This is a genomic window from Candidatus Rubrimentiphilum sp. (assembly GCA_035710515.1).
Classification (GTDB): Bacteria; Vulcanimicrobiota; Vulcanimicrobiia; order Vulcanimicrobiales; family Vulcanimicrobiaceae; genus Rubrimentiphilum.
In genome coordinates this window covers 1-228,298 of record DASTDE010000001.1, presented here as the reverse complement: position 1 = coordinate 228,298, position 228,298 = coordinate 1, and the positions used below count along the sequence as shown (strand labels likewise).

The following is a 228,298-nucleotide window of genomic DNA, read 5'->3' as shown; positions in this document are numbered from 1 at the left end:
CGCGCACTGCGCCCTCGTCGTCTTCAAATGCAACGGCAGCCACTTCCACCGGCGAAGTCGTCACTTCGTCGCTTACGTCTTTGCCGGCATAGAAACAGACGAACGGCTCTTCGGCGGAAAGTTCGCGCATATCTCCGTAGATGTGGTTGTTGACAAAATCGATGACGTACGTGCAACTTCTTCCGCCCCAGCGCACGCGTGCGGCGGCGGACCACTGCCAGTCTTTGACGCGCAGCGGCACCAAATGCGGCCGGCCGCTGGTGCGGTAACCGTTCAGGCCGCCGATCGTTTCGGCCACGGCCCAGAGGTATTTCGCGCTCGTCCACGGCGACAGATACATGCCTCTATTCGTCAGCGAGCCGCCGTCGAACCATTCGCAGAACTCGCCCGGCACGGTGTTGCGCACCGCTCCGGCTTCCATCGTCGCGTAAATCGCGTCGAGCCAGCGCACCGCCTCGTCGGGCGAATCGTTATGCGCAAGCGCAACCGTGAACCAGAGCGTGAGATCCGGCCACACGCCGCCGAGCAGACCAAAACCATGCGACGGAAAATACCAGGCGTCCGCCGTCGAGATGGTGCGGATGCCAACCGGCGTTTCAAAGTCGGCTTCACTCAAACGCGTCAGAATGTCGCGGCGGCGTCCGGCTTCGGCGACGTTGAAAAGCACCGGAAAGATTTCATCGGCGGTAAAGTTGTCTTGATAGTTCTGCTGCTGATCGTAATTCAAGACGAACGCGCCGGTGTCGTCGTTGAAAAGAAACTGCATCATCGCCTCGCGCAGCGCTTGCGACTCGCGCGAATACTTGTTCCAGCGCTCGTTGTCGCCGACCACCGCCGAGAGCATCGCGGCGGCCTCCAAGGCGAAGACCGCCTCGGCGTTGATCTCCGTGACGGCGCCGTCGAGCGTGTAGTAAGGGATGATGTTGCGCCACGAACTGATGCCGAACATATCCACGCCGCCCGCGCGGCAAAAAACCAGTCCGTTCTTGTCGCGCTGCGTCAGCATGTAGTCCGCAATCTTGCAGATCAAGCCGAACCATTGCCGCACCCACTGGTCGTCGAGCGTGGCGTTATAATGATGCAGCATCGCGATGAGATGCAGCGGCGTATCGTCGTTAATGTTCAGGTCGTACGAGGTCTTAAACCCGCTCACGCCGCGCACGTACTCGATCATCTCGCCGCTCTCGTCGGCAAACTTGTTGAAGACTTCGATTGCGTCGCGGCTGAAGTCGGGCAAGAAGTAGTCGAATCCATGGACGAACCACGACGTATCGCGCGACACCAGAATATCGGACGGCGGCGAGTTCGTGGAGCCCCAGCCGTTCGGGTACTTCTTGATTACGCGCAGCATATTCGCGCGCGCCCAGACGACGGCGCGGGAGATTGTGGGCGACGGGCAGATGAAGCGCGCGTCCCGCAATCGGCTGGCGAAGTATCGTTGCGTATCGTGCAGCGCCTTCGGATCGTGCAACAGCTGCTCGAGCGCCGGACGCGAGTGTTCGCGGCCATCCTTATGAAAGACGACCGCCAGCCGCAACGATTCACGCGCGCCGGGCTGCACGGTGAGGCGGTACTCAAGCGCGCCGAAGATCCGCCGGCTGACGCACTCGGCAAGCTGCGGCGTGACTTCCTCTAAATGCTCTTCCGGCCGCAGCGAACCCATGCGCATGCTGTGCAGCATGACTTGTTCGCGCACGCCGACGACGGCCGCGTGCGGAGTTCGCGATGCGCCCCACCAGCGCTCGGCCCCGGTCTGCTGATTCTTCGAGCAGATGTAGTCGCCGTCAACAAAAGCGCGAACTTCGTGTTCGGGCTCGCCGTAAAAGCGCTGACCGACCAGCAACGCCCACGGAAACGCGGTCACTTCGATCGGTGCGCCGCCCGGGTTGTACAATGTCACGTCCACGACGAAACTTACCGTATTTTCGTGCTGCGGACCGTGCGGAACGTAAAATGCTTCGGTGATGTGCAGGCGATCGGCCAGAGTAAACTCGGAGATCTGCGCATACGGCAGAAATGTGAATTCGCGCGTTATCTGATGGGGAAAGATCGTTTGCTTGAGTTCGCGCAGACGATAGGCGACCTGATGCGTGCCGAAAATAATCTGGTCGGTGTCGGCATCCCAAAGTCCGCGGACGCCGCCTTTGGCCGTCGATTGCGCGAACGTTTTGAAGTTGCCGAGCAATAGGCCGTAGGGCGTCTGGGCTTCCGGCAAGACGTAGGCGCAATACTCGTTGTGTTGTGCGTCGTAGCTCGCCCGCATTGGCGTTTCTCTACGACTTCGCTACACGATGTCCCGCCGAAGCTAGCGGCTAACTGCGCGCGCCGCACCCATGGAGATCGCCGTGCGAGCCAAATTTGAGATCGAATCGAGCGAGCAGCTTTCCCGTAAGGCTGACGATCTGAAGACGCATGCGCCTGTTCGCCGCACTTCCCAAATAGCGCACCTCGCGCTCGGTCGATCCGGAAATCAGCGTTCCCGGCCGGTCGAAGGTGTGCCCGTCGAGCGAATTCAGGGACGGGCCTTCGGAGACCATCGCGCCTCGCATACAATTAGCGGAGAATGTCGCCGCGCGGGCTTGAATCGCCAGAGCCGCACCGGCGCCGCCCCAGGTCCCGGAAAAATCGACGCGCGGAGGCTGCGGTATACAAAAACTCTTGAACGCATTCTCGACCGCAGGCGACGCAGGCAAGAGCGAATCGCGTGTATAGATGAGGGCGGACGTGTGATCAAGGACGGTCGCGAATTCGCGCTCGAGAGTGATGCCGTCTTTCGCATCGCCGTAAGTGAGAATATCTTTTTGCAGGCTCGTGCCGCAGTGTGCGATTGTGGCCGATAATTTCTTCTTGAACCCGTGGTACACCATGTACGACGCACGCATGGACGGATCGTAATCCAAATTCGTCCCCGATAAATAGACAAGATTGTGTTCAAGGCCGCCCAGCGTGCGCTGCTCCCACACGCCTTCAACCTTGTACCGTCGGGAAGGTCCTCCGATATCGAAACCGGTGAGGCCCAGCACTTCCATCTGGCTCTCATCGCCGGGACAGAATTTCTGAAGCTTTTTCACGACGGCGTCGTTACGCGGAACGGTTGTCGGCCGCATGTAGTCGATTACGTACGCTGCTCCATTCGAGATGAACGTCCACTCATCGACTGCCCAGCGCAAATGGCGGTCCTCCTGGACGTAGGTGCCGTGGACGCCGATCGCCCCGCATATCGTGACCTGTTGATCGAATGATCCCCCGTGCGGCAGACGCGGTAACTGTTGCTTCAGCGCGTTAAGCGTTCGAACCAACTGGGCCTGAGTTGTAACGGTCGGAAATGCTTCGGCGACGATGTACTCATGCGTCGCGGTGTTCAGGACATACGGGCTAACGGTGTATTCGAAGCCTCCGTCTACGGTTCGTGTGAAATCTGCAGGAGGCGTGAACGGTAAGCCCGCCGCAAGCGAGACTGCGGGCCACGCGACCAGGAAAAAGGCAAAACCCAAGCGCCGCACGTGGAAATCTTAGAACAGGGGAAGCGCCGGCGCAAGCTCAACAGCTCGCGAGAATGGAATCAAGCGTTACGTTGCGGGCGCCGGCGAAGCTGAATCTGTCGCTGGAAGTGCTCAACCGCGGCGCCGGCGGTTTGCATGCTTTGCGCAGCGTGATGGTGCCTGTCGATCTCTGCGACGAGATCCTAATCGCTCCGGGCAAAGACGGCTTGCATTTCACATGCAACGACCGGGCATTGCAAAACGATAATCTGGTCGAGCGCGCCTATAACGCGCTCGGATTGGCCGGCGGCGCGACCATCGAGCTGCGCAAGAACATACCGACGGCGGCGGGACTTGGCGGCGGATCGAGCGACGCCGCGGCGATATTGCTCGCGGCGCAGCGCGGCGCGTTCGGAGCGACTCCTCAGATCGACTACCTGACGACGGCGCTGTCGCTTGGCTCGGACGTGCCGTTCTTCTTGGCGGAAACCGCCGCATTGGTTGAAGGCACCGGCGAACGAGTTACGGCCTTGGGACGCGTTCCCGACTGGCATGCGGTGATCGTGAAGCCGCCCATCGCCGTTTCAACCGCACACGCGTATCAGGAACTCGACCGGCACGAGCGAGCGGTGCGGCCGCGCAACAGTTCGGCAAGTCTCGCGCTCGGCGAAGCGTTGCAGCGCGCGCAGTTCGATCGCGTTGTCGAACTCCTTCAGAACGATTTCCTGGATGTTTATGCCTCGACGCCGGAGATCGCGCAAGCGCTCGACATGCTTCGAAAAGCCGGCGCCGCCAAACCGATGCTCAGCGGATCGGGGTCAGCGGTCTTCGCGCTGGCGCAAGACCTAGACGCACGCGACGCGATCGCCGAACGGATCGATCCGGTTCCGGAGTTTCAGGTTTTCCCGTGCGCGTTCTGGAGCGGCGACGCTTGGACGCGCTAGTTCTCGCCGGTGGACCATTCGATGACTTGGCCGCACACACACCGCATGCGCCGAATAAAGCCTTTGTAGAGATTGCCGGCGTTACGCTCGTCGAGCGCACGTTACGGGCGCTGCGCAGCGCCAAAAGCATCGGGCGCATTATCGTAGTCGCTCCGCCGTCGGCGCACGCGCATCCGGCGCTTGCGCTGGCCGACGAACTGCGTCCGGACGGCGTGCATATTCGCGAAAGCCTGCGGAGCGGGCTGGCGGGCCTCGATCCGAACGAGGCGATCCTAGTAAGCGCGTCCGATTTGCCCAGTCTCACGCCCGAAGCGATTGACGACTATATCGCGCGCGCGCAGGCAACGGGCGCCGACCTTACCTACGGCTGCATCGAAAAGCGAACGCACATGGCAAAATTTCCTGAAGCGCCGCACACTTGGGCTCGCCTGCGCGACGGGACCTATTGCGGAACGGGATTCATTACACTGCGCCCGCGCGTGTGGCCGGCGCTCGAGCAGGTTATCGAGCGGGTCGGCGAGGCGCGCAAAAATCCGCTTAAACTGGCATCACTGTTTGGTTGGCGTATCCTGTGGCGTTTTGCCGTTCGGCAACTTACAATAGCGCAGGCCGAGGCGCGCGCGTCGTACGTCATCGGCGCGCAAGTGCGCGCGGTGGTTTCGCCCTACGCCGAGATCGGCATCAACGTCGACAGGGTCAGCGACATCGCGCTGGCCGAAAAACTAGTCCGGTGACTCCCACCGCGTAAAGAGGTTGTGCTCGATGCCGAATTGATCGAGCGCTTTGCCCACCGTGTGCGCGACGATGTCGTCAATGGTCTTCGGCTTGGCATAAAAGGCCGGCATCGGCGGCATGATGACGGCGCCGATCTCCGCGAGGCGCTCAAGGGTCCGCAGGTGGCCGGCGTGCAACGGCGTCTCGCGCACGACCAATACGAGTTTTCGCCTTTCCTTTAAACAGACGTCGGCCGCCCGCACGAGTAAGTTCGCATTGAGCGAATACGCGATCGCGCTCGCGCTGCCGATCGAGCACGGAATGACGAGCATCCCCTCGGTGATAAACGACCCGCTGGAGATCGAGGCGGCCAAGTCGTCGTGGTTGTGGACGACGTCGGCCAGCGCTTCAAAATCCCGCACGCTCTTACCGGTCTCCAACTCGATCGTGCGCGCGGCTTGGCGGCTGACCACGACGTGCGTCTCCACGCCTTCGCAGGCGCGTAAAACTTCGAGCGTGCGATAGGCATACGCACTTCCGCTGGCTCCGGTTACCCCGATGACGATTCGCCGCATGCTCCGCCGTTATACGCTTCGAGCAGGGTCGCCTTCGTACGTTTTCCAAAGATGCGACGTGCAGTCGGCAGAGCAACGCGCTTTTCTCGCGGCCGCGGTGGCGTGGAGCCGGAAGCCGGACGAACGGCACGCTGCGCGCATGCTGCATTCGCCTTTTTCGGGAGCGCCGCAAGAATTGGGAGCGGCGTACGCGGCGCTTGCGGCCCGCGAAGGCCGCTTGCTGGATCTGCTGGCACAAGAGCGGCTTCTCGCTCCTTTCGGCTCGGCTTTGCGCGAGTTGTCGAAATTCAACGATGAAGACACGGCGCGCGCCGACATCGTCCGCCGTTTTCAGCTCGACATGCCTGTTCGTGACACCGGCGCACCGCCCGCCGGCGAACGCTTCGAGTTGTGCGCGCCCACCTCGCCGGAACGGCGCGAAGGGATGCGCGCGCCACGCAATCGCTTCTCGGCTTCACAACTCAACGCGTACGTGGAATGCAACCGCAAGTGGTTCTACCGCTACTTGTGCGGCGCCGTCGAAGACAAAGGATCGTCGGCCTCGTTTTACGGCACGGCCTTTCACGCGGCGCTGGAAAATCTCCACAGCGAATTTCCGCGTCCCGGCGATGCGACCGCGGCTCAACTCTCGCTTAAGCTCGAGGGCCTGGTAAACTCGGCTTTTGACCGGCACCGCAACGACTTCGGGACGCCCGTCGAATTCGAACTGCAGCGGCGCCGTGCCCAGCGTACGGCGCGAAAGTACGTCGAGTGGCTGCTGGCCGAAGCCAAGCGGGCCTCGTTCACCGTCGTCGGCTGCGAGCTGTCGGCCGAGCTCGAGATGGAAGGCTACGAATTCATCGGCTATATCGACCGTCTCGACCAAGACGACAAGACCGGCGCGGTGGCCGTGATCGACTACAAGACGGGCACCATTGCGACCACGGCGGCGGAGTACCGCGAAAAGATACGCCAGTTCAAAGATTTCCAATTGCCGTTTTATTACTGGGCGCGGACCGCGCTCGGCGACCGCGTTTGGAAGCTGGCGTTGCTTCCGCTGAAAGATGCGCTGCTCGACGTTCAGCCGATCGTACTCGAAGTGGTTCCCGTTCCTGCGGAGGTTGGAAAATCGCATAGCGCCACCGGCGTCATTCCGCTGGCCGAACTCGAACGCGCGCGGCAACGAATGATCGAGCTTTGCGCCGAGCTGACGTCGGGCGAGGCAACGACTTTCGGAGTGACCGCGGATCCGTCGGCCTGCACGTACTGCGCGTATGCGATCGCCTGCGCGCACAAACCGTACCCGGCCGACCTGCGGTTCGGACGATGAGCAACTTCATTACCGGCGCTTCCGGAACCGGAAAAACGACGGAGTTGTTACGACGCGCGAGCGAGGCGGCGGAAAGCGGCACTGTGCTCCTCACGGCGGGCGCGCCCGCATCGTTGGACGTCTTGCGCGTGAGGTGCGGCAACGAGGGCGTTTCCGCGCGTTCGCTCGACGATCTCGCGCTCGAAGTGCTGTTTCGAAGCGCGCCGCGGGCCGAGCGCCCGTCGCTGATCGACGACGTGCAAGCGGCTTTGCTGTTCGAAGACGCAGCACAGCCGTTGCTCTCGATGGAGTGGACGGAGTTCTTGGAGGCGCAAGTCGATCCCGAAGTGCCCGGCCTGCGCGCGCCGCAACGGTTCTTGGACGCGGCGTTTCAGCTTTTTCGCAAGTTTCGCGACGCGCTGGTTTCGCCCGAGCAGTTTTTGGAAAGCGCCTTACGCGGCGCGACGTCCTTCTACGCAAATCCGCCGAACTTCGCGCACCCGGATCTGCTGTACTACACCAAAGAGACGCATCAAAATTCGCTGAACGTGGACGGCGCGGAACTTCAACGGCAATACCGTCATGAAGTTGACCTTGCGAAGATCCTGGCGAAGCTGTACCGCTCCTATCTCGACCATCCGGTGAAGCAAGGTTGCCTGACAGCGCGCGATGCGGTGGCCGAGGCAGTAAGAATTCTGCGCGAATCTCCGGCGCTGGCCGGTGAATTCCGCGCGCTCCATGGCGCCGCATTTGTGGACGACGCGCAAGAACTGACGCTCGCGCAGCTGCACTTCTTGCAAGCGATTTACGGCGAGAATCTTGAAGCCGTAACACTGGCAGGCGATGAGAACTCCGCCGCGTCAACGTTCCGCGGTGCGCGGCCCGATCGCGTCTTTGCGGTGCCCGGCGAACGGGTTGAACTCGCGGAGCAGCGCCGCAGTCCGTTCGCGGTTGACGTTGCCTGCCGTCACCTCCTGGGAACTGCCGGGTCCCCGCCGCTCAGCACGGATCCGCAAGTGGGCCTTACGCTCTTCCGCGCATCGACGCGCAAAGCGGAGGCACAGTTCATCGCCGAGCACGTGGCGGGCCTACTCGCCGGCGGCGCGCAGCCGCGCGAGATCGCGCTGCTATTTCGATCCGTCGCGAACGTTCGCGCGTACTGCGACGCTCTGCTCGACCGGAACATTCCGGCGCAGATCGCCGGCGACTTGAATCTTTTCAGTGAACCCGAAGCGCTCGACGCACTCGCCGTGCTTTGGCTTCTGCACAATCCGTTCCGGCACGAATACTTGTTGCGCGTGCTCTCAGGCGAAGCCGTAGCGTTTGCAGATTCGACACTCGCTGCGCTCTGCGCCGAACCTGCGGATTCGCAAACGCTGCTCTTTACCGAAGAGCCGCTGCCGGAAACCGGTCCGCACGCACCGCGCTGGGATCCGATGCGTGACGTCCGCCTGGGCTGGAACGTCTTACGCGGCGATCGCGATCGTGATTTGCCGGAACTCGCGCGCGATCGGCTCATGCGGCTGCGCGAGTTGCGCAACGGATGGCTAACGGCGATGCGCGGACTCTCGTTACCGGATCTCGTGCGGCTGGTTTGGAGCCAAGGACTAGCGCGGTCCGGAGAACCCGAATCGGCGCGCGGAACGTATCAACAGCTTACCTTGCGCCGTCTGTACGATCGCGTCGAATCATTTGCGGCCGATCATCCCGATGCGTCTCTCGCGGAGTTTCTCGAGTACGCCGAAGCGCGCATGAACAGCGAATTCGAATCGTGCGAGACCATCGAAAACGGCAAGTCGGTAAACATCTTGAGTATCGACGCGGCCAGAGGCCGGGAATTCGATCACATCGCCGTCCCAAATATCCGCGCCGGTGCATTTCCGCGATACTATGTGCCCGACGCGTTTCTCTACAGCCCGAGCCTAGGCATGATTGCCAAAGAAAACGTCGGCGAAGCTCGCGCGGCCCGGACGGCCAAATTCACGTATTATATGTTCCGAAGCAAGACTCGCGAGCGCTACAATCGCGAAGAGCGCCGCGCCTTTGTCTACGCCTTGCGGCGCGCGAAACGCTCCGCGCTTGTAACGGCGCACGAAAAGGCGACGCGAGGGATCGCCGCGCCGGAATTCTTGGCCGAGTTGCAGGCCGCGCGCCTTCCGGGCACAGTCGATCTTTCGGATAAGTGGCACCCCTCGAACCTGCGACGCGCGAAATGAGCGAGACTCTAGCGGAGATCTCGCCCGAGGCATACGCTAAACAGATTCTTCCGTTGACCGAACCGCTCTGGGCGAACGGACGAACATTTGACGCGTACGTGAAACAAACGCTGGCGCTGGCGCGGACGCCATACGGTAAGCGCAACTATTCGACGTTCGGGTTTCGCGTCAATCGAGCGATCGTGTCGTCTTTCAAACGATACCAGCGCATGGCGCGGCTGGGTGACCAGCGCCTGCTTTCAATCGGTATCGGCGCGGTGTTCACGCCCACCGATCAGCGCGGACGCGGCTATGCGAGCGCGATGCTCGCAATGGCCCTCGACAACGCGCGCTCTCAGCGCTTCGATTTTGCATACTTGTTCTCGGATATCCATCCGCAGTTTTATAAGGCGCTGGGTTTTGTCGAGCTCGCTTCGCGGTTGATAACCTTTCGCGCGGATTCGCTTTCAGGCAAACGCTTAGACGTCGCGACGCTCTCGCAAAAGGATTGGCCGGGGATCCGCCGCTGCTTCCAATCGACCGAGGCGCGGCGCGATTGGGGATTCGAACGTGGGCCCGCATTTTGGGGTTGGCTGCAAACGCGCATCCAGCACGGATCCGAGCACGCTCGCGGACAAGCCATTCATTTGGTAGCGCGCCGCGGGCGCGCGATTGCCGCGTACGTTCTCGGTCAACGCGAACCAAAGCACGATGCGTACGTGCTGGACGAGTTCGGATTCGCGAGCGAAAAAGATCGCGCGCTGGTCGGACCGTTGCTGCGAGCCGCTGCCGGAGATTTCCGGCGCATTACGGGTTGGCTGCCACCCGACAGCGTGCGTGAACTTTTACCGCGGGGCTCGGTTCGCAAGCGCAAGGACGCGATTCTGATGATCGCGCCCTTAAGTGCGCGCGGTAAAAAGTTTTTGGAACGCGCAAAAGATACCGGAACCGCCGATGGAGTGTGGTCCACCGACCATATTTAAATGTCATCCTGAGGTATCGAAGGACCCTGAGGTAACGAAGGGTGCGCGCTACTGACCGCTTGGCGGAACATCCTTGTACTCGCGCTCGCCGGTTTTCGGATTGTAAACGACGTCGACAAGTTTGCCCGTGCCGGGATCGATGAAGCGTTCACCGGTCGGTTCCCAACCATCGGCGCCCGAACGAACGCGCGGGCGGTAGCGCCCTTCGAATAGCGTTCCAAGCAACAGCAGCACGCCGCCCGCCAGCGGCGGGAACGCAGCCACGGCCGAAAACCGCAATACGAAAAGCCCGCATCCCAGCAGCACGAGCCCAATCAAGATGAGTATCGCGCGCAGCATTACTGAACCGGCGTCAGCGTAACGGCTGTACCGTACGCCACGACTTCGGTCATCGTCGAACCCATCTCCGAAGAATCGAAGCGCATCATGGCGACGCCGTCGGCGCCCATCGCTTGCGCGCTCGCCACCATGCGGTCGATCGCGTGACGGCGCGTTTCTTCAAGCAGCTGCGTGTACTCGAAAATCTCGCCGCCCATAATCGAGCGCAGCATAGCGACAATGTTTCCGCCCAGTCCGCGGCTGCGAACGACTACCCCAAAGACTTGGCCCTTTGTCTCCTTGACGCAGTAGCCGGCAATGTTTTCGGTCGTAGCGACAATCATGGTTATCCTCCCGGAGTCGTACTACTTATGAAGAGATTCTGTTGTTTCGGCTCGCCGTGGACAAGTGAAGCGACGCGCGTTCCCAGCAGGCGCACCGGCGTGCGTTCTATGTCAGCACGGCGTAGGCAGTGCACGGCCGAAACATAGATTTGCCGGGCGTCCATCGTGGGTTCCGCTAGATTCGTTTGCCGGACGATGATGCGAAAGTCGGCGCGTTTTATCTTAATGCCGATCGTGCACGCCGACAAACCTTCGCGCTCGAGCGACTGAGCAAGCTCGAGCGCTTGTTCGCGCAAGACTTCCCGCAATTGGTTTTCATCCCGAACGTCGTATTCGAACGTCTCCTCGGTTGAGATCGATTTCGTTTCGCGTTCGGGATCGACGGGGCGGCGATCGATGCCGCGCGCAAGATCGCGCAGCTCCATTCCCCAGGAGCCGAAGATCGCGCGCACGCGCTCGTCGGAGAGCGCGGCGACGTCGCCGATAGTCGCGATGCCGCGTTCCATCAGTCGAGCTTGCGTCTTTGGCCCCACTCCCCACAGCCGCCCAACCGGCAGTGGCGCCAAGAATTCCGCTTCACGTCCCGGCGCGAGCGTTTGCAAACCGTTGGGTTTGCACGAGTCCGATAAAATCTTCGCGACCATCTTGCCGCTCGCCACACCGGCACTCACCGTCAATCCAACTTCATCCAGAATCTCGCGCCGGATCCCTTGCGCTATTTCGCCGGCGGCTTCGGTCGTACAATCGCCGAGATCAACAAACGCTTCATCCATCGACAAACCTTGCACTGGGCCGCCGCGCCGCTCCAGAATCGAAAAAATCTGGCGGGAGATTTCACGGTACTTCTGCATGTTCGGCGGCACGACGATCAAATCGGGACATGCCTCCAGCGCACGGTACAACGGCACCGCGGATTTCACTCCGTAGGGCCGCGCTTCGTATGAAGCAGTAAGCACGACTGCGCGACGGCTCGATCCTGCCACAGCCACCGGCTTGCCGCGCAAATCGGGATTGTCGCGAATCTCGACGCTCGCGTAGAACGCGTCGATGTCAAAATGCGCAATCACAAGCTTGTCATCCTGAGCGTAGCATTTCGCTCTTGGCGAAATGCGAAGTCGAAGGGCGGCCGAGCTTGACGAGGCCTGCAAACCACCCCTCCCGCGGGCCTCGTCTCGCTACGCTCGCTCGGCCGTGGTTCGACAGGCTCACCATGACACACTATTGACGCTCGCGTAGAACGCGTCGATATCGAAGTGCGCTATCATATTTCGTGGCCGGCGCCCTTGAATATCGCGCGGATCGTCTCGACGTTGCGGATATCGTCGGCTTCTTCTCCCGGCGTTTCGAGAATGGCGGTCTTGTCGCGCAGTTCCGGCCGCGCTGCCAACGCGCGAAATCCGTCGAATCCGATGAGACCTTCGCCGATGTGATGATGGCGGTCGCGGTTTCCGCCCAGCGGCACTTCCGTGTCGTTGAAATGAAACAACGGAATGCGATCAAGGCCGATTTGTTCCGCCGCGTCATAGATGAAGTCGTCGACGCCGCGCTGCGAGTTGATTTCATAGCCCGCCGCCCACGCATGCGCCGTGTCCAGACACACGCCGAGTTGCGGATGGCCGATCGTTTTGATGAAACGCCCGAGTTCTTCCAGCGTACCGCCGGCGAGCGATCCGGCGCCGGCTGAGTTTTCCATAACGAGCATTACGCCCGGCGCAATTCCCCCGAGCGCTTGTTCTAACAAACGGCAGGCTTGAACGAATCCTTCATTTCGATCGCGCTTGCCGTACGAACCCAAATGCGTGTTGACGTACGCGATGCCGCCCGCTTCGGCGGCCTCCAGATCGAAACGCAGCAGCGCCAGCGATCCGGCCGCAATTTTTTCGTTAACGCTGGCGAGATTGATAAGGTACGGCGTGTGAATCACGCACGGCTCGATGCCGGCGTCGATCCGCATCTTGCGGAAGGCTTCGAGTGCCGGCCGGTTGACCGGGCTCGTGCGATAGCTGCGCGGATTGCTCGAGAAGATTTGAATCGCGCTGCACTTGACGCGTTTTGCGTACTCGATCGCCGCCGCGTAGCCGGCGCCAACGCGCACGTGCACGCCGATTCGCACGTCTTATTCCGCCGGCGCGGCTGCCGTCAGGTTGGCGGTGAGCAGGCCGAGCTCGAGCGGCTGGCCTTGCTCCAATTCCATCGGCGGAAGATCGTCGAGCGAACGCAAGCCGAACGACTCTAAAAACTCCGGTGTCGTCTTGTACAGCAGTGGCCTGCCGACGACGTCTTTGCGTCCGGCTTCGGCGATAAACACGCGATCGAGCAGTGTCGAAACGACGCTGTCGGAGTCTACGCCGCGAATCGCTTCGATCTCGCTCTTGGTAACCGGCTGAAGATACGCGACGATCGCGAGCGTCTCGAGGGCTGGCGTCGAGAGATTGCTGCGCGGCGGAAGCAGGTACGCCTCGACGACGTCGCGCGCAGATGGCGCAGTTGCAAAACGATACCCGCCGGCAACCTGGCGCAAGACGATTCCCCGATCGGCATACTCCGCCTCGATGCGTTGCAACACCGTCGCGACGTCCGTCTCTTCAGCGCGCGTGAGTTTGGCAATCTCCTTAATCGGAAGCGCCTCGCTCGCGACGAAGAGCAACGCTTCGATGGGACGCTGCAAGCGATCGATCTCCCCGTTCACGGTTTGGCCACCATGAAGAGCCGGATGTCATCGAAGGGCGCCTGCTGATCGAAGGCCAGCCGCTTGCGCCGCACCAGCTCCAGGATCGCCAGAAACGCAACCACGATCGATTCCCGCGTCATGCCAAGTTCTTTGCAGATCGTCGAGAAGAGCACCTCGCGCGATTCGCGCACGCGACGCACGATGTAATCCATCGAAGCCACCAGGGTCAGACGCTCGCGCGCGATCGTGCGCTTCTCCGGACGCGCGCTTTGCAGCATTGTCAGAAACGCGTGCGTCAAACGATTGGGGTCGACGCGATAACGCTGGCGGAGTTCGCTGTGCGGGTCGCCGAGATCGCGAAAAAAGTATGACGACGCTTCGAACTGCCGCTGGCGCAGATCCTCGCCCACCTCGCGATACTTCGAGTAGGCGATGAGCCGCTGGCGTAGCCGCTCCTCGACTTCTTCCGGCGACTCGCCCTCTTCCAAGAATTCGGCCGGGATCGGCGGCAGCAGCGCGCGCGATTTCAGGAAGACCAGCGTGGCGGCAATCACCAAGTACTCCGCGGCGACCTCGACGTCCAGATTCTCCATCATCGAGATGTAGGCCAAGTATTGTTCGGCCACCAGCGCCAGCGGCACCGTGGCGATGTCGAGCTGGCGTTCTTTTACCAGATGCAGCAGCAGGTCGAGGGGGCCGTCGAAATTTTCGACGCTGACGCGCAGCGCATTGTCGTCAAGGCCCTCGGGCGGTAGAACCGCCGGGGCCGCCGAGTCGTTCACGAGCTTACTTTACGATGAACGCTGCTCGGCAACCCTCGCGACGACGGGCACGTCGCCAAATGCGGTGGGATTGGCCAAGAGATATTCCTGCGCCATGTCGATCAGGCGCTTCTCGTTGACGTACTTGAGCGACCGCTTCGCGGCGGCGACGTCGAACCAGCGGGCTTCGTCCACTTCGTGATCGTGGTTCGCCGTATCGCCCGAGAGGTAGCGCATCAAATAGAACGTGACGGATTTTTTGTGCTTGAGGTGATTGAAGTAAAACCAGTAGGCGATGTCGTTGAGTTTGGTGACAATCTCACCCCAGCAGCCGGTCTCCTCACGGACCTCGCGCAGAGCGGCTTGCTCGTGCGATTCCTTGGCTTCGACGTGCCCCTTGGGCAGCGTCCAGATGCGCGGCGTGCCTCGCCCAATGAGCAAAGCATCGTAAGCCGACTCGCGCCGCCGAAGCACGAGTCCGCCTGCCGAAACCTCGTATTTGATTCGCATCGTAAGCCCCTAAAGAACCCCTAGAGGACCGGAAAGGCGTCCCCCTGGGGGTCGCCTCCTATTACTTCGATTATAGCGGACGGGCCCAAGAAGAGCCTGCTAAGGCGGCACGGTTCCAGGCGGTTCGGGGGGTCCGGCGACCACGAGCGGACACGGCAAGAAGCGGCTCGCGGAGGCCGGGCCGGCGGAGAAAGTGAGCGTGTAGCCGCCTGCGGCCGGGCAGGGTTGCGAGGCGGTCGCGTGCCCCGACGGGTCGATCGCCAGCGAGAAGGGCGGCGCGCCCAGCGAGGTCTCGGAGACGTCCACCCGTAGTGTTTCCGGCGGCACGCCGTCGGTGTCGGGGGCCAGCGAAATGAGGGTGCCCCGGCCTGGCGAGGCCGGGGTGAAGACGAGCGTCGCGGCGCTTCCACCCGTCGCTGCAATCGCGCGCGCGTGCGCCAGCTGGACGTCAAAGATTGTGGCTGCCGATTGCGCGGCAAACATGCGATCGCCGGTGCTAAAACCCCACGCGATCGCCGAGACGGTTAGAATGATGGCGACGACGACCAAGACTTCGATCAGCGCGTTGCCGCGTTGCGCATTCACATGGCGACGAGTGCCCTAATTTCGGAGATATGCACGACGTAGTATGAACCGTTCGCGGCACTGAACGCGCCGTGCGCGTCATGTCCTGGTTTCCAGATCGTTTCAACCTTTGCGTACACTGCAAGCGGATACGCAATCGTGTGCTGCCAACCTAATGTCAGGTCGCCGACCGAATCGTCGTCTTTTTCAAAATCATCGAGTATCTTCGGGATATTAGCTGAGACTACGCGCTTTAGAACGGGCGCTAGATAGTATGCGGACTCGCGGTGCGGTTTCGAGCGGCACACAAGTTCCCAATGAGAATCTACGTTGTCGGACATATCCACGATGTTGCAAGTGAAGAACCCGTGTCCGAGCGGCATCGCGACGGCATACGCTCCATCGGCCAGACGGCGTCCGCGAATTCGCAAGAAATGGTTCGGCGCTTCCACTATGCCGCGCCGAACGATTTGGGCGAGCGCCGCGGATTCGGCCGCATTTTGCGCAGGCGCTGGTTGTGCGACGGCCATCGCCGCTGCCAGGACGAACGCCGTCAAGAAGCTGAGTTAGCGCGCCACCTGAGGTCGGGTTGGCGGGCAGCGCGCGTTTCGTCCAGGCGGCCGACAACTGTTGTTTCTGGCGCGGCTAGGATTTTCTCCGGTTCGCGCTTCGCCGTTTCGACGATGTCGCGCAGCGCGTCGACGAATCCGTCGAGCGTTTCTTTCGACTCAGTTTCGGTCGGCTCGATCATCAAGCACTCCGGCACGATCAGCGGAAAATAGATCGTCGGCGCCATGTAGCCGCGGTCGAGCAACGCTTTGGCGATGTCCAGGGCCCGCACGCCGGTCGTCTTCTTCAGTTCTTGCGCTGAAGCGACGAACTCGTGGCGGCAGATCTCGTCGTATGGCGTCTCCAAGAACTCCCGGATCTTCACGCGCAGGTAATTCGCGTTGAGCACCGCCAGTTGCGAAACTTTTGTAAGGCCGTCCGCGCCGTTGGCGTAAATATACGCTAGCGCGCGCACGACGTGCGCGAAATTCGACCAGAACGAACGCATCGGGCCGATGCTCTTGGGCACATCGAAGTCGAGCGAGAACGAGTCGTCCTTCTTCCGCACGTACGGCGTGGGCAAGAAATCCATCAGATGCTTCGCTACACCGAGCGGCCCCGCGCCGGCACCGCCGCCGCCGTGCGGAATCGTGAACGTCTTGTGCAGATTGAGGTGCATCAGATCGAAGCCCATGTCGCCCGGCCGCGCGTTGCCCATAAGCGCGTTGGCATTGGCGCCGTCGTAGTAGCACAGGCCGCCCGCTTCGTGCACGGCTTTGGTGATCTCGTGGACGTGATCTTCGAACAGGCCGAGCGTGTTCGGGTTGGTCATCATGCAGACCGCGGTGTCAGGTCCGAGATGCTTCTTGATTTCGTCGACGCTCACGCGCCCGCGCTTGTCGCTCTTGAGCGAGATGACTTTGAAGCCGACCATCGCCGCGGACGCCGGGTTCGTGCCGTGCGCGGTGTCGGGGACGATCACTTTATCGCGATGCGTCTCGCCGCGATCTTTAAAGTAGGCCTTCGCAATCAGCAGTGCGGCCAGTTCGGCGTGCGCGCCGGCCGCCGGATTCAGCGAAAATGCCGCCATGCCGAAGAGCGAGCAGAGGCTGCGCTCGAGCTCGTACATGATGCGCAGCGCGCCTTGCGCCAAAGCATCCGGCGTATACGGATGGAGATCGCGAAGCGCCGGCAGACTCGCCATCGCGTCGTTAACGCGCGGATTGTACTTCATCGTGCACGAGCCGAGCGGATAGAACCCGACGTCGATGCCGAACGTTCGCTGCGAGAGCCGCGTGTAATGGCGCACGACGTCCATCTCGCTGTTGTCGGGAATCGGCAGATCGTCGCGCAACGCCGTCGCGGGCAAGTACTTCTTCAGTGGTTCTTCCGCTCCGAAGTAGCGATTCGCGCGGCCGTCCTGGCCCGATTCGAAGATTAGCGGCGAGGCCGTATGATCAGACGCGAGCTGGGGCATGTACGCTCTCTCGTAGGGCTTTGGCGAGCTTATCGATGTCGGCCGTCGTCGTCATTTCGGTCGCCGCCATCAGGATGCAATCCGCATATTCGGGATAGTAGCGTCCGAGGTCGACTCCACCCAGAATTCCGCGCTGCTCGAGTTTCTCAAGTACGTGCTTCGCAGGCTGGTGAACGTCCACGACGATCTCATTGAAATACGGCGCGGTGAATTGCAGCGAGCACCCATCGATCGCACTTACGGCTGCAGCCAGTTCGCGTGCACGCCGCAAATTCGCAGCCGCGATGTCGCGCAGCCCGGTTTTTCCAACTAGCGCCAAGTAAATGGTGGCGATCAGCGCGCAGTGCGCTTGATTCGTGCAGATGTTCGAGGTCGCGCGTTCGCGCCGGATGTGCTGTTCGCGCGCCTGCAAGGTAAGGACATACCCCTCCCTGCCGTTCGCATCAACCGTTTTCCCGGCGAGCCGGCCCGGGATACGGCGCAGATGTTCGGTAGTCGAAGCGATAAAGCCGACGTACGGGCCGCCGTATGCCACCGGAACGCCGAAGCTTTGCGCTTCGCCCACGACGATCTCCGCACCCCATTGCGCCGGCGTCTGCAATGCGCCCAGCGAGAGCGCTTCGGCGACGACGCCGACAAGAACCGTCCCGGATTCCTTGAGTGCGGCCTTCGCGGCCGAGTCGGGCGTATCGATTACGCCGAAGAAGTTCGGCGATTGGATTGCCACGCACGCGTACTCTTTGCTTGCGACGCGACGGCTTAGCTCGCTCAAGTCGGTCGTGCCATCCGGCGCGACCGGCAGCTCGTCGATCTGCACGTCCAGCCCGTTGCAATAGGTTTTTAGAACCGCACGGTAATTCGGATGAATCGCGCGCGAGACCAGAAGTTTCTGGCGCCCGTTCGCATTGATCGCCATGATCGCGGCTTCGGCCAATGCGGTCGCGCCGTCGTAAACCGAGGCGTTGGCGATGTCCATGCCGGTTAGCAAACAGATGTAAGTCTGCCACTCGTAAATCGCTTGCAAGTAGCCTTGCGAAACTTCGGCTTGATACGGCGTGTATGCCGTCAGAAACTCGCCGCGCATGGCAAGCGCCGTTATGGCCGGCGGCGCGTAGTGCCGGTAGCTTCCGGCGCCTAGAAATGAAACGAAGGACGCGCCCGCATTTTCGCGCGCCAGCTCTTCGAAGCGCCGCACAATCTCCGACTCCGGCAGCGCCGGCACCACCTCGAGCTTTTCGCGGAGCTTGACCGCGTCAGGAACGGGCAGGAGCGCGTCGAGCGAATCAACGCCGATCGCCTGCAGCATCTGCGCGATATCGGTTTTGGTGTGGGGCGTGTACAAGGGCTAGCCTTCTTTAGTGAACTTCTCGTAGTCGGCGGCGGAGAGTAGGCCGGCCGTCGGCGAATCGCCGGCCAGCTTCACTTTGAACATCCAGCCGCCCTCGAATGGTTCGCGGTTGACGAGCGCGGGGTCGTTGTCGAGCGCGGAGTTCACCTCCAGAATCTCTCCGCCGACCGGCGTAAAGAGATCGGAGACGGCTTTCACCGATTCGACCACGCCGACTGCTGCAGACTGGGCCACTTGCTTTCCGACTTTGGGCAGCTCAACGTAGACGATGTCGCCCAGCGAGTCTTGCGCGTAGTCGGTGATGCCGACGGTCGCCTTGTCTCCGTCGATCTTCACCCACTCGTGTTCTTTGCTGTAGAGCAGGCCTTCAGGCTGCGCCAATTTTGTAGCTCCTCTTGTAAAATGGCAGTTGCATGACTTTCGCGCCGTACGCGGTTCCTCGAATGTGAACCACTACGTCCGTGCCGGGAGTTGCGGCTTCCTTTTCCACCAACGCCGTGCCGATGCTCTTGTTTCCGACCGACGGCCCGATCGATCCGCTGCGAATCTCGCCCACGCGCTTCTCGCCCAAGAAGACGTGGTATCCCTCGCGTGCCGGGGCGCGGCCGTCCATCACGATTCCCACGATGCGCGGAAAGTCGTCGGCCGCTTTTTGCGTCGCCAGCGCCGTCTCGCCGACGAACTGGGGCTTGTCGAGTTTTACGACCCAATCCAAACCGGCTTGCAGCGGCGTGATCTCTTCGGTGAGCTCGTGTCCGTACAGCGGCATGCCGGCTTCCAAGCGCAGCACGTCGCGCGCGCCCAACCCCGCCGGAATCAACCCGGCACCCGCATTGTCCGCCAGCAGCCTCGTCCAAATTTCGGACGCGTCTCGCCCGTCAACGAAAATCTCGAAGCCATCTTCTCCGGTGTAACCGGTGCGCGCGACAATCGCGTCTTTGCCGTAAACGTTTCCTTGCGTGCAAAAATAGTATTTCAAAGCGTTGAGGTCGAAATCGACGTGCGTTCCCAGCATCGCCACCGAACGCGGTCCCTGAATCGCGATCAACGCGTTCTTGCCGTGCCGCGAATGAAGCTTTACTCCGGAGTCGCCGATGTTGTCGTTGAGATACTTCCACATCTTGTCGGCGTTGCCGGCGTTGACGACCACCATCCAACGTTGGTCGTCGAGGCGGTAAAAGATCACGTCGTCGTGCGCGCCGCCCTGCTCGTTGGTGAAGATGTTGTAACGCGCTTGCCCGAGTTTCATGGTCGGTACCGCGTTCACGGTTAGCCGATCGGCCCACTCAGCCGCGGCTTCGCCCTCAACAACAAACTGTGCCATGTGCGAAAGATCGAAAAGCCCGGCGCGTTTGCGAACTGCTTCGTGCTCCTTCAAGATGCTCTCGTACTGCACGGGCATGTCGAAGCCGCCGAATGGAATCAGCCGAGCGCGCAACTTGACGTGCTCGTCGTACAGGGCCGTTTGCTTCATTTTTTCTTTGGTTTTTCGTCCGGGTAGGTGTTGAGGTAGTTCAGCGTCGAGTGGGCGACCACTTTCTCGCCGCTGCGCACGGTCACTTCGCCGTAGCAGATCCGGCGCCCGGCCCGCAGCACCGTTGCCTCCGCGACCAGATCGTGCGGACCCACCGCGGGCGCCAGGAAGTTGCATTGGAGCGAGACCGTAGTCGTGTCCTGATCGCGGCCGTAGATCGAGGCGAGCGCGACGTAAAAAACCGTGTCGCACAGGCTGACGATCGCTCCGCCGTGTACGGCGCCGGTCCCGTTCGAAATCTGCGGCCGGTAGGGCATGCGCATGACGGCGCGCCCCTTGTCGACGCTCTCGAGCTTCAGATCCAACAGTTCGACAAAATGCGAACGCTCTTTGTCCCAGCGGCGGCGCACCGACTCCGGGTCGATCGAACTCAAAACGTGTCGCCGCCGGCGGCAAGCGCGCGGCGCATGTAGAGCGGCAGGGCAAAGATGCGCCGGTGCGTCTGCGCGTCATAGAAAAAGTTCTCGCCTTGCAGCTTGGCGCAGTACGGTTCGATCTCGCCTTCGTCCAGCCGCGCCAGGTCGAGCCGGTCGCTGCAAGCGATGAAGGCCCAATCGTTATCGAAGGCCGGGACGTGCGTGTAATACGAAACGACGAACTTGTAGTACTTACGCAGCGTGCGCGCCATCTTCGAGTGCAGCGAGAGGTTATGAAAGCCGGCGGTGCTGGCTTGCAGCACGTAGATGCCGTCCGGCGCCAGCCGGTTCTTGATATTGCGAAAAACCTCGTCGCAAAATAACGGATTGCTCGGAGAATCTTCCAGCGGCTCCGTCAGATCCGAGATGATCACGCCATAGCGATCTTTGTCTTCAGCCAGAAACTTGAGCGCGTCGCCGATGATCACGCGAGCGCGCGGCTCGGTGAAGGCGCCGTCGGACCATTCGGCCAGATACATTTTCGAGAGTTCCACCACTTCGCCATCGATGTCGACCATCGTGGCGCGCCGCACATCCGGGTGCCGTAACACCTCGCGCAGTGTCGCGCCCTCGCCACCGCCCAAAATCAAAACGTCGGAACGGTCGGTCGCGCCGGCCATCGCGGGATGGACGAGCGCTTCGTGATAGATTCGTTCGTCGGCTTGGGAGCTCTGCGTGTCGCCGTCGAGTATCAGCATTTTGCCGAAGACAGCCGTCCCTATAATGCCGATGTCCTGAAATTGCGAACGGCCCGCGTAATAGACACGGGCCACGGCGTGATGGTGGGCTTCAGTCGGAGCGAATTCCTCGACATACCATTGCCAATTTTCAGTTTTCGGCATGGCTTACAAATAGAAACCGCGGGTTACGCGGTGCGTTGGCGATCTTTTGCTTCGGTGGCGGTTACGACGTGGGTGAAGGTTCCGTTCTTTGCCTCGATGCCTCGTTTGAATTCAGTCGTCAACATTCGCGTCGCCGAAAGAACCTTGGCAGCATGCAAACAAGCAAGCCAGGGATCCGTGTGGTCGCCGCACGTGTAGAAATCCATGGCGGCGTATTCTTTCTCAGGCCAGGTATGAATCGAAAGATGCGACTCCGCCAGGATGACTGTGCCTGAGACGCCTTGAGGTTCGAACCGGTGAAAAGAGCTTTCCAAAATGGTCGCATGCGCGATTCTCGCGGCTGCGATCATCATGTTCTGGACGCCGTCCAGGTCGGAAAGGGCCACCGGGTCACACCCCGAGAGTTCGCACACAATGTGCGTACCGAGTGCTTTCAATTTATTGCGATCTCCTCGCCTTGGGGGAATCCCACCTCCGGACTTGTCGGCTGGCGCCTGCAGTGCAGTCACGTCCCCGACCCATCGGCGAGCTCTTGGCCGGCGCTTTTTCGGCTGCGCGGGCGACTCGCCGCTATGGCGCGTAAGGGCGCGCCTCCCATAACCGCGAGCTCTTTCCTTTAGAAAAAGAGCTCGCAAAAAGAATAGCCCCTATCGTCCCCTGTGTAAAGCTACCGGGCAAAAGACGGCGCGCTTTAGGCTGTCCGGTGCAAACGCCGAAACGCAAGCTGTCGCGTAACGGCAAAATAGACTTCGAGCTCCAGGCCCAGCAGCAAGCGCCCGCTAAGCAGCTGCCTGGGCGCAACCGGCGGGTTCAGCAGCCTGTCTTAATAAGTGAAGATACCCCTTCATTATCTTGACTATCGCTAACCGCTGACATACCTTTATAAGACATGGCCACCCAACTAAAGCCCGCCCAGCCCCTCATCGAGGAATACCGCCACGGTTTCCACGATTCCGAGGACAAGTACGTCTTTAAGTCCGAGAAGGGCCTGACGCGCGAGATCGTCGAGCGCATCAGCGAGATGAAGGGCGAGCCGGATTGGATGCGCGAGTTCCGGCTGAAAGCGCTGGACGTCTTCTTAAGCAAACCGATGCCGACGTGGGGCGACACCGAGCGCCTCAACGAGATCGATTTCGGCGACATCCATTACTTCGTGAAGTCGACCGACCAGGCCGAACGCTCGTGGGACGACGTGCCCGACGACATCAAGAAGACGTTCGACCGTTTGGGCATTCCGGAAGCCGAGCGCAAGTTTTTGGCCGGCGTCTCCGCGCAGTACGAATCCGAGGTCGTCTATCACAACGTGAACGAGGAGCTCGAGAAGCTCGGCGTTCTCTTCTGCGACATGGACACCGCGGTCAAGAAGTACCCGGAGATCGTGCAAAAGTATTTGGCCACGATCATTCCAGTCGCCGACAACAAGTTCGCCGCGCTCAACTCGGCCGTGTGGTCGGGCGGGTCGTTCATCTATGTTCCGCCGGGCGTCGAAGTGAAGCAACCGCTCCAAGCCTATTTCCGCATCAACGCGGAAAACATGGGCCAGTTCGAGCGCACGCTGATCATTGCGGACAAAGGCTCGAAAGTTCATTACATCGAGGGATGCACCGCGCCGAAGTTTTCGACCACGTCGCTGCATAGCGCAGTCGTCGAGTTGGTCGCGCACGAAGATGCATCTATCCGCTACACGACGATCCAAAACTGGTATCGCAATATTTTCAACCTCGTCACCAAGCGCGCCATGGCGCACAAGAACGCGACGGTCGAGTGGGTCGATGGCAACATCGGCTCGCGCCTGACCATGAAGTACCCGTCGATCTATCTGATGGGCGAGGGCGCGCGCGGTGAAGTGCTTTCGATGGCGTTCGCCGGCGAAGGCCAGCACCAGGACGCGGGCGCCAAAGTGATTCATGCGGCGCCGAACACGACCTCGATGGTCACGAATAAGTCCGTCAGCACGCATGGCGGCAAGACCACTTATCGCGGCTTGGTCGAGATCTTTCCGGGCGCGGTCGGTTCGAAGACGCGCGTCAAGTGCGACGCGCTCATCATGGACGAGCAGTCCTCGAGCGACACCAAGCCCACCATGAAGATTCACGAGCAGCGCTCGACGGTCGAACACGAGGCCAGCGTCAGCAAGATCGGCGAGGAGCAGCTCTTCTACGCGATGAGCCGTGGTTTGAACGAGGCCGATGCCACCGCGATGATCGTCAACGGGTTCTTTGACTTCTTCGTCAAGGAACTGCCGATGGAATATGCCGTCGAGTTGAATCGTCTGGTCAAAATGGAGATGGAAGGCTCCGTCGGCTAAGGCCGTTCCGGCGCTCCGCATCCTTTGGCCGCCCGCAAGGGCGGCCTTTTCATTGGAACGAACGGCAGAGTCCGCGCTTAAAGAGGAGCATTCAAGTATGGCAATCCTGGGAGTAGATACAACGGCGTACCTCGTGAAGGACGTCGAACGCGCCAAGAAGTTCTATCGCGACGTGATGGGTTTACCACTAACCAGCGAGTTTGGCACTCAAGGCGCCGAGTTCGTGATGCCCGACAACACGGCGTTCAGTCTATGGAAGATGGACGACGGATCGTGGACGCAGGGAAACGGCGTGATGTTTTCTGTTGATAACTTTGAGGCAGCGGTCGATCAGTACCGGAAAGCCGGCGCGAAGATCGCTCCGGAGACCGAAGACACGCCCGTTTGTAAGATGGCATTCGGCGAAGATTCAGAGGGCAACACGTTCATCATTCACTTCCGCAAAAACGGCCGCGACTAGCGGCGCAAGCGATGCCCGAAAGACTCATCGCTAAAAAGAGCGAGATCGGCGACGGCGAAGCGCATCGCTTCGTCGTCGACGGGACCGAGGTGCTGTTGTGCAACGCCGGCGGCGAGATCTATGCAGTGGAAGACATCTGCACGCACGACGGCGGCGCGCTCGACCAGGGCCAGCTCGAAGGCGTGCGGATCGTCTGTCCGCGGCACGGCGCAACCTTTGACGTAAGGACCGGCGAGGCGCTAACGCTGCCCGCCGTGATGCCGCTGCCGACGTACACGGTGCGCATCGACGGCGAGGACATCTACGTTACAGTCTAGGCGCCGCCGCATAACGCTGGTTATGCGCGTCGTGATGCTGGTATTCTTCATTCTGGTTGCCGCGGTCGTGATGTACGCAATAAATGCGTTCGCCGGCATGCGCGTCGCGGCCCAAACTTCCGGCACGATTCGCGTCGCGGGCTTGAGCGCACCCGTCGAGATCGTACGCGACGATCGCGACATTCCGCACATCCGTGCGCGCAACGATTCCGATCTTTTCTTCGCGCAAGGGTTTGCCGAAGGTTCAGATCGGCTCTTTCAGATGGATTTCATCCGGAGGTTCGTTTACGGGCGGCTCTCGGAAGTTGTCGGAACGCCGACGCTGAGCACCGACCAAAAGGCGCGCATTGTTGATATCCGTGGAATAGTGGCGCGCCAGTGGCTGGCGCTTGGCCCGAGAGAGCGCACTATGCTGCAGTCCTTTTCGAACGGCGTCAACGCCGCTATGCGCCAACAGCCGTTGCCCGTCGAATTTCGCCTTCTTTTGTATCGACCCGAACCGTGGAAACCGCAAGACACGCTGGCCGCCGGCATGGCGACCGTTCTTGATCTGATTGATTCGTGGGACGACGTGATCCGGCGCGACGACGTCGCAACGCATTTGGCGGCGCCAATCCCGATGACGGACCTTTACTCGATCACGGATCCCGCTTACGATGTGCCGATTGCGCCGCCGCAACCGCTGCCGATGCCTTCGCTAAAGCCGCTTCTCATCGACAGAGTGCTGTCGCAAACAGCTTCGATCGAACGCGCGCCGGTCGGCAGCAATGAATGGACGGTCGGCGCAAATCGTTCGACGACGGGGCGCGCGCTGCTCGCGAACGATCCTCATCTGGGCCTCGGCATTCCCGGAGTTTGGTATCTGGTCGAACTGCGCTCGCCCACGTTGCACGTTGCGGGCGCGACGTTGCCCGGCGTACCCGGCGTGATCCTCGGCCACAACAACGACATCGCGTGGGGCGCCACCGACGGTACGGTTGTGACGGAAGTCGTCTACCGCACGAGCACAGAAGCCGCACGCACGCGCTGGGAGACGTTTCACGTGCGTTTCGGCCGCGACGTCAGAGTGCAATACAAACAAACGGCGCACGGTTTTGTCGCGCAAACGAACGGATCCGATGCGTACGCCGTGGATTGGAACGCCGCGACGATGCCCGTCACTCCTGTCATCGCTTTTTCGGGACTGAATCACGCGCGCTCCATCCGCGAAGGGCTAGCCGCGCTCGCGCCTTACCCGGGGCCGCCGCAAAACTTCGTGATTGCGGATCGCAGCGGGGCGGTTGCGTACCACCTGGCGGGCCTCATTCCGCACGATCCATCCTGGGGCTTACGCGTGCACGCGGCGAGCGATCCGCATTACGGCTACATTCCATTCCAACAACTGCCGCAAGTCGCCGCTTCCCGCGACGCATTGCTCTTCACGGCCAACAATCGTACCTACGGCAGCGGTTACCCGTATCGTTTGAGCCCGAGTTTCGGACCGCCGTATCGCGCGGCGCGCATAAAAACGCTACTCGCTTCAAAGAAGCGTTTTAGCATCGCGGACATGAGTGCATTCCAAGCGGATACACTCTCGCTGCCTGAACGCGACCTGGCGCGCGCGACGGTCGCCGCAATTCGCCGCAAAGGTCTAACCAACGATCGCGTCCTGTCGCTGTATGTTGCTGTGCTGGCACGCTGGAACGGCCGGTTCGATCCGGACTCGCGCGGCGCGGCGATCGCGTGGGAAGTGCGGCGGGGTGCGGTCGCGCAACTCGCGCGATCGCTCGTGCCCAAACGCTACCAAGATTACCAAACCAGCGCAAACGGTGCGGACTACATGTTGTTGATGCGGCTGCTGCGAGCGCACCCTCAGGACGATTTACTCGTGCAGTCGCTGCGCGCCGCCGTCCAAGCCAACGGCGTAAAGTTGCTGGAACCTTGGAGCGAATACGGAGGGACGACGATACGCCACTCGTTGGCGTCGCTCGGTTTCACGTTCTTGAACGGCGCCAAGCTGCCGGGAGACGGCGACAGTTACGGGATCCATGTACAAAGGGCAGCGTCGTCGCAGAGTTTTCGCGCGGTGTGGGACATTGGGAATTGGGACGCGGGCGGAATCGCGATTCCAAGCGGCGAGTCGGGGCAACCCGGATCCGGACATTACACGGATCAAAGCCCGGCCTGGATCGCGCAACGGCTGATGCCGCTGCCTTTTAGCGATGCAGCCGTACGCAAAGCGGCTCAAACGACGCTAACGCTGCAGCCCTAAGTCTTAGCTTGCCAGCGCAAGATCGCCATCGCGTCCGGTTTCATGCCCTCGCACCACGTCGTATAATACGGCCGCGGAGGAACGCTGCGATCGCTGCCCGCCAGCGGATATCGCAGCACCGGACCCGGGACCACGCGCGCGCAGGCCAGCGCAAGTTGTTTTTGAAAATCGGTTCGCTGCGCCAACGGAATTTTGTCGACGAAGAGCATGCGCTGAGGCCGGTCGCGATCGCCGAACCAGCGTAACGCCTCTTGTCCCTGCGCGTCATAGCCGATTAGGACGGGCCGCAGCTCGCCGTAAAAATCCAGCAGCGACGAAAAACCGTATCCGTCGGTCATGGCATAAGCGCCGCGTGCTTGCGTGATTGCCCGTACATCTTTGGCCAGCGGGCGATACGTGAACATTTCAAACGGCCCGCCGTCGCTGAGTTTCACTCCCGCATGACGCACGCCCGCGTAGACAACTCCTGGCCAGATCCCCGCGAAAAAGACCAGTGCGCTCAACAGAACCGCCGGCGCAAATATCCACGCTCCGCGACGTCTTTGCGCCTGCGGCGACCACTGCACAAACGCGACCCCAAGCCCGACGGCCAGCGAGATAAATGGGCCGATGAACCAGTAGATCTCGACGCGTTCGCGCAACGCAAGCAGCAGCAGCGCGACGCAGAGCGGCACCGCCGTCCAGGTAACCAGCGGTTCCTTCGAGCGCGCGGCTACGATTGTCGCGGCAATCCAAAGGCCCGGCGAGAATGCGAATGCGGCCTCGAGATAAACGATTAGCGGGCGTACCAACTGAAATTGCGGTTCGTGGCGCTGCACGATTGCGAACGTGAACGAAATCCAATCATGCGAGGCGTTCCAAATTAGGAACGGCGACCAGACCAGGCACGCGACTGCCAACGACACTGCCAAACGCGGCCACAATGCGCGATACGGTTTCGCGCAGACCGCCGCAACCAAACCGGCGGCCAAAGCCACCGCGAAGAATCGCGACAGCAACGCGAAACCCAGCGCAACTCCAAGCAGGACGAACCATTGCCACGAACGGCCGCGAAATGCGCGCGCCGCACAGTACAGTGTGAGCGCCCATGCCAATGCGAACGGCCCGTCGGGACTTACCATCCCGAACGCCACGATCAGCCATGGTGCCAGCGAGACCGCCAGCGCCGCGATCCATCCGGCGCGCCGATCGCCGCTGAGAACGTTCGCGGCGCCCGCGGCCGCGATCGCCGTGCCGAGGCCGCAGAGAACAAACGGCAACCGAACCGCGAACGGCGTGCGGCCGAGCCACGCAAACGCCGCGATCGCGAATGCCACAGCCGGTGGATGATCGACATAGCCGCCGGCAAGCCTCCGGCTCCACTCCCAATAATATGCTTCGTCGCCGGTCAGCGGCAGCGTCGCGTCAAAGATCGCGCGAAGCACCGTCACAAGTACGACGGCGCCCCATACAACAAAGCCGATTCGAGACGCGCGCATTGCGCGCTATTTGCCTTAGGGCGAAGTGCCCGCCTGCACCGGAGGGCGTTGCGCGCGAGCGATCATGCGTTGCGCGATGATCCCGCCCACGTACAAGACGAAGAAATCGAGACCGCCGCGCCTTTGGTCGACGACGGCGAGAATGATGCCGAGCAGTATCGCGCCGGTGAAGACTTCCGAAAGTAGGCCCTGCACGAGCGAGGGTTTCACATCGCCTTGAGCCGCGACGGGAGTCAAACGCGGCACGAGCGAGGGCACCTGCGCGGCATAGGCGCGGAAGCGCTCGCCGTACGTACGTTCCAGGATCACTTCTTCATGCCGGCCCAGCGCAATGACGAACACGACGTTCGCTATGATAATGAACACGCAGCCGGCAACCGGCGCCATGAGCCCGGCCGCGACTGCCAGAAATGTATTTCCAAGGTACAACGGATTCCGCACGTAGCGGAACGGACCGGCGATCAGCAGCGTGTCGCTGCGCGCATCCGCGTTCCATACGATGCCGGCGCGCAAGTAGCTCGAACCCCACACGCGCAGCACGTAACAGATCGCGGCGCAGAGCGCTGCCAAAGCGAACAATGCGATGCGTCCATTTGGACCGAGCCGGTTGCCGAGCTCCACAACCGCCGGTATATACCGTCCGTGAAGCGCGACGGATACCAGCGCGCCGAAAAAGAAACCGCCAAAATAGATCGCGGCAAAGACATAGGTTCGCCCGCGGTACCACCAGGGTGAGGTCACGAAGCCGCCTCTTTCGCAAGCAACCGTTGCATTTCGCGAGCGTGCTCCACGAAGGCGGCACGCCCGGCTTTCGTCAAGCGGTACCGCGTTTGCGGACGCCGCTTCACGAAGACTTTTTCTTCGGCTACATAACCCGCTTCGACGAGCTTTGCGAGATGCGCACCAAGGTTGCCGTGCGTCGTCTGCGTCGCTTGCTGCAGTTCGCTGAATGTGACCCATTCCGCGTTCAACAGCTCGGCAATCGCGCCGAGGCGAATTTTGGAGAGCAACAGTTCGTCCAAGCTAGTCGCGCGCCGTTAGACTAACCAGACCGAAACCCGCGTATCCGAACAGCATCCCTGCTGAAAGCGCGTATCCTGTGTATGCCGGCATAAAATTCGCCGCCGCCAGCGAGAGGAGCAAAATGATTCCGCCCGCGAGCGCCCGGCGGTTTCCGTGCGTGGCAATGAAAAGCAGCACGATCGCAGCTGCCACAGTCCAGATCGCGGAACTCGCCCACGTCGTGAAGATTCTGTAGCCGGCAATGTCCGTGAACATCGCGGCTCCCAATGAAATCCAAAGTACGGCAAAATACTCGCGCTGAATGAGCGAGAGCCCGTCCTTTCGCCGGCCCAGCTGCCCGCCGCGGATTACACTGATCGCGATCGCGACTGCCAGCAACACCGGCAGCACCCACAGCGAGCTCTGCGGCAGCCGCCTGTCCGCGACGAGCTGAGCCATCAGGGTAACACCGGCCGAAAACAGGCCCCAGACGACAAAGAACTCTCCCCCCACCTGCAGCGAGCGCTCCGTGCGCGCCAAAATATGGTCGACCATTTCAATGTGCTCGCGAGCCTGCGAGGCGGTAAGGCTTTCCATTCCAAACTCCAGTCTAGATTACTCTGTTTTACAGACTTCTCTGTCAAATATAGTCCATCGGCAGCCTGAGGTCAAGCTGGAGCTGCGTTGACAGGGCCTGAGGCGGATGATAATGTTCCAAAGTTATGTACGCGATTATCGAAACCGGCGGCAAGCAGTATAAGGTCGCCGAGGGTGACGTCATCCGCTGCGACCTGCTCGACGGCGAGGTAGGGAAGAACGTGACCTTCGACCGCGTCGTGCTGGCCAGCAAGGGCGGCGAGAAGGTGACGCTCGGGTCCCCGCTCGTCAAGGGCGCCTCGGTCACAGGCAAGGTGCTGCGTCAGGATAAGGACCGCAAGATTCTGGTCTTCAAGTACAAGCCCAAGAAGCGCGTCCGCAAGTTGACCGGCCACCGCCAACGCTTCGCCGAAGTGCAGATTACGAAGATCGAACTTCCCTAGCTCGGCCCTCGACAGGCTCAGGATGACACTCTCAGGATGATGGAAGTAATATTTCGCAGGGACAGCCGGCAACGGCTGTCCTCTGTTTTTGCCGAGGGTCACGTCGAGCTGCCGCAGACCAGTTCCGACGAGTTCTCGCTCGTGTGCGCGGCGGTCTCGGGCATTCTACAGGCGGCCCGCTTGGGTCTTGAGGCGCACGTCAAGGTGCCGCTGGACGCGACGCAGAGCTCCGGCAGGCTCTCCCTGCGCTGGCCGAACCGGCTGCGCGACGACGACCGGGTCCAGGCCATCGTGGATACGGCGCGGTTGGCGGTCGAGCAGATCGCCTCGCAGTACCCGCAGCACGTCCGCTGCATCGAAGAAACGGAACCTTAGGCCGATAGGTATAAGCGGGTAAGAAGCACCCACAAAAGGAGCTGGCATGTCAGAAACTTTCCGTACCATCCCGCCGGAGAAGCAGTGGTCCCCCGGCGACGCCCACAACGGGGCGCATTCGCAGAACCCTGACAGCCTCGGCGCAAACGAGGCCGGCAAAGCGCTGCTCGTCGGCGTGCTCGGCGGCGTACTCGCGGCCGCCGGCTACTTGGTCTTCCAACGCCTGCCCGAGGATCAAAAGAGCCGGCTGCAATCGCAAGCCAAGCAGATGCTGCACGAACGGATCACGGAGATCCGCCGCAACTTTAACGTCTAGGGCTTTTCACCGAACAGCGGGCGCACGTTGCGCTCGCCGCGATGCAGGTAGTCGACGCCTTTGGTCATCCACTGGGGCGCCGGCTTTCCTTTTAAGAAGTGATCGAAGAACTCGTCGAAGTGAACGGTCCAATACTTCTGCTGTTCGCGTCCGCGTAAATTATGAAACTCGCCGTTGAAGCTGAACATATACGCTTCGCGGTTCAGCCGCCGCAGCGCAGTGAAGAATTCGATGCCCTGATACCACGGCACGGCGTCGTCGTTGTCGTTAGCGATCGTAAGATACGGCGTACGCACGTTGCGAATATGGAATAGCGCGGAGTTCTCCAGATACAAATCCGGCCTGTCCCACGGCGTCGCACCGATGCGGCTTTGGCTCTGCTCGTATTGAAACTCCCGGACTAATCCGGATCCCCAGCGGATTCCGCCGTAGGCGCTCACCATATCGGCAACGGCTGCGCCCGCTTCGGCAGCCGCAAACCGGTGAGTGCGAGTAAGAATGTACGCGATTTGATAGGCGCCCCAACTGTGGCCGCTCACGCCGATGCGTTTGGTATCGATGAAGCCGCGCCGCACGACTGAATCGATGGCGGGCATGACTGCATCGTATGCATTGCGGCCGGGGTGCCCGGTCGTGTATGCAATGTCAGGAAGTAATACGACGTACCCGTTACTGACGTAGCGCGCAAAAACCGGGCCTGTCGAAGGCGCCGGCGAGTAAAAGCGATGCAGCGTGTCGGCCAGGCGCTCGTAGAAATACACCAGCATCGGATACCTGCGCTTCGGATTGAAGTTCTCGGGAAGAATCAGAATGCCGTCGAGGTGCTTGCCCTCGAGACTCGTGTAATGCACGAGCTGCTCGGTGCCCCAGAGATAATTCGCCGCCTGCGGGTTGATGTTCGTTACGCGCGCGGGATGCGCGAGCGATGCGCCGGCCGACCAGAAGTCCGGAAATTGCGCGAACCGCTGGCGCGTAAAGAAGTAGCGGCCGGCATTCTTCGCTTTTAGCAGAGTTCCAAAAACCTCGGGTGCGGCGAAGAGCACCTGCGGCGCCGCCGCTTTATTTGCATCTGCCAGGCGGTAAAACGCGTTGCTCTTGGCGCGATCGTTGAATGCTGAAAGGTACATCACGGCGTTGGGATCGACCGAAGTTTTTTCGGGATCGAGCTGCACCGGAACGAACCGCAGCGCATTCGCGCGGCCGAAGCCGTTCGTCAGGCGGTACGCATTCGCGCCGTTCGGATCGACGGACCAAATGTCATACCGGTCCAAGAGCAGCACGCGCCGGTCGCCGTCGAGCCAGCCCGCGGAGCCGTAGGGCGGCGGCGGAGCCGGGTGATCGTCGAGTTCGTCGTAAAACGCCACCTTTAAATTGCGCGTAAGATAGGTTTTGTGCCAGTCGCTCGTGCGCACCGTGTACCAGGCACGCGCGATACGGTCGTAACACAGCACGTACTTGCCGGCCGGCGAAAGTTCGCAGCCCTCACGCTGACGGCGCGACACAAGATGTTTCGATCCGGTCTGCAACGACACCGCATATTCGTCATCGAAGAAATCATCCCACGAACGCTGCGCCAAATAGGGAAGCGCATTGTGACCAAGCGCGAAGGCCGCGTTATCGTTTGTCTCTATCGTTGCTAGGTTCGGCGAACCGAGCTGTATGTAACGCTGTGCGCCCACATCATATACGCCCAAGTACGTGCGCGTGCGATCGTCGCCCGCTTCAACCTTCTGCTCGCTCTGCAAGCGCCCGTCGTGCCAATTCCAGAGATCGACCTGCATCGGATCCGGCGTGTTCTTAGGCAGCGGCGTCGGCGCTACGTTCGCGCCGACGAACAGCCGCTGACCGTCTTTAGAAAACGTTACCGCGCCATCGGCGCTCGGCGACCAGCCTGACGGCAATCCGCGAGAGGTCGAGGTCACAATAGCGTGCGCTGCTGCCGCTCCCGGACTCCACAGATACACTTCGAAGTGCGGCGCCGCTTCTGAATACGATGCGCGATCGGTGACAAACGCTAAATTGTCCGTCGAAGGCGCGAACGCCGGCTTGATGTACCGGCCGCTGCCCGTTGCGACGTCTGCAACTGTGCCGTTGCGCAGATCGCGTACGTGCACGCCGTCGCCGGCGCCGTCCGTAGTCTCCGTCGCGTATGCAAGATAATGCTCGTCATCGGAGATCGCGAACTCGCTGACCGACGGAATCGTCACGCTCGTGCCGGCGGCGATATCGCGCAGCATCAACGTGCTCGTCTCAGCCTTTTTCTTATTGTCGGGAACGGGCGACGCGCTCGCGCTCGGCGCGGGTGAGGGTGAGGCTGAAGCACGCGCCGCCGGCTCTTGCAGATAGGCAACGAATTGCGATCCGTGCTTGGCGAACGCGTATCTCTTCACGCGATCGGCGGTGAACGCTGTTCCCGACGGAAGCACGAGCACGCCGAAGCCTTCCCTCGGAAGTTGATCGGGCCGCTTGTGCGCGCGGCGTGCCGCATCGAGCTCGGCGGCGGTTAAGGAGATCGTATAAAACACGATTTGCGAATTGTCGGAAAAGAGCGGCGCCTTGCCGCGCGGTTCGCGGATCTCGCGCCCGGTGCCGAGGTCGCGCACGACGAGCGTGCCGTCACCGTCCTCGGGCGCAACGCCGTACGCCATCCACGCGCCGTCGTGTGAAATCGCGACTCCGGCGAAGCGGTTCCAACCGTCGTAGACTTTATAGTCGAGCGGCGCCTTTTGCGCTGCGGCCGCTGATGCGGTGAGCGAAATCGCGCAGATCGCGCCGGCGAGTACGGTCCGGTGGAAGCTATTCATGCGGGCCTTTCAGGTGGCGCGACAGACGGCGGGTCGGCGGGCGGCACATCCGTAGGCTGCACATCGGCAAGCGGCACATCGGCCGGCGGCACCTCGACGGTCGAGTGGATGGGTTCGCTCACATCGGCGGCGCGATCCATCTCGCGCAAGAACGATTGCGACGTGTTCTGCACGTCGCGCATGATGCGCCCGGCCTGGCGCATGACGCCCGGAAGCTTCTTCTCGCCGAAAACGAGCAGCGCCAGGACGCCCAGAATCGCCATGTCCGGTATGGAGAGCACGACCCAAGTTTTGCATCAGTAGCGCGCTTGGCCTCCAGGCGCCGCAGTCCTGAGCGAAGTCTAAGGGAGGGTAGACTTGCTCACCCGTGCAAGGTTGCGCGTCCCGTGAAAATCATCTATACGCGGGGCAACCGGACGGAGACGCTCGCCTCCCTTTCGACGTTGCGTAAAATTCTCAATCGGTTTGTCGCGCACCGGGTCTTCTATGAAGTCTCCAGCCGCAACAAGCGCGGGCATGAGTTTTTCTCGGCGAAAAACATTTTCGTGGTCCTCTCGATCGAGATCGTCAATCGCGACTACCTCACCATCACGATCTTCGACGCCCACAACGCCACGCACTCAATCGAGATCCTCAATCCCGCTACGATGCGCATCTACGACGAGACCCCCGGCAAGGGCTTTGCGGTGTCGTTCATCAGCGAAAGTGACACGGGCGTGGAATCGCGATGCTACCTGCGCGACGAAGGCGAGGACGGCGAAGGCGACATCGGACGCACGGCTCTCGAAAAGATCACGCTGCCCCAACTCTTCGAATACTTAGAAGAAATAACGAACACCGATCTTGTGAAGTAGCAGGTGGGCCGAAGGCCGGGGGCCCCGACCCCCTTCGACAGGCTCAGGACGGCGGGGGGCGCGCAGCCGCGCAGCGCGGATGCGCCTGTTCAATGAAGTAACTTATGCGCTCGGCGCAGCGCGCGCACGGAGTCCGCGGTCCGGCCAAGCCGCTTGTAGGCGACCGCCAAATTATGGTGCGCGGGCGCGTACCGATCGTCGGCCGCGATCGCCGCTTCGTACTGTGCGACCGCCGCCTCCAATTCGCCCGACTCCAAAAGAAGATTCCCGATGTTGACGAGCGCGGGCGCGAAGCGCGGTTTTATCTCGAGCGCGGCTTCGAAGGCGCGGCGCGCATCCTCCGGGCGCTGCAGGCTCACCAGCGCAACGCCGCGTTTGTTCGTCATGGCCGCGCGCTGCTCACGCGCCAGACTGCCGTCCGACAGTAGCTCATCCAAACGTTCGAGTGCTTCGGCAAATCGTCCGCGCGCGAGCGCGTCGAGTGCGATCTCGTACGGCGTGAGTGACTTGCGCCGGAAAGGAGCGAGGAAGCGCCCGAGGTTGAACACTCGCCCTATGTTCACGATCGACGTGCTAACGCTCTTTCCTGAAGTGTTTGCGCCCTTCGTCGGGCTCTCGATCGTTGGGCGGGCAGTCGCGGCCGGGATCGTCGACATTCGTTACCATCACGTCCTTGACGCGCTGCAACGAAACGAACGCGCCGACGACGAGCCGTACGGCGGCGGGCCCGGCATGGTGATGCGGCTCGAACCGCTCACGCGTATCCTTGATTCGATCCAAGGAATGGCGCCGGAAAAGGAACGCCGGCTACTGATCGTCCCCGCGCCCGGCGGCAAGCCGTTCACCCAGCGCGAGGCGCAACGGTTCGCGGAATTCGACCGGCTCGTCTTCGTCTGCGGGCACTACGAGGGAATCGACGACCGTCTCGGCAGCCTCTATCCGATTGAAGAGTACTCGCTCGGCGACTTCGTGATCACCGGGGGCGAGCTGCCGGCGCTGGCCATGATCGACGCGACGGTCCGCCTGCTCAAAGGGACCCTTACGGCCGAATCGCTCGAGAGCGAGTCGTTCACGGACGGCGGCCTGGACTACCCCAGCTACACCCGGCCGCCGGTCTTCCGGGGCGTTCACGTGCCCGAGGTGCTGCTGTCGGGCAACCATGCGGCCATCGCCGACTGGCGCCGTGAGGCTTCCCGGGAACGGACCCGCGCCAAACGGCCCGACCTCGAGGGCCAATCATTGCGGAACGACGAGGCGCGTGATAAAATCCCCAAGCCATGAACGTCATTGATGTCCTCAACCAAGAGCAGCGCAAGGAAAACGTCCCGGATTTCGCCCCGGGCGACACCGTCAAAGTCTATTCGAAGGTCATCGAGGGCGGCAAAGAGCGCACGCAGATGTTCGAAGGCGTCGTCACGGTGCGCAAGGGCGGCGGAGCGCAGGAGTCGATGACGATTCGCCGCGTCGCGCACGGCGTCGGCGTTGAGAAAACGTTTTTGGTGCACAGCCCGCGCGTCGAGCGCATCGAAGTGAGCAAGCGCGGAGCCGTGCGGCGCAGCCGGCTGTACTATCTCACCGAGAAGATCGGCAAAGGCGCGCGCATTAAAGAGAAGAAATCTGCCCGCTAACCTAGCGCTCTCGCCCCTGCAGCTGCTCGGGCTGATCTGCGTTTTTGCCGTCGCCCGAGTCGCGCTGAGTTTTAAAGCCGACAGCGCAAAAGTCGCCGTTCGCGAGTATCTCGATGCGTTTATCGTCGCAGGCTTGGCGGCGCTCTTCATGATCACGTTCGTGATCCGCACGTTTTACATTCCGTCCGACTCGATGCTTCCCACGCTGCAGCAGCACGATGTGCTGCTCGTAAACGAATTCGAATACCGCTTGCATGCGCCCGCGCGCGGCGACATCGTGGTCTTCACCCCGCCGATTCCATCCGACAGCAATTTCATCAAACGCGTGGTTGCCGTTCCGGGCGACACGCTACGCATCAGCGGCGGAACCGTATACGTCAACGGAAACCCCGTGAGCGAACCGTACGTCGCGCAGCCGCCGGCGTACGATCTCCAGGTTCGCAATTACGGCATCTATGTGGACAACGAGCGGCTCTCGCCGGCGCAGGCCGACGTTCCGCCGCGAGCGCTCTGGCAGTCCGCGGATCGCATTCCGGCCGGATTTTATTTCGTGATGGGCGACAACCGCAACGACTCCGATGATTCGCACATTTGGGGATTTGCGCAATTCCACGGTCCGTTCGCAGCGGGCCAGCTGGCAAACACTCGAGCTCAGGCCGCATTCACGGGCCGGGCGTTCCTACTGATGTGGCCGCTGACCCGGCTGCGCGTCCTTCATTAGAAGAGCCAGAAGAGCCGATCGATGACTCCGACCATGCTGCTTGCCCTCGTCGGCGCTTTTTTCGTGGCCAGGATCGTGCTGAGCTTGCAGCCCGTGCGCGTGCGAACGAACGGCCGGTCCGTAGTCATTGCGCGCGAGTATGTGGATCCGTTCGTCGTCGCGGGCATCGCGGCGTTCCTACTGATTACATTCGTGGCGCGGACGTACTACATTCCCTCGGCCTCGATGGTGCCGACGCTGCAAGTCGGCGACGTCCTGCTGGTCAACAAATTCCAATACCGCTTCACCAAGCCGCACGAAGGCGACATCGTCGTCTTTCCTCCGCCGATTCCGACGTCGGACGACTTCATCAAACGCGTGATCGGCCGTCCGGGCGACCGGCTGGCGATCAAGAACGGCGTCGTTTACCTGAACGGCAAGGCGCTCTCCGAGCCCTACATCGCGCAGCCTCCGGGCTACAATTTGCAGATCCGCAACTACGGCATCTACGTGACCGAGCTCGGCGATCCGAACAGCTACGACCCGCTGGATCCGCACAAAGCCAACGTACCGCCGCGCCGGTATTGGACCGCGCCGGATCGCATTCCCAAAGACTGCTATTTCATGATGGGCGACAACCGCAACGACTCGGAAGACTCGCACGTCTGGGGTTTCGCGCAATTTACCGGGCGATTCGAAAGCGGGCCCGAGGCCGGCAAGCCGGCGTCATTCACGGGACGCGCTTTCTTGATCTTCTGGCCGTTCACGCACGCGCATATACTCTAGTTAGGATTCGCCACGTCAGTGGCGAAGTAGTCGATCCGTGCAAGGGCAACTGCACTGGCGCTCCGTCGCACGAACGACGCTGCAACTCGCTGCATTGGCTGCGCTCGCTACGGCGTTTTTTATGCGCACCCCGGAAGTCTCCGGACTTTCCATGGCGCCGCGTATCGCGAGTGGAGAGTTCGTTTTGATCAACACGATCTCGTACCGCTTGCACCCGCCGCAGCGCGGTGACATCATCGCCTTCCGCCACGACTCCCCCACGCAAGAAATCTTCATCAAGCGCATCATCGGCTTGCCTGGCGATCGCATCGCTATCGATCGCGGACACGTGATCGTCAACGGCAGCCTGCTGCCCGAAACCTACGTCCGTTTTGCCGACGAGCGAAGCTTTCCGGAAGCCGTGGTGCCGCCGGACTCCCTCTACGTTTTGGGCGACAACCGGATCGACAGCAACGACTCGCGCTTCTGGGGGTTCGTCCGCGAAAGCGACGTGCTCGGCAAGGCGATTGCGGGAATCTGGCCGCCCGCCGCGCTCGGCACGTTCTAACCGCCGTGAAAGACGGCGGCGACTTCGAACGCGTCATCCAATGGTATCCCGGCCACATGGCCTCGGCCATGCGGCGGATGGGCGACTACGTAAAACTCGTGGACGTCGTCATCGAGGTCGTTGACGCGCGTGTGCCCGCCAGCGGAGTCAATCCCTTGCTCGACGAGATCGCGGGAAACCGGCAGCGCCTTAAAATCCTCAGCCGCGAAGACTTGGCCGAGCCGGCCGAGACTGCGCAATGGCTGAGAGCGTTGGGCAACGACGCGCTCGCGGTCAACGCGCGCACGCAGGGCGCATTCGTGAAGGTGCGGCAGCGCCTGCGCGACTTTGTGGGCGAGGGGCACCGCATGCAGCGCGCGATGGTCGTTGGAATTCCGAACTCCGGCAAGTCGTCGGTCATCAACGGCCTGGTGGGCCGCTCGGTTGCGCGCACGGAAGATCGGGCGGGCGTCACCCGGCAGTTGCAGTGGTTCAAAGTGGGCGGCGGGCTCGAATTAATGGATACGCCCGGCATCCTGGTTCCGCGAATTCCGACGGCTGACGCGCAGTGGAAACTCGCGCTGGTGGCCGCGGTTCCTCGCGATCATTACGACCCGGAGGACGTCGTCACGCGGTTTCATCGCTGGCTGACGGAAAAGAGCGGCGGCCGGACGAAGGTGCCCGACCTCTCGGCGTTCGCGCAGATGCGAGGATTCGTGCGGCACGGCGGAGAGAGCGACTACCATAACGCCGCACAGTCGTACGTCAAAGATTTCAACGACGGCAAGTTCGGCAGAATAACGTTGGAGAGCGCCCCGCGTGACGACCAAGCAGCGTAAGGCCAAGAACGCGTACGAACGCGAACGCCGGCGCTTGCATCGGATCCACTCATTTGAAACGGCCGCACGCGCGCAGGGCTTTCTGTTTGTCGGCGGCATCGACGAAGTCGGCCGTGGCCCGTTGGCCGGCCCTGTGGTGGCGGCATGCGTCGTTGCCGGCGAACCGCTTATGCTGCGCGGACTCAACGATTCCAAACAAGTGCGCCCCGAGTTGCGCGAGGAGCTGGCCGAGCAGATCAAATGCGCGTGCGCCGGTTGGGCGATCGGCAGCGCGAGCGTGGCCGAGATCGATCGTCTCAACATCTATTGGGCCAGCGTGCTCGCGATGGAGCGCGCGCTGGCGGCGCTCGCGGTCCTGCCGGAGTATCTGATCACCGACGCCGTGCGGATCAAATCGTTTACGGGTCCGCAGGAACCGTTGATTAAGGGCGACGCGCGCAGTGCGACCGTCGCCGCGGCATCCATCATTGCGAAGGTTCATCGCGACCGGCTGCTGTGCGAGCTGCACGAGATCGAGCCGCGTTACGGTTTTGCCGATCACAAAGGCTATGCGACGCCGGAACATCTGCGCGCGCTGAAAGAACACGGACCGAGCACGCATCACCGCTCGGGCTGGTGGCGCGTGCGCGAAGCGCAATTAGCATTCGGCTTTACGGTACACGAGGCGGAAGCCGCATTTGGCGCTTGAGCGAAACGCCAAGGGCCGCGAGGGGGAGAGCCGCGCGGCCGCGTTTTTGGAATCGTCCGGTTACAGCATCGTGCGTCGCAACGTGCGCGTACCCGGCGGTGAGATCGATCTCGTCTGCCGCGACGGCGCCACGATCGTTTTTGTGGAAGTCAAACGCCGTGACACGCGCAGTTTCGGCAGCGCGCTTTCGGCAGTCGGGCCGCGCAAACGCGCGACGCTGCGGCGCATCGCGGCCGATTACATGCAAATCGTTGCGCCGGACGCGCCATTTCGCTTCGATGTCGTCGCGCTCGACGGCGACCGCTTGACGCTGCACCGCAATGTCTTCTGAGATCGTAACCGGCGAGCGTCAGGAGCTGCGCCGCTCCGTCACGCCCTGGGGTTCGTACTCGTGGGGCTACGCGGACGTCGGCGCGGACATCTTTGTCGCGCTCGGACTGGTCATCGGCGTCGCGGGCGGCGCGACGAACATCGCTTTTCTTTTCGCGGGGTTGGTGTACGTTGCCGTCGGCCTAGCGTACACCGAACTCGCGGCGGCCTATCCGGTCGCCGGCGGCGGACAGTATTTCGTCATGCGCGGCCTCGGAGATTTTCTCGGATTCATCGCGGGCTGGGCGGTGCTGCTGGATTTCACTATCGACATAACGCTTTTTGCATGGGGCTGCGTCGGCTATCTGAGCCACTTGCCGGTGCTGAACGTGCTCGATGCGAGCGCGCATCCGCTGGCACACTTCTGGGTAATCCTGGCGCTGATTGCGGGACTGGCCGTACTCAACGTCATCGGCGTGCGCGAAAGCACCGCGTTCAACGGATTCGTCAGTGCGATCGACGTGTTCAGCGAAACGTTGATTCTCGTTCTTGGATTCTTGTTCACATTTCATCCCGAGTTGCTGATTCACAGCATGCAGTCGGGCTGGCCGAACACATTTCAGTTGATGAACGGCATCTCGCTGGCTATTATCTCGTTCGTCGGGCTCGAATCCATTTCGCACGCCGCCGAAGAGACGAACCGTCCGGCTTCTATCATCCCGCGGACGTCGATCTCGCTGATCCTCACGATTCTGATCTTCGCGCTGGCATATTCGAACCTCGCGCTCGGCATGCAGCCCTGGCATCCGGTTCCACACGACGCTGCCGGGCACGCGCAACAGTTCTGGCACTATTTGGGCGCCGTCCAAAATCAAGACAAAGCCGTCGCCGTTATGGCAACCAACATCCCGTACTTCGGACTGCTGGCGGCGTTCTACGTGCCGGTCTTCGGCGCGACGCTGCTGCTGATCTCCAGCAACTCCGGCGTCTTCGGAAGCTCACGCATCGCCTACGCGATGAGCCAGTTCCAACTGCTGCCGAGCATCTTCAAGCGGGTTCACCGCAAGTTCAAAACGCCGGTTATCTCGATCGCCGTCTTCTGCACGCTGGCCGCCATCGAACTGGTTTTCGCAGCTCTACAGGGGAATTTCGGCTATGAGTTTCTGGGCGACTTGTACGCCTTTGGTGCGGCGGCGAGTTATACGCTAGTTTTCGTCGCGCTGATCGCGCTGCGTTTGAAAGACCCGCTCACGCCGCGCAAGTTCTTGATTCCGCTCAATCTGAAGATGCGTTTCAAAGGCGAAGAGGTGCTGTTTCCAATCGTCGCCGTTATCGGATTTCTAGGTATCTTCGCGATTCTGATCTTTGTGCTGCTGACGCATCACATCGGGCGCATCGCCGGTCCGTCCTGGCTGCTCTTCGGCATCGTCATCTACGCGATCTACCGGCTTCGCAAAAAGCTGCCGCTCTTCGGTTCCGCTCCACGTAACTGGAACCGCGATCAGGTGCAGATCCTGAAAAACGCCGGCGAGCTCGAGCTAATGGACGAGCTGGTCGGCAAACTGAAAGCTCGCGATCCGAACTTCACGATGAGAACTCCATGAGCTTTCGCCAATCGAAAACCTACGTCGGGTTCAAGGCGTTCAACGGTTTGCTCTTTATCGCGCTGGGCGCCGCTATTCTCGTGCAGGTCGTTCGTTTTGCGGGAGTGCGCCTCGAAACGATTCCGGGAATTATTCTGGGCGCGGCCATGCTCGGGCTCGGACTCTACCGGGTAACCCTAATGCTGCGGGCGCGCGGATGAACGAGCTGCACGTTACGGCCGCCGGCGCGGCTGCGGCCATTCTAACCGTGCTTTCGATCAGTGGGACGCTCTACTGGATGCTCCATCCGCCCAAGAGCAGGGCCGATATCGCAGCGGTCAAAGCCGAACGGCTGCTCAAGGAGAGCTTCGGAACCGTTCTCGTCGCATTCTCGTCGGAGATTCGCTCGGAACATATGATGGTGCTGGCCGCCCGCTTGGCCCGCGGACTGAACTCCGAGTTGCTCGCCCTGTATGTGATCGAAGTTCCGTTTACTCTGCCCACCAACGCAGTCATGGAGGACGAAGACCGCTTCGCGCTCGACGTCATGGCCTCGGCCGAGGTCATCGGCAAACGATTTGGCGTCGACGTTCGTACTGAGATAGTGCACCATCGTCACACCTCGCAGGCCGTCCTCGACTTGGCCAAGCGCGAACGCGCGGACCTGATTATCATGGGCTCGTATCGCGAGGGGACCTATACCGGCGCACCGCTGGGGCGCGAAATCGAAGAGATCGCCGCCAACGCCAAGTGCGACGTGCTCATCGGCGTCGAGGGGAAACACGGCACCCTGCTTTACGACGAGACGCAAGCGGAGGCGGCATTACAAAGCAAAGTTTAGGCCTGCTCTTGGCGCTGGCGATCGTCGCGGCGCCGGCTTCCGCTGCAACCGTGCCCGCGCTCACTGCCTTCGACGAAGTGCTTGCCCATGTGAACGACTACACGGTCACCGTGCATTCACACGAAGTCAAAGACGGCCAAGCCCAAGACCGTGTCTATCAGTTTTGGTATAAGAAGCCGAACCTCATAAAAACGCAGATCATCTCAGGTCCCGGCGCGGGCGGCGGCGCAGTGTGGAAGGGCGGCGACACGGTGAGCGGTCATCTCGGCGGCTTCTTGTCGTTCGTTCACCTCAGAGTCGGCATACATGACCGGCGGGCGGTCTCGCTGCGCGGCTATACGATCCCGGACGGACGGCTTGAAGTACTGGTCAGCAAGTACAGCACTCTTAAGGGCCGGCTTTCGGAACACAATGGTCCGAAAATCGGCGGACAAGAGAGCACGATGGTCGAGCTGATCCTGGCCGACGAAACCGACGATCCCGGCGTCGCACGCGCAACCATGTATTTCTCGAAGACGACGCACTTGCCGCTGGAGCAAATCCGCTACGACAGCGCCGGCAAGATTGTATCGCAGCAAATATGGGCCGATCTGCGCACGAACGTCGGCCTAAAGGACTCAGACTTCTAGTTGCCATCCTGAGGTATCGAAGGACCGCGAGCGCTTGCGCGAGCGGCCCCGAGCGCCGCGAGGGGTGACCCTTCGGCTACGCCTCAGGGCCGCTCGCTACGCTCGCGCCCCTTCGACCAGGCTCAGGACTCGATACCTCACGATGACAATGCGCCGGAGCGGCGCTCCTATTAGAGTTTAACCTCAACTCCGAATTCGATCACGCGGCTCGGCGGTAAGCCGAGCGAATCGGTGAGCGGGCGCGCGTTGCGCGCGAGCCAGCGGAACAGATTGAGTTGCCAAGCCGGCAGTCCGTGCTTGGTTCGATCGTCCCCAATGGACGGTTTTGCCAGATAGTAGGTCGGCTGCGAAAGATCCAGCTGGGGACGTTTCCGGCGTAGGTTTCTGAGGATGCCGTCGATGTGCGCTTCTTCCATAAAGCCATACCACGATTTCACGCGCAGCACGCGCGGCGAGAGGTCTTCGATCTCCAGGCGGTGCTCGTTGTGCACGAACGGACGCGACGAGTGCATGATGGTCAACAGGACGATCGAGTCGTAGACGATGTGTTCGCGCATCCAATCATGCTGGAGCACGAACGGTATGCCTCGAGGCTCCGGCGTCAGGAAGAACGCGACGCCGCTGAACTGCGTGTGCGCTCGGATCTCGCGCACGAATTGCTCCACGGGCATCGTGTGATGAGCCAAGCTCTGCATCATCCGGCGGCGCCCGCGATTCCAAGTGACGAAAATCACGAAGAGTACGCCTGCCATCGCGACCGGCACCCAGCCGCCGGCAAAGAATTTCGACAGATTGCCGATGAGAAACGGGATGTCCCACGAGAGAAAAACTGCGATGAGCGGCGCCCACTGCCAAAACGGCCATTTCCATTTTTGGATCAAGAGCATTGCAAAAGCGATGGTGGTGGTCAGCATCGTTATCGTGACGGCCAGGCCGTACGCACCGCCGAGATGCGCCGACGATTCGAATGTGATCACCAGAACTACGCAGACGATCCCCAGCACGGCGTTGATGGTGGGCATGTAGACTTGGCCCGCGTAGTGTCGCGACGTGTGAACCACGCGGAATCGCGGCACGTAGCCGAGTTGCATGGCCTGCTGCGTCAGCGAAAAAACGCCGGATATGAGCGCTTGCGACGCGATAATCGTCGCCGCGGTTGCGAGAACCACCATCGGGATCAAACCCCAGCGCGGCACCAGCGCGAAGAACGGATTGTTGAGCGGATGGGAGTTTCCGAGCGTGATCGCGCCCTGCCCAAAATAGTTGAGCAGCAGCGCGGGGAAGACGGCGACCAGCCACGCGAGCGTAATAGGCTTCCGCCCAAAGTGCGCGAGGTCGGCATACAGCGCTTCCGCACCCGTCACGCACAGCACAACGGCGCCGAAGATCAGCAGACTGCGCAAGCCGTTGCGCAGGACGAACTCCCAGCTAAAAACCGGATTCAACGCGAGTAATATATGCGGGTTCCGAGTGATGCCCCACACACCAAGCGCCGCAATCGCCGCAAACCATACAAGCACGATTGGACCGAAGAGTGCGCCGATGCGCCCCGTCCCGCGTTTTTGAGCCGCGAACAGCCCAATCAGAATGACGACGGCCAGCGGAACGATGAACGGATGAGCGGCACTCGTCCAAACATCCAGCCCTTCGATGGCTGAGACAACCGAGATCGCCGGCGTGATCGCGCCGTCGCCGTACAGCATCGACGATCCGAAAAGCAGCATCAGGGCGATCGCCGAGAGTCCAACCGGCATCGCTGCGCGTCTCGGCGGCATGAGCTGCGCCAGGAGCGCCAGCGTTCCGCCCTCGCCGTCGTAGTCGGCGCGCAGCATGAAGATCACATACTTCACGGTGACGACAATCACAAGCGCCCAAAAGATCAGCGAACAGATGCCGAGTACGTTCGCATCGGTTACAGCTGCGGGATAGTCGCCCGTAAAACATTGCGCGAACGCGTAGAGCGGGCTCGTTCCGATATCGCCGAAGACGATGCCCAGCGCCCCCAAGGCCAGCAAGCCGATCGGCTGGGGTCGTTTGGCGCGCCGCACCTGCGGAGACTCAACCGGCACGCCCTTGGGCGGCTGCTCACCTTTTTGGTGTTCAGACATGCTGTCGCCGTTTTAGGCTCGTCGAAAGTACCTCTTGCGCAGCTCTTCGAGGACGACGGCCAAAAGAATGACGACGCCGAGCACGACAAATTGCAGATACGAGTTCACTTGCAGCAAATTCATGGCGTTATCCAAGAACCCGATCAGCAAGGCGCCCAACAATGTCCCTACAATCGCGCCGCGGCCACCCATAAGGCTGGTACCGCCAACTACGACTGCCGCGATCGCGTTGAGCATTTCGTTTCCGGTTCCGGTTTGGGGCGATCCCGACTGAAACAGCGCCATCCACAAGAAGCCTACCGTGCCGGCGCACATGCCGCTTATGACATATACGGCAGTCTTCACGCGCCCCACGCTAATGCCGGCCAGCCGCGCGGCTTCTTCGTTTCCGCCGATCGCAAACACGTAGCGCCCGAAACGCGTGCGCATCAGCAGCAGCGAACTGAGGATCAGTACCACGATCATCCAGATCACGGGCACTGGGAGTTTCGTCCCTAGGAACCCGCCGTAGCCGGTGTGCTGGAAGTCCGTACTATTGACGTGGACCGGTAAACCGCCCGATATAATATACGAGAGCCCAAGCGCGATCTGCATCATCGCAAGCGTTGTGATAAACGGCGGCAGGTTGAGCTTCACAACCGGCACCGCGTTCACAAAACCGGCCGCGCCGCCGACCGCTAGTCCAACAAGAAGCGTTAAGACAATCAGTGGGAAGCCGTGCAAACCGCTTGCGTTTGCAAATAGCGCCATGACGACGCCGGTCAGCGATATCAGCGAGCCTATCGAAAGGTCGATGCCCGCCGTGATGATGACGAACGTCTCGCCCACTCCCATGATGAAGTTGTACGTGATCTGACGCAGGACGCGTACGATGTTGCCCTTATCGAGAAACGAGCCGTGCGCTGCGAAGTTAATGATTAGAGCGACGACGACCAGGACGACAATCGCTCCTCCGACACGCAGCCAGTAGTTGCGCACCTCCGGCTTCATGCCGCGGTTCCAGTCGCCGCCGCGATGACCGCGTCCGGTGTGGCTTGTGCGCGATCGAATTCGCGAGCGACGCGCCCGCCGCGAATCACCAGAACCCGATGCGACATGCCGAGCACCTCCGGCAACTCGCTGCTGACCATCACGATGCCGGCACCTCCGTTCGCAAGCTTGATCATGAGATTGTAGATCTCGGCCTTGGCTCCGACATCGATCCCGCGGGTTGGTTCGTCGAAGAGAAACACCTTTGCATTCCCAATCAGCCACTTGGCGAGCACGACTTTCTGCTGGTTGCCGCCGGAGAGATTTTGCACCACTTGTTCCGAGCCCGGCGTGCGAATGTCGAGCTGCTTGATAAATTCCTGCGTGGTCGCTACTTCTTTTCGGCGATCGATCAATTGATCGCGCTCGACGAACTGCGAGAGGTGGGCGAGGGTCACGTTTTCTCGGACGGTCATCCCAAGGACGAGTCCTTGAGACTTGCGATCCTCCGTGATAAACGCGAAGCCGGCTGCGATTCCGTCGTGCGGCGAACGAATATGGACGACGCTGCCTTGCACTTCAACAGCCCCGCTCTTCGGAACATCAGCTCCCGCAATCGCGCGCACGATCTCCGTGCGTCCGGCGCCTACCAGGCCCGCAAGCCCAACGATCTCGCCTTGACGCACCTCGAACGAAATGCCGTTCACCGCCGGCGGACGCGTCAGATCGCGAACCGCCAGCACCACAGGCGCGTCCGGCGCAACGGGCGGCAGCCCGGGAAAATGCGACTCCAGCCGCCTGCCGACCATCGCGTGGATGATTTCGTCGGGCGGAAAGTCTTTGGCGGCGCGCGTTTCAATGATGCGGCCGTCGCGCAGTACCGTCACGCGATCCGCGATGTCGGGCAATTCTTCGAGCCGGTGCGAAATGTAAATGATTCCCGCACCGCCCGCTTTTAGCGTGCGGATCACTTCGAAGAGCTTGGTTATTTCGCGGTCGGTCAGCGCGGCCGTCGGCTCGTCCATCACGATGATTCGGGCGTTGCGCGAAAGCACTTTGGCAATCTCGATCAGCTGCTGTTGTGCCACGCGGAGCAGAGACGCTTCGATATTCAGCGGCATGTCGACGCCGAGCCGCGCGAACACCGCTTCGGCGCGCTTGCGCGCCGTATTTTCGTCCAATAGTCCGCGATTGGTGGGTTCGTTTCCGAGAACGATATTATCGACGGCGTTAAGTGCCGGCACCAATGTGAACTCCTGATAGATCATACCGATGCCGAGATTCTCGGCCGCGCGCGGCGAGCCAATCGTTACGGTCTTTCCGTCGACGGCAATTTCGCCGGTGTCCGCTGCGTACGCGCCCGCCAGGATCTTCATCAGCGTAGACTTGCCCGCACCGTTTTCGCCGACGAGCGCGTGCACCTCGCCGGCCCGCAGATCGAGCGAAACGTCTTCGAGCGCGCGAACGCCGGGAAATGATTTCCCGATGCCGCGCATTTGGAGGAGCGGACTAGCGGCTTGGGCTATTTCGCGTTGGCCTTTGTGTAGGTTCCGACCGGAACGTCGATGCGCGCCGGAACCTTCTTGCCCAAGAAATAATCGTGAATGACGTCAATGGTCTTGGAGCCGATCACGTCGGGATGCTGAATCGCATCGCCTATCATCGAACCGTTCTTGATCGCCGTCTGCGCTTCGGGCGAAGCATCATAGCCGACGACGGCGATACCTGTTACGCCGGCAGCTTGAATGGCTGCGACCGCGCCCAGCGCTGAATCGTCGTTGATCCCGAAGATGCCTTTAAGATCCTTGTAACGCTGCAAAATGTCGCCGGTGTCGGCGTTGGCTTTCGTGCGCGTGCCGCCGGAATCAACGTCGGCGACAACTTTTACGTTCGGGCATTTTTGTTGCAGCGCTAGACGGAACCCTTTGACGCGGTCCTGCACGCTTGTGACTTCCGGTTCGTCGATGATCGCGACCGTACCCGAACCATGCAGCGCCGTGCACATTAACATGCCTGCCTGTTGACCGCCTTGCACGTTGTTGGAGGCGACGTGCGAGATCACGACGCCTTGTGTGCTCGCGTTGGCAATGTCGGCGGTGAAGACAGGGATCTTCGCGTCGTTCGCGGCGACGATCGCGCTACCGATGGCTTGCGAGTCGTAAGGCGTCAATACGATTGCATCGACCTTGCGCGAGATAAAATCTTCGACTTGCGACTGTTGCCGCGAGCTGTCGCGGCTGGCGTCCACGAACGTAATCTTGTAGCCGTACTTGGCAGCCTCGGATTTCATCCCGGCTTCCATCTGTTGGTAAAACTGCGCTTCGAGATCTTGGATCGAGACGCCGATCGTCTTCGCGCCGGCGTTCGTTGTGGTCGTGGTGCTGGAGTTCGAGGAACAGGCGGGGAGCAGAACTGCCATCGCCGCCAGGGTCGCCAAGCCGAATTTCTTCATCGCCTGGGGGTTATATCCGCGAGGCGCTAGCCCCCCTGTGAGCGCTGTGGAGAAACGGTGGGTAACGCGAGCGTCTCCCAGTTGCGCCGCCTCAGGTCCCACAGGATGAACGTCAGGCATCCGGCCGCCAAGACAAGCAGCGCTATCCCCCAGCCGATTTGGCCGAGCGCCAGACGGCCGATGCCAAACAGCGAAAAGTAGACCAGGGCGCATCCCGCCAGCCAGTCCAGTGCCGACACCACCAGCTGCCGCTCGTCTTTGGCCAGGCTCGATGCGGCGACCGCGCCCCAGCCGAGCGGATTCGGCCGGACCCGTTCGTAGAATCGCGTCAGCACGTCCATCGGTTCGGGCTTGGTGGCCATCGTCACGACAATCCATACGACAGTTGTGACGGCGACAGTGATGAGCAGATTGATCGCAACGGCATTCGGATCGTCGGGCGGAACAACGTGAACGAATTGCAGCGTCGTCGCCGTGATGCCTGAGGCGAGCAGCGCCGAGATTTCCGTCCACGCATTGACCCGCCACCAGTACCAGCGAAGGATCATGACCAGGCCGACGCCCGCGGTGAAGGTGATGAGATATTTCCACGCGTCGGTGATCGAAGTCATGTAGAACGTTGCACCGAGCGCGATGAGCATTGCCAGAATAGTTGCAATGCGCGAAACGGTTACGTAGTGTTGTTGGCTTTCATTCGGCCTGAAGAAGCGGCGATACAGGTCGTTGGTCATATACGACGCGCCGAGATTGAGCTGCGTCCCGATGGTGGACATGTACGCGCTCAGGAAGCCGGCGAGCATCAACCCGCGCAGCGACACCGGCAAATAATCCACCATCGTCCGCACGTAGTTGAGTTCGAAGTCAACCTTATGCGTATCCGGACTCAGCACACCGCCCGGATAGAGAATTAGCGACGCGAGCGCAACGAGGATCCACGGCCAAGGACGCAGCGCGTAATGCGCAACGTTGAAGAACAGCGTCGCGAGGATCGCGTTCTTCTCGTCTTTCGATGAAAAGATACGCTGCGCGATGTAGCCTCCGCCGCCCGGCTCGGAGCCGGGATACGACGACGCCCACCACGCTACGGAGACGTACACGAGGAAGGTGAGCAGTGGCATATATGCCGCATTGCTTGTCGGAAAGAAATCGAGATGCGAACCGCCGCCGGCGATGTGGTGATGCAAGTCATAAATCGCGAGCTTGGCTTTCAGCGCGCCGATACCGCCGACCGCCGCGACCGCTGCAATGGCGAGCGCGATTATCATCGACATCTTCACGATGAATTGAAGGACGTCGGTAACCAGGACGCTCCACAGTCCGCCGATCGAAACGTATAATGCGGTCAGGACCAGGCAAACGAGAATTGCTTCCCATTTCGGAATCCCAAGAACGACCAGCATGATCTTCGCAATCGCGAGGTTCACCCAACCCATGATGATCGTGTTGACGATCAAGCCTTGATAGACGGCGCGCACGCCGCGCAGCGCGGCGGCCGGTTTGCCCGAATAGCGCAGCTCGATAAACTCGACGTCCGTCAAAACTCCGGACCGGCGCCAGAGCGCGGCAAAGAAAAACACCGTGAGGATTCCGGACCCCGCCATGCTCCACCACAGCCAGTTGCCGGCAATACCGTTGTCGGCAACGAGTTTCGTAACGACCAGCGGAGTGTCGGCCGCAAACGTCGTGGCAACCATCGACGTGCCGGCGAGCCACCACGGAACGCTTCGCCCCGATAGGAAGAAGTCGCTAAGACTCTTGCTCCCGCGGCGGGCGTAGTACAGTCCGATCCCCAGATTGATCGCAAAGAACGCGGCGATGGTCAGGAGATCGGCGGTGCTGAGCCTCATCTAGCCGGACCTTCGCAGGCGCCCCTAGCGAACCTCCGCCTAGCGCGTGATAGGCATAGGTGCTTTCACTTGCGTTTTCCGCCGCGATGCTCGGCATCGACGGCTACGTCGTGCGCGTCGAAGCTGATAGTTCGCCCGGCTCACCCGGGCTCGCGATCATCGGCCTGCCGGACCGCGCGCTCAACGAGGCGCGCGAACGCGTGCGCAGCGCGATCTTTAACTCCGGTTTCGCGTATCCGGCGGGACGGCTGCTCATCAACCTCTCGCCCGCGGACGTGCGCAAGGAGGGGCCGGCCTTCGATCTTTCCATCGCGTTGGCATTGCTCGCGATCGACGAGCAGATCGACCGGCTCGCGTTGCAAAACTTCGTCGCGCTCGGCGAGCTCGCACTCGACGGATCGCTGCGCCCGGTGCATGGAATTCTGCCGATGGTGCTCGGCGCGCGCAACGCCGGATTCACCAAACTCATCGTCCCGCGCGCTAATGCCGAGGAAGCGGCGCTCGTGGAAGATATCGAACTGTACGCGGTCGACTCGATGCAAAACGCGTTCGCCGCGATCTCCGGTCACGGCGCAAAGTGGCGCACTCGCACGGTCACGCCGGCACTATCGCCGCTCGACGAAGTGCTGTACGGCGATTTTAGCGACGTAAAAGGGCAACTCGCCGCCAAGCGCGCGATGGAGATCGCCGCGGCCGGCGGACACAATCTGCTGTTACTCGGACCGCCGGGCTGCGGTAAGACGATGCTCGCGCGGCGATTGCCCTCGATTCTTCCACCGATGACGCCGCTCGAAGCGCTCGAGGTAACCAAAGTGTACAGCGTTGCCGGTCTACTCGGATCGCGGCCCGGCATCGTGCGCGCCCGGCCGTTCCGTTTCCCGCATCACACCATCAGCCAGACCGCGCTCGTCGGTGGCGGCAGCGTCGTAAAGCCCGGTGAGATCAGTCTGGCGCATCACGGCGTACTTTTTCTGGACGAGCTTCCCGAGTTTGCGCGCGGCGCGATTGAAGTGATGCGCCAGCCGATCGAAGAGGGAACCGTTACGATCGCGCGCGCGTCCGGAACGTTCACCTATCCTGCGCGCTTCATGCTGGTCGCCTCCATGAATCCGTGTCCGTGCGGATACCGGGGAACGCGCAGCGCGGAGTGCCGCTGCGACGACGCCGCCGTCGCGAGGTACGTTTCAAAACTTTCCGGTCCCCTGCTCGATCGCATCGACCTGCAGATTGAGGTAAGCCGCGTACCGTTCGACGACATGGTGCGCGGCGAAGGCGCGGAACGCTCGTCGGCAATTCGTGGACGCGTGCTTGCCGCACGCGAACGGCAGGCTGCCCGTTTTGCGGGTACGGCGCTCACGTGCAACGCGGATATTCCGGCCAATAGAACGCGCGCGTATTGCCGGCTCGATTCGAGCGCGATGCAACTTTTGGCCCATGCCAGCGCGCGCAAGCAGTTCTCAGCCCGCGCGCTGGATCGCATCGCGCGCGCCGCCCGCACAGTCGCCGACCTGGCGGACTGCGACGAGATCCTTGCCGAACACGTGGCGGAAGCCGTGCACTATCGAAGCCTGGAGCGCCTCGCTACCGCGGCCTAGCGAGACCAATTAAGGCATCGTTAAGGCAGGTTGCCTACGGGTATGAAGGCAACTTAGCGTTCCTACTTTTTGCTGCCAACCTTGGAGGTTCGCCCATGACGCCACTCCTGACGCTCCCTAGAGCGAAGGCACTCTTGGTCACCCTTACACTAGCTACACTGGCCGCGTGCAACGGTAACACCGTCGCCCCCATTCCGGGAACGGCCGTCGCAAAAGGCACGATGACCGAATTTGCCGGCGGCTCCGCACCAATCTCGATCACACTCGGACCCGACAGCTCGCTTTGGTTCACCGAGTCAGGCTCAAACAAGGTCGGCCGCATGACGACGCTTGGGGTGCTTACGAACGAGTTTCCGGTGATCACTCCGAGTGCCGGACTCTTCGGCATAGTAACCGGTTTGGACGGTAATCTCTGGGTGACGGAAGGCAGCGCAAGCAAGATCGCGCGACTAACACCGGCGGGAGCCGTGACGGAGTTCACCGTCCCAACGGCCAACGCGGCGCCGTTTTCGATCGCGCTTGGTGCCGACGGTGCGCTCTGGTTTACTGAGTTCAACATCAATGCCACTGCGAAGATCGGGCGCGTCACGACGGCTGGCGCCTTCACGGAATTCACGATCCCAACAGCCGGCGCGACTCCGGAAGGAATCACGGCCGGTCCCGATGGCGCACTCTGGTTCACAGAGGCCAACGGAGTGAAGATCGGACGGATAACGACCGCCGGCGTTATCACCGAGTTCTCCACGGGACTTACGAGCGCTCCGAGATTCATCACGCAAGGTCTGGACGGCGCACTCTGGTTTACCGAAGCGGTCGGAAAGATTGGGCGGATTACGACGAGCGGCTCGATCACCGAATTCTCGGCCGGCATCTCCACGGGCGCTTCGCCCTTCATAATCGCGCCGGGACCCGACGGAGCATTGTGGTTCACCGAGCCCGGCGTCAGTAAGATAGGGCGTATCTCCCTTGGCGGCGCGGTGAGCGAGATTTCAACTCCGACGGCCAGTTCTTCGCCATTCGGAATAGTTGCAGGACCCGACTGCGCCATGTGGTTTGCTGAAAATGCAACCAATCAAATCGGGCGCGTCGTAGCCTGCCCGTAGCATAAATCGGTCTGCGGCCGGGAGCTCGGGGCTCCCGGCCGCAACTGCCAAAAGAGAGAAAAGAGCCTCACCCGGAGAAGGGCGGTTTTAACACTACCTACGTGAGGTGCTTATGTCTCTCTCGAGGATTCTTATTGCGGTATGCGTCTTGCTGCTCGGTTTGAGCGGAAGAGCGTACGCGCAAGCCACCGACGATTTCAAGGGCTTCTACGTGGGCGCAACCGTCGGCGGAGCTCAGATTCACTCCAACCCTTCCACGACGACAACCTTTAGCCCGACGGGCTACTTTGCTAATTCAAGCCCGGTGGCCATCGGCCAAATCGGCCAGCAACCAGTAACGGCCACCGGCTTTACCGGCGGCGTGCAGGCCGGATACAATTTCCAATTCAGTCACTTCGTTTTCGGGCTTGAAGCAGACTACAATACGATGAACCTTTCCGGCACCAAGACCGCCACGAATTTCTATCCTTGCTGCCCGCCTCCCAACAACACGTTCACCATAACTCAAACCGTCTCGACCACGGGACTGTTTACGGGACGGGCAAGGCTTGGAATCGCGAACGGACACTATCTTGCCTACATAACGGGCGGCGTCGCGTCGGCTACGGTCAATTACACGGCCGTGTTTACCGACACGTTCGCGACCGCGCATGAAAACGGCGGATATAATGCGACGCGGTCCGGTTCGGTCTTCGGCTTCGGCGCGGAAGACAAGATCAATCCGAAGGTGACGTTAAAAGGTGAATACCTCTTCGCCAACTTCGGCACTTTGTCGTCCACGAGCACGAACTTGACGGCGTTTACACCGCCGATTGCGTTTCCGACGAACGTTTTCACGCACTCGGCGGGTCTGAGCGCGTCGCTCGTCCGGTTCGGCGTAAACTTCCACTTCTAGGAAACAACCAGCTCGAGAAGGAGCCTCACCATTCGTGGTGGGGCTCTTTTACATGCTGGCGTCGTGGCCGTGATCGGAAACCTGGGCCGCGAACCACCTGTGCAGTGCAGCAATCAGCCTTGGATCGCTTGTGCGAAACGTAACCGTCGCACCGTCTTCGAGAATCCCGTAGCGAACGCGGATACGCTTCGCACCCGCACTCAGGGTCGCGAGTCCCGGCATACTCTTGCCGTGGATGTAGGCCGGGTCACCATAGTCTCCGCGCGCAAACGCCGCCGCTTCTTTTTGAAGGTGCGCGCGGACGAGCGCAACTTGGGATGCGTCGCCGTCGTGCACGATTACGGTCATCACGCCGCCGGTTTGCGTTGGTTCGAACCGGTGCATCGTTGCATCCATCGAAAACGGCATGACGTGCGTGCTTCGTTCGCGGATCGTCTGCTGGCGAGTCTGCGCGAGTGCGGGCGCCGCGGCGAATACGGCTAGTAGCACGGCGGCGGTGATTTTAAGATTCATCGATAGCCTCCACAAGGGCGGAAAGCGAAGCCGCCACGGCCGTGCGCTGCGAGCGCGGAATCGCTTGAAAGATGCGCTCGAACTTCGCGCGGCGCGACGATGCAAGATTTGCATTCGCCTTTGTGCCTGCGGCGGTCAAGCGCAGGTGATAAAAACGCGAATCGTTGCGGTCGCGCACGCGCTCGATCCACGAACGCCGCTCCAACATGCCCACCAAACGGCTCACGGTACTCTTGTCGAGATCCAGACGTTGTGCCAAACCGTTTTGCGAGATTCCGGGCTCGCGTGCGATCTCGAGGAGCGCCTGGGCTTCGCCGACTGATAGCGGCTGACCGCACGGCGTCGTGTCAGGTTTGTGCAGACCCAGAGCCCGGATGATGCCTATCATCGAGTCTTGGAAGTCTGCAACCGGGTCCGCCCGCCGGGAACGGTTTAAGTTGTCAACCACAACAGTTGTATAATACAACCATCGCAGCAGTGAGTCAAGTGACCGGTCGCAGGTCCGTCCGGAGCAAACCATATGGGATCAAATTCTTGTATTCGCCTGTCACGGCATCGCGGAAGCCGTCGCGGTGGAGTCCTTCGGCTCTAAAACCGAGCCGCTCGCACATCGCGCGAGCACGATCGTTGTCTTCACGGATTTCAATGGAAATACGGTGCGCGCCGCGCTTGAACGCCTCTTGCACACCCCAGCGCATCGCGAACGGCCCGGCGCCAAGTCCTGTGTTCGTTACGACTAGCACGCCGAGTTCTACCAGCCAGCCGCGATCGTGCATCGTAAAGTAGCCGAAATCCTTACCATCGGCCTCAACAATGAACGCTTCGCTTTGCGGATCTTCGATCAAACCCAAAATCGCATCGCGGCCCGGCTCGTTAAGGAATTCGCGCGCATGCGGCAGCTTAAAGAGGCTCGCGATAAACCGAACGTCTTCTTCGCCGGCCTCCCGCATCGCAAGACTCATTGAGCTGCTAATCCGTGTAAAACCCGCCGAAGAAACGTGTGAGCTTCCCGGATTCGTAGGTCAGCACCAAAACATCGGTGACAGAACTGTAGTAGTACTGAGGCTTGCCGCAATGGTCGTTGCGATAGCCGCGGCCGAGCACATGCTCGACCTGCGCCTGCGGCTCACCAATCCAAAGGCCCTTGATCGGAATCGCCGCTGATAGGTCAGCGCTGGGAAGACTGTACAGCCGCGCCGCTGCGACGACGACTTCTGCGTCCTCATACATGTCGTGCTTCACAACGACCACGCGTCGGACCGGATCGTACTGCCCTCGAAAAACTTCATACTGCCCGTCGTTCGGATTCGCGTGAAGGAAATCGGCAGCTCCAGCTTCCCAGTATTGCGGGCTGTCCCACACATGCCGACGCCAGGCGTTCCGGAGGTTTGCTTGTGGGTACTTGTCGATGTCTTTAAAAAGCGATCGCCCGTTGCAAGCGGTCAAATTGTCAAATAGCTTCTCGATTGGGTGCAAAGGCTTTCGTGAAACTGTCAATTGAATTGACTGGAAAGCGATAATCCCAGCCATTGCCGCTTGAGCGAATCCCGCCAGCAAAGTCACGCCGGTTCGGGGCCGACCTGCTCGGTGATCTCGGAGGCATGCAGCATCTCGCCTATTACGGCATCCAAGGATTCAAATGTATAAATTCCCGAGAGCATCGCGAGATCGCCGGTTGGATTTCGCACGATATACGAGGGTCGTTGCGGCAAATGAAGGTTTTCAAACTCAGCCGTCGTGCGTTTGATGCGTTCCGTCGTCGCCGGATCGCGCATGACCCGATCGAGCTCAGCACGATCCAAACCTGACAGGCGCGCGGCTTCATCGAGTGCCGGCTCACGGCGCCCGAGCGGCTTGCCTTCGATGACGTTCGCATAATTGAGCGCCCGCACCAAGCTCATATCAGTCACGCCAAGCGTGCGCGCAGCTTCCGCCGCCACGTTCGCATGAAGCGTCGTTGCCTCGGGCGTGTCGACCCAAGCTGCATTCATCTGCACGCCACTTATCTTTGCGGTGCGCGCATAATACCAAGTCAGCTGATCGCGCGTGTACGGCAATGGCCCGAAATCGAAGAGCTGAGCGATCTTCCATTCGACGCGGAGGCGATCGCCGTACTTCTTTTCGATTTTCTGCAACGCCAGATCGCCGACGTAGCACCAGGATGAGAGGACGTCGATGTAGGCCGTGAGCTCGACAACCGCCATTTAATCGTCAACCTTTTCTTTGAGCGCGGGGACGTCGCCGGCCAGAAAACGCGGCAGGCCCGCAATCGAGAACTGTAATCCGCTCCAAAACGAACCGAACACTGCGTAACGTGCGCTGACTTCGTCAAAACGCATTTCGTAAATGAGCTTCTTAAAAACGAGCGGATCGTCGGCGTACAAGTCAACGCCCCATTCGAAGTCGTCGAAGCCGACGGATCCCGAGATAACCTGCGTCACCAACCCGTGGAACGTGCGGCCGATTTTGCCGTGGTCGACCATCATCTTGGCTCGCTCGGCATACGGCAAGGTGTACCAGTTTTCGCCCTGCGCGCGCTTCTTGTCCATCGGATAGAAGCAGACGTAGCGCCGCGGCGGGATCGGGGCCCAGAGGCGCTCGGCGTTGCGGGGGTTCTTCTCTTGCTCCACGAGCAGTTCGTCGAAGGCGGCGTTCCATTCGGCCGAATGCGGCTTCAGATCGCGCTCTTGGAGAGTCGCATGAATCTTGGCGGTCGCATCGTACAGCCCGAGTTCGAGCACCGAGACATACGAGTCGCGTGGTTCGATGTAGGCGCGCAGTTCCAACTGATCGACGTCAGTTTGCACTTCGGCTAACCCGTCGTAGGTTTTCGCATAGTGCGTGAGCATGAGGTCGGCTTTGTGCCCGAGGATCTGCGCCAGCCCCAGATCGCCGCTGCCGTCCTTGAGGCTGGCGAAAAAATCGGTCGCTTCGCCGGCGATGCGTTCTTGTTCGTCCGGTGGGACGAGCGCCCAGCCGCGCCGGTCGAACGCGAACATGCGGTGGAGAATCCACCAGCCTTCCAGCGATTCGGGAACGTCCGGATGGCGCATCAGGTTCGGGCGAGCGCGCGCACGCGCTTCACTTCAGCCGCGACTTCAGCCGCCAGCGTGTCCGGGTGCTCCCGGTATTTGGCCCACAGCTGCGGCATGTGCGCGATATCTTCCAGCACGCGCGAATAGACTGCGTTCACCGGTGTGCGCACGCCGTGTTCGCGGCCCGCTACCGCGACGGCACCGTTCAAAAAGTCAACCTCCGTCTGCGCCTTCCCCGCGCGCAGATCGAGTAGCAGCGAGGGCGGTTTGGTTCCACGGGCGCCGGCCACCCGGCTCGAAAGCAGTTTGCGCGAGACCGGGCTCGGCAGCGTGGCGATGCCCTGCATCGCGCGCACCGGGTAACGCGGGAGATCGATCGGCGAGATGTTCATGGCGTGCATGACTGCGCGCACTTCGCGAATCGCGCGGATCTCCAGCGTGAAGATTTCGTCGTAATGAACGAGCCGGTTCGGCAGCACGTTGAGGATCGCGCAACTCGCATTGGCGACGATGTTCAGCGCGAGCTTGGACCACTTTAACGCGCGCCAGTCCGCAACGACTTGCACTTTGAGCCCGGTGCTGGCGAAGGCCGCGGGGAGCCAATTATACGCGTTCTTTCCCAGCGGCGCGAATGCGAGCCCGCCCTCTTTCATCGCCCGGCCATGACCGTTTGCCCGGTCGCGATCGACGGGAACGGTGAGCGCCGCCGCGACGACGTTGTCTTCACCGAACGCCGCAGCCAACTTCTCCTCATTGCCGATCCCGTTTTGCGGGCTGACGAAGACGCACTTCTGCGGATAAGCGATCGCCTTGCGCAACGTCTCGATCGCACCGTCGGTGTCATATGCTTTTACGGCGACAATCGCAACGTCGGCGTCGACCGGCGTCACCGCCGCCAAATCGCGCGGCGCATAGGTCACCTCAACGTTCACGCTCTGCAGCAGATCGCCGAGGTATGTGCCGACGGCCCCGGCGCCGACGATATAGACTTTCATCCGGTGCTGCCGAAGCCGGCGGCGGCGCGTGCGGTCTCCGGCAACTCTTCGATAAGATCGAAGCGCGCTTGCGCGACCGGCGCAACGACCAGCTGCGCGATTCGATCGCCACGGCGCACGACAAATGGTTCAGTCCCAAGATTCGCGAGCACCACGCAGACCGGACCGCGGTAATCGGAATCGATCGTGCCGGGCGAATTCAAACAGGTCACACCGTGACGCATGGCCAGGCCGCTGCGCGGACGGACCTGACCTTCATATCCGTCGGGAAGCGCGATTGCAAAGCCGGTTGGAATAAGAGCGCGAGCACCTGGAAGCAACGTCAGCTCCTCGTGCACCGCGGCGCAGAGATCCGCGCCCGCGGCTCGGTCGCTCATGTACTGTGGAAGTGGGAGTCCTTCGCCTTCAGGTAATCTCTTGAGAGCGACCGTGACCGAAGCCATGGTCGCTCATTTAGCAAGCAGCGATGCCAACTCTTCCTGAAAGCTTTCGACGTCGCGAAACTGGCGATAGACGCTGGCGAAGCGGATGTACGCCACCTTGTCGAGCGTGCGCAACGCGTCCATGAGCTTCTCGCCGATCAGCGTCGCGGGAACTTCGCTCTCGCCGCGCGCGAAGAGATCGCGCTCGAGGGCCGCAGCCACGGCTTCCATCTGCGCCTCGGAGACGGGGCGCTTTTCACACGCGCGCCGCAGGCCGGCCAAAATCTTTTCGCGGCTGAACTGCTCGCGGCGCGAGTCTTTCTTGACCACGAAAAGGCGCGGCGCTTCCATCCGCTCGTAGGTGGTAAAGCGGTGTTTGCAGCGCGGGTCCAGACATTCACGCCGGCGCCGAACCACGCTCTCGTCGTCGCGGGAGTCGACGACGCGCGTTTCGTTTTTCCGGCAAGTAGGACAGATCAGCGGCAAGCCCTCACGGGACGACCCAACATATTGTGGGTCACCCCATTATAAGCCACTATCGGTTGCGGTGCAAAGCGCGACCTTAATGTCCCTAGTGGGTGGCAAAGAAAAACCGGCGAGCAATGCTCGCCGGTTGGGTTCGTGCTCGAGGCTCGGTTAGCTCGATGCCCCGATCTTGAACATCTTCGTCCCGCAGACCGGGCACTTGCCCTCAGTCGCCGGGCGGCCGTTCTTCATGGTGATCTGAACGGCGTCTTTCATTTCACGTTTGGTCTTGCATTTCACACAGTACGCTTCAGCTGCCACGTTCGATTCCTCTCAAAACCTTCGCCGGCTATGGGAAGCCTGCCGGGTTGGCCCCCCTATTCCCAAGCGTACCCGACTTTCCCCCTCGTGACGACGAGGGAATTGCCCCTGGGCGGCAGGACCACCCTTTCCGCCGGCCCCCTCGCGCGTGAAGGGGCGGTATGGAGAATCCACTCTGGCGGCCCCGTCCGGATTTCGAAGCGTTGCGCCCGGAGCGATCGCTGGCAGCCATCTTCGAAGGGCTCTGGGTTACCGGCGAACTCGACGGATTGCGCCGGCCGACGATTGCAATTGTCGGCACGCGCGCCGCATCGGCCTACGGACGCGCGACCGCCAAGCATTTTGCGAGCGAACTCGGCGGCGCAGGGTGCTGCATCATCTCCGGACTCGCTCTGGGCATTGACGCAGCCGCGCATGAAGGCGCGCTCGATGCAAAGGCGATCACGATCGGCGTGCTCGGCGGTGGCCATCATCACTTCTTTCCGAAGCGCAATCAGCAACTTGCGGAACGCATGCTGGCAGCAGGCGGCGGCGTGCTCTCGCCGTTTCCGCCGGACCATCCCGCGTTTCCGAGTCAGTTCTTGCAACGCAACGGAGTGGTGGCCGCACTTGCCGATGCCGTCGTGGTTATTGAAGCGCCCGCGCGCAGCGGCGCGCTCAATACAGCGGGTTGGGCGGCGGGCCGAATTCCGGTCTTCGCCGTGCCGGGCGACGTCGATCGGCGGCACGTCGCCGGCTGCCACGCACTGATTCGCGACGGCGTCACGCTCGCACGCAATGCGCAAGACGTGCTCGACGATCTGCATTTGGTGAAACTGCCACTCGCGCCGCTCCCGCAATGCGCAGAACCCGATAACCCGCTGCAAGCCAAGATCCTGCGCATTTTAAAAGCCGGCGAAACGACACTCGATGAATTGTGCTTGCAGTCGGGTGAAAATGCGGCACCGCTGTTGTCGGCGCTTTCAATTTTGGAGCTGGAGGGCCGGATCGAATCACGCGCCGGCTTGCGCTACGCTATCGCTTCTGCCGGAAAGTGATACTGATGCGCGGCGTGACCGGCTGCCGCAGCTTTGGAATGTGGTGCTCCCAAAACTCTTGCGCGCGCCCGGCCATGACGAAAAGACTGCCCGGCTCGAGCAGGCACGTAAACGTGCGCCGCGGCCGCGACTTGCTACGCACGCGCATCTCGCGCACTGCGCCCAGACTCACGATCGCGACCATGCCCTGGTCGATTAAATCTTCGGTGTGGTCGCTATGCCACGAGACGCTGTCATTGGCGTCGCGATAGTATTGCAAGTGCACCGAATTGAAGCGGTCGTTCAGGCGGCGCTCGACACGCGCGCGGGCCTCTTCCACGTGCTCCGGCAGAGATTCGCCTTCGGCAAAATGCGCGTGCAGACGCGGAACGGCGACGGTGTGGTCGTACATCCACATCGAGTCCTGACTCCACGTCAAGCTTTGCGACAGGTGCTCGAAGAGACGCCGGCTCTCGGCCGCGTCGAGAAGCGCCGGGTAATACGCAAACGTCCCGCTCTCGTCATCGGCGAAAACGCGCTCGCCCGCTCCGAACAAGGCCAGCTGCTGCATGACAGCTTTTAACACGGAGCCGTCGAGCCGCGTTGCGAACCCCCGCCCATGCATCTGCGCGTCGTCGCGGTCGGCAAGCTTCGCGACCCAGCGGTCGCGGCGATCTGCCGGGAATTTCAAAAGCGCCTCGCGGCCTATCACCGGCTGGAGATCGTGGAAGTGCGGTCTTCGAGCGGTTCCGATCCGGAAAAGGCGATCGGCGAGGAAGGCGAGCGCATTCTGCGCGCGCTCGGCAAAGGCTCGCTCTGGCTGCTCGATCGGACAGGGACCGAATTAACCAGCGAAGCGCTCAGCAAGAGAATCGTCGGACTCGAGCGCGACTCAAACCATCTGACGCTGGTCGTCGCCGGAACCTTCGGAGCATCTAAAGCCGTGCGCGATCGCGCCGGTTTCGTCTGGTCGCTTTCCAAGCTGACGTTTTTGCACGAGTGGGCGCGCATGCTCGTGCTGGAACAGCTCTACCGGGCGGCGAAGATCGCGCGTAGTGAGCCGTACCATCACTGACGGGGGTCCGGTCCTTCCGGACGCCGCGCTTTCGATTTTCTCCAGCGCCTTGAGCGAGGTCATTACCGCGCGTTATACCGACGCGCCCGGAACCGACATTAGCTTCGAAGCGCCGCGCCGTCCCGAGTTCGGAGATTTTTCGACGAATGCCGCGTTTTCGTTGGCGCGCGTCGCCCGCAGCGCGCCGCAGCAAGTCGCAACTGCGCTCATCGCCGACTTGCAGACGCGAGCGCCCAAGCTCGGCGAACTCTTCGCCGAAATATCGGCTACAGCCGGATTCATCAACGTTCGGTTCCAGCCGGAGATCTGGCAGGCGGCGGTCGCGCAAATCGTGCGCGAAGGGTCGGACTTCGGCCAAAGCACGCCACAGAACGTTCGCATCTCGCTCGAGTTCGGAAGCGCCAATCCGACCGGCCCGCTCGTCGTCGTGCAGGGACGTACGTGCAGCATCGGCGCGACGCTCGCCAACACGATGAAGTTTTGCGGCTACGACGTCTTCACCGAATGGATCATCAACGATGCCGGCGGGCAGCTTGAGACGCTCGGCCGATCGCTATACGCGCGCTACCGCCAGATCTTCGATCCGGCGTTTCCGTTTCCGGACGAGGGTTATCCCGGCGAGTACCTTGTGCCGGTCGCACGCGCCATCGCGGACGCCGACGGAAAACGCTGGATTAACGAGCCCGAAGGCGCGTGGCTTCCCTACTTCTCGCAAAGCGGGCGCGACACGCTCGTCGCGGAGCAGCAGGAAACGATCGCGCGTTTCGGCGTGCACTTCGATCGCTGGCAGAGTGAGAAAGAACTGCACGACACGGGCCGCGTGCAAGCCGGCTTGCAGCGCCTCATCGACGACAAGGTCACCTACGAACAGGACGGCGCCATTTATTTTCGCGCGACGCAATTCGGCGACGACAAGGATCGCGTGCTCGTCCGCAGCGACGGCCGGCCGACCTATTTCTGCACGGACGTGGCTTACCATTACGACAAGTTGCAGCGCTCCGATCGCGTCATCGACATCTTGGGGCCGGATCACCACGGATACATCGGTAGGCTCAAAGGTTTAGCCGAGGCGCTTGGGTACAGCCGCGACCGCCTCGACGCGCTCATCGCGCAGCAGATCACGCTGATGCGCGGCGACGAGCAGGTGAGCATGAGCAAGCGCGCGGGCCAAATCGTTACGCTCGACGACATTCTGGACGAAGTCGGACTGGATGCCGCGCGTTTCTTCTTCGTGTTGCCCGCGCCGGAGTCGCCGCTGACCTTCGACCTGAAGCTCGCAAAGGAAGCCAGCAACGAGAATCCGGTGTACTACGTGCAATATGGTCACGCGCGCATCGCGTCGGTCTTCAGAAACGCGGATGCCGCGGACGTGACGGCCGCGCGAGCGGGCGGTTCGCTCGCGACGCTCACGCATTCGGCCGAACTGGCGCTCGCGCGCCGCATCGCGGAGCTGCCGCGTCTCGCGCGCAACGTCGCCGAGCAGCTCGCGCCCCACCGGCTAACGCGGTATGCGCGGGACGTTGCTTCAGACTTTCACCAGTTTTATACGGAGTGCAAGATCCTCACCGAGGATCGCGACGAACGCATTGCGCGTCTGAGCCTATGCATCGCAACGCAAACGGTGCTGGCGCGGGTGCTGAGTTTGATCGGGGTGAGTGCGCCGGACAGTATGTGAGGCCCCTCGTTACCTCGGGGTGGTTCGATACCTCACCATGACAACCCGATACCTCAGGATGACAACCCGATACCTCAGGATGACAAAGCGTCAGGAGACACAGTGTAGAGCCACCAGCGGTGTTTGCCTGCTTTGGCTTGGCGATCGAAATAGATCGTGCAGTGCCGGCCGTCGGTTGTTTCTATTTCATACCAGTGCCGGGCCAGATAATTATCGCCGCGATCTTCTTTGGTCGAACGCCACACCTTGAGAACGGCTTTTATTTCCAGCGTCTCGGCGCGCCACTCAAAGGCCGAAGGCAGGCCGGGCTCGCCCTGAACCATCGCTCCCGCATCAAACGATTCGCTTAGTGCGCGCAGCGGCTCAGAAACGAATTGCTTCGTCAAGTCGGAGGCGGCGGCGGGGAAGCTGCGGGCAACGGCGTGGCCAGATCGGCGAACTCGATCTGCGCGTGCAGCCACGGACCGATGAAGTATCCCCAGATAAGCTTGAGGAGCGCGGCAGCCGGAATTCCAAGTATCAAACCCGGCAGCCCAAAGAGCTCGCCGCCGGCAAAGACCGCAAACATGACGCCGATAGGCGAGACGCCGATGCTCTCGCCCATGATCTTCGGCACGAGAACATTGTCGCTGATGCGCGCGACGATGAACGTCACGACTTCAACCCAGACGATCATGCCGACGCCCTGCGGTGCGGCCAGAACAAGACCCGCGAGATGCGCGGCGATCATGCCGACGATCGGCACCGCGTACGAGATGGCGCAGATCAACCCGAAGAGCAGCGCGAACTTGAAACCGAAGATCGCCGTTATCGCAGCGATGACGACGCCGGTGATGGTGCAGACGATCACTTCGCCGGAGATGTAGCTGCCAAAAACGTGCGCCGCCTGGCTCGCTAGAGTCAGCGCGGTCTGGCGCCGCCGGGTCGGAAAGAGCGCTGCAAATCCTTGCGCCAACTGGTTCTGGTTGAGCAGCATGAAGACCGATAAGATTAAAGCGGAGATAGCGATGAACGCGGCCGTGGCAACGTTGAGGGCCATCGCTCCGACCGAAGCTAGCCCCGTGGTAAATATAGCCGTCACCTTGTCGACGCTAAATTGCTGCACGTTGAACACCTGGGTCGGAATATTTACACTCGGAAAGCGCTGTTTGACCATCGCTTGCAGATCGATGGTCCACTTTTCAGCCTGTTGAATGTAACCCGGCGTGCTGTTGAGCAGCACCTGCGATTGCGCGAACAACATCGGCATGACGACGACGATGCCGACGACTACGACCACCAGCAGCACCGTAAAGACGATCGTAATGGCGAGCGGGCGCGGAACCCGCCGCTGCTCGAGTTTCTTGGAGATTGGGTGAACTGCGGACGCGAGGAACGCCGCAATGACGAAGATCGTGATCGTCTTGGGAATCCGTGCGGCAAACCACAGCGCCAGCGCAAAAAGGATGAGAACGCCGGCAACAATGGCGATGCGACGCCAGTTCGTAGGACTCGCGGTACTCTGAATCACTCGATCACCTACTACGCTTGCCCTGTGCAGGTTCCTAGCTGCGGCGCGATCCGGGATCGGCGATAGGCTCGCCGGCCCGGCACTGCGGACACGCGGCCTGGTCGTAGGAGACGATCGGCATCTCGAGCAGCGCGACCGCCGGCACGCTGAAATCGGCATCGCCTCGCCGCACAATCGCGCCGACGCCGACTATCTCCGCGCCGCTCGCGCGGGCGATCGCTAGGATCTCCTGAACCGAACCGCCGGTCGTGATCACGTCCTCAACCACAAGCACGCGATCCGACGGCGTCAGCGCAAATCCGCGGCGCAAGACGGCCGTGCCGGCCTCCTTTTCCGCGAATATCGCCTTCACGCCAAGTGCGCGCGCAACTTCGTAACCCAAGATGATTCCGCCGACCGCGGCGCTCAGCACGACGGTCGGACGCGTTGCGGCAAACGCATCGGCAATGCGTCGCGCCAACGGTTCGACCAGCCGGGGATCTTCCAGAATGCGAAACTTCTGAATGAAGCGATTGCTGTGACGCCCCGAACTCAGACGGAAATGACCGTCGAGCAGCGCGCCGCGTTCGCGAAGCTCGCGCTCCAGGTCCAGCGTCAACGCATCTCTTCGAGGATGGCTTTGGCGGCCTCGAGCGGCTCGGACGCTTCGGTAATCGGCCGGCCAACCACCAGATAATCGGCGCCAGCGGCGACCGCTTCGGCCGGCGTGGTCACGCGCTTCTGATCGCCGTGCACGGCGCCGCCGGGACGAATTCCGGGAGTGAGCGTCAGAAAATCCTCGCCGAAATAGCGTTTGAGGTCGCGCACTTCGTGCGCGCTGCAGACCACGCCGCTGCATCCCGCGTCACGTGCGAGTGCGGAGAGGCGCATGGTGTTCTCGCCTATTCCGCCATGAAACCCCAATTCGTTGAGATCTTCCGCGCCGATGCTCGTGAGCATGGTGACGGCAAAAACGTGCGGCTCAGTTATGCCGAGTTCGTCCGCGCGTTCACCCGCTGCGTCGACGACCGCGCGCATCATGTCGTTTCCACCGATCGCGTGCACGTTGATGATGTGCGTGCCCGGGCGCACCAGCTGCCGCGCGGCGGCACCGGCCGTGCGCGGTATGTCGTGCAGTTTTGCATCGATGAAGTGCCGGACGTCGCGCGCCGCCATGTGCGCGAAGATGCGGTCGCCGTATCCGTAGAGCGCCTCGAGTCCGACTTTGAAAAGCACGTCGAGTTCGTACAGTTCGTCTATAAGGCGCTCGGCGTGGCCGGCGGTCGGGACGTCCAAGGCCACCACGAGTTGCGCCATTATCCTTCGCCGCCTTCATATTGAAACGGCGTCGCAAACCCGACGTTCGCCTTACCGACGATCTCGCTCAACGAACTGTGCCCGCGAGCAGTCAGATAGTCTCGCAGCTCGTCCACGATCCGGACCGGAATGCGCGGATCGGTGAAGTTCGCCGTACCGATTGCGATCGCGCTCGCGCCCGCGAGAAAGAATTCGAGCGCGTCGCTGATGGTTTCGATTCCGCCCTGCCCGATAATCGGAATCGCAACCGCGCGCGCGGCCTCGTAGACTGCCAGCACGGCGACGGGCCGGATAGCCGGCCCCGAGAGCCCCCCGGTAACGTTTCCGAGACGCGGCTTCCAAGCGTTCACGTCGATGGACATTCCACGCAAGGTGTTGATGACCGCCAACGCGTCGGCGCCCGCGGCCTCCGCCGAGGCGGCGATGGCCGCCAGGTCGGTGACGTTTGGCGAGAGTTTGACGATCAGCGTCTTCCCGGTAACGCCTCGCACCGCGCGTACGACCTTGGCCGTCAGATCCGGATCGCAGGCGAATGTTTCGCCCTCCGAAGCGACGTTGGGACACGAAATGTTGAGTTCGATCGCCGCGATTTCGTCGCGCGCCGCCAGCCGTTCGGTGACGTAGGCGTAATCGTCCACCGAAAACGCCGCCACGCTGCCGATCACCGCGGACGGCCGCTTCGCGAACTTGGCCACCTCGTGCTCGAGATACCAGTCGATGCCCGGATTCTGTAGTCCGATCGCATTGAGCATGCCGGCCGGAGTCGCCACCAGCCGCGGCATCGGGTTGCCCAGCCGCGGCGCCCGCGTAACGCTCTTCAAAACGACCGCGCCGATCTGCGCGAGGTCCACAAACGGTTCGAACTCCTCGCCCGATCCATAGCACCCGCTCGCCATGAGCGTCGGATACGGCAGCTGCAATGAGCCAATCGTTACCGATAGATCGACGGAGCCGCGGCTCATAGCGGCTTCCCGACGCGGCACATGCCACCCTCACTTGTTCGCAGGTTAATCGTTCGGGCGGCATGTGCCGCGTACGGAAGCCACGTCTCGATATCGTTAATGTCTTGCGAGCCCTTTGCCGGCCGAGCGATTAACCATGCAAAAAGCGAGCGTCGGTAAAGGGCGAGCGCTACCATCTCAGCTCGTGGGCCCAGAAGACTGGGCCTTCCTTGCAGACGCGCGCGTAAACGAAGTCGCCGCCGTTCGCCGGCGCGGGAAATCTCGGCGCTTGTGAACTCTTGCGATCCAATGGAACGACGCAGCCCCAACAGCCGCCGACTCCGCACGCGAATGTCTCTTCCAGCGAAAGCTGCGCACGCACGCCGAGCTCCGATGCAACAAACGCAGTGGCGCGCAGCATGGGCGACGGACCGCAGGCGATGATGAGATCCGGTTTGTCTTCCGCAGCGGCGAGCAGTTCGGTGATGAATCCGGCGTGACCGAACGATCCGTCGTCGGTCGCGCAGCAGAGCTCGCAACCGGCGCGTTCGAAACGCTCGCGATCGACCAAGAAGTTTTCGCTGCGCGCGCCGTAAAACAACCGCACGCGCGCGCCTTGTTCGATTAGCATTTGCGCAGGAAGCAATACCGATGCGATGCCCACGCCGCCGGCTACAATTGCAACGTTGCGCGCGCCATTCACGTCGAAACCGTTGCCCAAAGGACCGGTGATTGAAAGCGTGTCGCCCGTTCGTAATTCGGCCAATTCACGCGTCCGCGCGCCGCAGATGAAAAACAGCAAACTCGCGCGCTCTCCTTGCGCCTCATAGATGGCGAGCGCCGTCGCGGCGCGTTCGCCGCTTGGCGGTATTGCCATGACGAACTGGCCCGGCCGAGTCACGGCAACGAGCTCCGGAGCGTAAAAACCAAGGAGGACTACGCCGGGCGCAAGTTCTGTGCGATCGAGCACGCGGACATCACGTACCGATGGCCCGTTGGGCATCGCGGCACCATTCTCGCAACCGCCCGGACATACTCCCGTTACAGAATATTTAATCAAAATTGCGACGTTTGACTGAACCCACTTGCGACAAAAGCCGTTATAGGGTATAGAACGAAAAAAAGAAAGGAGGGTCCAGGTATGGCAGGTCTTATGGTCTTCAAATCGCTAGCCGACGCGCTAAGAGCGGGCTACCAGGTTTACGACCGGACGTCTGACGGTTACCTCGTCCGGACGAGAACTGCGGCTGGATGGGCAATCGCCCTGGTATCCTGTAAGTAAAGCCACAGGCTAACTTACAAAAGAACCGCCGGCTTGCCGGCGGTTCTTCCTTTATCTACTGCCTTATGTCAGGCGGACGGACGGGCGGTTCGAGCTCCGTCGTTTGTCCTGGCCGCCAAGCGTAGGGTCCGGGCGGAGGCGCCGGCGTCTGTCCCGGCATGGTGCCACGCTGCACCGGCTGCGGCCCCTGAAGCGTCCACCCGCCGAAGTTTGCGCCCGACATCAACGCCAAAATAATCTGCGCAAGGCCCACGAACAGCGGAATCAATCCGCCCAGGAGCCACGGTCCCGGACGTCCTGGATTGATAAACGACAGACCGATCAACAGCGCCAAACCGACCATTGCCACCGTCACGCCTTTGCGCAACATGCGATCGGGATAGTAGCACGAGTTCGGGTCGTTGGAAGCGTAACTCGCGTAATTATAGCCGGCACGTTCGGCTCGCCGCGCCTCGCGCGGATCGAGCGGCGGCGGCATTCCGCGCTTAATCATTTCCAGCCGTTCTTGATGCGACCACCAACGGTGCGACATTGCGAATGCGAGCGGCATTCCGAAGACGACGAGAATCGCGATGACCGCGACAAAAGATTCAGAGAACTGCATTTAATTCGCTCCGTTCGTGTAAACGCGGATGCTGCCGTCTTCCGTTGAGACGTCCAGCGAACCGCCGCCGTTTCCAAGTTTGTAGTCGCGCAGCGGCGAGTCGCCTTGCCGCGCTCCGTTAATTCTGATGCTGCCGTCGCCGGTGCGCGCCTGCAGCGTAAGATCTCCCGCGTCCGCAAATGCCAGCGTGACCGAACCGTCACCGGTATGCGCGCTGCCCTGGCGAACGCGCAGCGACGAAGCCCGGATAGAACCGTCCTGCGTGGAGACCGCGAGCTTGTCCGCGTCGACGTTGTCCAGAGTAATGTGTCCGTCGTCCGTGGTCAGTGCGACGTCGACGCTCTTGACATTCGTAGCCGCAATGTGTCCGTCGTCGGAATGGACGTTGATCGTGCCCGTGAGATCGCTCACGTCGGCGCCGCCGGCATGCGTGATCTCAAGCACTGCATCCGCCGGCACAGCGACTTCTGTGCGGCTCGATTCAAAGCCGAAAATGATGACGCGATTTGCTATCGTGGGCCGTGCGATGACAACTCCGTCCGCAGTCTTGCGCACTTGCAGATGTTGCGGACGCGAACCCCAGCCCCAGCCGCCGATGCTGGTAGCGTCGGTGATGTGGACCTGGCCGTCGGTGGACGGCGTGACGACGACGCGCGAATCCGGGTCGTCGATCACCACATGCGGACGCGAACCAACCGCAACCGCCGGCAGCGAATAGGGAGTGTAGTTGAAATCGCGGGCGTTCCCGGCGTCCGAAAACGTCTTGAGGCCGCCGGCCGAGACCACGATGACGCTCGCGATAAAAACCTCGGCGGCGATGAGGACGGCGATGAGGACGGTTCGTGTGTAGCGCATTCTTCCCCAGGTACGGGCCGGGCCGGGGGAGTGTTTCAGGGCGGCCGAAACAATGCTTCGCGCGCGCGTGTATGACGAGCGTGGCTGCAGCCGTACTGGAGGCCCCTGCTATCGACCTCGCGACCACCGTCGATGACCAGACGCTCGTAACGCAAGCGCTGGCGGGCCGGGGCGAGGCTTTCGGCACGCTCGTCGAGCGATACGACCGAGCGGTCTACCACTTGGCCTACAGGACGCTGCGGGACTCCGAGGAGGCCCGCGACGTCGCGCAGGAGGCGTTTTTCAAGGCCTACCGCAGCCTGCGCACCTTCCGGCCGGGCGCCAAATTCTCGACCTGGATCTTCTCGATCGCCTACCACGCCTGCTGCGACCGATTGAACCGCCGCAAACGTTACTCGAACGAGGAGCTTCCGGATCGGGCCGACCCTGGGGCCGGGCCGGAGCAGCAAGCCATCGCCGGGGACGAAGCCCGGCGGCTGCGAGCCGCGATCGCGCAGCTCCCGGAGAAATATCGCACCGTGATAACGCTCTACCACCTGCAGGGCAGCCAGTACGACGAGATCGCTCAAGTGCTGGAGATACCGATCGGAACGGTGAAGACCCACCTGTTCCGCGCAAAAGAACAGTTGCGGCGAATGCTGAATCAAGCCGCAACGGGAGTACCGGAATGAAACACTATAGCGACGCCGATCTGGACCGCGCACTTTTCAACCTCCCGCTCGAGGAGGCTCCCGCCAACCTGCGGGCGTCGATCCTGGATCGTACAATCTACCGCCATACCCTGGCGGTCAAGCCGTGGGAAGGCTGGCTCATGGGCGGCTGCGTCGCCATGATCGCTTGGCTGCTCGTGCTGATCTTGCGCGGCGGTCCGGCTCCGGTCGTTTCCACGCTCGACGTCGTTGGCGGCGCAATTCTGGCGGTCGTTTCACAACCGGCAACGTTGCTTTGGATCGCGCTGGGAGGTGCGGCCGCGATGTGGATTTCCCAGCTGAGTCCGGCTGTCGCACCCGCGCGTCGAGGACCGGTGCGCCGTTAACCGGCGCTTTCGCATCCTGGTCATCGAGGATGACGCGGCGATCAGCCGCGTCCTTCAGCTCGAACTCGAACACGAAGGTTACGAAGTCGAAAGCGCTCGCGATGGTCTCTCGGGCTTAGAGCGCGCACTCAAAGAACCTGACCTCGTCGTTTTGGATCTCATGCTGCCGAAAATGGACGGCTTGGAAGTTTGCCGCCGGCTGCGCGCCAAAAGCCGCGTGCCAATCATCATGCTGACGGCGAAGGATCGCGTTCCCGAACGCGTCGCCGGCCTGGACATGGGCGCGGACGATTACATGACCAAGCCTTTTTCAACCGAGGAACTGCTGGCGCGCGTTCGTGCCCGCCTGCGCGATAAAGAACCAGCCAGCAATGTCATCGTCTATCGCGACCTCTCGATGGATCGCGACCGCCACGAAGTCACGCGGAACGGCAAGCCGGTCAACTTGACCGCCAAAGAATACGCGCTCTTGGAATACCTGCTGCTGCATCGCAACAAGGTCCATTCGCGCGACGAACTCTTCAACGGCGTTTGGGGAAGCGACTTTCTGGGCGACTCCAACCTGATCGACGTCTACATCCGCTATCTGCGCGGAAAGATCGACGACGGCTTCGACGACAAACTGATCACGACCGTGCGCGGAGTCGGTTACACCATCAAGGATTAGTGACTTCCCTACGGTGGCGAATCGCCGCCTGGTATGCCCTGCTGCTGATCGCCGCCATCCTCGCGCTGGGGTTGATCGTCACCTTACGTTTCGAGCAGATTCTCTACGACCAGGCGCAAGGGCATCTGGCGTTAACGATGCAGGACATCAAGCGCGTCGCGCTGCCGCCTCCCAACCAGTTTTCGATCCAGGATACGAGCGGCGATGCGCTGCTTACCCTTGAGAGCACGGACAATCTCGAACGCTGGGCGGCCGCGGGAACGTATTTGGAAATTGAGGATACGAATGGACACGACGTGGCCAAGAGCTTCAACATGGGAACTACGGAGTTTCCGCCGGCGCCGAAGCTCACCGCCGCCAAACCATCGGCGGTTCAAGACGCCGACTTGCACGGCACACCATTCTTGGTTCAAAACGAGCTGATGAGCAGCGGACGGAACGCGCTGATCGTTCGCGTCGGTGAGCCGCTCGACCAACTCTATCGAGCTTTCAACGAGACGCGGCAGGCGATCGTCGGAATTCTCATCGCGTCGGTTCTGGCCGTCGGCGGACTGTCGCTGGTGCTGGCTTCACAAGCGACCAATCCAATCAATCAACTCGCGCTGGCGATGCGCGAAATCGGATCGGATCGCCTCAACCGCCGGCTGCGCTGGAAGAACCGCAACGACGAGGTCGGTAAACTGGCCGCCACCTTTGACGACTTGCTCGCGCGTCTGGAAGAATCGTTTGCGCGCGAGCGCCAGTTTATCTCCGACGCTTCGCATGAATTGAAGACGCCGCTTACGTCCATTAACGCCAACGCACAGCTGCTGGCGCGTTGGGGCGACCGCGACGAGCAGGTCCGCCGGGAGAGCTTGGAGACGATCGCCACGGAGAGCGCCTCGCTCGCCGGCATGGTCGCGGGCATGCTAACGCTGGCGAAAGCCGACTCCGGTGAAGCGATTCCTAAAGAAACTGTTCCGCTCGGCGTGATCGGCGCGGAGGCGGTTGCCGCCGCGCAGCCGCGCGCGCATGGCAAGGGCCTGCGCTTGACTTTCGACGGCGGCAACGAACAGCCGCAAATTCTGGGCGACCCCTCACTCATTCGGCAGCTTTTCAGTAATTTGATCGACAACGCCATCAAATTCACCGACGCCGGCAGCGTCACGGTTCGCGTACGCGCCCAAGATGGTAAAGCTAGTATCGAAGTTGAGGATACCGGCCCCGGCATCGATCCGGCCGACGCGGCCTTCGTTTTCGATCGGTTTTATCGCACCGACAAGTCGCGCAACCGGGCCGTTCCCGGCACGGGGTTGGGCCTAGCAATCGTCCGATCGATAACACGCGTGCACGACGGAAGCGTCGAGGCGCTCCGATCGAAGACGGGCGGCGCCCTCTTTCGTGCTTGGTTCCCGCGCATCTCATAGTATTCTCATGTACGGGAGCCGGCGGCACGTACAATAGTAAGGTGACGAACCGGGTGAGGGGACGGGCGGCCGGACTCCTCATTTTCATATGTGCCATACTGAGTGCGCAACCGTCGTGGGTGCGTGCTCAGACTGCGCCTATTGTCTTGCCGGCCGGCGACTCGCCGGTCGTGCGCGTAATGATGCGCAGCGGAACGCTGACGGTGCGGATCTGGAACAGAAGCGACGTCCAGGTGAGCTCGCCGCAACCTGTGAGTGCGCGCAGTTTCCGGCCGGAAGCCGTCGCGCAGGCGCTGACCCGCCCTATCCCGATCTTCGCGACGACAGTTCTTACGCCGGATGGCACGATCGTGTTGCCGCCGGAAGAGTTCGCACTGCCTGCGTTGACCGCAGCTCCGCATGCCGGCATCTTCATTCAAGCTGTGGATGCAAACGTGCTCGTGATGTTGCCGGCCGGTACTGCGCTTTTGCTGGGTAACGTGCAGCGCGGTCTCATCGACGTGCAAGATTACCGCAACGGCGCGTTCGCGCTGCTGGTTCACAACGGCGGAGCTCGGCTGCATAACGTCGGCGGCACCGGCTTCGTGCAAGTCGCGCGCGGGCAGATCATGACGGACGGTTCGTCTTTCGATCGCTTTCGTGCGCGCACGGCCATCGGTAACATTTTGTTCGAGAACGTCATGTCGCGGCAGATAGACGTTTCAAGCTACAACGGCACGATCGTGTACGACAACGGCGGCTTCCAGCCGGGCTTGGCCCGTTTTGAGAGCACCAACGGCAACGTCGGGATTGGCGTCGGCGCGGGTAACGTGCAGATCGGCGCGCACAGCTCGGTCGGCCGGATCTATTCGACTTTCGGCGGCGGAGCGGTTCGCGCCGGACAGACCGACGCGCAGCTCGGCGGCAACGGCTCGGTCGTTACGGCGAGCTCGTCGCACGGTGCCGTGTACTTGTATAATGGCGCGCTGCGCGCGCAACGCCGGCTGCCGGCGGAGTGGGCTCCGATGACGGGCTTCATCCGGCGCCCGGCGCCCAATCAACCGGCGCGCGGCCGGCGCATTCACTAGCTAGAGCAAAAACCGCCGCATCATGGCCATGTCCAGCTTAAACGTGTGCTGCGGCAGCACAGCTTCTTCTTTATAGCTGCAGCGTTCCAAAAATCGTTGGGCGCCGCTGCGGTGTGGAACGAGTGCGCTCATCTTATGGCAGTTGGAGTAGTTCGCCGCCTCCGCCGCGCGCTCCAGAAGCGCGTGCCCGATGCCCTGCAGGCGCCGCTCCGGTAAGACGAACACGCGCTCGACGTGCGACAGGGACGCCGCGATGCGGATCGTGGCCACGCCTGCAAGTACGTCGCCGTCCATAGCGGCAAAGTCATGCCGCTCCTCGTGCCACACAACGCTAAAATTGAAGAGCGTCTTGAGCGCTTCACGTTCGTTGCTTCGGACGAAGTCTTCGATCGCGCTGGGTTCGACTCGCAGAATCTCAACCGGCAACGGCGGACAGTTCCGTATCGGCGTCGAGCAAGAGGCCGTCGTACGCGGCAATCACGCGCACGCCCAACTCGCGCTCCAACTCGCGGGCGAGCCGCGGCGGATCCTGCTCGAGCATCTGCGTACCGAAATGCTGCAGCACGGCGACTCGCGGATGCACGCCGCGTATCACTTCGCGGGCCTGATCGAACGTGAGGTGATCCACATCCATACCGTCGCGGTAACGCAGAACGTTTACGACCAGCAGATCCGGCGAGTGCGCACGGTAGTCGTCGATCAGGCCGTCAAAAAACTTGCCGCATGGCAGATACGAGACGGTACGGCCCTCGTACCTGAAGTGCAGCCCATACGTCTCGACCGCATGCACGTGACGCATCGACGTGAACACTTCGACATCGCCGATCGCGTACGGGCCATGACTCGCCTTCAAGACTTCGACGCGTTCCACGAACTTCTGCGCGTAGGGCAAGACAACGTGCTCTCCCTCGAGCGCATCGATGGGCGCCAGCACTGCGCCGCGCTTCCGGAATCCGCCGGAGGTCATGGCTTCGATCATGACGTTCACGTCGCTGGAATGGTCGAGATGCTTATGGGAAAGCACGATCGCCTCGAGCTCGCGCGGATTGCACGGAGGCACGCGTGAAAGCGCGCGCACGAGCGCGCCGGGGCCAGGGTCCACATGAATCTGCGTCCGGCCAAAGCGCATCCACATGCCGCCCGACGCGCGAATCTGCCGCGCGACGACGAAGCGCGCGCCGCCGGTGCCCAGAAACAGAATCTCGATCACTCCGGCGGGTTTCGCCGGAAACTGCGAATGCCATCGCAATTTTCGGATAGCCGGACCGGTTCATCGAGCGCTATGCTGAAGCCATGAAACAATTCGCGAACGAACCGGGTTCCAGGAGCCGTGAGACCGGCATGAGGAGCGGCATAAGCGCAGCGTGCGAGTACGCGGAAGCGCACCTCGAAGAATCGCCGAAGCTCGATGTATTGGCGCGCGTCGCCGGCATGAGCCCGTTTCATTTTCTGCGCAGCTTTAAAGCGGCAGTCGGCGTAACGCCGAAACGCTATGTGGACGAGCTGCGTCTGCGACGCTTAAAAGCAGATCTAAAAACTTCGCGGGACGTTACCGCCGCGGTCTACGACGCCGGCTATGGATCGGCGAGCCGCGTCTACGAACGCGCGGACACCCGGCTCGGGATGACGCCCGCACAATACCGGCGCAGCGGCGAGGGCGTGACGATCTCGTACGCCACCGTCGAGACTCCGATCGGATTGATGATGGTGGCCGCAACCGATCGCGGTCTGTGCTTCGTGCAATTCGGCGAGAGCGCGCACGCGCTGCTGGAACAACTGCGCCGCGAGTATTCGAAAGCCGATATTGCGCCGATGGACAACGCGAACGATCCGCATCTAGCCCAATGGGCCGATGCGCTTAGACGGCATTTGGAAGGCGGTGTACCGGACTTGGACCTGCCGCTGGACGTGCGCGCGACGGCGTTTCAGATGCGCGTCTGGGCCTATCTGCAGTCGATTCCGCGCGGACAAGTGCAATCGTACGGCGAGGTGGCTGAAGCGATCGGACGGCCGGGCGCGGCGCGCGCCGTGGCTCGCGCTTGCGCCTCAAATATCTGCGCGATCGCGATTCCATGCCACCGCGTCATTCGCGGAACGGGCGAGCTGGGCGGCTATAAATGGGGCCTCGATCGCAAACGCGCGCTCATCGACCGGGAGCGCGCGCTGCAGAGCTAATTAGCCGAGCGCGGCGATGGTCGGGAACTGGCCTCGCAAGATCGTGGCCGACGGACGTCCGAGCCAGCGCTCGAGCACCGTTGCGTACACGCTGCGGAAATCCGTGTCGAACTTCAGGTTGCCCATGTTCGTGTTGGCGAGATCGGGATACGCTCCGTAAATCCCGCCTTTCACGCCGCCGCCGATAAGAAAGAGCGGCGAAGCTTCACCGTGATCGGTTCCGCGGCTCGCGTTTTCGGCGACGCGGCGGCCGAACTCGGAGAAGGTCATCGTGAGCACGCGATTATCGTTCCCGTGCGCGCCCAAGTCGTCGTAGAAGGCTTTGATCGCATCCGAGAATTCGCCGAGCAGGCGGTCCTGCGTCGCTTTCTGGCCGATGTGCGTGTCGAACGAGCCGTGCTGCACGTACAGGACGCGCGTGCCGGTATTGCTTCCGATAATCTGTGCGGCCAGCGCGAGGCTGCGTCCCAGCGGCGTCGCCGGATACGACGCATCCGTCTTGTAGCCCGCGATTAGTTTCGGCAATTCTTGCGAGCCCTTTTGCGCGTGATCTTCGATTTCGGCAACGTGGGCCAGGTATGGTGAGCTGAATGGGAAGCGATTGTCGGTCAGCAGTTTGCTGTACGCCATGCTCGCCGAGCTGTTGCGATCGCTGATCAGCCCGTAGCCGTTGATCTGCGCGATGGCCGGCACGTCTGTCTTATTAGCGACCATAACTTCAGGTAGAACCTGCGCAATCGCCACGCCGTTAAAGAGGTTGTCCTTGGGCAGAGCAGCTTCGTCCAGATAGCGGCCGAGCCAACCGGTGTGCTCGTACTTGGTCGGCGCCGCGGTCTGCCAGATCTCGGTGGAGCGGAAGTGCGAGTGATCCGGGTCCGGGTAGCCGACGCTCTGCACGACCGCAACATTGCCCTTGTCGTACATGGACTTAAACGACTTCATGTTCGGATTGAATCCGAGGCGGTCGTTGATAGTCAGGACGTCGCCGCGCGCAATCCCGATCGTCGGGCGCACCTGATAATACTGCGCGTCGCCGTGCGGTACGACGCAGTTCAGCCCGTCGTTTCCGCCCTGCAGATTGATCAGGACGAGGCACCGGTTCGCCGTTCCGGGCAGACCCGGCAGCGGCGTTTGCGCCAGCGCCCGGGCGAAGACGTGGTCCGCGTTTGCGACCACCGCGATCCCGCTGATCGCTCCGACTAAAAAATTACCACGTTTCATGCATTGTCATCCTGAGGTATCGAAGGACCCTGAGGCATCGAAGGGTTTCTCATCAGTTTAGCTGGTACGCAGGCATCGCCATCGTCAGATAAGCGGCTCCGCGGACACGTTCGGGATAGTTTTCTCCGGAGAGCATGCCGAGTGCGGAAGTGTTTACGCCGTTGAGGTAATCCGTGACTTGCGCGATGCCTTGCGGCGACGCGTCGCCGTGTAAAACGGTTTGCACCAAGTCATGCGCGGCTTGCGAGGCCTTCATAGGCACTTGCTGCATCCAGCCTACGTCGTCCATCATCGGCGAGTTGACCATCGATGCGAGGAAATTCTCGCGCGCGATGACGGTTTGGCTGGTGAGCCAGTTCGCGCCGCCCGGCCAGCCGGCGACGTTGGGCGGATAGAACAGGACTTGCCCCATCGCAAAGAGCGCGCGCTGGGCGCGATCGTCAACTTGCTTGGCGTCGAACTGCTTGTACGTTCCGATGACGAACTCCACGGGGCTCTTCACGAGCGCCCGGTAGGTCCGGTTGGAAAAAAAGACGTTGCTGCGAAGCAGCGTGGACATGACCGGCTTGAGATTGTAGTCGTTCTTGCGGATCAGCTTGGCAACAGCCTCGACCAGCTCCGGTTCCGGCCCGTTGTAGACGAAAAAGTTCAGCAAACTGTTGGCAAAGAACATCGCGGCCGCCGGCTGCTTGTAGATGATGTCGACGATGTCGCGTCCGGTAAAGTTACCGGTCTGCCCTAAGAACGTTTTGCTTCCGTCGTCGTGGCGCGAGGCGACGAATTGCACGTCGCCGACACGCGGGCGAAGCACGTAGCCGGTCCAAGCGCGGGCGGACTCGCGCACGTCCTGTTCGCTGTAGTTGCCGACTCCGAGCGTGAAGAGTTCCATCAGCTCGCGCGCATAGTTTTCGTTTGGATGCTGCGGATCGCTGCGGGCATTGTCCAAATAGATCATCATCGCGGGATCGATCGAGACTTGCCACGTCAACTCGCGCAAATTTCCGAGCGCGTTGTCGCGGAAGAGTTGGTTCTGGTTGTAGGTCATCACCGGCGTGACGCCCTTTTGAATCGCCGCGGACGTGAAGTGGCCGTGGAAATAGAGCGCCATCTTCTCTTGCAGCGGCGCGGGCGTCGCCAGCATCCGGTTGAGCCACCAGCGCTGCAGCGCGATTACGGATTGCCGTTCGTTCTGACGAACTTCTTGTCCGATCTTGCGCTTGGTCGTATCGTCGACCATTCCCGGCCGCACACCCGACTGGAAATACTGCATCAGCGTCGCGCGCGGATCGTACAGATTGTCCGGCGCGGGCAAGCCGGCGGTTGACGGAAAGTTTATCAGTGCATCCACCGCCGCGTGGACGCCCATGCTGCCGTAGCGCTTGGCCTCGTCCGGCGTGGACCCGAACCCGGCGCGGCGCAAGAGATGCGCGGCCATGCGCTCGTCCCAGGGTCCGCTATAGGCTGCGAGCGCAGTGCTGATATCGAGCTGCCCGGAGGGCCGGTACATGCCGGCGACGTCGGTGCGGGGCGTAAGTGCGGTTGTCATACTCTTGCCACATTGTAGCGGATGAGCGCGGAAACGGGGTTAAAGGACGCTTAACGAAAACGCGCTCGCATGGCTGTACTCCAGACCCGGCTGAACCTTCAGACCGACACCTATAAACGTAACTTCGAAAACATGACCCGCTTGGTCGACCAGCTACGCGAGGCGCTGGCAGCCGCGCGCTCGGGCGGCGGGCCGGAAGCGATCGAAAAACATCGCAAGCGAAACAAGCTGCCGGCCCGCGAGCGCGTTGAGAAATTAACCGATCCCAAATCTTTCTTCTTGGAGTTCTCGCCGCTGGCAGCCAACGGCATGTATGACGGCGAGGCGCCGGGCGCCGGGATCATCACGGGGATCGGCATCGTGGAAGGCCAGCACTGCGTAATCGTCGCCAACGATGCAACGGTGAAGGGTGGAACGTACTATCCGATCACCGTCAAGAAGCATCTGCGCGCGCAAGAGATCGCCGAGCAGAATCATCTGCCGTGCATCTATTTGGTCGATTCCGGCGGCGCGTTCTTGCCGCGGCAAGACGAAGTCTTTCCGGACCGCGAACATTTCGGACGGATCTTTTACAATCAAGCACGCATGTCGGGTAAACGCATCCCGCAGATCGCGGCCGTGATGGGTTCGTCAACGGCGGGCGGCGCATACGTGCCGGCCATGTCCGACGAATCGGTGATCGTCAAAGACAACGGCACGATCTTCTTGGCCGGGCCGCCGCTGGTCAAAGCCGCCACCGGCGAAATCGTTACGGCGGAAGACTTGGGCGGAGCGGACGTGCATACGCGAATCTCCGGAGTCGCCGATCATTTCGCCGAAGATGACGCGCACGCGTTGACGATCGTGCGATCGATCGTCGCCAACCTGCATCGCGAACTGCCTCGTCAGTGGGACATGGTCGAACCGCAGCCGCCAAAATACGATCCGAAGGAGCTGTACGGCGTCATTCCCTCGGATACGCGCGTCGGGTATGACGTGCGCGAAGTAATCGCGCGTTTGGTTGACGCGTCGGAGTTTCACGAATTCAAGGCGCGTTACGGCAAGACGCTGGTCACCGGCTTCGCCCGCATCGAAGGCCACCCGATCGGCATCCTGGCCAACAATGGCATTCTCTTCAGCGAGAGCTCGCTCAAGGGCGCGCACTTCATCGAACTCTGCGTGCAGCGCGGCACGCCGCTGCTCTTCCTGCAGAACATCACCGGCTTCATGGTCGGCAAAGAATATGAGAACCGCGGCATCGCTAAGGACGGCGCCAAGCTCGTTACCGCCGTCGCGTGCGCGGAAGTGCCGAAATTCACGATCATCATCGGCGGGAGTTTCGGCGCCGGCAATTACGGGATGGCCGGACGGGCGTATTCCCCGCGTCAACTGTGGATGTGGCCAAACGCACGCATCTCGGTGATGGGCGGACAGCAAGCCGCCAGCGTGCTCTCCACCGTTAAGGGCGACATCAGCGCGGCTGAAAAAGCGAAGATCGAAGAGCCGATCCTCGCCAAGTACGAACACGAAGGCAGCCCGTATTATTCGACCGCGCGCCTGTGGGACGACGGCATCCTCGATCCGCTCGAGTCGCGCCGAGCCATCGCCATGGGTTTGGAAGCGGCCGCCAATGCGCCAATCGCCGAAACACGTTTCGGCATATTTCGAATGTAATTGTCATGGTGAGCCTGTCGGGATGTCATCCTGAGTCTTGTCGAAGGGCACGCCCGAGCCTGTCGAGGGCCGCATGAGCCCTGAGTGGCTGACCGCGATCGGAACGCTCGGAACGTTCGTTGTTATCGCCGCCTCGGCGATCGCGGCGCTCATGCAGCTGCGGCACATGCGCGGCAGCAATCAAATCATCGCGCTGAATGAAGTCCGCGAAACAATAGAATCGCCCGCGTTCCAGGCCGCTGAGAATTTCGTCGTCCGCGAGTTGCCGCCGCGCTTCCAGGACCCGGCAGTGCGCGAGGCATTGACGACGCCGTTCTTTCCGCCTGAATACCAGCCCGCCCGAACGGTGGCAAATTTCTTCGAAACCTTCGGCGCCTTGGTCAAGAACGGAATCATCGATCAAGAGATCGCCTGCGATTTGTGGGGTGGCGTTGCCACACGGGCCTGGGAAGCGCTGGCCCCGCTCACCGCTAACCGGCGCGCGATAATCGGGTCGGCCGCATTATGGGAAAATTTCGAATATCTGACGATATTATCTAAACGCTACGCGGCGCAGCACCCGAACGGCGCGTTTCCAAAAGGAATGGAACGTCTGCCGCTTCCGGAGATGTGGCCGGAGACAAAGGCGAAGGTTTCCGATGTCTCCTGAGTGGCTGACCGCGATCGGAACGCTCGGAACCTTCGTCGTTATCGCTGCCTCGGCAATCGCGGCGCTCTTGCAGCTGCGCCACATGCGCGGCGGCAACCAAATTGTGGCGTTAACGGAATGCCGCGAGAAACTCGAATCCGAGGAGTTTCAAAACGCCAGGCGATTCATTGTCGCCGAATTGCCGAAGCTTCTGCAAGATCCGGAAAAACGGCTGAAACTTCAAACGAGCCCGTCGGCGCCGCTCGAATTCCAGCAAGCCACGAATATCGCCAATTTCTTCGAATCGATGGGTGGATTCGTTCGCTTTGGAATCATCGATCGCAAAATTGCCTGCACCTTATGGTGCGGGGTTGTCGTGAGTTCATGGAACAATTTGCTGCCGATGATCCGGCTACGGCGCAAGACCACGCCGGCGGTTTGGGAGTACTTCGAGTACTTAGCGGCCATTTCGAAGCAGTTTATGGAAGAAAACCCGACGTCGTATCCTTCGGGCGTGCCGCGCATGCCGTTGGGGGACGACTCGGACGTCGCCTGAGTGGCTGACGGGAGCCGGCCGGGCCTGCCCAGCCGGCTTCCCGCGATTGCCCTTGGACGAGTCGCTACTGCGCGATTAGCCTTACCGGTGAATCGTGAAGTAGTTCGGCGTAACGCTCCAGCCGCGTATCTGGCCGGAGTACGTGAGCTTGGCGCTCGCCTTCGGTTTGGTCGGGCAGCACATAGCCGCTTTCGGACCGTAGTACGGCCCAGTCAGTTGCACGGCTTGCATCTGTCCGTATTTTACGATTGACGCCTGCAAGTCGCATCCGTTCGTCACGGTGACGCGCGGACCGACGGTCATCGCGCGACCCGTCGCCCCAAGCACCGCCACCGTCGAACCTCCGCAATCCGCGGCCGATTCATGAATTTGCACAACTGCGTCTTGCACCGCCGGCTGCTCGAGCTCCGCGCCGCCGACAATTCTAACGGATTGCATCGGAAAATAGAGCTGCAGGCCATTCGCCTTGGTGACCTTGGACAGCAGCGTGCTGTTGCCCGGCGAACGCCACTTCAGGGTCCAGCCGTTTGCGGCGGGTGCGTAGACCGAAAGATACCATTGATAGGCGATCTGTTTGCCGTTTTGCCGTCCGACGGCCACGCGGCTCGAGACGACGTGCCACCGCGAACTCATGCCTTCGCCCGACAGATAGGTCACCACGTCTTGAACGACCATCCCCGGAGGCGGGTTGCTGTACATCGACTTCGCGCCTACGCTCGATGCGGCCGTGAGTAAAACCAAAGAAAGCCCGGTTAGTAAAAGCTTCATCAATAAGAACTCCTTATAACGGGATGAACGCGGGGAGTTCAACCAGGCGTTCCGCTGCTCCCTTAAAGCGCGGTTAGATGCCGGCGTACCATTCGTAGCCTTGGTCTTCCCAATAGCCGCCTTTGCCGCCGAAGAGGTGCGCGAGCGATGCGACCACCTCGATATGGCGCACCCATTTGGCGCTCTTGTAGCCTAATTGCGTCGGAACTTTCAGGCGGACCGGGGCTCCACGATCGGGCGGGATCGGCGCGCCGTTCTGGCGCAGCGCCAGCAGCGCTTGCGGGTGCATGGCCTGCGCCATGTTCAAACTCTCGTAATACGGCATTCCCCCCGAATCCTGATCGAAGGTGTAAAACACCACGAAGTTCGCGCCGGGGCGCGGAGACGCCAGCGCCAGCAGATCGCGCAGTGCAACGCCGCTCCATTGCGCGATTGCGCTCCAGCCCTCGACGCAATCGTGACGGGTAATCTGCGCGCTCTGCGGCATCGCGTTGAGTTGTGCCAGTGAAAGCGTCTGCGGCCGCGCGACCATGCCGGTGAGCGTGAGCCGGTACGGACGGAATGCGGCACCCACGAGCTGCGTGTAGATGCGATCGGTCGGCGTGTCGAGCGAGTTGATTGGAAAATCTTTCGAAATATCGGACGGCGCATATTGCCGCGCCAGTCCGTGCGTACCGATTACGCGTAGGTTCAGGTCTTCCGCACTGGTCAAGACCGAGTGCGCTGCTTGGTTGTCGTTAAGCTTCGTGCCGATCGCCCCGCAGCCGGCCAAGGCCGCCGAAATGCTAGATGCAATAAAGAGTTTGCGCTTCATACGCCCACTCCGTCATGCGCACCCAGTTTGTAGCGACCGGTAATCATCGACGCAATGTGGTTGCGCAAACCTGTGGTAGCTACCAGCATGATGTGGGTTGCAAAAAAACCGCACAATGCGATCATCAGAACGAAATGCCACAGCCGCGCGAACTGGCGGCCACCAAACATCGTCGTTACCCAGGGCATGGCAGCGTCAAAGCTCGGTGACAGCGCGAGTCCGCTTATCACGATCAGCGGCGCGAAGACGAAGAGAACGAGCGTATACGCCATCTTCTGCAATGGATTGTACTTACCGTGCGCCGGCGGCTCTTTTCGCAAGCGGAAGTAATAGAGTTGCATCGGCAAGAGTTTGGGTATGTCCGACGGGCGCAGAACAAGTTCGCGCAGATCATGCCGGCCGGCTCCCCACACAATGTAGACAACGCCGCAAATAACCATTATCCAGGCGAAAAACAGATGCCAGCGACGGCCGTCCGCGAGATCTTGGTACGACGGAATCGTAATCCAGCCCGGAAATGCCCGGCCGGTCGTGCTGCCCATTCCATCGTCGGTCCACCCCAGCCAACCGGTCGTCGTGAACGTGCGGCCAAAGACGATCGTCGTGCCGACGCCTTGGCTCGGAGCCGTAATTTGCAAGACACGGTGCGCGGGATCGGTTTTATCCGAGGCGTCCAGATACGGCGCTGCGTTGAATATCTGCAGACCACTGCTAACCAGCGCCAAGAAAGCGATGAAAAACAGCCAGTGCGTCAGGCGCGTGACGGCGGAATGGCGGTAGACGATCTTGCCGGTTTGCATCCGTACACTCAACGCGTGCGAGGCGGCCACGGATGGGAGCGAGAAAGCCGCCCGGATGGCTGCGGTACTCCGCTATTCGGCCCAAGGCCCGGTCGCGCAGGTTCGGCTCGACCGGCCCGACGTTCGCAACGCACTCGACAACGATTTGATCGAGCAGCTTCGTTCCACCTTCGAGCAAATAGCGACCGATCCGGAAATCCGTGCCGTCGTGCTCTCGGGCGAAGGCAAGGCCTTCTGCGGCGGAGCCGACGTCACCATGATGCGCGACTCGCTCGAGCTGACGCGTAAGCAAAACGTCGCCGGCGCACGGGCTCTCTCCAAAATGTTTCGCGCGATCGATCGCTGTCCGAAACCGGTCATCGCAAAGGTTCACGGCGCGGCCCTGGGAGGCGGCGCCGGTTTAGTGGCGGTCTGCGACATCGCGATCGCGGCTTCCGACGCTGTCTTCGGATTCACCGAAACCAAACTTGGGATTATTCCGGCCGTGATCTCGCCGTTCGTGCTGGCGAAGATCGGTGCGTCGCATGCGCGCGCATTGTTTCTGACCGGCGAACGGTTCGAGGCGCGTCGCGCGCAAGCGATCGGCCTGGTGCACGAAGTTGTCGTAGCCGACACGCTCGACGTCGCGATCGAGCGCGTCACGAGCGAGGTCTTGAGCGCCGGCCCTTCTGCAATTTCGGCTGCCAAGAAATTGATTGCGCGCGTGCGCGAAACGTCCTACGGAAAGTCGCTCGATATCACCGCGGAAGCGATTGCCGACCAGCGCACCTCGCCCGAAGGGCAAGAGGGCCTTCGCGCTTTTCTTGAACGGCGTCCGCCGAACTGGAAATAGCATGAGCATCCCGCAATTCGTGCGCGTCTGCGAGATGGGGCCGCGCGACGGTCTGCAAAACGAAGACGAGATCATCTCGACCGAAGACAAAGTCCGGTACATCGATCTGCTTAGCGAGACGGGCCTGACGCTGATCGAAGCGACCTCGTTCGTTAGCCCAAAAGCGATTCCGCAGCTGGCGGATGCGACCGAGGTTTTTACGCGCATCCACAAGCGCCCCGGCGTGCGCTATCCAGTGCTCACGCCCAATGTGCGCGGCCTCGAACGTGCCAAAGAAGCCGGCGCGAATGCGATCGCGGTCTTCACGGCCGCGTCCGAAGCGTTTACGAAGCGCAACATCAACATGACGATCGACGAATCGCTGGAAACCTTTCGCGACGTCGTGCGCAACGCCAAAGAGAACGACTTCTGGGTGCGCGGGTATGTCTCGACTGCTTTCGGCTCGCCTTTCGGCGACAAGGTCGTGCCCAGCATGGTCGTGGACGTCACGCTCAAACTTTTCGAGATGGGCTGCGACGAGGTTTCGATCGGCGATACGATCGGCGTGGGAGTTCCCAGCCAAGTGGACGAGCTCGTGCCGCTGCTGTTGCGCGAAACGACGACTGAAAAGATCGCGCTGCATTTTCACGACACGCGCGGCACGGCGCTCGCCAACGTGTACGCAGCGCTGCAGCACGGCATCGCGATCTTCGATTCGAGCAGCGGCGGCCTGGGCGGCTGTCCATACGCGCCGGGCGCGACCGGCAACCTGGGAACGGAGGACCTGCTCTACATGCTCCACGGAATGGGAATAAAAACCGGCGTGAATCTCGACAAGGTGCGTGCCGCCTCGCGCTTCATCGCGGGCGTAGTGGGCCACGATCTCACAAGCAAGGCCTTTCAAGCTTTGGAACGAGCCAATTCGACTCACTCGGGGCAGCCTGCTCAATGATTATTCGCGCCGGAATTCTTTACGACGGGTCGCTGGAGGCGCCGCGCAAGAACGTCGACCTTGTAATTGAGGGCGGCGTCGTGCGCGAGCTGCGCGATGCGAGCGGCGATTGCGATCTGCTAGGCGCGTGCGTCACGCCGGGGCTCGTGAACGCGCACGCACACCTGGAGATGAGCGGCGAGGCGGATCCGATGACGGCAATCCAGGCCATGCCGCCGCTGCTGCGCATGCTGCGCGCGATCGAAAATGCTGAGAAATCGCTGCGCGCCGGCGTCACGACCATTCGCGAGCCCGGCGGCTCGGAAGCGATCTCGATTCTTATACGCGACGCCGTCAACGAAGGCCGAATTCAGGGCCCGCGCATCGCCGCGGCCGGTTTTGTGTTATGCATGACCGGCGGCCACGGCTGGTTCATCGGGCGCGAAGTTGACGGGCCGTGGGACGCGCGCAAAGCTGTACGCGAGCAGCGCAAAGCCGGCGCCGACTGCATTAAACTCATCGCCACCGGCGGTGTGCTTACGAAAGGCGCAGTTCCCGGCCTAGCGCAGCTGCACGAGGAAGAGATGCACGCGGCCTGCGATGAAGCGCACCGCCACAACATGCGCGTCGCCGCGCACGCGATCGGGACTGAGGGCATCAAGAACGCGCTGCGCGCGGGTGTTGATTCGATCGAGCATGGTCACATGCTCGACGATGAAGCCCTCAAACTCTTCAAAAAAACGGGCGCGTATCTCGTGCCGACGCTGACAGCGCCGACCTGCATTCTGGAACACGCCGAAGAGGGCGGCCAGCCCGAGTACGTTGTGCGCAAAGCGCGCGAAGTTAGCGAGCACATGCTGCGCAATATTCGGCGCGCCTTCGAAGCCGGCGTAAAGATCGCCGGCGGCTCCGATGCCGGCACGCCGTTCAACTATCACGAGAATTACGCCGAAGAAGTGATTCTGATGCAGCGGCTGCTCGGCATGACCGCCCAGCAAGCACTGCACGCAGCGACTGCGACGGCGGCGGAACTCATCGGGCTGCATCGAGGACTGCTCGAGCCCGGCGAGCCCGCGGATTTGCTTGTGCTCGATCGCGACGCGGGCAACGACCTCACGGCTCTGCGCGCGCCCACCGCCGTTTTTAAAGCCGGCGTTCGCGCCGGCGCATGAACCTTAAAGGACTGCGCGTAGCCGTACTCGCGTCCATTACGTGGCCGTCCCCGCCGCCGGGATACGGGCCGTGGGAGCAGGTTGCGTTCAATATCGCCGACGGCATGCGCCGCCGCGGTCTCGACGTGACGCTGTTCGCGACGGGCAACTCCAAGTTCGAAGGTAAGCTCGAATCGGTAGTGCCGATCGGACTCGGCGAAGATCCGAATCTGAACGGCGAGGTTTTCTCCGCTCTGCATACCGCCAATCTCTTCGAACGCGCCGGCGACTTCGATCTGATCCACAACAATTTCGACTGGAAGCCGATGACTTACGCGCTCAGCAGCAAAGGCCCACCGCTGCTGACGACGATTCACGGCTTCTCGAGCCCGCAGATTCTGGGCGCATACTACGCGTGCGCTTGGCGCAGTTTCTTCTGTTCCATTAGTGACGCCGATCGCGATCCCGGCTTAGGTTATCTCGCCACCACATACAACGGCATCGATCCGAGCGAGTTCACTTTTAAAGACCGCCCGGGCGAGTATCTCGTTTTTCTTGGGCGCTTTCATCCGGAAAAAGGCGCGCACTTGGCGATCGAGATCGCCAAGAAAAGCGGCAAGCAGCTTAAGATGGCCGCGATACCTCAGGACGAAGAGTATTTCCGCACGCAGATCGAGCCGCACATCGATGGTGAGCAGATCCAATTCCTGGGCGAAGTGCGGCGCGAGGCGCGCGACGAACTGCTAGGAAACGCTCTCGCTGTCGTGCATATGAATACGCGCCCGGAGCGGTTCGGGTTGACCTTGCTCGAAGCGATGGCGTGCGGCACGCCAATTCTCGGCGCAAACAGCGGTTCGATTCCCGAGATTGTCGTGGACCGCGTGACCGGTTTTCTGTGCGACGGAGTCGACGACGCCGTTGCGGCGGTTCCCAAACTCGAACCGCTCGATCGACACGCGTGCCGGAAGCGGGTTGAAGACCGATTTACGGTCGAGCACATGATCGATCGATATCTAAAGGCTTACGAGGCCGCGGTCGAACAGGAACTACCGCCGGCTCCAACCGCGGAACAGCTACGCTGGCGCAAACACGACTGGTGGGACCGGCCGATGGCGTTCACCGATGTTCCGCCAAAACCGGCAAGCAATCTAGGGTGAACTTCTATCGTCGTATGGGGAGCGCATAGACCGTCGAGTCTCCCGCAACGAGCACGAAGTTACCGATGACAATCGGAGGCGACGTCGTGAATGGTTGTTTGAAGAGCCGACTTGTGCGAATTCGCCCGCTGCGTGCATCAATCTCGTAGAATAAGCCTGCCGTATCGCCGACGTACACACGACCGTCGCTGACTACCGGGCTCATTTTAATCGGCGCGATGCTGGTCATCGTCCAAAGCAGCCGCCCGGTCTTACCATCGAACGCCACGAGCTCGTCGTGCGTCGGGATCGCTTGGTAATACACACCGCCCGCATAGGTCCCGGCAATCGCGCGTTCGGCCGATCCAACTTGGGTATACGGGCCGGCCTGCTTCGTCATATACACCCAAGCTTTGCGTCCGGTTCTTGCGTCAATTGCCGCGACAACGGCGCGCCCTTCTCTCAATGCTCCGGTTGAAGCGTCCTCGATGCCACTGACAAAGACTTGCCCGTCACCGTAAGTGGGCGACGAATCGGAATTACCGAACGGCGCCCGCCACGCTACCGACCCCGTAGCTGCATCGACCGCGATGGTTTCACAGTGGTATGGTTCTTCAACGCAATCAGACAAGAACACCCGATCGCCGGCTGCTGTGGCGGACGCCATTGTTGCAAGCCCCGGCAGAGCGTGCAGCCATTTGACGGCGCCTGACGCCGCGTTAATACCGTACGAATGCAGATCGCCGTTTGCGAAGACCAGCACATCATTCACGTACGCCGCAGACGGCATGTCTTCGCCCACCGTCTTGTACTGCCAGCGCTTTTCACCGGTGCTGACGTCATACGCCAATAATGAATCGCCTGCGGGCTTGCCCCAAACGGGCGACAGATGCAAGCCGCGCGGCGGCGGATTGAAGGTTGACGCGCCGGTTTGCCCCTGCAGTCTCGTATTGTCGCCCGAGCCCACGTATACCAAGCCGTCTGCGACAACCGGCGTCGACATCAGAATATTGTCTGCGCGCGCACGCCATAGGACGCGGCCGCTGCGCACGTCTAAAGCAATGAGCTCGTTTCCGAATGTGTCGAGGAAAAGTGTATTTCCGGCGACGGCGAGCCCGCCGTTTATTTTTGCGCCCGCCTCAAACTTCCAAGCCGAAAGCCCGCGAATGGGCGGCAAAACGGCGTTGTGGCTGGGAACCTTTTGGTACATCGGCCAAGAACCGGACGGCGAGGACGCCGCTAGGCTCGCGCTGCAGCCAGCCAATAAACCGGCAAGGCTCAGCAAAACAGCTCGCGCGTTGACGAACATAAACACACCTATCCTCTTCCCTAGACGATAACCTGGGCTATTTCGTCGGCTGAGTCAACCCATCGCAGTAATTTGCGGGCTTCCTTCGCGCGCGCGATCTCGCGCTCCGTAATCGGTCCGTCGACGAGCATGGTAAAGTGGCCCATTTTGCGGCGGTTCACTGCGTGTTTCTTGCCATAGACGTGCAACACGATTGAGGGATCTTTCAGAAGCTCGGCGGTGCCTTCGAGCTGATTACCGGTACCGGTGCCTAGGATGTTCACCATAATCGCGCTGCGCAAAAGCGACGGCGGCGAGAGCGGCAGGCCGCAAATTGCACGCACGTGCTGCTCGTACTGCGAGCAGGGCGTCGCGTCGATCGTGTAGTGGCCGCTGTTGTGCGGGCGCGGCGCGATTTCGTTCACCAGCAGCTCATTACCGGCGACGAAGAACTCGACGCAGAACGTCCCGACGATCTCCATGGCGTGTGCGAGTTTTTTCGCCAACTCTTGTGCCCGCTTCGCCAACGAGTCGTCAATGCGCGCCGGTACGATGGAAACGCTCAAAATGCCGGCGTCATGCTCGTTCTCTCCCGGCGGATACGTCACGGCGTCGCCGCTAGCGCTTCGCGTGCAAATCACGCTGATCTCGCGATCGAATGGAACGAGGCGCTCGAAGATCAGCTCCGCGCCGTCCGCCTCCTTTCGCGCCGTTAGCGCATCGCCTACATTGCTGGCGCGCCACTGACCTTTGCCGTCGTATCCGCCGCTGACGGTTTTTATGACCGCCGGAAAGCCGATGCGATCGCTTGCGGAGCGAATGTCATCGTCCGAATTAATCGCTGCAAACTCCGCGACAGCCGCGCCGCATTCGCGGGCAAATGTTTTCTCGGCGATGCGATTCTGCGTGATCTGCAAGACAGAGCTGCTCGGAGCCACCGGCACGCCGAGCGCCTCCAGTCGCCGCACCGAATCGATCGCGATGTTTTCAAACTCATACGTTACGACGTCGCTGCGTTCGCCCAGCCGCTCGATGGCTTGCAAATCGTCGTATGACGCCACGATCTGTTCGTCGGCCACTTGCCCGCACGGCGACCGCGGCTGCGGATCGAGCGTGATCACGTCGTAGCCCATGCGCTTCGCGTCCAGCGCAAACATGCGGCCGAGCTGGCCGCCGCCGATCACGCCAAGCGTGCGAATCACAATTCGGTCGAAGCGACCGAATCGTGCATGCGTTGCACGAATGTAGCTAAGCGCGCCGCGAGCTTCGGATCGCTCAGCGCCAGAATGCGCGCCGCGAGCAGCGCAGCGTTGGTCGCGTTGCCGATAGCCATCGCCGCAACCGGCACGCCGGTGGGCATCTGCGCGATCGACAGGAGCGAATCCATTCCGCCCAGCGCCTTCGACTTGACGGGCACGCCGATCACCGGCAGCAACGTCTTGGCTGCAGTCATTCCCGGCAAGTGCGCCGCGCCGCCGGCGCCGGCGATGATCACTTTTAGGCCGCGCTGCGCGGCGGTCTGCGCATATTCATACATCTCGTCGGGCGTCCGGTGCGCGGAAACGACCTTCATCTCGAATGGAATTTCGAGCTCTTGCAGGGTATCGCGCGCGTCGGCCATCGTTTCCATGTCCGAGCTGCTTCCCATGATGATGCCGACCAAGGCCGTTTCTGCCATTGGCGCGGCCTTCGAGTCACCCCCGGAAGCGCCCTCGCATTTTTTGGAGAAAGGCAGGGCGTGGCGCAGTTTCTGTTAGGCATCAACTATTGGCCGCGGCCGAGCGCGATGTACATGTGGCAGCGCTTCGATCTCGGTGAGATTCGCGAAGACTTCGCGCGCATTCGCGGCCTGGGGCTGCCAGTCGTACGCTTCTTCATCAGATGGGACGAATTCCAACCCGCGCCGGATCGCGTGGACGGTGCGATGCTCAAACGATTAGACGCGGTAATGAACGCGCTCGCAGACGCGAATCTGTCGGCGATGCCGAGCTTATTCACCGGACACATGAGCGGCGTCAACTGGCTGCCCGCGTGGGCGCTGGACCGCTCGCGACCCGCCGGCCGCTTCCGCACCGTAAGCGACGGGCGCGAGCTTCCGTGGGGCGCGGGCGATATCTATTCCGGTCCGATCTTCGAAGCATCGCGCCTGCTGGCGCGAACAATCGGCGCCCGCTACCGCAATCATCCCGCACTTTTGATGTGGGATCTCGGCAACGAGTTCAGCAATCTGCGCATTCCGTCATCGCCGAAAGTTGCAGACGAATGGTGCAGGCGTTTGACGAGCGATTTGATTGAAACGTCGGACGCCGGCGTTACTGCGGGCAATCACTCCGAGGATCTCTCGCAGGATCGCAATTTTCGCTTCGCATCGTTTTGCGAACCGCTGGTCTGCGCGGTGATGCACGGCTACTCCGTCTATGCTGACTTCGCGCGCAGCCGCACCGATCCGAACGTCGTGCCGTTTTTGTGTCAGCTCATGCAATCGCTTTCCGGCAAGGCCGTGCTCTTCAACGAGTTCGGCAATCCCGCGTGTCAGCGCGGCGCCGAAAACACCACCGGCTACGCCTGTTTGAATGAAGACGAAATGGCGACGTACGCGTACGCTGTGCTCGACCGGCTGCATCAGCGCGGTGCGCTCGGCGCGTTTTGGTGGTGCTGGGCGGACTACGTCGAGGAGATGCGCATGCTTCCGCCGTGTGACTACGCGCCGCACGAGCTGAGCTTCGGTATCATTCGCAATGACGGCAGCGAGAAGCCGGTCGCGCGCGTGCTCAAAACGTTCGCGAGCGAGAACCGGCACGCGATTGCGCCTCCGCCGCCCATCGTGGATCGCGAATCGTGGTTTGCCGGCCTGCCGGGCGGGGTGAAGACCGCCTACGACGCGTACCTTGCGACCCATGGCTGAGACGGATTTCGAACGCGCGCTGGAGCCGGTCGCGCGCCGCATGGAACGCGTGAAGTTGCCCGCGAGCTTTCTGGCCGAGCTCTTGCGGGAGGGCGGGGAAATCCACCTCGGTGATGCGGCGATGCGTTGGGCGGGTATGCCCAATAAGAACGAGCGGACGGCGCTGACCGAGGCGCTGGACGCGCTGGCTGCCGCCGGTTTCGTGGAGGCATCCGGAAAGGAAACATGGAGAGTCGTACGATCCGGGGATTAATGGCGCTCGCGCTCATCGCGGCCGCAACCATCGCAGCACGCGCTGCCGTCGTTCAGCAAACCGGGCAGTACGCGGCCTCGCAGGGTAAGCCACAGATCGTTTCCCGTCTGACGCTGACCAGCGGCCGCAACCCTGAAGACACGCTATTGTTGGTACAGTATCCGCTCAAATCAAAAACGCCGATTACGAAATACGGCTTGACGCAAGGGCAGCCGCTGCACGTCGTCATCGTGCGCGATGATTTTTTCGGCTTCGGCCACCTGCATCCGCAGATGTCGCCCGGCGGCGTCTTTCGCCTTCCGGTTTCGTTAGAGCAAAACCACCGCTACTACGTCTATGTGGAATCGCAGCCCGCAGGTTTGAGCGAACAGGTCTTCCGCTACGTTCTGCAAGTCAGCGCGCCACCGGTGCATCTGGCGACCACGATCGTTGCACCCAGAACGCGCGCGGCAGTCGGTCCCTATGTGGTCTCGCTCGATCGGCAGAAGCTTCATGCAAACCGCGCGCAAACGTTCACGGCCACCATCGACAGGAGAGTGCGCAACCCCGGCATTGCGCCATTTCATGTTCCGTGGGTGCAAGCTGTGTTGGTGAATACGTCAACGCTCGCGTATGCCGACGTCGACAGCGCGGCGAACAAAGGCATCTGCTGCGAATACGCGCTGCACCTGTCGGCGCTCACCCGCGGGCTTTACCGGATGTGGCTACAGTTCAACGACGGGCAGACGACGTACACGACGCCGTTTACGTTCGCCGTGCAATAGCCAAGCGCAACTGTTTGCCGCCGAGCGCCGCGAAAAACAGCAGCGTCGCGAGTAGAACGATCGTGGCGCCGCTCGCGCTGGCTAAGTAATACGAAAGATAGAGTCCGCCGACGGCGCAGAACGCGCCGAAGCACGCCGAAAGCGCCATCATCGGCGCAAAGCGGTTCGTTAATTGGTAGGCCGCCGCCGCCGGCGTCACCAGCAACGCCGCGACCAGTATAATGCCAACGGCCTGCAGCGAGATGATGATCGTCAGCGCGATGAGCACGAGCAAAATATACTCGATGGCCCCTGCATTCATGCCGCTGGCCTGCGCGACAACCGGATCGAACGAGGTGTAGAGCAAGGCCCGGTACAGCAACGCGGTCACGACTACAACCAAAAGCGCGAGAGCGACGATCATCAGCACGTCCTGCGAACCGACCGAAAGAATGTCGCCAAAGAGAAAGCTCTGCAGGTCAACCGAGTACGACCGCTGGCGGCTCATCAAAAAAATGCCGAGTGCAAACGCGCCGGTGAAGAGCACGCCGATCGTGGTGTCGAGTGAAATGCGCCCTCGACGATGAACAAAGCCGATGCCCAAGGCCGTTATGACCGCAACGACGCCGGCGCCGAGGTAAAAATTCGTACCTTTTAGATACGCAATCACGATACCGGCGAACGAGGCGTGCGCGATGCCGTCACCGATGAACGCCAGCTTCCGCAGAATGACGTACGTGCCCATCGTTGAGCAGAGCACCCCAACCAAAATCGCCGTGAGAAATGCGCGTTGCATGAACGCGTAGTGGAACGGCGCGATTAAATGATCGATCACCGGGCGGTCTCCGGGTGCGCCGCATGCCCCGCGTGTGATTCGTGGTCGGTGCGGAGATGGCCGTGCGTGTGCGTGTGCTCGCGGATACCGGCATACGCGCCGCTCTTCAGCACTTCATCGGGCGTTCCGATCGCCAGCACGCGTCGATCGATCACCATGATCCGGTCGAACCAGTCGGCGGCGCGTTCGAGGTCGTGCGTTGACATCAGCACCGGCATACCGCCCGCAACCAGTTCGCGCACGACCTTGCGCAGCGACTCTTCGGTTTCGTCATCGACGCCGGTCGTCGGTTCGTCGAGCAGCAGCACTTTGGGCTCTTGCGCGATCGCGCGCGCGACGAAAACGCGCTGCTGCTGACCGCCGGAGAGCGCCGAGATGTGGCGGCGGGAGAGTTCTTCCATGCGCAACAGCCCGAGCGCATGACGAACCGCCTTGCGATCATGCGCGCCAAACCGCCGGAACAACCCCAAACGCGGAAAGCGCCCCATCGCGACAACGTCCCACACCGTCGCCGGAAAACTCCAGTCCACCGCTTCGACCTGCGGCACGTAGGCAATCGTGCCGGGCAGCAACTCGCGCGGCTCTTTTCCGAGAACGCAGACGCTGCCGCTGGCTGGCTTCAATAGCCCCGCCATCGTCTTGAGCAGCGTGGATTTTCCCGAGCCGTTCGGCCCGACGATTCCCAAGGCTTCACCGCAGCGCGCCGTCACCGTGGCGCGGTCGAGCGCCGTGAAGTTGTCATAGCGAACGACCAGATCGTTGACGACGATCGCTTCGTTCATTTGAGCGCCTGGACGATGACGTTCGTGTCGTAGCGCAGCATGCTGATGTAATCGTGCACCTTCGAATTGCTGCTGATCGAATCGTCGTAGAGATCGCTGACGGTGCGAATGCCGGCGCTCTTGGCCAGCGTCTGCGCGATCTTCGGGCTGTACTCGGGTTCAGAGAAAACCGCGCGGACGTGGTACTTGCGCGCCAAGTCTACGAGGGTGCCAATGTATGAGGGGTTGGGTTCTTGCCCGGGGGCGAGTTCGATGACGCCGACTGTACGGATGCCGAAGCGGTCGTTGAAGTACTGCCAGGCGTTGTGAAAGACGATCATCGTGCGTTGTTGCGCGGGAATCGTTGCAATCTGTTTTGCAATTTCGGCCTGCAAGGCAACGAGCTTCGCGTCATATGCGGCGGTGTTGCGCTCGTAGGCAACCTTGTGCGCCGGGTCGATCGCAATGAGCGCGTCGCGTATCTTTCCGACATAGGCTTGCGCCAGGACCGGATCCATCCACAGGTGCGGGTTGCGATCGATATGCCGCAGCCCATCGGAGAGTACGACAGTGCGGAGGTTCGCATTGCCGGCGTTCGCGATCGTGTGCTGCAACCACACTTCGATGCCGGTGCCGTTTTCAACCAGCAGCTGTGCATCGGCGAGCTTGGCGATATCTTGCGGCGTCGGCTGATACGTCTCGGGCGAGGCTCCGACCGGCACGAGATTGTGCACGCTCACATACTTACCGCCGGCACCCTCGACAAAGGAATTTAGCGTCGAAAATGTCGTTACAACGCGAATAGTGTCATGGTGAGCACCAGTGTCATGGTGAGCCTGTCGAACCACGGCCGAGCCTGTCGAGGCTCCGCACGCCGACAACGTCACAGCAAGAACGAGAACGGTGCCCTTCATCTGCATGCCGAGCATTTGCCAAAGAATTCGATCTCATGATCGGCGAGCTCGAAACCATGGTGCGCGCGTAGCGCCGATGCAACGCCCTCGAACGCCTCGCACGATACGTCCTGAACTTTGCCGCATTCGCGACAGACGGCGTGATGATGATGCGTGGTATCGCACAGCACGTAGGTGGTGTCTCCGCGCTCGTCGACCCGCGCGCTGGCCTCGCCCTTGCTGGCCAGCAGGTCCAGCGTCCGGTAGACGGTCGAGAGGGAGACCTTGGTTCGGGATTTGCGCAGAAGGCCATGGATTTCGGCCGCGGAGAGATACCGCTGCTCGCGCTTGAGAATCGAAGAAACCTGCTCTCGGGGCTTGGTGGCGTAGCGGGCTCGCATCCAGCCCTAATTTGCGAACCATTCGCAGAATCATCTTTCCGGCAATTTGCTTTGACAGGCCTCGCGCCACGGCCGTATAATCACGCCCGCTGCCCAATCATGCAAAATCGTGGGGATGTAGCTCAGCTGGTAGAGCACTTGCTTCGCATGTAAGGGGTCGGGGGTTCGAGTCCCCCCATCTCCACAAATAAACGCCGTCGCGTCGGAGGTAGCAGTTGTCACGCCGTTTAGACTCCCTCTCGCGAGCGCAGCTAATTGGCGGCATGGTTGCGACGGGCGCGCTGGCTGCGTGTGGTCGTGTCGCGACCCCGAGTTCAGCGCAGGTTTCCCCGCATTGCGTTTTGACGCCGATGAACCCCATCGGTGCGAACGAGATTTTTTCCGATCCGGTTTTCAAGGATTTAGACAAAGCGGCCGTCACACAAGCTTTTGATCGATCTAGCCAGATAAAAGCGCTCCACCAAGGATACCTTGCTCAATCAGGCCAGCAGGTACAGACAGCCAACGTCATCCGGCAAATTCCAAGCGCCGGCATCGTGATCCAAACGCCGGGGACGTACACGTTCGGCAATGACATCCTGTGGAGTCCAAACAACGTCCAGTGTTCAGCGATCACGATTGCATGCAGCAACGTGACGCTCGATTTGGCGGGGTTTACGCTGACGGCATCGGTCTCCGACAAGAGTCAGCACATTGCCGGCATACTGGTAGCCGGGCCGGCCACCAACCCCGTACTCACCGACATAGCGATTACCAACGGCACTGTGGCAAATGTCCCAGAGTATGGGATCCTGGCCAAAAGCGTCTGCGGGCTGGCAATTTCGCGCATCACCGTTACCGGCGTGTGCATGCAGAACCTCGCGACCCGGTTTTTGACACCGGCCGGAATCGAGGTCAGCGAATCGCTGGAAGTGGCGATCTCCAACTGTAGCGTTACGCAGCAAAACGTCACAACTGATTCCAGCGCCGGCATCTTTTTGCTCAGCACGCTCGATGCCGCAGTGACCGACTGCCGCACCAGCGGGTTGGTGAATAATGATGGAGCCGTCATAGGTTTCAGCTGCATCAAGTGTATCAATGTGACGACTACCGGCTGCAGGGCGGAATCCATTCAATCACATTTCAATGGGAACGTGCTGACGACCGGCCATACCGTTCTCGGTTTCTGTCCGATCTTGTCGTGGAATCTCAACTACGTCAATTGCTCGGCCTCCGGATTGACCGGATGCTGCGACGACTGTCACGGCATGTCGGTGTTCCTGGACGGACAGGTGACGGTCAGTGGATTCCAGGCGGACCACATATTGGACGGCGTTTCGCCGTCCAATTCCGGCGCAAAAGCCACAGGCCTTGAAGTCTATGGAGTGGGCGTGACGGTGACGGATTCAGCGGTGAGCTTCATCAGAGCAATCAATCCGCAAGACAAACAGGCCACGGGATTCAGCGCGTGGGGACTCGGTATCCAATTCGAACGCTGTACGGCCAGCAATGTCACGGTGCAAGATGATTTCGGCACGGGCTCTCATGCTGAAGGCTTCGGCTGGGCACCCGACCCGCGAGCGATGTTCGCGTATATCGGCGCGGTCGACGTGACGTACACCGACTGCACTGCAGATCAGTGTCAGGTTGGTTTCGATACCTGGTACCACGTAAACTCAAGCTGGATACGCCCAATCCACACCAACTGCACGATTGGATTCCTCGTCGAGCCCGGAGCGACGAGGACAATTTCTTGTAATCCGTGTTCCGAGTGCGACCCGGCGATTTCGGTAACGTTGACGAACTTCGAAAGCGGCAACAGCTTCCCGCCGTAGGCCTGCCGGTGTTGTCGCGGGAAAGCGATCCCTATTAACAGAAACCGATCGGCGTGAAACTTTCCTCCGCCACCGCAATTCTTGCCGTCGTCAGTGTCGTAATACTTTTTGGCGCGCCGGTAAACAGCGCTAAAGCATCTCCTCCAGCATTGAAATCGGCCAGCCCATCACCCGCAAATGCCGAACTCGCACAATGGAAGAGTTTCTTCGCACTCGTCCTTCCGGCAGCGCTTCAAAACTTCTCGTCGATGAAAGGGGACATGAACAATCTACCCTTCGTCGAGACTTATGCAGTTACGGCTTCGTTTCCGGATATTGTTCGAGGCTGCGATATCGACCACGGCCGCCGTCCGCCGACATTTTGGTCACTCGGATGTGCAACCCCCTCGTATACAAGGTCGCGATCCGGGGACCTCGTTCGCGACATTTCCGCCTCGTTGCCGGCATCTTTTGTAAGAAGTACCAATGCTCAAGGAAATCCAGTTTGGAGAGATTCCTCGATTACAATTTCGACGTTGCTGGTACTCGACAATGACGCTGCCTTCACGATCCTCGTTTGTCACGACGTAGATCCTGATGGATGCATCAAATAGGCTGGAAGTTCAGGTCTGTCAGAACGTCACCGTGGCGCTATCATTGCCTGCATTGCAATCCATGTTTCCCGGCGGTGACGGCTGACGCATCGTGAGTTTGAGCGCAAGGTCCGTGGTGCCCGCGCCGGCGTCGGCCGAGCGCTGATACATATATGTAAACGAAGTGGACTGCCCGGCTTTGAGCGGCGGCAAGCCCTTGACATCGAGTTTGACACCGTCTTGCCAGATCTCGACGGATTGCAACAGGTTTGACGGCTGGTTGCGCCGGCCTAAATTGGTAACGCGAACGGTCACGGCGTATCGGTTTACCTGGCCGTCGGACGTCATGCTTTTCGCCGAGGCCGAAACGATAGCCGGGTCCGCACCGGTGCATGCGGCGGGCGCCGAAGTTTGAGCGAGCGCGACCAGCGCAAGCATTGCTAAGACGATCTGTCTCATCATGGCTCCTTTCCTACTTTCATACCCGCTTCCCCAAATTTCACGAGGGTGCGCCTGCCCGCTCCGAGCAGGGGGATTCCAAGCAAGCGCCACAAAATCGAAAATTACGGGTAATCGCCGCGGAGGAATTTGAGTGAAGAATCCCTTGGACTCGTTGTGGGGCACGATCATCTGCGGGGTGATCCTGACCGCCATACTTTATTACGCTGCGGAAGCGATCGTCCGCTCCGCCGCCGGGGCTGGTTCATAAGATGGAATGGAATGAAACTATCCTACGCTGGCTGCACGTGCTGGCCGGCATCATGTGGATCGGCCTGCTCTACTTCTTTAACTTCGTAAACGCCGCTGCGACCAAAGAAGCGACGGCCGCCGGCGAAGCAGGTCCGATTAGCAAGTACATCATGCCGCGCGCGTTGCTGTACTTCCGTTGGGGCGCAGTCGCGACGTGGCTTCTGGGTGCGGCTCTACTCGGCAGCTACAACTACGACGGCATGAATGGCTTCTTGGCAGCGTTCGGCTTGCGAGGGGCATATGCGCCAATCGGCATCGGCGCGTGGCTGGGTACGATAATGCTGCTCAATGTTTGGGGCATAATCTGGCCGAATCAAAAGAAATTGCTCGGCATCGTTCCGGCCACAGATGAAGAGAAAAACAAGGCGCGCCGCTTGGCGTTCCTAGCCTCACGCTTCAATACGATGCTCTCCATCCCCATGATCTTCTTCATGGTCACCGGGCCGCATCAAAGCATCTACCACTAAACATCGCGCGAACAAGAAAAAGCCCGGAGCGATTCGGGCTTTTTTGTTTGCGTCCGATGTCAGCTAATGCGCGTTAAGTACCCTTTGGGACAGAGCATTGTATCCTCTGGAGATTCCGCCGCAAAGGCGGTCGCCGAATCATCGATGTTGATCTGAAACCCGTTCGGCCAGGCGTAGCGCCCCGGCTCGATCTGCCAAGGCACCCGCAGGTAGTGATAGCCGCCGCTGGCATCTTTGAGCTGCAGCGCCACCGTCACGGACTTCGGGTCGCGGTACAACGCGGGCGTGCGCACCGTGGCATAAAAGGCGTCCTGTTCGATCTGATTGTCAATGCCGGACGGCGACGGATCGCTGACCTTGCCGTTGCACGGTACCTGTGGCGAAAATGTAACGACCGTAGGCTGCACATACGCAAACGATATCGGCAGCGAACCCATCACCAGCGCAATCGGAACTTGCGTACTAACGACATTGGAGAGCGCGACGTCGATGCTGCGATCGTGATCCTGCAGCACCCACATGAAATCCGCTCCGCCACACTTGTATTTTGGAGTTGCGAAGTCGATGCGGTAGAGTCCCCAGGACGAATCGAATTCGACCGGCACGTTGTCGGCGGTTCCGCGCTGGACTTGGACGACACGATCGAACTCCGCGCGGCCCGTCTTGTCACTCACCACGACGTGTATCGCAACGGGCGTGCTCGGGGCAAGCTTCGCAACTGCCTTGCATAAGGCGACGTGCATGACGATGTGCTCAAGAGCCATGGATAACTCCTATCCGACCGACGTACCGTAGTATTTCGGGCAAAGCAATACGTCCTGAGTCTTCTGCGCCACCCAGCCGATGATCGAGTCATCGATGTTGAGCTCTCCGACGGACGGCCACGTATAGCCTGACGAAAATCGAAACGGCACGCGGATATAATGAAATCCGCCGCTGGGGGCGGTAAAACGCACGGCGAGCGTCACTGCGATCGGTTGATGATAGAGCGACGGCGTGCGCATCGACGCGTAATACGCGTCCTGCTCCACTTGATTATCGACGCCTTCAGTTTGCGGATCGCGGGCGAGGCCGTTACACCGCAGTGTCTCCGGAAACACCACCAACGTCGGCTGCACGCTCGCAAAGGATTTCGGCAGCGAGCCGGCCAGCAGCACCGGCGCAGCCGGATCCGCCGGACCGTCCACCAGCGCTGTGTTCATGCTGCGATCGTGATCCGGCAAGATGTCGATGTAGTCCACGCCGTTGCACCCGTACTTCGGCGCGCTCATTTCGATCCGGTACGTTCCCCAGGATGAATCGAACTCGACGGCGGTCTCGTTTCCCGTGCCGCGAGCAAACCGAACCGTTTTATCGTAGGTAACCCGCTTGACGCGGTCGGTCAGAACCACGCGCATGGGCACCACCGTCTGCGGAGCAAGCCCCGCCACGGCTTTGCATAACCCGACGTGCAAGATAATGTGTTCTAAACCAACCACGATCAGTGGATTCTCGGACGAAAGCGGTAAGCCCGCCTACGTGCGGCGAAAGGCCGCCGCATGAAGATGCGCGGTATCCGCGGCGCGATCACGGTGGACGCGGACGAGCCTCAAGCGATACTCGACGCGACCAAACGTCTGCTGACGGAGATGACCAAGCGTAATGCGGTCGAGCTCGACGACATCGCATCGGTCCTCTTTAGCATGACGCCGGATCTGCACGCCGCCTTTCCGGCGCTCGGCGCGCGCGAGATGGGCTGGGTCTACGTCCCCATGCTGCACTTCACCGAAATCAACGTGCCGGGATCGATGCCCCATTGCATTCGCGTGCTGATGCACGTCGAAACCGAGCGCTCGCAGCAAGAGATCGAACACGCCTACCTCGACGGCGCGCGCGAACTGCGCCCCGATATCGTCGCCAAGAATCCGCAATGAAAGCCTTTGTTACGCTCGGAGTCATCGGCACCGGCCTGATCGGCGCCTCGATCGGTCTGCGCGGCCGCGATCTGGGCTGGCGAGTCGCGGGGTTCGATACGAACGCAGCCCAGGCCAATGCCGCGTTAGATCGCGGCGCCATCGACGAGATCGTCGGGCACGACGCGATTTACGAACAAGCCGACACGGTCGTCATCGCTGTTCCGCCGCGCGCGACGGTCGCCGAACTCGAAGCGCTTCGCGGGCTTACGCTCCGCGCACAACTCGTGCTGGACGTCGCTTCGATAAAGGCGCCGGTTGCGCAAGCTGGGCGCAGCGTTGCAAACTTCGTCGCAACCCACCCGCTGGCGGGATCCGAACGCAGCGGACCGGGCGCCGCGCGCGCCACGCTTTTTTTCGACAAGGCCTGGCTCTACGTGCCGCCGCTCGCGGACAAGGCACTCGAGATGCGGGCGCGCGATTTTATCGGCGCGATGGGAGCGCGTGCGGTACCGGCCGACGCCGGCACGCATGACGACCTCCTAGCGCTCACCTCGCACGTCCCTCAACTGCTGGCGACGCTCTTTAGCAAGACCGTTCGCCAGCAAAAGGTCGAAGAGATCGAAGCGTTCTGCGGACCGGTTGCCAGGGAACTTATGCGCCTCGGGAACTCGAACGTCGAGATGTGGCGCGAGATCTTTGCGTATAATAGCGCGAACGTTGCAAAGCACGCCCGCGAGCTGGCGTCAAAGTTGAACGCCGCCGCGGAGGCGCTAGTGAGTAAACCAGCCGAGGGCGAAAAAGACTAACCCAACCGCCGTCGCGCCCAACGCGACCATCAGCATGGCTCGTGTACGCATCAGTGCGGTGATCGAAACGAGGACGATCGAAACTTCGAAAAGCGTCGTCGCCACTTCGAATTTCTCGTAGGCTTTCATATACGTTTCAGAGCTTTCGAAGTGGTCTTTGGCCTCGACGTCGTCATCCTGCGCGACTTTAAGAATTCTGCCGGCCTTTATCTGCTCGCGGCCGATGGTGCCCTGCATCTGCGTCTTGGAGGCGGCGGCGTTAACCACGCCGCTGCTCAAGATCGCTTGATAAACATGCGTTTTGATGCGGCTCGCTTCGTAGTAATTGTACTGGTCCGCCGATTTAATCTGATAGAGGATCGCCGCGTTTTTCTCGGCCAGCCCCGCGATCGAGTTGTGATTCGCAAAGAGCGTTGCCAGCGCCGCGAAGACCGCGATGACGGCGGCGGCGACGGGAACGAGTATCCCGCCCTGCGCGACTTGTTCGTGGCGTTCCATCGCTTCGTCCAAAGCGTGGCCGGCGTTGAATTCGGGCATGCATTCTTAGTACGCCGCAGAACCGTCGCCTCATGCAAGAGGCGCTGACGTATCACGAGCGTCACAAACCGCAGGCGCTGCTGGTCGCGCGCGACGGCAAGCTGGTGGTCGAAGCGTATGGCGATGGCTTTAGCGCGGACAAACCGCACGCGCTCTACAGCGGGACGAAAAGCTTTTGGGGACCGCTCGCGATCCTCGCCCAGCGCGAGAAACTACTCGAGCTTGATGAAACCGTAGGCGCGACGTTCCCCGCTTGGCGCGACGATCCGGTCAAGAAAAAAGTGACGCTGCGGATGCTGCTGTCGTTGACGGCCGGCATCGGCTTCGGCGGGTTGGGCAGCGCGGTTCCGGTGTACGAAAAAGCTCTGGCGACGTTACTTCGCGATCCGCCAGGCACGAAGTTCACCTACGGCGGAATTCCGTTGCAAATTTTCGGGGCCGTGCTAGCGCAGAAACTCGCCCCGCAGAAACTCACTCCGCACGAGTATCTGCGCGAGCGGATTCTCAACGAAGCCGGCGTCGAGATTGCGTCTTGGCGCAAGCTGGCCGATGGGACGCAGCCGTTACCGACCGGCGCGTTTCTCACCGCAACGAACTGGTTGCGCTACGGCGAGTACATCTTGCAAAGGCTCGATGAGTTTGCCGAGTGCTTCGAGGGCACGGCGGCCAATCCGCGCTACGGTTTATGCTGGTGGCTTGCTCCGCCCGGTGCTCCAGCAGATACGGTGTACGCCAGCGGCTCGGGCGGCCAAGCCTTGTACGTTATTCCTTCGCTGCGTTTAGTCGCCGTGCGTTTCGGCAACGGCGGGTCGTACAATCACGGGGCGTTCTTAAAGCGTCTAAACATGTGATGCGTTGCAGCGAGTTCGCCTTCGGCATCTCGCTCGACATACTCAAAACCTAGCCTCTCGTACATCCGGATCGCGCGCAGATTGTTCTTTTGGACGAGCAATTCGAGCCGTTCGTGACCTTGCATGATGTGCCTCAGCAGCGCAGTGCCGCACCCCTTATCCCGATAACCGGGCGCTACGGCTAGCGAGCGAATTCGCACGGGCTCTGCCTTGACGTCGAGTAGGGCATAGCCCTCGATAGCACCGGCCTTTTCCGCGACGATTGCATGCAAACGGTCACCGGTCAGCATGGAAGCGTAGACCTCATCCGCGTATTGTTCTTCCTGAGAAAAGGACACGCGGTCGATCTCTTTGATCGCCCGCATGTCCTCACTCTCAAGCGCCCTGATGCGATAGCCTTGCAACGCAAGTCTCGACTACGCTCGACCGTGGTTCGACAGGCTCACCATGACACACTAATCACGCTGCACGCTAACAGCCCTGCACGCTAACAGCGCCGCGGCGCAATGCTAGTGCACTTGCGTTGCGCCCGCGATTGTGCCGGCTCCGGCCGTTTTTAACGCAGCCGACAACGGCACGAGCGTACCGCTGACGAACGCATTATAACGAGCCATGGCCGACGCGTATTCGCGGTCGTACCGGGCCGCGTATTCGAGTCTGGCCGGTGTCGGCGGAGCTCCCGCCGCGCCAAAGCCGCCCCCCGGCAGATCTTCACGCAATGCTCCCGGCCACTGCAGCGAATCCTCGCCGTTCTTGTAGTTCGCGGTGAACACGCTGAAGATCGCGTCGCGGGCCTTCATCGCATCGTTGACTTGCGCCAGCAGTGCGGTATTGCCGCTCTTCTGGAGAGCCGCTTGCGCGTCGGTCAGCGATTTTTTCTGCGCGTCGAGGTTGTTGAGCACGGTATTGATCTTGCAGCCCAACACGAGGTATTTCTTCGCGAAGTTATACGCCGCTTGAAAGTCCGATTGGGAGAACGGACTCAGCGGATCTTTCTTCACTTGGAAGCTCTGCGTATATGTGCGGCCGTTCAGCGTAACGCGCGCAGAGTAGGTGCCGGGAATGGCCGCGACGCCGAGCGCTGCTGCTCCGGCGTTTGCGGCGGCTCCCGGCGGAAGCTGCGGATTGCCCGTCCACTGCGTGACGCCGTCTTCACGGAAATTCCATGTGACGCGGTTGATGCCCGGATAATCGGTCGGTCCGCCCCCGGCTCCAAAAAACACCGGTACATCCTCGCCTGTTCCGACATTGGTTACGCGAAGCGGCGGACGAATGTGCCGAATCACTTGACCCTTCGCGTTCAGAATCTCGATCGTCGGCGCGGATTTCTGCGCCGCGCCGAGATAGTAATCGATGATCGCGCCGTTGGGCGGATTATCGCCGCTGAAGCGCGTGTAGAGTCCCTCGTCGTTGGAATGCGTGATGTATTGATAGGCCGTACGCGGCTTGAAGAGCATCGAGCCTTGACGTTGCGCCTGCGGCAGTTGCTGCAGCGACGTCAAGTCGTCGAAGATCCACAGAGCACGCCCGTGCGTCGCAATCGCCAAGTCGTTGAAGTTCGACTGCTCGCGAATGTCGCGCACAGAGACCGCCGGGATATTCAGTCTGAAGTCGTTCCAATTGGCTCCGCCGTCATACGAGACCCACAAGCCGTTCTCCGTGCCGGCGAAAACCAGGTTCTTGTTGTGACCGTCGGGCCGTACTGTGCGCACGTACTGATCGGCCGGCAATCCGTTGACGATCTTCGTCCAGCTCGATCCGTAGTTATGCGTTACGTAGATGTACGGCGCGTAATTGCCGGAGCGATGGTCGTCGAAGATCGCGTACGCGGTGCCGGCCACGATCGGCGACGGCGCCACGGTTTCGACGCGAGCCAAATACGGAGGACCCGCAGGGGTGACATTGCGCCAGTGCTTGCCACCGTCGCGCGTCATCTGCACCAGGCCGTCGTCAGTTCCCACCCAAATCTCGCCGGCGCGCAGCCGCGAGCCTTCGATATAGAGCAGGTTGTCGGAAAACTCCGCGCTCGAAACGTCGGTTGCCAGCGGTCCGCCCGCCGGTATCTGATGTTCTTTGATGTTGCGCGTGAGGTCGGGACTGATAGGCGTCCAATGCACGCCGCGATCGGTCGATTGGAAGACGACGTCGCCTCCGAGCCACAGAACTTTGCTGTTCCACGGCGCAAATGCAATCGGCGAATCCCAATTGAAGCGGTACTTGCGGTTTGCCAGATTGAACGAGTTGCGATCGAAGTCAAAATACGGAATTACTCCGCGTCCGCCTTGGATAGTCTTGTTGTATACCGTGATGTTGCCGGTCTGCGAGTCGGCCATGATGTAGTCGCCGTTGCCCGGATCCGGCACAGCCCACATGCCGTCGCCGCCGACAACGTTGCGCCAGTCGTCATCGAGGATTCCCGAGCGGTTGCGGGAGTTCGAGGGCCCGCAGAACGCGTTGTTGTCTTGCAGCGGAGCGCAAACCCAATACGGGTTCTCGTTGGAGACGCCGACGTGATAGACTTGGCCGATCGGGATGTTCCGCGAGAACGACCACGTGCGGCCGTCGACGGTGATTGCATACCCGCCGTCCTCGCCCAGGATCATGCGGTTCGGATTGTTGGGCGCGATCCACATCGCGTGAAAATCAACGTGCACCGCGTTCGCGATCGCGCGCCAGCGGCGGCCGCCATCGCGGCTCTCGGCCATGTCGTTCGAGACGGCGTAAACGTGATTCGCATTACTCGGATCGACGTTGATGTGCGTGAAGTAAAATGGCCGCTGGTCGACGATCGTGTTGTCGCTGACCATCTCCCAGGTCGCGCCGGCGTCGTCGCTGCGCCACAGGATGCCGCCCTTGGCTTCAATGACCGCGTAGACGCGATTGCTGTTGTTGGGAGCGACCGCCACGGCAATACGGCCCATTTCGCTTGTCGGCAGTCCGTTGCCGGTCAGTTGCGACCAGGTCTTGCCGCCGTCGATCGATTTATAGAGTCCGTCTTGCGGACCGCCGCTGTGAAACGTCCACGGCAGGCGCCGGAACTGCCACATGCCCGCATACAACACCGCCGGGTGATTCGGATCCATCGCGACTTCCGATGCTCCGGTCTGCGGACCGATGTAGAGCGTTTTGTCCCAAGTCTTGCCGCCGTCGTTCGTAACGAAGACGCCGCGTTCGGTGCTGTCGCGGAACGGATCGCCGCTGGCGCCCACGATCACGTGATTCGAATCGCTCGGGTCGACGATGATGCGCGAAATGTGGCGCGTCTCGACCAGGCCCATGTTCGTCCACGTCTTGCCGCCGTCGGTAGTCTTGTAGACGCCGTTGCCGTAACTGACGTCGTTGCGCGGATTCGATTCGCCGGTGCCCACCCAAACGGTGTTTTCATCGTTGGGGTCGATCGTCACGGCGCCGATGGCCGAGACGGGCTGCTTCTCGAAGACTGCGGTCCACGTCGCGCCGCCGTTCTCCGATTTCCATACGCCGCCGCCTGCGGAGCCGATGTAGTACAGATTCGGATTGGATGCGGTTCCCGCCACCGCCGGTACGCGTCCGCCCGAGACGGCCGGGCCGATAGAACGCCATTTTAAGTGAGAGTACGCCGGATCGGCGGCAAGTGCGTGCGCCGCAAGCTGCGGGGCGAATAATAGCGCAAAAATACATGCAAAGAATCGCGTTGTGATTCGCATTTGGGCTCCTAGCTAGATGCCGGCTGCGACCGGCGATGCATCCGTGATCGGTTTCAGTCCGGCTTTCTGGAGTGCTGCACTTAATGCCGGAATAGTCGTTCGTACGAAAGTGTTGTAGCTTCCAACTGCCGCGGTATAGTCCACGTCAACCCGCTTGCCATATTCCGCAACCGCCGGCGTGATCAGGCCGAATCCGAAGAAGAATATGCCCTGGATGTCCTCACGCAGCTCGCCGGGCTTCTGAATCCCGTCTTCATCGTTGTGATAGTCCGCAGTCAGTTTGTGGAAGATCGTGTCGCGGGCGGTCAGTACGTCGGCGATCTGCTGCTGCAAGGCCGAATCGGCTTTGGCCTTCGGATCGGCATTGGCCGCGTCGAGCTGCTTCTTGATCGAATCCAGATTATTCAACATCGTATCGACGGTCGAGAACTCGCGCGTGTACTTCTTCACGAACTCGTAGCTGCGCACGTAATCGGTTTGTTTGAATTGCGATTGCGGGTCGGGCTTGACCGTGAACGGCTCCGTGAACGTCTTGCCGCCGACGGTCATGCGTACGAAGTACTTGCCGGGCGGAACGTACGCGCCTTCTTCCGGTCCTTGATACGAGACTTTGGCGGCGCCCAGCCACTTCACGGGCCCGTCGATCTGAAAGTCCCAAACGTAGCGGTTGATGCCCACTTTGTTGGTGACGCGCGGAATGTCTTTGCCGCTGTTGGTGTGCCGCGATCCCGATACGGTGCGGATCACTTGGCCGGCCGCGTTCAGGATTTGAACGGTAGGCGCAGTTTTTGCGGCCGTCTTCTGATAGAAGTACGTCACGGCGCCATACGGTGGATTGGCCCCGGCGTAATCCGTGTACGTTCCCTCGTCGTCCGAGTGCTGCGTGTATTCGTACGCCGTGCGCGGTCCGATGACGAGCGCACCCAGTGCAACGGCTTTCTGCAACTGCTGGATGACGCGCATGTCGTCCATGATGTACAGCGAGCGCCCGTGCGTGGCGATCACGAGATCGTTGAATTGCGGCTGGAAGCGAATGTCGCGCACCGAGACCGCCGGAATGTTGTTGCGGAAGTCTTGCCACGATTTGCCGGCGTCGAAGGAAATCCAGACGCCGTTTTCGGTTCCTACGTACAGGATGTTCGGATCGTGGATGTCCTGACGGACCGAGCGCACGTATTGGTCGACCGGCAGATTGCTCGTAATCGACGTCCACGTTTTGCCGAAATTGTTTGAAACAAAAAGGTAGGGCTTGAAGTCGCCGGACTTGTGCCGATCGATGTTCACGAAGACTGTACCGTCGTGCAGCGTTGAGGGCGCCACAGTTTCGACGCGGCCGTACGGCGGCACGCCGGGCGGCGTGACATTATGCCAGCTCTTGCCCCCGTCGAGCGTCATTTGTACCAGACCGTCATCGGTGCCGACCCAAATCTCGCCCTTGTGCAGCGTCGAGCCTTCAATATAAATGAGGTTGTCCGAATACTCCGCGCCGGAGACGTCGTGCACCAGCGGTCCGCCCGTCGGCTGTTGATGCGACTTGTCGTTAAGCGTCAGGTCCGGGCTAATGACGGTCCAATGCCGGCCGCGATCCATCGTTTGAAAGACAACGTTTGCGCCTACCCAGCCGATGTGCGGATTCCACGGTGCAAATGCGATCGGCGCGTCCCAGTTGTACCGGTACTTGCTCTTGGAGAGATCGTAACTCTCGATCGAGTTCTGGATGTACGGCATCGCAAAGATCGTGTCTTTGGTCTTCTTGTTGTAGACCGTCACGAAACCGTTTTCGGAGTCGCCCCACAGCCAGTTCGGATCGGCCGGATCCGGAACGACCCATTCGCCGTCGCCGCCGACAGCTTGAACCCAATACTTGTTCAGAATGCCGGACGGATCGAGCGAGTTGGAAGGCCCGCACCAGCCGCTGTTGTCCTGCCATCCGCCGCAGACCCAATACGGATTTTCGTTGGACGTCGCAACGTGATAGATCTGGCCGATTGGAATGTTGCGATCGAAGAACCAGTTGTCGCCGCCATCTACGGTGCGCGCGATCCCGCCGTCCGCGCCGATGATCATGCGGTTGGGATTGTCGGGTGCGATCCAGGCCGCGTGGTAATCGACGTGCACCTGCTGCGCGGTCTCGGTGAATTTCTTGCCGCCGTCGGTGGAGACGGCCAGAAACTCCGAAATGGCATACACCTTGTCCGCATTTTTCGGATCGACGATCAAATGCGTGAAATAGAACGGCCGCTGATCGACCAGCGTGTCGTTGCTCACCATCGTCCAGGTCGAGCCGGCGTCATCCGAACGCCACAGGATACCCTCGGGAGATTCGATGATCGCGTAAACGCGGTTGCCGTCGCTCGGCGCGACCGCCAAGCCGATGCGTCCCGTTATTCCGCTCGGCAAACCCTTGGCGGCGCCGGTGAGCTTGGTCCACGTCAAGCCGCCGTCGCTGGAACGATACAAACCGTCATCGAGTCCGCCGCTGGTGAAATTCCACGGCTGGCGCAAGAAGTGCCACATGCCGGCATAGACGACGTTGGGATGCTGCAGGTCCATTGCCATGTCCGACACGCCGCTCTGATCGCTGACGTACAGCGTCTTACTCCACGTCTTGCCGCCGTCTTCGGTGACGTAGACGCCGCGATTCTCGCTGGGGCCGAAGACGTCGCCCAGCGCGCCGACGATCACATGATTCGGGTTGCGCGGATCGATCAGGATGCGCGAGATGTGGCGCGTCTGCGAAAGACCGACGTTGGTCCACGTCTTGCCGCCGTTGGTTGACTTGTAGACACCGTCGCCGTAGCTCACGTCGTTGCGCGGATTCGATTCGCCGGTACCGACCCACACGACGTCGTCGTTGGTGGGATCGATCGCGACCGCGCCGATAGCCGAGACCTTCTGCTTTTCAAAAACTGCCGTCCACGTCTCGGCGCCGTCGGTGGATTTCCAAACGCCGCCGCCCGCGGCGCCCAGGTAATACAGATTGACGTCGCGCTGCGAACCGGCAACCGCCGCAACGCGTCCACCCGGCAGTGCCGGACCGATCTCGCGCCACTGCATGTTCGAAAACGGCGGTCCCGGCGTGGGCGTGGGACTCGGCGCCGGAGTTGGATTCTGGGCCTTGGGCTCCAGGGTCGCAGCCGGCTTTGGGGCCGGGGTCGGCGTGGCTTGCGCCCGGACGGATTGGGGAGCGGCTAGCGCCGCAAAAATAGCAAAAAAGACGGCAATTGCAAGACGTGGCATCAGCCGCGCTTTAGGGCGCTGCGTGGCTTTTCCCTACGTGTTCGTAATAAGGAACGTTCTTGTTGTAGGCCCACCACTCGCTGAAGGCGATCATCCCGCACATCAGCGCAAAAAGCCCCGCGATGACATACAACCACACGCGCCGCTTCATAAGGGGCGTGTTCGGTTATTGTAAGGATCGTACCAGCAGGGGGGTCCTTTGGGGAGGGAGAGGGCTCCGTGGCGCGTATGCGGGGGTGATGCAGCGATTCCGCGCGTTCATGACCGCGTCTGTTTTGACGTTTTGCCTGGCGCAGCTGGGCAGTCTCGCCGCCTCCGCTTCACCCTCGGCCAACAACCCCGCAGCCGTCAGCGCTTACGCCCGCGTTTTGCGCAAATTCAACCCGGAGTTGCCCGTCTGGCAGAGTTCCAAGCTCGCCAAACACGTGCTGCAGAACGCCGTTCACTGGCGGGTCGATGCGAACATTTTGGTGGCGCTGGTGAGCGTTGAGTCGTCGTGGCACACGCACGCGCGATCCTACGCCGGCGCGATCGGCTTAGGACAACTCATGCCGGGAACGGCACGCTCGCTGCACGTCAACCCGCGCGACCCGTACCAAAATTTGCAGGGCTCGGCGCACTACCTTGGCGGTTTGCTGAACAAGTTCCGGAACAGCCCGCACCGCTACTCACTGGCCTTTGCGGCATACAACGCCGGCCCGCGGGCCGTCACGCAGTTCGGCGGCATTCCGCCGTACTACGAAACGCAGCACTACGTCGTGAAAGTTATGAAGGCGTGGACGCGCGTCCGCCACTTTGTGCACATTCAGCCCACCGTCGCCGCGTCACACGTTCGCGTGATCTACGGCTCGCCGGACGTTTCGTACTGGTCAGCCTCTAAGTAACGCTACCCTTCGTTACCTCAGGGTCGTTCGATACCTCACGATGACATGTTGCTCAGGATGACATTTATCGCCTGAGCTAGCGTCTGTTTTTCGTTTATCGCCAGCCATTGCGCGCCGGCGTTGCGCGCGGCTTCAAAGTCACTCTCGCTATCACCCAAGACAATACAACATTCCGGTTCCACGCCTAGCGCGCGCGCCGCGTCCAGAATCATCTTCGGCTTGGGCTTGCGGCAATCGCAATCTGCCGCCGGCTCGTGCGGACAATAGATCCACACATCGAACGGACCGAGCAATTCTTCCACGCGCCGGTTCACGGCTTCGGTTTGCTCCTGCGTAATCAGCCCGCGTCCGATTCCGCTTTGATTCGACACTACGGCAAGCGGAATATGCTGCGCGCGCAGGCGGTCGAGCGCCTCGCGCGCGCCTTCAAACGGGCGCACCGCCTCGGGATCGCCGTTGTACGGAACGTTTTCGATCAGCGTGCCGTCGCGATCGAAGATCACCGCGCATGGTTTCATCGCAGCGCGAACACCGACACGGCGGCCACGGACATCAGCAAGAACGTCAACCAGCCCCAGGCTTTCGCGATTATGGAGCTGCTCCACTTGCCCATCAGTTTCGCATCGCTCGCCAGCCGCAGGATCAGAAAGATCAGGGGAATTGCAACAAGCCCATTGAGTACCGCGGCATAATACAGCGCGCTAATCGGATCGATGCGCAAAAAGCACATGATAACGCCGACGACCAGACCGGCGGCCAGGACTGCGTAAAATCGCGGCGCGCGGTGCGGCGTTTCGTTCAAACCCTCGCGAAATGCGAACATTTCGGCAACCACATATGCCGAAGAGCCGGCCAGTGCCGGAATCGCAAGCAGCCCGGTTCCCACAATGCCGAGCGTGAAGATCAGCGAGGCGAACCTCCCCGCGAGCGGTGCAAGCGCCGCAGCTGCGTCCTGTGCCGTCGCGATGTGCGTCTTCCCGTGAATAAACAGCGTGAACGCAGTCGTGACGATGATAAACACCATAACGACGTTCGAAAAAATCATGCCGGTGTTGACGTCGAAGTGCATATCCTGGATCTCGGCTTCGGTCGCGCCGCGGCGCTCCGCGAGCGTCGTACGCCCCATGCTCTTCTCTTCTTCGACCTCGAGCGACGCTTGCCAGAAGAACAGATACGGCGTGATGGTCGTCCCTAACACGCCAAGTGCGGTCGTCATCCAGGTTTTGCTCAAGCGCACTTCCGGCATTGCAAGGCGTTTGAGCACCTCGGCCCAGTCCGTATGCACCACGAATGCGGTGATCATGTAGGCGAACAGCGTGATCGTCAGCCATTTAATCGTGTTGCACAGCACCCGGTACGAGAGAAAGATGATCGACACCAAGAGTCCCACGCCAAAAAACAGGACCCAAATGAGCACGTGAACTTTCGGCACGACCATGTTCGCCGATGCCGCCATACCCGCAAAGTCCGCACCGACGTTGAACGTGTTGGCTGCAACAACGGCAATGGCCATCGCGTACGCAACCGGAAGCGGTACCGATTTTCGAATGTTGGCAGCTAGTCCGCGCCCGGTCACCATCCCAATGCGCGCGCACATGCCTTGAATGACGGCCATCATCGGCGTGGTGATGAGTGCCAGCCACAACATGGAGAGGCCGGTGGTTGCGCCGGCAACGGAATACGTCGATATCCCCGACGGATCGTCGTCGGAGGCGCCGGTAATCAAACCGGGCCCGAGCGTTCTAAGGCGATAGAGCAGCGTGCGGTTCGGCTTGCCCTCAGGCTTCAATATAGATCTCGGAGCCTTTTTCCGCGAACTCTTTCGATTTTTCGGCCATGCCGCGCTCGGCGTATTCCCGGACTTCCTGCGTGATCTTCATCGAACAGAAATGCGGACCGCACATCGAGCAGAAGTGCGCGACCTTCGCGCCTTCAGCCGGCAAGGTTTCGTCATGGAAGTCTTGCGCGGTCTCGGGATCGAGCGAGAGTTCGAATTGGTCCTTCCACCTGAACTCGAAGCGAGCTTTGCTCAAAACATCGTCCCAATGGCGCGCCAGCGGATGCCCTTTGGCGACGTCGGCGGCATGCGCGGCGATCTTGTAAGCGATCACGCCGTCTTTTACGTCCTTCTTGTTAGGCAGGCCCAGATGTTCTTTCGGCGTCACGTAGCAGAGCATCGCGGTGCCGAACCAGCCAATCATCGCGGCGCCAATCGCGCTCGTTATATGATCGTAGCCGGGCGCGATGTCGGTAACGAGCGGCCCGAGTGTGTAGAACGGCGCTTCGTGGCAGATCGCCAGCTCTTTTTCCATGTTCTCTTTAATCAGATGCATGGGAACGTGGCCGGGACCCTCGATCATGACCTGCACGTCGTGCTTCCACGCGATCTGCGTGAGTTCGCCCAGCGTCTCGAGCTCCGCGAACTGTGCGGCGTCGTTGGCGTCGGCCAAGCATCCGGGGCGCAACCCGTCGCCGAGCGAGAAGGCGACGTCGTAGGCTTTCATGATCTCGCAGATCTCTTCGAAATGCGTGTAAAGGAAGTTCTCCTGGTGATGCGACAGGCACCACTTCGCCAGAATCGATCCGCCGCGCGAAACGATTCCGGTCACGCGCGTTGCGGTGAGCGGAATGTAACGCAGCAGTACGCCGGCGTGAATCGTGAAGTAGTCGACGCCTTGTTCGGCCTGCTCGATGAGCGTGTCGCGATAGAGTTCCCAGGTTAACTCTTCGGCCTTACCGTTCACTTTCTCGAGCGCCTGATAGATCGGCACCGTGCCGATCGGCACGGGCGAGTTGCGCAGAATCCACTCGCGCGTCTCGTGAATGTTTTTTCCGGTCGAAAGATCCATGACCGTGTCCGCGCCCCAGCGCGTTGCCCACGTCATCTTTTCGACTTCTTCCTCGATCGTCGAGGCGACCGCGGAGTTGCCGATGTTGGCATTGATCTTCACCAAGAAGTTGCGGCCGATGATCATCGGCTCGCTCTCGGGGTGGTTGATATTCGAAGGGATGATCGCGCGCCCGCGCGCGACTTCCGCGCGCACGAACTCCGGCTCGACGTTCTCGCGGATCCCGATGAACTCCATCTCCGGCGTGACGATGCCCTTACGCGCGTAATGCATCTGAGACACGTTGGCCCCCGGTTTGGCCCGCCGCGGCTTGCGTGCATTTTCGAAACGAATGCTTTCGAGCTCCGCCATCGCGTCGCGACCGCGCCGGTAGAGTGAGCTCGGCTTGTCGAGCTCTTCGGTATCGTTGCGCGCCTCGATCCAGCCCGAGCGCAACGGCTTTAGGCCGCCGCGAATCTCGACGGCAACTTGCGGATCGGTGTACGGGCCGCTGGTATCGTAGACTACGTGAGACTCGCCGTTGGTGAGTGCGATCTCGCGCATCGGCACGCGAATCGACGGATTGGATCCGGTCGCGTAAATCTTCATGGTGGCTCCCTTCCTACGGCGGCATTACCCGCATCAGGTGACGGCGGTCGGCACATCTGCCCTCTCAGCCCGAAAGCTCCCGCGTGCGGTACGACTACCCTAAAGCCGCGCTGATTCCCCCGCGTTGCCTGTATTATAGGATGGTGCGTCCGTATCTCGTGTTGGTCTTCGCACAGATCGCGGTCGGTGCGGCGGCGATCTTCGCGCGCTTTGCGCTGACCGGCGCCGGGCCGCTGGCGGTTTCGGCGTCGCGCCTGACGATAGCGGCGGTCGTTCTGCTGGCCGTTGCAGCTATTCGAGCGCCGCGCGGACAAACCACGACAACGCCCCGCGAGAAGTGGATCCTCGCCGCGGCCGGGCTCGCCCTCGCGATTCATTTCGCTGCATGGATTTGGTCGCTCGAATACACGACCGTCGCAATCTCCACGCTGCTGGTCGCTACGGTGCCGGTGTGGACAGCCTTCTACGATGCGATCGCCCGCGGCTTGCGGCTGACGGCGCTGGCCTGGCTGAGCTTCGCCTGCGGGGCTATAGGCTTGGTGATGGTGGTCGGATTTGTGGCGGCGCCGCCACCGGTTCCAGGGCATTACATTTTGGGAGCGCTTCTCGCGATCGCCGGCGCGATTGGCATCGCGATCTACTTCATCCTTATTCGCGAGGTTCGCGCGTCATTAGGAACGCGCGCAATCGTCACGCAGACCTATGCGTGGGCTGCGGTCGTGCTGATCGTAGCTGCGTTTGCCGCGCATCAGGCTCCGCCGCCGCTTACCGACGGCGTGGCGTGGGGCGGGATCATCGCGATGGCACTCGTCTCGCAGCTGCTCGGCCATACGGCGATGAACTCGGCGCTTCGCTGGTTCAGCGCCAGCGCCGTGGCGTTCAGCACGCTAGTCGAACCCGTCGTCGCGGCGTTGCTGGCGCTGGCGATCTTCGGGGAGCACCTCACCGGATTTGCGATCGCTGGGGGCTTGCTCGTCTTGGGCGCCATCGGCGTTTTCATCAGCGAGGAGCGGCGGGGAGAGGCCCGCTATGAGGTGAAGCTGGCCGAATGAGCACAACAGCGGAGGACCAGGCTGCTCCGGCGGCCTCGTCCGCGCAGTCCGATTCGCAAGAGACGCGTGAGTGGGTCGATGCAATTGAAGGCGTCATCGAGCATGAAGGGCCGGCTCGCGCACAAGAACTGATCGGCGCCGTCGTTGAAGCGGCGCAGCGCGGCGGCGCGCATGTGTCGCTCGGTTTCTCGACCCCGTACATCAACACAATTCCGGCATCGGAGCAAGAGCCGATGCCCGGCAACGACGAGCTCGAGACACGCATCCGGCACTACGTCCGGTGGAATGCGCTGGCGATGGTGGCGCGCGCCAACAAAGACTCCTCCGAACTCGGAGGACACGTTGCCAGCTTCGCTTCGGCCGCGACGCTCTACGACGTCGGCTTCAATTATTTTTTCCGCGCGCCGTCAAAAGAGAGCGGCGGCGATCTCGTGTACTTCCAGGGTCATTCCGCTCCCGGGTTTTACGCGCGCGCGTTTCTCGAAGGCCGCATCACGGCCGAGCAGCTCGAAAACTTCCGGCGCGAAGTTGACGGCAACGGCCTTTCGTCCTATCCGCATCCGTGGCTGATGCCCGACTTCTGGCAATTTCCGACGGTCTCGATGGGCTTGGGACCGATCATGTCGATCTACCAAGCGCGCTTCATGCACTATTTAAACGATCGCGGAGTCATCGATGCGGGCGATCGCAAGGTGTGGGGTTTCTTGGGCGACGGCGAGATGGACGAACCCGAATCGATGGGCGCGATCACGCTGGCGGCGCGAGAAAAACTCGACAATCTGATTTGGGTCGTCAACTGCAACCTGCAGCGCTTGGACGGCCCCGTGCGCGGCAACGGCAAGATCATTCAAGAGCTCGAGACGGCCTTCAAGGGCGCGGGCTGGAACGTGATTAAGGTGATCTGGGGCAGCAATTGGGATCCGTTGCTGGAGCGCGATCACAGCGGCAAACTCGTGCAGGTGATGACCGAGGCCGTGGACGGCGAGTACCAGACGTTCAAGGCCAACAACGGCAAGTTCGTTCGCGAGAAGTTTTTCAACCGCTATCCCGAGACGGCCGAGCTCGTCGCGCACATGAGCGACGACGACATTTGGGCGTTGCAACGCGGCGGTCACGACCCGCGCAAAGTTTATGCCGCGTACGCTGCGGCCGTGCGCCACAAAGGCCAACCGACGGTAATCCTGGCCAAAACGATCAAGGGCTACGGAATGGGCGAGTCTGGCGAAGCGCAGAATATCGCGCACCAAGCCAAGAAAATGAAGGTGGGCTCGATGCGCGCGTTCCGCGACCGTTTCCACTTGCCGATTCCCGACGATCAAATCGAGCAATTGCCCTTCTTCCGTCCGGGCGACGACACGCCTGAGATGCAGTATCTGAACGAACTCGTGAAACGGCGCGGGCATATCCCGACGCGCCGCCCGAAAGCCGCCGCGCTTGAGGTTCCGCCGCTCTCGGCGTTCGACGCGCAGCTCAAGGACACGGGAGATCGCGAGATCTCCACAACCATGGCGTTCGTACGCATACTCAGCACACTGCTGAAAGACAAAAAACTCGGCCCGCAACTCGTGCCAATCGTCGCCGACGAGTCGCGCACGTTCGGCATGGAAGGGCTCTTCCGTCAGCTCGGCATCTACTCGTCGGTCGGCCAGCTCTATCACCCGCAAGACGCCGATCAATTGATGTGGTATCGCGAGGACAAACAAGGACAGATTCTGCAGGAAGGCATCAACGAAGCCGGCGCGATCTCGTCCTGGATTGCGGCCGGTACGTCCTATTCGGTCCATGGCGTACCCATGGTGCCGTTCTACATCTTCTACTCGATGTTCGGTTTTCAGCGCATCGGTGATCTGGCATGGGCGGCCGCAGATTCACGCACACGCGGATTCTTGATCGGCGCGACCTCCGGACGCACGACGCTAAACGGCGAGGGATTGCAGCATGAAGACGGGCACAGCCAAGTCTTCGCGTCGTTCATTCCAAACTGCGTTTCGTACGATCCTACATACGCGTACGAGCTCGCCGTGATCATTCAAGACGGGCTGCGCCGTATGGCGCACGATCAAGAAGACGTTTACTACTACATTACGGTGATGAACGAAAACTATCACCATCCCGACATGCCCAAGGGCGCCGAGCAAGGCATTCTGCGCGGCATGTATCTGCTGCATGACGGTGGCACCGCGAAAAACGGCCGCGTGCAACTGCTGGGCTCAGGCGCGATCCTGCGCGAGGTTGAAGCCGCCGCCGGACTGCTCGCTGCCGACTTCGGCGTCGCCGCGGATGTGTGGAGTGTAACGAGCTTCAACGAATTGCGTCGAGACGGCATCGACGCCGACCGCTGGAACCTGATGCACCCCGAGGAGACGCCGCGGCAATCGTTCGTCGCGCAATCGCTGAGCGGACACGACGGCCCGGCGATTGCTTCGACCGATTACATCCGCACGTTCGCCGATCAAATTCGTCCATACGTCGGGCGCCGGTACGTTACGCTGGGCACCGACGGCTTCGGACGCAGCGACCTGCGCCGCAAGCTGCGCGAGTTCTTCGAAGTCAACCGCTACTATGTCGCGGTCGCCGCGTTAAAAGCGCTCGCGGACGAGGGCACGATCAAGCCGTCCGTCGTTAGTGCCGCGATCAAAAAATACGGACTCGACCCGAACAAGCCCAATCCGGTGACGGTGTGATCGAGCTCAAAGTTCCGGACATCGGCGACTTCAAAGACATTCCGATTATCGAGGTCTTGGTCAAACCCGGCGATACGGTCAAGAAGAACGATTCGCTGATCACACTCGAGTCGGAAAAAGCCGCGCTGGAAGTTCCGGCCACCGAAGACGGCGTGCTAAAAGACGTGCGCGTCAAAGTCGGCGACAAAGTTTCGAAAGGCTCGGTCATCGCAACACTCGAGCCGGCGCAAAGCGCGCCGGCTGAGGCAAAGTCCGACGGAGCGGCGAAAGCTGAAGCAACAAAACCGGAAGCGCCGGCTCCTTCGCAATCGGAAGCGCCGAAATCAGAAGCTCCGCAGGCGCCCGTCGCTGCAACCACACCACGGCAAGCGCCTGAGCCGACGCGCGCGAGTGAAAATGGTTCGGTGCACGCAAGCCCGTCGATTCGCCGGTTCGCGCGCGAGCTCGGTGTCGATCTGCACGCGGTCGAGCCGAGCGGGCCGAACGGGCGCGTGACCCGCGACGACGTCCAGAACTTCGTTAAACGCGCCGTCAGCGGCGGCAGTTCGGCAGGATCCGGCGGCCTATCGCTCGTGCCGCTGCCGAAAGTAGACTTCGCGCAGTACGGTGAGATCGAACGCAAGCCGCTGTCGCGCATCAAAAAACTCTCCGGCCCGATTCTGCACCGGAACTGGGTGACGATCCCGCACGTCACGCAAAACGATGACGCCGACGTCACCGATCTCGAAGAGTTCCGTAAAGAACTGAACGCCGAGCTTGTAAAGCGCAACATCAAAGTGACGATGCTGGCCTTCCTTATAAAAGCCGCTATCGCCGCGCTCAAGCAGTTCCCCGACTTTAATAGCTCCCTCGACGGCGACGAACTCGTCTATAAGAAGTACTACAACATCGGATTCGCCGCGGACACGCCGGACGGTCTGCTAGTGCCCGTCGTGAAGGATGCAGATCGCAAGGGCATCGCCGATCTCGCCAAAGAGACCTCGGAACTTGCCGCTAAAGCGCGCGACGGAAAGCTCGCGCTGGCGGAGATGCAAGGCGGGACATTTACCATTTCAAGTCTAGGAAGCATCGGCGGAACGTACTTCACGCCGATCATCAACGCGCCCGAAGTTGCAATCCTTGGGGCATGCCGCGCGGCGATTAAACCGGTTTGGGACGGCGAGCAATTCGTGCCACGCTTGATCCAGCCGCTGTCGCTGTCTTACGACCACCGCGTGATTGACGGCGCTGCCGCGGCGCGGTTTACGACCTACCTTGCGGCTGTTCTCGTGGACTTACGCCGCGCGCTCGTCTAGCTTCCACGTACCTGAACAGCAACCGTAAGAAGACCGCGTATGCGAGAATGATAAAGCCGATGTACTGGATTCCGCTCACACGCAATCCGCTACGCACCGTCACAATCGCCATGACCACAAATATGATGCCGATTCCGCCCAGCATCAGCCCGGCGCGCAAACCGCGGTCTGCAATATTCGGGGGCATTTGAGTGCGGCGCACGGTCCACCCGTAAAAATATTGTATGCCCAAAAGCGTATAAACGAAGGCCAGCGAGCCTTCATAAAAGGCAAAATCGAGCGCGCTGTGGCCCGGAATTGCCGGCTGGAATGGGTGTCCGGGCGACGCCGGAATTGCCGGCGTCCCGACATGAAACATGAGCTGCACGCTGTAAACTGCGAAACTCACGCCGGCCAATGTGACGAAATTCAACACCACCATGGGCGCAATGGGAACGAAGTAGTGCGCGAATAATTTGTGATGCGCCCACCACATTCCGCATACGAGCGTAAAAGTAATGACGAACGCGATCAGCGGACCCGGGTTCTCTCCAAACCCCAGCGCGCCGTTCCTTGGGATCACCAAGCTGAGCGCAAGCTGCGCCAGGCTGAAGCCGATGACGATATCGGAGAACGCTTCTAAGCGATGGATGAGCCGCTGATCCGATTCGTCCTTCGACTCCCTCAGGGCGACATGGTCATTCATGCCGATTGCAACCGCGCCGCAGCCCTCTTGAAATAGCGACCCAGCAGAACGCTAGCCACCCCCGCGGCGGTAAAGCCGATCATTACCGGCATCCCATAATTTTGTCCGGGCCGCAGAAGCGCCGAGGCGGCCAGCGACCACACGAACGGGAACGTCCAGACGACCATAAAAGCCGCGCCGCGCAAACCGCGCAAACGCGCGAGTTCGTCGTTCCGCTGTTTTGCATAGCCCATAGCAATTACGTTCTGTACGGCAAGCAGCCCATAGACGATGGCATAGCAGGCGAAGTACGCGCGGAAAGCGCTCGCGCTCGAGGTGTCCCGCATATACGCCTCTGCCGCAAAAACGAGCAAAACGACTGCCGCCAGCCACACGAAGTTGAGAATCACCGGCAACGTCCTCGGAACGAATATGTACGAGAACAGACGGTGATGAATGAACCATACGGAGCAGATAATAGCGAAAGGCACTAAGAAGCCGGCCATCTCTAGCGGATGGCTAAAAAATGTGCTTCCGCCGCTCGTTAGGGTGAGATTAGCACCAAGCTGCGCCAGACTAAAGCCAATAACGATGTCGGAGAACGCCTCGAGGCGGCGCGTGAAGCGCTCGTCATCCCTTGACAGCCCTTGGACAGTGCTCATCCTTCGACAGTGCTCAGGACTGCGGCGCTATGCGCCTTCGGCTCGATGAAAGCGTAATTGACGCAAGACGTACTGCAGCACACCGCCATGACGAAAGTACTCCGCTTCGTTGGGCGTGTCGATGCGCAGCAGCACTTGAATATCCAGCGAGCGATCGTGCGGGCCGGTTACGTGCACGTCCACGTGCATTCCCGGCTTGATGCCGTTTTCGTAGCCCGTAATGTCAAAGATCTCTTCGCCGGTCAGCGCGTAGGTCGAACGATCTGCGCCGCCGATGAATTCCAGCGGCAGGATGCCCATGCCGATGAGGTTGCTGCGATGGATCCGTTCGAACGATTCGGCGATCACCGCCTTGATGCCGAGCAAAGCCGGGCCTTTGGCCGCCCAATCGCGCGAGGATCCGGAACCATATTCCTTGCCCGCCAGCACAATCAGCGGCGTGTTTTCGGCCTTGTAGCGCATCGCCGCATCGTAGATCGACATTTGCTCGCCGGTCGTCAAGAAGCGCGTGTACCCGCCTTCGACTCCGGGCACCAGCAAGTTGCGCAAGCGCACGTTCGCAAACGTGCCGCGCACCATCACCTCGTGATTGCCGCGGCGCGCGCCGTACGAATTGAAATCTTGCGGCTCGATGCCGTGCTCCATTAAGTATTGTGCGGCCGGACTGGTCCGCGCGATGTTACCGGCCGGCGAGATGTGGTCGGTCGTGACGCTGTCGCCGACCATCACGAGCACTCGCGCGCCGCGCACGTCGGAGAGCGGCGGCGGCTCCGCCGGCATGCCGTCGAAATACGGCGGGAGTTTGACATACTCCGATTTCGGATCCCACGTGTAACGCTCGCCCTCCGGAACGTGTAGTTTCGCCCAGTTGTCGTCGCCGCGGAACACGTTGCCGTAGTTCGCCTTAAAGAGTTGATCGCTGATCGATTCGGCGACGACTTTGGAGATCTCGGCGTCGTCGGGCCAGATATCTTTCAAGTAGACCGGCTGCCCCGACTTGTCCGTGCCCAGCGGTTCGGTCGTCAAATCGATGTCCATCCGGCCCGCCAGCGCATACGCGACGACCAGCGGCGGAGATGCAAGATAGTTCGCATGCACTTGCGGATGAATGCGGCCCTCGAAGTTGCGATTTCCGGAAAGCACCGCGGCGACGATCGAATCTTGCTCGGCGACCGCCTCCGCGATTTCCAGCGGCAGCGGCCCGCTATTGCCGATGCACGTCGTGCAGCCGTATCCCACGAGATAGAAACCGAGCTCGTCCAAATACTTGTTGAGTCCGGAATTCTTCAAGTATTCGGTGACGACTTTAGAGCCAGGCGCCAACGACGTCTTGACCCACGGTTTGGTTTTTAGCCCGCGTTTGAGCGCGTTACGCGCAAGCAAACCCGCGCCGATCATTACCGTTGGGTTGCTGGTGTTCGTGCAACTCGTGATCGCGGCGATAACAACGGAGCCGTCCGCAATTTCGGTTTTCGGAGCCGAGATAACCGCGGTGCCGCCGCCGCCTTCGCTCTCCATGCTCGCGGCGTTGCTGCCCGGCTTCCCCTCGCGGATCGCCTGCCACTCCGCCAGCGCAACATTGAAGCTGCGCTTGACGTCGTGTAGAGGCACGCGATCTTGCGGGCGGCGTGGCCCGGCCAAAGTCGGTTCGACGCCGCCCAAATTCAGTTCGAGCGTGTCGCTGAAGAGCGGATCGGGCGTGTCGTCGGTGCGGAAGAGCGTTTGCGCCTTGGCGTACGCTTCGACCAGCGCGATCTGCTCGGCGCCGCGTCCCGTCAAACGCAGATACTCTAACGTCTGCGCGTCGATCGGGAAGATCGCGATCGTCGATCCATACTCGGGCGACATGTTGCCCAAAGTGACGCGATCGACGACGGGCAGATTTGAAAGTCCGCGCCCGTAAAACTCGACGAACTTTCCGACCACGCCCTTTTGCCGCAGCATGTGCGTGACGGTTAACACCAGGTCGGTTGCGGTGACGCCCGGATTCAGTTGGCCTTCCAAACGAAAACCGACGACGTCGGGAATGAGCATCGTGACGGGCTGTCCGAGCATCGCGGCCTCAGCCTCGATTCCGCCGACGCCCCACGCCAAGACGCCCAACCCGTTGACCATCGTCGTGTGCGAATCGGTACCGACGACAGTATCCGGGTAGGCCATGGGATCGATGGCGGTGGGTTCGCCCGAACGATTATCCTGTGCCTTAGTGAGGGCGGACCCACCGCCATCGATCCCCGCTCCACCGGCGCCGAACACAACGCGCGCCAAGAACTCGATGTTCACTTGATGCACGATGCCGGTGTCCGGCGGCACGGCGCGGAAATTGCGCAGCGCCTGTTGCCCCCATTTTAAGAAGGCGTACCGTTCGCGGTTGCGCTCGAACTCCAGATGCGCGTTTTTTGCAAAAGCACTGCCGGATCCGAACGCGTCCACCTGAACGGAATGATCGATCACCAGCTCGACCGGCTGCAGCGGGTTGATCGCTTTTGGATCGCCGCCCATCTTTGCCATCGCGTCGCGCATAGCGGCGAGGTCAACGACCGCCGGCACGCCGGTAAAGTCTTGCAGCAGGACGCGCGCGGGACGGAACGCGATCTCGCGATCGCTGCGCCGGCTCGGATGCCAGCGCGCCAGCGCCTCGACGTCCGCGCGTTCCACCGAAACGCCGTCCTCAAAGCGCAAGAGATTCTCGAGCAGTATCTTCAATGAAAACGGCAGTTGCGCGAGGTTGGCAATGCCGGCGTCTTGGAGCGCGCCGAGCCGGAAGTATGAGTAGGTCCGGTCGCCGGCGCGTAATTTGTCCAGGGCGTTAAAGCTGCCGGCGTGTTCAGTCATGACTGCACGGTGATTTTTGGATCGCCGTCCGCATAGCCTTCGATTCGCAGCGCGCCTTCGCCCGAAAGCAGGCGCCACAACCGCTCACCGACCAGCTGCATGCGCCACGACGAGAGACCCAGCGCGCGAGCGAAGGAATCCCGGTCGGCCGGAACCTCGCGCGCAACGCGCTCCAGCGAGGCGCGCGGCACCAGCAAACTGGGCGGAATCTCGTTTTCGCGCGCGACTTCACCGACGAGTACGCCCATTAGCGAAACGAGCGTTTCGCGCGCGTTGCCCATCTGGCGGCTGATGCGCTCCGGCAATTCGGCTTCCGGCAGCGCTTCGGCGCGCTTCACGGCATCCAAGATCGCGGGGCCCAGCGCGCGCCGCCCACCTGAATCGAACCGGCGCAGTTGCGTCAGATCCTCGATGCTGTGCGGGCGCAGCGTTGCAAGGCCGGCCATCACGTCGTCGGGCATGACGTACTTCAGTGGAACGTCCCGTTCGCGCGCGAGCCGGTCGCGCAGGAGCGCTAGTTCGCACAGCACGCCCAGTTCGCGGCGGTTCAGCCGGTTGGCGCCGGGTATGCGCGTGTACATACGCCGCTCGTCGGGCTGGTAACGGCTGATGTCGGAGAGCTGCCGGTTTTCTTCCATCGCCCACTCGTACCGGTTCTTCTCTTTCAGTCTACGGGTCAGGCGGTCGTGCATGTCGAGCAGATGCGCGACGTCGTCAATCAGGTATTCGAGCTGCCCGCTCGATAGCGGACGCGTGGACCAGTCGCTGACGGTGTGCAGTTTCTTCAAACGCACGCCTTGCAGATCGCGAACGAGATCCGCCAGGGAGATCGACAAGCCGTAGCCCAGAAACGCCGCGGCGATCTGGCAGTCGAATATCTGTTGTGGAACGATGCCGAAACGATCGGCGAATATCTTCAGGTCGCTGCTCAGCGCGTGGCCGACGACCGTCGTCTCCGTTAGCGCGCGCGCCAAGGGCATCAAGTCGGCCAGCGCCAGCGGATCCACCACCGCGAAGCCGTCCTCGAACGCCACCTGCACGACCATGAGCCGCGCCGTGTAACTGCGTTCGTTGTGAAACTCCGTGTCTATTCCAATGCGCGGCGCCTGCCGGATGCGCTCGCACAGCGCGCCCAAACCGCTGGGCGTGTCGATCGTTTGAATGTCCGTCACTGCGTCGGGCCGGAGGGCACGCGCGGGGCGCGCTTCCGGAAATGCATATGCCAATGCGGCCGGTGATGCAAGATGTACATGTGCGCGCGCGCCTCGGCGCCGTGCACCAGTCCCGTCACCTGATCGCCGAACAGCGTAAGCAGCACGCAGAGGGGGATCGCCACGGCCGACATCGTCGCAACGTGGATCCAGAGCGGAACTTTCATGGCGGCCGCCGTCGCGGTTGCGACCGTTCCGCCAAAACCCGGAATGATGCGCACGACGATCAGAAACATGGGAGAGCCCACTTTGAATCGCTTGACCCAGCCGGGCAGCCTGGCCAGCGCGGAGTGAAGATCCATCAGGTGCGTGGCATGGCGGTTTATCCAATAGCCGATGATCCCCGCGCCGATGATCCCGATGACGTCGATCACCGAACCCCAGAAACGCCCGAAGACGACGCCGTTCATGATAGCCAGCGCGTCGGTTACCGAGAACGGGGCCGAGGCCACGAACGCGAACAGAACGGTGGCCAGTGGAATTGCTACCTTGGGCCCGATGGGACGGAGGATGTGGTTTTCGACAAATGGCTGATAGCGAATCACCAAGGCCGCCAGCGCAAAGGAAGCCAGGAGCAATCCGAGGCCCGCGCCGCGGCGGGCTAGTGCTTGCAGACGGGAAGTAATCTGGTGCTCCTACGCTCCATCGTTTCGTTTTTATGCGCCGTAGGCTTGTACGCTTCCGTTTTTATGCTCCGCAAGAGCATCCGGGCGGAGCATGGCGAGGTGAAGGGTCCCAGCGTCGTCAAGTCGCCGCGCGCGAAGCTCTTCGCCGGTTTGCCGAACTCGCTGTTCGGGGTGCTCTACTACACCGGCGTGCTCGCGGTTACGTGGCTGGCCCACGCGCGGATTTTTTTCATTCTGGCCTGGATAGCGGCGCTGTTCGCCGCCGGCACGTCCCTCTATCTGGCGTACAGCCTACTTTTCGTAACGAAGCGCGAGTGTCCGTACTGTTGGACCGCGCACGCCGTCAACTGGTCGCTTGCTTTGATCTTGCCCTGGCTTGTTTAGCGCGCCTTGCATTGATATAATGCCCCTTGTCTCGAGTGTTATACGGGACTCTCACCGGAGTCCGGGAGCTGAGCCTACCGCCGGTGCTAAAAAAGAAACCGCGCAATGCGCGGCTTCTTTTTTTTTGCGCTCCAGCGTTTAGAGCATGTACGCGGCTTTCAGGTCCTTCATTGCCGTGGTGAGGATCGCGTGATAGTCCGCGTCCTTGGCGATCCCGTACTTGGCATCGATGTCCTTCATCACTTGAACGTGAATCGGGTGCGATACGGCGCGATCGAGCATTACCTCGACGCTCCAACCGCCCGGTAGTACACCGGCGCTCCAAAGCGCGGCGGCCAGCGCCTTACCGTTCTTCGGATTCGGCGACGGCGTTGAGGGAAGTTTTACTTTCTTGGCCGTGACGATCTTTAGCGAATCTGCAACGACGAAATTGAAGACCGTCAGAAAATTGCCGACTTTATCTTTGCCGTATTGTTTGGTGAGCTTGGCAACTTCGGCGTTGAAGTTCTTGCCGGCCAGAACCTTGAGCAGCGTCACGGTGTCGAAGTGCTGCGGCCCGCCGCCTGCGATGATCATTGAGAGGGTGACCGGTAATGCCGGCGGTCCATTGTACACGCCCGGTCCCGAGAAACGTGAAGGCTGCATGGTGATCATGGACGACGCCATGTGTGTGGCCGGTCGTGCCATGTGGGCCGGTTTTGCGGCCATGCCCGAGGCTAGCGCGGCGGTCGGCGCCACTAAACCACAGAGCGCCGTGACAGCCAGAAGATTGCGAAGATTAAGCATGTAGAAGCTCCTTTTCGCTCTACAGAACGGACGGGGGCTTCCCTTGGATTGCCCGTTTAACAGGCGCTCGCGCTGCGCGGCTCGCCGCCCCCCACCGTCCTGAGCCTGCCGAAGGGCAGCGGGGTCCCCCACGTACCTGCTACCAGATAGATTTCGTAGTTGGTTGCAAGGAGCGTTGCCGCTACGTTTCCGCAATCATGGCGCGATATTTGGGATCCGTCGTCGGACCGGTCGAAAACCACGCGTCCAGCATCGCTTTGGCGACCGGAATCGCCGTGTTGCGAAGGCTCAGCGCCAGGACGTTCGCGTCGTTCCACTCGCGCGCCAGCGTCGCCGTTTGCGGATCGTTGCAGAGCGCGGCGCGTACTCCGGGCACTTTGTTGGCTGCGATGCTGACGCCGGTGCCCGACCAGCAACAGACGACACCGTAGTCACACTCACCCGATGCGACGGCAGTGCCGACGCGTTTGGCGACGCCCGGCCAGGCGTCATCCTCGCCGGGCTGCAGCGCTCCAAACAATATGGGGTCATGGCCGCGCTCGCGCAGATCGCGCTCCAGCGCAGCGGTGAGTTCGGTGGCTTCGTCGCTCCCCAGTGCGATGCGCATGGGAAGTGATTATATGGAAGCGGCTTAGTGACCCTGTACGACGATCATGTCCGCGTTGAGCGAACCGTCGGATTGCGGGGTGCCGCGCACGTCAACCGTGTCGCCGGTCTTGATCGAGTACCCGCGCGGATTGATGACTGTGCCGCGATGCAGATGGATCGCGCGATACCGGTTGAGCTGCATTTTCAGCTGCATATCGTAGCCGCGAAAATAGGTTACCGTGCCCAACGACTCCGTGTCGTTCCATCCATAAGCAGCCTTGACCAATCCGCCCAACGCGTTGATCGCATCATTGACGATGCTGCCCGGAATCGTCGGAAGCGGATTCGGAGAAGCGGGCGGCGTCGGCGGCGGCGTTGCTGCAAGCAAGAGGACGGCCGTTAAGCAGGCGACAAATCGCGTATTCATATATTTGAAACGGTACCCAGATCAACACGGTTCCCTGTGCGTTTAGCGGCGACGGTCATGCTGGTTCGCCCGGCAGCGCCGTTCGAAGTCTTCATGTTGCGGCGCAGCGAGACGAGCCATTTCGTCCCGGACGCGTACGTTTTTCCGGGCGGAACGCTGTCGGAGAGCGATCTAAGCGAGCGGGCGCTCGCGCGCATGCGTCCGGATCCGCAAGCGGCGCAACTCAGAGCGCAGCCGGCACCGGGGCTTCCTTCTGTTCCGATTGCGTCGGCGCGAGAAGCCCAAGGCTTGTTGTTCGCCGCCCTTCGCGAGCTCTATGAAGAAGCCGGCGTCTTGCTCGCGCGCGACAAAACCGGCGCGGCGGTTCCGAGCGGCAGTGAATCGCGAACCGATTTTCTCGAACTGCTGGAGATGCGCGATCTTTATGCGGACGCGGAGGCGCTCACATTTTTCTCGCAGTGGCTGACGCCGCCGCAGTTTTCAAAACGCTACAATACGCATTTCTTTCTCGCCCGCGCGCCGGCGGATGCGGCCGCGGCGGCCGACGCGTACGAAACGCACGATGGGCTATGGATCGCGCCGGCCGATGCATTGTCGCGCAACGCGGCAGATGAACTGCACTTGGTGTATCCGACGATGAAGCACTTGCAAAGACTCGCGCGGTTTAACGATTTCGAGACACTGTTCGAGTTTGCGCATGCCAAACCGGTCCTCGCTATCACGCCGAACACCATCGATGGCGGTTTCGGACTGCCGCCTGAATTGGAAGACGCTTGGTAACTTCTCGCATTGCGCTCGTGCGGGCGCCCAATCCGTCAGCGATGACGCTGGACGGCACGAACTCATATCTGATTGACGGTGGGAACGGCGAGGCGATCTGCATCGATCCCGGCCCTCCCATTGAGGCGCACGTTGAAGCTCTTCTCCAGCGCGCCGCGCAGATGTGCTGCAAGATCGCGGCGATCTGCCTGACGCACGGGCACCCCGATCACGCTCCCGCCGCGTCAATGCTTCGCGAGCGTACCGACGCGCCGATCTTTGCGCACGAAGAGAGCCGCATCGTCCACGACTACAGCTTAAAAGACGGCGATGCCGTGATCGGCGGAGACACGCAATTGCAGGCGTTTACGGCGCCCGGCCATTCCTCGGATCATCTCGTCTTTTACGAAGCGCGCGAAAACGCGCTCTTTACGGGCGACGTCGTCATCGGCCGCGGCTTTGTGCTGATCGCGCCACCGGACGGCGACATGCGCGCATACCTTCGCACGCTGCAGCGCCTCATCGACGACTTCCCGAACGCTCGAACGATCTACGGGGGGCACGGCGAGCCGGTTCACGATCCGAAAGCTAAACTACAAGAGTATATCGAGCACCGGCGCGCGCGTGAAAACGAATTGGTTGCCGCCTTACAACAAGGCGAACGCAGTGTTCCCGATCTCGTTCAGTCGATTTATGCCAACACGGACAAGGCGCTGTGGCCTGCAGCGGGCGAGCAGCTCATGGCTTACCTGATTGCGCTGGAGCACGAAGGCCGCGTTCGCAGTCGCGATCTTGCCGGCAAACGAGTCTACTCTTTCGCCCTACGGAATTCTTAGAACGATCTTTCCGAACTGCAGCGCGTCGTCCATACGTTTCATCGCGCTTTCGATCTCGGCCAACTCGTAGACGCGATCGATAACCGGCTTAATGCGATGACGCGTAACGAACTCGAGCATGGCCTTAAAGTCGGCCGGACTGCCCATCGACGTTCCGAAGATCGAGAGCTGATGCCAAAAGACCGAAAACATTTTGAGCGTCACGTCGCCGGTCGTCGCGCCGTACGTTACCGCACGTCCTCCGCGGCGCACGACGGTCAGCGCTTTGGCGAGCGAGTCGCCGCCCGCCGAGTCGATCGCGAGATCGACTGCGCCGACAGCTTCGCGCACAGCCTTGTGCCAATCCGGCGTCGTCGCGTAATTGATTGCGACGTCGGCGCCGAGCGCTTTGGCACGCTCGAGCTTTCCATCGCGGCTCGACGTAACCACGACGCGTGCGCCCGTGGCTTTGGCGAAAAGTAGCGCAAACGTTTGCACGCCGCCGCCAACGCCGGTAATCAGCACCGTTTCGCCGGCTTGCAAAGCGCCGCGAGTGAAGATCGCGCGAAATGCCGTCACGCCGGCTAGCGGCAACGCGGCCGCTTCTTCGATTGAAAGATGTTCCGGCTTCGGATGAACGTTTTGTTGCGGCACCGCGACGTACTGCGCGAACGTTCCGTCGAGCGGTGTGCCGAGAATGGTGGCATCCGGCTGCCAAACGCGCTCATCCGGGCCCCAATCGATGGTTGGGTCGATGACGACCTCAGCTCCGCCGGTCTCGCCGCAACCGTCCGCGCCCAGGACGCACCCGGGACGAATATTGGGATAGAGACCCTTCGTAATAAAGACGTCGCGGTGGTTCAGGGCTGCAGCCCGGACGCGCACGAGGGCCTGACCGGCGGCCGGCTCCGGCTGGGGGATATCTTCGACCGAGAGCTTTTCCGGAGCGACCTGGCTTAAGCGAACCGCCTGCATGCGTGCGCCATGCGTTTCCGCTCCGCCTGAGCCCTTCTCTCTGTCCCACTCCATGTCTATTTACATTTAGACCTGGACGGTCAGCATTGTGAAGATCTGAGATGATCGCCGGGAACTTCGCCAATCCATGGCTAAAGTTGTTTCGCTATGGAATCACCCGCTTCACGCGCGGTCGTCGTGACGTTTTTGAACGCCCGAGAGGCCTTTGAGGATCCGGCTCAGGCCGCCGCGTGGTGGGGAGGCGTCCATCGTGAGGCAACCTCGGCCGTGCGCCTTCGGGCGAGTCCGAAGCCGCGCTTCGATTTCACCTTGACCGAGGAGCTCCAAAACCTCCGGACGGCGGCCGTACAGGCGCTGGACGCGGCCTCGCGGGGCCTCGAGCCGCCCGCGTCCTCCCTGGCGTCGATAGGCGAAGCCTTGGCCCGCGGAAGGCTTGGGCTCGACGGCGCGCCCCCCGCTCTTACGTATTCCGTAGCCGACGGAGCCGGAAGCGTGCTTCTTCCCCTTGCGTACATCGTCTGCGCCCTGCTCGAGGCCGATCTGCGGCGTCTGCGTCGCTGCGCGGACGAACGATGCGGCGCCTATTTCTGGGACACCACCAAGAACCGGTCGCGCCGCTGGTGCCGGCTGGCTTGCATGGAGCGCGTCCGCGCGCCGCGCCGCCGACTTCCGTGATAGGCCCTGGAAGCAAATCGCCCGTACTATAGGTGTCCGTGGATTTCAATAAATTTTTCAAAGGGCTGTCGCGCGTGACGCGCACCTTTCAGATCGAAGCCGGACCATTCCGGGCGCAGGGCGTCCCGGCGGTTCTCGTTGCCGTAACCGGCGTCGTCGTCGCGGCCGGCATCGCGAGCGCGCTGGCCAAGAGTTCCGACCGTTTGCCGGAGACGCTGCGCGAAGCGCGCGCCCTCGCGCAAACGCTGCAAAAGGAACCGGCGCGCCTGCCCGCATGATCGACAACGCTTCGCTCGCCCAACTGATTCGCACCGAGCTGCCCGACGCGCACGTCGAGATCGTCGATCGCACCGGCACGATGGATCACTTCAACGTGACCGTTCGCTCGGGCGGGTTCGCGGGCAAAACGCTCATCGAACAACATCAAATCGTCTACGGCGCGCTCAAGCCCGCGCTCAAAGACGGCCGCGTGCACGCGGTCGAACTCAAAACTCTTCTTCCGGAGGCCGACCGTGTCTGATTCGCTTCGCCAGGACATCAACAGCGACCCTTCGACATTGCTCAGGATGACATCATGACAACACACAATGAAATCGAACGTGAAATTGCTGCGAACAAAATTCTCGTCTACGGCAAGGGCACCAAGACGATGCCGCGCTGCGGATTCACGCTCGAGACGATTCAATTTTTCGATCGCTTCGGCTATCCGTTCGAAGTCGTGGACGTGCTCGAGGACATGCGCAAGCGCGACGAGCTGTCCGAGATGACCAATTGGCCGACGCTGCCGAAGGTGTTCATCAACGGCAAGTTTTACGGCGACACCGACATTTTGGGCCCGATGGCTGAAAACGGCGAGTTGCAAACGATCTTGCAAGAGGCGTTCGGATACGCGAGCGAACCCAAAACGACGATAAACCTGCACTAGTGTTTCGCACGATCGTTTCGGTCGAGGAACTCGCCGAACACATCGGCGATCGCGGCTGGGTCGTCATCGATTGCCGGCATTCGCTGCAAGACCACGGCGCAGGGGGGCGCGCCTACGGCGAAGGCCACATTCCCGGCGCGTTTTTCGCCAACGTCGAAACCGATCTGGCGGGCAAGAAAACCGGGAAGAACGGGCGCCATCCGCTGCCCGATCCGCACGAGCTCGCGGCATTCCTCGCCGAGCTCGGCGTCACGCCGCAAACGCAAATAGTCGCCTACGACGCCGGCGCCGACATGTTCGCCGCGCGGTTGTGGTTTTTGTGCAAGTACATCGGCCACGATAGCGTCGCAGTTCTGAACGGCGGCTTCGCGGCGTGGACTTCGGCAGGCAAACCGGTTGAGACAAAAGAGCCGGCGCGGCCAAAGACAGGGACGATCGCGCCGCAGCCGCGCCGCGAATTGACGGCCGATGCAGATGCAGTGCTGGAGTCGCTCGAAACGAAAGAACTGGTCTTACTCGACGCGCGCGCCGCCGATCGCTTCGCCGGACAAAACGAAACGATCGATCGGGTGGCCGGACATATACCCGGCGCATTGAATCGCCCGTTCAAAACGAATTTCAACGAGCGCGGAATGTTCAAGTCTCCGGAAGAGCTGCGCGCCGAGTACGCGCAACTCGGGGTCGAACCGCGACGGCTCGTGCATCAGTGCGGGTCTGGAGTTTCGTCAGCCGTGAATTTGCTGGCGATGGAGATCGCCGGCGTTGAAGGCTCCCGGCTCTATCCGGGATCGTGGAGCGAGTGGATCGCCGACCCGGCGCGCCCAATCGCTACGGGCTAAGCGTGTTCTAGGGCTCCGAGCCGGCGGTCTATTCCGTCAAGGCGTAAGTCGACCGAGTCGAATCCGCGCACCACTCGATCCTCGAGTCGCTCGAAGCGTCGATCGATTTCCTTAAAAAGGCCATCATGCTGCGCGAACTTATCCGCGACGAAGTCGCGGAACTCGAGCAGAAAATCCATTATCTCTCTCGTGCTCGGTTGGTCACTCATCATTGGCCCACGGTAACTGTTTGATATTTACCGCGTTGTTTCCGTCCTGTGAGGAAAAGAAACTGCGAACGGCTTGGCCACCTTGCCCGCCGGTGAGGCATTGAGCCGCGCGATGTCGTCCGCCGTCGGCTCCTGCGGAAAGTCCCGCACCGCATTGACGATGCAATAAAAACCGAACGGCTCATCGCCGCGGTTGACGAACTGATGGATCTCCAACGGCGCGACGTAGATTACGTCGTTGGCGGCGATCTCCGTCACTTCTTTATCGATGACCGCGTAGCCCAATCCGCGTTTCACGATGACGAAGTGTTCGTGCTCGTGTTTTTCGAGCCGCGAAACCGCGCCGGGCTGCAGCTCGAAGTAGCGCACCTCGATGCCGGGTCCGGGCGCGTCCGCCGAATCTTTGCGCCCGCCGACTATGGTGTGCCGCTCTACACCGGTCGCCGCTCCGGGCCGGTAACCCTCGACCTCGACGCCGGCCCAACCGCCGCCGCGCACGCGCGTGACGCGCTTCTGCTCCGTTTTGTCCATCGGTGTGGGTTTTCGCAGCGCGCTCACCGTACTCTTCCGGCGTGCCTCGATACTGGCTCTTCAAGACGGAACCGCACGCCTTCAGCTTCGAGCAACTTCAAAAGGACCGCACGACGCCGTGGAGCGGCGTGCGCAACTTTCAAGCGCGCAACAACATGATGGAGATGCGACTGGGCGACCTGGGTTTGTTCTATCACTCCAGCATCGCCGAGCCGGCCGCGATGGGAGTCTGCAAAGTTGTGAAAGAGGCGTATCCCGATTTCACGGCGTTCGAGCGCGGGGGCGAGTATTACGATCCGCGCAGCACGCCCGAAAAACCGCTGTGGCAGATGGTGGACGTCGAGTTTGTCGAGGCGTTCGCGCATCCCGTCACACTCGCGCGCATGCGTGCCGAGCCGCGCCTCGTCGGCATGCAGCTGCTGCGCAAAGGCTCGCGGCTCTCCGTGCAACCCGTGATGCCGCACGAGTGGAAAATTGTACTGGAACTTTCTAAGCGGGCGGAACAATAAGGTAACCCCTCGCATTCGCTCGGGGCCGCTCGCTCCGCTCGCGGTCGTTCGATACCTCACGATGACAATGAAAAAAGGCCCGCCGAAGCGGGCCTTTTCATTTGGTCTGTTCTTACGCTACGGAGTCGTACCCGGGCCGAAGCGCTTGATCAGTTGGAACTGCCAGCGGCTCGGTCCGAAGGCCTGTGCCATCGTGCCTGCAGCCTGGCCCAAGCCCGGCGGCGACGCGTTGACATTGGCGCATGCTGTCGGGGCCGCTGGGGGTGCCGGGTTTACTACGCCGGTGCACGGATAGCTGGCGATTGGAATCGGAACGCCGCCGCCAAAGGTCGGGAAGACGTTGTTGTAGGTGTTCGTCAGGTTGTATCCGTTGATTTGCAGTTGGACTCCGCTGCCGAATTGCAGCGTCGTGCCTGCATTCATGATCCAGAACGGCGGTAAGCCTGCCGAGTTGTTCTTGCCCTGATACTGATCGCCGATGTAGACGGACGAACCGCCCGGGAAGCGATAGTTGAGCTCGGCATAACCTTGCGCGTAGGGAATGGCGTGGTTGCTGAAACCGTTGCATCCGCAACCGTTACCACCCTCGCCGTTGCCCGTGAAGTTCTGGTTCGGAATGATCGCCAGGTTCGTGTTGAACGCGGTGCAATCGAGCGCGTGCGTCGCCGGGTTGATCGTCGTGCTGTAGAAGCACGCCGGCAATGCGTACGCATAGCCCCGCTGCAACGCGCCTTGTACCGTATAGCCGAAGCCGACCGGCGGACGGCTCTTGAGCGCGAGTTCGAGTCCGATGAACCGCGCATCCGCGAGGTTCCGATTCGAAATGTAGAACAGGGGCTTGCCGGCACATTGGTTCGGCGTCGCCTGCCCTGAAACCGGGTCTATCGCCGGGCAGACGGTTCCGCTGTCATACTCGTAGCTCAGGAAGTGATTCTGCAACGTGGTGAGATAGACGTCGCCGGAAAGCGTCGTGTATCCGTCGCGGAAACGATAGTCGCCGCCGACGTCATACCCGAACGCCGTTTCGGGTTTCAATCCGCCCGTGTTGATGCGCTGTGTGGCAACGCCCGTTTGTGTGCTGAAACTGATCGTGCTTGCAAGGCCCGAGAGCAGCTGCAGGTAGGGCGGGGCTATCGCGGTACCGGCCGAGAACCGCAACGCGAGGTTTGAGTTCGGACGGTACTCGAAGGCTAGGCGTTCATCCCAGTGGTTGTTGATCGCCGACGAAAAAACGCAGTTGTTGCCGTTGAATTGGCACGAGTTCAGACCCGATCCACCGTTGACGGATGCGGTGGGGAATGTGCTGTTGTAGATGTTGTAGTAACCCGCCAGCGTTGCGTTCCATTTCGGGCTCAGCTGCCATTGCAGGCGTGCCATCGCCGTGCTGAAGAGTTGGGACGAACCCTTGGGAAGCGTTACGCTCGGAACCACGGGTGCGGTGAACGTCGCGATGTTTACGTTCGCTCCCGTTGCACCAGTCGGCGTGTTCGCCGAACCGACGCTGTAGCTAACCGTTGACGAACTCGTTTGGTCGACGGCGACGGTCAACGAATTGGTTGCATTGAACGGATGGTTCCATTCAAGCGACCAGCCGTGCAGTACGTCGTCTTCGGCCTGATTGAAGTAGTTGAAGAACGCCATCGGCACCGTTTGGCCGCTGAAGTTTTGCGCCGTCGATGCGTCGTTGCCGTAAAGCGTGACGTTCATGATCTCCGGTACGCCCGGATTGTCCGAACCTTCAAACAGCAAGCGATGGATGCCGGCCGCGTAATAGCGGGCCAGAATCGTGTCGTTGCCGACCGAGGTGCGGATGTCGCCTTGCAGGATGGGCTCATTCTGCACTTCACGCTGTCTGCCGGGCCGTACGAAGACGACCGGCTGCAGCGTACCGTTCGGAATGCTTCCTGTGTAGCCCGCGTTGACGCAATTCGACGGGCCCGGCGAGCAGAAGAACGATCCAACCGTGAAGCTGCCCGTGTTGGCGTTTTGGTTGGCATAGCTCTGCGCACCGAGATACGTGAACGTCGCCGACGTCACCGGTGAAACTCTGTAACGAAGTTTCGCCAGGTACGATTTGCTCTGGTAGAGATCTTGAATCGGTTCGCAGCATCCGATCAAGTTGAAGTTTGCGAACGATGTCGAGATCGTACCGGGAAACGTAATCGACGCATCGTTGAAGGCCACCGATCGTCCGGTCGTGCCGTTCCAGTTCAGGATGCCGACGGTTCCGACCGAGGGTGAGAATATCGCTTGGTAGTTGTCGAGCCCGGACGACAGATTGTCGTTGGCCAATCCAAACGCGTATCCCAAGCGGCCGGCCGTGCCGGTAAAGGCGAAATGAATGAGTGTGCTGCCGCGGTTGTCCACGCCCAATCCGATGAAGCCTTGCGGCGTGTACGTCGGATCCTTGGTCGAGTAGTTCACCGTGCCGCCGATGGCGTAGTTCACGTTGGGTGCGGCGACGCCGGGGCCTTTGACGACTTCGATGTTCCCAAGCATGAATGCCGGGATGAACGTCGAGACGTAGTCGCCGAAGGTTCCGACTGAAACCGGGTGTCCGTCTACCAGCGAGGCCGTTTCAAACGACAGCGCGCCGCGGATGTCGGGGAAGGTAATCGCGCCCGGCGCTGCGCCGTTGGCGCTCGTCGACGGGAAGCTTGCGAGAATACCCGGAGTTTGGTTGAGCACTTGCATGACCTGCGCTTGACCCTGCTCTTGGATCGTTTGCGCGGTCACGACGGCGACCGATGCCGGCGTTACGTTAAACGTGCCGCGGCCCGTCGAACGCACCGATGCAATCGTGCGCAGCGTTGTGAACGTAATCGGCTGTATCTGACCGCTGATGTTCGGTGACGCGCCTGCCAATACGACAAGCGTATCCTGGGTCAGCGGGTTATAGCCGGTCTTGGTGATCGAAACAGAATAAATTCCGGGTGTGACGTTGGAGACCGAAAAACTGCCGGAAGCATCCGTCGTCGCTGTGTACGTCGACGGCCCTTTCAGCGTAACTGTCGCGTTCACCACGGGACCGCCGGTTTGCGAGTCGGTGATTCGGCCGGAAACCGTGGCGGACGTGGCCTGCGCGATCAGCGTCGGGCCGTTGGTGATCGTCGCCGCGCTTACGGGTCCGACTGTCACTACGGCGAGGGCTAAAACGCACAGGATGCGGATGAGATTGCTCACGCGTCCTCCTATGTGGAACAGTGACCGCGGCAATTACCGCCGCAGCTTTGCGTCTTCTAAACCATTTCATAATATTCGATTAAGAAACGATTAGACGACGGGGCACCCTTCGACCTTAGAGGGCCCGGGCCTGCCCCAAAAAGACCTGTTGCGAGTCAACCGGGGCGTCCCCATCGGGGCGCAGCCGCCGGTAGGTGCCGTCGGGCTGCAGTTCGCGACTCTTGACGTTGTCGGCGAACATCACCGCGAGGATCCGGGCATAGATGGTTTCGGCCAGGAACGGATCGAGGACGGGCACGATCGTTTCGACCCGGCGGTCGAGATTGCGCCCCATCCAATCGGCGGATCCGATGAGCGTCGTGCGATCGCCGCCGTTCTCAAAGACGAAGATCCGCGAGTGTTCCAAGAAGCGTCCGACGATGCTGCGCACGGTAACGCGATCGCTCACTCCGGGAACGCCGGGGCGCACCACGCACATCCCGCGCACGAGGAGATCGATCGGCACGCCGGCTTGTGAGGCGCGATAGAGAGCACGCGTCAATTCACCGTCGGTGATTGCGTTCAGTTTGGCGCGAATGCCCGCGGGACGTCCGGCGCGCGCGTGATCGGTTTCGCGATCGATGAGCGCAGTCAGATCGCGGCGCATATTGACGGGCGCGACGAGCAGATCTTCGTAATCGGTAACCTTCGAGAAGCCGGTCAGCGCGTTGAAAAGCTCGCTTGCGTCCGTACCGAGTTCGGGGCGGCACGTGAAGAGGCTCAGGTCCGTATACAAACGGGCCGTCTTTTCATTATAGTTGCCGGTTCCGAAGTGCATGTAGCGGCGGATGCCGTCGTTCTCTTGGCGCACGACCAGCGTGACCTTGGCGTGCGTCTTGAGTCCCGCGAAACCGTACACGACGTGGACGCCGGCACGTTCCAGCCGGCGCGCCCACTCGATGTTGTTCTCTTCGTCGAAGCGCGCTTTCAATTCGATCAGCACGGCGACTTGCTTACCGTTTTCGGCGGCGTCGAGGAGCGCGCCGACGATCGGCGAGTCCTTGCCCGACGTGCGATAGAGCGTCGTCTTGATCGCAAGCACTTCCGGATCGGCCGCCGCCTGCCGCATGAACTGCACCACCGGATCGAAAGACTCGTACGGATGATGCAGCAAGACGTCGCCGTCGCGAATAGCCGCAAAGAGATCGGCTGCACCAACGAGCCGCTTGGGAATAGCCGGAGTGAACGGCGGGAAGTGCAGCGCGTCGCGGCCCGGCAGATTCGCGAGCACGAGCAGATCGCTCGAACCCATGACGCCTTCGACTTCATAGCAATCCGTTATCGAGAGCGTCAGCGCATCCAAAAGCAGATCGCGGATGTACTCCGGCATGCCGCGTTCGATCTCCAACCGCACGGCCTCGCCGAAGCGGCGGCGCTGCAATTCGGATTCGATTGCGGCCAGCAGATCGTCGGCTTCATCCTCTTGCACGTCGAGGTCGGCATCGCGCGTCACGCGGAACAGATACGATTCGCGGACTTGCATGCCGGGGAAGAGCGAGTGCAAATGCTGCGCGATCAGATCTTCGAGCAGCACGAACCATTGTTCGCCGTCGGGCGAGTCGACCGGGACGAAACGCGCCAGCGTCTGCGGAATTTTTACACGCGCGAAATGCAGCTGCACGCCCTCGGCGGTAACTTCTTCCAATTCGACGGCCAGCGACAGCGACAGATTTGAAATGTAGGGGAACGGATGGCCCGCGTCCACGGCGAGCGGCGTCAGCACGGGGAAGACGCGTTCGTCGAAGTGGCGCTCGAGGTTAGCGCGCCGTTCGTCGTCCAGATCGCTCACGCGCACGATGCGTATGCCGTGGCGCTCCATTTCGGGCAGCAGCGTCTCGTTCAAGACGTGCATTTGACGCGCGAGCGAAACGCGCAGCCGTTCCGAGATCGCCAGCAAATGTTCCGACGGCGTGCGGCCGTCTTCGGAACGGCGGTGAACCTCCGCCTCGATCTGCTGCTTCATCGCGGCCACGCGGATCATGAAGAATTCGTCGAGGTTGGTTCCATAGATCGAGATGAACCGCAACCGTTCGAGCAGCGGAGTGCCTTCGTCCAAAGCCTCTTCCAGAACGCGATCGTTGAACTCCAGCCACGACAGTTCGCGGCTGAAATACAGCGACGGGTCATCCAAGGGGCGGACGCCCGGTTCGGCCGCCGTCTTCAGTTCGGGATGGGAGAGCATTGGAAGACGTGGGATTCGCCATGCGGCGCGGAAAGACCACCAGCATGAACTGGACCGACCTCGGCCAGCACGTTGCGACCTACCTGGAACTGGCGGCTGCCGCGTTGGCGGCCGGGACCCTGATCGGCGTGCCGCTGGGCACCCTGGCATCGCACGCGCGGGGGGCGCGCGTGCCGATTCTGATCGCGGCAAATATCGGACGAGTCGTGCCAAGTCTGGCGGTCCTAACGTTCATGCTCCCGCTCTTGGGCGTCGGTTTCACGCCCGCGTTCGTGGCGCTCGCGCTGCTGGCAATCCCGCCGGTTGCAATCAACACCGACCTCGGTTTTCGCACTGTTCCGGCTGCGGCCGTTGACGCGGCGCGCGGACTCGGCATGACCGAAGCTCAGCTGCTGCGGCGCGTCGAGTGGCCGCTGGCGTTTCCGATCGTCTTCGCCGGCGTGCGCACGGCGGCAACCGAAGTCGTCGCCAGCGCGGTGTTGGCCGCGTTCATCGGTGCGGGCGGATTGGGCGAATACATCACCACCGGTCTGCAGGCGAATGAGCCGCGGATACTTTGGCTCGGCGTCGCAACGATCGCGGTCATCGCATTGGCAACGGAGTTCGGACTGGCGTTCACGCAACGCCGTTTGGAGGCACACGTATGAAACTCACGCGCGGGCGCGCCGTCGCGCTGATCGGTTCGGCGATCGTCCTTCCGCACTGCGCGAGCGGAAACGCAAACGCTATTCGCGTCGGTTCGAAAAACTTCAGCGAGAACATCACGGTCGCGGAGATCTACGCGGGCGCATTGGAACGCGCGGGACTCTCCGTCGAGCGGCACATGAATTTGGGCAGCACGCAGATTGCGACCGCCGCCATGCAGCGCGGCGACATCCAACTCTATCCGGAATATACCGGCACCGCGCTGATCGACGTCTTGCATCTTCCGCCGCGCCAGGAAGCAACCACGATCTTTGCGACGATAAAGCAGGCCTACGAGCAACGCTTCGGACTGACGTGGCTGAAACCGGCGCCCGCGAACGACTCTCAAGGACTTGCCGTTACGCAAGCCGTCGCGAAAAAATATGGCGTGCGCACGCTCTCGCAGTGTGCGCGGGCAGCTCCGCAGCTGCGGCTGGCGGCCGTACCGGAATTCGTCGTGCGCGCCGACGCGCTGCCCGGACTGCAAAAGTATTACGGCGGTTTCAAATTCAAGAGCGTCCGGACGTTCGACATCGGATTGCAATACGAAGCGCTGCAGCGCGGCGACGCCGACGCGGCAACCGTTTTTACGACCGATGCGCTCATCGCGGCGAATAATCTGGTCGTGCTGCAAGACGACCGCCATTTCTGGCCGCCGTACAACATCGCGCCGGTCGTACGGCTCGACACGCTGCGCGCGCATCCGCAGATCGCCGCAACGCTGAACCGGATCGCGCCGCTGCTCACCGATTCTGCGCTGCGCGGATTCAACGTTGAGGTGGATTTGCGCAAACGCGAGCCGGCTGAAGTCGCCGCGCAATTCTTGAAAGCGCACGGCTCCTGACGCAAGCGGCAAGCGCGGGCGAGAGCGTCCGCTTTGAAACGGTTGTGGTTCGCTATCCCGGCGAGGATCGCAATGCCGTCGACGGCATCTCGCTCGAAGTGCCGGCCGGCAGCTTCACCGTGCTGCTCGGGCCGTCGGGTTGCGGAAAGAGTACGCTGCTGCGCACCGTCAACCGGCTGGTGGTGCCGCTCTCCGGGCATGTCCTCATCGGCGATCGCGACGTCGCGTCGATCGAACCCACGGCGCTGCGGCGCAGCATCGGCTATGTGATTCAAGCCGTTGGATTATTCGGACACATGACCGTCGCGCAGAACGTCGCCGTCGTTCCGGAGCTGCTGCACTGGGACCGCGATCGCATCGCGCAGCGCGTAGACGAACTTTTGGAGCTGGTCGGCTTGGAGCCGCGGCGCTATCGCGGACGCTATCCGCGCGAACTCTCGGGCGGCGAGCAGCAGCGCGTCGGCGTGGCGCGCGCCATCGCAGCCGAACCGGGCGTGCTGCTAATGGACGAACCATTCGGCGCAGTGGATGCAATCGCACGCCGATCGCTGCAAGACGAAATGCTGCGCATCGTCCGCACGCTGCGCACCACGATTCTGTTCGTCACGCACGACGTCGAGGAAGCCCTGCGCGTGGCCGACCGGATCGCCGTTCTGCGCGAAGGCAAGCTCGTGCAGTACGCCGCTCCGGAAGAGCTCTTGCGTGCGGCGGCCAGCCCGTACGTTGCGCAGCTCTTCGGCGTCGACGCCGATCTGCGGCGCTACGACGATCTGCGAGCCGCACTGGGCGCACACCGGTGACATTTCTCTTCACGCATTGGACTGAAGTCGGAACGCTGACACTGCAGCATCTGGCGCTCGTCTTCACCGGCCTCGGGATCGCGCTTGCGATCGCGCTGCCGCTCGGAATCTTCGCAGCCCGCGTGCAGCGCGCGTCCGCTCCGCTTTTCGGATTGCTGGCCGCAATCTACGCGATCCCGTCGCTCGCGCTGCTCGCGATGCTCGTGCGTTACTTCGGATTGGGTGCGGCGCCGGTCGTGATCGTGCTGGCCGCGTACGCACAATTCATTTTGGTGCGCAACATCGCAGCTGCCTTGCGCGCGGTGCCGGCCGCGCAACTCGACGCCGCGCGCGGAATCGGCATGTCGGCGTGGCAGCAATTCTGGCGGGTCGAGCTGCCGCTCGCAACGCCGGTCATGCTCGGAGGTTTACGTCTGGCGACGGTTGCGCTGATCGCGATCGCCATGCTCGGAGGTTACGTCGGCGCGGGCGGACTCGGGAACGAAATATTTTTGGGTCTGCAGCGACGCTACTCCGAGCAGGTCTTGGCCGGAAGCATCCCGGCCGCGCTGCTCGCGATCGCGGCCGACGCCGCGTTCCGCGGTTTGGAACGATTGGCGACGCGCCGGATTAGCGGCTAACGTCAACGTCGCGGCGAAAGCGCGCCCAACCCTTCCTACATTCTAAAAGGAGAACAGCCATGATATCGAGTTCGGATTTTCGCAAGCTCGCAAGCCGGATCGACCAGCTCGAACGTCAAGCCAAAACGCTCAAACGATTATTCGGATTCTCGTTAGTCCTCGGCTTCGCGCTTTTCGCAGGCGGCGTAACGGTCGCTCAGCAGCGTCAAGTGAGTTTTTCAGGTGCGAACGGAACGGTGCGCCTCAGCAGCGCGGGACTCGTACTCATCGACAAATCGGGCCGGCAGCGCATGAACTTAGGCTGGAACAGCGTGAAGCAGCCGGGCCTGTACTACTACGACACGAGCGGCACCCGGAGAATGGGACTGTACCTTTCGGATATGGTCAAACCCGTCATGCGTTTGTACGACAAGAGCGGGACGGTCCGGTCGGAGTATTCGGAAAACACCGAGGGCACGAACATGCTGGAATTCTACGACTCAAGCCACGTGCAGCGCGTCTACTTGGGCCAAACGACGACCGACGAGCCGATGGTTGAGTTCTTCGATGGATCGCACACGCTGCGATCCTATATGGGCTGGCAAACGAGCGGCACCTACGGCGCTTTCATTAACGACTCGGCCGGCACGACTACATGGTCGGCGCCTTAGAGGCGAACTAGGGGCGCAAGTACTTCGCGAACCACTGCGAGAGGATGCGCAGCCGTTCGACGCGATGGATCGGCGAGCCGACACGTGAGAGATCGTGATTCTCCCCCGGGACGATCACGTACTCGACCGTGCGGCCCAAGATCTTGGACGCGTTGAACCACTGCAGCGTCTGATCGATCGGCGTACGCGTGTCTTCCTCTGAATGCAGGATCAGCAGGGGCGTCGTGGCGTTGGCAACGTACGAGATCGGGGACTCTTGCAGATACAGGTTGCCGGGCTGCCATGGCAAGCCCCACGAATAGCGTCCGCCCAGCGCGTTGTCCGAAGCGAGATCGGCGGCGAGTTGCTCGGTCGCCAGATTGCTCACGACACGTTCCGCAATCGCGGCTTTGTACCGGTTGGTGTGACCGACGACCCATAATGTCGCGTAGCCGCCATAGCTGCCGCCCGAAACACCTAACCGGTTCGGATCGACGTCCGGCCGTTTGAGCGCCTCGTCCATCACGCGCTGCACGTCGTCGAACATCGCGGTGCCCCAGTGCTTGGCCAGCGCCTCTTCAAAAGGATAGCCGAAGCCGACGCTGCCGCGCGGATCGCTGAACACGACGTTGTAACCCAGGCCGGCCCAATACTGGAACTCGTGAAAGAACGTCTCGCCGAACTGGGTTTCCGGGCCGCCGTGAATATCGAGGATCGTCGGATACCGCACGCCCGGCTTCGCACCGATGGCGGGCATGAACCACGCGTGCACGGTGAAGCCGGCGTCGTCGGTAACCGTGAACGGCTGCGGCGTCGAGACTTGCAGCTGCGCCATGAGCGCATCGTTCATTCCGGTAAGACGTTTGCTTTGGCCGGTCGCGACGTCCATGAGATAGACTTCGCGCGGGTGCGTGAAGTCCGAGAGCTCGTAGGCAATGTAGCGTCCGCCTTCGTCCATCGAACAGTCGGACGCTTCGCCCGCGGTCGTCAGCTTCTGCACGGCGCCCGTCTTGGGATCGACTTTCACCAGCGCGCTGTAACCGGGTTCGTTGGCATTCATCAGCGCGAACGACTCGCCCGGCGCGAAGTAGGGTCCGCAGCCTCCGCCCGGCTCGCCCATATCCGCAAGCACGCTGTCGCCAAAATCAACTGTGTTCAGCGGAACGATCGTCTTCCGTTTCGAGCCGTCGGGGCGCGACCGGACCAACGCCGGCAGTTCGGCCGGATCGGCGACGCCGCCGCTAAAAAACCAAACCTCGTGACCGCGATCGAAATCCAGCAGTCCGTTCGCCGGCTGATCCGAGGCCAGCTTGCGCATCGTTCCGCCCGATGACGGAATCGTATAGATGTCGTTCGGGCCGAGGCTCGGCGAATGGTAGCGCAGCGAGTCGAACGCGATGAGCGTATCGTCGGGCGACCAACGCGCGTTGGTCTCAGCCCACGAACCGGAAGTCAGCGCACGCGCCTTGCTGCCGTCCGCGTTCATGACCCAGATGTGCGGATGACGGTCGTACGTGTAGCCGGCGCCGTTACCTTCGAAATGCATGTTGGTAACGATCCGCACGTCGCTCTTGTCCTGATCTTTCTTCGGTTTGAATCCTGCAGCGGCGAAGTTGATGTGCGCCGCTGGTGCCGGATCGATCGAGACGACGCGAAATGCGATGCGTTTGCCGTCGTGCGAATAGACCGGACCGCTCGCGCCCTGTTTCAAACGCGTCAGTTGCCGTACGGTTCCGCTAGCGACGTCGTATGCGAAGATCTGCGCGTGCAAGCCCTTCTTGGCGGGGCCGCGCGTAAACGCGATGGTGCGGCTGTCGGGCGACCATGCCGGGCCGTCGTCGCGTCCCGTGTTGGTAAGGCGTTTCGGCTCGCCGCCGGCCACCGGCACGAGGTACAGGTTGCTGTCGTACGTCTCTTTGGGACCGTTGAGCTTCGTCGCCACGAAAACGACGCGCGTGCCGTCGGGCGAGATATGCGCGTTGGTGATGAACGTGAACTTGAAGAGATCTTCGGCCGCAACCGGACGCGGCGCGGCCGCCGCAACGCCGCTAAGCGACGCGATAAAGGCGAGTGCGAGGCAAGATGAGAGCAGCCGTCTTATCATTTATGCACCTATCAGCAGGTTGACGCTGAACCGCTGCGCGGGATCGGTCCAACTGCGCGCGACGCTCAAACCGGCCGAGCTCGCCATCTCCGCAATACTCTGCGGTGAATACTTGTATGCCGACTCGGTGTGAATGCGATCGCCCGGCTCAAAGTTTAACTGCAATCCGATTTCGGCGATGTTCACGCTCTGCTCATTCGTCGCGGCCAAGTAGGAGTGCAACCCGCCGCGCTCCTCTTCGTACTCCACCACGTGTTCGAAGTTCTTCACGTCGAAATCGCCTCCGAGTTCGCGATTGATTCGCGCCAAGATGTTTTTGTTGAATGCTGCGGTCACGCCGGCCGGATCGTCGTAGGCCGACAATAACTCCCGGCGATCTTTTTTGAGATCGGCTCCGAGCAGCAGCCCGTCACCCGGTTTGAGCATCGCTGCGATCCGGCGCAGCAGCGCTACCGCTTCCGCGGGCTCATAGTTGCCGATGTTGGAGCCCATGAACATCACCAGAACTTTGCCGCTGCGCTGCAGATGCGGCGTATCCAACACCGAAAGATAATCTCCGACGTATCCGCTCACCCGCACGGCCGGATAACTGTCCACCAGCGAGCTGGCCGAGGCGCGCAGCGCTTCCGCCGAAATATCGATCGGCGAGTAGCGCAAGGTCAACTGCACGCGCAGCGCCTCTTCGATCAGCAGCCGCGTCTTCGTCGCGCTGCCGCTGCCGAGCTCGACGAACTCGACCGGATTTCCCAACGCCCGCACGATCTCCCAACCGCACTCGCGCAAAACGTCCGTCTCCGCGCGCGTCAGATAATACTCCGGCAAATACGTAATCGCATCGAACAGCGCCGATCCGACCGCGTCGTAGAAATACTTCGAGTTTAAACGCTTGGGATTCGCACCCAGCCCCGCGGCAACGTCCTCGGCGAATGTCGGCAGGCGCAGTTGCGGCACGGTGACGATCTGCAGGCGGTCCATAGGAGCTGTTGTAGCGGCGGGCATAAATGTGAGCCTCCCGGGGGAAGAGGAGAGCGATGATCAGTCAGGCTGTGAATATTTCTGTCGACGGCTCGCAGATGGATTCCTATCTTGCGCGGCCGCCCGAAGGTTCGGGACCGCACCCGGCCGTCATCGTGCTGCAAGAGATCTTCGGCGTCAACGCCGAGATGCGCCGCGTCACCGACCTGCTTGCCGGGGCCGGCTACGTGGGTCTGGCGATCAACTATTACCATCGGACCCACCCGAACCTCAACGTGAAATATGACGAAGCAGGCGCGCAAACCGGCATTCAGGCCGCAAAAAGCGTTTCGCGCGCAACGATCTACGCCGATCTCGGCGCGGCGATGGACTGGCTAAAAGGTCAAGCATTCGTCCGCGACGGCATGATCGCGACATGGGGTTTTTGCATGGGCGGCTCCGTAGCGTTCCTGAGCGCGACGCTGCCCGACGTGGACGGCGCGATCTGTTTTTACGGGGGCCAAATCGCGCGGCCGTTCCACAGCGGCGATCCCGAGGCGCTAGCCGAGGCCGATAGCATTCGCGCGCCTTTGCTGCTGTGTTTCGGCGCGGAGGATAAGGGAATTCCGCCGGACGCCATCGAGCGCATTCGCCGCGAACTCGACGCGCGCGGCAAGGAGTATCTGCTGGAAGTCTATCCGGGCGTCGGCCATGCGTTCTTCCGCGCGGTCAAGCAAGATCAATACTCCGACGAAGCGATCGCTACCGCGACCGCCGACTCATGGAATCTCGTTCAGAAATTCCTGGGGGACTGCTTCAGCCGGGGCTAAGTCGTCGTTTTTGCGGCGCAGAGCGAACGGATCGCGGTTTCGGCGGCCGGATCGGGCTTCATCGATTGCGGCCGGATGTACATCGCCAGAAAACTCTGGTCGCCGACCGGCGCCGAGATCATCTCGAGCGCTTCGTCACCGCCGCCGTTGCTGCTGGTTCCGACCGCAGTCACGTACTGCGCGCGCTGGTTCCCGCAGATCTTAATCGCGCTCATCTTCTGATTGCGAATAGAGCTGCCCGCCTGCGGAATCTGTTTGAAGTCCATCGTATCGGCCGTCTGACCGCGTATCAGAAAGACCATCTGCGCTTTGTCTTTCTCCGGGCCGGGTTTCATCCACATCTGGAAGCGTCCCATCAAGCTGAACGTCGTCCAGCCGGCGGGCGCTTTAAAGTCGATACCCGAGGTAACGCTGCCGCAACCCGCCAGGGCCGCACATGCAAAAAGCAGAGGCACGATAAAACGCTTCATGGCGCTTGTATTGGCGTTTCGGCCGCCGTAATCTTTGCCCAGCGGTCGATCACGTCGTTCACATACTCGCGTGTCTCCGCGTAGGGCGGAATGCCGCGATACTGCGCGACCGCGCCCGGGCCGGCGTTATACGCCGCGAGCGCCGCGGTCAGCGGATTGGCGTAGAGCCCGGCGTACGCTCGAGAATACGACCCCAGCAGCGAGGCGGCGCCCCCGATGGCTTGGACCGGATCGAAGGGATCGATCCCGGCGCCTCGCGCGGTATCGGGCATGAACTGCGCGATGCCGACTGCGCCCGCGGACGAGAGTGCCTGCGGATCGAAAGCCGATTCCTGAAGCAGCGTGGCGGCTAGAAACTCCGGGGACAGCGCTTGGGCGCGCGCCGCGCGCACCGTCGCCTCGGCTAATCCCAGAGCGTCCAGCGGCGCGAGTTTGGGATTCGTGCGCAAGACGACGCGCGTAATCGCAAGGGTCGCGCTGCGCGTCGGCGGCCCGTCCATCAACGGCCGCAGACCATACACGGCGTTAGCGTAGGCCGGATCGTGCCACGACAGCGCCATCTCGCGGACCGTGGGTATGAACACCGTGGTGTTCGGCGTTTCGTCGGGAAGCGGGGCCGCACAACCGCAGAGCGCCAAGCAAACTCCCGCGGCAACGCGAAGGCGGAACTTCGGTGGCACTACTCGCAGCGTTCTTCGTCCTCGTCGTCGGTGATTTCGGATCGACGTTCTTCTATCATGTGCCGCAGCACCTATGGTTCACGCTGCACCTGCGCACGCATCACGATCGCCGCCGGTCGTACTGGGATCACGCCGTGATTTCGCGCGACCCGGCCGTCTTGCTGGACGGGTTTCTCGGCGCGCTGCCTTACTTGGGCGCCGCCGCCTTGGTTTGGCACCTCTCGTGGCCCGGCGCGCTGGGGGGCTTGGCGCTTGGTCAGTTGCACGTGTGGTGGCGCCACGCGGGCGACTTGGGCTGGCGTTCCCCGCCTGCGCTGCGGGCCGCCTTCGGCACGCTCGGCATCGTGCTTCCCGAGGACCACGACGGCCACCACCGAAATCCAAGCACAGAGTTCGGCGACATTTTTCGCTTTTATGACGCCCCGGCGCGGGCGCTTCTGGCCGCACTCGCTCCCACCCGGCGGACGCGCACCACCGCGCGACCAGGAGTCAAAGCTTGAAAAAACGCGCGCTCTTCCTGATCTCCGATACCGGAGGCGGCCATCGCAGCGCCGCCAACGCGATCGCGATCGCTTTGGGAGAGATCCGCGAGCCCGAGTTCGAGTTTCGCATCGACGACGTTGCGGCGCATGCCGCCTTCCCTTTGACGCAGCTCGGCTGGGGTTACTCGGCCGCGCTGCGCTATGCTCCGCCGGTATACGGGGCGCTCTATTACGCGACCAACGGACGGCGCCGCTACAAAGCGCTCGTCCGTTTTTGCGAGCCGCTCTATCGCGAGCAGCTGCGCGATCTCTTTTTGGACTACAAACCCGACGTCATCGTTTCGGTTCATCCGCTGCTCAATCACGCCGCGCTGCGCGCGCGCGCGGATGCCCAGATGGAGCACATTCCGATCGTTACGGTGATCACCGACCTCGGAAAAGTGCACGAGTCGTGGCTGACGCCCGAAGCCGACGCGGTCGTCGTTCCGGCACGCGAAGTCTACGAGCGCGCGCTGTCGCGCGGCGTCCCGCCGGAACGGTTGCGCATGCTCGGCCAGCCGATTTCTCCCAACTTCGACGACGTCACCGGCAGCAAGCGCGAGTTGCGCGCGAGCTTGGGGTTGCCGCAAGACGGCTTCGTGACGCTGTTGATGGCCGGCGGCGAGGGCGGTGGAAAGCTGCTGCACGCTGCGCTTCGCTTGGCCAAGGCCAAGCTGCCGATGCATTTGGTCGTCATCTGCGGCCGCAACGACACGCTGCGCGCGAAGATCGAGGAGCTGGCTCCATCGCTGCCGACGCCGATGACCGTCTTGGGATTCACCGACAAGATTCCGGAATTGATGCGCGCCGCCGACTTGCTCGTGACCAAAGCCGGTCCCGGCACGCTGGCCGAAGCCAACGCCGCGCAATTACCGGTGGTCGTGTACGACTACGTTCCGGGGCAAGAGCGCGGCAACGTGGATTTCGTTCGCAACAACGGCATCGGCATCGTTGCCATTACCAGCATTAAAGAGATCGTGCGCGCGGTAGACGGACTGGTTCGAAATCCGCGCAGATTGGAGGCGATGCAGCACAATCAAGAGCTGATCGCCCCCAAGCGAAGTTCCCGGCGCATCGCCGCGCTGATCAAACAAATTACGCTGCAGGGCACGATCCCCGCCGACGACGAGTACGTGCCGCTGCGCGAGGCGATTAGCGTCTAACCTTACATCAAGTACGCAGGCCGCTTGCCGGACTTGTTTCCGCAGAACGTCATGTGCGCGCTGTGCGGTATGTACCACGCGTGAATGTCGTAGTGCGGAATCGTGTAGCCGGGATGGCCATGAGACTCATACCAAATGTCCACGTGATCGATTTTGTAGCCCGGGAGCGGTTTTAACAGCTCGTCCCAGCTCTTGCCCTGGGCAAACATCTTCTGATCGACCATGACTTCGGTAAAGGTCGCTTTTCCATTGTAATAGCCGTAGATCGGCCCGAACGGGAAGTTCTTCGGATTGGAAAAGTGATAGCCCATGGTCGGAATGCAGCCGGCGAATGGAACGGTGCCCGCGGGCATGGCGGCCGGGTGCGTTTTCAGGGGCGTATTCATCATCTGCATGATCGCCGGCGTCAGGCCGGGCGGAAGTTTCATCGGCGGCGTTGCCGCCAACAGCGACGCACACGAGAGCAGCGTTAGGCATGATAAAAAAACACGTTTCATAAGGCAACCTCCCATTGCCAGCGGGAAAGTTCGAACGATTGCCCGCGAAGCCTTTCGCGCTAAAGAAACGCCGGCCGCTTCCCGGAGGCGTTCCCGCAAAACTTCATATGCACGTTATGCGGAACGTACCACGCGTGAATATCGAAGTGCGGCTTTCTATAGCCGGGATGCCCGAACGGTTCGTACCAGATGTCGATATGATCGATCGCGTAGCCCGGCAGCGGTTTGAGAGCGTCGTCCAAACTTTTTCCTTGCAGAAAAAACGACTTCTCGACCATCAGTTCGGTGAAGACGGCCTTGCCGTTGTAGTAGCCGTAGATCGGGCCCATCGGCAAATCTTTCGGAAACGCGTAATGGTAGCCCATCGACGGTACGCACCCTTGGACCGGTATCGTGCCGGCCGGCATCGCCGCGGGATGCTTCTTGAGCGGCGTCATCATCGTCTTGATCGATTCGGGCGTTAGTCCGAACGGAAGTTTCATCGCCATCAGCACGATGCCGAGAAGAACGGCCGATTTCACGAATCCGTTAGACCGCCGCGAAACGCCATCGTGGCGGCGCCGACTTGTCCCGCGTCGTTTCCGAGTTTAGCGATCACGAGCTGCGTCGTACCGCGCGGCACCATCGTGGTTAATTCCGAGACGCGCGCGCGCACCGAGTCCAGCATGAAGTCGCCGGCGGTACTCACTCCGCCGCCGAGCGCGATCATCTCGGGGTTCACAAACGCAATGATGTTGGCCAGTCCCAGCGCAAGATCGGCGGCAAAATTTTTCCAGGCGGCAACCGCATGCGCGTCGCCCGCTTGCGCGGCTCGCCGGATTGCCTTCGATCCGAGTTTATCGCGCTCGCGATCGAGCAGTGTGCTTCGCGGAAACGATGGCGCAACCGCAAAGGCGTGGCGGATCAATCCCGTGCCCGACGCTTGCGCTTCGAAGCAGCCGATCTTTCCGCAGCCGCAGATGAATCCGTCGGTCGGGCGGATCTGGTGATGGCCGATCTCGCCCGCGCCGGCGCGATTGCCAATCAACAGCCGGCCGTTCGCAACGATACCGCCGCCGATTCCGGTTCCGAGCGTCAAGAGCACGAAGTTTTGCGTATTCACGCCGCTGCCGAACGCATGCTCGCCGAGGGTAGCGCAGCGCGCATCGTTGGCGACAAACACCGGCAGGCTGAACTCCTTGCGCAGCCGCTCCCCCAGCGGAATGTCCGTCCACATGAAGTTGGGCGAGTAGAGGATCGTTCCGGTGCGCAGGTCGATGTTTCCGGGCGAGCCCACCCCGATGCCGACTGCATTCTTGGCTTTGCCGTCTTTCAGCGCACTCGTTAGGACGGCTTGCAGCGCCGCAAACACCGCATCGAAAGAACGGTCCTTGATGTCCTGCTCGAACTGCCCGAGCAGAGCACCATCCTCGCCTACGATGCCGGCGGTAACATGCGAGCCTCCGAGGTCCACGCCGATAGCTGTGCGCACGATAGAATGCTTCTCTCGCCGGGGCCTTAAAAAACCTGCGTCGAATAACGCTGCGATATGACTACCATCGACCTGACCGCCCTGCGAAAGTATACGCGTGAGACCGGACAACCCACGCATCCGGAGATGCTCGACACGACGCCGATGGAGCGCGTGCAAGAGATCGAGATCGACCAAGAGCACATCACGATCACCTACAATCAAACCATCAATCACTACTACAACACGAGCGAGAACATCGAGCGCGAGTGGGTGTATAAGTACAACGACGACCCCGAGTTCGTGGCCGCCGTGGGAAAAGTGATCGCGCTGGCGCGCAAGCATTTGAAAGATCTGCCTGAGAACGTCGCCTGCCCGCCCGGATGCGCCGAATGCTGCAGCGGCTATGAGCCTTTCGTCAGCCAAGCCGACGTGGATCGCATCGCCACGCACCTGCAGCTGACGTCGCAGCAAGTTCTGGACGACTACGTGGTCCAGCGCGTATCGGCGGACGGCTACCATCTCGGCTACCTGCGCAAGGTCACCGACGACGTCGCCGATCAGTGCGTCTTCTTAAAGGAAGCCAAACCCGGACGTTTCTATTGCGGCATCTACGAAGCGCGGCCGGCGGACTGCCGCGATTTCACGCCGATCGGCTGCACCGACGTCAACGACAAACTTCCACGCGACAAACCGATCAAGTTCGGCGCACCGTTTGCGCCGAAGCAGCGCCACCGCAACGGCTCGCGCCGCAAGTGATCCGCGCGCTCACGCTGGCCACGGCGGTCGCCGCAATGGCGGTCTCGCCCGCGTACTACAGCGGCTTACAGTGGCGCATGATCGGGCCGTTCCGCGGCGGACGCACGGTCGCGGCGGCCGGAGTTCCGTCGCAGCGCGGCGTCTACTACATTGCGCCGAACAACGGCGGCATTTGGAAGAGCACGGATTACGGGCGCACGTGGGATCCGATTTTCGACGGTCAGGACACCGGATCGATCGGCGCGCTGGCGGTTGCGCCAAGCAATCCTAACATTCTGTATGCAGGCTCGGGCGAAGGTTTGCGCCGCCCCGACCTTTCGGTTGGCGACGGCATTTACAAATCAACCGACGCAGGCGCCACATGGACGCACCTCGGCTTACGCGATGGATTCCAGATTGCGGCACTCGCGATCGATCCGCGCGATCCGGACCGCGTCTTCGCCGCCGTACTCGGCCATCCGTACGGAGCCAATGAGGAGCGCGGATTATACCGCAGCACCGACGGCGGGGCCTCATGGCAGAAAGTGCTCGGCAAAGACGAAAACACGGGCGCGGTTTCGGTGCTCATCGATCCGCGGAATCCAAACGTCGTGTACGCGTCGTTATGGGCCTCGCGCAATCCGCCGTGGCGTCTGCGCGACGTCCTGCAACTCTATCAAAACGGCGGTCTGTATAAATCCACCGACGGCGGATCGACCTGGGCTCAGCTGCACAACGGCTTGCCTGCCGGCATAGGACGCATCGGCCTGACGATCGCGCCGGAGGACACGCAACGGCTCTACGCTTGGATTAACGACGACAAAGGCTGCGGCATCTACCGCACGAGCGACGCCGGCGCGAATTGGATCAAGACCAATTCCGAATCGCGGGTCTGCAGCCGCGGCAGCGACTTTTCCGGAATCGCAGTCGATCCGGTGGATCGCGACGTTGTCTACGCGGCGAACACGCAAACGTACCGTTCGACCGACGCCGGCAAGACGTGGGACGGGCTCAAAGGCGCGCCCGGCGGCGACGACTATCACACGATCTGGATCGATCCGGGCGATCGCAACATCATTCTGCTGGCCAGCGATCAGGGCGCAACGCTCTCGGTGAATTACGGGCGGACGTGGAGTTCGTGGTACAACCAGCCGACGGCGCAGTTCTATCACGTCATCACCGACGATCGTTTTCCATATCGCGTCTTCGGCGGCCAGCAAGAGAGCGGCAGTGCGGAAGTCTTCAGCCGCAGCGACGACGGCTCGATTTGGATTCGCTACTGGCATCCGGTCGGCGCCTCCGAGTACGGGTACGTCGCGCCCGATCCACTGCATCCGACGATCATCTACGGCGCGGGCGGCGGCACGGTCTCGCGGTACGACGAGACGCTGCAGCAGACGCAGGACGTCTCGCCGAGTTACGAGCGAGGCAAGTACCGCTACAACCGGACGAATCCGCTGGTCTTCAGCCGAGCCGACAACCGCACGTTGTATTTAGGATCGAACGTCGTCTTCGCGACGACCGACGGCGGACGGCGCTGGCGGATCGTCAGTCCCGATCTTACGCGCGAAAACCCCGGAGTACCGGCAAACCTCGGACCGTTCACACAGAGCCCGCTGGCGCAAGGCGTGCATCGCGGCGTCGTCTACAGCTTGGCGCCTTCATATATAGACAAGAACCTGCTATGGGCCGGCACGGATGACGGATGGATCTGGCTGACGCGCGACGGCGGCAAACATTGGAGCAACGTCTCGCCGCCTGGCTTGCGTGCCGCGAGCGGTTCGTGGTCGAAGATCTCGCAGATCGATTCGTCGCATTTCGATCGCGGCACGGCGTACGTTGCGGTGACGCGCTTACGCTTGGATGACATGCATCCATATATCTACCGCACGCACGATTTCGGCGCGCATTGGGATCTCTTGAACGCCGGCCTGCCGGATACTGCGCCGGTGGACACCGTGCGCGAAGATCCAAAGCGGCGCGGTCTGCTTTTCGCCGGCACCGAGAACACCGTCTACTTCTCGATCGATGACGGCGCCAATTGGCAGTCGCTGCAGTTGAATCTGCCGTCGACGTCGATTCGCGATCTGGTCGTGCACGGTGACGACTTGGTTGTAGGCACGCACGGCCGCTCGTTCTGGATCCTCGACGACATCGCACCGCTGCGAGAGCTTACGTCAAGTGCGCTCGGCGTCCATCTGTTTACGCCGGCGACCGCATACCGCGTGCGCCGCGACACCTGGACCGACACGCCGCTTCCGCCGGAGGAACCGGCCGCCAAGAACCCGCCCGACGGCGCGATGATCGATTATTACTTGCCGCAAGACGCGCAAGGGCCGGTAACCATCGGAGTGTATGACGCGGCGGGCAATCTCGTTCGCCAATGGGCGAGCACTGACAAACCGGAGCCGATCGATCCAGCTATCCGCGTGCCGACCTACTGGGTGCGCCCCACGCAAATTCCGTCGGCGGGCGCCGGCATGCACCGGCTCGAGTGGGACTATCGTTATGCCGATCCGCCGGCCGTTTCGCGCGACTACCCAATCTCGGCGATCGTGCACGACACGCCGATCGGGCCGCAAGGCGTGCTCGTACTGCCGGGAACGTACACCGTCAAGCTTTCGGCGGATGGCGTCACGCAAACGCGCACATTTCAACTCAAGATGGATCCGCGCGTCACTACTTCGCAAGCCGCGCTCCAAGCACAATTCACGCTGGCCGAACGAATCGTCCAAGCGATGGGCATGAGCTATTCCAAGATGAACCACGCCACGGCGATAAAAGATACGAAAGGCGCGCAGCGTTACAGCGACGACAACAGCCAACTCGCCTCGCTGCTCGACATCGTCGAATCGGCGGACGCGGCGCCGACACCGCAGACAATCGCGGCGGTCGAAGCCGCGGTGCGCGACGTTTATGCCGCGCGATAGCGCGGTCTCACGCTTCGGCGAACCGCCCGAAAGCGAGCTGCCCGCGGATATTCGCGAAGTCTACGAAAAGAATCGCGAGAAAATCGGTTTCGTGCCGAATGTGTTCTGCGCATATGCGCGGCGGCCCGAACACTTCCGCGCATTTATGGCTTACCACGATGTGCTGATGAAAGGGCCCGGCAACCTCAGCCGCGTCGAGCGTGAAGCGATCGTCGTTGCCGTTTCATCCGAGAACCGGTGTCAGTATTGCATGGTGGCGCACGGCGCGGCATTGCGCGTGCTCAGCAAAGACCCGGTTCTGGCCGAACAGATTGCCAACAACTGGCGCACCGCCGAGCTATCGCCGCGAATGCGCGCGATGCTCGAGTTTGCCTCGCGTGTGAACGAGCCGGGCTTCGCCGCGAGCGACGATGAGATCGACGCGATGCAATTGGCCGGCTTCAGCGACGACGACATCTGGGACATCGCCGCAATTGCAGCCTTCTTCGGCTTCTCCAACCGCATGGCCGGCCTCATGAACATGCGCCCAAACGACGAGTTCTACACGATGGGCCGCTAATCTCAGTGTCATCCTGAGTTAGTCGAAGGACGAAGGGCGGCCGAGCGTGGTCGAGGCCACGCACCGTCACGCCCGCATCGCCTAATTCGCTTTACGGCCATGACGAAGTTCGGCGCCGCTGCTCAAGAATCGACACTCCTCAGCGAGATCAACATCACGCCGTTCACCGACGTGCTCTTGGTATTGCTTATCATCTTCATGGTGCTGGCGGCACTGCTGACGCCGCCCGGATTCGAGCGGCAGTTTTCAAACCCGGGAAGATCGATCGCCGCGACGGTCTTCCAGCGCGTCATCGTCACGATCGATCGACACGGCCAAATCGCCGTGGGCGGCAAAGTGACGAGCGTGCCAGGGCTCTATGCGGCGATGTTACGCGCAGGATCGAAGGCGCACGTCTCGCTCTATGCCGACACGCGCTCGCCTTACGGCTTAGTCATTCGCGTGTTGGATGCGGCCAAGGCCGCGGGCATTCGCGACGTCGCGCTCGTTACGCAGTAGCGAGCAACTCGGCGAACCGGCGCGCGTCCACGTTGCCGCCGCTGATAATCACGCCAACACGCTTGCCCTTCGCGTCAACCCTTCGCGTTAGCACTGCCGCCAGGCCGGCCGCGCCGCTCGGTTCGATCGCAATCTTCATTCGTTCGAAGGCGAACCGCATGGCATCGCGGAGTTCATCGTCGCTCACAGTGACGATCGCTTTAACGTAACGGCGCACGATCTCGAAAGTAATCTCGCCGGGACCTTGCGTCTGCAGTCCGTCCGCGATCGTTTTCGGAACCTCGATGTTCACGCGTTCGCCGCGCTCGAGCGACTGTTGAAAGTCGTTGCCGGCTTGCGGCTCGACGCCATAGAGGGTGATCGTTCGGCCGCTGCTCTGCGCCGCAAGCGCGGTTCCGGAAAGCAGACCGCCTCCGCCGACCGGCGTGACGATCACGTCGATCTCCGGGAAGTCCTCAAGCAACTCGAGCGCTGCCGTCCCCGCTCCGGCGATGATATCGGGATCGTCGAACGGCGGCACGAGCGTGGCGCCGCGTTCCTTGCGGATATCTTCCGCGATCTCGGCGCGATGCGAGCGGTGACGATCGTAAAAGACGATCTCGGCCCCGTATTCCAGGGTGGCAGCCACTTTTGAAGCCGGTGCGTCGGACGGCATGACGATCGTGGCGGCAACGCCGAGTAACTTGCTGGCAAGTGCCACGCCCTGCGCGTGGTTACCGCTCGAGAACGCGACGACGCCGCCGGCGCGCTGCTTCGCGTCGAGTTGCACGATCCGGTTGTAGGCGCCGCGGAACTTGAATGCGCCCATGCGCTGCAGATTCTCGCATTTGAGAAAGACTTCGCCACCCACGAGTTCGTCGAGCGTGTGCGAGCGGAGCACCGGCGTCCGGTGCGCGACGCCGCGTAAGCGGGCTGCAGCGGCTCGAACCGCCTCAACGTCAGGCGTTCGCACCAGCAAACTCCAGGAAGCGTAGCTGCGGATTCCATTCCTCCGCGAGCTTGACACTCCAATCGGATTCGAAGAGCGCAACCGGTGCTCCATCCCAATCTTCCAAAAGCCTGGCGCTCGACGGTAACTGCGCGGTACGGATCATTTCCGCGTCGCCTTCGATTCGGCGCGCAACCGAAAGCGGCAGCGTCGTAAAGACCGTCTTCACGTTGTATTCCGACTCCAAGCGGTACTTCACAACCTCGAACTGCAATTCGCCGACCGCCGCGAGCACCGGCTCGGTGCGCATCGAACCCAAGGGGTACATCACCTGAATCGCGCCCTCTTCGCGCAGCTGCGCGATACCTTTCCCGAATGACTTATAGCCCGCGGTATCGATGCTGCGCACTTGCGCGAAATGTTCGGGCGCGAACGCCGGAAACCGCTCGAATTGAATCGGCTGGCCCTCGCTGAGCGAGTCGCCGATGGCGAAGACCCCGGGATTCGCGAGTCCGACCACATCACCGGCATACGCGGCCTCGAGCGATTCGCGTTCGCTCGCGAAAAGCTTCATCGCGCGCGACAAGCGTACGTCTTTTCCGGAACGCACGTTGCGCACGGTCATGTCGCGTTCGAATTTGCCCGAACAAATGCGCACGAAAGCGACGCGATCGCGGTGCCGCGGATCCATATTTGCTTGGATCTTAAATACGAACCCAGCGAATTGGTCGGAGGTGGGGTCGAGCAACCCTTCGCTATCGCTCAGGGCCGCTCGCTCGCGCTCGCGGTCGTTCGATACCTCACGATGACACTCTTGAAAGATGCGCCGTGGGGTCGGAGATGGTGCCATTTTTATGAAGTCGTCCAGAAACAGTTGCACGCCGAAGTTCGTCACGGCGCTGCCGAAGAATACGGGCGAGACGTCGCCGCGCAGCATCGCGGCCGGATCGAACGCGGCGCCGGCGCCTTCGAGCAATTCGATCTCCTCCAGAAACTGCGCGTACGAGCGGTCGTCCAGAAATTCGCGGATCTGCGGATCGTGCACGCCCGTCAGGTGCATGCCCGCGCGTTTCGCGCCGTGAACCGCGCGCTCGAAGAGGTGCACTTGGCGCGTCGCGCGATCGTAGACGCCCTTGAACGATGGCCCGTTGCCCAGTGGCCAGTTCATCGGAAAGACCCCGAGCCCTAACATGTTTTCAAGTTCGTCGAGCAACTCGAGCGGATCGCGGCTCGGGCGATCCATCTTGTTAATGAACGTAAAGAGCGGAATGTGCCGCGCGCGGCAGATTGCGAACAGTTTTTTGGTCTGCGGTTCGACGCCTTTGGCGGCGTCGATCAGCATGACGGCGCTATCCGCTGCGAGCAGCGTGCGGTACGTGTCCTCGCCGAAATCTTGGTGGCCTGGCGTGTCGAGCAAATTGATGGTGCAGCCGCCGTACTCGAACTGCAAGACCGTTGAGGTGATCGAGATCCCGCGCTGCTTCTCCAGCTCCATCCAGTCGCTTGTGGCCGCGCGCTGCGCGCGCCGCGCGGAGACTTGACCGGCGGTTTGAATGGCGCCGCCGTACAGCAGCAACTTTTCCGTCAGCGTGGTCTTGCCGGCGTCCGGGTGCGAGATAATCGCAAACGTGCGCCGCTCGCGCACGTGTTCGGCCACATCGCTCATCAAAGGCTCGGCGGCGCGGGTTGGTAAATACGCAGAACGGATCGCGCGCCTGCATCGTGGATGAGCGCGATCGACGAACCTTTTCTAAAGAGCTCAGATGGAGCGGACACGGAGAACCTGTCTTTGCCGCGGCGCACCAAAACGTCTTTTCCGCGCGCCGTGATGATGCAATCGCTGTACGTCAAGACCGTTCCCGACGGCTGCAATGTGTAGCCCGCGGGCAGATGCGCGGCAACGTACGCGTGCGATCCTCTGGCCTCAAACGTTTGCCGCAGACATTCGGGCAGCGCCGATAACGCCCACGGCGCCACGATCGCAAGATCGCGCGTGCTGCCGGGCTCCGGCGGATTGGCTTGCGCGGCCTTCGGGGGAACCGATGCGTAGACTGAGGCGATCTTCAGCCTGATGCGATCGCGGTTGACGTAGCTTGCAACGATAACCGCGACCGTGAAGACGATTGCCGCGGAGATCGCATAGTACCTAAGCAGTGAGCGTCATGCGGCCGGCGCCGATCGACCAGTCCGCCATCCCGTAGTAGAAATCGAAGACGCGCGGTCCCAAATCGGGACGCGGATCGATGCCCGTCGGAAACACGACGTTGTCCACGATGCCGTGCAGTTCCGACTCGTCTTCGGGCGTGAGAATCGGATGCGCCGACCGGTAGATGATCGTTTGCACGTCTTTGTAGTCGTGAATCATGATGCCCGCGCTGTACCGCATCTTGGGTTTGGCGGCGTCGTCTTGGATCACGTCGACTCCGTGGAAGATCGACATCCAGCCTTCATCTATACGTACGGGCGGCGTGCCGCACCCAACCTTGAGCGCCCCCCAATCGCCGTTGGGCGCCAAAAGGAGCTGACTCTCGCAGACGTCGAGCAGCTTCTGCCGATCCTTGAGGGCCGGCTCCAGCGGAATGTAGCCCATGCGGATCGATTCACGATCGCGATACGGCATGCGCTCGATGATCGGAATCGCCGCTCGTCCGTCGACCGCGGAGAGATGGAGCATCGGCCGGTGATAAAACGCGATCGACATGACGCCGGCCGGCGACAGAACGGGCTCGGGAAAGAACGCGCAGTCTTTGTCGTCGCCGATGTGCATGCCCGGCTTATCGAAGATCAGCTTGCCGAGGCGCGTCCACGTATAGCCGTCGTCCGAAAGCGCCAGCGCGATGCGCGGCCCTTGCGGCCCGAAGGCCGTGTAGGCCATCACGTATTGATCGAGAGCGGGAATGAACGTGGCGCGCGGATCTTCGCAGCCGTAACCCGGCTGCGGCCGAAGCTCGTATACCGCGCTCGGCTCGAGAGCGAACCCATCGCGCTGAAACGAAAAGCGATCGCCGTCCGCGGTCGACCTGACTCTTCCAACGCGCGAAATATTTCCGTGCGCGACGTCTCGCGGATATAAGAGAAGCTGCCCGTCCCGCGAGCGTGCGCAGGCGGGATTAAGCGTTCCTTCGGCTTCACTGGCATCGCCGTTTGGCTCCAGCGCCACTCCCAATCGCTCCACCGAAACGTCGATTTCGTGTGTCTTACGTGCCTGCATCAAACCTTTTCTCAACGCAGCCCGCACGGGCACAGTTTCCAAGCGTCGTAATGATCTCATGGACGGGGCGGCCGGCCGATCGCGCAAATGCGTCGAGATCGGACGACGGGTCAAGCCAAGCGAACTCGCGATCGGAGCCGGTCAGGCTTCCGGCGAGGACGGCTGCATACTGCATGCCGACCATCAACACGTCGCCGGTCGCTTGCAGACTCGAAGGCAGGCCGTCTCCGAATCCGCTGCGGAGCGTTGCGACGGTAGAATCCATCCCGAGCATGGTACCCCCATAACCCAAACGTGTCCCCGCCGAATGTCGCTCGATTCGCAGGACCGGAGCGCGCATACTAATTGCGCAGCGGACGCCCGGAATCGCCGCGCCGCCCGTCGCCCCGAAAAGGCCGGCGCCAATGCGAACCGACGTGCCGCGTTTGATGCTACTACCGGCCGGAAGCGTGCTGCAGAGATCGCTTCCACTCACCGTCACGCCGGAGCGCTGCAAGATTTCGAGCGCCGAGTCAAAGAGCGCCAGCTGTTCGTCGGCGACCGAGAGATCGGTAAGATGCGTCCAGAGTTCGATTTCGGCCGCCGCCGCCGCCAGCTGCGGAGCGAACTGCGCGAGTTCTTCCAATAAGAGTCCGTTCCACGCGGCTGCGGTTCGAATCCCGACGCGGACTCTAAGGGGCCGCGACTCCGCGCGCGACCACTCCGCCGCAACGTCCAGCTCCGCACGATTCGAAATCGATGGCTGACCGTTTGCAGCCAGCACCTCGCGCAACCGTTCGGACGGCACAGCGCCCAAAACAATCGCCGGCGCAGCCGTAAACTCTCGCAACGCGTGCAGCTCGTCCGCGTCCGCCACGCAATAGCTTTCAACGATGCCGTCGAGCGCGCGGACCACGATCTCTTGACCCCAACCGTAACCATCGCATTTCACAACGGCGCGCACCGGTACGCCGGCAAATGCGCTCCACGCGCGCGCGTTCGCCGCGACGATCTCCGAATCGAGGGAAAGACTGGGCCGCATCTCGCCTGCCTTGCTTCTTAAGGCAGGTCGGTTGAGGTGATCGCCTCGTCCGCCGGCGTCACGACTTCGATGTGCATTCCGCGGCGATATGCCGAGTTTGGCACGATCCAGAGTGTAAAAGTTCGGTATCGGTTGGAAGGCTCGCCGCCGTCGGCGGGCGCCGCTTCGAACGCCACCACCCGGAAGCGATCGGCGCGCGGACGGATCGCTTCGATGATCTGTTTGTAGCCGGAGCGGTCGTGCGGCCCCATGAGCAAAACGACGCCAAACTCCGCACGAAACCGCACCGGAGCGTGGATTCCCAGGCGTTCCAGGGAAGGGGTATCGCGAACGACCACGATCTCATTGCCGCCGAGCACTGGGGTTTCGCCCTGCCGAAAGGTCTGGACGCGGACGTCCCGGCAGCCGGCCAGGACGACGAGGGCAGCCAGGGCCCAGAGGCGCTTCACGCGCAAAGGCGTTCGAGGTATTGTCACGCGGCGCCCTGCGGGTGCATTCTATAGGATACAAGGGGTTGCATATGTTCCATCGTCTCGCCGCCATCGCCGGAGCCGTCGCGCTTTTGAGTCCGGCAGCATCCTACGCCGCCGCAGTTCCGGTCCCACCGGCGGCCTCGCCCGCACCGGCGCTCAAAGTGATCGCCAGCGTCCGCTCGACACCTCGCTGTGCCGAGATCGTCACGCATGCGAACAGCGCCATCGGCGCCGCGCTCAATAACGACGTCACGATTCAGCAAATGATCACGCGTTTGCGCGCGGTCAACCTCGACGACGGCAACTCGATCCATCGCCGGAACGGGCTTGCCGCGCTGGGCGACTTTGCAAAGAACGTCACGCTCGCATCGCGATCGGCCGACGACGAAGTCAAACGTTTGCGCGCATTGGCCGCGCAGTCCAAGGATCCAAACGAACAGAAAGAGCTCAAAGAATTTGCCGACGCGCTCGGCGGCGCGCTCTGGCGTCAACAGAAAGTCGCGCGCGATCTCAACGGATATCTAGCGTCGGTCGATTTCCAGGACATGGCAACCTTTACGGAAGCGCAGCAGCAAGCGAATCGCGCGACGCTCGGCGCCGCCGATCCATTGTCAAACTATCCGTATGACATCATCGCCCAGCAGCGGGCGGCGCAGGCGCGGGGACGCGGCGGCCAGATGGATGTGACCACCGGCCTGCAAGCCATGCCGAATCTCGGACACGATCCGAACCATCCTACCGCTACGCAGGAAGCGGCCGCGGCTGCCACCGACTTTGAGTCGCGGCTTCCTTCGATAACGCTGGACGAAACCGGCGCGGCACAGCACGTGGCCGGCGCCCTGGCGAAGTGCTAAGGTCGTTGTAGGGTCTGGGACTCCTGGGCTAAACTGAGGTCCTGTGAGGACCTTGGCGCGCCTGAGTTGGGCTGCGGTTGCGGTAGCCTTCGGCGAAGTTTTGCTCGGGAGTTGGACGCGCATCAACGGCGCGGGCATGACGTGTCCCGACTATCCGCTTTGCCGCGGACGACTCGTTCCGGCTTTCGACGGCGGCGTCGTGTGGGAATGGACGCACCGTTTCACCGCGCTGGCCCTCAGCGTACTCGTCATCTCCGTGATCGTGATCGCCTTTCGCCGTCGCGGCGAATCCGCGCGCTTCGTCCGCCCCGCGGCAGCTGTAACGGGCGCGCTGTTTGTTCTGCAGATTGCGCTGGGAGCCGCGACAGTACGGCTTTCGAACGTACCGGCGTCGGTCGTCTGGCATTGGGGAACTGCGATGGCGCTGATCGCGTCGCTGGCCGCGCTGGCGATCTTCGCGGCCGGCGGAGAGCTGCGCCGACGGCATTCGCAGAGCGCGAGCGTAACCGGCGTGCTTGCCGGCACGGCGGTAGTGGCATTCATAACGATGTGCATCGGCGCATACGTCAGCTCGAGCGGCGCCGGCTTGGCGTGCGTAACGATTCCGGGGTGCGCCGGCAACGTCGTGGTGTACAGCGACGGACAATTCGTCCAGATGCTCCACCGCGCGGCCGCGGCCGCAGCATTGCTGGCGTCGGTTGCGGCATTCGCCATCGTCTGGGTGAAACGATCGAGCGCGAGCGTCCGAATCTGGACGACGGCCGGACTCTTGCTCGTCTTCGTCCAGATAATTTTAGGCCTGCTGAACGTCGCGTTCCGTCTGCCGCTGGATCTGCGCGAAGCGCATGCGGCCAACGCCGCGCTGATCTTCCTGGCGTTCGTTTGCGCGACAACGCTGGCCGCAATCGAGTCGGCGCCTGTGCGTAAAACGGTTACCGCGACGTGAGCGTATACGCACGCGCCGAGCAGGTTGCGCAGACGCGCGTTGCCGCGCTCTTATCGCGCTTCGGCGACTACTACGATCTCGGCAAGCCGCGCATCATGTATCTGCTGCTCGTTACAACGGCGGCCGCGATGGTAATGGCCGCGCGCGGCCTGCCGCCGCTGCCGCTCCTCGGGTGGACGCTGCTGGCCGGCGCGCTGGCCGCAATGTCGGCCGGAACGCTGAACTGCGTCTACGACGCCGACATCGATCGCCTCATGCGCCGCACGCAAACGCGGCCGATTCCGGCGCAGCGAATCTCGATCTTCGCGGCGACCATGCACGCCATCGTGATGGGCGTGCTTTCGTTCTGCATCTTTTATTTTCGTGTGAACCCGCTGGCCGCATGGCTTTCGCTGGCGGGCAACGTCTATTACGTCGTCATCTACACGATGTGGCTCAAACGGCGAACGCCGCAGAACATCGTGATCGGCGGCGCCGCTGGCGCCATTCCGCCGCTGGTCGGCTGGGCGGCCGTCACCAACACGATCGGCGGACCGGCGATCGGCCTGTTCGCGCTCATCTTTCTGTGGACGCCGCCGCATTTCTGGGCGCTGGCGCTCAACTCGGAGACCGACTACGAAAAAGCCGCGATCCCGATGCTGCCCAACGTCGTCGGCGAGGCGCGTACGAAGCGCGCGATTCTCGGCTACACCTACGTGCTCGTCGCAGTCTCGCTGCTACTCTTCCCGCTGCACGTCATGGGCATCATCTACTTTGCGAGCGCGTTGGTATTGGGGGCACTGTTCATCGCGTATGCACGCAAGGTGCAGCGCGGAGGCGAAGCCGCCGCGCGCACGCTCTTCCGTTTTTCGCTGCTCTATCTGGCGTTGATCTGCGCCTTCATGGTGATCGACCGGATCGTTTCATGAACGTGAGGCTGCGTGCGGACGATCCGGATCTGCGCGACGCATTTCCACTGCTGCTGACGCTCGGGCTGGGCGTTTTTCTCGGCGCCCTCGACTTGAGCGTGCTCGCACCGGCCTTGCCGGCGCTGGGCCGGGACTTCGATACGGCAACCGGCGACCTGTCGTGGGTCTTCACCCTCTACTTGCTAATGAGCGTTCTGAGCATCGCGGTCACGAGCACCTTGGCCGATCGCTATGGGCGCAAGCCGATCTATCTGATCTGCATTGGCGTCTTTCTGGCCGGCAGCGCGCTGGCGATCGTATCGCAGGATTACACGACGTTCTTGATCGCGCGCGCGATTCAAGCGCTGGGCGCGGGCGGAATCTTCCCCGTTGCGACCGCTGCGATCGGCGACCGCGTTCCGCACCACCGGCGCGGCGCAGCGCTTGGTTTGATTGCGGCGACGTGGGGGGTCGCGGCCATCATCGGCCCGCTGTACGGCGGAATCATCACGAATCTTATCTCGTGGCGCTGGATCTTCGTGCCGAATTTTGCGATCGGCGGCGCCGTCATCGTTTTTGCGCTGCGCGTCCTCCCGTCGGGCGCCCCGCACCGGCGCGGCCCGCTGGACGTGCCCGGCCTCTTCTTTCTCGCCGCCGGTCTATTGTTCTTGATGTACGGCATTACCGGCACGCACGCCGTTCCGATCGTTGTCGGCATCTTGCTGCTGACCGGTTTTTGGTTCTGGGAACGATCGGCCGACTTTCCAATCGTGCCGCCCCGCCTCTTTCTCAACCGGCAGCTGGCGAAAACGTACGCTCTGGAACTCGTCATCGGCATGCTCGAGGGCTCGCTCTTCTTTATTCCGGCCGTCCTGATCGGCGCGCAACATATTTCGTATGTTGCAGCCGGCGCCATCGCGGCGGTCGGTGCGCTGATGTTCGTAATCGTCATCCCTGCGTCGGGGCGCGCGCTCGATCGCATCGGCAGCCGCAACGTACTGCTCGCCGGCGCGCTGATGACGGAGATCGGCTTGGTGATCTTCGCGCTCGGATTCAATTCGCTGGCGCTCGCACTACTTGCCATGATCGTCGCCGGGATTGGCTTTGGGGCCCTCCTCGGCGCGCCGACGCGGTACATCGTCACCAACGAGACGAGTGAATCGACCCGCGCGACTGCCGTCGGACTGCTCTCGCAATTCTTGATCATCGGACAGATTCTGGGCGGCTCGGTGGCCGGCGGGATCATGACCGGCGCCATCTCTGACGAGGCCGCCTACCGCTGGACCTACCTCACCTTCGCCGGCCTCGCACTGCTGGCGCTGATCATCTCGCTCTTTCTCCGCTCACGGAAAGCAGAGGTCGCCGCCCGCGCCGAATACTCGTTCTAAATGGGGTTCCGCGAAGTACGGCTTGGCCGCCATCTCACGGCCCGTCCGTGGACCGAACGCGAACGAGCGATTGTGTGGCGTGGTCTTACCGGGCGCTTCGCAATTGCAGTCGAGCCGCTGCTCGGCACCGTTTTTTTCGCACTGCTCACCTGGGGCATCGTCTGGCGCGCGCGCGTTGCCGCGCCGCACGATCTGTGGATTCTCGCGCCGATTTTCGGGATCATGGCATTCGGTTTCGCGATCTATCTCATCGCGCTGCTGGTCGCGCCGCTGATCGCGTACGCGCAAACCTTCAAGCCGATCTACATCGTCGACGGCTACGTGCGCTATCGAGGGCCGGACGATCTCTCCGAAATTGACTCCGCCGGCTACGTTGCGGTCTTGTTTGCGGATTCCGAGCTCTGCTGTGAGTGGGAATGTTTCGGCGACAAACCCATTCCAAACGCCACGATTCCGACGCTGGTCGAGTTCTCCGAATACGGCGGCATCCACAAAGTGGACGGCAAATCGACCGGCGTCGTTCCCGACGAGCTGCCAACGTTAGCAATCGGCATTGCGCAGAGAATGCGTAGGTAACTGATGGACCCTATAAGCTGGAAGCGTTTGCCGCTGCTTGCGGTCGCCGGTGTAGCAATCGGCTTTGCCGCCGCCTGGCTCGTCGAGCGCACGGACTGGCATCCGTTGGTTGCGCCCGCCATCGTCATGCTCTCGGCCGGTGGGTTGGCCGTCGCGCTGCGCAGGCTCGAGCTGTTGAACTTCTTACTTGAGGACGGAGTGTTCGTCTACTGTGCCTACATCGGCATGGCATTCGTGCGAGCGGTGGGGTTCCACAACTACTTAGCAGTTCATGTCGGCGATTTGCGCGCACCGCAGTTATTGGACGGCGTCAACGTCGTCGTCTTGGCTGCCGGAATTGCCTACACGCTGATGGTGGTCTTCATCATCGCGCTGCCGGCGTGGTCGCTCGCGCAGCGTTCGTCGCATGGAGCGCTAAAGCGTGATGAAGACTTCTGGTCGTTCGTGAAGGATCAGAACCGCTCGCGCTAGATCTAGCGCGGGTTGCTAAGCGGAACTCGTAAGGCTTTCTGATCGGGCCACCAGTGGCCGGAGCCCGACAACATTACTACGGCGCCGCCGATGCCGAAGATGCACAAAATGCCGATCAGCGTCGCGATGCGCACCACGAGCGGCACGCCGCGGCTCACGGGGACGCCGCGTTCATCTGTCGGGTCGTACATTAGGCCACGCCCTTTCCGATCAAGACGCCGAATGCGGCTAAGATACCGAGGACCGCGCCCAGCGCCAGCAATCCGAGCATGAGTTTGAAAACCTGATTCTCGATGCCCTCGCTCTTCCAATCGTTCTTCAAGGCGATCGCCGCCACGACGAAGACGACGATTCCGAAAATGACCGCCAGCACCCGTTCTACTAGAGCAATCTTAGCTTCCATCGCCGCGCCTCACAGTAAATAGAAGATCGAGAACAGTACCACCCAGATGACGTCGACGAAATGCCAATACAGCGTTCCCAGCGTCAGTCCGGTGTACTTCGTGAAAGTGTACTTGCCTTGCAGCGCCTGCAAGAGCAGGACCGTCAAATAGATGATGCCCGCAAACACGTGCAGTCCGTGCATGCCGGTCAGCGTGTAGAACGAGGCGCCGAAGATCCCGTCGCTCCACCGCGCGCCGATGTGAATGTATTCCATCACCTGGCCGGACAAGAAGCCCGCGCCCAGGATGATCGTCATCACGATCCAGTTTGCAAACTTGGAGAAGTTCCGGTGCTTCCAATTCTCCAGCGCAAAGTGCATCGTCGCGCCGGATCCGAAGAGCACGATCGAGTTGAGCGCCGCAAGTGCGATGTCGAGCTTCGGACCGCCCGCCGGCCAGCCTTGGCCGCTGTTGCGCATGTACAGATACGCAAAGATGAACGACGAGAACAGCACCAAGTCGCTGACCATGAACAGCAGGAAGCCTTGGATGCGCAGCTCGCGGGTCTCCACGTAGAGCTGATCGGGTTCGTGCGCTAGAGTTGCTACAGCCATGTCAGTGAGCCGCCGGAACCGGCGGTGGGCCACCCTTGAGTTCTTCTTCCAAACCTTTATACGGTAAGGGTTCGGCGAAGTCGTACGGCGCGGCAAAGACCGACGGTACGTGCTTGAAGTTGTAATAGGGCATCGGCGAGGGAATCTGCCATTCGAGCGTGCGCGCGTTCCACGGATTCGGCCCGGACTTCTTGCCCCTGCGGATCGACCACAACGCGTTGAACAGCACCAGCACCAGCGCCGCGGTCATCACGAACGAGAACCACGATGCGACTTGGTTCCAGCCTTGGAACTGCGGATCGTACACGGCGACGCGGCGCGGCTGTCCCCAGATGCCGAGCCAGTGCATCGGCAAGAACGTGCCGTTGAAGCCGATGAAAAACAGCCAGAACGCCCAGTGGCCGAGCTTTTCATTCATCAGCCGCCCGGTCATCTTCGGATACCAGTAGAACAGCCCGGCCAGCACGCCCATCAAGCTGCCGCCGACGAGCACGTAGTGCAGATGCGCCACGATGAAGTACGTTCCGTGCACGTGCAAGTCGAACGGCACCGCCGCCAAAAAGACTCCGGTGATTCCGCCGAGTGTGAACGTCGCGAGAAACCCGAGGGCGAACATCATCGAGGTCGTCATGCGGATGACCCCGCCCCACAGGGTCGCCACCCACGAGAAGATCTTGATGCCGGTCGGAATCGCGATCAGCATCGTCAGCACCATGAACGGCAGTTGCAGCGCCGGCGCCAAGCCCGATGTGAACATGTGATGTGCCCAAACCATGAACCCGAGGATCGCGATCGCGCACGACGAGAAGGCGATCATCTTGTAGCCGAAGATCGGCTTGCGCGAAAACGTCGGCAGCACTTCGGAGATGATTCCGAAGGCCGGCAAGATCATAATGTAGACTGCCGGATGCGAGTAGAACCAGAACATGTGCTGCCACAGCAGCGGACTGCCGCCGCGCGTCGGATCGAAGAACGCGACCCCGAACTGACGCTGCACGAAGAGCGCGGCCAGGGCTGCGCCGAGCGCGGTCGTGGCGATCATCAACAGCGGCGCCGTCACGAACTGGCCCCACACGAAGAGCGGCATGCGCGTAAACGTCATGCCGGGCGCGCGCATCTTTAAAATAGTCACCAGGAAGTTGATGCCCGTCATCGTCGAGCTGACACCGATCAGGAAGATCGCAGCCGCCCACATCGAAGTGCCGGCTGCGCCCTGCAGGGACATCGGCGGATATTCGGTCCAGCCTGCGGTCGGTGCGCCCATTAAAAAGGAAGCGTAAAGCATCAACCCGGCCGGCGGGAAGAGCCAGAAGCTCAGCATGTTCAGCCAGGGAAACGCAACGTCGCGCGCGCCGATCTGCACGGGGAAGATCAAGTTGCCGAAGCCGCCGGTAAGCAGCGGGATGATCACCAGCCAGACCATCGTCGAGCCATGCACGGAGTAGACTTCGTTGTACGTGTCCGGCGTCATGATGCCGCCGCTGGCTTTCATCAGTTGGACGCGGATGAGCTCGGCCAGCATACCGCCCAGGATCATGAAGAGAAACGCCGTGATCATGTACTGAATCCCGATGATCTTGTGATCGATCGAGAAGACGTACTTCCGGAAAAAGCCTTGCGGCTCCGGATGAATGTGGTCGGCGAGTCCTCCGCCTGCGTTAACCGATGCTGTTATTGCTGCCATTTTGCTCCGAGTTACTTCAGGGTCTTCAAGTAAGCGACCAAATTCACGATGTCTTTGTTGGTCAATCCGTTCTGCGCTTGGTTGGGCATTTGGCCCAGGCTGCCCTTAAAACCATTCTGCAGTATTTTCGCAACATTCTCCGGCGTGGCTTTTTGGCCGTTGACCAAGTCCGGGTGCGCCGGATCGTACAAGACGCCTTTGAGTCCGGGCCCAACGATGCGCTGGTCGAACGGGCCGATCGCGTGACAGGCGGAGCACTTCGCGGAGAAAACCGCTGCGCCCGCCTTCGCATCGCCGCCCGCCAAGTTCAATTGGCTGGTGCTCGGCACGCTGATCGCGTTGCTGGCAGTGGCCTGCTGACGCTGCGTGCGCGCGTACCAGGCGCTATACTGCGCCGGCGTGTCGATGTAGACGTAAGCTGGGTTTTGATTCGTTCCGCTGTGCATCTCGCCGTGGAACGTGCCGCAAAACTCGGTGCAAATGATCTCGTACTTGCCTGCGCGCGTCGGCGTAAACTCCAGCGTATTGATCATGCCGGGCACCATGTCGGCTTTGAGCCGCATCGCCGGAATCCAAAACGAGTGAATGACGTCGTACGATGAAACTTGCAGTGTCACCGCTTGTCCGAGCGGCAAGTGCATCTCCTTGACTTCGCCGTTGACGTTCGGATAGCGGAACGTGTAATACCACTGCCGGCCTAACGCTTCCACGACCAGCGTGTTGTTAGGCGCGAACTCGATGCCCGCCCAAATTTTGATACTGAAGAACGCCATGACGATTACGAAAACCGTCGGAATGATCGTCCACCACATCTCCAACTTGTTGTTGTCGTGGATCTGCACGCCCACGGCATTCTCGGGCGTACCCGCATGGCGGCGAAACTTCAGCGCGAAATAGAGGATGAATCCGCAGACGAAGATCCAGAGCGCCGTACCGGTTGCTGCCAGGAAGCGGAAAAGCGCATCGATCTGCTGCGCCTTATCGACCGCCTCGGGCATGAGGCCGGTGATCGGCACTTCGACCCAAAAGACGATCGCAAGGAGGGCCAAGACGCTCATGACCGTCGTGGCGATCCAGAATCCGCGATCGAGATGAACTACCGGATCCCTATTTTCTGGCAAAGGTTAACTCTCCAAGCGGGTCGGTTAGGCTATTTGTATTATAGGAAAGCGCGTCCTACGCGCGCGACGACCTTTTCAGGGCTTCGGCAAACTCTTGGGTCAGCCACTCTACATTTGTAATGGCCGTTCCGACGACGACGGCCTCCGCTCCGGCCTCCAGCGCCGCCGCCCCCTGCGCCGGGGAATGGACGCCGCCCTCGCAGATGACGAACACGTCGAGCTCGGCCAGCTCCCGCACCAGGTCCAACGCCGGAAGCACGCGGCCGTCCGTTTCCTTTGTATATCCGCACAGCGTGGTCGCGACGACGTCGGCGCCGGCCGCCTGCGCGGCCACCCCGTCCGCCGCCGTGGCGCAGTCCGCCATAGCCAGCGCTCCCGTCCCCTGAATCTCTGCGATGAGGTCCGCGATGCCCAAGCCGCCGGGCCGGGGCCGGCCTGTTGCATCGAACGCGACGATCTCGGCGCCGCAGCCGGCGATCTCGCGCACTTCTTGGAGCGTCGGCGTGATGTAGGGTTCAAAGCCCGGATATTCGCGTTTCACGATCCCGATGATCGGAAGGTCGACCCGCTTGCGGATCGCTTTGAGATTCGCTTCGCCGGCCGCACGAATGCCCACCGCTCCCGCTTCTTTGGCTGCAGTTGCGATCGCAGCTAGGACGTCTGGATTGTCGAGCGCGGAACCGGTGCGAGCTTGCACCGAGACGATCAAACCGCCGCGCAACTTGTCGAGGACGTTGCGATCGCTCATTGTTTGCGCGCCAGCAATAATGCGCCTTCGGCGGCGTCGTGCAGCGGTTCGATCTGCCGCGCCTCCGGCGCAGCTTCGCGCAATGCTTTCGCGATCGCGTCCTTCATGACGGAATTCTTCGAGACGCCGCCCAGAAACGCGACCGGCCCGGCCGGCAAGTCGATCCGCGCCATCGTTTTTGCTGCGAGCTCGGCCAGAGCGCGGGCGCCATCGGGCACAAAGTTCCCCGACTCGATGACCGTGCGGCCGAAACTCGCGAACTTCGTGCGCGAGATCTCGCCGGCGTAGAACGCGCGCACGAGCGCGTGCAGCGAGGGCGATTCAAAATACTGCAGCGCGATTTTTGTGAGCATATTCGTCTTGCCCGCATCATCGTCGCGGATCGCCTCGCCGAGCGCGCAGCGCGCAAACCAAAACGCACTGCCTTCATCGCCGAACAGATAGCCCCAACCACCGGCAGTAACGCTTTCACCACGCGCATTCACGCCATACGCAACCGATCCGGTTCCGGCGATCACGGCAACGCCGGGGCCGCCGTCGAATGCGCCGGCTTGCGCGATCACCGCGTCGTGCAGCAGCACGAGTTCGCCGCACGGAAATTCCGGCGCACGCCCGTAAACCCGCCCTTCATAACCGCTGATCCCAGCGACGATTCGCGCGCAACGTGCTTCCGGACCAAGTTTCGCCGCGATCGCAGCTGCGTCATAAGCCGCGCGCAAGGCGTCGCGCAAACGAGTGGACTGCGCGTCTTGCCCGATCTCGTCCGCAGCGCCGGCTTTTCCGCGTCCAAGAACGCGCCCAGTCTCGTCACCGATCACGGCGACGGTACCGCTCTGCCCCGCATCAATTCCGGCGTACAAGCTTGTCATCGTGAGGTATCGAACGACCGCGAAGCGCTAGCGAGCGGCCCTGAGGTATCGAAGAGTAAGGAAGTACCACAATCGGCGTACGCGTCCGCAGCGCGTTCACGTGCCGCGCGATGGGCAATCACCGGAATTGCACCGGTGTGCTCGAGGTGATGATAGTATTCATGCGCGATCGCGCGCGCGAGAAATTCGGCTTGCTCTTCCGGCAGCAGCCGCTCGAGCACCCGCGAGTTCACGCGAATTACGGGGCCGTCCGGATCGTACTCGGAACGCAAGACGGCCTCGCCCCAGTCGCCCAGATCGGCGATCTCAATTTTCATAAAATCACACCGTCCGCAACGAGCGCAGCACGGAGCTCCTTTGAATCCACGTCGCGCAGCCGCACGCTTTCCTTTTGCGCGAGCGCGGCGGCCGTGCCCGCAGCTTGACCGAGCGTCATCACCGTCGGCGTAAGCCGCGTCGATGCCAGCGCTTCGTGCGTCGTCGAAATGCAGCGCCCCGCGACCAGCAGCCGTTCGACCGTTGCCGGAACCAAACAGCGATACGGAATTTCATAGCTTTCTCCCGGACGCAGCCGGTGCGTCTGCGTTCCGGTTCCGGACGGATTGTGAATGTCGATCGGGTAGGCGCTGCGCGCGATTGCATCGTCGAAATGACGGGCCTCGAGCACATCTTCGCGCGTCAGCGTGTACGCACCGACGATCCGGCGCGATTCGCGAATGCCGATCTGTGTCGCGGTTGCGGCGATCCGCGAGTTCTCGAAACCCGGAACGCGCTTGCGGAAAAATTCAAAGAGTTGCATCGCTTGCAGACGCGCCGCCACTTCGGCGCGCGTCAAATCGTCGGGATCCAGCGGATCGATGTCGACAACGCGCGTCATGTTCACCGTCACCTCGTCGGGGTACGGCGTCATGAAAAACGACACGACCTCGCGCGGAACGTCAACCTCGCCCTTGCTCTGCGCGTCGTGCCAGAGATCGTAAAGACCGGCGACCGCGGTTAACGTCGACGCCGTGCGCTCGTGCGTTTTGAGCGACGTGCGCATTTGGTCGGGATGGTTGCGCAAATACGCGGCGGTTTTCGCTAAGTCGACGTGGCTCAGGCGAAAGATCAACGTCGCCGGCTGCACCCGCCCGCGTTCGTCGCCCTGCTGCGTCGCGACGCCCGCCGATGCCGCGACGTACGCATCGGCGGTCGCGTCGATCGTAACGCGCGCGCGATATTCGCGTTCGCCGGCGACGGTGGCAAAGACCGCGCCTTCGACAAATGTATCACCCTCCGCTTGCAAAGTGATGGCGCGCAAAAAATACGCGTGCAGCAATAAGTTAACGCCGGCTTCCTGCATCATTTCGAAGAGCAACGCTTTGTGAATCTCGGGATCGAAGGGCGTTATGGTCGGGACGTAGTCGGATGAATCGTGCAGATGGCCTGGGGAGCCACCCATACGCTTTAGGCGCTCGACGATCTCTTGCGCGATTCCGCCGACGATCCGCTTCTGGCCCGAGTGAAAGGTCATCCACGGTCCGACCATCGCCGCCGTGGCGGTTCCACCCAAGAATCCATAGCGCTCGACGAGCATCGTCTTCGCGCCATGGCGCGCCGCTGCAATCGCGGCGGCGCAACCCGCGTTACCACCGCCGACGACCAAGACGTCGTATTCTTTCACTCGCCGCGGCCTTCGACGCGAAAGCGCCGCCTCCGGCGACAAGGGAGTGGCAAGGCAAGGGGTAAACGGCTCCGGATGCTATCACGCGTTAAGCCTCTCGCGACCATTCTCGCCGAAGGCGCCGACCACGAACACGGACTAAAACGCTCGCTCGGCCCATGGGCATTGACTGCCATGGGGATCGGGGCGATTATCGGCACCGGCATATTTGTTTTGACCGGCGTGGCCTCGGCAACGCGTGCGGGTCCATCGTTGACGATTTCGTTCATCGTGGCCGGCATCGTCAGCGCGCTTGCCGCGCTGTGTTACGCCGAAGTCTCGAGCAAAATTCCGATCTCCGGCAGTGCCTACACATACACGTACGCAACGTTCGGAGAACTGTTGGCCTGGATCGTCGGATGGGGTTTGATCCTCGAGTATGCCGTCGGTGCAGCGACAGTGAGTGTCGGGTGGTCAGGATACTTCACCAACATCCTGCATCAGTTCGGGCTGATCATTCCGCAAGCGTGGCAGCATAGCCACTGGGATCCGACGCCGGGCATCGCAAACTTGCCGGCGGCCGCAATTATCTTATTGATAACTGCGCTGCTTGTGCGGGGCACGAAAGAATCCGGGACCGTCAACGCCTGGATCGTCACCTTCAAAGTGATCGTCGTGCTCTTCTTCATCGCGCTGGGCGTGAGCCACATCAACACCGCGAATTTCCATCTTCCGGCTGGACCGACGACGGGCGCGGGCGGGTTCTTCCCGTTCGGCTGGGGCGGTATGCTGGGCGGTGCGGCGTTCATTTTCTTCGCCTACATCGGGTTTGACGCAGTCTCGACCAGTGCCGAAGAAGCAAAAAACCCGGCCAAAGATTTGCCGTTCGGCATCTTGATGAGTTTGGCGATCTGCACGCTGCTTTACATCATCGTCGTGTTTATCCTAAACGGGATGGTGCCGTTCGATAAACTCAACGTTGCCTTTCCTGTAGCCTTTGCCATGAACTCGGTCGGACTCGCCTGGGCAGGTACGATCATTTCGTTCGGCGCCATCGCCGGCCTAACGACCGTCCTCCTCGTGATGATGTTCGGGCAGGCGCGCGTCTTTTACGCGATGTCGCGCGACAGGCTCATCCCGCCGAGCTTTACGACCATCCATCCAACGTGGCGCACGCCAATCGTATCGCAAATATTTTTCGGCGTGTGCATTGCCGCGGCAGGCGCGTTTTTTCCGCTCGGAATTCTGGGCTCGGTCACGAATTTCGGAACGCTGCTTGCGTTTATTCTGACCTCGCTCGCGGTGCCGATTTTGCGGCGGCGCCATCCCGAACTGAAAGGCGCCTTTACCGTGCCGCTGGGACCGTACTTTTTGCCTTACCTGTCAGCGGTGGCAGCGTTCGGGCTGATCATCTTCTTGAAGGTCGGTAACCCCGTGCTTTTCGGATGGTTCCCGATTGTCTGGTTCATCGGACTTATCTGGCTTGCCGGCGGGCTCTTGTTCTACTACTTCTACGGGCGCAAAAAGAGCACGGTCGCGCTCCAACTAGCCGAAGGCCTAGCGATAAATCAGCCTCGGGTGAACTAGTTATCTTCCAACCCGGCGATTGATCTCGGCGGCCACGCCGTCGGGATCGTCGTCGGTGTCGACGATCACGAACTTGTAACGTTCGTTCTGCATCTCAAGCACGACGCAGTTCCGTCCGGTTCCAAAATCCAGAAATGCCAAGCCGCCGTCCGCGACGAACGTGCCGGCTGTTTTTAACCCGGGCGCACTCGTACCGATGATCTTGCGCCACCAGTAGTCCCAGCCGTTCTCGTCTTCAACAACCGCGGACTTGATGTGCGCTAGCGGAATGCGTAGCGAGCCGTGCACCGACCAAACCTTGTCGAGATTCGACAGGTCGATGTGGACCGCGTTTCCTTCGATCGCGACGCTTGCCATACATAAAGTATCGTCCTCCGGCGGCCCTTCGTTACCTCAGGGTTCTTCGATACCTCAGAATGACAACGCTTGGTTAGGCCGGCCGCCGAGCGGTCAGAATGATCACCGGTGCGTCCGGCTCGCGCCCGGCGAGCTCTTCCTGCGCGAGCGCGACCGCTTGCTCTGCTGAAAGCAGCCCGCTGTAGTCGGCGATTCGCGCGCCGTGCAAAACGTAAAGATTCGGCATCGCCCGGCCAACGTCGCCGAAAGCCGTCGCATCTTCAATCGCGGCCGGAAGATCGTCCGCAGTCCGGCCGGCCGTTGTCAGTTGAACGGAACCATCGCGCACGATCAATCGTCCGACGCCTTTTCGATCGAGCACGCGCAGTATGCGCCCGTTTTCATAGACGGTTAATCCCGGCGTGCGCGCTACCGCGCGAACGTCGGATGCCGGCACGCGCATCAACCGCGCCGCTGCGCTAAGCCGCTCCGCTTCATCGAGAACGCCGTGCGCTGCGGTTTCGGCGAGTTCCGTCACCCCGGATGCCGTGGCGCGCACGATGTTTCGCTGCGAGTCGATCTCGACAACCGTTTCCACGCCGTCGGGCGACGCGCCGGCCGAGATAACGGCGTCTTGCGCCTCTCGCCGGATGCGCAAGATCTCGTCGGGTGTCGGGTCAACGATGGTACGTTCGACGACTTCGCGTACCAGCGCCAGCGCAACGCCGATCGGCGAGATGACTTCGGCGTCGCGCGCGAGACGAAAATCCAGTCCCGTTTTTTTCGCGGCATACGGAACGAGCGCAGCCGCGCCGCCGCCCCCTCCGACGACCACCAGCGTTTGACGATCGAGTTCGTAGTCGGCGATCAGTTCTTCGATAGTCTCAATCACTTTGCCGGAGGCGATATCGAGCAGCTCGCGAGCCAAGTCTTCGGGCGACGTGTTTAGATGTTGCGCAATAATCGCAAAGGCGCGCCGCGCCGATTCGGCATTGCCGCGCGCAAAAGCGCCTTCGGGCACGTAACCCAGCATGTTGGCGGCGCACGTCGGCGTCACGGCAATCCGCGTTCCGTCGCGCGCGCGCAAAGCGAGATAATCATCCGAATCGTGCGCCGTCGGCCGGAAACGCTCGACGGTTGCGCCATCCAGAACGTCCGCCTCGACGAAACTCGCGTACTTGAGGCCCGCGATATGCGCGGAGCGCGGACCAACGTCGGTAATTTTGTGCGCAGTCGCCCGAACGAGGCTGCCGCCCGCAATGCCAAGCGTGCGCACGTCGAGCGTTCGCAGCATCGTGCGATGTCCGCCGACGCGCGCGGGACGCATCTGCGGCATGCCGGCGCGGATCGCGGAGCAATCCGAACTCGTGCCGCCGACTTCGATAAAGATTCCGTCCGTCACGTTTTCGTACAGCAATGCCCCGGCCACGCCCGCGGCCGGGCCGGAAAGCAGCGTCAAGATCGGACGGCGTTCCATTTCGCGCGCGTCCATCACGCCGCCGTCGCTGCGCATGACCATCAGCGGCGAAGCGATCGCGGCCTGCCGAACGGCGTCCGCGGTCATGCGCGCGGTGCGCACCATCTTCGGGAGAATCGCACCGTTGATTGCGGCGGTTCGCGTGCGCGCGCGCAAGCCGTACATCGTGCTCACGTCGTGGCCGCTGGTCGCAAAGAGTCCGGCTGCGGTCGCCATCGCGACTGCCCGGCTTTCGGCTTGCGGCCGGTCGACCGAAAACGCTTGCGACGCCGCTACCACTTCCGAACCGCTTGAGCGCAGCGTACCGATCGCCTTTTCAACTGCGTTCGGATTGTGCGCCGATGCAAACACAAATGTTGGAGCGAACGGTAATCCGGGGGCGAGCTGCAATTGACCGAAACGCATTTGCCAGCGTGCGAGCGGAGCGAAACCGTTCAACAGGCCGAGCACTCCGACTTGCGCGACGTCGCCTTCGAGCAGCGCATTGGTCGCCTGCGTCGTCGAGTGCGCGATGAATGCCACTTCGCTCGGATCGATCGCATGTTCCAAGAGAAGCCGCTTTATGCCCTCGACGATGCCCGCGGCGACGCCTTCGGCCGCGCTGTGCGTCGTCGGGACCTTGATGCTCGCGACCATCTGACGCGTCTCCGAATCGATCGCCACGACGTCGGTAAACGTACCACCGACATCGACGCCGAGACGCAGTTTACGCATCGGCATAGAGGACGTAACAGACCATCGTCAGCGAGACGCGGCCGCCCTCGGCAAATCGTTCGAACAGCGCGACAGCCTCGCGGCGGAGTTCCTCCGCCTTCGCTCCGCCGTGCGGCAAGTACGAAGTAGACTCCATTCGTCCGAGCTGCTGTTGGAGATCCAAGAGTTGTTCGTACGAATGCTCGCTGCGCTTGCAACTTGCGCCGGCCAGCTGCGCGAACGTCGTCAGCGCTTGCGCGCGCCGCTGTTCGATATCCTCGATCGCGAATCGGCGAACGAGTTCTCCATACGCGGCCGCAAACGCGTGGCTCTCATCACGCTCGTACTGCACCAGCGCGATCCGCCGCCGGCTGATTCGCTTGAACTCTTCGACCGCGGTTTGCGCTTCGAACCAATGAAATGCTTGAAAGGCGCCCGCAATGTCGACGGATTTGGCCGGCAAGTGCGTATCTTCGCCCGTCCCATCGATCCACTCGATGCGAGGATCTGGTTCGGCCTGCTCCGCCATGGAATGATTGGGCTCGACCGCCAACACCGTCGCGCCGCGTTCTGCCAGCAAGCGCGCTGCGATCCCGGTGCCCGCGCCGATGTCGGCGATCGTCAGGTGCTCCGGCGGCCCTAAACCTTCGAGCAATGCGTCGAGTGCAGCCGGCGGATAACCGGGACGATTGGCGGCGTACGCACCAGCGCGTTCCGTAAAGCGCGCAGTCGGAAGATCGTTCACGTCGTGAACGGCGCGCCCAATTGCACGGCGATTATCGCGCCGCCTCGCTCCAGTTGAAAGGAGTGCGGTTTCCCATCGTAGGCGCGCGCTTGGGTTTGGTACGTGCCGTACATCCACCAATCCAAGCCGTCGAGCTTATCAACGATGTCGTTGGTGCGCATGCCGGCCGCATAGGCCGGCCCGCCGGCGCGCACATAGGCGCGCATATTCCCGTCAACGGTTTTGTACAGCGCGTAGTAATAACTCGCCGGATCGCCCGGCGCATAGGCTAACCCCTGTTGCTGCAGGTTTTCCCAGCGCTGCGGATTTGCGCGCGCCCACTCCAGCAACCGCGCGACGCCGGCGCTCGCCAGCTGCGTAACGTCTTGCGGCGATGGTTGCGCGAACACGGCATGATCGTGCCACTCCGCAACCTCCCAGCCGCCGCAATCGAAGAGCTGGACTCCGACGTCGACGTCCGTTCCTTCGGTCAGCGTGAATCGCGTGGAAGTCGCCTTCACGTAAGCGGCATACGTCTTTCCGCTGCAGTCGGCCGCGTTGGGATCGTCCTGCTGCGCAAAGACTTGCGCGGCCGCTGCGCTGCGCAGCGCGTCAACGATTGCCGGCACCGCCAGCTGCGCGTCCGCCGTGCCGTCGCTGCCCACGGCAAAGCGGCGAGCTGCGCTCGTTCCGACGAACATTCCCGGAGAACTCAACTCGGCTGCGCTGGCCGCCGGAACCACGGCCGCGAATGGCTGCACGCCGAACAGGCGCGGCGCCGACGTCACCACGACGATGCAAGCGACAATCGCAACCGCGACTTGGTAGGGCAGAGTGCGTTTGGTGATGTCGACGATCTGCACGCCGGTGAAGTTTGCAATCCAGACGTTGGCCGTATTCGTTGGGTCGCAAACATTTTGCACCTGAACGACGGCCATGACCGCGGCGACCAGAATTACGGGCGGCAGCACGTGGCCCGAAAGCAAGACCGTGAAAACCGCAATTCCAACGCCGAAAGGATTGAGCGGGCCGCGATACAGTGCGAGCGGGCTTAAGACACCGAAAATCACGACGTAGACGATCGGATTACGCAGCGCTTCCCACGTGGCGAGTGAATGGAGGGCCGCGACGAACTGCGGCTCCTGTGTCGCGTTAAAGAGCATGCCGATTCCAACGAACAACACTATCGCCGGCGCGACGTCCTCAATTCCCCGGATAGCGGCTGCGGTCAACGTTGAAATGGCTTGCGTGGGCCGGGTGGTGAGAGCGCCATAAACCGCGGATAGTGCAAACGACACGATCGGATCAACGCCCAAGGCGTAGTACAAAATGATCGGCAGAACCGGTGTTATGAGCGCGTAGAAAGGGACTCGATGTGCTTGCGGTTCATCTTTCGCCCGCACCGCCCACGTAGCGTATCCGCGCGAATTTCGAAATGAGACAAATGCGTAGATGAGCAGGGCAACGAGATCGATGACTCCCAGCACGATCGCGTATGCGTACATCTGCTGCTGGCTTACGCCGAAGAATTGCGTGTAGAACTTCCAGTTCACGATGTTAAAGATGAATCCGAGGGCAAAGGCCATCAAGAACATCGTGGCCGCAATCTTTCGCGGAACGCCGATTGTCATCATGATCGGCAGCACTATCGACCCTACCATGATGATGGCGCCCAGGCCGTTAAGCGAAACGAACAACAGCGCCACCACGGCGCTCAGCGTGAGCGCAACCGCCAACGGCTGCTCGCCGCCGAATTCGGCCGCGATGTTCACGATGCTGCGCGCGATGCCGGTGTCGAGCGTCACGCGTCCCAGCCATGCCCCAAAGATCACCGCGACGAAAACCAGGGAGAGCCGGGCGGAGCCCAGCACAACGACGGTCTTTCCGATCTCGGCGAGAGGCACGCCCGCTACCAGCGCCATGAGCACCGCCATGGCCGGCACGGCCAGAAGCGCAGGAATCTTGCGCGTGTACATCAGTGCCGCGAATATAAGGAAGACCAGGAGTATGAGCAGCGGTGCGATCATCGCGGGCCTCGACAGGCTCGGCCGTGCCCTTCGACAAGCTCAGGATGACATTTCGACAGGCTCACCATGACGCACCGGGGCTCAGGATGACACAGCTTATGGTCGCCATCACTTAGTCGTGCTCACAGTGGCACGCTCGGGTTCAGTATGACATCGAGTGGCGGCAGTGGTTTGCCCGCATTGTGGTCGAGCGCTACAGCATTAAAGCGGTCAGCGCGTTCAATATTCTGCTGCGCGGCCAGGTGGTAACGCTCCAAATTGCTTGCCAAGTGGCTCTCGCGGTTCTCATAGCGCCAAGCCGCTGCGTAGAGCGGCTCTAGCTCTTCGTAGCGATCGCGTAATTCCCAGAACCAATACTTGCACCACAGCAAGTCGCGGTCGGTGGGGCTGTGCGGTTGCCCGGTCCCCGCTTGCGCCTCGGCATAATAATCGCGAACCTCTTGCGCAGCCTGAAACTTTCGGCCAATGAAATCGTATTTTCGTGCCGCCAAGAACATGACTTGCGCCGCGTTCGCGTGCAACGGAGGCGTGTGTTGTAGCAAGTGCTGTTGCGCAACTTCCGAATCCAAACGAAGCGCGCGTATGTCCACCTTCTGCATGAAAGCGGCCGCGCGCGGGTCGAACGGGTCAGCCCAAAAAAGATAATCGCTCGAGTAACTGTACGGACCTGCCAAGCGCGCTTGGATGTCGGTGAGAGCGGCGATATCGCTTCCGTAACGCGCGTCATCCACTCCAAAAAACGCGGCCGGAAAGTCTTGTTGAAAGCGGACGGGGTCGACCGAACGGTGTTCCCAGGCATTGGCCGCGGAATAAAGCAGCGGATACCAGGTCGCTTCGAAGAGCGTCTCACCGTCGTCGTGCCAGACCGTTTGAAACAACCCCAGGACGTGCGCGTTCTTGCCTTCGTCGACGAACCGCTGTTCGTTCACGAGGGCACCGTGGATATCGGGATAGATCTGATTCCAGTTGTTCGCGCCGGGCGCGACCATCTGCTCGAGCCCGCCGGACGCAATCACGTTAATGTATTTTGTAAAGCTGTTGTCCGCCCCATAATGCCAGTTGATGATAACCGCACTTTTCGGAATCATCGACATGATCGCCGGATCTTTTTCTATCGCGTCGTCCCACAACATGACGCGCGCACCCGAAGGCGCAATGATGTTATTCATGAGCCGCACGTGCTCGGCGAACAGGCTACTGAGGCCGCGCTGCGCAGCCAGCGTTTTGCTTTGGCCCTGCCCTAAGGTTGACGTTTCGTCCGAGCCGATGTGAAAGAAGACCGGATGCGGCACGGCGGCCAGTTCGTCTTGAATCAGTTGCGTCAGGTATTCCAACGAAAGCGGCGAGGCCGGGCTGAGAAGAAAGTCGTGCTGGAACTCCGCCGCGGTCGCGTATTTCTCGAGCGCCAGCGCGCCGTGCATGTGCGCAAACGTTTGCTGCTCGGGGATGAACGTTACGTGGTAGCGCTTTGCATAGGCCGCCAACTCGCGTAATTGCGCCGGCGTAATCCCATCGAGCGGCGCGGCCAACGGGTTGCGCGGATCGACGAAGACGTGCTCCATGTACGGCGAGTAGCCGTTCATCTTAAAGGCGGCGATCGTGCGAATGCGTTCTTTAAAATATCGCATGTTCGGAAGCGGTCCGCGCGAGACGTCGTCACTCAGTACGCGCCATTTCAACGCTGGAGCATCCGTGATATCGACGCACGGCAAGAACCACTTCCCAGTGACGCGCTGCGGGAGCTGCGCGAGGGTCATCGCCGCATAGAACGCTCCATCCGAATCGCCGGCTTGAATCTCAATCGCACCATTGTGCGCGATGTGCAAGCGGTACGCTTGCGGCGGCAGCGCCGCTTGTTGGACGCTGACGTCGGATACATACGGATCGGAGACGGATCCCGGACGAATGACGATCCGAAATCCGGTGCCGCCCGTGCCTTCTTCCACGCGCCGGAACGACGGAATGCCGAGCGCTTTCCAGCGTTCGTTGATTTCATCCAGTGCCGCCGCATCGAAATCCCGTTCAACGCGCAGCGGCTCCGTCAGCGCGACGCTGCAGGGCCGCGTCTGAACCGATTGCGGAAGCGGAATTAAATGTAATGAAAGCGCCGCGGCCAGGACGAACACGACTACGGCGGCGACAGCATGGCGGCGTCGCGCTTGTCGAACGCCTCGTTAATCGCCTTCAAAGCGTCGCCGGTTTTCTCGCCGGATGCGTCGAGCAATTTCGAGGCCGCGATCAAAGCCGCGTCGGCGTCCAGCACGGCGGTAATCCGGCTTTCATCGCGATTTTCGTCGAAGATGCGAAAGGCTTCCTGATTCATGAACTCGCTGCGATACAGCACCGTGTCATACAGCTGTTTCTCGTCCGCGGACAACTGCTGGCTATCCAAGGCGGCAAGCCGTTCGCCGACATAGGAACGGACCTGCTCGTCGGAAAGCCGGCACTCCATTTCGCCTTCGCAGCCCGGAAAATCCGGAATGTCGGCGCGTATCACTTCCAATGCGCTCATCGCCCGGACCTACGACGTTCCAATCCGCAAGGCCCGCCGCGACGTTACCTGACCGGGGGAACCTCCCGATGAAGCGAAGCAAAAAGCCTTGGAAATCGCCGCCCGGCTCATGGCACGCGTGCGAACGCGCGATACAGCCGCGTTCGAAGCGCTCTACGACGCGCACCACCGCCTGGTGTACGGCATTGCCATTCGCATTCTCGGCGATGCCGGTGCTGCCGAAGACGTCACGCAGGCTGTCTTCCTTAAGATCTGGAGCGCACCCGAACGGTTCGAGAGCGGAAACTTCGCAGGCTGGATCGCGCGCGTCACGCGCAATCAGGCGCTCGACGTCCTGCGCCGCAAGTCGAATTCCGAGAGCGAGCTCAGCGAAGCCATGCCCAACAGCGATCTGCTCGAAGAGCAGGTCTTCGCCGACATCGACGCGGCCAGTGTCCGAAGCGCGCTTGAGAAGCTCCCGCCGGAACAGCGCGAGCCGATCGAACTCGGCTTCTTCGGCGGCGTCACTCACGCCGAGATCGCGCGCCGCACGGGCATTCCGCTCGGCACAATCAAGACTCGCATCCGCACAGGCCTTCGTCAGCTGCGCAGCGCGCTCGAGGGAGCCGTAACCGTATGAACGCCCACGACGTCATGCTCGACGACGTCGCGGTCTACGCGCTCGGCGCGTTGCCGCCCAAAGAAGCTGCCGCCGTGCGCGAGCATATTGCGGCCTGCGCGGAGTGCGCCGCCGAGTACCGGCGGCTTAAACCTGCCGTTGACGCGGTTGCGTATTCGGCCGAAGCCTGCCCCGACGCGGCCAGCGGCGCGGTCGTCCCCAGCCCCAGGCTCAAAGCGCGGATCATGGACCAGGTACGCCGCAGCGCGCCGCCGCGTCTTTCGAACGTCGGCGAAATGCGCGCGGTCCGCCCGATCGTATGGCCGGCCTACGCGGTCGCCGCGGCGTGCTTGGCCGTGGCGCTTATAACCACAGTTTTCAACATCTCTTTAAATGAAACGGTGCGTTCGTCCAAAGCGCAGATCGCGCAACTCGCCACGCAAGCCAAAATGCTGCATCGCGAGGTCGCCGCACAGCGCACCGAGCTGGCGGACCTCACCTCTACCGACTCGCAGCACTATGCGATCGAAGGTGGTGAAGTCGTCCGGCACGGCAACCGCCTCTATATTGCAATGGAACAGATGGGCATGCCGCCGCATGGTAAGGTCTACCAAGCTTGGGTGATGCACCGGGGCTCGGCGGCGATGGCGCCGTCGGTGACGTTTATGCCCGACCGCAGCGGTATCGCGGTCGTCCGCTTGCCCGTGCAAGCCACGAAGGTGATCGAATTGGCGGTGAGCATGGAGCCGGATGGCGGCAGCAAACAGCCGACGAGCAAGCCGACATTCGTAGTGAAGCTCAGCTGACCGGCGCGCGGCGCCTGCGGCGCGAGGACGATGCGGCCGCGCTCGCCTACCTTGACGCCTCGCCATACGAGAACGTTTTTCTGAGCTGGGCGATCGCGTCGGAGAAATTCGGATCGTACCGCTCATCGCTGTATGTGTACGCCGCCGGATCGCAAATCAGAGGCGTGGCGTTTTTTGGACGGCACGTCGTCCTGGCGGCGGATGACGGCGCGCCGGTTAATGCATTCGCGGAATTGGCGCAAACCAAAGAATCCGCGCGCATGATCGTCGGGCCGCGCCGGACTGTCGAGGCCTATTGGGACCGCGTGAAGGATCGTCACGCTACGCCGCGTCTCGTGCGTAAGAGTCAGCCGCTTCTGGTGGTCGATCGAAAAACATTACGCGGCGAAACACGCGGCGTCACGGTGCGCCGGGCGCTGCCGCGTGAATGGGAGTTGGTCGCACGCAACTCCGCTGCGATGATTCGCGACGAGCTCGGCTACGATCCGCGAGCCTCTTCGCACGAATTCGATTCGAACACGCGCACCTCGGTCGAGCGTGGCGTGTGGTGGGTCGGCGAACATGACGCCGCAATCTGCTTTTTCACCAGCGAAGGCCCGTACAGCGCGCGAACGCTCCAACTCCAAGGCATTTGGACGCCGCCTGAATTACGCGGGCGCGGACTGGCAACGGCATCGCTGCACGGTATTTGCGCCGCACTGCTCGACGAATACCCGACGCTCTCGCTCTACGTCAACGACTTCAACGCGCCCGCGCTGCGCTTGTACGGCCGCCTCGGCTTTACGCAAGCCGGCGAATTTTCGACGCTGCTCTTCTAGAGGCGCCGCAGCCGCCAAATCTGTTCCGCGGGCCACTTGCGCGCCCAGTCGCGCGACGCCGAGTCTCGATAGCTGGACTGCGCATCCGCGGGAGGGCGAAGCTCGATCAAACCTTCGATTGCAAACCCCGAACGGTGAAAAAGCCCGACCCACTCGCCATAAGGCAGCGAGAAATTGACGCTGCCGTCGGCATCGGTCATGCGGTCGTTAAAGTAATTCGCCTGCAGCTGCGCGCTGATGCGATCGTTCGCTTCGTCATAGCAAACGAAATGCAGCGGCGTCTCCGCATTAAACGCAAAGAGGCCGCCGCGCCGTAAGAGACGCGCCGCTTCCGGAACGCTTCGGACCGGATCGGTGAACGACATCGCACCGTGATCGCAAAACACAATCTCGAAGGATGCATCGGGCAAGGGGACGGATTCCGCGCTGGCGTGCAGCAGCGGGAAATCGACGCCCGCCGCGGCCATGAGCTGCCGCGCATGCGCGAGCTGCTTTTCGGAGTTATCCAATCCTACGCAACGCGCACCAATCTTCGAGAGTCCGATCGACCACCGCGCCGCACCGCAGCCGAACTCGAGAACGTCTTTTCCGCGCACGTCTCCGAGCACGCGCAGCTCGCTCTCCGGAATCGACCACACGCCCCAAGCGAGCGGCTCTTTTGCGAGTTGCTCTCCGTGCGAGGCCTCATATGAGCCGGCTTCTCGATCCCAATACGCACGATTCTTGCGTGCGTGGCCGGAGATTTCCATTACTTGGCGGCGTAGCGATATTGACCGGGCAGCCACTCGCACAGCGAGCCGTCCTTCATGACAAATGATTCGCAGCCGTCAACTTCGGGGTTGAAGTCTTCGTTGCGCTCCTTTGTCGCGGGCCAATTCACGGCCGGCTCGTTGCGGGCGGCCGCGCGCGCCTTGGTGTACGAGAACTGCGGCGTCTTCGTGAGCGGATTGAGCGCCTGCGCGAGTCGCTGTGCATCGGTCATGTAGGCGCTTTTCTGAAGCGGCGGCGAACGTTCCCGCGATGCGCAACGATCAGACTCGCCGCGTCATGTGGGCTTCGGGCTTGGGATGGGGCCTGGATGCGTTCGATTTCTATTTGTACGTCTACGCGCTGCCCGCCATTCTTGTCGCTTTCGGCTTGAACAAATCCGCCGGCGGACTGCTCGCGACGTACATGCTCGTGGCCAGCGCGATCGGCGGCATTACGATGGGAACGCTCGCGGATCGCATCGGGCGGCGGCGGGCATTGATGATCTCTATCGCATGCTATGCGTTCTTCACGTTTCTTTGCGGCTTCGCGCAGACGTACGAGCAGCTGGCGATCCTGCGCGGACTGGAAGGCTTTGGGTTCGGCGCGGAATGGGCCGTCGGTTCGGTGCTCGTGGCCGAATGGTCGCAAGCGCAGCGCCGCGGGCGGAACTTGGGCATCGTGCAAGGTTCGTGGGCCATCGGATGGCTGGGTGCGAACTTGGCATTTCAAATTGTTTTCTCGCTCAGCCCAGCGGCGGTTGCGTGGCGCTACTTGTTCTTCCTCGGAATTCTTCCCGCGCTGGCTTTGCTCTACATTCGCCGCGGCGTAGACGACCCGCCGCGCTTTCACGCGCAGTCGCAGGTTACGCTCGCGGAGATCTTTCGGCCGGCGCTGCTACGCACGACAATTCTCGCCTCGCTGTTGGCGGTCGGTGCTCAGAGCGGCTACTATGCGCTGTTCACGTGGATGCCGACGTACTTGACGACGCAGCGGCATCTGGCGGCGGTAACGAGCGGCTCCTATCTCTATCTCGTCATCGCAGGCGCATTTGCCGGCTACGTTAGCGCGGGTTATCTGAACGATCGCTTGGGACGGCGCCGCACGTTTGCACTGTTTGCAGTCTGTTCGGCGATCATGGTCCCGCTGTATCTGTACTTCGTAGCTGCGAACTGGCAGCTCATCATTGCCGGACCATTGTTGGGTTATTTCGCGTCGGGAATCTTTAGCGGCTTCGGCCCTTACTTGAGCGAGCTGTACCCGGACAGCGCGCGCGGCGCGGGGCAGGGCTTTTGCTACAATTTCGGGCGCGGCGTGGCCGGACTTGGACCGTGGCTGATCGGCTGGCTCGCGAAGGCTTACCCTATCGGCGCCGCAATGACGGTCGTCGCCGTCGCCGCGTATGCGCTCGTCGTGTTGACGCTCGCTTTCCTCCCTGAGACTGCCGGCAAGGAGCTTTCTCAGGATATTCCAGGAAAAGTGGCCTAGAACAGAGCTATGAGCAAACTTCTTATTCTCGTTGCCATGCTCGCCGCGATACCGGCGTTCGTGCTGGCGCAAGGCGCACCGCCGATGCCGCCCGGACCGAGCGGCGCGCCGTGGCCGCGTCCCGATTTTCAGATGATCCGCCAAACGATGCAACAGCGGGATGCGATGTACAAACAATTTCGCGCCAAGGTTTTGGGTGCGTTAACGCCCGCGCACCGCAATCAATTGGCGGCAGTAATCGGACAGCTCGCAATCGCCGCGAGTCCGGACCCGCAAGCGGCGATCAAGAAGATCGACGCCTTTCTTTCCAGCGGTGAGAAACAAGCGATCTTGAACGCCGAGCAATCGTTCAGAGCGCAGCAGGGGGCGCAGATGGAAGCGATGTTTGCGAAGTTCCGCGCCGCGAACCCGAATTTTCCGTCTCCGCGGCCGATGCGCAGCGGCGAGCCGAAAGAACGGCGCACGCCCGATGCCGGAGAGCTGCTCTTCAGACTCGCGACCATTGGGGGACCCGGCTTGGGCGCTCACGGCTTCATGCTGGAACGCGAACACATGGGGCCGCCCGGTGAGTTTGGACCACCCGGCGGATTTGGCGGACGCATGCGGCATCCGCGTCCATCGCCTATGCCCACGTAAGGCATCATCAAAGGGAGAGACCTCGAGCGCGCATCTTCGGATGAGCGCTCTTTGTTTTGACGAAGGGCACTCGCATGTCGGATGTTCGCGCGTTGCGGCGCGTGCTCGGCCCGTGGTCGGTGGTCGCGTTCGGCGTGACCAACCAAGTCGGCGCGGGACTCTTCTTCGTCTCGACGCAGGTTCAGCAAACCGCGCCGGGCGTCGGCGACCTTGTTCCCTGGCTCATGCTCGTCGGCGGAGCGCTCACGTTTCTGACCGTCATCGCGTACCGTTACTTCTTTTCGCACGGCTTGATCGGCGCGGGCGGCGAGTACGTGATCGTTTCGCGCACGGTAAACCCGTTCGTCGGGTTCTTGGTGACCTTTCTTGCGTGGTTCGGCATGACGGGCTCGCTCGGAACGCTCGCCTATGCCGCGCCGAAGTTTTTGGCAACCGCATTTGACGCGCCGTTTTTTTCTTCGGATGTCGGAACGCTCGTTACCGGCCTTGCCCTTTTGTGGATCGTTTGGCTGGTGCACGTGCGCGGCGTGCGTCTAGCGGCTGCGATTGCGGTGCTGTCGATGGGCGTCGTCGTCGTCGTAACGGCGGTCGTGATCGTCTTCGGTTTCGGTACCAGCCCGCAAGCGTTCTCGGCTGCGTTGACGGCGCACCTACACCTTTCGGCGGCCGGCATCACGGCGCAAGCACCCGTCCACACTGTGAATTGGGCGGCCGCGTTTGGAACCGCGCTGCCGGTTCTCTTCTTCGCGTACCTGGGACTATCGACCGCGACCCAAACCGGCGACGAGGCCGTCGACGCGCGCCGCACGTTAGGGCGCGGCGTGTTGATTGCGGTCTGCATCGTTACGGCGATCTACGTTCTGTTCACGTTCGCGATCTATCACGCCGTGCCGTGGCAAGTGATAGCGGGTCTGGCAGCCATGAAACTCACCGCCTACACGACGTCAACCGGACTGCTCGGGTTGGTCATGCCGGCTTGGCTCGCCTCGGTGGTAAATCTCGGCGTCGCCTTCATCATGGTCAAAACGTTCATCCCGCTTTTCCTGGCGCAGTCGCGCTGGATCTACGCGTGGGGCAAAGACGGCCTGGTACCCGACCGCTTCGCGCAAACGCACGAGCGGTATGCAACCCCGGTTCTGGCCTTAACGATCAGCGCGCTGCTCGCATCGCTCAGCCTGGTGGAGTCGCTGAAGCTCGGCTACGTCTTCGGCGTCGGCGTGCGCGTGTTTTCGGTAATGGGCGTCTTCTTTTTCGTCGGCTTGGGGATGCTGCTGTACTCCGCCAAGGATCGCAACCGGCTCGTGAACGCCGCCGTCGCCATCGCCATTATGGCTTTCGCGCTCTGGTTTGCCATCTCGATTGCCGTGACGACTCACACGCAAGCGTGGTACCTGCAACCGATCGTGCAGACGGCTATCGTCGCGGCGGCCGGCGTGCTTATCTATCGCTTCCGATCGCAATGGTCGCGTCCGGCGCCAGCAGCGGCAACTCCGGAACCATAACGTCGGGGTACTTCAGCCCCGTGCCGGTATTGATAGCCAGCACCGTGTCGTCGGGCTGAATCCAGCCTTGCCGGCGCAACTCGGCCGCGGCCACGATCGTCGCCGCGCCTTCCGGACACACGAACAGTCCCTCCTGCGCACCGATACGGCGCTGCATCGCGAGAATATTTTCGTCGCTGACCGCAATCGCGGCGCCGCCGCTTTCGTACAGCGCTTCAAGCACGAGAAAATCGCCCAGCGCTTTGGGCACGTTGATGCCGAAAGCAACCGTCTTTGAATCCGGCCAAAGGACGGATTCATTCTTGTGCTCTTTCCACGCGCGCACGATCGGCGCGCAGCCTTCGGCTTGCACCGCCACGAAGCGCGGCATGCGCTCGTCAAGCAATCCCATCGCCTGCAGCTCGCGCAGCGCCTTGTAGATGCCGATCAAACCGACGCCGCCGCCGGTAGGATAGAGAATAACGTCGGGAACGTCCCAGTCGAATTGCTCGACCAGTTCGAAACCCAGCGTTTTCTTGCCCTCGATGCGGTACGGTTCTTTTAACGTCGATGCATCGTACAGGCCGTGTTCGGCAATCGCCTTGGCCACAATCTTGCCCGCATCGGCGATCGAGCCGTCCACCAGCCACAGGTGCGCGCCCATCATGCTGCATTCCAGGCGGTTGATCGCCGGCGCGTTCTTCGCCATGACGATGTACGCTTCGATGCCGGCCAGGACACCGTAGGCAGCCCACGCGCCGCCGGCATTTCCGTTGGTCGGCATTGCAAAGGCTGAAACACCGAGTTCTTGCGCGCGCGAGACGCCGACCGCTGCGCCGCGGGCTTTAAACGTTCCGGTCGGCAGCAAGCCTTCGTCCTTGACGAACAGCTCGCCGATTCCAATCTCGGATCCAATCGCCGAAAGCGCTAGCATCGGCGTGAAGACTTCGCCGAAACTGATGCGGTGGTTGATGTTGCGCAACGGCAGCAACTCGCCGTACCGCCACAGTGACGGTTCGCGCCGGGCGAGATTCTCGCGGGTAAACGTCTTGGCGGCGGCCAGCAGATCGTACCGCGCCAGCAGCGGGCCGCCGCAGCTGCACAGGTGCTGCTGCTTGTCGGCGTCGTATCGGGCTCCGCACTTGGGGCACTCGAGGTGGGAGAGCATTCCCGCCATATTCAGCGAAGGGCGCGCAATGCTTTTGACGCCGCCTCGGGGGGAATCGCGCTACTTCGTTTTGGCGCTCTTCACGATCTCGATGGTTGCCGGCGCAATGCTGTACGGCGGAACGGGCGCCATCGTGCCGTACGTCGGTGGCGCCTTTGACTTGGGCCATTCGCAGCTCGGACTGATCGCGACTGCCCTCACGCTGGGCGGCCTGTTTACCGTTCCTTTAAGCGGAACGTTGTGCGATCGCTTCGGCGACAAAGCGATGCTGCTCGAAGCCGGCCTGCTGATGGGCGCCTCGATGATCGCCGCCGCGTATTTCCCGAATTATTTCTGGCTGCTCGCATGTCTGTTTCTCTATGGCGCCGGTTATGCGGCGAGCAATCCCGCAGGCACGCATGCGATCCTGGCGTTTTTTTCGCCGACGCAGCGCGGGCTGGCGATGGGAATCCGGCAAACGGGCATGCCGGTGGGCGGCGCGCTCGGCGGCCTGTTGTTTGCCGGCGTCGGATCGCGTTACGGGTACGGCGGCGCGCTGATCGCGGGCGGCGTAATCGTGCTCGTCGTTTGCACGGCTTCGGCGCTACTGTACCGTCAGCCCAAAGAGTTGTGCGGCGAACATGTTGCGGTCTCAAAGCTGCTCGAAGACATCGGGCACATCGGGAAAGATCGCCGCCTGATTCTGGTGACGCTTGCGTCGATGCTGCTCGTCTTCACGCAAACCGTGTTCATCGTCTTCTTTCCGATCACGCTAGTGCGCGGCGGCGGATACAGCCCGGAGTTTGCGGCGCTGATCTTTGCGGGCGGGCACTTGTCGGCGGGCGCGGGGCGGCTGGTTTGGGGCAGGCTGAGCGATCGGCGCTACGGAGGCAATCGAACCATACCGATGGCGTACTGCGCGATCTTCGGGGCGGGCGCGGCGATGCTGCTGAGCGGCATCGGTCACATCGGGCTATGGCTGATCTGCGTCGCCGCGGTCGGCTTAGGCTTCGCGGGCGAAGGCTGGTTCGCGTTGTCGCTTTTGGCCATGGCCGAAATCGGCGGCAAAGACCATGCCGGCGGCGCGCTCGGATTCGGAACGATGTGGATTTACGTCGCCGGCGCGATCGCGCCAATTGCTATCGGTCTGGTTATCGGTACGGCCGGTTACGCGATCGCCTGGCAATTGGCCGCGGCGGTCGCTCTGCTGGCAGCTGTGCCCGCACTCCTCGCTACAAAAGCGTTGCGAGTAAAAGCGCCGGCATAGTAACTAGTTGCTGCTGATTTTCGGGCCCCAGCCCGTAAACATTCCGCGCAGCAGTTTCACTTCTTTGAGTTCGATCGAGCTCGGCCGCGCATCGACGTCGTCGATGGCTACCTTTGTCTCACTCGTCTTTGTAATCACTTTCATGTGCATATCTTAACAGCACAAACTTAGCTGCGATATGCTTTATACCTCATGCGACAAACGTCCGATCGACGCTTCTCTTGGTTAGCAAGCGGGACAGCGCGAAGACGACCGGGCTGCCCATCACGAAGATCGCGATCAGCGAAAGGCTCGGTCCGAGCACCTGCGGCGCGCCGTTGTAGTTTGCCGGCGAAGCGTACGGATACTCAATTCCGCCGGCCAGCGGCGTGACGATGATCCCTAGGGCGAAAAGCGCATACAAGACGACCGGCAAACTCCAGAACGCCGTGGGATTGTTGGTCGCGTCGGGTTGCGGCTCTTCCGTATAGCGGCTCGCATAGATGAAGTACACGAGCATGAAAAGGAACACGGTTCCGAACCAGCCGGCATAGTTATGCAGCGGAACTCCGAAGTATGGCCCACCGGTATGCCAAATCCAGTCGCCGGATACGGTGGATTGATACGGATCCATCGCGACGTCCCAACTCACCATGATGAAACTTCCGGCCACGGCCGCGGCGAATATCGCCCACTGCCTCACCGGGGCGAGCAGCGACAGAATGATGCGACCCATCACCATGCTCGCATATCCGACTGCCAAATACCCAAGTTGGATCAGCGGCGGCACGCCGAGCAATTTTGGTCCCAGCAAGTCTGTATAATGGTAGGGACCGAAAACGAGTCCGGTGGCCACGCCGATAACTTCGGACGTGAAGCTGACGACGAAGGTGATTGCGATGAAGGCCGCGATATTGCGCCAACCAAACGCGGCCGACCCGTGCGCGACCACAAAGACCAGGCCCGCCAATAGGGTGAGCGTAGCGTTGGTGGACCCGCTTACGTGGAAGAGATTCCCGAAATCGAGGACTCCGATCACCAACAGAGCGGCAATCATGACGATGGACCGTATATTCATGCGAGCGCCTTCGAAACAGAAGCCGAAGGACCCCGCAACGGGGCCCTAGATAGCCCTAGTTGGAGACAGGGATGTTCACATAGCTATCCGTGAGCCAGCTGATTTTCAGCGGCGTCTTCGCATCCTTGACATCCTCACGGCTTACGTCACCGCCGGTCCCGTAGTTTATCTCGGCAAAAGCATTTTTGTTAACATCAAGCGTCAGCAGTAGGCGGCTTCCCTTGCTCAGTTGCCGGCTGACGACACGAGTTCGATCGAATGGAATGGTGACGACCTCTCGGGGATTTAGCAAGACACGCTTGCTCATATCGTTAGCGTAGCTCGCGCGCCCGATGAAGTACGAGAGCTGAAAGAGCTTATTGTCAGGCGTTACCTCGTACAAGACAACGCCAAAGTCGACGTCACGCTTATTAAGAATTGCGTTGATCTGTCCGCTGAACTGCCCATTCACGGAAATCGCATGATCGAGCGGGTCCGTGATAAACGTATAACCCTCGGAGAAGTCCACTTCTTTTCCGAGGATTGGAAATGGATACGAATCACCATTGTTCAGCGTTTTCCTGTCCGCAAAATCCACCGTTTCGGTGAGCGCTTCAGGTCGCACGGGTTTATTTTGCGACAAGGCAAGAAACCCCGACAGAGGCTGGTTGCTGAGATAGAATGTCATCGACGAAGTGCTCATGGCGTCTAGTTTCGGCGCGTGCCGCCACTGATTTGCGCCCATCACTTCGTAGTTGATCCGATCTGCGAGGATGGCCGGTTTGCTGCGCCCCCGCATGACATAGTCAAACCACTCAAAGGTAATTGCCGGCGTATCGATTTGAGCCACGGGATCGATCGGATAGTCTCTCAAGACGTCCTCTTTGTGAGAACGCTGCGTGCCGAGGTGATCGTAGGGCCCAATAATCAGGTAGTGCACGGCCCGGGGATTATAGGCATAGTGGTCGCGGAGGAATCCAATAGCCGAGCCCTGCCCGTCGTCGTAGTATCCCGTAAATGTCAAGACGGGAATGTTGATCTTTGCAAAATCGTCCTTATACGGGACCATCGATTGCCAGTAGGCGTCGAAATCCGGGTGACTCAGCCAGCGGTGAAACCACGGATTCGGAACGCCGGCAATAGCATCAACATCACTATATGATTTTCCCGAATGATACCACTTTGAATTCAGGCCGATAAAATGCGCATCGTTGTAGCCGGCGTCGTCGAGGTACCGGTTATTTGCGGCATAATAGATCCAAGCGTAGTTGACAAACAGCGGAATATTGTTTTCCATCGGCAATCCGTTGCCGGGATTGTTTGCCACGTAGGGCACGATTGTTTTCAGAGCGGGGTTATGCCATTTCGCAGCGGCCCACTGGGTGAAACCGTTGTAGCTTCCGCCGTACATGCCGACGCTGCCATTACTCCAGGACTGCCTTGCGATCCAATCAATCACCGCGTTGGCGTCGCGCCCATCGTATTCGTAAGGAGAGATAGGATCGGTGCTGTCACCCTTGCCCCTGCTATAGGCGGTGATGCCGATGTAGCCGCGCGCGGCAGCGTATTCGGCGTGCAGCACATCAATTGGGGGCTGCGCATAAATTGTGAAAATCAGCGCGGTGGGGCGGCGGGCCGGCCCGGCCTTTTGGCGCACCATAACCGCGCTTATCATGGCCCCGTCGCCTGTCCTAATGTGAACATGTTCTGAGATCACGAAACGACGCTCGGCATCTTGGCGCTGCAGGGGGGTCGTAAGGTCCCATATGCTGTTGAAGACCTGAGCCGCGCTGTACAGAGAGAGCAGCGTCACGACGTCGTCCGAGGCGAGCGCGCTCTTTGTCTTGAGCGAATTAATTTCATTGTGCAGGTCGAAATTCGCGACAAAATTCCAGGAATGGAGAGAGGTCACCTGACCGATGAGTTGGTCCGCGACCCACATCGCGTCCGCATCCGAGAGGGATTTGAATGTCCTACGGAACGCCAACGCATAGGCTTGGGCGAATGAGACTTTTTGCTGTGCTTCGATGAGCTTTGCGTCGACATAGAGCTTCGAAGGCGCGGCAAAAAGACTCGCGTTGCGCACGCCCCTCGCGGCCAGGACGGCCCTTAAGTCATCAATGCTTGTGCGAGCTCCGTCATAATCTCCGGCAACGATTTGGGCCGGAAACAGATTGGTCAGATAGGTTTGCCGGTCGGGTTCTTTGTACGACTCGATCGTTTGCCGCGCCAGAACAGGCATCAGTTGTGCTAATTTTGCCGGGTCCGCAAGCGAGTTGGGATCTGCGGCGGGAGCCCATTGCGCGATAAGCGTTGCGATCATCAAGAGGCGGGACAGCATTGCTTCACCTAATTCCTTAGGTCACAAGATACTGCTACAGATGCGCTTCTGTCAACAGGTCCGCTCCTCGATTTGCGCCGATGTAAAAGTTCTTAAAGCAACTTTAGAGATGAGGCGGCTTCGCGCTCGCGCTCGGGCGCGAGCCCCGCTTTAAGTGTATCAAGTTGCTTGTGCGCGGCTTGCGCCCACGCTAGCGTATCGCGCACTGTTTCAAACGGAGCGCGCGTGATGAATCCTTGGATGCCTGCGCGCGTCGTATCGCAATTCACAAGAGCCGCATACTCCGAGGAATTCGGAATCCACAAAGGCAGGTCGGCCCACGGCTCGATTCCATGGGACTCCAAGAACGCGTCCGGCGCATGCATGATGTCGACACGCGATCGGGCGGCCTTCTCGCATGCATCTAACAGTTCGCCGAAAGTTGTGCCGTCCGACGCTGTAGCGCAGTTGTACGCGCCGCCTATCCCTCTCTCGACAACGCGCACGGCAAATACAGCCAGGTCGCGGGCGTCAATGTACTGGATGCGATGCGTTCGTAGCGGCGCGAGCACCAACCCGCCCGCGTCGACGCGCAGCGGCCAGTAGGTAAATCGATCGGTCGGATCGTACGGCCCCGCAATCAAAGCAGGTCGTAATACCGTCGCGCGATGCCGGAACGTGCTGGTAACAACCGCTTCGCACAGCGCCTTCAACGCGCCATAGTGTTCGAGCGCAAAAACAGTCCGGTCGGCACCTTCCGGCAAACGCAGCAGAGGCGCATCCTCGTTTGGATGCTGTGTTTGCTCGTGATCGTAGACGGAAATGGTCGAAAAGAAAACGTATCTCCCCACCCGATCGGCAAGATAGCGCGTTGAAGTTTCGACTACATCCGGAGTGAAGCCGCACATGTCGATCACGGCATCCCAGTGGCGATTCTCGAGGATGTGAATATCGGTCGCGCGATCTCCCCGGATAGCCTCGACGCTTGCACGCGTTCGCGCCTCGGTCAGACCGCGGTTGAAGTGCGTCACGCGGTGGCCGCGCTCAAGAGAAACGTCCGTAATGTGACGCCCGACGAATTTCGTTCCGCCTACGATAAGGATATCCAGTTTAGGTGGTCCTATTTGACGCGGGTTAAGATACTAGCTCATTTCCCAACGACCGAAAACGCGGATCGTAGCGATCGAGTTCAGCGAGCCATCTGAACGGTTTGAGCTGAGCGAGCATCTTTTTCGCGCTCTTCCGCTCGCCCGCCGTAAGGTAAAAGAGCGCGGCTTCGAACGGATCGGCGCGATTGAGGGCAACGAGTCTGTCCATTCCGGCGATTGCTTCCGTGCGATGAGCTCTTCCCTCAATGAGGAATTCAAGTCGCGACCGGTCCGCGAGAGCATACGGCCGTTCCGACGGAAGCCGGGCTGCGAGCGTTTTCAGAGTTTGGATCGCATCGCGCAGTTTTCCGCGCTGCTCCTGAGCGCAGGCCAGCACGAGCCAAGCGGACGCGTCGTTAGGCTGCAGACGCAGCGCCTCGATCGCCAAGGGAACGGCCTCGTCGGGTTGCCGCGCGTACGTGTAAGCGCGGGCCAGCCATCGCGCGTAAACCTCTGAGGTTGGATCGAGCCGATGAGCCGTTTGCAGTTCCGTTATCGCATCGCGCGTCCGCCCATCGGAAAGGAGCACTTCACCGAGCCAGTGATGCGCCTGGGCGTTTGCCCCATCCGCAGCCAGCGACGCACGGAGGTCGCGCTCGGCTGCCGCTCGATCGTTTCCGAAGCGGTACGCGATTAGGCCGGATGCTGCCAGGCCTTGGGAGCTCCGCGGGTCGCGTTTTAGCGCTTCATCACGATAGGCTTTTGCCAAGGCGACCAAGGAGCGTTGCGCGCGCGAGCCCTCGGGCTTAAACTGCGCCAGCAGCGCATAGGCCGAGGCCACGGAAGCGTAGCCGATGGCGTTTTTCGGCGCGAGCCGGGCCGTCTGTTTGAAGTACGCTAGCGCATAATTCAAATTGTCTTCGGTGCGCAGATTGAGGTGATAGATCCCAAGCGTGTATGCCTCGCGAGCGCCTACCGGCAATCGCTCCTCACGCGGCACTGCCGGCAAAATCAGCGCGAGTAGAAGTACGGCGCCGGCAAAGAAGGCTGCACGCTTCCACGCCGCATCCCACGCGGCTACCGCAGGCTCTCGTACCGGCCGCACCTCTTTGGCAAAGCGATAACCGATTCGGGGAACCGTTTCGATGAAATCTCGACCGTCGCCGTCCGGATCGAGGATGCGCCGCAACAGGTAGATGTGTTGCGAAAGGTTCGCATCTTCGGTCTCACTTGCCGGCCACAACCGCTCAAAGATGCCCTCGCGCGTCAGAACGCCGCCCTCACTAGCCGCGAACAGCAGCAAGAGTTCGAACGTCTTGGCACTCAGCGGCAGCGCCTTACCATCCCGCAACAGCTGGCGCCTGCGTTCGTCCAGCACATATCGATCGAACTCGAGGCGCGACGTCATGGCTTCAATTTTTTCTCATCCTGCTTTTTGATGCCTGTTTAAAGACTTCGACGGGCAACTACGGCGAGAATGTTACATGCGCCGGACGGGAACCGTACAGGCTTTTTTCATTCTTGCCATTTTGTGTGGGTGGGTTACTCCGGCTTTCGCCTCGCTGCCACGGCACGGGCTACTCGGAACGGCCGTGGCAATGCAGAATGGCCGCGTGGTCGTCTCTGCTATTGTGCCGGGATCTTCTGCGGAAGCCGCCGGTGTCCAAAAAGGCGATGTGATCCAAAGCGTAGACGGCACCACAGTGTCGACCGTCGAGGATTTCTTGTCCAAGGTTAGACGGCCTGGAGGCACTCCCGTAACATTGACCCTCGAGCGCGGGACTCACCCGGTTACGCTAACGATAGTCATGCGCAGCGCGCCGGATGAAAACTTTCTCGACGTCCAGACGAGCTACCAAAGCGTGACAATTGACGGCACGCTGCGCCGAACCTTGGTCACATCGCCAATCGGTGCTCGCGGAAAACTGCCGGCGGTTTTTATGATCGGCGGGATCGGATGCTTTTCCATGGACACAACCAATACCCAAGACGGTTATCGCAACGTCGCACATGATTTAAGCGTACTCGGCTTTGTTGTAATGCGCCTCGAAAAGAGCGGCGTAGGCGACAGCCAGGGACCGCCCTGCGCGTCGGTCGATTTCAACACTGAATATCACTCCTACGAGATTGCCTACGCCGCGTTTTTGCAAAATCCGCTGGTGGATCCGGCACGCGTATACATCTTTGGCCATAGCATCGGCACCGTTGTCGCTCCCCGCCTCGCGCTGGAATTTCCAACGGCAGGAGTGATTGTCGCGGATGGAGTCGCCGTCAACTGGTTTGAGTACGAGCTCATAAATCTGCAACGCCAGGAAATTCTCAGCGGCTCGACCCCTTTCCAAGTCGATGAGTCGGTGGCCAAAAAGGAATATTGCATGCACCGGCTGCTCATCGAGAAGGCTAGTCCCGAGCAGATCCTTGCCGTTCGGCCGGATTGCAAAGACTACATTCAGTATCCGGCTCCGCCCGCTTATATGCAGCAGGTAGCAGCACTCAACATTGCCGAGGCCTGGATGAGCGTGCACGTGCCCGTGCTCGCTCTCTACGGCCAGGCCGACTTCGTCACCGCCGAGTCCGATCACAAACGCATAGTCGACATCGTAAACTCGCACCAACCAAATAGTGCGACCTTAAAGATCATTCCCGACATGAATCATTATCTTCAGATTGCTGCGTCGCAGACGGCAGCTATAAAACAGCTTACGGATAACACTCCAGGCGCCTACAACAAGAGGTTCAGCGGGGAACTAGCCGCGTGGCTTTGCCGGCGCGAACGTTGCCCTGCACTCAGCAATAACTAAAGATTCGTTCAAACGCGCCCTGGAGCAAATACCGAGCCGCTTGTCGAATGTGGCGTAAGCTCGTGAAGCCATGACACTGGGACTTATCGGCGGCCTCGGCGTTCCCGCAGGCATACATTACTATGAGAGCATTGTTCGCGCATCGCCGGACAAGAGCGCGGTCTTGCTGGCGGAGGCGGATTTCGAGACGGCGCGCGACTTCGTCGTGGCCGGAGATACAGAAGCTCTATCGCAATATCTCGCCGGCATGCTGACTTCTTTGTCACGCGAGGGCGCGACGATTGGCGCGGTCGCCGCGGTGACGCCGCATGTCTGCCTCGAGCAACTGCGCTCGGCCTCGCCGATACCGATCATCGACTTGCCTTCCGCTTTAAATGCGGCGCTGGCGGAACGCGGACTGCGCCGCGTCAGCCTGTTCGGCACCAGCTTCGTAATCGAAACCGATCTCTTTGGCTGCTTAGATGTGGAGGTCGTTAAGCCAACGCCGGAAGAGATCCGAGATATCGACGCGATTTACACCAGACTGGCCCGCGGCGGCGAGGGCACCATGAGCGATCGCGAGCGCCTCTCGGACATTGCGCGGAGGTTACTCGAGAAGGAACATGTGGACGCAATCGTACTCGCGGGAACGGACTTCGTCGCGCTATACGACGCACAACCACCTGACTTCCCCACGATCGACGCTTCGCGAGTCCATATTGACGCAATCATCAAGCGAATGGCCCAGGGCTAACGCGGCTGTTGCTGCGCGCCCGAACCAAATATCGCCCGTCTCGCGAGCTCAATCGAGAAAACGGCTAGGAAGATACAAATGCCGGGCAAGACGGCCGCCCACCACTGGTCCTGTAAAGAACTCTCGGCACCTGCGAGCATATTGCCCCAAGACGGCGTCGGCGCCTGAACTCCGAAGCCCAAGAAGTCGACAGTCGACAGAATCAGAATCGCACTTCGCCAATTTCGAGCGGTCTGGTTCATCAGTAAACGGTGACTCGCTGTCATCACTGCAAAGCGAGTTACTTGCGGCCAAACCACCGCCGCCAGCAGAATTGCCAGTTCCCACCAACTCGGCGCAAACAAACTATTGTGCCTAAACGACATGAGCGACACCACGGCCGCCGCTATAGGCCAAGCGGGAATGCATGCGACTGCGTCTGCCGCGCGCATGACAATGAATCGCACGATTGAGCCGCCATAACGCGCCGCGGCACGGAGAACGAACGCACCGGCAAGGGCGATAATCGCTGCCACAAAGCTGATCCACAGCGTAACCCAACCGCCGACCACCAAGCGCGCGAACTCGTCCCGGGCGTTTTCGTCGGCTCCCAGGGCGTGCCCGCCGCACGTTGCAGCATCTTGGAAGCATGGCGGTATCGGATTACCCCGCCAATGGACCTCGTCAATTTTGAAGGCGTTGTCTCTTAGAATGATGCTGCCGGCAAAAAACGCCGCGAGTATCACCGCCACGACGGTCGCCGCGATAACCTCGCGCTTACGCAACATCATTAGCGACTCCGAAGGGATCATCCGGAAGAAACGTCTCAGCGATAAAACGCAAAGTCAGCACGCAGAGCGCCGCAAGCAGCAGCACGCCCGAGAAAAGCCTGAAATCCCCTTGATCTGCTGCTATGAAAACCAAGCGCCCTGCGCCCGGCCATGCAAAGATCGGTTCAATAATAAACGTGGCACCGATAACTGCGGGCAATCTCCAAGCAAATGTCGCAAACGCGCCGGCAACCCAGTCTCTTGCCGCTGTCGAGCGGCCGGCGGCCGTCCGGCGGCTCCGAGCGTATTCCATCAGCGGCTGAATCTGGAAAAGCGCCAAAGTCACGGCTGGGAGGATCAAGTGTGAAAGGCGATCGTCTAAATCGAAGCGATCGGAGCTTGCGAACCTATCATATGGGAACCCATGCCCAAACAACGCGACAAGGACTTGCAGCATGAGTGCTAGCCAGAAAACCGGCACGGACTCCAGTGCAAGGACGACATACCCGGCAATGCGGCTAAGAACCGAAGAAGGCGATCGTGACGACAAGAAAGCTATTACGAACCCAACGGTCAGTGCGATCGCAAACGACACGACGATCAGTTCGAGCGAAAACGGTAAGCGCTCAAAAAAGGCCGCAACAACCGGCGCGGAATAGGCTCGCGAGTATCCAAAGTCTCCGGCGAGGATCTTGCCCAGCCAGGGCAAGAATTGCGTCGAAGGGATCGCGGCTTTTAAGAGAGCGAAAACGATCAACGTTATCGCGATCGCCGTTGCCAGCGCTTTGCCTAGATTTATGGCGGCGGCTTTGAACCAATCCCGCATGCGATTTGCCTTTTGCCGAGGACGGCGTATTGTCCCCGCCTAAAAGACGGCTATGAACCGGCGCCTCTTTGTGCTTTCGGGTTCGGCGGCTGCGCTGGCGGCGTGTTCGAGCTCGTCAGCTCCGAACGTGCCGTCGGGAGCGGCCTCAAGCACATTAGTGCGTCAAGAGGTCACCGAGTTCTCCGCAAATGCGGCGCTCGTCAAAGCGTTTCGCGACGGCGTCAAAGCGATGATGAACTTTGCCGATATCACCGATACGCGCAGCTGGCAGTTCTGGCACAACAGCCACTGGATGGCAACGGGAACGCCGCCCGCCTCGATGGCCGCGGTCTGGAACCAATGCCCGCATCGCAAGCCGTATTTTTATGCGTGGCACCGGGCGTTCTTGTTCTTCTTCGAAGCTGCGCTGCGCACGGCCTCAGGCAATCCGAACTTTGCGCTGCCGTATTGGGACTATTACAAACATCCGCAGCTGCCCGACATCTTCGCGCATCCGCTGCTCGCGGACGGCACGGCGAATCCGCTGTATTGGCCTAATCGCGAAGGCAGCGTCGTAACCGGCTTAACCTTTGAAGCTTTCGACCCGGCGCTCACGACATTCAATCGCGATCCGGCCAACGCCGATACGTTCGAGCAGGTGATAGAGGGCAATCCGCACGGGCACGTGCACGACATGGTCGGCGGAGACATGGGCGAAGTGCCCACCGCCGCAGCGGATCCGATTTTTTGGGTGCATCACTGTAACGTTGATCGGCTGTGGGCCGCGTGGATCAATGCGGGCGGCGGCCGCCGGCTGCCGAGCTCGGGCGACCCCTGGTATAACAAGTCGTTCACTTTTAATACGTCTGGCGCATGGACGCTCAGCGTACCGGGCGTGCTCGACACAACGCAATTGAACTACACGTACAGCGATCTGACGCTGCCGGTGGCGCCGCCGGGCTCGATCGTTCCGGAAGTTGCTATCGCGCGAAGCCTGAGCGGTCACGTTCAACAACTCACGCATGCGCAATCGCAGGTCGCCGGCGCGTTTTCGCTTGACTTGCGGCCGCTTCAAGTGACCATACCGGTCACGGCGTCGCAGATCGATGCAGCCGCAGTCCTCATTCTCGACGGCGCGCAGCTCACGGGCCAAGGTAATTTCAGCGGTTACAGCTACAACCTGTATGCGAATCTTCCCAGCGGCGCAGTTCCGGAGAATGAGGAGATCGATTTCAATCTCGGCCAGCTGGGCACGTTCGCGTTCTCAATCGAGTCGATGAACGCTGTCGGCGGAAACGTGCAGATCACCTATCCAATCGGCCGAGTCATCGCGCAACAGCTCAGCGCGGGGCTGGCGCCTTCCACGAACGTTACCATAACGTTCATACCGTTCGGCGATCCCAATAACGACGCGGCCACGACACCGATGATGTCGTTTAGGCAACTCTTACTGCAAGGCTGATTGAAACGGAGCCGTTTATGAAACGCATCGCGACGGTCATTACCATTTTTGCAAGCATGGCTTTCTTGCTGGGGCCCTTTCCGGCAGCACATGCGGGGACGCTTCCCAACATCAGTGGAACGTGGTACATGGGCGGCAACCACTCGAAGCGCTGTCACATCAGCCAGAGCGGCAACTCGATTACGCTTCGGAATGAACGCGGTGAAAACGCGACCGGGTCGTTCGTCGATCCCAGTCACATCACCACCAAGTGGCCGGAGTCGGCGTACACCCCGATGGGACCAAAGCTTCAAATCGACGGCCGGATCTCGGGTAATCTCAGCACGATCTTGTGGAGCAACTCCACCTACTGGACGCGTTCAGCGGAAGGTGCGCACGCGCTACCGGATATTAGCGGAACGTGGTTCATGGGCGGAGATCCATCCAAGCGCTGTCACATCCGCCAACGCGGCAGTGCGCTTACGCTAACGAACGAAACGGGTCAAACCGCAACGGGATCGTTTGTAAATCAGCGCCGCATTACTACGAATTGGTCGGGGCGCCAGGTCGAGGGCCATCTCTCGAGCGATTTTCAGCGAATCGACTGGAATAATTCCACGCGCTGGACGCGCGGCAGTTACTAGCGCGGCAGCAACGCGTTTGACTTACCAGTTCAGATTATTGTAACCTAACAGAAAGTAGACCTAAGAAATTAGGTCTAGGCGGCGCGACGCACCACTTCCATGGGAGCAGTCATGATGTTTCTGGCTTTGCCGCTCATTGCGGCCGTGTCGACCGCCCCGGCCTCGCCTAGCCCCGACGACACGCGTAACATCGCACTCAGTACGGCAATCGTGCAGCGTATCGGCGACCAGCTGTGGCCGAACTGGGCCCAAACCGAATTTGCGATCGACCTGTTGACCGCCAACGGTCCCGCGGCAATAAATTTTTCCAAGCCTATTGCGCCACCGGCGTTTCCAACGAACTTGGAGGCGACGTTTCCACTCTCCAACGGCGTGCCGACGATCGTCATCGGCGAGCCTCAGTTTACGCAGGCCAATACGCCCATACGCTGGAGCGTGACGCTCCTGCACGAGCATTTTCATCAATGGCAGTACACGTGGCCGGATTATCTCACCGCGATAAAGGCCCTCGATCTTGCTCCGCCTGGCGACACGAACGCCATGTGGATGCTGAACTATCCCTTCCCCTATAAAGACACACAAACGGACGCCGGTTACGTTCAGCTCGCCCATCAGCTCGCGGCAGCCGTGAGGGCTATAGGCACACCGGGTTTTCGCCCGGCTGCGGCCGCGTACATAACTGCGCGCAAGGCCTTCGCGTCGAAGCTGGCGCCCGCCGATTATAAGTATTTCGCATTTCAATGCTGGCAAGAAGGCGTGGCTCGCTATACCGAGATCATGGTGGGACGCCTGGCTGCCGGCGAGCATCAACGCGACCCTTCATTTTTGACGGACACGGAAGCTACGGCGCTGGCGCAGGATTCGTCGGCGACCTACGATCGGACACTCAAACGGCTGGAGACGAAGGCGCTCTCGGAGGACGAGCGCGTGAATTTCTATGCGTTTGGCGCGGGCGAAGCGCTCATACTCGATCAACTTGATCCGGGCTGGCGCACGCGCTACTTTTCCGCGAACCTCGATTTAGGCGCATTGCTTACGTCATAACGGCCCGCGGATCGGGGTACTAATGGGGCATGAAGACAATGCAATGCAAGGATCTCGGCGGTGTGTGTGACCAAAAATTGACGGCTGGATCGTGGGACGAAATGGTACAAACGATGACCAAACACGTTATGGAAAAGCATCCGGACGTGGCCAAGAAAATGGAACAGATGCACAACGAAGATCCGCAGCGATGGGGCAAAGAGAATAAGCCCAAATGGGAGGCGGCCCCCGACGTCTGACCTGGCCGCGCGGCTTACTTCAGCGCGTTCGTTGCAGCCTCGACGGCCGCGGTAAAGCGATCGACCGCGGCCTGTTGGGCTTTCGGATCATCGCCTGCGTACGTCACCTCCGGATAGGGGGCGAGCACGCGGTCAATCGTGTGATAGTACCTGTTGAACGACAGCCCCGACGGGATGTAGAACGCGTCGCGAACCGATTGCTCCTTTGCGCCGAGCTGCTGCATCGTTGCAACGTCGCCGGCGGCTTCGGCCCGCGCCATCGCATCGTCGGTCGACTTCGCCGCAGCTGAAAAATTCGCAAGCGCTTGCGCGAGCATTTGCACGTTGATTTTATTCGTCGCGATACCCGGCAACGACGCCATGTCTTTCGTGAACTGCGCCGGCATCTCCGAAATCCGTAGCGGATCGACCGTTGCCCCGGCCGCGCGCATCGCTTGAATGCCGGTGAGCTGCGCGCACGCGACGGCTTCCTTCAGTCCCGGATCGTAGGTGCGTATACCGTCGAGGTTGTCTTCGGCAGTATGGTGCGCGCCGAACGATCCATAGAAGCCGTTGGACGAGCTCGGGATGCCCAAGATATAGGCGAAGTTCTGATGATCGGATCCGCCGGTCATCGGATTGAGGAGCGGACGGCGTTCGGTCGCGCTGTGCGCGCTGAGCATCCGGCCGTCGGGTCCCGGGATGCCGTCCGCAATCTGCTGGAGGAACGCAAACAGACCGACCGTCGAGCTGATGACGAACGGTTTTCCCGTAGTGAGCTGGTCGGTGTTGATATATTGAAACAGGTTCGCGCGAAGCACGGGACCGGTCTGGTAGATGTAGGACGCCGATCCCCACAGGCCGAGCTCGTGTCCGTCCCACGACGCGATCTCGATGGTGCGCTGGGGACGATAGCCTTGCAGCACGAGCGCATGCAGCGCGTCGGCATCTTGCATCATCACCGTCGTGCCGCTGCCGGGATCGATTACTCCGAACGCCATGGCGTCGCGGTGGCTGCCAATCATAACGATCGAATTAGGCATCGAGCTGCCCTTCAGATCGCCGAACACGTTGTAAATCGTTGTGAGATGGCGCGTCATCTTCACGTGCACGTGCACGCGCTGATTACCGCCGACGTGCTGCACGAATTCATACATGGGGTGCCAGTCTTGCGGAACAACTGCGCCGTTCATGCCGGAAAGCAGCGCGCGTGCAGTGCTCTGCGTGATGCTCATCTCGGGCATCGTCGAGTGCGGCAATTGCGCATAAGGAATGTGCGGAATGCCGGGCAGCGGCGCTTGCCCCGGGAGTGTTGGATCACCGGGCGGCGCGCCGGTGGACAGGCCTTTGAGAGGCGACGGTCCGCTTATCCGTTCGGCCATGTTCGTATTTTTGTAATTGCCGTTCGGCCAGGTCTGGCCGCCGCCGTATCCGGTCGTGCCGGGGTCCATGAATTCGAGTATCGCTTTGACGCCGCGCGCCGCCAGCTGGTCATATTGATTGAACTTTGGATCGAATGGGCGCGGGGGGCCCGCGGCCGGCGGCGCCGACATCCGAATGATAACGACGGCGCCGCGCAGATTCACGTGCATCGCGTCGAGCAGTTCCAAGTCGTCTTTGGAGGCGGTGTTGACGTAATAGACCGGTCCGGTTACATCGCCGTCGCCGGAATTTTCCATAAATGGCGGGCCGGCCATGCGCTCCCACTTCGTGTGCGGCGCTGTGCCTTCGAGCAGATCAAACGCATGCGCGCGCGGTGAAACCAGCGCCAGCGATTGTTCGGTGGGGCTCGTGAACCACACGCTGTACCGGACGACCCGCGTCGTAAATCCGTCCCGAGCGAGCCTCTGCTGCACGAATTGCGCTGTCGCCAGGTCCGCCGCCGTTCCGGCACGATGGGGCAGCGACGAAATGTGCAACTCGATCGCGCGCGCGTTGGCGGCGCTGGGCACACGCATCATCGTGCGCTCGTATTGGAGCTCCTGCGAAACCGCCGGACCTTGCGCCCAGCCGACGATTCCGGGCGAAGCAGCCGGCGTCGCGAGCGGAGCTATCAATGCCAACGGAAGTATCAGAGTCACCATACGAAAATTGCGCATCGTGAACTCTTAGGCCGGTTAGCTCGTGACCTCCTTTGCGGCGCGCTCGCCCGATTGCACGGCTCCGCTGAACGAAGCGTAGGGATAGGTGGACGTGTCTACGCCGGCCCAGTGCACGAATTGAAAGGGCTCGCGGATCGCCGGTCCGTTGCCTAACGTCGTGTAAACGCCGGGGCCGGGCACGGCGGCGAAATCGCCGCGCGTAAATTCGTCCATCGCCCAATTCCATTCGAAATACGCATCGGGCTCCGGGTTCTGCGGCAGTACTGCCGGAAACGTGACCCGAGTCGAAAGGCGACCGGCCTCCTCGCCGAACCGGTGGACGAGCTCTTTGAGGACTTCCTTTTTTCGATCCGCGCGGCTCATTTTATCGAATTGGCGCGCGCCATCTCCGGCGAGAAACGCGTTCATAAGACCCGGCGAATCTTTTTCCACGCCCGCGTCGCGAGCATTCACGACCACGTCGCCGGGGGCAATCGAAACGGACTCTCCGTTGAAACCTTTGCTTCGCCAAAACGCCGTATCGTAACAGAGCCAGATCTTCCAACATTCGCCCTGCGGCATACGCTGCTGCAGCTGGGCGCGCGGTATCGGCAGCACCGGGTCGAAACGGATGAAACTCGCCATCGCCGTCCCGGTCGCCACGATCGCGCGCTTGGCGCGGACTGAAATCATCTCTGAACTCACGGTCACGCCGTTCGCATCCTGGGTGATCTGGCGCACCGGACAGTTCAAATGCAACGCATCACCGAGCTTGGCCGCCATGCGTTTGGCCATCTCTTGCGCGCCGTTATTCACTCGGAATTCTTCTGCTTCGCCCTCTCCCGAACCGATCGTATTCATAAAGCTGCCGTCGAATGTCCTGAGCATCCAAAGCAAATGAAGCAGCGACGCCGACGCCGTGCTTACACCAAGGATTCCTACAAAGGCGTTTGTTAGCAACGTGCGGGCTTCGGGCGTCGACATGTTGAGGCTGAGCCATGTTTCCACCGACATCGTATCGGCTTCGCGCGACGTTTTTGGGTTGAACGTCAGCGTGTCTGGAAGTTCAACGACGTCCCAGGGGCTTTCGAGGTGAACCGCCGCGGCCATATCGTTGAGCGCAAACACCGTAGTGCCAAGTTCGGCTTGCGCCAGCTCCCCGATGTTCGGCACGCCGGCAAGCCCGAGTATGTTGTCTTTGTTGAGCGGCTCGTAGAACGAAACTTTACCCTTTGCATCTACGAAAACGGTTTTGCCGTGCTCGCCTCCCGTGAACTGCCGGTAGGGCAGTACATCCAGCTCTTTCATGAGGCGCCGTATATCCGGTTGCACTTTTTCATTGCCTACCCACGCGCCGCCGATGTCGAAGTGCGTTCCGTCGGAGAGATGCTCGGACCAGACGCGGCCGCCAAAGCGCGGGGCAGCCTCGAGTAAAACCACAGAATGCTTTTGCTGTTGCAGCCGGTACGCAGCCGTTAAGCCCGCATATCCCGCCCCGACGACGCAAAAATCCGCCTCAAGCTTTTGAACTGCCATGGCAAAAACGCCCCTCTTCTTTGGTCGGGTTCACAGCAGGCGACCGAAAGCCTGCTCGCCTGGCGCTCGTGCGCGAGGGACCCGAACTTCACGTCGAACATGAAAATGATGCAAAAGATCGACCGCCGGCACTTCATAGAGGCTGCGGCGTCGGCCGCGGCCTTAGGTGGAATAGGTCTTCCGCTAAGCGCGCGTTCGGCAGCGCCTCTTGCCCAACTGCGCTCCGCCGTTCGCGGCCACGTCATAACGCCGGCGGATTCTGCATACCGCTCGAAGAGTGAACCGTGGAACGCAAGGTTTGCAAACGTGCTCCCCGCCGCGATCGTTATCGTCGCTGACGCACACGATGTGGGGCGCACGATCGCGTTCGCGCGAGAACATGGGCTGCCATTCGTGGTGCGAAACGGCGGCCATAGTTTTGCCGGGTTCTCCGCCAGTCATGGATTGATTGTCGACGTGAGCGCGCTGCGCGAGGTTCGCATCGATAGTAAGAACCAGCGCGCAACGTTCGGCGCCGGTTTTACGAATCTGGCCTTGTATGAAAGGCTCTGGCCTGCTCGCATGTCGCTGCCTGCCGGCACGTGTCCCACGGTCGGCGTAACCGGATTGAGCCAAGCCGGAGGATTCGGGCGCCTTTCGCGACTTTACGGGTTGACGTGCGACAACATCCTGGAGTTGAAGGTGGTCGATGCGTCCGGTGACGTCTTAACTGCGAGCGACACGCAACATTCCGATTTGCTCTGGGCATGTCGCGGCGGCGGTGGCGGCAATTTTGGCGCGGTCGTCGAGCTTACGGCGCGGATTCATCCAGTCGACATGTCCTTCACGGAGATCGCGTACACTTTTCCATTGTTGCATGGCTTGCGCGTTTTGACCGCGATGCAGGACTGGATCGAAACGTTGCCGCCACGCGGGCACGTTTGGGCTGAAATCGTGAACCGTGCGCCGTCGGAAGGCGCGAAAATCATCGTCGAGTTTACGTTAGCAGGATCGGAGAAAGAGGCGTTTGGGCTCGGACACGAGTTTCTTAGTGCAGCCGGCGTAAAGCCGAGCGCAACGTCCGTTGAAACCGGGCCGTACATCTCAACGCAACGCGGCTCCGTGTGCGCGGCGCTTCGCCTGGAAGAATGCGCGTATACGGGTGTTTCCGGCAGCGGCCGGATTCCGCGACCGGCCTTCTATGCAAAATCCGATCTCATTCGCAAGAAATGGCCGGCGGAAGCATTTTCGGCGCTCATCGAAGCGATTGCACGTCGTCAGGCCGATCGCGTGCTCACTCCTGCGAATTTCAATCCCGCGACGCAGATCGGCAAGGTCGCGTTCGAATCGGCGGGCGGCGCGATCTCGCAACCGGGGCTCGACGCGATGGCATTCGCGCACCGCGACATCCGGATCGTAACGCAGTACCAAGCGCGCTGGCAGCCCGGCTCCCCGGCATCGGTGGCGCGCGCCAATATCGCATGGACCCAAGCGATGTACGATTCCGTTCGGCCATGGCTTTCGGGCAGCGCATACCAAGGATATGCGGATCCATTTCTTTCAGACTGGCAACACCAATACTACGGCACGCATGTGGCGCGCTTAAACGAAATCAAACACAAGTACGATCCGGAGAATGTCTTTACGTACGCCCAGTCTCTAGGGCGGCATAGTCCATAGGACTTACTTCCGGTAGCGCATCCTAGGCTCGCGGAGGACCTTGGCGCCGTGGCATGCGAACTGGGGGCTAGTTACGTGAGGTCGTTATGAATCGACGTCGTTTTGTTTTTGGATCGCTCACCGCCGCGGCGGCGGGCGCGGTTCTGCCCTCCGACGCCTGGTCGTCGCCAATGCGTGGAGGTAAGGTTGACGCGTATACGATTCCCGTCCGCTACGCGACGACGCAGTTCGGCGAACGCGTTTTGCGTACGCGCACCTATGCGGGAAGAACGTACGGCCCGGTAATGACGACCCGTCCCGGCCATCTGCTGCGCGTTAGGATCGTCAACGAGTTACCGTCGAATCGACCGGCGGATCTGCCGGGGGAGCCGCTCGAGATTCCGTTCCCGAAAGACGCGAACGATATGTATCCGGTGGCTACGCGCCTCTCCGCAAGCAAGATCGATCCGATGAACAACCCGCACGAGTTCAATTCGACCAATCTGCACGTTCACGGCGTACAGACAATTCCGCATCTCTTCCAACCGCTCGGAACGAGCAACCCGCACGCGAAGATGATTGCGATCAGGCCCGGCGAGTCGTACCGGTATGACTTTCCGATTCCAGCGGACCACCCCAGCGGGTTGTACTGGTATCATCCACACCTTCACGGCTCGACCGACGTGCAGGTCAGCGGCGGTATGGCCGGCTTACTCGTTATCCGCGGACCGGTCGACGATGTTCCGGAGATCGCGGCGGCACGTGAGATCTTTCTCGTCGTCCAGTCGCTGCAGGTGAACGCAACGCCGAACAAGCCGGACCATTTTGAGCTGGAACCGATCCCGTATGAGTCCCCGAAAAAAGGCGGCTACAATCTGCACACGGATTACGTGATGTTCACCGTCAACGGGCAGGGCGTCACGTGGCTCGATCACACCACAGGACGTGACGGCACGTATACGACATTGCCGCCTCCCGAATTTACGATGCGGCCGGGCGAGGTCGTACGACTGCGGATGCTGACCGGGACCAACGTCATCGTATTGCCGTTGGTGCTGCCGGGCATGGACGTCTATCAGATCGGCGTCGACGGGGTCAACTTCTTGGAGCCCGCGCTCCTGAAACAAACGGGCACGACGATGGTCACTCCAGCCAACGTCTTCGACGGTTCGACGATCCTCGCATCGAGCGGAAACCGGAACGAACTGTTGATTCGCGCCCCGCAGACGCCCGGAACCTATACGCTTTCAGCGGCTGCCAACGATGGCATTTCGGTCAATCCGTATCCGAGGCTCGACTTGGCGAAGTTTGTCGTGAGTGGTACGCCGGTGCACATGGAGATTCCCAAACGTTTGCCGGTTCCCAAACGCGAGTACCCGATCATCACCAAGCAGCAAGTGGTGCGCAATCGCACGGTGACCTTCGATACGGGAACCACGACCGAAATCCTGACGGGGTTTTCCTTTACGGTCAACGGCCAGTTCTACGACGAGATGACCTGCTCGGCTTTTCCGAAAAACGGCACCGCCGAAGAATGGACGATAGAAGCCACCTCAGACATGTGCGGTCATCCGTTTCACTTACACGACAACTCATTTCAGGTCTTCGAAATCAACGGAGAGCCGGTCGATCCTCCGTTGATCTGCGATACGATCTTTGTCCCGCCCAAATACAATGGAAAGCCGGGCACGGTAAAGATGCGCGTGCGCTTTAAAGGATACAAAGGTAAGACCGTCTATCATTGCCACATCTTGCCGCACGAAGACACCGGAATGATGTCGAACATTCTGGTGACATAGCCAGCGAGCATTGGCGGGAAAGTGTAGGAATCGAACCTACCAGCCGGCTTGCGCCGGCCTCAGCGGTTTTGAAGACCGTGCGGGCCACCAGACCCGTACTCTCCCATAACCCTAATTACATCGGGATTCACCTAATTTAACGGCCTCGTTCGTTCCGCGAAAATCTATTTAATCTTGTCGAAATGCTCATATGGGATTCCGATAATGTCGCGTGCGATAGAATACCTCTCGCCATGTTTCTGCAGTCGGCAAAGCACAACATGCGTGCCCTTTGGATAACGTTCGCGTTCACTGTGCAGTACTATATCATCATGGTTTCTATAGAAGTGGCCATCGCTCAGTCTTATTGTTGCTACGTGCCGTGGAGCACTTGCGCTGACATCCCCTAACACCGTTTGCCTTGAACAGCCGGGAAAGGCCTGATTTCTGTAATCGAAGGAACATGCTGTACCTGTAAGGGCAAGGGCAATCGCTAAGCCCGCGAAACTCATCTCGCGCGTGCGAAGATTAATCAACGTTGTACTTGTGATCAACGAGTCAGCACGATCTCGATGCCGCAAAGATCTTCCTCACCATCAAGATCCAGTTTCACAATCGCTCCGTCGGGGGTTGTAAATTCGTCCGATCCTTCAATTCTGTCGATTTTTTTGAATCGGATGTAAAGAGCGTCACCCGGGTCAGCGTCTTGGTTTGGCAACCCCGATTTGCGCAGAAGTTCTACAAGGTGGTCATACCCAATTATCATTGTCTTGCGTTCTTTTGTTGTTAAAGCCGACGTACGACTGCTGCGCGTTCGCGATCGGAACGAGGCGCTTTCCTATGGCAAGTCATAAAGCTTCTGCAACCTATGGTCTCCGCTGATTGCTCGTGCGGAGTTTGTATGCAGATTAGACTCAATGAACCACCCGCGCGGGCGAGCAGCGTCCTGATCGCAGTAGCAGATAACGCGTATAGGATACAACTTTGGGTTTTCTGTGCCTGAGACCTCGGGGCATTTACCCAGTCGCGTGCAGTACATGACCACCTGCCAGCCAAAAGTTCCCGGATATTTTTCGAGCCGGTTTGCACCGGGAACATGTCGTGCTAGGTCAATTGCATGTGCATCTCCGGCCATGTATTCACTGGCGGCTCCGCACGCTGTTATCGCCCCAAATGACATCGCGAGTACGGCGAGCAGACGCATTGCAACGGAATGGTGCATTAACACTTCCCTGGGGTCCTGCCTCTGGCTCGACGATTCGTGTTCTGTAAGAACTTTCGGGCGCCGCGTATTGTAGGTCTGGCGTGTCACGGATTTGTCACGGACGGGCGCTGATTGAGCCCTTCTTGGGCGGACTAGTTAGGAGAATGAATCGCTGCTTGGGCGATTATATCGGGCTTTTCCGGAATTACGCGAGTTGGTCAGGAAACGCGTGGAGGCGTTTGAATACCGTGCGAGCCACCAGACCCGTACTCTCCCATAATCTTTGTCCGGATACCCGACTACTCTTCGACCACTGCGCACTTGACGGCGACCGACTTGCCCCCAAAAACGGGAACGCCTTCAACCTCTATCTTCCAATTGCTGGGCCTTCCGCCGAGGTGATCCTTGACGCAACGCACTGACCGGGAACCTCCGACCTCGTCGACATCAAGAACAAATATAAAATTTCCGTTCCGATCCAGCGCCGGCCAACTCGCTGATTCGTGGCCCCGAATTGTCTTGCTAAAGAGGGAGCCTCTGCCGCTGCGCATTTGAATTCCCGGAGTAATTCGCCACTGCGTTTGCGCCAGCGGACCGTCCGGATTGGCCAAGCGAATTGTTATATAACCATCGGCTCGACAAATTGCAGACGACATAACGAAAAAAACACACGTCGCAATAACGGCACTTCGAAATGTTTTCATGGGACGAGATTACCGATGCTTGTACGTTGCCCCTTCGACCGATATCGACGGCGATTGGAGGACGAACCCGCCTCCTCGTCTGCTTCCTGGACCGCGACAGGGTGCGCTCTGAAACGGCGGGAAACAAAAGGGCATGAAGCTCGCGGTTTTCCCTCTTGCCGTTTTGTTGTGCGCCGGTGCAATCACGCCCGTGCGAGCGGCCGAGGACATTCGGGTATACAACGCCCAGTCGTACGTCATTAGTGTGCGAATCGTCTACCGAATCGGCGTGACGCAGGACAAGAACTGGCTCTACGGCCATGAAACCGCGGAGTTTCCCGGCGAAAAATCGGGCAGCCGCGCGCAGCGGATCGCAGCAAATGCAACTGTCCACGTCCACGGCAAGCCGGGCTTTTGGCCGTGCAGTCTCGAGATCAGCAAGCCGGGCAACTACGAAGTAATCCGAGCCGGCGATTACTGCAAAATCCGCCGCCGCTAAATTTTAGGGGAGGTCCGTATGATGCCTCGCATTTTTGTCATAATTTTGACGCTCGGTCTGGCTGCGGCCGCGCTTGCGCCGCGTCCCGCTCTGGCGCAAAGCCAGCACGTTCACCTGACCGCCTGCAACGACACGACGTTTCAGATTTGGGTAGCCGCGGCTGAACCGATCGACCTCGACTCCGACGGCCTCGCAAAAGGCTGGTGGAAAATTCAGGGAGGCGAGTGCATGTACGTCGGCAGCTACTGGACGGATGCCGAAGGCTTCTAGGTCTACGCGCAAGCCGCCGACGGCACGAACTGGAGCGGAAGCACCGACGCTGATGACTATTACTGCGTGGATCTCAACAATGCGTTTTCGCTCGACGACGCTTGGCGCGCACATTCGTACGACAGTTGCCCCTCGGGCTTTACCAACAAAATGTTCCGCTTCGTGCATTCACCCAGCGGGTACGGCAACGACGAGAACTTTGACTACACGTACCGCTTTCACATGTAGCGCGTAAGGCGCTTGCGGATCGCCCAGGCGCCGCGTTCGAATTCGGCGCTCAGCGTCGCGACGATCGCGCTCTGAGCGGCGCCCGATGCACGCAAGTCGCGATAGCGGGCAGCAAGGCGCTCCGCCTCGGCGGGACTCCATGATTTCCCCCGATTGCGCACGACATGCGGCGCCGGCTCGGGCTGCAGCATCGAGCCCGGCGCGACTTTGCGTAACTCCGGCACGCGGCTGCGGAACGTTCGCTCCGAGATCTCGAAGCCGACGAACCGCCGGTTCATTCCGATCGCTACCGCGGCCGTCGAGCCGCCGCCCATGAAGAAATCGCAAACCAGATCGCCTTCCTTACTACTGTACGCCAGAATTTTTTGGAGCAGCGCCTTCGGGAGCTCGTTTTTGTTTTTCCGCTGGCCCGGCTTGTACTCGCGATTGATCGTCCACACGTCCTCGCGATCGCGATAGTTCAGCGAGCGGCCGTCGCCGGCGGTTTCATCCAACGCAAAGCGCGCCTGTAAGTTGAACGTCCGCCGGCCGCCCGGCTTCGCATAATACAGCACGTGATAATGCGACGAGACGAACTTCGCCGACGTGTACACGCCGAAGTTGTACTTCCAAATGAGGTGATTGATCTCGCGCAGCTTCGTGCGCCGCAAAGCGTCGAGCACGTCGTACAGATTCGTATAGCCGGAGACCACGTAGAGCTGTCCGCCGGGCCGCAGCACGCGTTCGGCCTGCGCGATCCAGGCGCGGCTGAACGCCTTGTATTTTTTCGCGTCGACCTCGACATAGCCGTCGACGACAAACCGCTCGTCCCGGTTGTAATGGCGGTGCAGGCGGTCGCCCTCGATTCCGTAGGGCGGATCGGTGACGATCAAATCGACGCTTGCGTCGGGCAGATGCGCGACCGCCCCGCGCACGCAGTCCGCGTTCACAAAGAGATGCTCGCCGATGCGTTCGACTTTTTTCACGGCCACCGACCAAGCTTACGCTGCCGCCGCCTCCCTCTCCCGTGGGGGCGGCTCCTTGCCGGAAGGCGAAACAGACCGCATGATCCTCACGCGCCCTGACATCCGCAACGTCGCAATCATCGCGCACGTCGATCACGGCAAAACCACGCTCGTCGACGCCATGCTCAAACAAAGCGGTATTTTCCGCGAAGGCCAGCAGGTCGCCACGCGCGTGCTCGACTCCAATCCGCTCGAACGCGAGCGCGGCATCACGATCCTCGCCAAGAACACCGCCATTAAGCACGGCGACATTAAATTCAACATCGTGGATACGCCCGGCCACGCCGATTTCGGCGGCGAGGTCGAGCGCGTGCTGCAGATGGTGCAGGGCGTTCTGCTGCTGGTCGACGCCGCCGAGGGCGTGATGCCCCAGACCCGGTTCGTGCTCCGCAAGGCGCTCGAGCTCGATCTGAAGACGATCGTTGTCATCAACAAAATCGATCGCAAGGATGCCCGCCCGAGCGAAATCGTCAACGACGTCTTCGACCTCTTCGTCGAGCTGGGCGCCAACGACGAACAAGCCGAATTTCCCGTGGTCTACACGAACGCCAAGCTCGGCATCGCCAAACGTTCGATGGACGATCAAAGCGAATCGCTCGAACCGCTCTTCCAGGCGATCGCCGACCGCGTGCCGGAAGCGCCGGCCCAAGACGGCCCGCTGCAGCTGCTGGTTTCGGCGATCGATCACAACCAATACGTCGGTCGCGTCGGAATCGGCCGCATCTTCCGCGGCTCGGCGCGCGTGAACGCGCCGATTGTCAAAGTCTCGCGCGACGGCACCGTCGAGACGGGACTGCGCCTTACGAAAATGCTGACGTTCTTCGGCTTGGAGCGCATCGAAGTCGAAGAGGCGATGGCCGGCGACATCATCTGCGTCTCCGGAATCGAAGGCTTGAACATCGGCGACACCATCGCGGACGTCCAGGCGCCCGAAGGCGTGCACGCCGTTGCCGTGGACGAACCCACCGTCTCGATGTTCTTCAGCGTGAACAACTCGCCGTTTGCCGGGCGCGAAGGGAAGTTTCTCACCTCGCGCCAGATCCGCGACCGGCTCACGCGCGAACTCGAATCGAACGTCGCGCTGCGCGTCGAAGAGACCGATTCTGCCGACACGTTCGAAGTTCGCGGCCGCGGCGAACTGCATCTTTCTATTCTCATCGAAACGATGCGCCGCGAAGGCTACGAACTGCAAGTCTCAAAACCGCAGGTCATCGTCACCGAACGCAACGGCCAAAAACTTGAGCCGATTGAGTACGTCGTCGTCGACGTGCCCGACGAGTACGCAGGTCCCGTGATCGAAGCGCTCGGCGCGCGAAAGGCGCTCATGTCGAACATGATTTCGATCGGCAGCTCGCGCCGGCTCGAGTACACGATGCCCACCCGCGCCATCTTCGGCCTGCGCGGTGAACTGCTGACGCTGACACGCGGCACGGCCATCATGTCGCACACCTATTACGATCACGAACCGTGGATGGGCGAGTTGCCCGGACGCAACGTCGGCGCCCTCGTCACCACCGACACCGGACGCACGACCGGCTACGCGCTCATGGGCGTCCAGCAGCGCGGGCGTTTCTTCGTCGGTCCGGGCGTTGACGTGTATGAAGGCATGATAGTAGGCCGCGCCAACGACGACAGCGACGTCGCGCTCAACGCCGTGCGCGCCAAAAAACTCACCAACATGCGCGCGGCTGGCTCGGACGAAAACGTCAACCTCGCCCCGGCGGAAGAGATGTCGCTGGAGCGGGCCATCGAGTTTATCGAGGACGATGAACTGGTCGAGGTGACGCCGAAGTCGATTCGCCTGCGGAAACGCATCCTGAAAGAATCCGAGCGCGTTCGCCAGCGCAAGAGGGAGAAAGTAAACGCATGAGTTTGAAGAGCACGGTTTTTGCCATTGTCTGCGCCATGTTCATCGCGGCACCGGCGCTAGCCGATACCTACAACGGCACGGTCTTTACGTCGTCGCCAATCACCGTGAAAGTCGGGCAAGGGTTTCTAATCGCGATCCCCGGTAATCCGACGACGGGATATTCTTGGACCGCAAAGAGCTCGAATGCAAACATCACCGTCTGGGGCTCCGCCTACCAAGGCCCATCGGCGTCGGCCAAGCCGATGATGGGAGCCGGCGGCCAGCAGATCTTTATCTGCAACGCCAACAAAGTTGGGCCGGGCGTACTCACGTTTTCTTACGCGCGGCCTTGGGAGAAAGGCGCCAAGCCCGCTCGTACCATGACGTTCAACGTCACCATAACCAAGTGAAGGCGCTGCTCACAGCGCTCTTCGCGATCGCGGCGATCGCGCCGGCGCTGGCCGATCCGGTGAACACCACGGTGTACACGGATCCGACGGTGCCCGTTACAATACGAGCGGGGCAAGAGTTTCTGATCGCGCTTCCCAGTAATCCAACGACGGGTTATTCGTGGACGGCTAAAGCGTCCAATCCCGACGTTGCGGTTTTCGGTTCGGCGAACGAACGCTCGGGCGTTCGCGGCCGCACGGTCATGGGAGCGGGAGGTCAGCAGATCTTCGTCCTGGATGCGCTGCACGTCGGCACCGCCAAGGTCACGTTCTCTTACGGACGTCCTTGGCTAAAAGGCACGGTACCCACGCGCACGCAGAGTTTTACGATCAAGATTACGCAATAAGACCGATAACCGCGGCGGCGCCAGCCAAAACCGCTGCGGTAAAGGCCAAGCGCTGGCGATAGAGCTTGATGTCCCGGATGTAGGCGAGCGCCATCATCTCGGTGGCCAGCTCTTCCTTCATGGTTTTTTGCGAAGTCGGCAGCGAGTCAATGTATTCATCGACGGTCTTCGACGACTGCACGCCCGGGCGATCGCGCAGCGAATCGCGCCAATTTAACGCGAACATGCCGCCCGCGTAAAACGTGTTCATCATCTTGACGCCGCGGATGTGCGGCGTGGCGTCGCCGATCCCGACCAGGGTTTTCACCGCGACGTACACCGCGAGGACGTACAGCAAGACCGCCAACGCCATGATCACGTGCGCGAACGAGACCGAGTATCCGCGCGCATGCCAATAGGCAAAGAAGACGGCGACCTGCGGCAGCGGAATCGCCAGAGCCGCCAGCAGGATGCTGACCTTTGTGTCGATCGCGCGAATCGTCGCTTGGATATCCTTGATCGACGAGAGCAGAAAGTACATCTGCTGGCCAAAATCGAGATCCATTCTACACCGCCACCGGAGCTGCGTTGAACGTCAACTCGCCGCGCTTCTCGTCATAATCCACGCGCACGCGCTGACCATCGGCGATATCGCCCGCCAAGATCTTGCGCCCGAGCGGCGTCTCCACTTCTTTTTGAATCGCGCGCTTGAGCGGACGCGCGCCATACACCGGGTCGTAGCCCGTCTTCACGAGATGACGCTTGGCGGTGGAGCTGAGTTCCAACTCGATGTGCCGGTCGGCCAACCGTTTGCGGACGCGCTCCAGCTGAATCTCGACGATCTTTTCGAGTTCTTCTTCGGTGAGTGCATGAAAGACGATAACTTCGTCGACGCGGTTGAGAAACTCGGGCCGGAAATGCTGGCGCAGTTCGTCGAGCACCGTCGCGCGCATGATTGCGAACTCCGCGCCGGACGTGTCGCCCTTGTAATCCAGAATGCGGTGGCTGCCGACGTTGGAGGTCATGATGACGATAGTATTGCGAAAATCTACCGTGCGTCCTTGCCCGTCGGTGAGGCGCCCGTCATCGAGTATTTGCAGAAAGACGTTAAAGACGTCCGGGTGCGCCTTTTCGATCTCGTCGAAAAGAATCACGCTGTACGGGCGGCGCCGGACGGCTTCGGTGAGTTGGCCGCCTTCTTCAAAGCCGACGTATCCCGGCGGCGCGCCGAGTAACCGCGCCACAGTGTGGCGTTCCTGATACTCCGACATGTCGATGCGGATCATCGCGCGTTCGTCGTCGAACATGTACTCGGCGAGCGCACGCGCCAACTCAGTTTTTCCGACGCCGGTCGGACCCAAGAAAATGAACGAGCCGATCGGGCGGTTCGGATCCGCCAACCCGGAGCGTGAGCGCACCACCGCTTCGGCGACCGCATCAACGGCTTCGTCTTGACCGATCACGCGCTTGTGCAACTCTTCGTCCAGGTGCAACAGCTTCTGCACTTCGCCTTCCAGCAGCTTGGTCACCGGAATGCCGGTCCAGCGGCTGATCACCTCGGCGATGTCTTCTTCGTCGACTTCTTCCTTTGATAGGCGCGTCTGGCCGTCGCGCTTGGCAATCGCCTCTTCCTCTTGCTGCAGCTGCTTCTCCAGCTCGGCCAGCTTGCCGTAGCGCAGTTCGGCGACGCGGTTGAGATCGTATTGGCGCTCGGCCTGCTCGATCGCCACTTTCGTCTGCTCGATCTCCTCGCGCAGCGCGCGCGCTTTCTGCGCGGCGTTTTTCTCGGCTTGCCAACGCGCTTGCAACGCGGATTGCTCTTCCTTGAGGTTGGCGAGCTCGCGTTCGAGTTGCGTCAGGCGGTCCTTGCTGGCGCGGTCCTTTTCTTTCTTGAGCGCCTCGCGTTCGATCTCGAGCTGCATGACGCGCCGCGTCAGCTCGTCGAGCTCTTGCGGCATGGAATCGATCTCGGTGCGCAGTTTCGCCGCAGCTTCATCGATTAGGTCGATCGCTTTATCCGGCAAGAAGCGATCGCTGATGTACCGGTTCGAGAGCACGGCCGCCGCCACAAGAGCGGAATCCTTGATACGCACTCCGTGGTGCGCTTCATATTTTTCTTTGAGTCCGCGCAGAATCGAGATGGTATCTTCGACGCTTGGCTGATCCACGAAGACCGGCTGAAAGCGCCGCTCGAGCGCCGCGTCCTTTTCAATATACTGACGGTATTCGTTGAGCGTCGTCGCGCCGATCATGTGCAGCTCGCCGCGTGCCAGCATCGGCTTGAGCAGATTGCCCGCGTCCATCGACCCTTCGGCTTTGCCCGCGCCGACGACGGTGTGCAGTTCGTCGACGAACAGAATGATCTGTCCCTCGGCGCTCTGCACGTCTTTGAGCACCGCTTTGAGCCGCTCTTCGAACTCGCCGCGATACTTTGCGCCCGCGATCAGCGCGCCCATGTCCAGCGAGACGATCCGTTTGTCTTTGATTCCCTCGGGCACGTCGCCGCGGACGATGCGTTGCGCCAGTCCTTCGACGATCGCGGTCTTGCCGACGCCGGGATCGCCGATGAGCACCGGATTATTTTTGGTGCGCCGCGAGAGCACTTGAATCACGCGCCGGATCTCATCGTCGCGGCCAATGACGGGATCGAGCTTGCCTCGCTCCGCTTCTTGCGTGAGATCGCGGCCGTAGCGTTCGAGACTCTTGTACGTTCCTTCGGGATTCTGCGTGGTCACGCGCTGATTGCCGCGCACTTTCACCAGCGCTTGCAGCAGTTTATCGCGCGTCAGCCCCGAGTCGCGCAGCAGTTTTCCCACCGCGCCGCTGCTCGCCGCCAGCGCGAGCAAGAGATGTTCGACGGAGACGTAGTCGTCTTGGAGCTGCTTGGCTTCATTGTCGGCTTGCGAAAACAACCGCGTGAGCTCGGGCGAAACGGTCACGCTGGCCGAGTCGGCGCCGGAACCGGTTAGGCGCGGAAGCCGGCCGATGGCCTCGGTCGTCCGCGCCTCCAAGGTCGCGGGATCGACGCCGGCTTCCCGTACGACCTCCGGCGCAATGCCGCCATCCTGGTCCAGAAGCGCGGCCAATAAATGCTCGGGCGCGGTCTGCGAGTTGTGCTCGCTCAAGGCCTTCGAGTAGGCCGAGTTGAGCGCGTCCTGCACGCGCTCCGTCATGCGATCTGCGTTCATCTCTGTATCCCCTTAGGGAGCCGCGGCCGCCAACCTGCCGATCTCCGCGAGGTAGCGCTGCTTGCGCTCGTCGTCGATGAACGAGGACTCGAAAGAGTTGCGCGCGAGCTGCACCAGGTCGTCGTCCGTAAGTTTGAGCGCGTTATAGACGGCGGTGAAATTGTCGGCAACGTACCCGCCGAAGTACGCCGGGTCGTCGGAGTTGACCGTGGCGCGCAAGCCGGCTTCCAACATGCGTTTCAGCGGATGGTCCTGCATCCGGTCCACCACGCGCAAGCGCACGTTCGACAGCGGACAGACCGTGAGCGGAATTTGCGTCTTCGCCAGATACTCGACCAGCTTCGGATCTTCCATGCTGCGCACGCCGTGGTCCACGCGCGAGACTTTCAACAACCGGATCGCTTCCCAAACATATTCGGGTGGCCCCTCTTCGCCGGCGTGCGCGACCGTCAGAAATCCGTTGGCCAGCGCGCGCTCGAAGACGGCTTGAAACTTGGACGGCGGGTTGCCGAGTTCGGCGGAGTCCAATCCAACGCCGATGATGCGATCGCGGTGCGGCAGTGCCAGCTCGAGCGTTTTCATCGCCGATTCTTCGGGCTGGTCGCGCAAAAAGCACATAATGAGCGACGTCGTGATTCCAAAGTCCGCTTCGCTGCGCTGCAGCGCCGCCCACAATCCGTTCAGAACCGTGTCGAACGATAGGCCTCGCTGCAAGTGGGCCTGCGGATCGAAGAAGATCTCGGCATGCTTCACGCCCTGCGCTTGCGCGCGCGCCAAATATGCAGTCGTCAGTTCTTCGAAATCGCGCTCGGTACGAAGTACGGCCATCGCCGCATAGTACAAATTCAGGAACGATTGGAGGTCCGTAAACTTATACGCGTCTTCAAGCGCCGCAACGTTCGGGTACGCCAGCTCCATGTCGTTGCGTTTGGCGAATGCGAAGATCTGCGCCGGCTCGAAGGTTCCCTCGATGTGCACGTGCAGCTCGGCCTTGGGTAGCGCATTAACATTTATCATGACGGAGTGCCGCTCGTAGCCGAACGCAGCATACGGTAGTCGCCGCTGCGCACCGTTACGCCGCGCGCGTCGAACCATTCCAAAAGCGGCACGGCGTACTTGCGCGAGGTCGCGATCACGTCGCGAAACTCGGCCATCGTCATCTGCCCGCGCTCGCGCAAGAACGCCTCGAGCCGGGCGCGGATATGCGCGATTTGGGTGCCTCTATACAGCGCCTCGTTGACCTTCACGAACGCACCTTTGGCAAGCAGCATATCGAAAGCCTTGCCCGCGCCGCCGACGTTCGACTGCCGTACGCGCGCAACGGCGGCGGCCAGTTCCACCGGCAGAAAGGGATTGGCCGGATCCAGCGGCACGAGGTCTTCGAAGAACGCCTTTTGTTCGGCGGTCAGTTGCGGAACGTGGTCGGTGCTCGCGTAGTACCCCGCGCGGTGAGCGATCCGGCCTTCATCGGCAAGCGCGTTCAGCACGCGCCCGAGCAACGCCTCAGGGACGTCGAGCGCGCGCGAGAGCGCCAGCGCCGTTGCGCCCATTATCCATGGCTCGCGCCGTTGCGCGTCGTTCAAGTGACGCAGCGTTCTTTCGAGCAGCGCTTCGGCGGCCGCGCTTTCAACGTATGCGGCGGGCCGCGCCACGCGCAGCACGTCGCCGCGCGCCACAAGCTTTTCCAGTGCGCTCTCGACGTGCTTCTCGCCAAGATTCGCTTCGCGCGCAATTTCGGTTGCATCGAGAGCCGCGAGCCCGCGCCGAAGCACGCCGAGGACCGCATCTTCCTCGCCGGACGTAGCGCTCTCGGTCGGTGCGGCGTGAGGTGCGGCGCCTTCAATGCGCCCGCCGCCGAGCAAGTCTTTGGGCGAGAGCCGGCGCACGACGAACGCGCTTCCGGGAAACGCTACCGTCGCGCGGCGCAGTAGCAACCGGCCGCGCACGGGCACTCCCGGATTTGCATCTTCATCCAGCACTAACGTACCGAGAATCTCGGCCGAGCCGATGTATGCACGCACCGCGTTACGGCGGCGCAGAATCGGCATCGCTTCGCGCAAAGCGTCGAAAGTTACGTTGAACGATTGGCCGGCCGCAAACTCCGGCGCCACCAGCATCTCGCCGCGGGCGATCTCCGAAACTTCGACTCCGGGCAGGTTGGCAGCGACGCGCGTGCCGCCTTCGACAGATTGCTGTTGCCGTCCGAAGCTTTGCAAACTGCGGATGCGTACCGTTTTGCCGCTCGGTTCGAGCTTCACGCGATCGCCGGTGGCAAGTTTTCCCTGCATCAATGTTCCGGTGACGATCGTTCCGTGGCCGGGCAATACGAAGACGCGGTCGATTGGCAGATACGCCGGCGCTTGCGGGCTTCGCGGCGGAAAACCGGCCAGCGCCGACTGCATGCGCGCGCGCAATTTGTCGAGCCCGGTGCGCGCCACGCTCGAAACCGGGATGATGTCCGCGTCTTGTGCGATCGTGCCTTTCAACGCGGTACGAATCGCTTCGCACGATGCTTTGAGCTCGTCGCTCGAAACGACGTCGGCTTTAGTCACGACGACGATCGTTTCGCGCACGTTCAAGTACCGCAGGATCTGCAGATGCTCCACGGTTTGCGGCCGCACGCCTTCATCGGCAGCGATCACCAGCAGCAGCAGCTCCATGCCGGCGGCGCCTGCCAGCATGTTGTGCAAAAACCGTTCGTGGCCGGGCACATCCACGATGCCGGCTTCCACGCCATCCTCGAGTTGCAGATGCGCAAAGCCGAGATCGAGCGTCATGCCGCGCAGCTGCTCTTCCAGCCAGCGATCGGGGTTAGTGCCGGTCAACGCGTTGACCAGCGAAGACTTGCCGTGATCGACGTGCCCGGCCGTTCCGACGATGTGCATGGATTAGAGCGCTTGCAGCGCAGCTATCGCAGTTGAATCTTCGGCGGGTTGTATCGTGCGCAGGTCAAGCAAAAGCCGGCTGTCTTCGATGCGCCCGATCACCGGGGGATCGTTCCGGCGCAGCTTGGCGGCTGAGGCTGTCGCGCCGTCAGCCGGCTGGATCGCGATCGCAATCGACGGCAATGCCGCTTGCGGCAGCGAACCGCCGCCGGCGAACGAAGTCGTTTCGACAACCTGCGCACCGTTGATAGCTTTTACGTACGCCGCAGCGCGGCCGCGCAAGCTTTCGGTCGTCGCTGCGAGCATCGCGTACAGCGGAATCTCCGCGCGACGTTCGGGTGAGGCCCATATGCGAAGCGTTTCAGTCAGCGCGGCCAGCGTCATCTTGTCGACACGCAGCGCGCGCAACAGCGGATTCGTGCGCAGCCGCGCGATCATCGTGGCAGACCCCACAATAATGCCGGCTTGCGGACCGCCCAGCAGTTTGTCGCCGGAAAACGTGACGAGATCGAGCCCGTCGGCGATCGCTTCCTGCACCGTGCGTTCGTGCGGCAAACCGTATTGCGCGAGGTCGGTGAGCGCGCCGCTGCCAAGATCTTCGATCACCGGAATACCCGCGCGATGTCCGAGCTCGACCAAGTCCTTGGGCGCAACTTCCTCGGTAAATCCGGTGATGGCGAAATTCGAAGGATGCGCGCGCATCAGCAGCGCGGCGTGCGGCGAGCACGCAGTTTCATAATCCTTGAGATAGGTCTTATTGGTGGCGCCGACTTCGACGAGCTGCGCGCCGCTGCGCTCGAGCACGTCGGGCAAACGAAAGCCGCCGCCGATCTCGATGAGCTGGCTGCGCGCGACGACCACGTCGCGGCCTTTGGCAAATGTATCCAGAATCAGCAAGACCGCGGCAGCGCAGTTGTTGACGACGAGTGCGTCTTCGGCGCCGGTCACAGCGCGAATCAGCGACACGGCGCGCCCGTAGCGCGAACCACGTTCGCCCTTGTCGAGATCGTATTCGAGGTTGGAGTATCCGGCGCTGATGCGTTGCACTTCCGCTGACGCCGAAGCGGCAAGCGGAGCGCGGCCGAGATTCGTGTGCAGCAGAATCCCGGTGCCGTTAATCACGGGCACCAGCGCTTCAAATTGCGCGCTCTGCAGCTTTTCGATTACACCGGCCGCCAGAGATTCAAATGTGTAGCCACCGTTTTGACGAGCGCGCCGCGCGTCTTCAAGCGTCTGCGCGATGCTGCGCTTCACGTTCTCTCTGCCGACCAGCGCCGCGAACGACGCGATCCGCGGTTCGTCCAGAAACCGGTTTACAGCCGGCAGATCCCTCAATTCAAATGTTTGCTGAGCATCGACGTGATCGTTTGCTCCGAAACGTATCCCACGATGCGATCGACGGCTTTGCCGCCTTTAAAGAGGATGAGGCACGGAATGCCCGAGACCTGATACTCGCCCGCGAGCTGCGGGTTCTCATCAGTGTTCAGCTTCACGAACTTCGCGCGGCCGCTGTGGCTCGCCGCCACTTTCTCGACCACGGGCGAAAGCATCTTGCACGGCCCGCACCAGGGCGCCCAAAAATCCACGAGCACGGGTTGGCCCGCGCCCAAAACTTCCTGTTGAAAATCGGTCTGCGTTACGTCGGCTAAAGCGCTCACTGGTGGTGTATTCCTCTCGAGAGTTATAACTGTGCTTCGTGCTTTTCGGTTGCGCCCCCGGGCCCTTCGTTACCTCAGGGTCCTTCGATACCTCAGGATGACAATCAGAGTTCCGTTTGCTGGGGTTCGCCCGTTATTTCGGTCAGTTGGGCGGCCTGCTTGCCCAGGTTGGTGATGGCGATGACTTCGTCGCCTTCGCCCAGCCGCTGCAGCCGCACGCCCTTTGTCGACCGGCCGGCCTTTCGAATCTCGCCGACTTTGATGCGGATCACCTGGTTGGCCGACGTGATCATCAACAGCTGATCGTCGGGCGCGACCAATATCTGATCGACGACTTGGCCGATGTCTTCCCGCTCTTTGGCAAACGCCTTCACGCCCGTGCCTCCGCGCGCCGAGTGACGGTATTCGCTGATCGGCGTACGTTTGCCGAACGCGCGCGTCGTAACCAGGAGCACTTCGCGGCGCTCGTCTTCGACGACGTCCATCGCGATCAGCGAGTCGCCCTTCTCCAGCGTCATCGCCTTGACTCCCCGGGCGTTGCGGCCCATCG

General features: G+C 61.2%; 241 protein-coding genes, 2 tRNA genes, 1 pseudogene and 1 riboswitch (1 of these 245 cut by a window edge). Of the genes and pseudogenes, 107 read left to right on the top strand and 137 right to left on the bottom strand.

Annotated features, from left to right (window positions below; all coding sequences use genetic code 11):
* Both VFO29_01220 and VFO29_01215 read right to left on the bottom strand, forming a co-directional pair.
* Window positions 1-2,263: the 5' portion of a trehalase family glycosidase gene (locus VFO29_01220; protein ID HET9392130.1), read on the bottom strand. 182 nt of this gene lie to the left of the window's left edge; only the first 2,263 of its 2,445 coding nucleotides appear in the window; its start codon is at window positions 2,261-2,263; its stop codon lies beyond the left edge, outside the window.
* Window positions 2,264-2,312: 49 nt separating this feature from the next.
* Window positions 2,313-3,503: a hypothetical protein gene (locus VFO29_01215; protein HET9392129.1), complete on the bottom strand. Its 1,191-nt coding sequence runs from the start codon at window positions 3,501-3,503 to the stop codon at window positions 2,313-2,315.
* A 53-nt stretch (window positions 3,504-3,556) separates the two neighbouring features.
* On the opposite strand from VFO29_01215, the gene ispE reads away from it, so the two are divergent.
* Both ispE and VFO29_01205 read left to right on the top strand, forming a co-directional pair.
* Window positions 3,557-4,426: a 4-(cytidine 5'-diphospho)-2-C-methyl-D-erythritol kinase gene (gene ispE, locus VFO29_01210; protein HET9392128.1), complete on the top strand. Its 870-nt coding sequence runs from the start codon at window positions 3,557-3,559 to the stop codon at window positions 4,424-4,426.
* Complete coding sequence (locus VFO29_01205; protein HET9392127.1) at window positions 4,414-5,160, top strand: nucleotidyltransferase family protein; 747 nt, start codon at window positions 4,414-4,416, stop codon at window positions 5,158-5,160. The genes ispE and VFO29_01205 overlap by 13 nt, the downstream gene beginning before the upstream one ends.
* Here VFO29_01205 and VFO29_01200 read toward each other — a convergent pair.
* Window positions 5,149-5,715 (bottom strand): UbiX family flavin prenyltransferase, encoded by a 567-nt coding sequence (locus VFO29_01200; protein ID HET9392126.1) that lies wholly within the window; start codon window positions 5,713-5,715, stop codon window positions 5,149-5,151. The genes VFO29_01205 and VFO29_01200 overlap by 12 nt on opposite strands.
* A gap of 58 nt (window positions 5,716-5,773) precedes the next feature.
* Between VFO29_01200 and VFO29_01195 the strand changes: the two genes are divergently transcribed.
* The 3 genes from VFO29_01195 to VFO29_01185 are packed head-to-tail and all read left to right on the top strand — an operon-like array spanning window position 5,774 to window position 10,181.
* The gene (locus tag VFO29_01195; protein ID HET9392125.1) at window positions 5,774-7,024 is read left to right on the top strand and encodes a PD-(D/E)XK nuclease family protein; all 1,251 of its coding nucleotides are present in this window, start codon (window positions 5,774-5,776) and stop codon (window positions 7,022-7,024) included.
* Window positions 7,021-9,219, top strand: coding sequence for an ATP-dependent helicase (locus tag VFO29_01190; protein HET9392124.1), 2,199 nt, complete (start codon window positions 7,021-7,023; stop codon window positions 9,217-9,219). The genes VFO29_01195 and VFO29_01190 overlap by 4 nt, the downstream gene beginning before the upstream one ends.
* A complete protein-coding gene (locus tag VFO29_01185; protein ID HET9392123.1) occupies window positions 9,216-10,181 on the top strand; it encodes a GNAT family N-acetyltransferase in 966 nt (321 codons plus the stop codon). Before VFO29_01190 ends, VFO29_01185 begins: the two co-directional genes overlap by 4 nt.
* A gap of 48 nt (window positions 10,182-10,229) precedes the next feature.
* Here VFO29_01185 and VFO29_01180 read toward each other — a convergent pair whose 3' ends face one another.
* The 16 genes from VFO29_01180 to speD all read right to left on the bottom strand — a co-directional run bounded on the left by VFO29_01180 (window position 10,230) and on the right by speD (window position 22,024).
* Window positions 10,230-10,520 (bottom strand): hypothetical protein, encoded by a 291-nt coding sequence (locus VFO29_01180; GenBank protein ID HET9392122.1) that lies wholly within the window; start codon window positions 10,518-10,520, stop codon window positions 10,230-10,232.
* A complete protein-coding gene (locus tag VFO29_01175; protein HET9392121.1) occupies window positions 10,520-10,843 on the bottom strand; it encodes a heavy metal-binding domain-containing protein in 324 nt (107 codons plus the stop codon). Before VFO29_01175 ends, VFO29_01180 begins: the two co-directional genes overlap by 1 nt.
* A gap of 2 nt (window positions 10,844-10,845) precedes the next feature.
* Window positions 10,846-11,910 (bottom strand): DNA polymerase IV, encoded by a 1,065-nt coding sequence (gene dinB / locus VFO29_01170; GenBank protein ID HET9392120.1) that lies wholly within the window; start codon window positions 11,908-11,910, stop codon window positions 10,846-10,848.
* A 194-nt stretch (window positions 11,911-12,104) separates the two neighbouring features.
* On the bottom strand, window positions 12,105-12,956 hold the full coding sequence (locus tag VFO29_01165) for a deoxyribonuclease IV (protein ID HET9392119.1): 852 nt from the start codon (window positions 12,954-12,956) through the stop codon (window positions 12,105-12,107).
* Between the two features lie 3 nt (window positions 12,957-12,959).
* Window positions 12,960-13,532, bottom strand: coding sequence for an SMC-Scp complex subunit ScpB (scpB, locus tag VFO29_01160; protein HET9392118.1), 573 nt, complete (start codon window positions 13,530-13,532; stop codon window positions 12,960-12,962).
* Window positions 13,529-14,296 (bottom strand): segregation/condensation protein A, encoded by a 768-nt coding sequence (locus VFO29_01155; protein HET9392117.1) that lies wholly within the window; start codon window positions 14,294-14,296, stop codon window positions 13,529-13,531. The genes scpB and VFO29_01155 overlap by 4 nt, the downstream gene beginning before the upstream one ends.
* Before the next feature lie 9 nt (window positions 14,297-14,305).
* Window positions 14,306-14,785, bottom strand: coding sequence for an NUDIX hydrolase (locus VFO29_01150; GenBank protein ID HET9392116.1), 480 nt, complete (start codon window positions 14,783-14,785; stop codon window positions 14,306-14,308).
* 99 nt (window positions 14,786-14,884) lie between these two features.
* A complete protein-coding gene (locus tag VFO29_01145; protein ID HET9392115.1) occupies window positions 14,885-15,370 on the bottom strand; it encodes a type II secretion system protein in 486 nt (161 codons plus the stop codon).
* Complete coding sequence (locus VFO29_01140; protein HET9392114.1) at window positions 15,367-15,906, bottom strand: hypothetical protein; 540 nt, start codon at window positions 15,904-15,906, stop codon at window positions 15,367-15,369. Before VFO29_01140 ends, VFO29_01145 begins: the two co-directional genes overlap by 4 nt.
* Window positions 15,903-17,375 (bottom strand): aminomethyl-transferring glycine dehydrogenase subunit GcvPB, encoded by a 1,473-nt coding sequence (gcvPB, locus tag VFO29_01135; GenBank protein ID HET9392113.1) that lies wholly within the window; start codon window positions 17,373-17,375, stop codon window positions 15,903-15,905. The genes VFO29_01140 and gcvPB overlap by 4 nt, the downstream gene beginning before the upstream one ends.
* The gene (gene gcvPA / locus VFO29_01130; GenBank protein HET9392112.1) at window positions 17,356-18,717 is read right to left on the bottom strand and encodes an aminomethyl-transferring glycine dehydrogenase subunit GcvPA; all 1,362 of its coding nucleotides are present in this window, start codon (window positions 18,715-18,717) and stop codon (window positions 17,356-17,358) included. The genes gcvPB and gcvPA overlap by 20 nt, the downstream gene beginning before the upstream one ends.
* A gap of 3 nt (window positions 18,718-18,720) precedes the next feature.
* Entirely contained in the window at window positions 18,721-19,104 is a 384-nt protein-coding gene (gcvH, locus tag VFO29_01125) for a glycine cleavage system protein GcvH (protein ID HET9392111.1), read from the bottom strand.
* Complete coding sequence (gene gcvT / locus VFO29_01120) at window positions 19,091-20,197, bottom strand: glycine cleavage system aminomethyltransferase GcvT (GenBank protein ID HET9392110.1); 1,107 nt, start codon at window positions 20,195-20,197, stop codon at window positions 19,091-19,093. Before gcvT ends, gcvH begins: the two co-directional genes overlap by 14 nt.
* Window positions 20,194-20,631, bottom strand: coding sequence for a PaaI family thioesterase (locus VFO29_01115; protein ID HET9392109.1), 438 nt, complete (start codon window positions 20,629-20,631; stop codon window positions 20,194-20,196). The genes gcvT and VFO29_01115 overlap by 4 nt, the downstream gene beginning before the upstream one ends.
* Window positions 20,628-21,515 carry a hypothetical protein gene (locus VFO29_01110; GenBank protein HET9392108.1) on the bottom strand — a complete coding sequence of 296 codons (888 nt, stop codon included), beginning with the start codon at window positions 21,513-21,515 and terminating at the stop codon, window positions 20,628-20,630. The genes VFO29_01115 and VFO29_01110 overlap by 4 nt, the downstream gene beginning before the upstream one ends.
* A 23-nt stretch (window positions 21,516-21,538) precedes the next feature.
* A complete protein-coding gene (gene speD / locus VFO29_01105) occupies window positions 21,539-22,024 on the bottom strand; it encodes an adenosylmethionine decarboxylase (GenBank protein HET9392107.1) in 486 nt (161 codons plus the stop codon).
* Between the two features lie 380 nt (window positions 22,025-22,404).
* On the opposite strand from speD, the gene sufB reads away from it, so the two are divergent.
* The 4 genes from sufB (at window position 22,405) to VFO29_01085 (ending at window position 26,851) form a co-directional block, all read left to right on the top strand.
* Entirely contained in the window at window positions 22,405-23,823 is a 1,419-nt protein-coding gene (sufB, locus tag VFO29_01100) for a Fe-S cluster assembly protein SufB (GenBank protein HET9392106.1), read from the top strand.
* Between the two features lie 97 nt (window positions 23,824-23,920).
* Entirely contained in the window at window positions 23,921-24,283 is a 363-nt protein-coding gene (locus tag VFO29_01095; GenBank protein HET9392105.1) for a VOC family protein, read from the top strand.
* 11 nt (window positions 24,284-24,294) lie between these two features.
* On the top strand, window positions 24,295-24,600 hold the full coding sequence (locus VFO29_01090; protein HET9392104.1) for a non-heme iron oxygenase ferredoxin subunit: 306 nt from the start codon (window positions 24,295-24,297) through the stop codon (window positions 24,598-24,600).
* A 22-nt stretch (window positions 24,601-24,622) separates the two neighbouring features.
* A complete protein-coding gene (locus VFO29_01085) occupies window positions 24,623-26,851 on the top strand; it encodes a penicillin acylase family protein (GenBank protein ID HET9392103.1) in 2,229 nt (742 codons plus the stop codon).
* Here the strand turns inward: VFO29_01085 and VFO29_01080 are convergent.
* Genes VFO29_01080 through VFO29_01065 form a run of 4 tightly spaced genes read right to left on the bottom strand, consistent with a single transcriptional unit; the run spans window position 26,848 to window position 29,928 of the window.
* Entirely contained in the window at window positions 26,848-28,329 is a 1,482-nt protein-coding gene (locus VFO29_01080) for a glycosyltransferase family 39 protein (GenBank protein ID HET9392102.1), read from the bottom strand. The genes VFO29_01085 and VFO29_01080 overlap by 4 nt on opposite strands.
* A 15-nt stretch (window positions 28,330-28,344) precedes the next feature.
* The gene (locus VFO29_01075) at window positions 28,345-29,070 is read right to left on the bottom strand and encodes a methyltransferase (protein HET9392101.1); all 726 of its coding nucleotides are present in this window, start codon (window positions 29,068-29,070) and stop codon (window positions 28,345-28,347) included.
* Window positions 29,067-29,351: a transcriptional regulator gene (locus VFO29_01070; protein ID HET9392100.1), complete on the bottom strand. Its 285-nt coding sequence runs from the start codon at window positions 29,349-29,351 to the stop codon at window positions 29,067-29,069. The genes VFO29_01075 and VFO29_01070 overlap by 4 nt, the downstream gene beginning before the upstream one ends.
* A gap of 1 nt (window position 29,352) precedes the next feature.
* A complete protein-coding gene (locus tag VFO29_01065; GenBank protein HET9392099.1) occupies window positions 29,353-29,928 on the bottom strand; it encodes a hypothetical protein in 576 nt (191 codons plus the stop codon).
* 125 nt (window positions 29,929-30,053) lie between these two features.
* Between VFO29_01065 and rplU the strand changes: the two genes are divergently transcribed.
* The 3 genes from rplU to VFO29_01050 are packed head-to-tail and all read left to right on the top strand — an operon-like array spanning window position 30,054 to window position 31,062.
* Window positions 30,054-30,371, top strand: a complete 318-nt coding sequence (gene rplU / locus VFO29_01060) for a 50S ribosomal protein L21 (GenBank protein ID HET9392098.1) — start codon at window positions 30,054-30,056, stop codon at window positions 30,369-30,371.
* A 36-nt stretch (window positions 30,372-30,407) separates the two neighbouring features.
* A complete protein-coding gene (locus VFO29_01055; protein HET9392097.1) occupies window positions 30,408-30,746 on the top strand; it encodes a ribosomal-processing cysteine protease Prp in 339 nt (112 codons plus the stop codon).
* 46 nt (window positions 30,747-30,792) lie between these two features.
* Complete coding sequence (locus VFO29_01050; GenBank protein HET9392096.1) at window positions 30,793-31,062, top strand: hypothetical protein; 270 nt, start codon at window positions 30,793-30,795, stop codon at window positions 31,060-31,062.
* On the opposite strand, the gene VFO29_01045 is transcribed toward VFO29_01050, so the two are convergent.
* Both VFO29_01045 and VFO29_01040 read right to left on the bottom strand, forming a co-directional pair.
* A complete protein-coding gene (locus VFO29_01045) occupies window positions 31,059-33,866 on the bottom strand; it encodes a prolyl oligopeptidase family serine peptidase (GenBank protein HET9392095.1) in 2,808 nt (935 codons plus the stop codon). The two genes, VFO29_01050 and VFO29_01045, sit on opposite strands and share 4 nt — an antisense overlap.
* Window positions 33,863-34,147: a twin-arginine translocase TatA/TatE family subunit gene (locus tag VFO29_01040; protein HET9392094.1), complete on the bottom strand. Its 285-nt coding sequence runs from the start codon at window positions 34,145-34,147 to the stop codon at window positions 33,863-33,865. Before VFO29_01040 ends, VFO29_01045 begins: the two co-directional genes overlap by 4 nt.
* A gap of 105 nt (window positions 34,148-34,252) precedes the next feature.
* On the opposite strand from VFO29_01040, the gene VFO29_01035 reads away from it, so the two are divergent.
* On the top strand, window positions 34,253-34,720 hold the full coding sequence (locus VFO29_01035; GenBank protein HET9392093.1) for a hypothetical protein: 468 nt from the start codon (window positions 34,253-34,255) through the stop codon (window positions 34,718-34,720).
* A gap of 89 nt (window positions 34,721-34,809) precedes the next feature.
* Here the strand turns inward: VFO29_01035 and VFO29_01030 are convergent, their stop codons facing one another.
* On the bottom strand, window positions 34,810-35,268 hold the full coding sequence (locus VFO29_01030) for a tetratricopeptide repeat protein (protein ID HET9392092.1): 459 nt from the start codon (window positions 35,266-35,268) through the stop codon (window positions 34,810-34,812).
* Between VFO29_01030 and trmD the strand changes: the two genes are divergently transcribed.
* The 12 genes from trmD to VFO29_00970 are packed head-to-tail and all read left to right on the top strand — an operon-like array spanning window position 35,261 to window position 43,249.
* On the top strand, window positions 35,261-36,001 hold the full coding sequence (gene trmD / locus VFO29_01025; GenBank protein ID HET9392091.1) for a tRNA (guanosine(37)-N1)-methyltransferase TrmD: 741 nt from the start codon (window positions 35,261-35,263) through the stop codon (window positions 35,999-36,001). The two genes, VFO29_01030 and trmD, sit on opposite strands and share 8 nt — an antisense overlap.
* The gene (gene rplS / locus VFO29_01020; GenBank protein HET9392090.1) at window positions 35,998-36,348 is read left to right on the top strand and encodes a 50S ribosomal protein L19; all 351 of its coding nucleotides are present in this window, start codon (window positions 35,998-36,000) and stop codon (window positions 36,346-36,348) included. The genes trmD and rplS overlap by 4 nt, the downstream gene beginning before the upstream one ends.
* Entirely contained in the window at window positions 36,290-37,069 is a 780-nt protein-coding gene (lepB, locus tag VFO29_01015) for a signal peptidase I (protein HET9392089.1), read from the top strand. Before rplS ends, lepB (VFO29_01015) begins: the two co-directional genes overlap by 59 nt.
* A 33-nt stretch (window positions 37,070-37,102) precedes the next feature.
* Window positions 37,103-37,834 carry a signal peptidase I gene (gene lepB / locus VFO29_01010; GenBank protein HET9392088.1) on the top strand — a complete coding sequence of 244 codons (732 nt, stop codon included), beginning with the start codon at window positions 37,103-37,105 and terminating at the stop codon, window positions 37,832-37,834.
* A 37-nt stretch (window positions 37,835-37,871) separates the two neighbouring features.
* On the top strand, window positions 37,872-38,381 hold the full coding sequence (lepB, locus tag VFO29_01005; protein ID HET9392087.1) for a signal peptidase I: 510 nt from the start codon (window positions 37,872-37,874) through the stop codon (window positions 38,379-38,381).
* Between the two features lie 5 nt (window positions 38,382-38,386).
* Window positions 38,387-39,199, top strand: a complete 813-nt coding sequence (gene ylqF / locus VFO29_01000) for a ribosome biogenesis GTPase YlqF (GenBank protein ID HET9392086.1) — start codon at window positions 38,387-38,389, stop codon at window positions 39,197-39,199.
* Window positions 39,180-39,887, top strand: coding sequence for a ribonuclease HII (locus VFO29_00995; GenBank protein HET9392085.1), 708 nt, complete (start codon window positions 39,180-39,182; stop codon window positions 39,885-39,887). Before ylqF ends, VFO29_00995 begins: the two co-directional genes overlap by 20 nt.
* Entirely contained in the window at window positions 39,877-40,218 is a 342-nt protein-coding gene (locus tag VFO29_00990; protein ID HET9392084.1) for a YraN family protein, read from the top strand. Before VFO29_00995 ends, VFO29_00990 begins: the two co-directional genes overlap by 11 nt.
* Complete coding sequence (locus tag VFO29_00985) at window positions 40,208-41,800, top strand: APC family permease (GenBank protein HET9392083.1); 1,593 nt, start codon at window positions 40,208-40,210, stop codon at window positions 41,798-41,800. The genes VFO29_00990 and VFO29_00985 overlap by 11 nt, the downstream gene beginning before the upstream one ends.
* Entirely contained in the window at window positions 41,797-42,000 is a 204-nt protein-coding gene (locus VFO29_00980) for a hypothetical protein (protein HET9392082.1), read from the top strand. The genes VFO29_00985 and VFO29_00980 overlap by 4 nt, the downstream gene beginning before the upstream one ends.
* Window positions 41,997-42,620, top strand: coding sequence for a universal stress protein (locus VFO29_00975; protein ID HET9392081.1), 624 nt, complete (start codon window positions 41,997-41,999; stop codon window positions 42,618-42,620). Before VFO29_00980 ends, VFO29_00975 begins: the two co-directional genes overlap by 4 nt.
* A gap of 8 nt (window positions 42,621-42,628) precedes the next feature.
* On the top strand, window positions 42,629-43,249 hold the full coding sequence (locus VFO29_00970) for a hypothetical protein (GenBank protein ID HET9392080.1): 621 nt from the start codon (window positions 42,629-42,631) through the stop codon (window positions 43,247-43,249).
* A 170-nt stretch (window positions 43,250-43,419) separates the two neighbouring features.
* Here VFO29_00970 and VFO29_00965 read toward each other — a convergent pair whose 3' ends face one another.
* The 5 genes from VFO29_00965 to VFO29_00945 are packed head-to-tail and all read right to left on the bottom strand — an operon-like array spanning window position 43,420 to window position 50,625.
* Window positions 43,420-45,357, bottom strand: coding sequence for a KUP/HAK/KT family potassium transporter (locus tag VFO29_00965; protein ID HET9392079.1), 1,938 nt, complete (start codon window positions 45,355-45,357; stop codon window positions 43,420-43,422).
* Window positions 45,358-45,369: 12 nt separating this feature from the next.
* Window positions 45,370-46,347, bottom strand: coding sequence for an ABC transporter permease (locus VFO29_00960; protein HET9392078.1), 978 nt, complete (start codon window positions 46,345-46,347; stop codon window positions 45,370-45,372).
* The gene (locus tag VFO29_00955; protein ID HET9392077.1) at window positions 46,344-47,822 is read right to left on the bottom strand and encodes a sugar ABC transporter ATP-binding protein; all 1,479 of its coding nucleotides are present in this window, start codon (window positions 47,820-47,822) and stop codon (window positions 46,344-46,346) included. Before VFO29_00955 ends, VFO29_00960 begins: the two co-directional genes overlap by 4 nt.
* Window positions 47,823-47,848: 26 nt before the next feature.
* Window positions 47,849-48,778, bottom strand: coding sequence for a substrate-binding domain-containing protein (locus VFO29_00950; protein HET9392076.1), 930 nt, complete (start codon window positions 48,776-48,778; stop codon window positions 47,849-47,851).
* 26 nt (window positions 48,779-48,804) lie between these two features.
* Window positions 48,805-50,625 carry a sodium:solute symporter family protein gene (locus VFO29_00945; GenBank protein HET9392075.1) on the bottom strand — a complete coding sequence of 607 codons (1,821 nt, stop codon included), beginning with the start codon at window positions 50,623-50,625 and terminating at the stop codon, window positions 48,805-48,807.
* Between the two features lie 59 nt (window positions 50,626-50,684).
* Between VFO29_00945 and VFO29_00940 the strand changes: the two genes are divergently transcribed.
* The 3 genes from VFO29_00940 to VFO29_00930 all read left to right on the top strand — a co-directional run bounded on the left by VFO29_00940 (window position 50,685) and on the right by VFO29_00930 (window position 54,218).
* Window positions 50,685-52,220: a YifB family Mg chelatase-like AAA ATPase gene (locus tag VFO29_00940; protein HET9392074.1), complete on the top strand. Its 1,536-nt coding sequence runs from the start codon at window positions 50,685-50,687 to the stop codon at window positions 52,218-52,220.
* A gap of 95 nt (window positions 52,221-52,315) precedes the next feature.
* Window positions 52,316-53,323: a hypothetical protein gene (locus VFO29_00935; protein ID HET9392073.1), complete on the top strand. Its 1,008-nt coding sequence runs from the start codon at window positions 52,316-52,318 to the stop codon at window positions 53,321-53,323.
* Between the two features lie 112 nt (window positions 53,324-53,435).
* On the top strand, window positions 53,436-54,218 hold the full coding sequence (locus VFO29_00930; protein HET9392072.1) for an outer membrane beta-barrel protein: 783 nt from the start codon (window positions 53,436-53,438) through the stop codon (window positions 54,216-54,218).
* Window positions 54,219-54,266: 48 nt separating this feature from the next.
* On the opposite strand, the gene VFO29_00925 is transcribed toward VFO29_00930, so the two are convergent.
* The 10 genes from VFO29_00925 to VFO29_00880 form a co-directional block, all read right to left on the bottom strand.
* Window positions 54,267-54,731 carry a hypothetical protein gene (locus VFO29_00925; GenBank protein ID HET9392071.1) on the bottom strand — a complete coding sequence of 155 codons (465 nt, stop codon included), beginning with the start codon at window positions 54,729-54,731 and terminating at the stop codon, window positions 54,267-54,269.
* On the bottom strand, window positions 54,721-55,119 hold the full coding sequence (locus VFO29_00920; GenBank protein ID HET9392070.1) for a MarR family winged helix-turn-helix transcriptional regulator: 399 nt from the start codon (window positions 55,117-55,119) through the stop codon (window positions 54,721-54,723). Before VFO29_00920 ends, VFO29_00925 begins: the two co-directional genes overlap by 11 nt.
* 94 nt (window positions 55,120-55,213) lie before the next feature.
* On the bottom strand, window positions 55,214-55,681 hold the full coding sequence (locus VFO29_00915) for a GNAT family protein (GenBank protein ID HET9392069.1): 468 nt from the start codon (window positions 55,679-55,681) through the stop codon (window positions 55,214-55,216).
* A 19-nt stretch (window positions 55,682-55,700) separates the two neighbouring features.
* Window positions 55,701-56,288 (bottom strand): hypothetical protein, encoded by a 588-nt coding sequence (locus VFO29_00910; protein ID HET9392068.1) that lies wholly within the window; start codon window positions 56,286-56,288, stop codon window positions 55,701-55,703.
* A 2-nt stretch (window positions 56,289-56,290) separates the two neighbouring features.
* Window positions 56,291-56,935 (bottom strand): DsbA family protein, encoded by a 645-nt coding sequence (locus tag VFO29_00905; protein HET9392067.1) that lies wholly within the window; start codon window positions 56,933-56,935, stop codon window positions 56,291-56,293.
* The gene (hemQ, locus tag VFO29_00900; protein ID HET9392066.1) at window positions 56,936-57,784 is read right to left on the bottom strand and encodes a hydrogen peroxide-dependent heme synthase; all 849 of its coding nucleotides are present in this window, start codon (window positions 57,782-57,784) and stop codon (window positions 56,936-56,938) included. It abuts the gene before it with no gap.
* Window positions 57,784-58,761: a ketopantoate reductase C-terminal domain-containing protein gene (locus VFO29_00895; protein ID HET9392065.1), complete on the bottom strand. Its 978-nt coding sequence runs from the start codon at window positions 58,759-58,761 to the stop codon at window positions 57,784-57,786. The genes hemQ and VFO29_00895 overlap by 1 nt, the downstream gene beginning before the upstream one ends.
* On the bottom strand, window positions 58,758-59,204 hold the full coding sequence (gene dut / locus VFO29_00890; protein ID HET9392064.1) for a dUTP diphosphatase: 447 nt from the start codon (window positions 59,202-59,204) through the stop codon (window positions 58,758-58,760). The genes VFO29_00895 and dut overlap by 4 nt, the downstream gene beginning before the upstream one ends.
* A 6-nt stretch (window positions 59,205-59,210) precedes the next feature.
* Window positions 59,211-59,669, bottom strand: coding sequence for a transcriptional regulator NrdR (nrdR, locus tag VFO29_00885; GenBank protein ID HET9392063.1), 459 nt, complete (start codon window positions 59,667-59,669; stop codon window positions 59,211-59,213).
* A 150-nt stretch (window positions 59,670-59,819) separates the two neighbouring features.
* A complete protein-coding gene (locus tag VFO29_00880) occupies window positions 59,820-59,948 on the bottom strand; it encodes a DUF5679 domain-containing protein (GenBank protein ID HET9392062.1) in 129 nt (42 codons plus the stop codon).
* A gap of 182 nt (window positions 59,949-60,130) precedes the next feature.
* Between VFO29_00880 and VFO29_00875 the strand changes: the two genes are divergently transcribed.
* On the top strand, window positions 60,131-61,006 hold the full coding sequence (locus VFO29_00875; GenBank protein HET9392061.1) for a DNA-processing protein DprA: 876 nt from the start codon (window positions 60,131-60,133) through the stop codon (window positions 61,004-61,006).
* Here the strand turns inward: VFO29_00875 and VFO29_00870 are convergent.
* A complete protein-coding gene (locus tag VFO29_00870) occupies window positions 60,984-61,556 on the bottom strand; it encodes an alpha-ketoglutarate-dependent dioxygenase AlkB (GenBank protein ID HET9392060.1) in 573 nt (190 codons plus the stop codon). The two genes, VFO29_00875 and VFO29_00870, sit on opposite strands and share 23 nt — an antisense overlap.
* Window positions 61,557-61,604: 48 nt before the next feature.
* Here VFO29_00870 and VFO29_00865 point away from each other — a divergent pair, with 48 nt between their 5' ends.
* Both VFO29_00865 and argS read left to right on the top strand, forming a co-directional pair.
* Entirely contained in the window at window positions 61,605-62,060 is a 456-nt protein-coding gene (locus tag VFO29_00865; GenBank protein ID HET9392059.1) for a 23S rRNA (pseudouridine(1915)-N(3))-methyltransferase RlmH, read from the top strand.
* On the top strand, window positions 62,041-63,735 hold the full coding sequence (gene argS / locus VFO29_00860; GenBank protein ID HET9392058.1) for an arginine--tRNA ligase: 1,695 nt from the start codon (window positions 62,041-62,043) through the stop codon (window positions 63,733-63,735). The genes VFO29_00865 and argS overlap by 20 nt, the downstream gene beginning before the upstream one ends.
* Window positions 63,736-63,809: 74 nt before the next feature.
* Here argS and VFO29_00855 read toward each other — a convergent pair whose 3' ends face one another.
* The 8 genes from VFO29_00855 to VFO29_00820 form a co-directional block, all read right to left on the bottom strand.
* Window positions 63,810-64,121, bottom strand: coding sequence for a DUF6504 family protein (locus tag VFO29_00855; protein ID HET9392057.1), 312 nt, complete (start codon window positions 64,119-64,121; stop codon window positions 63,810-63,812).
* The gene (locus VFO29_00850) at window positions 64,118-65,245 is read right to left on the bottom strand and encodes an AI-2E family transporter (protein HET9392056.1); all 1,128 of its coding nucleotides are present in this window, start codon (window positions 65,243-65,245) and stop codon (window positions 64,118-64,120) included. Before VFO29_00850 ends, VFO29_00855 begins: the two co-directional genes overlap by 4 nt.
* Before the next feature lie 34 nt (window positions 65,246-65,279).
* Window positions 65,280-65,843 (bottom strand): orotate phosphoribosyltransferase, encoded by a 564-nt coding sequence (gene pyrE, locus VFO29_00845; protein HET9392055.1) that lies wholly within the window; start codon window positions 65,841-65,843, stop codon window positions 65,280-65,282.
* Window positions 65,840-66,541: an orotidine-5'-phosphate decarboxylase gene (pyrF, locus tag VFO29_00840; protein ID HET9392054.1), complete on the bottom strand. Its 702-nt coding sequence runs from the start codon at window positions 66,539-66,541 to the stop codon at window positions 65,840-65,842. The genes pyrE and pyrF overlap by 4 nt, the downstream gene beginning before the upstream one ends.
* Window positions 66,541-67,503: a dihydroorotate dehydrogenase gene (locus VFO29_00835; GenBank protein ID HET9392053.1), complete on the bottom strand. Its 963-nt coding sequence runs from the start codon at window positions 67,501-67,503 to the stop codon at window positions 66,541-66,543. Before VFO29_00835 ends, pyrF begins: the two co-directional genes overlap by 1 nt.
* A gap of 169 nt (window positions 67,504-67,672) precedes the next feature.
* Window positions 67,673-68,485, bottom strand: a complete 813-nt coding sequence (locus VFO29_00830) for a dihydroorotate dehydrogenase electron transfer subunit (GenBank protein ID HET9392052.1) — start codon at window positions 68,483-68,485, stop codon at window positions 67,673-67,675.
* Between the two features lie 334 nt (window positions 68,486-68,819).
* Window positions 68,820-69,368 (bottom strand): DUF6249 domain-containing protein, encoded by a 549-nt coding sequence (locus VFO29_00825; GenBank protein HET9392051.1) that lies wholly within the window; start codon window positions 69,366-69,368, stop codon window positions 68,820-68,822.
* Complete coding sequence (locus VFO29_00820; GenBank protein ID HET9392050.1) at window positions 69,369-70,223, bottom strand: DUF4097 family beta strand repeat-containing protein; 855 nt, start codon at window positions 70,221-70,223, stop codon at window positions 69,369-69,371.
* Between the two features lie 80 nt (window positions 70,224-70,303).
* On the opposite strand from VFO29_00820, the gene VFO29_00815 reads away from it, so the two are divergent.
* From VFO29_00815 to VFO29_00795, 5 genes are all read left to right on the top strand, one after another.
* Complete coding sequence (locus VFO29_00815) at window positions 70,304-70,894, top strand: sigma-70 family RNA polymerase sigma factor (protein ID HET9392049.1); 591 nt, start codon at window positions 70,304-70,306, stop codon at window positions 70,892-70,894.
* Entirely contained in the window at window positions 70,891-71,259 is a 369-nt protein-coding gene (locus VFO29_00810) for a hypothetical protein (protein HET9392048.1), read from the top strand. Before VFO29_00815 ends, VFO29_00810 begins: the two co-directional genes overlap by 4 nt.
* A complete protein-coding gene (locus tag VFO29_00805; GenBank protein ID HET9392047.1) occupies window positions 71,222-71,926 on the top strand; it encodes a response regulator transcription factor in 705 nt (234 codons plus the stop codon). The genes VFO29_00810 and VFO29_00805 overlap by 38 nt, the downstream gene beginning before the upstream one ends.
* Entirely contained in the window at window positions 71,926-73,332 is a 1,407-nt protein-coding gene (locus VFO29_00800; GenBank protein ID HET9392046.1) for a HAMP domain-containing sensor histidine kinase, read from the top strand. The genes VFO29_00805 and VFO29_00800 overlap by 1 nt, the downstream gene beginning before the upstream one ends.
* Before the next feature lie 119 nt (window positions 73,333-73,451).
* Window positions 73,452-74,399 (top strand): hypothetical protein, encoded by a 948-nt coding sequence (locus VFO29_00795; protein HET9392045.1) that lies wholly within the window; start codon window positions 73,452-73,454, stop codon window positions 74,397-74,399.
* On the opposite strand, the gene VFO29_00790 is transcribed toward VFO29_00795, so the two are convergent.
* Complete coding sequence (locus VFO29_00790) at window positions 74,400-74,825, bottom strand: GNAT family N-acetyltransferase (GenBank protein ID HET9392044.1); 426 nt, start codon at window positions 74,823-74,825, stop codon at window positions 74,400-74,402.
* Window positions 74,815-75,609 carry an MBL fold metallo-hydrolase gene (locus VFO29_00785; protein HET9392043.1) on the bottom strand — a complete coding sequence of 265 codons (795 nt, stop codon included), beginning with the start codon at window positions 75,607-75,609 and terminating at the stop codon, window positions 74,815-74,817. Before VFO29_00785 ends, VFO29_00790 begins: the two co-directional genes overlap by 11 nt.
* A gap of 83 nt (window positions 75,610-75,692) precedes the next feature.
* On the opposite strand from VFO29_00785, the gene VFO29_00780 reads away from it, so the two are divergent.
* The gene (locus tag VFO29_00780; GenBank protein HET9392042.1) at window positions 75,693-76,574 is read left to right on the top strand and encodes a methylated-DNA--[protein]-cysteine S-methyltransferase; all 882 of its coding nucleotides are present in this window, start codon (window positions 75,693-75,695) and stop codon (window positions 76,572-76,574) included.
* Here the strand turns inward: VFO29_00780 and VFO29_00775 are convergent, their stop codons facing one another.
* Both VFO29_00775 and VFO29_00770 read right to left on the bottom strand, forming a co-directional pair.
* Entirely contained in the window at window positions 76,575-77,795 is a 1,221-nt protein-coding gene (locus VFO29_00775; GenBank protein HET9392041.1) for a DUF1501 domain-containing protein, read from the bottom strand.
* 52 nt (window positions 77,796-77,847) lie between these two features.
* Window positions 77,848-79,341, bottom strand: a complete 1,494-nt coding sequence (locus VFO29_00770) for a DUF1800 domain-containing protein (protein HET9392040.1) — start codon at window positions 79,339-79,341, stop codon at window positions 77,848-77,850.
* 69 nt (window positions 79,342-79,410) lie between these two features.
* On the opposite strand from VFO29_00770, the gene VFO29_00765 reads away from it, so the two are divergent.
* From VFO29_00765 to VFO29_00755, 3 genes are all read left to right on the top strand, one after another.
* Complete coding sequence (locus VFO29_00765; GenBank protein ID HET9392039.1) at window positions 79,411-80,994, top strand: carboxyl transferase domain-containing protein; 1,584 nt, start codon at window positions 79,411-79,413, stop codon at window positions 80,992-80,994.
* A gap of 73 nt (window positions 80,995-81,067) precedes the next feature.
* A complete protein-coding gene (locus tag VFO29_00760) occupies window positions 81,068-81,643 on the top strand; it encodes a DUF4760 domain-containing protein (protein ID HET9392038.1) in 576 nt (191 codons plus the stop codon).
* Window positions 81,633-82,178: a hypothetical protein gene (locus VFO29_00755; protein HET9392037.1), complete on the top strand. Its 546-nt coding sequence runs from the start codon at window positions 81,633-81,635 to the stop codon at window positions 82,176-82,178. The genes VFO29_00760 and VFO29_00755 overlap by 11 nt, the downstream gene beginning before the upstream one ends.
* Before the next feature lie 81 nt (window positions 82,179-82,259).
* Here VFO29_00755 and VFO29_00750 read toward each other — a convergent pair whose 3' ends face one another.
* The 3 genes from VFO29_00750 to VFO29_00740 form a co-directional block, all read right to left on the bottom strand.
* Window positions 82,260-82,946, bottom strand: coding sequence for a hypothetical protein (locus VFO29_00750; protein ID HET9392036.1), 687 nt, complete (start codon window positions 82,944-82,946; stop codon window positions 82,260-82,262).
* A 73-nt stretch (window positions 82,947-83,019) separates the two neighbouring features.
* Window positions 83,020-83,760, bottom strand: coding sequence for a molybdopterin-dependent oxidoreductase (locus VFO29_00745; GenBank protein HET9392035.1), 741 nt, complete (start codon window positions 83,758-83,760; stop codon window positions 83,020-83,022).
* Complete coding sequence (locus tag VFO29_00740) at window positions 83,757-84,560, bottom strand: cytochrome b/b6 domain-containing protein (protein ID HET9392034.1); 804 nt, start codon at window positions 84,558-84,560, stop codon at window positions 83,757-83,759. Before VFO29_00740 ends, VFO29_00745 begins: the two co-directional genes overlap by 4 nt.
* Window positions 84,561-84,615: 55 nt before the next feature.
* On the opposite strand from VFO29_00740, the gene VFO29_00735 reads away from it, so the two are divergent.
* Genes VFO29_00735 through VFO29_00720 form a run of 4 tightly spaced genes read left to right on the top strand, consistent with a single transcriptional unit; the run spans window position 84,616 to window position 88,610 of the window.
* Window positions 84,616-85,392, top strand: a complete 777-nt coding sequence (locus tag VFO29_00735) for an enoyl-CoA hydratase-related protein (protein HET9392033.1) — start codon at window positions 84,616-84,618, stop codon at window positions 85,390-85,392.
* Between the two features lies 1 nt (window position 85,393).
* The gene (locus tag VFO29_00730) at window positions 85,394-86,323 is read left to right on the top strand and encodes a hydroxymethylglutaryl-CoA lyase (GenBank protein HET9392032.1); all 930 of its coding nucleotides are present in this window, start codon (window positions 85,394-85,396) and stop codon (window positions 86,321-86,323) included.
* On the top strand, window positions 86,320-87,474 hold the full coding sequence (locus tag VFO29_00725) for an amidohydrolase family protein (protein ID HET9392031.1): 1,155 nt from the start codon (window positions 86,320-86,322) through the stop codon (window positions 87,472-87,474). Before VFO29_00730 ends, VFO29_00725 begins: the two co-directional genes overlap by 4 nt.
* Window positions 87,471-88,610, top strand: coding sequence for a glycosyltransferase family 4 protein (locus tag VFO29_00720; GenBank protein HET9392030.1), 1,140 nt, complete (start codon window positions 87,471-87,473; stop codon window positions 88,608-88,610). The genes VFO29_00725 and VFO29_00720 overlap by 4 nt, the downstream gene beginning before the upstream one ends.
* A 4-nt stretch (window positions 88,611-88,614) precedes the next feature.
* Here VFO29_00720 and VFO29_00715 read toward each other — a convergent pair whose 3' ends face one another.
* Genes VFO29_00715 through purE form a run of 3 tightly spaced genes read right to left on the bottom strand, consistent with a single transcriptional unit; the run spans window position 88,615 to window position 91,555 of the window.
* The gene (locus VFO29_00715; GenBank protein ID HET9392029.1) at window positions 88,615-89,898 is read right to left on the bottom strand and encodes a PQQ-binding-like beta-propeller repeat protein; all 1,284 of its coding nucleotides are present in this window, start codon (window positions 89,896-89,898) and stop codon (window positions 88,615-88,617) included.
* 20 nt (window positions 89,899-89,918) lie between these two features.
* A complete protein-coding gene (purK, locus tag VFO29_00710; GenBank protein HET9392028.1) occupies window positions 89,919-91,079 on the bottom strand; it encodes a 5-(carboxyamino)imidazole ribonucleotide synthase in 1,161 nt (386 codons plus the stop codon).
* On the bottom strand, window positions 91,076-91,555 hold the full coding sequence (purE, locus tag VFO29_00705; protein HET9392027.1) for a 5-(carboxyamino)imidazole ribonucleotide mutase: 480 nt from the start codon (window positions 91,553-91,555) through the stop codon (window positions 91,076-91,078). Before purE ends, purK begins: the two co-directional genes overlap by 4 nt.
* 60 nt (window positions 91,556-91,615) lie before the next feature.
* On the opposite strand from purE, the gene VFO29_00700 reads away from it, so the two are divergent.
* Genes VFO29_00700 through VFO29_00690 form a run of 3 tightly spaced genes read left to right on the top strand, consistent with a single transcriptional unit; the run spans window position 91,616 to window position 93,799 of the window.
* Window positions 91,616-92,782 carry a beta-galactosidase gene (locus VFO29_00700; GenBank protein ID HET9392026.1) on the top strand — a complete coding sequence of 389 codons (1,167 nt, stop codon included), beginning with the start codon at window positions 91,616-91,618 and terminating at the stop codon, window positions 92,780-92,782.
* Window positions 92,775-93,035, top strand: coding sequence for a hypothetical protein (locus VFO29_00695; protein HET9392025.1), 261 nt, complete (start codon window positions 92,775-92,777; stop codon window positions 93,033-93,035). The genes VFO29_00700 and VFO29_00695 overlap by 8 nt, the downstream gene beginning before the upstream one ends.
* Window positions 93,035-93,799, top strand: a complete 765-nt coding sequence (locus tag VFO29_00690; GenBank protein ID HET9392024.1) for a hypothetical protein — start codon at window positions 93,035-93,037, stop codon at window positions 93,797-93,799. Before VFO29_00695 ends, VFO29_00690 begins: the two co-directional genes overlap by 1 nt.
* Here the strand turns inward: VFO29_00690 and VFO29_00685 are convergent.
* Genes VFO29_00685 through VFO29_00670 form a run of 4 tightly spaced genes read right to left on the bottom strand, consistent with a single transcriptional unit; the run spans window position 93,780 to window position 96,668 of the window.
* Complete coding sequence (locus VFO29_00685; GenBank protein ID HET9392023.1) at window positions 93,780-94,613, bottom strand: metal ABC transporter permease; 834 nt, start codon at window positions 94,611-94,613, stop codon at window positions 93,780-93,782. The two genes, VFO29_00690 and VFO29_00685, sit on opposite strands and share 20 nt — an antisense overlap.
* Window positions 94,610-95,395, bottom strand: a complete 786-nt coding sequence (locus VFO29_00680; protein ID HET9392022.1) for a metal ABC transporter ATP-binding protein — start codon at window positions 95,393-95,395, stop codon at window positions 94,610-94,612. The genes VFO29_00685 and VFO29_00680 overlap by 4 nt, the downstream gene beginning before the upstream one ends.
* A complete protein-coding gene (locus VFO29_00675; protein ID HET9392021.1) occupies window positions 95,392-96,303 on the bottom strand; it encodes a metal ABC transporter substrate-binding protein in 912 nt (303 codons plus the stop codon). The genes VFO29_00680 and VFO29_00675 overlap by 4 nt, the downstream gene beginning before the upstream one ends.
* Window positions 96,285-96,668, bottom strand: a complete 384-nt coding sequence (locus VFO29_00670; protein ID HET9392020.1) for a transcriptional repressor — start codon at window positions 96,666-96,668, stop codon at window positions 96,285-96,287. The genes VFO29_00675 and VFO29_00670 overlap by 19 nt, the downstream gene beginning before the upstream one ends.
* A 111-nt stretch (window positions 96,669-96,779) precedes the next feature.
* On the opposite strand from VFO29_00670, the gene VFO29_00665 reads away from it, so the two are divergent.
* From VFO29_00665 to VFO29_00655, 3 genes are all read left to right on the top strand, one after another.
* Window positions 96,780-96,852, top strand: a tRNA-Ala gene (locus VFO29_00665).
* A gap of 166 nt (window positions 96,853-97,018) precedes the next feature.
* Complete coding sequence (locus tag VFO29_00660; GenBank protein HET9392019.1) at window positions 97,019-98,482, top strand: hypothetical protein; 1,464 nt, start codon at window positions 97,019-97,021, stop codon at window positions 98,480-98,482.
* A 53-nt stretch (window positions 98,483-98,535) separates the two neighbouring features.
* Complete coding sequence (locus VFO29_00655) at window positions 98,536-99,075, top strand: hypothetical protein (GenBank protein ID HET9392018.1); 540 nt, start codon at window positions 98,536-98,538, stop codon at window positions 99,073-99,075.
* Between the two features lie 18 nt (window positions 99,076-99,093).
* On the opposite strand, the gene VFO29_00650 is transcribed toward VFO29_00655, so the two are convergent.
* Entirely contained in the window at window positions 99,094-99,516 is a 423-nt protein-coding gene (locus VFO29_00650) for a hypothetical protein (protein HET9392017.1), read from the bottom strand.
* Window positions 99,517-99,764: 248 nt separating this feature from the next.
* On the opposite strand from VFO29_00650, the gene VFO29_00645 reads away from it, so the two are divergent.
* Window positions 99,765-100,271 (top strand): urate hydroxylase PuuD, encoded by a 507-nt coding sequence (locus VFO29_00645; GenBank protein HET9392016.1) that lies wholly within the window; start codon window positions 99,765-99,767, stop codon window positions 100,269-100,271.
* Between the two features lie 59 nt (window positions 100,272-100,330).
* Here VFO29_00645 and VFO29_00640 read toward each other — a convergent pair whose 3' ends face one another.
* A complete protein-coding gene (locus tag VFO29_00640) occupies window positions 100,331-101,035 on the bottom strand; it encodes a hypothetical protein (protein ID HET9392015.1) in 705 nt (234 codons plus the stop codon).
* 9 nt (window positions 101,036-101,044) lie between these two features.
* Window positions 101,045-101,749, bottom strand: a complete 705-nt coding sequence (locus VFO29_00635; protein ID HET9392014.1) for a hypothetical protein — start codon at window positions 101,747-101,749, stop codon at window positions 101,045-101,047.
* A 60-nt stretch (window positions 101,750-101,809) separates the two neighbouring features.
* Between VFO29_00635 and aroH the strand changes: the two genes are divergently transcribed.
* Window positions 101,810-102,184, top strand: a complete 375-nt coding sequence (aroH, locus tag VFO29_00630) for a chorismate mutase (GenBank protein HET9392013.1) — start codon at window positions 101,810-101,812, stop codon at window positions 102,182-102,184.
* A complete protein-coding gene (locus VFO29_00625) occupies window positions 102,181-102,972 on the top strand; it encodes a prephenate dehydrogenase/arogenate dehydrogenase family protein (GenBank protein ID HET9392012.1) in 792 nt (263 codons plus the stop codon). The genes aroH and VFO29_00625 overlap by 4 nt, the downstream gene beginning before the upstream one ends.
* Here VFO29_00625 and VFO29_00620 read toward each other — a convergent pair.
* The gene (locus VFO29_00620) at window positions 102,937-103,509 is read right to left on the bottom strand and encodes a DUF4337 family protein (GenBank protein HET9392011.1); all 573 of its coding nucleotides are present in this window, start codon (window positions 103,507-103,509) and stop codon (window positions 102,937-102,939) included. The genes VFO29_00625 and VFO29_00620 overlap by 36 nt on opposite strands.
* Before the next feature lie 32 nt (window positions 103,510-103,541).
* Between VFO29_00620 and VFO29_00615 the strand changes: the two genes are divergently transcribed.
* Entirely contained in the window at window positions 103,542-104,360 is an 819-nt protein-coding gene (locus VFO29_00615) for a serine hydrolase (GenBank protein HET9392010.1), read from the top strand.
* On the opposite strand, the gene VFO29_00610 is transcribed toward VFO29_00615, so the two are convergent.
* The 4 genes from VFO29_00610 to VFO29_00595 form a co-directional block, all read right to left on the bottom strand.
* Window positions 104,327-104,725 (bottom strand): GNAT family N-acetyltransferase, encoded by a 399-nt coding sequence (locus tag VFO29_00610; protein HET9392009.1) that lies wholly within the window; start codon window positions 104,723-104,725, stop codon window positions 104,327-104,329. The two genes, VFO29_00615 and VFO29_00610, sit on opposite strands and share 34 nt — an antisense overlap.
* Before the next feature lie 144 nt (window positions 104,726-104,869).
* A complete protein-coding gene (locus VFO29_00605; protein HET9392008.1) occupies window positions 104,870-108,046 on the bottom strand; it encodes a hypothetical protein in 3,177 nt (1,058 codons plus the stop codon).
* Window positions 108,047-108,058: 12 nt separating this feature from the next.
* Window positions 108,059-111,286 carry a hypothetical protein gene (locus tag VFO29_00600; protein HET9392007.1) on the bottom strand — a complete coding sequence of 1,076 codons (3,228 nt, stop codon included), beginning with the start codon at window positions 111,284-111,286 and terminating at the stop codon, window positions 108,059-108,061.
* A 10-nt stretch (window positions 111,287-111,296) separates the two neighbouring features.
* Window positions 111,297-111,437 carry a hypothetical protein gene (locus tag VFO29_00595; GenBank protein ID HET9392006.1) on the bottom strand — a complete coding sequence of 47 codons (141 nt, stop codon included), beginning with the start codon at window positions 111,435-111,437 and terminating at the stop codon, window positions 111,297-111,299.
* 88 nt (window positions 111,438-111,525) lie between these two features.
* On the opposite strand from VFO29_00595, the gene VFO29_00590 reads away from it, so the two are divergent.
* A complete protein-coding gene (locus tag VFO29_00590; GenBank protein ID HET9392005.1) occupies window positions 111,526-112,170 on the top strand; it encodes a lytic transglycosylase domain-containing protein in 645 nt (214 codons plus the stop codon).
* Between the two features lie 35 nt (window positions 112,171-112,205).
* Here the strand turns inward: VFO29_00590 and VFO29_00585 are convergent, their stop codons facing one another.
* The 3 genes from VFO29_00585 to thiC all read right to left on the bottom strand — a co-directional run bounded on the left by VFO29_00585 (window position 112,206) and on the right by thiC (window position 115,607).
* The gene (locus VFO29_00585; GenBank protein ID HET9392004.1) at window positions 112,206-112,673 is read right to left on the bottom strand and encodes an HAD family hydrolase; all 468 of its coding nucleotides are present in this window, start codon (window positions 112,671-112,673) and stop codon (window positions 112,206-112,208) included.
* An 11-nt stretch (window positions 112,674-112,684) separates the two neighbouring features.
* A complete protein-coding gene (locus tag VFO29_00580) occupies window positions 112,685-113,959 on the bottom strand; it encodes an Nramp family divalent metal transporter (protein ID HET9392003.1) in 1,275 nt (424 codons plus the stop codon).
* Window positions 113,949-115,607 carry a phosphomethylpyrimidine synthase ThiC gene (gene thiC, locus VFO29_00575; protein ID HET9392002.1) on the bottom strand — a complete coding sequence of 553 codons (1,659 nt, stop codon included), beginning with the start codon at window positions 115,605-115,607 and terminating at the stop codon, window positions 113,949-113,951. Before thiC ends, VFO29_00580 begins: the two co-directional genes overlap by 11 nt.
* Window positions 115,601-115,700: riboswitch (TPP riboswitch) on the bottom strand. It overlaps the preceding gene by 7 nt.
* On the opposite strand from thiC, the gene VFO29_00570 reads away from it, so the two are divergent.
* The 3 genes from VFO29_00570 to aceF all read left to right on the top strand — a co-directional run bounded on the left by VFO29_00570 (window position 115,691) and on the right by aceF (window position 120,638).
* Complete coding sequence (locus tag VFO29_00570; GenBank protein ID HET9392001.1) at window positions 115,691-116,659, top strand: DMT family transporter; 969 nt, start codon at window positions 115,691-115,693, stop codon at window positions 116,657-116,659. Its footprint overlaps the riboswitch before it by 10 nt.
* The gene (gene aceE, locus VFO29_00565) at window positions 116,656-119,343 is read left to right on the top strand and encodes a pyruvate dehydrogenase (acetyl-transferring), homodimeric type (GenBank protein ID HET9392000.1); all 2,688 of its coding nucleotides are present in this window, start codon (window positions 116,656-116,658) and stop codon (window positions 119,341-119,343) included. Before VFO29_00570 ends, aceE begins: the two co-directional genes overlap by 4 nt.
* Window positions 119,340-120,638 carry a dihydrolipoyllysine-residue acetyltransferase gene (gene aceF / locus VFO29_00560; protein HET9391999.1) on the top strand — a complete coding sequence of 433 codons (1,299 nt, stop codon included), beginning with the start codon at window positions 119,340-119,342 and terminating at the stop codon, window positions 120,636-120,638. The genes aceE and aceF overlap by 4 nt, the downstream gene beginning before the upstream one ends.
* Here the strand turns inward: aceF and VFO29_00555 are convergent.
* The 5 genes from VFO29_00555 to VFO29_00535 are packed head-to-tail and all read right to left on the bottom strand — an operon-like array spanning window position 120,586 to window position 126,588.
* Window positions 120,586-121,323: a TMEM175 family protein gene (locus tag VFO29_00555; protein ID HET9391998.1), complete on the bottom strand. Its 738-nt coding sequence runs from the start codon at window positions 121,321-121,323 to the stop codon at window positions 120,586-120,588. The two genes, aceF and VFO29_00555, sit on opposite strands and share 53 nt — an antisense overlap.
* Complete coding sequence (locus VFO29_00550; protein HET9391997.1) at window positions 121,320-121,964, bottom strand: TMEM175 family protein; 645 nt, start codon at window positions 121,962-121,964, stop codon at window positions 121,320-121,322. Before VFO29_00550 ends, VFO29_00555 begins: the two co-directional genes overlap by 4 nt.
* A 27-nt stretch (window positions 121,965-121,991) precedes the next feature.
* On the bottom strand, window positions 121,992-124,799 hold the full coding sequence (acnA, locus tag VFO29_00545) for an aconitate hydratase AcnA (GenBank protein ID HET9391996.1): 2,808 nt from the start codon (window positions 124,797-124,799) through the stop codon (window positions 121,992-121,994).
* The gene (locus tag VFO29_00540; GenBank protein HET9391995.1) at window positions 124,796-125,971 is read right to left on the bottom strand and encodes a ribonuclease D; all 1,176 of its coding nucleotides are present in this window, start codon (window positions 125,969-125,971) and stop codon (window positions 124,796-124,798) included. Before VFO29_00540 ends, acnA begins: the two co-directional genes overlap by 4 nt.
* Window positions 125,968-126,588, bottom strand: coding sequence for a VTT domain-containing protein (locus VFO29_00535; GenBank protein ID HET9391994.1), 621 nt, complete (start codon window positions 126,586-126,588; stop codon window positions 125,968-125,970). Before VFO29_00535 ends, VFO29_00540 begins: the two co-directional genes overlap by 4 nt.
* A 51-nt stretch (window positions 126,589-126,639) precedes the next feature.
* Between VFO29_00535 and VFO29_00530 the strand changes: the two genes are divergently transcribed.
* Window positions 126,640-127,020: a vitamin K epoxide reductase family protein gene (locus VFO29_00530; protein HET9391993.1), complete on the top strand. Its 381-nt coding sequence runs from the start codon at window positions 126,640-126,642 to the stop codon at window positions 127,018-127,020.
* Between the two features lie 138 nt (window positions 127,021-127,158).
* On the opposite strand, the gene VFO29_00525 is transcribed toward VFO29_00530, so the two are convergent.
* The 3 genes from VFO29_00525 to VFO29_00515 form a co-directional block, all read right to left on the bottom strand.
* A complete protein-coding gene (locus VFO29_00525; protein ID HET9391992.1) occupies window positions 127,159-127,806 on the bottom strand; it encodes a hypothetical protein in 648 nt (215 codons plus the stop codon).
* A gap of 181 nt (window positions 127,807-127,987) precedes the next feature.
* Entirely contained in the window at window positions 127,988-128,413 is a 426-nt protein-coding gene (locus VFO29_00520; GenBank protein HET9391991.1) for an RpiB/LacA/LacB family sugar-phosphate isomerase, read from the bottom strand.
* 24 nt (window positions 128,414-128,437) lie between these two features.
* Window positions 128,438-128,821, bottom strand: coding sequence for a hypothetical protein (locus VFO29_00515; protein ID HET9391990.1), 384 nt, complete (start codon window positions 128,819-128,821; stop codon window positions 128,438-128,440).
* A gap of 36 nt (window positions 128,822-128,857) precedes the next feature.
* Here VFO29_00515 and VFO29_00510 point away from each other — a divergent pair, with 36 nt between their 5' ends.
* Both VFO29_00510 and VFO29_00505 read left to right on the top strand, forming a co-directional pair.
* Complete coding sequence (locus tag VFO29_00510) at window positions 128,858-129,601, top strand: hypothetical protein (protein ID HET9391989.1); 744 nt, start codon at window positions 128,858-128,860, stop codon at window positions 129,599-129,601.
* The gene (locus tag VFO29_00505; protein ID HET9391988.1) at window positions 129,595-130,416 is read left to right on the top strand and encodes an MBL fold metallo-hydrolase; all 822 of its coding nucleotides are present in this window, start codon (window positions 129,595-129,597) and stop codon (window positions 130,414-130,416) included. The genes VFO29_00510 and VFO29_00505 overlap by 7 nt, the downstream gene beginning before the upstream one ends.
* Here VFO29_00505 and VFO29_00500 read toward each other — a convergent pair.
* On the bottom strand, window positions 130,402-131,424 hold the full coding sequence (locus tag VFO29_00500) for a zinc-binding dehydrogenase (GenBank protein HET9391987.1): 1,023 nt from the start codon (window positions 131,422-131,424) through the stop codon (window positions 130,402-130,404). The genes VFO29_00505 and VFO29_00500 overlap by 15 nt on opposite strands.
* Before the next feature lie 93 nt (window positions 131,425-131,517).
* On the opposite strand from VFO29_00500, the gene VFO29_00495 reads away from it, so the two are divergent.
* The 5 genes from VFO29_00495 to VFO29_00475 all read left to right on the top strand — a co-directional run bounded on the left by VFO29_00495 (window position 131,518) and on the right by VFO29_00475 (window position 133,809).
* Window positions 131,518-132,045: a CGNR zinc finger domain-containing protein gene (locus VFO29_00495; protein HET9391986.1), complete on the top strand. Its 528-nt coding sequence runs from the start codon at window positions 131,518-131,520 to the stop codon at window positions 132,043-132,045.
* Between the two features lie 74 nt (window positions 132,046-132,119).
* Window positions 132,120-132,323, top strand: coding sequence for a hypothetical protein (locus VFO29_00490; protein HET9391985.1), 204 nt, complete (start codon window positions 132,120-132,122; stop codon window positions 132,321-132,323).
* Entirely contained in the window at window positions 132,320-132,565 is a 246-nt protein-coding gene (locus VFO29_00485) for a BolA family protein (GenBank protein HET9391984.1), read from the top strand. Before VFO29_00490 ends, VFO29_00485 begins: the two co-directional genes overlap by 4 nt.
* A 54-nt stretch (window positions 132,566-132,619) precedes the next feature.
* Window positions 132,620-132,970: a glutaredoxin domain-containing protein gene (locus tag VFO29_00480; GenBank protein ID HET9391983.1), complete on the top strand. Its 351-nt coding sequence runs from the start codon at window positions 132,620-132,622 to the stop codon at window positions 132,968-132,970.
* Window positions 132,970-133,809: a sulfurtransferase gene (locus tag VFO29_00475; protein ID HET9391982.1), complete on the top strand. Its 840-nt coding sequence runs from the start codon at window positions 132,970-132,972 to the stop codon at window positions 133,807-133,809. The genes VFO29_00480 and VFO29_00475 overlap by 1 nt, the downstream gene beginning before the upstream one ends.
* 236 nt (window positions 133,810-134,045) lie before the next feature.
* Here the strand turns inward: VFO29_00475 and VFO29_00470 are convergent, their stop codons facing one another.
* Window positions 134,046-134,549 (bottom strand): cupin domain-containing protein, encoded by a 504-nt coding sequence (locus VFO29_00470; GenBank protein HET9391981.1) that lies wholly within the window; start codon window positions 134,547-134,549, stop codon window positions 134,046-134,048.
* A 41-nt stretch (window positions 134,550-134,590) separates the two neighbouring features.
* Between VFO29_00470 and VFO29_00465 the strand changes: the two genes are divergently transcribed.
* Complete coding sequence (locus VFO29_00465) at window positions 134,591-135,058, top strand: EVE domain-containing protein (protein ID HET9391980.1); 468 nt, start codon at window positions 134,591-134,593, stop codon at window positions 135,056-135,058.
* 117 nt (window positions 135,059-135,175) lie between these two features.
* Here VFO29_00465 and VFO29_00460 read toward each other — a convergent pair whose 3' ends face one another.
* Both VFO29_00460 and ppk1 read right to left on the bottom strand, forming a co-directional pair.
* Window positions 135,176-138,241: a TonB-dependent receptor gene (locus tag VFO29_00460; protein HET9391979.1), complete on the bottom strand. Its 3,066-nt coding sequence runs from the start codon at window positions 138,239-138,241 to the stop codon at window positions 135,176-135,178.
* Between the two features lie 115 nt (window positions 138,242-138,356).
* Window positions 138,357-140,462: a polyphosphate kinase 1 gene (gene ppk1 / locus VFO29_00455; GenBank protein HET9391978.1), complete on the bottom strand. Its 2,106-nt coding sequence runs from the start codon at window positions 140,460-140,462 to the stop codon at window positions 138,357-138,359.
* Between the two features lie 8 nt (window positions 140,463-140,470).
* Here ppk1 and VFO29_00450 point away from each other — a divergent pair, with 8 nt between their 5' ends.
* Genes VFO29_00450 through VFO29_00430 form a run of 5 tightly spaced genes read left to right on the top strand, consistent with a single transcriptional unit; the run spans window position 140,471 to window position 144,060 of the window.
* On the top strand, window positions 140,471-141,109 hold the full coding sequence (locus VFO29_00450; GenBank protein ID HET9391977.1) for an ABC transporter permease: 639 nt from the start codon (window positions 140,471-140,473) through the stop codon (window positions 141,107-141,109).
* The gene (locus tag VFO29_00445; GenBank protein HET9391976.1) at window positions 141,106-141,990 is read left to right on the top strand and encodes a glycine betaine ABC transporter substrate-binding protein; all 885 of its coding nucleotides are present in this window, start codon (window positions 141,106-141,108) and stop codon (window positions 141,988-141,990) included. Before VFO29_00450 ends, VFO29_00445 begins: the two co-directional genes overlap by 4 nt.
* A 44-nt stretch (window positions 141,991-142,034) precedes the next feature.
* Entirely contained in the window at window positions 142,035-142,790 is a 756-nt protein-coding gene (locus VFO29_00440; GenBank protein ID HET9391975.1) for an ATP-binding cassette domain-containing protein, read from the top strand.
* On the top strand, window positions 142,787-143,410 hold the full coding sequence (locus VFO29_00435) for an ABC transporter permease (protein ID HET9391974.1): 624 nt from the start codon (window positions 142,787-142,789) through the stop codon (window positions 143,408-143,410). Before VFO29_00440 ends, VFO29_00435 begins: the two co-directional genes overlap by 4 nt.
* A 59-nt stretch (window positions 143,411-143,469) precedes the next feature.
* Complete coding sequence (locus VFO29_00430) at window positions 143,470-144,060, top strand: hypothetical protein (GenBank protein HET9391973.1); 591 nt, start codon at window positions 143,470-143,472, stop codon at window positions 144,058-144,060.
* Window positions 144,061-144,067: 7 nt separating this feature from the next.
* On the opposite strand, the gene VFO29_00425 is transcribed toward VFO29_00430, so the two are convergent.
* Both VFO29_00425 and egtD read right to left on the bottom strand, forming a co-directional pair.
* On the bottom strand, window positions 144,068-146,143 hold the full coding sequence (locus VFO29_00425) for a S9 family peptidase (GenBank protein HET9391972.1): 2,076 nt from the start codon (window positions 146,141-146,143) through the stop codon (window positions 144,068-144,070).
* Window positions 146,144-147,118, bottom strand: coding sequence for an L-histidine N(alpha)-methyltransferase (egtD, locus tag VFO29_00420; GenBank protein ID HET9391971.1), 975 nt, complete (start codon window positions 147,116-147,118; stop codon window positions 146,144-146,146). It lies immediately after the preceding gene.
* A 71-nt stretch (window positions 147,119-147,189) separates the two neighbouring features.
* On the opposite strand from egtD, the gene VFO29_00415 reads away from it, so the two are divergent.
* On the top strand, window positions 147,190-147,927 hold the full coding sequence (locus VFO29_00415; GenBank protein HET9391970.1) for a dienelactone hydrolase family protein: 738 nt from the start codon (window positions 147,190-147,192) through the stop codon (window positions 147,925-147,927).
* On the opposite strand, the gene VFO29_00410 is transcribed toward VFO29_00415, so the two are convergent.
* Window positions 147,924-148,397 carry a hypothetical protein gene (locus VFO29_00410; protein ID HET9391969.1) on the bottom strand — a complete coding sequence of 158 codons (474 nt, stop codon included), beginning with the start codon at window positions 148,395-148,397 and terminating at the stop codon, window positions 147,924-147,926. The two genes, VFO29_00415 and VFO29_00410, sit on opposite strands and share 4 nt — an antisense overlap.
* Complete coding sequence (locus VFO29_00405; protein HET9391968.1) at window positions 148,394-149,077, bottom strand: lytic transglycosylase domain-containing protein; 684 nt, start codon at window positions 149,075-149,077, stop codon at window positions 148,394-148,396. Before VFO29_00405 ends, VFO29_00410 begins: the two co-directional genes overlap by 4 nt.
* On the opposite strand from VFO29_00405, the gene VFO29_00400 reads away from it, so the two are divergent.
* Window positions 149,071-149,577: a hypothetical protein gene (locus tag VFO29_00400; GenBank protein ID HET9391967.1), complete on the top strand. Its 507-nt coding sequence runs from the start codon at window positions 149,071-149,073 to the stop codon at window positions 149,575-149,577. The two genes, VFO29_00405 and VFO29_00400, sit on opposite strands and share 7 nt — an antisense overlap.
* Window positions 149,574-150,761, top strand: a complete 1,188-nt coding sequence (locus VFO29_00395; protein HET9391966.1) for a glycosyltransferase — start codon at window positions 149,574-149,576, stop codon at window positions 150,759-150,761. Before VFO29_00400 ends, VFO29_00395 begins: the two co-directional genes overlap by 4 nt.
* 2 nt (window positions 150,762-150,763) lie before the next feature.
* On the opposite strand, the gene VFO29_00390 is transcribed toward VFO29_00395, so the two are convergent.
* From VFO29_00390 to VFO29_00380, 3 genes are read right to left on the bottom strand one after another with little or no spacing between them, the layout of a single operon-like run.
* Complete coding sequence (locus tag VFO29_00390; protein HET9391965.1) at window positions 150,764-151,258, bottom strand: hypothetical protein; 495 nt, start codon at window positions 151,256-151,258, stop codon at window positions 150,764-150,766.
* A 59-nt stretch (window positions 151,259-151,317) separates the two neighbouring features.
* A complete protein-coding gene (locus VFO29_00385; protein ID HET9391964.1) occupies window positions 151,318-151,779 on the bottom strand; it encodes a hypothetical protein in 462 nt (153 codons plus the stop codon).
* A complete protein-coding gene (locus VFO29_00380; protein HET9391963.1) occupies window positions 151,776-152,729 on the bottom strand; it encodes an ROK family protein in 954 nt (317 codons plus the stop codon). The genes VFO29_00385 and VFO29_00380 overlap by 4 nt, the downstream gene beginning before the upstream one ends.
* A gap of 57 nt (window positions 152,730-152,786) precedes the next feature.
* Here VFO29_00380 and VFO29_00375 point away from each other — a divergent pair, with 57 nt between their 5' ends.
* The 4 genes from VFO29_00375 to VFO29_00360 all read left to right on the top strand — a co-directional run bounded on the left by VFO29_00375 (window position 152,787) and on the right by VFO29_00360 (window position 157,433).
* Window positions 152,787-153,467: a YkgJ family cysteine cluster protein gene (locus VFO29_00375; GenBank protein ID HET9391962.1), complete on the top strand. Its 681-nt coding sequence runs from the start codon at window positions 152,787-152,789 to the stop codon at window positions 153,465-153,467.
* A complete protein-coding gene (locus VFO29_00370; protein ID HET9391961.1) occupies window positions 153,464-156,376 on the top strand; it encodes a hypothetical protein in 2,913 nt (970 codons plus the stop codon). Before VFO29_00375 ends, VFO29_00370 begins: the two co-directional genes overlap by 4 nt.
* Window positions 156,363-156,935: a peroxidase-related enzyme gene (locus VFO29_00365; GenBank protein ID HET9391960.1), complete on the top strand. Its 573-nt coding sequence runs from the start codon at window positions 156,363-156,365 to the stop codon at window positions 156,933-156,935. The genes VFO29_00370 and VFO29_00365 overlap by 14 nt, the downstream gene beginning before the upstream one ends.
* A gap of 99 nt (window positions 156,936-157,034) precedes the next feature.
* Window positions 157,035-157,433, top strand: a complete 399-nt coding sequence (locus tag VFO29_00360) for a biopolymer transporter ExbD (GenBank protein HET9391959.1) — start codon at window positions 157,035-157,037, stop codon at window positions 157,431-157,433.
* On the opposite strand, the gene VFO29_00355 is transcribed toward VFO29_00360, so the two are convergent.
* From VFO29_00355 to VFO29_00330, 6 genes are all read right to left on the bottom strand, one after another.
* Window positions 157,423-158,385 carry a threo-3-hydroxy-L-aspartate ammonia-lyase gene (locus tag VFO29_00355; GenBank protein HET9391958.1) on the bottom strand — a complete coding sequence of 321 codons (963 nt, stop codon included), beginning with the start codon at window positions 158,383-158,385 and terminating at the stop codon, window positions 157,423-157,425. The genes VFO29_00360 and VFO29_00355 overlap by 11 nt on opposite strands.
* A complete protein-coding gene (locus VFO29_00350; GenBank protein ID HET9391957.1) occupies window positions 158,372-160,027 on the bottom strand; it encodes a peptide chain release factor 3 in 1,656 nt (551 codons plus the stop codon). Before VFO29_00350 ends, VFO29_00355 begins: the two co-directional genes overlap by 14 nt.
* Window positions 160,027-160,338 carry a hypothetical protein gene (locus VFO29_00345; GenBank protein ID HET9391956.1) on the bottom strand — a complete coding sequence of 104 codons (312 nt, stop codon included), beginning with the start codon at window positions 160,336-160,338 and terminating at the stop codon, window positions 160,027-160,029. The genes VFO29_00350 and VFO29_00345 overlap by 1 nt, the downstream gene beginning before the upstream one ends.
* 169 nt (window positions 160,339-160,507) lie before the next feature.
* Entirely contained in the window at window positions 160,508-161,572 is a 1,065-nt protein-coding gene (locus VFO29_00340; GenBank protein HET9391955.1) for a hypothetical protein, read from the bottom strand.
* On the bottom strand, window positions 161,559-162,593 hold the full coding sequence (locus VFO29_00335) for an alanine racemase (protein ID HET9391954.1): 1,035 nt from the start codon (window positions 162,591-162,593) through the stop codon (window positions 161,559-161,561). The genes VFO29_00340 and VFO29_00335 overlap by 14 nt, the downstream gene beginning before the upstream one ends.
* Window positions 162,594-162,610: 17 nt before the next feature.
* On the bottom strand, window positions 162,611-163,042 hold the full coding sequence (locus tag VFO29_00330) for a hypothetical protein (protein HET9391953.1): 432 nt from the start codon (window positions 163,040-163,042) through the stop codon (window positions 162,611-162,613).
* A gap of 71 nt (window positions 163,043-163,113) precedes the next feature.
* Here VFO29_00330 and VFO29_00325 point away from each other — a divergent pair, with 71 nt between their 5' ends.
* Genes VFO29_00325 through VFO29_00300 form a run of 6 tightly spaced genes read left to right on the top strand, consistent with a single transcriptional unit; the run spans window position 163,114 to window position 168,188 of the window.
* On the top strand, window positions 163,114-163,920 hold the full coding sequence (locus VFO29_00325; protein ID HET9391952.1) for a hypothetical protein: 807 nt from the start codon (window positions 163,114-163,116) through the stop codon (window positions 163,918-163,920).
* Between the two features lie 43 nt (window positions 163,921-163,963).
* Entirely contained in the window at window positions 163,964-164,866 is a 903-nt protein-coding gene (locus VFO29_00320; protein ID HET9391951.1) for a COX15/CtaA family protein, read from the top strand.
* Window positions 164,863-165,774, top strand: a complete 912-nt coding sequence (locus VFO29_00315; GenBank protein HET9391950.1) for a heme o synthase — start codon at window positions 164,863-164,865, stop codon at window positions 165,772-165,774. The genes VFO29_00320 and VFO29_00315 overlap by 4 nt, the downstream gene beginning before the upstream one ends.
* Entirely contained in the window at window positions 165,771-167,141 is a 1,371-nt protein-coding gene (locus VFO29_00310) for an MFS transporter (GenBank protein ID HET9391949.1), read from the top strand. The genes VFO29_00315 and VFO29_00310 overlap by 4 nt, the downstream gene beginning before the upstream one ends.
* Complete coding sequence (locus VFO29_00305) at window positions 167,142-167,717, top strand: hypothetical protein (GenBank protein HET9391948.1); 576 nt, start codon at window positions 167,142-167,144, stop codon at window positions 167,715-167,717.
* Window positions 167,718-167,720: 3 nt separating this feature from the next.
* The gene (locus VFO29_00300; GenBank protein HET9391947.1) at window positions 167,721-168,188 is read left to right on the top strand and encodes a hypothetical protein; all 468 of its coding nucleotides are present in this window, start codon (window positions 167,721-167,723) and stop codon (window positions 168,186-168,188) included.
* Between the two features lie 2 nt (window positions 168,189-168,190).
* Here the strand turns inward: VFO29_00300 and VFO29_00295 are convergent, their stop codons facing one another.
* From VFO29_00295 to VFO29_00255, 9 genes are read right to left on the bottom strand one after another with little or no spacing between them, the layout of a single operon-like run.
* Window positions 168,191-168,379: a hypothetical protein gene (locus tag VFO29_00295; protein ID HET9391946.1), complete on the bottom strand. Its 189-nt coding sequence runs from the start codon at window positions 168,377-168,379 to the stop codon at window positions 168,191-168,193.
* Entirely contained in the window at window positions 168,379-168,591 is a 213-nt protein-coding gene (locus tag VFO29_00290) for a hypothetical protein (protein ID HET9391945.1), read from the bottom strand. The genes VFO29_00295 and VFO29_00290 overlap by 1 nt, the downstream gene beginning before the upstream one ends.
* A 9-nt stretch (window positions 168,592-168,600) precedes the next feature.
* A complete protein-coding gene (locus VFO29_00285; GenBank protein ID HET9391944.1) occupies window positions 168,601-169,185 on the bottom strand; it encodes a cytochrome c oxidase subunit 3 in 585 nt (194 codons plus the stop codon).
* Between the two features lies 1 nt (window position 169,186).
* A complete protein-coding gene (gene ctaD / locus VFO29_00280; protein ID HET9391943.1) occupies window positions 169,187-170,869 on the bottom strand; it encodes a cytochrome c oxidase subunit I in 1,683 nt (560 codons plus the stop codon).
* Between the two features lie 11 nt (window positions 170,870-170,880).
* On the bottom strand, window positions 170,881-171,990 hold the full coding sequence (coxB, locus tag VFO29_00275) for a cytochrome c oxidase subunit II (GenBank protein HET9391942.1): 1,110 nt from the start codon (window positions 171,988-171,990) through the stop codon (window positions 170,881-170,883).
* Window positions 171,991-172,045: 55 nt separating this feature from the next.
* Entirely contained in the window at window positions 172,046-172,738 is a 693-nt protein-coding gene (locus VFO29_00270; protein HET9391941.1) for a putative N-acetylmannosamine-6-phosphate 2-epimerase, read from the bottom strand.
* Entirely contained in the window at window positions 172,735-173,607 is an 873-nt protein-coding gene (locus tag VFO29_00265) for a BadF/BadG/BcrA/BcrD ATPase family protein (protein ID HET9391940.1), read from the bottom strand. The genes VFO29_00270 and VFO29_00265 overlap by 4 nt, the downstream gene beginning before the upstream one ends.
* Window positions 173,604-173,924, bottom strand: a complete 321-nt coding sequence (locus tag VFO29_00260; GenBank protein ID HET9391939.1) for a hypothetical protein — start codon at window positions 173,922-173,924, stop codon at window positions 173,604-173,606. The genes VFO29_00265 and VFO29_00260 overlap by 4 nt, the downstream gene beginning before the upstream one ends.
* The gene (locus VFO29_00255; GenBank protein ID HET9391938.1) at window positions 173,921-175,270 is read right to left on the bottom strand and encodes an FAD-dependent oxidoreductase; all 1,350 of its coding nucleotides are present in this window, start codon (window positions 175,268-175,270) and stop codon (window positions 173,921-173,923) included. Before VFO29_00255 ends, VFO29_00260 begins: the two co-directional genes overlap by 4 nt.
* 75 nt (window positions 175,271-175,345) lie before the next feature.
* Here VFO29_00255 and VFO29_00250 point away from each other — a divergent pair, with 75 nt between their 5' ends.
* The gene (locus tag VFO29_00250) at window positions 175,346-176,836 is read left to right on the top strand and encodes an amino acid permease (protein HET9391937.1); all 1,491 of its coding nucleotides are present in this window, start codon (window positions 175,346-175,348) and stop codon (window positions 176,834-176,836) included.
* Here VFO29_00250 and VFO29_00245 read toward each other — a convergent pair whose 3' ends face one another.
* The 6 genes from VFO29_00245 to VFO29_00220 all read right to left on the bottom strand — a co-directional run bounded on the left by VFO29_00245 (window position 176,837) and on the right by VFO29_00220 (window position 184,605).
* Window positions 176,837-177,193 carry a hypothetical protein gene (locus VFO29_00245; GenBank protein ID HET9391936.1) on the bottom strand — a complete coding sequence of 119 codons (357 nt, stop codon included), beginning with the start codon at window positions 177,191-177,193 and terminating at the stop codon, window positions 176,837-176,839.
* A gap of 73 nt (window positions 177,194-177,266) precedes the next feature.
* Window positions 177,267-179,363 carry a hydantoinase/oxoprolinase family protein gene (locus VFO29_00240; protein HET9391935.1) on the bottom strand — a complete coding sequence of 699 codons (2,097 nt, stop codon included), beginning with the start codon at window positions 179,361-179,363 and terminating at the stop codon, window positions 177,267-177,269.
* Entirely contained in the window at window positions 179,356-180,087 is a 732-nt protein-coding gene (locus VFO29_00235) for a class I SAM-dependent methyltransferase (protein HET9391934.1), read from the bottom strand. The genes VFO29_00240 and VFO29_00235 overlap by 8 nt, the downstream gene beginning before the upstream one ends.
* Window positions 180,084-182,093, bottom strand: a complete 2,010-nt coding sequence (locus VFO29_00230) for a hypothetical protein (GenBank protein ID HET9391933.1) — start codon at window positions 182,091-182,093, stop codon at window positions 180,084-180,086. Before VFO29_00230 ends, VFO29_00235 begins: the two co-directional genes overlap by 4 nt.
* A 122-nt stretch (window positions 182,094-182,215) precedes the next feature.
* Window positions 182,216-184,219: a glycoside hydrolase family 20 zincin-like fold domain-containing protein gene (locus tag VFO29_00225; GenBank protein ID HET9391932.1), complete on the bottom strand. Its 2,004-nt coding sequence runs from the start codon at window positions 184,217-184,219 to the stop codon at window positions 182,216-182,218.
* Window positions 184,220-184,221: 2 nt separating this feature from the next.
* Window positions 184,222-184,605, bottom strand: a complete 384-nt coding sequence (locus tag VFO29_00220) for a hypothetical protein (GenBank protein ID HET9391931.1) — start codon at window positions 184,603-184,605, stop codon at window positions 184,222-184,224.
* A gap of 88 nt (window positions 184,606-184,693) precedes the next feature.
* Between VFO29_00220 and VFO29_00215 the strand changes: the two genes are divergently transcribed.
* From VFO29_00215 to VFO29_00205, 3 genes are all read left to right on the top strand, one after another.
* Window positions 184,694-185,224, top strand: a complete 531-nt coding sequence (locus VFO29_00215) for a sigma-70 family RNA polymerase sigma factor (protein HET9391930.1) — start codon at window positions 184,694-184,696, stop codon at window positions 185,222-185,224.
* A complete protein-coding gene (locus VFO29_00210) occupies window positions 185,221-186,009 on the top strand; it encodes an anti-sigma factor (protein ID HET9391929.1) in 789 nt (262 codons plus the stop codon). The genes VFO29_00215 and VFO29_00210 overlap by 4 nt, the downstream gene beginning before the upstream one ends.
* A gap of 134 nt (window positions 186,010-186,143) precedes the next feature.
* Entirely contained in the window at window positions 186,144-186,827 is a 684-nt protein-coding gene (locus VFO29_00205) for a GNAT family N-acetyltransferase (protein HET9391928.1), read from the top strand.
* On the opposite strand, the gene VFO29_00200 is transcribed toward VFO29_00205, so the two are convergent.
* Together VFO29_00200 and VFO29_00195 are read right to left on the bottom strand one after the other, a co-directional pair.
* On the bottom strand, window positions 186,824-187,576 hold the full coding sequence (locus VFO29_00200; GenBank protein ID HET9391927.1) for a class I SAM-dependent methyltransferase: 753 nt from the start codon (window positions 187,574-187,576) through the stop codon (window positions 186,824-186,826). The genes VFO29_00205 and VFO29_00200 overlap by 4 nt on opposite strands.
* A complete protein-coding gene (locus tag VFO29_00195) occupies window positions 187,576-187,809 on the bottom strand; it encodes a hypothetical protein (GenBank protein ID HET9391926.1) in 234 nt (77 codons plus the stop codon). Before VFO29_00195 ends, VFO29_00200 begins: the two co-directional genes overlap by 1 nt.
* Window positions 187,810-187,847: 38 nt before the next feature.
* Between VFO29_00195 and VFO29_00190 the strand changes: the two genes are divergently transcribed.
* The 3 genes from VFO29_00190 to VFO29_00180 all read left to right on the top strand — a co-directional run bounded on the left by VFO29_00190 (window position 187,848) and on the right by VFO29_00180 (window position 191,200).
* The gene (locus VFO29_00190; GenBank protein HET9391925.1) at window positions 187,848-189,062 is read left to right on the top strand and encodes an MFS transporter; all 1,215 of its coding nucleotides are present in this window, start codon (window positions 187,848-187,850) and stop codon (window positions 189,060-189,062) included.
* 9 nt (window positions 189,063-189,071) lie between these two features.
* On the top strand, window positions 189,072-189,698 hold the full coding sequence (locus tag VFO29_00185; protein ID HET9391924.1) for a hypothetical protein: 627 nt from the start codon (window positions 189,072-189,074) through the stop codon (window positions 189,696-189,698).
* Between the two features lie 74 nt (window positions 189,699-189,772).
* A complete protein-coding gene (locus tag VFO29_00180) occupies window positions 189,773-191,200 on the top strand; it encodes an APC family permease (GenBank protein HET9391923.1) in 1,428 nt (475 codons plus the stop codon).
* Here VFO29_00180 and VFO29_00175 read toward each other — a convergent pair.
* Window positions 191,136-192,347 (bottom strand): threonine synthase, encoded by a 1,212-nt coding sequence (locus VFO29_00175; protein ID HET9391922.1) that lies wholly within the window; start codon window positions 192,345-192,347, stop codon window positions 191,136-191,138. The two genes, VFO29_00180 and VFO29_00175, sit on opposite strands and share 65 nt — an antisense overlap.
* Window positions 192,348-192,375: 28 nt before the next feature.
* Between VFO29_00175 and VFO29_00170 the strand changes: the two genes are divergently transcribed.
* A complete protein-coding gene (locus VFO29_00170; protein HET9391921.1) occupies window positions 192,376-193,593 on the top strand; it encodes an MFS transporter in 1,218 nt (405 codons plus the stop codon).
* Between the two features lie 3 nt (window positions 193,594-193,596).
* Here the strand turns inward: VFO29_00170 and VFO29_00165 are convergent, their stop codons facing one another.
* The 5 genes from VFO29_00165 to VFO29_00145 all read right to left on the bottom strand — a co-directional run bounded on the left by VFO29_00165 (window position 193,597) and on the right by VFO29_00145 (window position 199,445).
* A complete protein-coding gene (locus VFO29_00165; protein HET9391920.1) occupies window positions 193,597-193,737 on the bottom strand; it encodes a hypothetical protein in 141 nt (46 codons plus the stop codon).
* A 46-nt stretch (window positions 193,738-193,783) separates the two neighbouring features.
* Window positions 193,784-194,650 (bottom strand): carotenoid biosynthesis protein, encoded by an 867-nt coding sequence (locus VFO29_00160; protein HET9391919.1) that lies wholly within the window; start codon window positions 194,648-194,650, stop codon window positions 193,784-193,786.
* Between the two features lie 55 nt (window positions 194,651-194,705).
* Entirely contained in the window at window positions 194,706-196,970 is a 2,265-nt protein-coding gene (locus tag VFO29_00155; GenBank protein HET9391918.1) for a CocE/NonD family hydrolase, read from the bottom strand.
* A gap of 92 nt (window positions 196,971-197,062) precedes the next feature.
* Window positions 197,063-198,046, bottom strand: a complete 984-nt coding sequence (locus VFO29_00150; protein HET9391917.1) for an NAD-dependent epimerase/dehydratase family protein — start codon at window positions 198,044-198,046, stop codon at window positions 197,063-197,065.
* Window positions 198,047-198,083: 37 nt separating this feature from the next.
* Window positions 198,084-199,445 carry a winged helix-turn-helix domain-containing protein gene (locus VFO29_00145; protein HET9391916.1) on the bottom strand — a complete coding sequence of 454 codons (1,362 nt, stop codon included), beginning with the start codon at window positions 199,443-199,445 and terminating at the stop codon, window positions 198,084-198,086.
* 76 nt (window positions 199,446-199,521) lie between these two features.
* On the opposite strand from VFO29_00145, the gene VFO29_00140 reads away from it, so the two are divergent.
* Together VFO29_00140 and VFO29_00135 are read left to right on the top strand one after the other, a co-directional pair.
* Entirely contained in the window at window positions 199,522-200,838 is a 1,317-nt protein-coding gene (locus VFO29_00140) for an alpha/beta fold hydrolase (protein ID HET9391915.1), read from the top strand.
* A gap of 70 nt (window positions 200,839-200,908) precedes the next feature.
* Window positions 200,909-201,571: an aspartate/glutamate racemase family protein gene (locus tag VFO29_00135; GenBank protein ID HET9391914.1), complete on the top strand. Its 663-nt coding sequence runs from the start codon at window positions 200,909-200,911 to the stop codon at window positions 201,569-201,571.
* Here VFO29_00135 and VFO29_00130 read toward each other — a convergent pair.
* A complete protein-coding gene (locus VFO29_00130) occupies window positions 201,568-202,341 on the bottom strand; it encodes a hypothetical protein (protein ID HET9391913.1) in 774 nt (257 codons plus the stop codon). The genes VFO29_00135 and VFO29_00130 overlap by 4 nt on opposite strands.
* Window positions 202,328-203,146 (bottom strand): ABC transporter permease, encoded by an 819-nt coding sequence (locus tag VFO29_00125; protein HET9391912.1) that lies wholly within the window; start codon window positions 203,144-203,146, stop codon window positions 202,328-202,330. Before VFO29_00125 ends, VFO29_00130 begins: the two co-directional genes overlap by 14 nt.
* A 52-nt stretch (window positions 203,147-203,198) precedes the next feature.
* Between VFO29_00125 and VFO29_00120 the strand changes: the two genes are divergently transcribed.
* The 4 genes from VFO29_00120 (at window position 203,199) to VFO29_00105 (ending at window position 206,493) form a co-directional block, all read left to right on the top strand.
* Window positions 203,199-204,587: a tyrosinase family protein gene (locus VFO29_00120; protein ID HET9391911.1), complete on the top strand. Its 1,389-nt coding sequence runs from the start codon at window positions 203,199-203,201 to the stop codon at window positions 204,585-204,587.
* A gap of 17 nt (window positions 204,588-204,604) precedes the next feature.
* Complete coding sequence (locus tag VFO29_00115; GenBank protein HET9391910.1) at window positions 204,605-205,210, top strand: hypothetical protein; 606 nt, start codon at window positions 204,605-204,607, stop codon at window positions 205,208-205,210.
* Between the two features lie 99 nt (window positions 205,211-205,309).
* Entirely contained in the window at window positions 205,310-206,254 is a 945-nt protein-coding gene (locus VFO29_00110) for a hypothetical protein (GenBank protein HET9391909.1), read from the top strand.
* A gap of 29 nt (window positions 206,255-206,283) precedes the next feature.
* Window positions 206,284-206,493 (top strand): DUF1059 domain-containing protein, encoded by a 210-nt coding sequence (locus VFO29_00105; GenBank protein ID HET9391908.1) that lies wholly within the window; start codon window positions 206,284-206,286, stop codon window positions 206,491-206,493.
* Window positions 206,494-206,507: 14 nt separating this feature from the next.
* On the opposite strand, the gene VFO29_00100 is transcribed toward VFO29_00105, so the two are convergent.
* Both VFO29_00100 and VFO29_00095 read right to left on the bottom strand, forming a co-directional pair.
* Window positions 206,508-208,571 (bottom strand): M28 family peptidase, encoded by a 2,064-nt coding sequence (locus tag VFO29_00100; GenBank protein HET9391907.1) that lies wholly within the window; start codon window positions 208,569-208,571, stop codon window positions 206,508-206,510.
* Between the two features lie 18 nt (window positions 208,572-208,589).
* Window positions 208,590-210,092, bottom strand: a pseudogene (locus VFO29_00095) (FAD-dependent oxidoreductase).
* A gap of 96 nt (window positions 210,093-210,188) precedes the next feature.
* Here VFO29_00095 and VFO29_00090 point away from each other — a divergent pair.
* The gene (locus VFO29_00090; protein ID HET9391906.1) at window positions 210,189-211,748 is read left to right on the top strand and encodes an FAD-binding oxidoreductase; all 1,560 of its coding nucleotides are present in this window, start codon (window positions 210,189-210,191) and stop codon (window positions 211,746-211,748) included.
* Window positions 211,749-211,834: 86 nt separating this feature from the next.
* Window positions 211,835-213,526 carry a multicopper oxidase domain-containing protein gene (locus VFO29_00085; GenBank protein HET9391905.1) on the top strand — a complete coding sequence of 564 codons (1,692 nt, stop codon included), beginning with the start codon at window positions 211,835-211,837 and terminating at the stop codon, window positions 213,524-213,526.
* A gap of 11 nt (window positions 213,527-213,537) precedes the next feature.
* Here VFO29_00085 and VFO29_00080 read toward each other — a convergent pair.
* A tRNA-Sec gene (locus VFO29_00080) sits at window positions 213,538-213,631 on the bottom strand.
* Between the two features lie 424 nt (window positions 213,632-214,055).
* Window positions 214,056-214,271, bottom strand: a complete 216-nt coding sequence (locus VFO29_00075; GenBank protein HET9391904.1) for a DUF2283 domain-containing protein — start codon at window positions 214,269-214,271, stop codon at window positions 214,056-214,058.
* A 1,275-nt stretch (window positions 214,272-215,546) separates the two neighbouring features.
* On the opposite strand from VFO29_00075, the gene VFO29_00070 reads away from it, so the two are divergent.
* The 3 genes from VFO29_00070 to VFO29_00060 all read left to right on the top strand — a co-directional run bounded on the left by VFO29_00070 (window position 215,547) and on the right by VFO29_00060 (window position 216,389).
* A complete protein-coding gene (locus VFO29_00070; GenBank protein HET9391903.1) occupies window positions 215,547-215,891 on the top strand; it encodes a hypothetical protein in 345 nt (114 codons plus the stop codon).
* Between the two features lie 18 nt (window positions 215,892-215,909).
* Complete coding sequence (locus VFO29_00065) at window positions 215,910-216,161, top strand: DUF1036 domain-containing protein (GenBank protein ID HET9391902.1); 252 nt, start codon at window positions 215,910-215,912, stop codon at window positions 216,159-216,161.
* A gap of 66 nt (window positions 216,162-216,227) precedes the next feature.
* On the top strand, window positions 216,228-216,389 hold the full coding sequence (locus VFO29_00060) for a hypothetical protein (GenBank protein HET9391901.1): 162 nt from the start codon (window positions 216,228-216,230) through the stop codon (window positions 216,387-216,389).
* Here the strand turns inward: VFO29_00060 and VFO29_00055 are convergent.
* Complete coding sequence (locus tag VFO29_00055; protein HET9391900.1) at window positions 216,380-217,360, bottom strand: site-specific DNA-methyltransferase; 981 nt, start codon at window positions 217,358-217,360, stop codon at window positions 216,380-216,382. The two genes, VFO29_00060 and VFO29_00055, sit on opposite strands and share 10 nt — an antisense overlap.
* Window positions 217,361-217,433: 73 nt before the next feature.
* Between VFO29_00055 and typA the strand changes: the two genes are divergently transcribed.
* From typA to VFO29_00040, 3 genes are read left to right on the top strand one after another with little or no spacing between them, the layout of a single operon-like run.
* Window positions 217,434-219,263 (top strand): translational GTPase TypA, encoded by a 1,830-nt coding sequence (typA, locus tag VFO29_00050; GenBank protein HET9391899.1) that lies wholly within the window; start codon window positions 217,434-217,436, stop codon window positions 219,261-219,263.
* Window positions 219,260-219,652, top strand: a complete 393-nt coding sequence (locus VFO29_00045; protein HET9391898.1) for a protease inhibitor I42 family protein — start codon at window positions 219,260-219,262, stop codon at window positions 219,650-219,652. The genes typA and VFO29_00045 overlap by 4 nt, the downstream gene beginning before the upstream one ends.
* On the top strand, window positions 219,649-220,038 hold the full coding sequence (locus VFO29_00040; protein HET9391897.1) for a protease inhibitor I42 family protein: 390 nt from the start codon (window positions 219,649-219,651) through the stop codon (window positions 220,036-220,038). The genes VFO29_00045 and VFO29_00040 overlap by 4 nt, the downstream gene beginning before the upstream one ends.
* On the opposite strand, the gene VFO29_00035 is transcribed toward VFO29_00040, so the two are convergent.
* From VFO29_00035 to VFO29_00005, 7 genes are all read right to left on the bottom strand, one after another.
* The gene (locus VFO29_00035; GenBank protein HET9391896.1) at window positions 220,028-220,582 is read right to left on the bottom strand and encodes a hypothetical protein; all 555 of its coding nucleotides are present in this window, start codon (window positions 220,580-220,582) and stop codon (window positions 220,028-220,030) included. The two genes, VFO29_00040 and VFO29_00035, sit on opposite strands and share 11 nt — an antisense overlap.
* A gap of 1 nt (window position 220,583) precedes the next feature.
* Window positions 220,584-223,205, bottom strand: a complete 2,622-nt coding sequence (gene clpB / locus VFO29_00030; GenBank protein ID HET9391895.1) for an ATP-dependent chaperone ClpB — start codon at window positions 223,203-223,205, stop codon at window positions 220,584-220,586.
* A 12-nt stretch (window positions 223,206-223,217) separates the two neighbouring features.
* Window positions 223,218-224,222, bottom strand: coding sequence for an adenosine deaminase (locus tag VFO29_00025; GenBank protein ID HET9391894.1), 1,005 nt, complete (start codon window positions 224,220-224,222; stop codon window positions 223,218-223,220).
* Window positions 224,219-226,090, bottom strand: coding sequence for a selenocysteine-specific translation elongation factor (gene selB / locus VFO29_00020; protein ID HET9391893.1), 1,872 nt, complete (start codon window positions 226,088-226,090; stop codon window positions 224,219-224,221). The genes VFO29_00025 and selB overlap by 4 nt, the downstream gene beginning before the upstream one ends.
* Before the next feature lie 3 nt (window positions 226,091-226,093).
* The gene (selA, locus tag VFO29_00015; GenBank protein HET9391892.1) at window positions 226,094-227,425 is read right to left on the bottom strand and encodes an L-seryl-tRNA(Sec) selenium transferase; all 1,332 of its coding nucleotides are present in this window, start codon (window positions 227,423-227,425) and stop codon (window positions 226,094-226,096) included.
* The gene (trxA, locus tag VFO29_00010; protein ID HET9391891.1) at window positions 227,422-227,748 is read right to left on the bottom strand and encodes a thioredoxin; all 327 of its coding nucleotides are present in this window, start codon (window positions 227,746-227,748) and stop codon (window positions 227,422-227,424) included. The genes selA and trxA overlap by 4 nt, the downstream gene beginning before the upstream one ends.
* Before the next feature lie 104 nt (window positions 227,749-227,852).
* A partial coding sequence (locus tag VFO29_00005; GenBank protein HET9391890.1) for a DNA gyrase C-terminal beta-propeller domain-containing protein occupies window positions 227,853-228,298 on the bottom strand: 446 nt, incomplete at its 5' end.

Bases quoted from the DNA above. Each gene is read 5' to 3' on its own strand.
- VFO29_00410 (HET9391969.1), bottom strand. From the start codon at position 148,397: ATGAAGCGTTTTATCGTGCCTCTGCTTTTTGCATGTGCGGCCCTGGCG.
- VFO29_01050 (HET9392096.1), top strand. From the start codon at position 30,793: ATGTCAGAAACTTTCCGTACCATCCCGCCGGAGAAGCAGTGGTCCCCC.
- VFO29_01065 (HET9392099.1), bottom strand. From the start codon at position 29,928: ATGGAAAGCCTTACCGCCTCGCAGGCTCGCGAGCACATTGAAATGGTC.
- VFO29_00430 (HET9391973.1), top strand. From the start codon at position 143,470: ATGATATCGAGTTCGGATTTTCGCAAGCTCGCAAGCCGGATCGACCAG.
- VFO29_00270 (HET9391941.1), bottom strand. From the start codon at position 172,738: ATGAGCGATCGCAACGTCCTCGACAAGTTGCGCGGCGGTTTGATCGTC.
- VFO29_01175 (HET9392121.1), bottom strand. From the start codon at position 10,843: ATGATTGTCGCTACGACCGAAAACATTGCCGGCTACTGCGTCAAGGAG.
- VFO29_00290 (HET9391945.1), bottom strand. From the start codon at position 168,591: ATGGAAGCTAAGATTGCTCTAGTAGAACGGGTGCTGGCGGTCATTTTC.
- VFO29_00615 (HET9392010.1), top strand. From the start codon at position 103,542: ATGCAAGAGGCGCTGACGTATCACGAGCGTCACAAACCGCAGGCGCTG.
- VFO29_00135 (HET9391914.1), top strand. From the start codon at position 200,909: ATGACACTGGGACTTATCGGCGGCCTCGGCGTTCCCGCAGGCATACAT.
- typA (HET9391899.1), top strand. From the start codon at position 217,434: ATGATCCTCACGCGCCCTGACATCCGCAACGTCGCAATCATCGCGCAC.
- VFO29_00670 (HET9392020.1), bottom strand. From the start codon at position 96,668: ATGCGAGCCCGCTACGCCACCAAGCCCCGAGAGCAGGTTTCTTCGATT.
- VFO29_00975 (HET9392081.1), top strand. From the start codon at position 41,997: ATGAACGAGCTGCACGTTACGGCCGCCGGCGCGGCTGCGGCCATTCTA.
- VFO29_00230 (HET9391933.1), bottom strand. From the start codon at position 182,093: ATGATCGCACCGCTGCTCATACTCCTGGTCTTCCTTATATTCGCGGCA.
- VFO29_00835 (HET9392053.1), bottom strand. From the start codon at position 67,503: ATGAGCCGCGGCTCCGTCGATCTATCGGTAACGATTGGCTCATTGCAG.
- VFO29_00350 (HET9391957.1), bottom strand. From the start codon at position 160,027: ATGAGCGATGTGGCCGAACACGTGCGCGAGCGGCGCACGTTTGCGATT.
- VFO29_00130 (HET9391913.1), bottom strand. From the start codon at position 202,341: ATGATGTTGCGTAAGCGCGAGGTTATCGCGGCGACCGTCGTGGCGGTG.
- VFO29_00360 (HET9391959.1), top strand. From the start codon at position 157,035: ATGACGAAGTTCGGCGCCGCTGCTCAAGAATCGACACTCCTCAGCGAG.
- VFO29_00180 (HET9391923.1), top strand. From the start codon at position 189,773: ATGTCGGATGTTCGCGCGTTGCGGCGCGTGCTCGGCCCGTGGTCGGTG.
- VFO29_00140 (HET9391915.1), top strand. From the start codon at position 199,522: ATGCGCCGGACGGGAACCGTACAGGCTTTTTTCATTCTTGCCATTTTG.
- VFO29_00105 (HET9391908.1), top strand. From the start codon at position 206,284: ATGAAGACAATGCAATGCAAGGATCTCGGCGGTGTGTGTGACCAAAAA.
- VFO29_00745 (HET9392035.1), bottom strand. From the start codon at position 83,760: ATGAAGCGCAAACTCTTTATTGCATCTAGCATTTCGGCGGCCTTGGCC.
- VFO29_00075 (HET9391904.1), bottom strand. From the start codon at position 214,271: ATGATAATTGGGTATGACCACCTTGTAGAACTTCTGCGCAAATCGGGG.
- VFO29_00715 (HET9392029.1), bottom strand. From the start codon at position 89,898: ATGTTCGTCAACGCGCGAGCTGTTTTGCTGAGCCTTGCCGGTTTATTG.
- VFO29_01150 (HET9392116.1), bottom strand. From the start codon at position 14,785: ATGCGAATCAAATACGAGGTTTCGGCAGGCGGACTCGTGCTTCGGCGG.
- VFO29_00100 (HET9391907.1), bottom strand. From the start codon at position 208,571: ATGCGCAATTTTCGTATGGTGACTCTGATACTTCCGTTGGCATTGATA.
- pyrF (HET9392054.1), bottom strand. From the start codon at position 66,541: ATGGCGCAACTCGTGGTGGCCTTGGACGTCCCGACCGCCGGCCACGCC.
- hemQ (HET9392066.1), bottom strand. From the start codon at position 57,784: ATGCGCCATCCGGACGTTCCCGAATCGCTGGAAGGCTGGTGGATTCTC.
- ppk1 (HET9391978.1), bottom strand. From the start codon at position 140,462: ATGCTCTCCCATCCCGAACTGAAGACGGCGGCCGAACCGGGCGTCCGC.
- VFO29_00515 (HET9391990.1), bottom strand. From the start codon at position 128,821: ATGAATACGCGATTTGTCGCCTGCTTAACGGCCGTCCTCTTGCTTGCA.
- gcvT (HET9392110.1), bottom strand. From the start codon at position 20,197: ATGAAGCAAACGGCCCTGTACGACGAGCACGTCAAGTTGCGCGCTCGG.
- VFO29_00895 (HET9392065.1), bottom strand. From the start codon at position 58,761: ATGAAAGTCTATATCGTCGGCGCCGGGGCCGTCGGCACATACCTCGGC.
- VFO29_00985 (HET9392083.1), top strand. From the start codon at position 40,208: ATGTCTTCTGAGATCGTAACCGGCGAGCGTCAGGAGCTGCGCCGCTCC.
- VFO29_00365 (HET9391960.1), top strand. From the start codon at position 156,363: ATGCCGCGCGATAGCGCGGTCTCACGCTTCGGCGAACCGCCCGAAAGC.
- VFO29_00335 (HET9391954.1), bottom strand. From the start codon at position 162,593: ATGCGGCCCAGTCTTTCCCTCGATTCGGAGATCGTCGCGGCGAACGCG.
- aroH (HET9392013.1), top strand. From the start codon at position 101,810: ATGAAGATGCGCGGTATCCGCGGCGCGATCACGGTGGACGCGGACGAG.
- VFO29_00610 (HET9392009.1), bottom strand. From the start codon at position 104,725: ATGCGGGCGATCAAAGAGATCGACCGCGTGTCCTTTTCTCAGGAAGAA.
- VFO29_00595 (HET9392006.1), bottom strand. From the start codon at position 111,437: ATGAAGCGGCGCGTGTGGTTGTATGTCATCGCGGGGCTTTTTGCGCTG.
- VFO29_01085 (HET9392103.1), top strand. From the start codon at position 24,623: ATGCGCGTCGTGATGCTGGTATTCTTCATTCTGGTTGCCGCGGTCGTG.
- rplU (HET9392098.1), top strand. From the start codon at position 30,054: ATGTACGCGATTATCGAAACCGGCGGCAAGCAGTATAAGGTCGCCGAG.
- VFO29_00090 (HET9391906.1), top strand. From the start codon at position 210,189: ATGAAAATGATGCAAAAGATCGACCGCCGGCACTTCATAGAGGCTGCG.
- VFO29_00620 (HET9392011.1), bottom strand. From the start codon at position 103,509: ATGCCCGAATTCAACGCCGGCCACGCTTTGGACGAAGCGATGGAACGC.
- thiC (HET9392002.1), bottom strand. From the start codon at position 115,607: ATGAAGATTTACGCGACCGGATCCAATCCGTCGATTCGCGTGCCGATG.
- sufB (HET9392106.1), top strand. From the start codon at position 22,405: ATGGCCACCCAACTAAAGCCCGCCCAGCCCCTCATCGAGGAATACCGC.
- VFO29_00305 (HET9391948.1), top strand. From the start codon at position 167,142: ATGGGGTTCCGCGAAGTACGGCTTGGCCGCCATCTCACGGCCCGTCCG.
- ispE (HET9392128.1), top strand. From the start codon at position 3,557: ATGGAATCAAGCGTTACGTTGCGGGCGCCGGCGAAGCTGAATCTGTCG.
- VFO29_00590 (HET9392005.1), top strand. From the start codon at position 111,526: ATGCAGCGATTCCGCGCGTTCATGACCGCGTCTGTTTTGACGTTTTGC.
- VFO29_00930 (HET9392072.1), top strand. From the start codon at position 53,436: ATGTCTCTCTCGAGGATTCTTATTGCGGTATGCGTCTTGCTGCTCGGT.
- VFO29_00945 (HET9392075.1), bottom strand. From the start codon at position 50,625: ATGAGGCTCAGCACCGCCGATCTCCTGACCATCGCCGCGTTCTTTGCG.
- aceE (HET9392000.1), top strand. From the start codon at position 116,656: ATGAGCACAACAGCGGAGGACCAGGCTGCTCCGGCGGCCTCGTCCGCG.
- VFO29_00495 (HET9391986.1), top strand. From the start codon at position 131,518: ATGGAATCACCCGCTTCACGCGCGGTCGTCGTGACGTTTTTGAACGCC.
- VFO29_00750 (HET9392036.1), bottom strand. From the start codon at position 82,946: ATGAAGCTTTTACTAACCGGGCTTTCTTTGGTTTTACTCACGGCCGCA.
- VFO29_00070 (HET9391903.1), top strand. From the start codon at position 215,547: ATGAAGCTCGCGGTTTTCCCTCTTGCCGTTTTGTTGTGCGCCGGTGCA.
- selB (HET9391893.1), bottom strand. From the start codon at position 226,090: ATGCACATCGTCGGAACGGCCGGGCACGTCGATCACGGCAAGTCTTCG.
- VFO29_00480 (HET9391983.1), top strand. From the start codon at position 132,620: ATGACAACACACAATGAAATCGAACGTGAAATTGCTGCGAACAAAATT.
- VFO29_00825 (HET9392051.1), bottom strand. From the start codon at position 69,368: ATGCAGTTCTCTGAATCTTTTGTCGCGGTCATCGCGATTCTCGTCGTC.
- VFO29_00960 (HET9392078.1), bottom strand. From the start codon at position 46,347: ATGAAGCCGGAGGTGCGCAACTACTGGCTGCGTGTCGGAGGAGCGATT.
- egtD (HET9391971.1), bottom strand. From the start codon at position 147,118: ATGGACCGCCTGCAGATCGTCACCGTGCCGCAACTGCGCCTGCCGACA.
- VFO29_00955 (HET9392077.1), bottom strand. From the start codon at position 47,822: ATGCGCGGCATCGGGAAATCATTTCCCGGCGTTCGCGCGCTCGAAGAC.
- VFO29_01055 (HET9392097.1), top strand. From the start codon at position 30,408: ATGATGGAAGTAATATTTCGCAGGGACAGCCGGCAACGGCTGTCCTCT.
- VFO29_00865 (HET9392059.1), top strand. From the start codon at position 61,605: ATGCATCTGCGCGTCGTCGCGGTCGGCAAGCTTCGCGACCCAGCGGTC.
- VFO29_00470 (HET9391981.1), bottom strand. From the start codon at position 134,549: ATGGACAAAACGGAGCAGAAGCGCGTCACGCGCGTGCGCGGCGGCGGT.
- VFO29_00240 (HET9391935.1), bottom strand. From the start codon at position 179,363: ATGCGTAAACTGCGTCTCGGCGTCGATGTCGGTGGTACGTTTACCGAC.
- VFO29_00520 (HET9391991.1), bottom strand. From the start codon at position 128,413: ATGCGCATCGCACTGGGGAGCGACGAAGCCACCGAACTCACCGCTGCG.
- VFO29_00045 (HET9391898.1), top strand. From the start codon at position 219,260: ATGAGTTTGAAGAGCACGGTTTTTGCCATTGTCTGCGCCATGTTCATC.
- VFO29_00935 (HET9392073.1), top strand. From the start codon at position 52,316: ATGACGCCACTCCTGACGCTCCCTAGAGCGAAGGCACTCTTGGTCACC.
- VFO29_00660 (HET9392019.1), top strand. From the start codon at position 97,019: ATGAACCCCATCGGTGCGAACGAGATTTTTTCCGATCCGGTTTTCAAG.
- VFO29_00115 (HET9391910.1), top strand. From the start codon at position 204,605: ATGAAACGCATCGCGACGGTCATTACCATTTTTGCAAGCATGGCTTTC.
- VFO29_00155 (HET9391918.1), bottom strand. From the start codon at position 196,970: ATGCTGTCCCGCCTCTTGATGATCGCAACGCTTATCGCGCAATGGGCT.
- VFO29_00675 (HET9392021.1), bottom strand. From the start codon at position 96,303: ATGCTCGGCATGCAGATGAAGGGCACCGTTCTCGTTCTTGCTGTGACG.
- VFO29_01180 (HET9392122.1), bottom strand. From the start codon at position 10,520: ATGCTGCGCGCGATACTCATCTTGATTGGGCTCGTGCTGCTGGGATGC.
- VFO29_00980 (HET9392082.1), top strand. From the start codon at position 41,797: ATGAGCTTTCGCCAATCGAAAACCTACGTCGGGTTCAAGGCGTTCAAC.
- VFO29_00810 (HET9392048.1), top strand. From the start codon at position 70,891: ATGAAACACTATAGCGACGCCGATCTGGACCGCGCACTTTTCAACCTC.
- VFO29_01090 (HET9392104.1), top strand. From the start codon at position 24,295: ATGCCCGAAAGACTCATCGCTAAAAAGAGCGAGATCGGCGACGGCGAA.
- VFO29_00650 (HET9392017.1), bottom strand. From the start codon at position 99,516: ATGATGAGACAGATCGTCTTAGCAATGCTTGCGCTGGTCGCGCTCGCT.
- VFO29_00725 (HET9392031.1), top strand. From the start codon at position 86,320: ATGATTATTCGCGCCGGAATTCTTTACGACGGGTCGCTGGAGGCGCCG.
- VFO29_01080 (HET9392102.1), bottom strand. From the start codon at position 28,329: ATGCGCGCGTCTCGAATCGGCTTTGTTGTATGGGGCGCCGTCGTACTT.
- VFO29_00485 (HET9391984.1), top strand. From the start codon at position 132,320: ATGATCGACAACGCTTCGCTCGCCCAACTGATTCGCACCGAGCTGCCC.
- VFO29_00375 (HET9391962.1), top strand. From the start codon at position 152,787: ATGACTACCATCGACCTGACCGCCCTGCGAAAGTATACGCGTGAGACC.
- VFO29_00755 (HET9392037.1), top strand. From the start codon at position 81,633: ATGTCTCCTGAGTGGCTGACCGCGATCGGAACGCTCGGAACCTTCGTC.
- VFO29_00740 (HET9392034.1), bottom strand. From the start codon at position 84,560: ATGCAAACCGGCAAGATCGTCTACCGCCATTCCGCCGTCACGCGCCTG.
- VFO29_00260 (HET9391939.1), bottom strand. From the start codon at position 173,924: ATGAAAATTGAGATCGCCGATCTGGGCGACTGGGGCGAGGCCGTCTTG.
- ctaD (HET9391943.1), bottom strand. From the start codon at position 170,869: ATGGCAGCAATAACAGCATCGGTTAACGCAGGCGGAGGACTCGCCGAC.
- VFO29_00145 (HET9391916.1), bottom strand. From the start codon at position 199,445: ATGACGTCGCGCCTCGAGTTCGATCGATATGTGCTGGACGAACGCAGG.
- VFO29_00310 (HET9391949.1), top strand. From the start codon at position 165,771: ATGAACGTGAGGCTGCGTGCGGACGATCCGGATCTGCGCGACGCATTT.
- purE (HET9392027.1), bottom strand. From the start codon at position 91,555: ATGGCAGAAACGGCCTTGGTCGGCATCATCATGGGAAGCAGCTCGGAC.
- VFO29_00775 (HET9392041.1), bottom strand. From the start codon at position 77,795: ATGAAACGTGGTAATTTTTTAGTCGGAGCGATCAGCGGGATCGCGGTG.
- VFO29_00200 (HET9391927.1), bottom strand. From the start codon at position 187,576: ATGGAAATCTCCGGCCACGCACGCAAGAATCGTGCGTATTGGGATCGA.
- VFO29_01045 (HET9392095.1), bottom strand. From the start codon at position 33,866: ATGAATAGCTTCCACCGGACCGTACTCGCCGGCGCGATCTGCGCGATT.
- VFO29_00085 (HET9391905.1), top strand. From the start codon at position 211,835: ATGAATCGACGTCGTTTTGTTTTTGGATCGCTCACCGCCGCGGCGGCG.
- VFO29_00195 (HET9391926.1), bottom strand. From the start codon at position 187,809: ATGACCGATGCACAGCGACTCGCGCAGGCGCTCAATCCGCTCACGAAG.
- VFO29_00300 (HET9391947.1), top strand. From the start codon at position 167,721: ATGGACCCTATAAGCTGGAAGCGTTTGCCGCTGCTTGCGGTCGCCGGT.
- VFO29_00770 (HET9392040.1), bottom strand. From the start codon at position 79,341: ATGACAACCGCACTTACGCCCCGCACCGACGTCGCCGGCATGTACCGG.
- VFO29_00640 (HET9392015.1), bottom strand. From the start codon at position 101,035: ATGGCTCTTGAGCACATCGTCATGCACGTCGCCTTATGCAAGGCAGTT.
- VFO29_00035 (HET9391896.1), bottom strand. From the start codon at position 220,582: ATGGATCTCGATTTTGGCCAGCAGATGTACTTTCTGCTCTCGTCGATC.
- VFO29_00325 (HET9391952.1), top strand. From the start codon at position 163,114: ATGTTCCATCGTCTCGCCGCCATCGCCGGAGCCGTCGCGCTTTTGAGT.
- VFO29_00555 (HET9391998.1), bottom strand. From the start codon at position 121,323: ATGAATGACCATGTCGCCCTGAGGGAGTCGAAGGACGAATCGGATCAG.
- VFO29_00950 (HET9392076.1), bottom strand. From the start codon at position 48,778: ATGAAGAAATTCGGCTTGGCGACCCTGGCGGCGATGGCAGTTCTGCTC.
- VFO29_00730 (HET9392032.1), top strand. From the start codon at position 85,394: ATGAGCATCCCGCAATTCGTGCGCGTCTGCGAGATGGGGCCGCGCGAC.
- VFO29_00645 (HET9392016.1), top strand. From the start codon at position 99,765: ATGGAATGGAATGAAACTATCCTACGCTGGCTGCACGTGCTGGCCGGC.
- VFO29_01185 (HET9392123.1), top strand. From the start codon at position 9,216: ATGAGCGAGACTCTAGCGGAGATCTCGCCCGAGGCATACGCTAAACAG.
- VFO29_01190 (HET9392124.1), top strand. From the start codon at position 7,021: ATGAGCAACTTCATTACCGGCGCTTCCGGAACCGGAAAAACGACGGAG.
- VFO29_00175 (HET9391922.1), bottom strand. From the start codon at position 192,347: ATGCTCTCCCACCTCGAGTGCCCCAAGTGCGGAGCCCGATACGACGCC.
- VFO29_00600 (HET9392007.1), bottom strand. From the start codon at position 111,286: ATGCCACGTCTTGCAATTGCCGTCTTTTTTGCTATTTTTGCGGCGCTA.
- VFO29_00550 (HET9391997.1), bottom strand. From the start codon at position 121,964: ATGAGCACTGTCCAAGGGCTGTCAAGGGATGACGAGCGCTTCACGCGC.
- VFO29_00525 (HET9391992.1), bottom strand. From the start codon at position 127,806: ATGCTTAATCTTCGCAATCTTCTGGCTGTCACGGCGCTCTGTGGTTTA.
- VFO29_00500 (HET9391987.1), bottom strand. From the start codon at position 131,424: ATGGAGTGGGACAGAGAGAAGGGCTCAGGCGGAGCGGAAACGCATGGC.
- VFO29_00425 (HET9391972.1), bottom strand. From the start codon at position 146,143: ATGATAAGACGGCTGCTCTCATCTTGCCTCGCACTCGCCTTTATCGCG.
- VFO29_00830 (HET9392052.1), bottom strand. From the start codon at position 68,485: ATGCCCAACGGGCCATCGGTACGTGATGTCCGCGTGCTCGATCGCACA.
- VFO29_00780 (HET9392042.1), top strand. From the start codon at position 75,693: ATGAAACAATTCGCGAACGAACCGGGTTCCAGGAGCCGTGAGACCGGC.
- VFO29_00695 (HET9392025.1), top strand. From the start codon at position 92,775: ATGGCTGAGACGGATTTCGAACGCGCGCTGGAGCCGGTCGCGCGCCGC.
- VFO29_00160 (HET9391919.1), bottom strand. From the start codon at position 194,650: ATGAATATACGGTCCATCGTCATGATTGCCGCTCTGTTGGTGATCGGA.
- VFO29_00170 (HET9391921.1), top strand. From the start codon at position 192,376: ATGCTTTTGACGCCGCCTCGGGGGGAATCGCGCTACTTCGTTTTGGCG.
- VFO29_00190 (HET9391925.1), top strand. From the start codon at position 187,848: ATGCGCAACGATCAGACTCGCCGCGTCATGTGGGCTTCGGGCTTGGGA.
- VFO29_00120 (HET9391911.1), top strand. From the start codon at position 203,199: ATGAACCGGCGCCTCTTTGTGCTTTCGGGTTCGGCGGCTGCGCTGGCG.
- VFO29_00605 (HET9392008.1), bottom strand. From the start codon at position 108,046: ATGCGAATCACAACGCGATTCTTTGCATGTATTTTTGCGCTATTATTC.
- VFO29_01110 (HET9392108.1), bottom strand. From the start codon at position 21,515: ATGCCGAAAACTGAAAATTGGCAATGGTATGTCGAGGAATTCGCTCCG.
- VFO29_00625 (HET9392012.1), top strand. From the start codon at position 102,181: ATGAAAGCCTTTGTTACGCTCGGAGTCATCGGCACCGGCCTGATCGGC.
- VFO29_00965 (HET9392079.1), bottom strand. From the start codon at position 45,357: ATGTCTGAACACCAAAAAGGTGAGCAGCCGCCCAAGGGCGTGCCGGTT.
- VFO29_00920 (HET9392070.1), bottom strand. From the start codon at position 55,119: ATGATAGGCATCATCCGGGCTCTGGGTCTGCACAAACCTGACACGACG.
- VFO29_00250 (HET9391937.1), top strand. From the start codon at position 175,346: ATGCTATCACGCGTTAAGCCTCTCGCGACCATTCTCGCCGAAGGCGCC.
- VFO29_00025 (HET9391894.1), bottom strand. From the start codon at position 224,222: ATGATAAATGTTAATGCGCTACCCAAGGCCGAGCTGCACGTGCACATC.
- VFO29_00735 (HET9392033.1), top strand. From the start codon at position 84,616: ATGGCTGCGGTACTCCGCTATTCGGCCCAAGGCCCGGTCGCGCAGGTT.
- VFO29_01095 (HET9392105.1), top strand. From the start codon at position 23,921: ATGGCAATCCTGGGAGTAGATACAACGGCGTACCTCGTGAAGGACGTC.
- VFO29_00905 (HET9392067.1), bottom strand. From the start codon at position 56,935: ATGGCGGTTGTCGAGCTCACGGCCTACATCGACGTCCTCTCATCCTGG.
- VFO29_00185 (HET9391924.1), top strand. From the start codon at position 189,072: ATGAGCAAACTTCTTATTCTCGTTGCCATGCTCGCCGCGATACCGGCG.
- dut (HET9392064.1), bottom strand. From the start codon at position 59,204: ATGGCTTCGGTCACGGTCGCTCTCAAGAGATTACCTGAAGGCGAAGGA.
- VFO29_00265 (HET9391940.1), bottom strand. From the start codon at position 173,607: ATGACAAGCTTGTACGCCGGAATTGATGCGGGGCAGAGCGGTACCGTC.
- lepB (HET9392088.1), top strand. From the start codon at position 37,103: ATGCTGCTTGCCCTCGTCGGCGCTTTTTTCGTGGCCAGGATCGTGCTG.
- VFO29_00925 (HET9392071.1), bottom strand. From the start codon at position 54,731: ATGAATCTTAAAATCACCGCCGCCGTGCTACTAGCCGTATTCGCCGCG.
- VFO29_00875 (HET9392061.1), top strand. From the start codon at position 60,131: ATGGAGAATCCACTCTGGCGGCCCCGTCCGGATTTCGAAGCGTTGCGC.
- VFO29_01200 (HET9392126.1), bottom strand. From the start codon at position 5,715: ATGCGGCGAATCGTCATCGGGGTAACCGGAGCCAGCGGAAGTGCGTAT.
- VFO29_00870 (HET9392060.1), bottom strand. From the start codon at position 61,556: ATGCAGCAGCTGGCCTTGTTCGGAGCGGGCGAGCGCGTTTTCGCCGAT.
- VFO29_00110 (HET9391909.1), top strand. From the start codon at position 205,310: ATGGGAGCAGTCATGATGTTTCTGGCTTTGCCGCTCATTGCGGCCGTG.
- rplS (HET9392090.1), top strand. From the start codon at position 35,998: ATGAACGTCATTGATGTCCTCAACCAAGAGCAGCGCAAGGAAAACGTC.
- gcvPB (HET9392113.1), bottom strand. From the start codon at position 17,375: ATGCCCCAGCTCGCGTCTGATCATACGGCCTCGCCGCTAATCTTCGAA.
- VFO29_00445 (HET9391976.1), top strand. From the start codon at position 141,106: ATGAAACTCACGCGCGGGCGCGCCGTCGCGCTGATCGGTTCGGCGATC.
- VFO29_00720 (HET9392030.1), top strand. From the start codon at position 87,471: ATGAACCTTAAAGGACTGCGCGTAGCCGTACTCGCGTCCATTACGTGG.
- VFO29_00765 (HET9392039.1), top strand. From the start codon at position 79,411: ATGGCTGTACTCCAGACCCGGCTGAACCTTCAGACCGACACCTATAAA.
- VFO29_00340 (HET9391955.1), bottom strand. From the start codon at position 161,572: ATGCAGGCACGTAAGACACACGAAATCGACGTTTCGGTGGAGCGATTG.
- VFO29_00285 (HET9391944.1), bottom strand. From the start codon at position 169,185: ATGGCTGTAGCAACTCTAGCGCACGAACCCGATCAGCTCTACGTGGAG.
- VFO29_00390 (HET9391965.1), bottom strand. From the start codon at position 151,258: ATGAAACGTGTTTTTTTATCATGCCTAACGCTGCTCTCGTGTGCGTCG.
- VFO29_00680 (HET9392022.1), bottom strand. From the start codon at position 95,395: ATGAACGAAGCGATCGTCGTCAACGATCTGGTCGTTCGCTATGACAAC.
- VFO29_00245 (HET9391936.1), bottom strand. From the start codon at position 177,193: ATGGCAAGCGTCGCGATCGAAGGAAACGCGGTCCACATCGACCTGTCG.
- VFO29_00690 (HET9392024.1), top strand. From the start codon at position 93,035: ATGGCGCTCGCGCTCATCGCGGCCGCAACCATCGCAGCACGCGCTGCC.
- acnA (HET9391996.1), bottom strand. From the start codon at position 124,799: ATGACTGAACACGCCGGCAGCTTTAACGCCCTGGACAAATTACGCGCC.
- VFO29_00065 (HET9391902.1), top strand. From the start codon at position 215,910: ATGATGCCTCGCATTTTTGTCATAATTTTGACGCTCGGTCTGGCTGCG.
- VFO29_00820 (HET9392050.1), bottom strand. From the start codon at position 70,223: ATGCGCTACACACGAACCGTCCTCATCGCCGTCCTCATCGCCGCCGAG.
- VFO29_00165 (HET9391920.1), bottom strand. From the start codon at position 193,737: ATGAAAGTGATTACAAAGACGAGTGAGACAAAGGTAGCCATCGACGAC.
- VFO29_00915 (HET9392069.1), bottom strand. From the start codon at position 55,681: ATGCGGGAGGCCGGCGAAGAAGACGTTCGGTTTATCGCGAGCCTCTTT.
- VFO29_00125 (HET9391912.1), bottom strand. From the start codon at position 203,146: ATGCGGGATTGGTTCAAAGCCGCCGCCATAAATCTAGGCAAAGCGCTG.
- VFO29_00210 (HET9391929.1), top strand. From the start codon at position 185,221: ATGAACGCCCACGACGTCATGCTCGACGACGTCGCGGTCTACGCGCTC.
- VFO29_00760 (HET9392038.1), top strand. From the start codon at position 81,068: ATGAGCCCTGAGTGGCTGACCGCGATCGGAACGCTCGGAACGTTCGTT.
- clpB (HET9391895.1), bottom strand. From the start codon at position 223,205: ATGAACGCAGATCGCATGACGGAGCGCGTGCAGGACGCGCTCAACTCG.
- VFO29_00295 (HET9391946.1), bottom strand. From the start codon at position 168,379: ATGTACGACCCGACAGATGAACGCGGCGTCCCCGTGAGCCGCGGCGTG.
- VFO29_00220 (HET9391931.1), bottom strand. From the start codon at position 184,605: ATGAGCGCATTGGAAGTGATACGCGCCGACATTCCGGATTTTCCGGGC.